The sequence below is a fragment of the Microbacterium sp. NPDC087665 genome, from assembly GCF_044743285.1.
GTDB lineage: Bacteria > Actinomycetota > Actinomycetes > Actinomycetales > Microbacteriaceae > Microbacterium.
In genome coordinates, this window is record NZ_JBIUWD010000004.1 from 112,366 (window position 1) to 341,031 (window position 228,666).

Genomic DNA, 228,666 nt, shown 5'->3' on the forward strand with positions numbered 1-228,666 from the left:
CCACTCCCGATGCTGCCCCGACAGCGCCCCCGGAGACGGCCGACGAGCCCCTGGCGCCGGTGAACGCGCCGGCGATCTCGACGGTCGCCGCCGTTCTCGGTGCCGACGTTCCGGTCAGCGCAGAACCGGGCGGTGCGGCGACGCAGACGCTGTCCAACCCCCAGGAATCCGGTGCGCCCCTCGTGTTCCTCGTCGTTGCGCAGCAGGGCGACTGGGTGCAGGTGCAACTCGCCCAGCGTCCGAACGGCAGCACCGGGTGGGTTCCGGCGAGTGCTGTGGCGCTGTCCACGACGCCGTACGCTCTGGTGGTCACGACATCGACCAACACACTCGACCTCTACCAGGACGGCGCGCTCGTGCAGAGCTACTCCGTCGCCACCGGCACCGGTGGCACCCCGACGCCGGTCGGGAACTTCGCGCTCACCGAACTGCTCGCTCCGACGAACGACGGTTACGGCCCCTATGCGTACGGCACGACCGCGTTCTCCGATGCCCTGAACTCGTTCGGCGGCGGGCCCGGCCAGATCGGCCTGCACGGGACCGACGACACCGCGAGCATCGGAACGGATGCCTCGCACGGTTGCGTGCGCATGACCAACGCCGACATCACCGCACTCGCCAAGCTCCTGCCCCTGGGAACCCCGCTCCAGGTTCGTTGACCCTGTGGATCAGCGAACCCGGAGCAGGACCGATCAGGGGGAGATGGGCTTGTCGTCCGGGACGACGGTGGTGCCCGAGGGCGACGTGCTCGCGGGAGCCGTCCCGCGCAGTTCGGCCTCCAGCTTCTCGGCTTCCTCTCCCGAGATCGCCTCGCCTCGAGCCACGAGACCCGCCTGGTCCGACAGCGGGATCTGCTTGAGGAAGAGCGAAAGCACGAGCGCCAGCACGATGAACGGCACGAGGAACCAGAAGACCGGAGCCAGGGCGTCCGCATAGGCGGTGACGATGCCGTCGCGAACCTCGTCGGGGAGGGCGTTGAGGGTGGAGGGATCGATCGTCGACGCCGCGTGGGATGCGGCATCCGGAGACGCGCCGGCGTCGGCGAACACGCCGAGCAGATTCTCGGTGAGGCGCGTCGTGAAGATGGTTCCGAACACCGCGGTGCCCAGCGATGCGCCCACCTCGCGGAAGTAGTTGTTCGTGCTGGTGGCGGTACCGATCTCGTTCGCGGGGACTGCGTTCTGCACGACGAGAACCACGACCTGCATGATCAGTCCGAGGCCGGCACCGAACACGAACAGGAAGACGCAGATCAGCCAGATCGGCGTCGAGGCGGAGAGAGTGGTCATCGAGACCATGGCGATACCGGTGAGGATCGTTCCGACGATCGGGTAGACCTTGTACTTGCCGGTCTTGGAGATCGCGATGCCCGAGAAGATCGACGTACCGATGAGGCCGACCATCATGGGGATCATCAGCAGTCCGGATGCCGCGGCCGACGTGCCGGACGACATCTGGAGGAACGTCGGCACGAAGCCGATGGCCGCGAACATGCCGATGCCGAGCACGAGGCCGATGGCCGTGGCGTTGACGAAGATCGGGTTGCGGAACAGGCTCAGCGGGATGATGGGATCCTGCACGCGCGACTCCGTGATGACGAAGGCGGTCGCGGCGACCACGAGACCCGCGCCCCAGGCCCAGGTCGCCATCGACGACCAGCCGAACTCCTTGTCTCCACCGAAGTCCGAGAAGAAGATCAGGCAGGTCGTGGCGATGGAGAGGAAGATCACGCCGAAGACGTCGATCGGCTTCTCGGCCTTCTTGCTGGGCAGCTTCAGCGCCACGAGCGCGATGATGAAGGCGGCGATGCCCACGGGGATGTTGATGTAGAACGCCCACTGCCAGGTCATGTGATCGACGAAGAAGCCGCCGAGGAGCGGACCGGCGACGGCGGAGAGCCCGAACACGGCGCCGAGAGGGCCCATGTACTTGCCGCGTTCGTTGGCCGGGACGATGTCGGCGATGATCGCCTGCGACAGGATCATCAGACCGCCGCCGCCCAGGCCCTGCAGCGCGCGGAAGACCACTAACATCCAGAAGTCGGTGGCGAAGGCGCACCCGACCGAGGCGAGAGTGAACAGCGCGATGGCGACGAGGAACAGATTGCGTCTGCCCAGCACGTCACCGAACTTGCCGTAGATGGGCATCACGATCGTCGTCGCGAGAAGGTAGGCCGTTGTGATCCAGACCTGGTGGTCGACCCCGCCGAGCTGACCGACGATCGTCGGCATGGCGGTCGAGACGATCGTCTGATCGAGGCTGGACAGCAGCATCCCCGCGATGAGTGCGCTGAAGATGATCCAGATGCGACGCTTCGTGAGAAGGAACGGCGCATCCGTTGTGGCGGTGGCGGACATTCACTGTGCTTTCTGTGAGGGGGCGAATGCGGCGCGGGCGATGGCCAGGCGCTGGCGGACGAGGGCGTCGAACGGCTCGGTCGAGTGATGCTGGAGGATCTGGTCGACCGACATGCGCACCAACGCACCGATGGTGTGCACGATGACCTCGGCGTACGCTTCGGCCCCGTCTCCCTCGCGGCGGAGGATGAGGGCGACGTCGCGGCGTTCGTTCTCGGCGAGACGCTCGAAGGCACCCTTCAGAAGCCGCGGTTCATGCTCGATGACGGCGAACAGTGCGGGGGCATCGGAGAGCGGGTCCAGCAGGTCCCACCGGCGGAGGATGACCGTGACGAAGTCGTCGATCAGTTCGCCGGACGCGTCGACGAACTCATCCTCGAGCTCGACGAGGCGCGGATCGATCTCGGTGAATCCGTAGACCGCGTTCTCTTTGCTCGCGAAGTAGTTGAAGAAGGTGCGGCGAGACACCCCCGCCTCGGCGCAGACCTCGTCGACGGTGAACCCGGAGAAGCCGCGCTCGATGGTCAGGCGCCTGGCGATGTCTGTCAGCGCGCGAATCGTCTCGCGCTTGCGGACATCGCGCAGTGAAACTGCATTCTCTTCCATGGAATGCAAGTTTGCACTCTGTTTCTAAGAGTGCACTGTGAGTCGTTGCGCAGGCGAACGGCGTCGAGAGGTCAGTCCTCGGCGGTCTCGAGATGCTCTTCGACGAGGGTGATTCCGCCGCTCGAGCTCGCCGACTGGGCGAGGTCTTCGATCCATGCGCGACTCAGATCGGGGGAGTCGGCGAATTGGAAGACGAATCGGAGCGGGATCGACGGATGGAGCCAGATGGTCGAACGGCCCGCCAGCACACCGTCGGGATGCTTCCACGACAGGGTGAAGCTCTCGTTGCGGCGGAGCTTCGTGGCGATGACGACCTTGAGGTGCGCGAGTGCGCGATCCTCGATCAGGATGGGTTCGGTGGCGTCGCCGTAATAGAGACTGCCCACGTCAGGCGGCGATCTCGGTCGAAGGATCGGCGAACGGGGCGATGGAACGGAAGATGTGCACGAGTCTCCTGCAGGCTGTCGGTGACGTCGCGGCTCGACGCTCGCAGGTCGACAGCGCCTGATCGGACTCTATGCGGGGTCGCAGGACGGCCCGCGCCTCCGCGTCGGGACGCGCCGCTGAGGCGAACACAGTGTGCGCCCGGTGTCATCGACGCGTGCGCTCCACGGTCGCGGACGGCGAGACTCCGTACGCCTCGCGATACGCCGCGGCGAACCTCGACGGATGGCTGAATCCCCAGCGCCGCGCGATGGTCGCGATGGAACCGGCATCCCGCTCCCCGAGATCGCGGTGGGCGCCCTGCAGCCGCTCGCGGCGCAGATACTCGGCGGGCGTCATGTCCATCGAACGACGGAACGCGTACTGCAGGCCGCGGGTCGAGATGTACGCGGCAGCTGCGACATCGTCGATGGTGATGGGGCGGTGCGCGTTCTCTTCGATGAAGGTCAGCGCTCGACGGACCGAGTTCGGCGCTGCGCGCCTCTGCGCGGGCTTCGCCAACGAGTCGAGCGCCGTCGTCGGGAACACCGACAGCGACACGGTCAGCGCATGGCGTTCCAGCTCTGCGGCGAGGATGTCGTTTCCCGACGTGCCGGCCAGCGCGTCGTCGACGTCGGAGAACATCCGCTCCCAATCCCGAGCAGCCGCGTCGTTCTTCGGAGCAAAGCTCGTCGAACGCAACGTGAGCCGATCGTCGCCCGTGATCTGCCGCACGCGCGCCTCAGCTGCCTCTCGGTCGATCACGAGGGCGCGGACCTGCGCCTCATGGTGCCAACGCGCGTTCACTCGCGCCCCGTCCGATAACCACGGCTGCGCGGCATCCAGGGTGTCGCGTCCGGACGATACCTCTGCATCGGTCGCATCGACGCGGCAGATGAGCAGTTGCTCGTCGGGTTGCGCGACCGATTGCACCTGCGCTGCGAGGTCGTAGCGGATGATCGCAACGCTGCCCAACTCGCCGGAGCTCCAGTCGAAACGAAATCGCTCGACGTCGACCCGCTGCAGGGCGGCGCTCGGAACGAACTGCTTCCAGGTCTGTTCCACACGATCGACGTCGCGTGAGGTGAAGTGCACTTCTCTTGCTCCATGGTCTCTGATGATCTCTGCCGGTACCGGGGGACTTCGCCCGCTCCGGATTCTCCCACGCAGTGATACCCAACCGACGAGCCCTCGGTCAACCCCCTGACGAGACGACCTCTCATCCTGAGATAATCGCGAGGACAGGGCGGAGCAGGACCATGGCAGTGCATTCTTCTGACGAGCCGTCTCCGCGCGACCTGGGCACCCGGTCATGGAAATTCGTGGCGCGGAGCGTCGCCCGCAAGTTCGCCGCGGATGGCAGCGCCGACATCGCCGCGGGGCTCACCTTCCACGCACTGCTCGCTCTCATCCCGACGCTGCTCGTGGCCGTGTCGGTCATCAGCCTTCTCGGTACGGGGTCCGAGGTCATCGAGTTCGCGCTCGACGTCACCCGGTCGGTCTCCTCGGAGGAGACCGCGCGCACCGTCGCCGGGCTGATCGAGGAGCTCGCCGAGTCGTCGATCGCCGGCATCGCGCTCGTCATCGGCCTCGGTCTGACGATCTGGGCGGTGGCCCGCTACCTCGCCGCGCTGGGGCGCGGGATGAACCGGATCTACGAGGTGGAGGAGGGGCGGTCGCTGTGGGCGCTGAAGTCGATGCAGATCGTCGTCGCCGTGGTTCTCCTGGCTGCAGCGACCGCGGCGTCCTTCGTGCTGCTGGCCACGGCGCCGGTGGCGAAAGCAGTCGGTGAGGCGCTCTCGCTCGGCAGCTCGGTGCTGGTGGCCTGGCAGATACTGCGGTGGCCGCTGCTCGCCGCCATCGTCATCGCCTGCGTCGCGTTCATGTACGACCGCGCGCCGAACGTGCGCCACCCGCGCTTTCGCTGGCTGAGCTGGGGCGCAGCCGTCGCGATCGTGCTGTTCGCCGCCGCATCCGCTCTTTTCGGGCTCTACGTGACGAACATCGCCGACTATGAGCGCGTGTACGGCTCGTTGGCCGGAGCGATCGTGCTGCTTCTCTGGATGTGGATCGGCAACCTCGCCCTCGTTCTCGGCGTCGAGTTCGATGCGGCGCTCGAGCGCGCTCGTGAGCTGCGCGCGGGCGAACCGGCGGAGACGCGTGCGCAACTCCCGCTGAGGGACCGTTCGGCCATCGTCAAGAAGCAGGCACGCCGAAGCGCCGAGGTGAACGAGGCGCGGCAGCTGCGGAAAGGGCCGTGACGTCACGCATGACGGTCTGACCGGACTGGCCACGCGCCGTCGAGGGTCTCGGCGGGATCGATCCGGCCGATGCTGATGAAGTACTCCGTCAGACTGGCGGCCTGCGAGCGGGCCCATCCGACCTGGCGGGTGTGGAGCTCTTCCGACGACTCGGCAAGGGCGTATTGGCGGGCCAGTGCCTGCGCGACGCGACCGGCGGCGATGGCGTCGGCGGATGCTTCATGGGCACCTTCGAGAACGACGTCGTAGTGCGCCGCGACGTCGCCGAGCGTGCGTTTGCCCCGTCGGTATCGGTCGACTGCCTTGTCGATCACGAAGGGATCGACGATCGGCGAGGGATCGATGAGCGGCGCGACGCCGTGCCTGCGCGCTTCACTCGCCAACAGCGAGAAGTCGTACGAGGCGTTGTACGCGACGACGGGCACGCCCTGCGCGAGGAGTGAACGCAGCGCATGGATGACCTGCTCGACGACCTCGCGCGCCGGGCGACCATGCGCTCGCGCGTGCGCGGTCGTCACCCCGTGCACGGCTGTGGCACCGTCCGGGATGGGGATGCCGGGATCGGCGAGCCAGGAACGGGCGGCGATCTGGCGCCCGTCGGCGTCGATCACCCCCACGTGCGCGGTGACGACCCGATCACTCATCACATCGATACCCGTGGTCTCGAGATCGAACACCCCCACCCGATTGAGCCAGCGGGGGAGCGGGAGATCGGGGGCCATGTCCTCACGGTAGGACGGCCCGCCGACATTCAGGGGAAGGCGCTCTGCAGTCCGTAGACTCGGATCATGACCGTGCCTTCGCCCTACTCCGAACGTCTGAGCAGGATCCCGATCGAACGTCACGACGTCGTCGTCCGAGGCGGGACGACCGCGTACTGGGTCTACGGACCGGATGACGCGGCGACGACCATCATCGCCGTGCACGGTTTCCGCGGTGACCACCACGGCCTGGAGTCCGTTGTGGCCTATCTTCCCGAGGCGCGCATCATCGCGCCCGACCTGCCGGGATTCGGCGCGACGGAGCCGCTGCCCGGGCGCACCCACGATCTCGACGAATACGCGGCCTGGCTCATCGACTTCGCCGCCGAGGTCGCTCCCGGAGCGGTCATCCTCGGTCACTCGTTCGGGTCGATCGTGGCGTCTGCCGCGGTGGCCGGCGGGCTCCAGACGCCCTCGCTCGTTCTTCTCAACCCCATCGGTGCCCCCGCACTCGAGGGCCCCAAGGGGGTGATGACGCGCCTGGCGGTGCTGTACTACGCCCTCGGCGCGCGCCTGCCCGAACGCTGGGGAACGGCATTGCTGCGCAACCGCGTGATCGTTCGCGTGATGAGCATCACCATGGCGAAGACGAAGGATCCGCAGCTGCGCCGGTTCATCCACGATCAGCACGACACGTACTTCTCGCGATTCTCAGATCGCGATGTGCTCCGCGATGCGTTCGTCGCCAGCGTCTCCCATGACGTGCGCGGTTTCGCGCCGAACATCTCCGTGCCGACCCTTCTCGTGGCGGCTCAGCGCGATGACATCACGCCCATCGAGGCGGAGCGCACGCTCGCGACCCTCTTCGCCGACGCGGATCTCGTGGAGATCGCCGATGTCGGGCACCTGATCCACTACGAGACCCCGGCCGAGGCCGCAGGAGCGATCAGGCGGTTCCTCCGGATTCCCGTCGCGCGAGGCCGATGAGTCCGGCGACTCGGAACGGGATCACCTCGCCCATCGCGAGTGACGTCTCGGTGCGATCGACCCCCTCGATCGACAGGATGCGGGCATCGGTGTCGAAGAGATGGCGGGCGTCTCGGCAGGCCACTCGCGCCAGCAGATCGATGGATCCGCTCAGGCCGTGAGCCTGCACCACCTCGGGGATGCGCGCCAGTTCGTTGATGATGCGTGGCAGCTCCGTCTGGCGGACGCCGATGCTGACGAACGCCTGAAGGGGAAAACCGAGCACGTCGGGGGAGAAGGATCGCTCGTACGACAGGAAGACACCGGTCTGCTCGAGCCTCGTCATGCGCGCCTGGATGGTGTTGCGCGACAGGCCGAGATTCTCGGCGAGAGCGACGATCGTCACACGCGGATCGTCCGCCAGAGCGGCGAGGAGCTCGAGATCGACGCGGTCCAGTCCAGGCATAGTGCCAAACCATAGCAGGGCATCACACCTGTTTACTTGGCAACATGCTCAAGCGCTTTTTGATTGCTTGAGCGAGGTGTTCACCGGACGTACGCTCAGGGCATGCCGGCATTGAGGCCAGCGTCAGCGCGTGGGCCTCACGAGGGCCGCTGAACAGAGGAGGACGATGATGTCACCCCAGATCACTCCGATCGCCGACACCGAGCAGGATCTGGAGCTCACCGAGCGCCTTCTCGCTCCCGACGGTCGGCGGGTCCCGAACCCGCAACTCGACCCCTTCGTCGCGGACCTGGATGCTGCGGCGCTGCGCGCTCTGTACCGGGACATGGTCATCCTCCGTCGCATCGACGCCGAGGGCGTCGCACTGCAGCGCCAAGGGCAGCTCGGGTTGTGGGCTCCCTGTCAGGGCCAGGAAGCCACCCAGATCGGAACGGCCCGGGCTCTCGAAGCCCGGGACTACGTCTTCCCCAGCTACCGCGAGACCGGCGTCATCTACGCGCGCGGCGCGCAGCCCGGCGACTACGTGCGCATGTGGCGCGGCGAAGAGGGGTCGGCGTACGACCCCGCCGTGCTGCGCGTGGCACCCCTGCAGATCATCATCGGAGCGCAGACCCTGCACGCGGTCGGCTACGCCCTCGGCATCCGCCACGAAGGCGCCGACGAGGTCGCTGTCACCTACTTCGGAGACGGGGCGACGAGCCAAGGCGACGTCAACGAGGCCATGATCTTCGCCGCGTCCTACGGCGTTCCCGTGGTCTTCGTGTGCCAGAACAACCACTGGGCGATCTCGGAGCCGGTCGCGCTCCAGTCGCAGTACCCGATCGCCGGACGGGCGCCGGGGTTCGGCATCCCGAGCATGCGCGTCGACGGCAACGACGTCATCGCCTGCATGGCCGCGATGCGCTGGGCCCTCGATCACGCGCGCTCCGGAAAGGGACCGGCTTACATCGAAGCCGTGACCTACCGCATGGGGCCGCACACGACCGCCGACGATCCCACGCGCTATCGGCCGGAGGGCGAGCTCGAGGCATGGCGTCGGCGCGACCCGATCTCGCGCCTTGAAGCTCATCTGCGCTCGGCCGGCGAACTCCGGGAGGAGCACCTCGCCGAGATCCAGTCAGCGGCGGATGCCGTGGCCAAGGAGATGCGCGCCCAGTGCCTGAGCATGGTGACGCGGCCCGCTCTCGCCGTCTTCGACGGCGTGTATGCCGAGCCCCACTCCGGGCTCGAGCGACAGCGCGACGAGTACGCGTCGTACCTCGCCTCGTTCGAGAGCGAGGCCGGCGCATGACCGAACTCGCGCTCGGAAAGGCGCTCGGGGCGGGACTGCGTCGCGCCATGAATGACGACGAGAAGGTCGTGCTGCTCGGAGAGGACATCGGCAAGCTCGGTGGGGTTTTCCGCATCACCGACGGACTGCTCGACGAGTTCGGCTCCTCGCGCGTGATCGATACGCCTCTGGCGGAGTCGGGGATCGTCGGAATGGCCGTGGGATTGGCTTTCCGCGGCTACCGCCCCGTGGTCGAGATCCAGTTCGACGGCTTCGTCTACCCGGCCTTCGACCAGATCGTCGCACAGGTCGCCAAGCTCCACTACCGAACGCAGGGGCGTGTGAAGATGCCCATCACGATCCGCATCCCGTGGGCCGGAGGCATCGGCGCGGCGGAGCACCACTCCGAGTCGCCCGAGGCGTACTTCGTGCACACCGCAGGCCTCCGCGTGATCGCGGTCTCGAACCCGGCCGATGCCTACCGAAGCCTGCGCCAGGCGATCGCGTCGGATGATCCGGTGATCTTCTTCGAGCCCAAGCGGCTCTACCACCACAAGGGAGAAGTCGACCTCGACGCACCGCTCGCCGATGCACCGCCCCTGGGCCTCGCTCAGGTGGTGCGCGCGGGGACCGATGCGACGCTCATCACCTATGGCGCAATGCTCTCGACGGCGCTCCAGGCGGCCGACGCTGCCGAAGACGAAGGGGTGTCGCTCGAAGTGATCGACCTGCGCTCCCTGTCGCCGGTCGACTACGACACGCTCAGCGCATCCGTGCGCAAGACGGGGCGCGTGGTCGTGGCACATGAGGCGTCGCGCGAGGCGGGTGTCGCGGCCGAAGTCATCGCGAGCATCACCGAGTACTGCTTCGAGTACCTCGAGTCCGCTCCGTTGCGCGTGACCGGACACGATGTGCCCTATCCGCCCGCGAAGCTCGAGAAGTTCCATCTGCCCGACCTCGATCGGATACTCGATGCCGTCGACCGTGTGCTCGATCGCCCGCACAGCCTGACGGGAGCCGACGCATGATTGCGGAATTCCGTCTGCCGGATCTCGGCGAAGGGCTCACCGAGGCCGAGGTCGTGCAGTGGCTCGTGTCGCCCGGCGACGAGGTCGCCCTCAACCAGACCCTCGCCGAGGTCGAGACGGCGAAGGCCGTGGTCGAGTTGCCCTCTCCCTATGAGGGGAGGGTCACCACTCTGCACGCCGATGCCGGCGAGACCGTGGCGGTGGGGGCTCCGTTGATCGCCTTCGATGTCGTGGGGGAGGAAGCCCCTGCCCCAGCCGCGGACGGCGATTCCGAGAAGCCGCAGCCCAACCTCGTCGGCTACGGTGCCGCGCCGTCGACCGGTGGCCGTCCGGCCCGCCGTGCCCGGCGCGGAGGTGGGGGAGCGACGATCACCGACACCGCCGTTCTCGAGGCTGCGCCCCACGATGCCCGGCCCTCGACCACCCCCGATGCGCCGGTGATCGAGCGGCCTCGCTCCACGCCCCCGGTGCGCGCGCATGCGAAGCGGCTCGGCGTCGACCTCGTGCTGGTGGCCGCCACGATCGGCGACCGCGTCATCACGCGGCACGATGTGGACGACTTCGCGGGGCGCGGCACCGAGACGCAGGCTGTTCCGGCGACGGCCGGCGACCGGGTTCCGCACACCGCGGCATCGCTCGCTCCGGGCGAGCGCGAGGTGCGCATACCGATCCGGGGCGTCCGCAAGCACACGGCCGCGGCGATGGTGCAGAGCGCTTTCACCGCGCCGCACGTGACCGTGTTCCACACCGTCGACGTGACGGCCACGATGGAGCTGCTCTCGTCGTTGCGCACCGACCGCTCGCTGGCCGAGCACCGAATCGGTCCGCTCGCGGTCGTGGCCAAGGCCGTCTGCCTCGCCCTCGGTCGCACCCCGGGCCTCAACTCGCACTGGGACGAAGCAGCGGGTGAGATCGTGCAGTACCGCTACGTCGATCTCGGGATCGCCGCGGCGACGGAGCGCGGCCTCATCGTGCCGAACATCCGTGATGCGGAGCGGATGAGCCTGACGGAGCTGAGCGCGGCTCTGAAGGCGCTCGCGGAGACGGCGCGTGCCGGCAAGACCTCGCCTGCCGAGCTCGTGGGCGGAACGTTCTCGATCTCCAACATCGGTGTCTTCGGCATCGATGCGGGAACGCCCATCCTCCCGCCCGGGCAGTCCGGAATCCTCGCGGTCGGTGCGGTGCGCCGTCAGCCGTGGGAGCACGAGGGCGAGATCGCTCTGCGTCAGCTGATGACGCTCAGCCTGTCGTTCGACCACCGCCTGGTCGATGGGGCGGAAGGCGCGCGGTTCCTGAAGGACGTCGCCGACGTGCTCGAGGAGCCGGGCCGGGCGATGCTGTTCAGGTAGAGGCGAGCAGGGCGGAGTACGCCATTCCGGCGAGGATGTCAGCGGTCGAGGCGTGCCGCCGGATGGCGGCTCGCGTGCTGTGCGGTGTCGAATTGATCAACCCGAAGCATGCTTGCACGCGCAGACGGAGCTCGTCGGCGTCGGCCGGATGCAGCGGGGCGAGCGCGCCGATCCAGAGTTCGATGTACGCGCGTTGGAGGCGGCGCACATCGGCCCGATCCGTGTCGGAGAGGTGCACCACGTCGCGATCCTGCACCTGGATGACCGCGGCATTCGACAGCGCGAACCCGACGTGGAAGCGGATCAGAGCGCGCATCCGCCCGTCGGAGTCGGGGTGCGTCGCGGCGACGGCCTCGCCACCGGCGATCAGGTCGTGGCTCACCTTCACGAGGACGGCGCCCAGCAGCGCCTGCTTGCCGGTGAAGTGCCGGTAGACCGCGGGCCCCGAGACGCCGACGGCAGCACCGATGTCCTCCAGGCTCACTCCGTTGTATCCGCGTGCGGCGAACAGCGACGCGGCCTCGTGGAGGATCGCGTCGGAGCGTTCGGCTTTCGCACGATCGCGAGCGGTGACGGGGGTTGCCATCTCAGTTAATCCTCGCTAACCTGAATCGACGGGTTAGTGCACACTAACCGAAAGTGCGCGTGCGGCGCCAGTGCAGACGCCGCGCGGACGTGTGTCGAGGAGGACAACACGATGCCCGCAACTCAGGAAGACCTGGCGCAGCAGCTGCGCGAACGTCTCTCCACCGCCGCCCGAGGAGGGTCGGAAGCCTCCCGCACGCGCCACGTCGCTCGGGGCAAACTGCTGCCGCGCGACCGCGTCGATCGGCTTCTCGACGAGGGCAGTCCGTTCCTCGAGATCGCTCCGCTCGCCGCTGACGGTCTGTACGGGGGAGAAGCACCGGGCGCCGGTGTCATCGCGGGGATCGGGCTCGTGCACGGCCGTCACGTCATGGTCATCTGCAACGACGCGACCGTCAAGGGCGGCACCTACCTTCCGCTCACCGTCAAGAAGCACCTGCGTGCGCAGGAGATCGCGCTCGAGAACCGTCTTCCCTGCCTCTACCTCGTCGATTCCGGTGGTGCCTTCCTGCCCAAGCAGGACGAGGTCTTCCCCGACCGGGATCATTTCGGCCGCATCTTCTTCAATCAGGCGCGCATGTCCGCGGAGCGCATTCCCCAGCTCGCGGCCGTACTGGGCTCCTGCACGGCTGGCGGAGCGTATGTGCCGGCGATGAGCGAAGAGACCGTGATCGTGCGTGGGCAGGGCACGATCTTCCTCGGCGGCCCGCCCCTCGTGAAAGCGGCGATCGGCGAGGTCGTCAGCGCCGAAGAGCTCGGCGGTGGAGAGATGCACGCGCGCCGCAGCGGCGTGGTCGACCATCTCGCCGAAGACGATGAGCACGCCCTCGAGATCCTCCGCGACATCGTGCTGACCCTGCCCCCTCCGCAGTCCACCGCCTGGGAGGTGCACGATCCGCGGGAACCGGCCGAGGCATCCTCTCTCTACGGCGTCGTGCCCGTCGACGTGAATGCCGCGTACGACGTGCACGAGGTGATCGACCGACTGGTCGACGCCGACAGCGTGCGGGAGTTCAAAGCCGAGTACGGCACGACGCTGGTCACTGCTTTCGCCCGCCTGCACGGGCATCCGATCGGCATCGTCGCCAACAACGGCGTGCTCTTCAGCGAGTCCGCGCTCAAGGGCGCTCACTTCATCGAGCTGTGCGACCAGCGCGGCATCCCCCTGCTGTTCCTGCAGAACATCACCGGTTTCATGGTCGGATCGGATGCCGAGGCCGGTGGCATCGCGAAGGATGGCGCCAAGATGGTCACCGCCGTCGCCAGCACGCGTGTGCCCAAGCTCACCGTCATCATCGGCGGATCGTTCGGCGCAGGCAACTACTCCATGTGCGGGCGGGCGTACTCGCCCCGTTTCCTCTGGACCTGGCCGGCCAGCAGGATCTCGGTGATGGGCGGCGCGCAGGCGGCGTCCGTGCTGTCGACGGTCCGAGACGACCAGCTGGCAAGCCGGGGAGAATCGTGGACGCCGGAGGAACGGGCGGATTTCGAGGAGCCGATCCGCGCCCAGTACGAGACCCAGGGCGAACCGTATTACGCCACCGCACGGCTCTGGGATGACGGAATCATCGATCCGCAGCAGACCCGTGACGTGCTGGGTCTGGCCCTCGACGTCGTCGCCCGGACCCCGCTGCCCGACTCGCGCTTCGGCGTCTTCCGGATGTGAGAGAGATGACTGAGATGTTCTTCGAGACCGTGCTCGTCGCGAACCGCGGTGAGATCGCTCGCCGGGTGATCCGCACGCTGCGAGCGCTCGGCATCCGCAGCGTGGCGGTCTACAGCGATGCCGATGCCGACGCACCCCACGTGCGCGAAGCCGATGCGGCCGTGCGCATCGGCCCGCCGCCCGCCGCGCAGTCGTATCTCGACGTCGACGCGGTCGTCGCCGCTGCGGTGTCATCGGGAGCCCAGGCGATCCACCCCGGCTACGGATTCCTCTCCGAGAGTGCGGGCCTCGCCGAGGCGTGCGCGGCGCACGGCATCGTGTTCATCGGTCCCGGCCTTACAGCGCTCGAGATCATGGGGGACAAAGCGCGCGCTCGCGAGCATGTCGTGGGACATGGCGTTCCCGTCGTACCGGGCTTCGATGCCTCGGGGTTGGACGACGACGCGATCGCCGCTGCGGCCGCGGAGGTCGGCTATCCGCTGCTCGTCAAACCCAGTGCGGGAGGGGGCGGCAAGGGCATGGAGGCTGTCGCCGACCCCGAGCACCTGACGGGCGCACTCGCGTCGGCTCGTCGAGTCGCCTCCTCGGCGTTCGGTGACGATTCGCTCATCATGGAACGCCTCATCCGGCGACCTCGCCATATCGAGGTGCAGGTGTTCGGCGACACGCACGGAACCGTCGTGGCGCTCGGAGAACGCGAGTGCACCCTGCAACGACGCCATCAGAAGGTCATCGAGGAAGCGCCGTCAGCTGGTCTCGACGAGGCTGTCCGCGACCGGCTGTTCGCCGCCGCCGTCCGCGCGGCGGAGAGCGTCTCGTACGTCGGTGCCGGCACGGTCGAATTCCTCGTCGATGCGGATGCTCCGTCGGAGGTGTTCTTCATCGAGATGAACACGCGCCTGCAGGTGGAGCATCCGGTCACCGAGGCGGTGACCGGTCTCGATCTCGTCGCGTTGCAGCTGCGGGTGGCCGCGGGCTTGCCGCTCGACCTCGTACCGACTGTCAGCGGGCACGCCGTCGAAGCGCGGATCTATGCGGAGTCGCCCGCACGGGGGTTCCTTCCCTCGACAGGCACGGTGCTGCTGTTCGAGGCGCCGTCGGGCGTGCGGGTGGATTCCGCGATCGAGACGGGAAGCACGATCAGCGGGTTCTACGATCCGATGGTCGCGAAGGTGATCGCGCACGCCGACGACCGGGCGGCCGCCTTGGCGAAGCTCGACGATGCGCTGAGCCGCACGGTGGTGCTCGGCGTCGACACGAACATCGCGTTCCTCCGTCAGCTGTGCCGCGATCCGCGCGTGCGGGCGGGAGACCTCGACACCGGTCTGATCGAGACGCTGCTACCGGTCGACCCGACGGAGATCACCCCGGAGATGGTCGCTGCCGCCGATCGGATCGCGGGGTCGACGCGGGGCGTCGTGCGTGCGAACGAGCCCTGGGGGTCGTTGCCGGGATGGCGGCTCGGGGCTGCGGCATCGTCCCGTTCGGGCGGTGCATTCCTGACCGACGACGAGGAACTGGTGCGCGCGGCCGCGGACACGCCTGTGGCCGACGACCGTGTGTCCGCCGCGCGCGCCGCGGACGGCGCGGTCTGGGTGGCGGTGAGCGGCACGAGCGCGCGCCTGCGCCCACTCGACCGCCGGGCGCAGGCGAAGCGCCGACTCGCCTCCCGCGACCGTGCTGCCGAGGCGACGGACCCGGTGCGGCGCGCGCCGATGCCGGGAAGCATCGTCGCCGTGCACGTCGAGGACGGCAGCCACGTCGTCGCGGGCACCCCGCTCGTCTCGATCGAAGCGATGAAGATGGAGCACCCGGTGCTCGCCCCCCATGACGGCCAGGTGCGACTGCTCGTCGCCGTCGGGGACCAGGTTCGGCGCGACCAGCCGGTCGCGCAGGTATCGACGGAGGAGAACTGATGATGGATGAGCTGACCGACGAAGAGCGCGAACTCGCGGGCATGGTGCGGGAATTCGCGGAGACGGTCGTCGCACCGCGCTCGTACGAAGCCGACCGCACGCACACCCTGCCGATGGACGTCGTGGCGCAGATGGGCGAGTTGGGCCTGTTCGGACTCCCGTTCCCGGAAGACCTCGGCGGTCAGGGCGGTGACTACATGGCCCTCGGCATCGCGATCGAAGCGCTCGCGCGGGTGGACCAGTCGATCGCGATCACCCTCGAGGCCGGCGTGAGCCTCGGCGCCATGCCGATCTTCCGCTTCGGCACCGATGAGCAGAAGCGCACCCACCTGCCCGATCTTCTCGCCGGTCGCGCTCTCGCCGGGTTCGGTCTCACCGAGCCGGAGGCCGGCAGCGATGCCGGTGCGACGCGCACCACCGCCCGCCTGGAGGGGGATGAGTGGGTGATCGACGGATCGAAGCAGTTCATCACCAACTCCGGCACGTCGATCACCCGTTTCGTCACCGTCACCGCCGTCACCGGCACCGAGGGCGGACGCAAGGAGATCTCGACGATCATCGTGCCCAACGGCACCCCGGGCTTCACGGTGGAGGCGCCCTACGACAAGGTCGGATGGAACGCCTCCGACACGCATCCGCTCACGTTCGAGGGCGTGCGCGTTCCCGCCGAGAATCTGCTGGGGGAGCGCGGCACGGGCTTCCGCAGCTTCCTCAGCATCCTCGACGAGGGGCGCATCGCCATCGCCGCACTCGCGACGGGCGCGGCAGAAGGTTGCCTCGAGGCCGCCGTGGAGTACGCGAAGAGCCGCACCGTGTTCGGCAGCGCGCTCAGTACGCGGCAGAACGCCCAGTTCACGTTGGCGCGTATGCGCGCGCGTGTGCACACCGCGCGACTCGCGTGGCACCACGCGGCCCGTCTGCGCGACAGCGGGCGCCCGTTCGCCGAGCAGGCCGCGATCGCGAAGCTCGTGTCCGGAGAGGCCGCGATGGACAACGCGCGCGACGCCACCCAGATCTTCGGGGGCAACGGCTTCATGAACGAGTTCCCCGTGGCACGGCACTATCGCGACTCGAAGATCCTCGAGATCGGCGAGGGCACGACAGAGGTTCAGCTGCTCGTGATCGCGCGCTCGCTCGGCCTGGTTGGGTAGCGTGGAGGGATGACGGCGCAGGACATCATCCAGCGGGGCCTCTACTTCGAGGAGTTCGTCGTCGATGCACGCTATCTTCACCGGCCGGGTCGAACGGCGACAGAGGCCGACAACGTCCTGTTCACGACCCTCACCATGAACACGCAGGCGCTGCACCTCGACGCCGCCTTCGCCGAGGGACAGGAGCCGTTCCACGCGCGCCTCATGAACTCGATGTGGACGCTCTCGACGATGGTCGGGGCATCCGTCGCCCAACTGACCCAGGGAACGCTCGTCGCGCAGCTCGGGCTCGGCGACATCCGGTTCCCGCATCCGCTGTTCACCGGCGACACGCTCTACACCGAGAGCCTGATCGTCGGGAAGCGGTTGTCGTCGTCGCGCCCAGGGCAGGGCGTCGTCGAGATCGCGCACACCGGGAAGAACCAGAACGACGTGATCGTCGCCACGGCGTCTCGCACGGTCCTCGTGCACTGCCGGCCCGGAGGAGAAGGATGATGACGTTCGCGTACGGACCCGCGCTGCTGTTCTGCCCCGCAGACCGCCCGGAGCGGTTCGCGAAGGCGATGGAACGGGCGGATGCCGTGATCCTCGACCTCGAAGATGCCGTGCTGCCGGATGCGAAGGCCCGTGCGCGCGAGAACATCGTCGCTGCCGACCTCGACCCGGCGCGCGTCATCGTGCGGGTCAACGCCCCTGCGAGCGATGCGTTCCGAGACGATCTCGCGGCGCTCGCGCAGACAGATTTCCGTACGGTGATGGTCGCGAAGAGCGAAGACCTCGACGGGTTCGACGCCTTCGGCCCGGACTACTCGCTGATCGCCCTGTGCGAGACGGCCCGTGGCATCCACGCGGCCGAGCGCATCGCCGCGCATCGCCAGGTCGTCGCCATGATGTGGGGAGCCGAAGACCTGGTCGCCTCGCTGGGCGGCACCTCCAGCCGGCGGCCCGATGGTGAGTACCGCGACATCGCGCGCTATGCCCGATCGCGCGTGCTCCTCGAATCCGGCGCGCACGGCAAGTCCGCGATCGACGCGGTGCACGTCGACCTCGACGATGTCGACGGTCTGGAGCAGGAGGCAACGGATGCCGCGGCCTCGGGCTTCGCCGCCACGGCCTGCATCCACCCCGCTCAGGTGGCGATCGTCCGGGCGGCGTATCGGCCCGACCCTGCGGTCATCGCATGGGCGCGTTCGGTGCTCGACGCAGCGGAAAAGGAGCGAGGCGTCTTCCGCTTCGAGGGGCGCATGGTCGACGAGCCCGTGCTCCGACACGCGCGCTCCGTGCTCGCCCGCGCAGACTGACCCCTCGGAGTCGCCGATCGGCCGATAGCGCGATCAGAGCAGAACGCTGTGCTCGAGCAGCCGCAGCGATCCGGGAGACGCTTCGAATCGGTGGACCGAACCGTTCTTCAGCACTTCGCCGACCCGGGGGAGCGTCCCTCCCGAGACGTGATCGATCAGCGAGCGGATGACACCGCCGTGGGTGACGACGATGATCGACTCGGCGGCCGGTGAGGAGCGTCGGCGCGACTCCTGCGCGATGCCGTCGAGCGCCACCAGGGCGCGCGCCGCGACCCCCTCGAGGGTCTCGGCACCGGGAACCTCGGCGAGCCAATCGCCATACGTCTCGATGTAGTCGGAGACCAGCATCCCCTCACCGAGCCCGAATTCACGCTCGCGCACGTCGGGAACCAGAGCCGGCTCGTTCAGCCCCAGCTCGCGTGCGATGATCTGCGCGGTCTCCCTGGCGCGCACGAGTGGACTCGAGTAGATCACGTGGTGGGTCGAGCCGCCGAGCTGGCCCGCGGCCCACAGCGCGTCGCCGCGCCCGGTCTCGTTGAGGGGGATATCGGTCGAGCCCTGGATGCGCTTGGCGAGATTCCAGTCGGTCTGGCCGTGACGGACGAGGGTGAGCAGTGTCACGAGAGGAGTTCCTGAAGTGCGGGGAGCACGTCGCTCGTGCCGGCGGCGATGGTGACATTCGCCCAGGCATCAGCGCGGGTCGGCTCGCGGTTGACGATGATCAGAGGGATGCTCCGGCGGCGGGCCCGTTCGATGAGACGCACCCCGGAGTTGACAACGAGGGAGGAGCCGGCGACGACGAGCGCCGAGCTGGAGCGGAGCAGCGATTCGGCGGCGCGGAATCGGTCCTGCGGCACGTACTCGCCGAAGAAGACGACATCGGGCTTGAGCATGCCGTCGCACACGGTGCACTGCGGCACCACGAAGCCCTCGACGCTCTCGGGGAGTACATCGCCGTCGGGCGCGAGCGCGACGTTCTCGGCAACGGTGATCCAGGGGTTGAGTTCTTCGATCTGCACGGCGACGTCGCGCCGGTCGAAGACCTGACCGCAGTGCAGGCACAGAACGCGGCGCATCGTGCCGTGCACCTCGATGACGTGCGAGCTGCCGGCACGGAGATGCAGGCCGTCGACGTTCTGCGTGATGACGCCGCTCACGACACCTTCGGACTCCATCTGCGCCAGGGCGAGATGCCCGGCGTTCGGTGCGGCACGGGCGAACGCCCGCCAGCCCAGGTGGCCACCCACCCAGTAGCGGCGGCGCGCAGCCTCATCGCCCAGGTAGGTCTGGATCGTCATCGGATCGCTGCGGGTGCGGGCCCCCTCGCCCCGGTAGGCGGGAATGCCCGAGTCGGTCGAGATCCCGGCTCCCGTGAGGAGCGCCACGCGACGCCCCCGCAGGAGGTCGGCGGCCTGAGCGACACGGAGCCGAAGCTCTTCGTCTGCGATCGTCGTCACGGAACCTCCCGCAGAGATTCTACGGGGCTGGCCGGGGGTCGGGTCTCCTCTCGCTGCGTCCGATGCATGGGACAGTGGACTCCTATGGAAATCGTGCACATCGAATCGTCGACGGACCCCCGTCTGGACGAGTACCGCTCACTCACCGAGACCGCGCTGAGGAGCATCTCCGAACCGGCCGGCGGTCTGTACATCGCCGAATCGACCAAGGTGATCGAGCGCGCGATCGGCGCGGGGCACGCGCCCCGGTCGGTACTGGTGCAGGCACGTCGGCTCGACGGCATCCTCAGCATCATCGCCGGCTTCGACGTGCCGATCTACGTGGTCCCTGATGACGTCGCCGAAGCGGTCACCGGTTTCGCCGTGCACCGCGGCGCGATCGCCTCGATGCATCGCCCGACGCTCCCCGCGGTCGCCGATGTCGTGCGCGGCTCCCGGCGGGTCGCGATCCTCGAGGGTCTGGCCGATCACACCAATGTCGGCGCGCTGTTCCGATCGGCCGCGGCGCTCGGGGTCGACGCCATCCTCATCTCGCCCGACTGCTCGGACCCGCTGTACCGGCGGGCGGTGCGCGTGTCGATGGGCACGGTGTTCCAGGTGCCGTGGACGCGGATGACGGCGTGGCCCGCGGGCATCCACGAGCTGCAGGAGGCCGGGTACGTGGTCGCGGGCATGACGCTGGGGGAGGGAGCGATCACCCTCGACGCCCTGGTCGCCGAGGACAACGAGAAGCTCGCGTTGGTGTTCGGTACCGAGGGTCACGGCATCACCCCGGCGACCGATCGCATCCTCGACCGCCGTGTGACCATCCCGATGAGGGGCGGCGTGGATTCTCTCAACGTGGCGGCGGCCTCCGCGGTCGCGTTCTACGCGACGAGCATCTGACGGGCCGTCGAGGGATCAGTCGACCTCGGGGAAGACGATCGGCGCGGGATCCGGACGCTTCGCGCCGATGTGGTCTCCGGAGGACTGGTGGCGCACGCGTCGCAGCACCCAGGGGACCAGGTGTTCGCGCGCCCAGCCGAGGTCGTCCGCGCGGGCCTCGCGCCAGGTGCGGAGGGGGAGCAGCTCGGGCTGCATCGATTCGAGATCGTTCGGCACGTTCAACGCACGCAACGCCATGCGAGCCACCTCGTGATGGCCGAGCGAGTTGTAGTGCAGACGGTCGTCGTCGAAGAATCGCATGTCCTGCACGACCTTCAGCGCCCACTGATCGGCGACGATGCAGTCGTGGCGTTCGGCGATCGCACGCACGTTCTCGTTGTAGATCGCGACCTTGCCGCGGAAGGCGCGGAACACCGGGGTGAACGCGGTGTCGATCCCGGTGAAGAGCAGCACGGACGCACCGGTCGATGACAGGCGCGTCACGGCGTCTTCGAGCTGCGCGGAGATCGCGTCGGGATCGGTGCCCGGGCGGATGACGTCGTTGCCGCCGGCGCAGATCGAGACGAGATCGGGATGCAGCGCGACGGCCGGTTCGATCTGGTCGCGCACGATCTGAGAGATGAGCTTTCCGCGCACGGCCAGATTGGCGTAGGCGAAATCGTCGACCTGCTCGGCGAGGACCTCGGCGACGCGATCGGCCCAGCCGCGGTGACCGCCGGGCGCCGCCGGGTCGGGGTCGCCGATGCCCTCGGTGAACGAGTCGCCGATCGCGACGAAACGGCGCCACGGGTGCACGAAATCGTTGGCGTCGTGCGGGGTCCGAGTCGAATCCTGGTCGGTCATCCAGCTCTCCTTCGCGAACGGGCGTCGGCCGACGGTGATCGCGACGCAGTGACCGAGCATACTCCGGGCGGTGCTTCCGTGGCGGCGTGCGCCCGATGTCCGTGACAGCGATTATCGTGGATCCGATGCTCTCTCCTTCCTTTCCTCAGCGCGCCCCTTGGGGAACGGCGAACAAGCTGCGCGCCTGGCAGCAAGAGGCTCTGGAACACTATTTCGAGGTCGACCAGCGCAACTACCTCGTGGCCGCCACCCCCGGCGCAGGCAAGACGACCTTCGCCCTGACGCTGGCCGTCGAGCTCATGCGCATCGGCGAGGTCGACCGCATCATCGTGGTGGCTCCGACCGAGCACCTGAAGACCCAGTGGGCCGATGCGGCGGCGCGCGTGCACATCCGCCTCGATCCGCGATTCCGCAACAGCCACTGGGCCCCGGCCCGCCACTACCACGGGGCCGTCGTGACGTATGCGCAGGTCGCGGCGAAGTCGTCGGTGCATCGCCATCTCACCGAAGACGCGAAGACCCTCGTCATCCTCGACGAGGTGCATCACGGGGGTGACGCCCTCAGCTGGGGCGACGCGATCCGCGATGCCTACGGCCCCGCCAAGCGACGTCTCCTGCTCTCCGGCACCCCGTTCCGCAGCGACACCGCGCCGATCCCGTTCGTCGAGTACCACCCCGACGAATCCGGCGCCCGCATCTCACGTACCGACTACAACTACGGATACGGGCGGGCCCTCGCCGACGGCGTGGTGCGTCCGGTGCTCTTCCACATGTACGCCGGCAAGATGCGGTGGCAGACGAGCACGGGCGACGAACTCGAGACGCACCTCGGGCAGGACAACACCAAAGATGTGACGTCGCAGGCGTGGCGCACCGCCCTCGACCCCGAGGGTGACTGGATGCCGGCGGTGCTCTCGGCGGCCGATCGGCGTCTCACCGAGATCCGTCACCACGTGCCCGATGCCGGGGGACTGGTGCTCGCGACGGATCAGACGGTGGCTCGCGCGTACGCGAAGATCCTCCACAGCATCACTCGAGAGCAGCCGACCATCGTGCTCTCCGATGACGCGACCGCCTCCGAACGCATCGAGAAGTTCAGCGCGAACGGAAGCCGATGGATGGTCGCGGTGCGCATGGTGTCCGAGGGCGTCGACGTTCCGCGCCTCGCGGTCGGCGTCTACGCCACGTCGTCGTCGACACCGCTGTTCTTCGCTCAGGCCATCGGCCGCTTCGTGCGGGCGCGTCGTCGCGGCGAGGCCGCCAGCGTGTTCCTCCCTCAGGTTCCGGTCCTCATGGGGCTCGCGAACGAGATGGACAAGCAGCGGGAGCATGCGCTCGACCGCCAGTCGAAAGATGACGACGGTCTCGAGGATTCGCTGCTCGAGGGCGCCAATCGCGAAGACGATGCGTCGGATGCCCTCACCCAGGAATTCAGCTACAAGGCGCTCTCCTCGGTGGCGCACTTCGACCGGGTGGTCTTCGAGGGCCAGGAGTTCGGTCAGCTCGCCGAGCCCGGCACTCCCGAAGAAGAGGAGTTCATCGGGTTCCCCGGGCTCCTCGAACCGGAGCACGTGCACGACCTGCTGATGCAGCGGCAGTCGCGCCAGTCGCGGTTGCGTGAGGCGCGCGAGGCGACGACCGATCCGAATCAGACGACCACGCTGCCGGCGCCCCTGCATCGCACGCTCCGTGAGCAGCGCCAGCTGCTCAACAGCCTGGTCGGACTCTATGCGCGACAGGCGGGCGAGCCGCACGGTGCGGTGCACGCCGAACTCCGACGGATCTGCGGTGGTCCTGCCGTGGCGCAGGCCACGGTGACGCAACTGCAGTCCCGCATCGAGGTGCTCCGCAAGCGCGTGCGTTCCTGACCCCCTTCGGATTCCCGAAATGCTGGCAATCCCGGCATCCGGGGCATCAGAGGCGAGTCGCGCGGATAGCGTGGAACGGTTGTCCGCACACCTGGAGGATGCATGACCGCCCCGCTCGCCGCCGCACCCACATCTGCGGACCGCCGCCGTTGGGCCCGCTATCTCGTCGAGGAGCGCGCCGAGGGCACGGTCTATCAACGCCTCGCCGCCCGCCGCGATGGAGAGGAACGCGACATCCTGCTGCGCCTGGCCGACGCCGAGCGCCGGCACGAGCAGCACTGGCTCGACCTTCTCGGCGGCGAGCCGCGACGGCTGCCGCGCGCCGGGGTGCGCTCCCGCCTCCTCGGGTGGATGGCCGGTCGATTCGGCTCGATCTTCGTGCTGGCCCTCGCGCAGAGCGCCGAGGCCCGCTCGCCCTACGACTCCGAGCACTACGCCACACCGGCGATGCGGGCCGACGAGAAGGTTCACTACGAGGTCGTCCGCGGCCTCGCCGCCCGAGGGCGTCGTCGCCTCTCCGGGTCGTTCCGGGCCGCGGTCTTCGGAGCCAACGACGGTCTCGTCAGCAACCTCGCCCTCGTGCTCGGTATCGGTGCGACCGGCGTCAGCTCGGGCTTCGTGCTGTTCAGCGGCATCGCCGGCCTTCTGGCGGGCGCGCTCTCGATGGGGGCCGGTGAGTTCGTCTCGGTGCGGTCGCAGCGCGAGCTCCTGGCGGCGACCGAGGCGAACGAGGATGCCGCGGCGTCCGCCCACGATCTCGACATCGATGAGAACGAACTCGCGCTCGTCTACCGTGCGCGCGGCGTGGAGCCGGACGAAGCGCTGGCCCGCGCACGGCGCATCGTGACGGCGGCGCAGGCGGGCGTGCGCCGCGCCGCGACCGGACCGATCAGTGTGCCGACCGGCGACGACCACGACATCGTCGGCAGTGACTGGACCGCCGCGATCTCGAGCTTCCTGCTCTTCGCCTCCGGTGCCATCATCCCGGTGCTTCCGTGGATCTTCGGCCTGCAGGGCACGGTCGCCGTCGTCGTCGCCCTCGTACTCGTGGGGCTTGCTCTGCTGACCACGGGCGCGATGGTCGGCATCCTGTCCGGCGGGCCGCCGCTGCGCCGCGCCCTGCGCCAGTTGGCGATCGGGTTCGGCGCAGCGGCGATCACTTATCTACTCGGACTGCTCTTCGGCGTCGGGGTGGCCTAGGACTCGCCGTCGTCGCTCTGCCCGTGTCGTCGAGGGGTGACGCCCGTCGGGCACAGCAAAAGGCCCCGGTTGCTTCCTAGGAAACCACCGGGGCCATCTGTGCGCGGAGGGGGACTTGAACCCCCACGCCCTTACGGGCACTACGACCTCAACGTAGCGCGTCTACCATTCCGCCACCCGCGCAGGTTTTGGATGATCGTTGCCGACCGAAGAATGACATTACCAGGTTCTCGGGTGCGGCTCGAATCGAGCGTGACGCCCGGGCGTGGCACGCGGTGTCGATACGCTGGAGCACATGATCGATCCGTCCCTTCCCGAGGTCGTCCGCATCGCCAGCGATCTGATCCGCATCGACACGTCGAACTTCGGTGGCGGCAACGCCAAGGGCGAGCGCGAGGCCGCCGAGTACGTCGGCGCTTACCTGCAGAGCCTCGGCCTCGAGGTCGAGTACTACGAGCCCATTCCCCGCCGCACCAACGTGATGGCCCGGGTGCCGGGACGCGACCGGTCGCTGCCGGCCCTCGTGGTGCACGGGCACCTCGATGTCGTGCCCGCGATGGCCGAGGACTGGTCGGTCGACCCGTTCGCCGGCATCGTGAAGGATGGGATGCTCTGGGGACGCGGCGCGGTCGACATGAAGAACATGAACGCGATGATCCTGACGGCCGTCGCCGACATCCTGCGGGCGGGGGAGCAGCCCGCCCGCGATCTCATCGTGACGTTCTTCGCCGATGAGGAGAACGGCGGCGTCGAGGGGTCGACTCTCGTCGTCGAGGATCGCCCGGAGTGGTTCGAAGGCGCAGCCACCGCCATCAGCGAGGTCGGCGGCTATTCCATCACGGTCGACGATCGCCGTGCCTACCTGCTCCAGGTCGGCGAGAAGGCGCTTATCTGGATCCGTCTCGTCGCGAAGGGCCGTGCCGGGCACGGGAGCCGCTTGCACGAGGACAACGCCGTCACCGCGCTGGCCGAGGCCGTCGCGGCGATCGGGCGCACGCGCTGGCCGATCCACCTGACCCCGACCACCCGGGCCCTGCTGGAAGGGCTCAGCGCGCTGTCCGGCCGCAGCGCCGACGACCCGGATGCCCTCGCCGCCGCCGCCGGACCCGCCGAAGCCTTCCTGCGCTCCTCGTTCCGCACGACGAGCAACCCGACAGCACTTACGGCGGGGTACAAGCACAACGTGATTCCCGAACGCGCAGAGGCGTTGATCGACGTCCGCGTCATCCCCGGAACCGAGGATGCCGTCCTCGCTGAGCTGCAGCGGATCGTCGGCGACGGCATCGAGATCGAGATCGTCGTTCAGGACATCGGCATGGAGACGCCGTTCGAGGGTGAACTCGTCGAGGCGATGGTCGCGAGCCTCGGACGCCACGACCCCGGAGTTCCCGTCATCCCGTACCTGCTCGGAGCCGGCACCGACAACAAGGCGCTGTCGTCCATCGGCATCACCGGGTACGGATTCGCCCCGCTTCGCCTCCCTGCAGATCTCGACTTCACCGGGATGTTCCACGGAGTCGATGAGCGGGTGCCCGTAGACTCGCTTGTCTTCGGCCAGCAGGTGCTGGCCGATCTGCTGCGCACCTACTGACCGCAGCTCCCCGGCACTCGCGCCGCTGAAGACCCAGAAGGCCTCCATGCATCTTTTCGAAGCGCTCATCCTCGGCATCGTCCAGGGGCTCACCGAGTTCCTGCCGATCTCCTCCAGTGCGCACCTGCGCATCGTCGGCTCGTTCCTGCCGTCGGGAGAAGACCCCGGCGCCGCTTTCACCGCGATCACGCAGATCGGCACCGAAGCGGCCGTCGTCGTCTTCTTCTGGCGCGACATCGTGCGCATCATCACGCAGTGGTTCCGCTCGCTGGCGGGTAAGGTGCCCCGTTCCGACCCGGATGCCCGCATGGGATGGATGATCATCATCGGCAGCATCCCGATCGTGATCCTGGGGCTCTTCTTCCAGGACCAGATCGAGAGCGTGTTCCGGTCGCTCTGGATCGTCGCCATCATGCTCATCGTCTTCGGCATCCTGCTCGGCGTCGCAGACTACGTCGGGGCGAAGAAGCGCACGCTCGACCAGCTCACCTACCCGCACGGTATCGCCTACGGTTTCGCGCAGGCGCTCGCTCTCGTGCCCGGCGTCTCACGCTCCGGTGGCACGATCACCATGGGGCTCTTCCTCGGTTACGAACGCGCCGCAGCCGCGCGCTACGCCTTCCTGCTGGCGATCCCCGCTGTCTTCGGAAGCGGCTTCTACCAGCTGTTCAAGAGCCGGGACGAGCCGGGGATCTTCTCGTTCGGAGAGACTCTCGCGGCGACCGGCATCGCCTTCGTCGTCGCCCTCGGCGTGATCGCGTTCTTCATGAGCTGGATCTCGAAGCGCAGCTTCCTGCCGTTCGTGATCTACCGCATCCTGCTCGGCGGAACGATTCTCATCCTGCTCGCGACCGGGGTCATCGCGGCCTGAGCGCGGGGCGCACAGCCTCGAGCGCCGCTCAGCGCTTGAGGTCGCCGGGGCCGGGGCTGTCTCCGCGCTTGCGGAGGTAGCGTTCGAACTCCTGGGCGATCGCGTCGCCCGAGGCCTCGGGCGAGTCCCAGGTGTCTCGCGTGCGCTCGAGCTGATGGATGTACTCGGTCATCTCCTCGTCGTCTGCGGCGGCCGCATCGATCGAGGCCTCCCAGGCCGAGGCTTCGGTGCGCAGCGCGTCGCGCGGCACATCGACTCCGGTGAGCTCTTCCAGTCGGTCGAGCAGCGCCAGCGTCACCTTCGGGGAGGGCGTCGCGTTCGCCACGTAGTGGGGCACACTGGCCCACAGCGTCGCCGTCGGGATGCCCGCGGACTCGGCGAAGTGCTCGAGCACGGTCAGGATGCCGGCGGGACCCTCGTAGAGCGACCTTTCGAGGCCGTGTGCTTCGCGGACCTGGTCGTTCTGGCTCGCGGCGAAGATCGAGATCGGCCGGGAGTGCGGCACATCGGCGAGCATCGCCCCGAGGGTGATGAAGCCGGTGATGTCGTCGCGCAACGCGACGTCGATGAACTCCGAGGCGAAGGACTGCCATGTCCGTGCGGGTTCCACACCCGTCAGCAGCCAGAACTCGGGTCCCTCGCCGGGATCGCGCGGACGCCAGAGCGAGGCCTCGGGCCAGGTGAGCTGACGTCGGCCTTCGGCATCCGTCTTGGTGGCCGGACGGGTGTACTGATAGTCGAAGTAGAGCTCCGGGTCGACGGTGTGCACGAGGTCGTACTCCGTCATCGCCCGCAGCGCCGAGATCGCTCCGCTCGCCGCCTCTCCGGCATCGTTCCAGCCGTCGAAGGCGACGATCACGATGCGCGAACCGAGAACATCCATCGTGGTCTCCTTTCGATAGTGCGACGGTGGTGGTCTCCCCAGGCTAGTCGCGGTCGGCGGGAGGCGGGCCCGACACCCGGATAACATGGCTCGGTGAGCAAACAGCCCCGCGCGGTCCTCTGGGACATGGATGGAACAGTCGTCGACACCGAGCCGTACTGGATGGCGGCGGAGACGCGGCTGGTCGAGTCGTTCGGGGGCTCATGGAGCCACGAAGACGCGCTGCAGCTCGTCGGCAGCGGGCTGATCGACAGCGCGATCATCCTGCAGAACGCGGGCGTGAAGATGGAGGCCGAGGCGATCGTCTCGCACCTGACCGATTCCGTTCAGGAGTCGTTGCGCACCGATGGCGTTCCCTTCCGCCCGGGGGCACGCGAGCTCCTGTTCGAACTGAAGGCTGCCGGCATCCCCACCGCACTGGTCACGATGTCGCTCCGACGGATGGCGCTCAGCGTCGTCGATCTCATCGACTTCCCCGCCTTCGATCTCGTCGTCGCCGGCGACGACGTCGACAATCCCAAACCGCATCCGGAGCCGTACCTGCAGGCCGCGGCACTCCTCGACATCGACATCGCGGACGCGATCGTCATCGAGGACTCGCCCACCGGCGTCCGCGCCGGCATCGCCTCCGGAGCCGTCACCCTCGGGGTGCCGCACATCGTGTCCCTCGACGACCTCGGCGCGCACGCGCTGTGGCCGACGCTGGCCGGCCGCAGCACCGCCGACCTCATCGAACTGCTCGACAGCAGGAACACCACGACAGGAGTCACCCGATGACCGCGCTTCGCGCACAACGTCCGAGCGGACCGTTCCGTGAAGGCGACCGAGTGCAGCTGACCGGCCCGAAGGCTCGTCTGCACACCATCACACTCCGCGAAGACGGCGAACTGCACACGCACCACGGTGTGCTGAAGCACCGGGATCTGATCGGGCTGCCCGACGGCTCGGTGGTCGCGAACAGCTCGGGCAACGAGTACCTGGCGCTGCGTCCGCTGCTGCGCGACTTCGCGATGTCGATGCCCCGTGGAGCGGCGATCGTGTACCCGAAGGATGCGGCGCAGATCGTGATGCTCGCCGATATCTTCCCGGGCGCGACCGTGGTCGAGGCCGGGGTCGGTTCCGGTGCACTCTCGCTGTCGCTGCTGCGAGCGGTCGGACCCGCTGGCACCCTGGTCTCGTTCGAGCGTCGAGACGACTTCGCCGAGGTCGCGCGCGGCAACGTCGAGACGTTCTTCGGCGAGACGCCCGGCACCTGGCGCGTCGTCGTCGGCGATCTCGTCGATGCACTCCCGCGCGAGCTTCCCGACGGGACCGTGGATCGGGTCGTGCTCGACATGCTCGCGCCCTGGGAGTGCATGGATGTCGTCGCCGACGCTCTGACGCCCGGGGGAGTGGTGCTCTGCTACGTGGCGACCGCCACACAGCTCTCCCGGGTCGCCGAGTACATCCGTGCAACCGGCCTGTTCACCGATCCGGAGGCCTCGGAGACGATGGTTCGCGGATGGCATGTCGAAGGACTCGCCGTCCGGCCGGACCACCGCATGGTCGCGCACACGGGATTCCTGCTCACCGCACGCCGCCTCGCCCCCGGCGCGGTCGCTCCGGCGGTCAAGCGCCGTGCCTCCAAGTCGAGCTACGGCGATGTGGACGTCGAGGCGTGGACGCCCGGTGCGGTGGGCGATCGGGAGATCACGGACAAGAACCTGCGCAAACGCGCCCGGGAGGCCGCGAAGGCGGCCGAGGGTGCGCGCATCGCGACCGCGTCGCGCGAATCCGACCAGCCGACGGAATAGACTGGCGGGCGTGCGTAAAACGTCCGCCGTTCTGGCCACTCTCAGCCTTGCCGTCCTCGCTCTGACGGGATGCACCGCCGCGCCGACCTTCGACGGGGCTGCGTGCGACCGCAGCAACGATGCGACGGGTCTTCGAGATGCGGTCACGGTCGAGGGAGGCCTCGGCGCGAAGCCGGACGTCAGCGTCGTCTCGCCGCTGCATCTGAAGGAGACCGCCGTCACCGACCTGATCGCGGGCGACGGTCGCGCGGTCGAGAGCGGACAGCAGGCGATCATGCTCGAACTGTCGATCTACAGCGGCGACACGGGCAAGCGGGTCTATGAGACGACCTACAACCCCGACCAGGGCCAGGTCTCGAACATCGACTACTGGGCGACGCAGTCGCCGGGACTCGCCGATGTGCTGCAGTGCGCCACCGCGGGTTCGCGGGTACTGGCCGCGCTCACCCCCGAGGAATTCGGCGAGGAGGCCCTCGTCGGTCTGGGGCTCGAGGACGACGACAACATGGTCTTCGTGATCGATGTCCTCGACGTCTACCTGTCGAAGGCCGAGGGCGCCCTGCAGTTCAACGACGCCAGCGGTCTGCCGACCGTTGTCCGTGCACCCGACGGAACCCCCGGCGTGATCATCCCCGACAGCGACGCTCCGACCGAGCAGGTGGCGCAGACCCTCATCAAGGGAGACGGCGATGAGGTCACGACGGGACAGCTCCCGCTCGTGAACGTGATGGCCGTCGGTTGGGACGACAAGACCGTCGTCACCAGCACCTGGGGCCAGGGGCCCACCGGAGACCTCGCGTCGACCGCCCCGACCGTCGCTGAGGCGCTGGTGGGTCAGACCGTCGGCTCGCAGCTCCTCGTCGTCACGCCCGCGACGGATGGCGCGGGTGCTGTGGCATACGTCGTCGACATCGTGGGCGCCGTCACGGTCCCCACGCAGTGATGGCCGCCCGGATCCCCGCAGAGGAGCGCCTGACGAATCTCGTCGTGGCGCTGATGGCGACGGAGATCGGGCTCACGAAGCAGCAGATCCTCGACAACGTGTCCGGATACCGCCAGCGCGCAGATGCCGGAACGCGGACCGACGCGCTCGAGAAGATGTTCGAGCGCGACAAAGACGAGCTCCGCTCTCTCGGGGTACCGATCGAGACGATCGGCGACGCTGCCGACCCGAATGACCTTCGTGAGGCCCGCTATCGCATTCCGCAAGCGGAATACGATCTGCCGAGCGACATCGACTTCACTCCGGCGGAACTCGCGGTGCTGCAGCTCGCCGGCAGCGTGTGGAGTGCCGAGTCGGTGTCGGGCGATGCGCAGTCGGGTGTGCGCAAGATCCGCGCCCTCGGCATCGACGGTGACGAGCCGATCATCGGTTTCGCGCCCAGGATCACCGCACGCGATGCGGCCTTCTCGCCCTTGCAGGAGGCGATCGAGAAGAGCCGGGTCGTGGTCTTCGACTATCTGAAACCTGGCGAGGACGCGCCTCGTCGTCGCCGCGTTCGGCCCCTTGCACTGGTCGATTACGAGGCGAGGTGGCACGTCTTCGGGATCGACGTCGATGTCGAAGAGGATCGGATGTTCCTGCTCAGCCGCATCGTCGGGGACGTCGGGATGACGGCGTCGACCTTCGATACTGCCCTGCGAGAAGGCGCGGGGGAGCGTGCTCTCGCGGGCCTCGAAGAGGTGGCGGCGGCGAACTCCGCGTTGCTCGAGATCACTCCGGGCACCGAAGCCGCGTTGCGACTCGGTCGTCGCGCGACCCCCGCCGTCCAAGGCATCCGCGTCCCGTTCGTCGACCTGCACATCCTCGCCGACGAGCTCGCGTCCTACGGTCCCGAGGTGCGCGTCGTCGAGCCCGCGCCACTGCGCGACGCCGTCATCGCACGCCTGCGGGCCGTCGTCGCCACCCATGCCGAACAGGAAGGGCTGCGATGAGTGCGAAGGCGAAGCCGCTGCTGGCGGGCGACCGCGTACGTCTCTACCTCACGCTGGTGCCGTACCTTCTCGAGCACGGCCAGGTCTCTCTGGCGGAAGCGGCCGAGGAGTTCGGCGTCACCACTCGCGAGATGCGGGGCATGGTCGAGAAGCTGACCGTGATCGGGCTGCCGGGGGAGTCCGGATTCTGGCAGCAGCCCCAGGAGATGTTCGACATCAACTGGGATCTCCTCGATCAGGAAGACGTGATCGAGATCACCAACGATGTCGCTCTGCGACGCGTTCCCCGTTTCACCGCCCGGGAGGCCGCCGCTCTTCTGGCCGGGCTGCAGATGGTGGCCGCCGTCCCCGCCGTTTCGGACTCGGGTCTCGTCGCGGGGCTCATTTCGAAGCTCTCGCGCGGGGCCGCCGATGCGCCGGCCGATGTCGTCGTGGCGCCGACGGCGATCGATGCCGTGCGCGAGGTCGTCGCCCGCGGCGTGAACGAGGGTCGCGCGATCTCCTTCACGTATCAGGCGCCCGACACGGCTCCGACGACCCGCACGGTCGATCCGATGCAGATTCTGATCACCAACGCGCAGTGGTATCTGCAGGGGTGGTGTCACCTTCGTCAGGCGATGCGCACCTTCCACCTCGACCGTGTCAGCGATCCGCAGATCACGGACATCCCCATCACCCACAGTGGCGAGCACGTCCCCGAGGCGTTCGCCGAGGTCGACGATGATCGCGAGGTCGCGGTGCGGATGCCCGAAAGGCTCGCCCCTCTGCTGGGCGGTCTGCTGTCGGCCGAGCACGTCGAAACACAGTCGGGGGTCGTCACCGCGCGCCTGCATCTCGCCGATCCTCGAGGCATCAAGAGGATCGCCGCACGCTTCGGCGGGGCGTTCGAAGTCCTCGAACCCGGCGTCGCCCGCACGGCTACTCGGGAATGGGCGGCTGCGGGACTCGCGCTCTACCACCACCCATCCGAGGAAGACGCCGGGTAGACTGGCCGAATCGCCCATCGACGACGGGAACTACAGATGTTTGCTGGAATGCAGGGGTGGCACCTCCTGATCGTGCTCGCCGTGATCCTTCTTCTCTTCGGCGCTGCGAAGCTGCCGGCCCTCGCGAAGAGCGTCGGCCAGTCCGCGCGCGTCTTCAAGGGCGAGATGAAGGCCATGAAGGACGAAGACGGCGCCGACCGCGTGGATGCTGCACCGGCCGACCCGACGATCGTGAAGAACTCGGGCTCCGACCCTGAGATTCCGCCCCGCGCCTGACCGCCCGTGGCAGTCATCGAACCGACCGTGACGGTGAAACCGGGACGGGATCGACGGATGTCGCTCGGTGCGCATCTCGTCGAACTGCGCAAGCGCTTGATGATCGCTGCGCTGGCACTGCTCGTCGGAATGGTCGCGGCTTTCCTCGTCGCCGATCCGATCATCCACTTCATCACCGAGCCCATCCGCATGATCACCGAGAAGCGCGGTGATGACTTCAGCGCCCTGAACTTCTCGACCATCACGTCGGCGTTCGACATGCGCATGAGGATCGCGCTGTCGATCGGCCTCTTCGCCTCTGCTCCGGTCTGGCTGTGGCAGATCTGGGCGTTCATCATGCCGGGCCTCACGCGCAAAGAGGTGCGCTACACGATCGGTTTTGTCGCAGCGGCCGTTCCGCTCTTCCTCGGCGGCTGCTACCTGGGCGTGATGATCATGCCGCACATCATCGAACTGATGTGGAGCTTCACCCCCGAGGGCGGCACGAACTTCTACGCCGCTCAGGACTACTACGACTTCATCTTCAAGCTGATGCTCGTCATCGGCATCTCGTTCGTGCTTCCCGTGTTCCTCGTCGCTCTGAACTTCGCGGGGATCATGTCGGGGCGGGCGATCCTCAAGGGCTGGCGTGTCGCCATCATCATCGCGACCGTGTTCGCCGCTCTCGCGACGCCGGCCGCCGACGTGGTGAGCATGCTGATGCTCGCCGGCATCCTGATCGTCCTCTACTTCGCTGCGGCAGGACTGTCGCTGTTGTTCGATCGTCGAAAGCGCAAGCAGGACGCGGCCGCGGGCCTCCTGCCGGACGCCGTATGAGTTCGCCGGCGGAGCGGTACGCCTCCGCGCGACAGGCTTCGGAGCATCCGGCCACCGTCGCCTTCGCCGCTTCTCAGCGGTTCGAACTCGATCCCTTCCAGATCGCCGGCTGTCACGCCCTCGAACGTGGGCGGAGCGTACTCGTCGCGGCCCCCACCGGCGCCGGCAAGACGATCGTCGGAGAGTTCGCCATTCACCTGGCCATGCAGACGCCGAACGACAAGGCGTTCTACACGACGCCGATGAAGGCGCTCTCGAACCAGAAGTTCCGGGAGCTGGTCGACGTCTACGGCGCCGAGAACGTCGGGCTGCTGACCGGCGACACCAACATCAACGGGAACGCGCGCATCGTGGTCATGACCACCGAAGTGCTGCGCAACATGATCTACGCGGATTCCGCGGCGCTGCGCGACCTGCGGTACGTGGTGATGGACGAGGTGCACTACCTCGCCGACAGGTTCCGCGGTGCGGTGTGGGAAGAGGTGATCATCCACCTGCCGCCCCAGGTGCGTCTCATCTCGCTGAGCGCGACGGTCTCGAACGCCGAGGAGTTCGGCGACTGGCTCGACACGGTTCGCGGCGACACCGAGGTCATCGTCTCCGAGATCCGTCCGGTGCCGCTCGAGCAGCACGTTCTCGTCCGTGACGACCTTCTGCCCCTGTTCGACGATCGCGCCGGTGTCGCCACCGCGCAGGTCAACCAGGAGCTCATGCGCATCCGCTCCGCCACCGGATCGAACTACGACAACAATCGCCGCGCGCAGTCGTACGTCAGCAATCGTCACGCGGGTCGGCAGGCCAAGCGCCCGCCGCGCGGTGGTCAGCGACCCGTGCGGCCGTCGAACGTGCGACGTATCGAGCGGATGGATCGCCCCGACGTGGTGCAGCTCCTCGAGCGTGCGAACCTGCTGCCGGCGATCTTCTTCATCTTCAGTCGCGTCGGCTGCGACGCGGCGGTGCAACAGGTGCGCCGATCCGGCATCCGTCTCACCGACAACGACGAGCGCGCCGAGATCCGGGCGATCGTCGAGGAGCGCACGCGCACGCTGCAAGAAGAAGATCTCGGTGTGCTGGGCTACTGGGAGTGGCTGGACAACCTCGAACGCGGAGTGGCGTCTCACCACGCAGGGCTGCTTCCCGCCTTCAAAGAGGTCGTCGAAGAGCTCTACCAGCGCAAGCTCGTCAAGGTCGTCTTCGCGACGGAGACGCTCGCGCTCGGCATCAACATGCCCGCGCGCACGGTCGTACTCGAGAAGATGGAGAAGTTCAACGGCGAGGCCCGCGTCGCCATCACCTCGGGGGAGTACACGCAGCTCACCGGGCGAGCCGGTCGCCGGGGGATCGATGTCGAAGGGCACGCGGTCGTGCAGTGGACCGAGGGGATGGATCCGCAGGCCGTCGCTGCACTCGCGTCGCGGCGCACCTACCCCCTGAACTCGAGCTTCCGTCCGACGTACAACATGGCCGTGAACCTGATCGACCTGTTCGGCAAAGCGCGCGCGCGACAGATCCTGGAGTCGTCCTTCGCCCAGTTCCAGGCCGATCGCGCCGTCGTCGGACTCGCGCGACAGGTGCGAGAAGCCGAGACGTCGCTCGCCGGCTACCTGAAGTCGATGGCGTGCGAGCACGGCGACTTCGAGGAGTACTCGGGCATCCGCCGCGAACTCGCCGACCTCGAGAAGAAGAACCGTCAGGACTCGCAGGCGCCGCGCAGTTCGCGCGACAAGCGCATGAAGCGCATCCAGCAGCTGCGCACGAAGATGCAGCGTCACCCCTGCCACCGGTGCCCGGATCGTGAGGCGCACGCACGCTGGGCCGAACGTTACTGGAAGCTCAAGCGCCAGAACGATCGCATCCGTCGTCAGATCGAGACGCGGACGGGAACGGTCGCCCGCGTGTTCGACCGCGTCGTCGAGGTTCTCGAGACACTCGATTACCTCCGTTCGGATGACGGTGAGACGGTTCTGACGGATGCCGGGCGCACGATGCGCCGCATCTACGGGGAGCGAGACCTGCTCGTCGCAGAGTCGCTTCGCCAAGGCCTGTGGGCAGGGCTCGACGCGCCGTCATTGGCCGCGATGGCCTGCTGTCTCGTTTACGAGCCGCGGCGCGACGAGGCGAACTCGGGGGAGCGAGGTCTTCCGCGAGGAGCGTTCCGTGCGGCCTACGAGAAGACGACGACCCTGTGGGCCGAACTCGACGATCTCGAGCAGGACCATCATCTGCCCGGTTCCGAGCCGCTGGCAGCGGGCCTGGCCGGCGCGATGCACTCCTGGGCGCGGGGCGGCATGCTCGACCGCGTGCTCGTCGACGCCGACATGGCCGCGGGCGACTTCGTGCGCTGGGCGAAGCAGACGATCGACCTGCTCGACCAGCTGTCGATCGTCGCGGAAGACGGTGCGCTCGCACGTACCGCGCGAACGGCTCTCGACGGTGTCCGTCGCGGCATCGTCGCCTACTCCTCGATGTGACCCGGAGAACGATGTCTGAACCCCGCGAAACCCGCGTTCGACCGCGCCCACTCCTGCCTCTGTGGGCGGCGATCGCGGCCGCCGCCGTCGCCGCGGTCCTCATGGATCTCGCGTACCCGGAAGCGGGCGTCTGGATTTTGGCGTTCCCCGCCGTCGCGTTGCTCCTGCTCGCGATGATCGGACGTCGGGCCGGGGGAGCGCTGCTGGTCGGCCTCGTCTACGGCATCCTGTTCTTCGCGTTGCTCGTGTCCTGGACGTCCCGTTATCTCGGCCCGATTCCCTGGGCGGCGCTGAGCGTCGTCGAGGGCGGCCTCACAGCGATCGCACTGATCCCGATCGCGCTGGCCTACCGCTGGATGCCCCGTGCGTTCCCCGGGACCCTGGGCCGCATGCTGGCGCTTCCCACGGTGGTCGCGGCCCTCTGGGTGGGGCGGGAGATCTTCGTCGGCTCCTGGCCCTATGGAGGCTTCCCCTGGGCGCGCATCGGAATGAGCCAGGCCACCAGTCCGCTCGCGCCGGTGTCGTCCTGGCTCGGGGTGAGCGGGCTGAGCTTCCTGATCGTCCTCGTGGTCGCCATGATCGTCGAGGGCGTCCGCCTCGGGGTCTGGCGCAGACCGGTCGCGATCGCGCTGCCGGCTGCGGTTGCCGTGGTGCTGCTGTTCACCCCGTCGTTCCCCACCACCCCGTCCGGATCGATGCGCATCGCCGCAGTGCAGGGGAACGGCCCGACCGGGTACTTCGATGAGCGCGAGCCGTTCTCCGTCATCCTCGCGCAGACGGAGGCCACGACGCCGCTGTACGGGGAAGACGTCGATCTGCTGGTCTGGCCGGAGGGCGGTCTCGACACCGATCCGTTCGAGAACTCCACGCTCGCCCGACGGATGACGCTGGTGAGCACCCGGATCGACGCTCCTCTTCTGGCCAACGCCGCGACGGGACGCGACGGCCTCTACTTCAACACGTCGATGCTCTGGACCTCCGAGGGAACCGCCACCCAGATCCACGACAAGAGGCACCCGGTTCCCTTCGGCGAGTACGTGCCCGATCGGGCGTTCTTCAATGCCCTGGCCCCTGATCTCATCGGGCTCATCCAGCGCGAGTACGCGCATGGCACCAACCCGCCGGTGATGGACGTCGACGGCGTGCCGGTGGGGCTCGCTATCTGCTTCGACGTGATCTACGACGACGTGATCTACGAAGGTGTCGGCGACGGGGCTCAGGTGCTGGTGTTCCAGACCAACAACGCGGACTTCCGCGGCACGGACGAAAACCTGCAGCAGCTGGCTTTCGCACGGATGCGTGCGATCGAGACCGGTCGCAGCGTGGTGAACGTGTCGACGGTCGGGACGAGCCAGATCATCCGACCGGACGGATCGACGATGACGAGCCTCGATGCAGGAAAACCCGGTGCGATGCTCGATGATGTCGAGCTTCGCACCGGCCTGACTGCTGGTGTGGTGCTGGGCCCCTGGGTGCAGCACGTGCTGCTGTGGGGCGGGCTGGTCGCGCTGGCCATCGCGTGGTGGCGAGCGCGACGGGTCTAAGCGCCGATCTTCTCGCGGGTCGGGTCTTCGCCCGCTCCGCGACGGGCGCGGATGAAGGCGAGTCGCTCTTCGAGGAGCTCTTCGAGCTCGGCCCGCGTGCGGCGCTCCAGGAGCATGTCCCAGTGCGTGCGAGCGGCCTTCTCGTCAGTCGGATCGAGGGTCACGGCCTTACCGTCGACGTTCAACCGCGCGTCTGCACCGCAGGTGCGGCATTCCCACGTCTGCGGCGGTTCGGCGTCGGCCGAGAACATCAGGTTCGTGACATGCCCGCAGGTGTCACAGGTGTAAGTGGTCTCACGGCGCTCCATGAAAACGACGCCCTCTTCGCTCTGTAGGCTCTGGGCGCCGAGTCGGATGCCGCGCAGGCTGCGATCTGCCATTGTGTGGTCCTCTCGTCGCTGTCAGGTATAACGCTTCAGCCTGTGCGCTTCATCCACGTCGCCGGGTTCTCGGCGGGATTCACAGCGGAATCCCAGCGCTGAGGGTTATGTGCCGGCGAGTCCCGCGAGAGCGACGTCTGCGCGATCGGAGACGATTCCGTCGACACCCGCGGCGACGAGGCGACGCATGTCGGCGAGTTCGTTGACGGTCCACACATGGACTTCGACACCGAGACGGTGCGCAGCACGCAGGAGACCGGGTGTCAGCACGCGGAGCACGCCCTGTCGCTCGGGGATCTGAAGGGCATCGATGTCGCGCAGAGCGCGCGCGGGGGAGAGGTGCGCTGCCGAGAGTGCGCGGACCGCGGCGATCGTCGCGCTGCCCCCGGACGTCGCAGGTCGCAGTGCGGCACCTGCGCGGAGCGTGGCGGCGACCGTGGCGCGTCGATTCGCGTCCGAGAAGCTCGTCACGAGGATGCGGTGCGTATGGTCCGCGAGAATCGGCCCCAGCCGATCGGCTGCGGCCGACGTCTTCACGTCGATGTTGAATCGCGTGTCGGGGAACAGGTCGAGCGCCTCGCGCACGGTGAGAAGACCACCGTGATCCGCGAAGAGGCGGGCGATCTCGCGCGTGCGCACGTGACGCACCTCGCGCGGGTCGTCGGTCAGCCGTTGCAGAGACGAATCGTGGAACAGGATGACGTCGCCGTCGGCCGTCACCTGGCAGTCGGTCTCGATGTACTCGGCACCCGCCGCGTGCGCCGCGGCGAACGAGGCCGCACTGTTCTCCCAGACGCCCGAGTCCTCGCCCATCGCGGTCACGAGACCACGATGAGCGAGGACTCGGGGGTGCCGTTCCTTCGCGAAGTACGGGTGCGTCACACGCCCGGAGTGGTGTTGTTCGGGCCCGCCTTCGGCGTGAAGGCCGAGCCGATCCCCTTGAGCGCCTCGGTGAGTTCGCTCGGGATGATCCACAGCTTGTTCGACTGTCCCTCGCTGATCTTCGGCAGCATCTGGAGGTACTGGTAAGCGAGCAGCTTGTCGTCGGGTGCGCCCTGGTGGATCGCGGTGAAGACGTTCTGAATGGCCTCGGCCTCACCCTGAGCACGCAGCACCGCCGCCTGCTTGTCACCCTCGGCGCGGAGGATCTCGGCCTGTCGTGCACCCTCGGCCTCGAGGATCGCGGACTGCTTCGTTCCCTCGGCGGTCAGGATCGCGGCACGACGGTCACGCTCGGCACGCATCTGCTTCTCCATCGAGTCCTGGATGGAGATGGGCGGGTCGATCGCCTTCAGCTCGACGCGACCGACGCGGATGCCCCACTTGCCCGTCGCCTCATCGAGCACGACACGCAGCTGGCCGTTGATGTTGTCACGGCTGGTGAGCGCCTCTTCGAGGTTCAGCCCACCGACGACGTTGCGCAGGGTGGTCGTGGTCAGCTGCTCGACGGCGCCGAGGTAGTTCGCGATCTCGTACGTCGCGGCGCGAGCATCCGTCACCTGGAAGTAGACCACCGTGTCGATCGAGACGACGAGGTTGTCCTCGGTGATCACCGGCTGCGGGGGGAACGACACGACCTGCTCGCGCATGTCGATGAGCGGTCGCAGGCGGTCGATGAAGGGCACGAGGATGTTCAGGCCGGGCGTGAGGGTCTTGTGATAGCGACCGAGACGCTCGACGACGCCGGCCGTGGCCTGCGGAATGATGCGAATCGCTCGGGCGACGGTGACCACCACGAAGATGATCACCGCGATGGCGAGGATCCACGCGATCGCGGTGGGGATGAACGAGGAGTCGTTCACGGAATTCTCCTAGTCGTTGACGGGACGGACGATGGCGGTCGCGCCGTTGATCGCGGTGACCGCGATCGGAGCCCCCTGGGGGATCGGCACGGACGTTGCGGTGCGGGCTGTCCAGGTGTCGCCGTTGCTCAGCTTCACCTGGCCCGAGATCTGGGTGATGTCGTGGAGCGCGATTCCCCGCAGGTCGAGCAGTGCATCGACGTTGGACTTCGTCGGGTCCTCACCACGGCGGAGCCGCTTGAGCAACGGCGGACGCAGAAACAGGATGAAGAGCGCCGCAGCCGCAGCGGCGACGATCACCTGAGCCCACACGGGGATGCCGACGAGATCCGTGAGGAGCCCGATCGCTCCGCCGAAGCTGAGCATCAGGAACGTGAAATCGAGAGAGAGCATCTCTATCACGAGGAAGACGGCGATCAGAACCAACCAGCCGATCCATGCCCATTGGTCGATGAACTGTACGAATGTCGAGACGGTGTCCATGCGGCCTCCTTTGCGGTCAACCTATCACGGGGGCGTTGCGCCGATCCGGCGCCGCAGGGAGGTCTTGGTACTCTGAGACGCCGCGCCATCGCGGCGCTTCACGCACTATGAGGAGTCACCGTGACCGACGTTCTTCCCGCAGGTTCTCTCGACGGCAAGGTCGCGCTTGTCACCGGCTCGTCGCGGGGGATCGGCGCCGATACCGTCCGCTACCTCGCCGAGGCCGGTGCCGACGTGGTCATCAACTTCCGCAACAAGGCCCCGCGGGCGGAGAAGCTCGCGGCAGAGCTTCGTGAACTCGGACGCCGTGTACTCGTCGTCGGCGCCGACCTCACTGACCACGCGTCTGTGGCGGAGATGTTCGATGCGGTGCGCACCGAGTTCGGTCGCCTCGACGTGCTGGTCCTCAACGCCTCCGGCGGCATGGAATCCGGAATGGCCGCCGACTACGCCCTCGCCCTCAACCGCGACGCGCAGGTCAGCGTGCTGAACGCCGCCACTCCGCTGCTCGGCGACGGCGCCCGCGTGGTGTTCGTGACCAGCCACCAGGCGCACTTCATCCGCACCACGCCCACGATGCCCGAGTACGAGCCGGTCGCGCTCTCGAAGCGCGCCGGCGAAGATGCGCTGCGTGAGCTCATTCCGGGTCTCGCGGAGAAGGGCATCGGGTTCACGGTGGTCTCCGGCGACATGATCGAGGGCACGATCACCGCCACTCTGCTCGAGCGCGCCAACCCCGGCGCGATCGCCGAACGGCGCGAGTCCGCCGGCAAGCTCTACAACGTTTCGGAGTTCGCCGCCGAGGTCGCCCAGGCGGTCGTCGAGCCCGTCCCCGCCGACAACACCCGACTGATCGGTGACGTCAGCGCCTTCGCCGCCGAGTGACGCCCATCACCGAAAGAGAAGGCCCCGCCCTGCAGCTCGCAGGGCGGGGCTTCTCTATGGGGGGAGGGAGGATCAGATCGCAGCATCCTGGCGGGCCGCGGCGACGATCTCCTTGGCATCCTTGCCGATCGTGATCGCGCGGATGATCTGCACCAGCCCGAGCACCACCAGCGAGATGCCCAGCAGGAGCCAGAACGTGAAACCTGCGATCAGCGGGGAGAAGAGGACGAAAATACCCGCGACGATGCTCAGCAGCGCGTAGAGGAGCGTCCAGACGCGCGAACCGTCCTTGCCCAGCAGGCTGAGCGAGACGATTCCGTCGATGATCCAGCTGACTCCGATGAAGATGACGACGATGAAGGCGAGCGTCGCGGCCGCGACGCCCAGGTTCGCGAATGCGATGACACCGGCGACGATGTACAGCAGGCCGAGGACGATGTGGCCGACGCGCGACCAACCGCCGCGTGCGCCCGAGAAGATGCCCAGGCCGATGTACACGAGGCCCGCGACGACGAGGTAGGAAGCGAAGATGGCCGTGATGATCACGGCCGACTTCACGGGCCATACCAGCAGAACGATTCCGGCGATGAGCGCCAGAGCGCCGGACACGGCGAGAGTGATGCGGATCGACTTGAAGAGAGTCTTCGCTTCTGCGAGAGGTTCAGTCATGATGGGGACCCTTTCTGAGAGAATCCTGTGGGGATGCCCTCAGAGTAGCGCTCGGCGCGCGCCGGGTGGGGGCCATCTCGTCATGCCCGTCGCAGAGGGTCATGCGGCGATCTCAGGCGTCATGGGAAGATCATGGGCGTGGCGGTCGACAACGAAGCGCATCTGCGCGAACTCACGGTGATGCGCCGAGTACGGGACCGCATCGATCGCGACTACGCCAAGCCTCTCGACATCCCGTCACTGGCGGCCGGAGTGCACATGTCGGCAGGACATCTCAGCCGGACGTTTCGGGAGACGTATGGCGAGTCCCCCTACTCCTATCTGATGACGCGGCGCATCGAGCGCGCTATGGCCCTGCTGCGACGGGGCGACAGGACCGTGACCGAGGTGTGCTTCGAAGTCGGGTGCTCGTCGCTCGGCACCTTCAGCAGCCGCTTCTCGGAACTGGTGGGTGTCGCACCCAGCGTGTACCGTGAACGCGCTGCACATGTGGAGGGCATCCCCGTCTTCCAGGCGAAGCACGTCACGAGACCGATCAGGAATCGAGAAGCGCCCCGCACCGACGCCCACCTAACCTGAACACCATGAAGATCAGCATCCACTACGCGTTCCTCCCGCACACCGACGCCGATGCGGCTCTCGGCTTCTATCGCGACGCCCTCGGATTCGAAGCGCGCAACGACGTCGGCTACGACGGAATGCGATGGTTGACGGTCGGGCCCACGGGGCAGCCGGAGACCTCGATCGTCCTGCATCCGCCGGCAACCGATCCCGGCATCACCGACGCCGAGCGGCAGACCATCCTCGAGCTGATCGCGAAGGGCAGCTACGGTGCGCTCACGCTGGCCAGCGACGACCTCGACGCCCTCTTCGACCGTCTCGTCGAAGCGGGTGCCGACGTGGTGCAGGAACCCATGGACCAGCCGTACGGCGTTCGCGACTGCGCCTTCCGCGATCCCGCGGGCAATCTGCTCCGAATCAACCAAGCCGGCTGAGTACTCAGCCTTTTCTCCCGAAGGATGCCGATGACGACCGTCGAACACCCCGCCGACAACCACGATGTCATCCGCGTCCAGGGCGCGCGTGAGAACAATCTGAAGGACGTCAGCGTCGACATCCCGAAGAGGCGCCTGAGCGTCTTCACGGGCGTGTCGGGTTCGGGAAAGAGCTCGCTCGTGTTCGACACGATCGCCGCGGAGTCCCGCCGCATGATCGACGAGACGTACAGCGCCTTCGTGCAGGGGTTCATGCCCTCGGTACCGCGCCCGGATGTCGAGGTGCTCGAAGGCCTCACCACCGCGATCATCGTCGATCAGGAGCGGCTGGGGGCGAACCCGCGATCGACGGTGGGCACCGTCACCGATGCGAATGCGATGCTGCGCATCCTGTTCAGCAAACTCGGAACGCCCTACATCGGGGGACCCACGGCGTTCTCGTTCAACATCCCCACCCAGCGCGCCAGCGGCGTGATGACCGGGCCCGGCGGCGAGAAGAAGATCGTCAAAGACGCGATATATCTCGGTGGGATGTGCCCGCGGTGCGAAGGCAGGGGAGCGGTCTCCGACCTCGACCTCGCTCAGATCATCGACGAGACGAAGTCGCTCGATGACGGGGCCATCATGGTGCCCGGCTACACGGCCGACGGATGGATGGTGAAGGGTTTCTCGCAGTCCGGGTTCTATCCGGGCGACAAGCCGATCGCGGAGTTCTCGGAGAAGCAGCGCCACCTTCTGCTCTACGGCGAGGTGACCAAGGTCAAGATCGCCGGGATCAACATGACCTACGAAGGGCTGATCCCGAAGATCACCAAGTCCATGCTGTCGAAGGATCTCGATGCGCTGCAGCCGCACATCCGCGCGTTCGTCGAGCGCGTCGCCACCTTCGCGGTGTGCCCGGAGTGCGACGGTACCCGTCTGACCGAGGGCGCGCGGTCGTCGAAGATCGATGGCGTGAGCATCGCGGATGCCTGTCGCATGCAGGTCACCGACCTGGCGACGTGGGTAAGTGGTCTCGATCTGCAGGGTGCCGGGCCGCTGCTCGATGCGCTCCGCGCGAATCTCGATGCCTTCGTGACGCTGGGGCTGGGGTACCTGAGCCTTGAGAGACCGTCGGGCACGCTGTCCGGGGGAGAGGCGCAGCGCATCAAGATGCTCCGGCACCTGGGGTCGTCGCTGACCGACATCACCTACGTGTTCGACGAGCCGACGATCGGGCTGCACCCCCACGACATCCAGCGCATGAACGGACTGCTGCTCAAGCTGCGCGACAAGGGCAACACCGTTCTCGTCGTCGAGCACAAGCCCGAGACGATCGTCATCGCCGACCACGTCGTTGACCTGGGCCCGGGTGCGGGCAGCGCCGGGGGAGAGATCTGCTTCGAGGGCACGGTCGAGGGACTCAAGGCCAGTGGGACACGTACCGGACTGCATCTCGATGACCGCGCGGCGCTCAAGCCGAGCGTGCGTGCGTCGCAGGGAGCGATCGAGGTGCGTGGTGCCGACGCGAACAACCTCCAGAACGTCGATGTCGACATTCCCACCGGTATCCTCACCGTCGTCACCGGGGTCGCGGGTTCCGGGAAGAGCTCGCTGATCCACGGCTCGGTGTCGAAGCGCGAGGGCGTCGTGGCCATCGATCAGGCTGCGATCAAGGGGTCGCGCCGCAGCAACCCGGCGACGTACACGGGCCTGCTCGAACCGATTCGCAAGGCATTCGCGAAGGTGAACGGCGTGAAGCCGGCGCTGTTCAGCGCGAACTCCGAGGGTGCGTGCCCGACCTGCAAGGGTGCGGGTGTGATCATCACCGAACTCGGGTTCATGGACACGATCGAGACGCCGTGTGAGGACTGCGGCGGAAAGCGCTTCCAGGCGAGCGTGCTCGAATACAAGCTCGCGGGTAAGGACATCACTGAGGTTCTCGATCTTCCGGTATCCGAGGCCCGCGTGTTCTTCTCGGAGGGTGAGGCGAAGCTACCGGCCGCGACGGCGATCCTGTCGCGTCTCGATGACGTGGGACTCGGCTATCTCTCGCTGGGTCAGCCGTTGTCGACCCTGTCGGGCGGCGAGCGTCAGCGCATCAAGCTCGCGATCCAGATGGGCGGCAAGGGCGATGTGTACGTGCTCGACGAGCCGACCACCGGTCTGCACCTGGCAGACGTCGACAGGATCCTCGGGTTGCTCGACAGGTTGGTGGAGTCGGGCAAGACGGTGATCGTGATCGAGCATCATCAAGCCGTCATGGCTCACGCGGATTGGATTCTCGACATCGGACCCGGCGCAGGTCACGACGGAGGACGCGTCGTCTTCGAAGGAACTCCTGCCGATCTCGTCGCCAGTCGCGCAACTGTCACCGGCGAACATCTCGCCGCCTACGTCGGGGCCTAGGTTCGCTCACCGCGGCTGCGATTCGTGGAACAACGCTGGCAGGCGGGCCAGATGCGTTATCGCCGATAATGCACATTATGTCAGTTTATGAGCCGGAACAGCCGATCTCGCGTTCTCGTACAGGGACCGGAGCTCCCCTCCCGCCGGTCACGCTGTCAGGTTCTCGGTGAAGATCTGCTGTGCGCGGTTCACGATGTCGTTCAGGCGCGCTTGGAGGAATGGACCGGGACATTCGCATGTCTCCCGGTGGCTGATGACGTGCTCGCGATCGATGGTGAACGACACCGGCACGCCGTCCAGGTCCTTTCCGTCGAACGTCGCGAGCCACGCGATCATCTGCGCGAGCTCCTCTGTCTGAGCCTCCGTCACGGTGTAACCGGGCGCACCCGTCTCGTTCAAGGTCTCCACCGCCACCGAGCGCCAGTTCCAGTCGGCACCGCTCGAGGATGGTTTCGCGCCCGGGCGAATCAACTCGATCACGGATCCGTCGTGTCGGAGGTAGAAGGTCGGAGCAGACGAACGCTTGTTGCAGCGGGAGAAGAAATCCAGCTGGTCATCTGTCGTTCCGGTGTGGTGGATGATGAACCGATCAATGACCGGGGTCACCGCGTGCCGGTCACTCCCCGCCGTATCGCGGCTCGCTCGAGCGGTGGGACTCCCGCAATCCGTGAAACCCAGCGGCGCCTCGAGGCCCGTCACCGCACGCTCGTACACCGGCTCTCGTACTGCGTCAGCCCTCTCGGGTTGTCCGGGTCCGGGAGCGAGTCCTCAGGTTCGGGAGACTCGGGCGATGCAGCGAGCCAGATCCCCGCTGCGGTCACGGCAACGCCCGTACCGGCGGCGACGAGAAAGCGCCGACGGGTATGTGGCGAAGATCGCGCGGAATCAGGCATCTGGACGTGCGGCATTCGCCCGTTCAACACGCGTCACCGGCATCGGAGGCGATGAACACAGCTATCCGGATGGAACCGCCCGCAGTTCAGGGAACGAGGCGATGGTCGAGCAGATCCGTCGACAGCTTGAGGCGGCGCTCGGCCGATTTCGAGGTTCGGCGTCAGATTCTGTCGCCGAACCCGTCATAGATTCGGATGCTGATTTCGGCCTCCCCTGAAAACAACGAACCGCTGTCACGACTCCGGAGGCATCAATGAAGCTCAAAAAGCACGCCCCGCCGATCGCGGTGGCGCTGGTCGGTGTGGCGGCTCTCTCGGGGTGCGCGGCTTCGGCTTCATCTGTCGAGGCAAAGTCGATCGAGGTTGTGGTGCCCGACACGCTCACTGTTCCTGGCTCGAGCGTCGCCATCGGTGAGACGCTGCGGGTGCCGGGGATGGCGTACACAGACGGCAGCACCGCGCCACGTATCGAACCTGCCGAACTGGGCCTTACGGTAACGGACATAAGTTGGCCCGGCAAAGCACTGTTCGATGAGTTCGACAACGGAGACGAGTTCGCCGACTACGAGCCGGTGGCAGTCGCCTACCAGGTCGACTCCCCTGCTGATGAGAAGCGCGTCGGCTTCTCTCTCGGGGACTTCTACGGGGTCCTCTCCGATGGTCAATACGCTGACCAGTTGCAGGGCGACTGCGGCTTTGAGTCGGGCGGGATCGGACGAGACCTTGATGAGATCTGCTACGAAGGCGAATTGCCAGACCCATGGACGTCAGAACTTTACTGCACCGTCATTCTCGTGCCCGACGGGCAGACGCTGGACTTTCTCGGTTGGAACGCTCTCGGATACAACGAAAGCAATCACTTTTCCGCTGACGATCCGAGGTCGCCGTATGTGTCGGCACCCCTGATCTTCAAGGTCTCGAAGCCATAGCCTCATGGATCGCGACGACTTCAATCTCCCGTTCACGGAGGGCGGGGCCTCCGCACTTCAGGGCGCGGTGGTCATCAATACAAACAAGGGAAGGGGGCTCGCAAATGGGGCCTTATGAAATCGGAACGCTTGTGGTTCCAGTGGTCGTCGGCGCTCTTGTGGCGTGGCTCGTTGTACGCTCGGTTGTCAGAATCGTGAGATTCAATCTGATCAAGAAGAAGGAAGGCGCGGAAGCGGCTCAGCAGTTCTGGGATGCGAAGAAGAACGCTCGCAACGCAAGTCGATGACAGCGATGAACACCCATGGTCGGTCGAGGAGGGCTTCTGTCTCGCCCCACGGGTCCATGTCACATTCTTAGTCGGAGGAACGTCCGGGGCCGGGCAGTCACAGGGTATTCCACTGCCAGAAGGGGAAGCGCCCGCACAGCTCCCTCTCCCCTGCCTGGTCCGGTCGATGTGATTGACTTGTCGACGCATCTTGCTGACCTATTTGTACATGTGTGTCGGCACTTCGGCCGACCAACAAGGGGGAAATATGAACCGTCGTATTGCTGCTGTCACCATCGCTCTCGTCGCCGTCCTCGGACTCGCCGGTTGCACCGGCTCGCCGAGTGCCACGGAGACCGAGAAGTCCTCGTCGTCGACCGAGACCTCGGCTCCGACCGAACAGTCGTCCGGCCAGACCGTCGCCGAAGCCTGCGCGATCGCCACGTCGAAGGTCGCGGGCGCGGCATCCTCGCTCTCCAGCCTCGATGTCAACGCTGCAGCTGCCGATCCCGAGGGAACGGTCGCCACTCTCACCGCGACGGCCGACGCCATCGGCGAAGCCGCGGATTCGGTCACCAACGTCGAGGTCAAAGACGCCGTCACCGGCGTCTACGAAGATTTCACCACGATGCGCGACCTGCTCTCGCGGGTGCTGATCGACAAGGACACCTCTGCGGCTGCCGAGATGCAGACTCTGGCGACCGACATCCAGACCTCCACTCAGGCCGTGAGCACCCTCTGCTCCAACTGAGACCAGTCTCACCGAACTCGGGCCCCGCGATCTGCTGACCGCGGGGCCCGAGTTCGTCGGAGGCGGAGGCGAGTAGCGTGGAGTGGTGCCGAGCATCCCCCACTCCCCCGCCTCGACGCCGGGCTGGCGCGCCTGGCTGATCTGGTCCGTCGGCGTGGCCGCCTACGTCTTGGCGATCACCAACCGAACATCGCTCGGCGCCGTCGGCGTCGATGCCGCCGATCGTTTCCAGGCGGATGCTTCGACCCTCGCCCTCTTCGCCGTCGTGCAGCTCGCCGTCTACGGCGGCATGCAGATCCCGATCGGTGTGCTCCTCGATCGATACGGATCTCGGCCGATCATCACGATCGGCATGCTGCTGATGGCAGCCGGACAGCTGACGATGGCCCTGTCTCCCAGCATCGGGATCGCTATCGTCGCCCGCATCCTGCTCGGAGCGGGTGACGCGGCCGTCTTCCCCGCGGTCCTGCGCCTCGTGGCGACCTGGTTCCCCGCCCAACGAGCCCCGCTCATGGTGCAGTTCACCGGCATCATCGGGCAGGCGGGCCAGCTGGTGGCGCTCGTCCCCCTGGCGGCGCTGTTGCATGCGACCAGCTGGACGATCACCTTCGGGAGCATCGCCGGGCTGGGGGTGCTGTTCACCATCCTCGTGTGGGCCGTCATCCGCAACCACCCTCCCGAGCGCGGTGCCGATGTGTCGGTGAACACCGACACCGGCGTGGTGCGTGTGGTGACCTCCGCCATCGATACCGGCGTGGGGATCCGCGCGTCATGGGCGCATCCCGGCACACGACTCGCCTTCTGGTCGCATTTCACGACACCGTTCGCCGGAACCGCGTTCATCCTGCTGTGGGGAATGCCGTTCCTCACCGCAGGCCAAGGCCTCGACGGAGCGCACGCCGCGGGAATCATCTCGGTCTACGTCATCGCCGGCATGGCATTCGGTCCGATCATCGGCGACCTGTCGCGGCGGTTGCCGAACTACCGCTCGTTGGCGCTGGTGCTGCCGGCCGTCGGGATCCAGATGCTCGCCTGGATCGCGGTGATCGCTGTTCCCGGTCCCTCGCCGATCTGGCTGCTCTACGTCCTCGCGATCGCTCTCGCCACGGGTGGACCCGCATCCATGATCGCGTTCGACCACGCCCGCACGCACAACCCTTCGCATCGTCTCAGCACCGCGACCGGCGTGACGAACGCCGGTGGCTTCATCGCCGCACTCATCGCGATCTTCCTGATCGGGCTCGCGCTCGACCTGCAGGGCGCAGGAACGCCCGAGACCTACTCACTCGACGCTTTCCGCATCGCTTTCCTCGCGCCGATCCCGCTCTGGATCATTGGCGTCGTGTTCATCGTGATCGAGCGCAAACGCACCCGGATCCGCATGGGCCTCGAGCCGGACAAGGGGCGGAGACAGCGCGCCTGAACGCTGCGTTGCACGTGCCGGAACGGCGACAGGGCCGACCGGGTCGGTGTCGGCGGCTCATCGGTCGCGCGGCGTCCACCCCATCGGCAGCGGCCCATCGGTCACGGCCCTCTCTCGATCCGCCTGATCCGACCACCCCTGCGCCTGACCCGGAGTGTCGAAAGCGCCGCGCGCGACGCGCATCCCGACGTCATCGTGGTGCATACGCGGCGCTCCCCCACGCCGCACAGACGCTCGCACGCTCCACGCATCGTCGGAGAAGCCGCCGCCGCGGAAGACCCGGTAGTCGCCGTAGCGCGCAGGGTCGAGGAAGTCCCAGCACCACTCCCAGACGTTGCCGAGCGTGTCGAAGAGTCCGTTGAGGTTGGGTATGCGGCTTCCTACCGGTTGCGGGCTTCGCACATTGTCGGCACCCGTCCAGGCCGCATCGGCGAGCGGCGCGTAGTGCGGTCCGGTCGAGCCGGCGCGGCACGCGAACTCCCACTCCGCTTCGGTGGGAAGGCGGAAGCCATCGGACGTCACGTCCCACGTGACCTCTTCGCCCTCGAAGAAGTAGGCCTGTTCCAGGCCCTCCCACTCCGAGAGCGCGTTGCAGAAGTGCGTAGCGCGCAACCAGCTGAGATCGGCGGCAGGGCGAGTCGGATGCGGTGCGGCGAGGCCCAGCACGTCTGCGATCTGCTCCTGGGTGACGGGATAGACGCCGATCTCGAAGGCGTCGAGAGCGACCGACCGCCGGGAATCGCGGCGTGCGTCGTGCAGCTCGACGGTGCCGCCGCCTATGCGAGCCAGCTCGATGTCGCTCACCGCGATGCCTCGCCTCGAGCGTTCGTCACACCGGGGTCCGCTCGACCCAGACGGGGTACTTGGCCGTTCGACCGTCACCCGACGACGTGCGCGTGACGCGTCGGCGCACCCACGGCCCGACGAATTCGCGGTAGTAGGCGAGTCCGGAGGGGCCGAGGCCACCGCGCTCCTGCGGAGCCCACCAGGTCTCGGGCGGTTCGAAGCCGAGCGCGCTCAGTACGCGTGCGGCGACGCGGTGGTGGCCGGCGGCATTCATGTGCAGGCGGTCTTCCGACCAGTACGCGCTCTGCGCGAGCTCTCGATCCGGCCAGTTCAGCGCACGCGCCACGTCGGGACGATCCGCGATACGGCGCAGAACGGCTTCTGACAGAAGATCGCCGCGGCGCTGGACGAGCGATCCCATCGGCAGTTGGCCGCTGGGGTTAGCTCCGGACAGGAGGATCATCGTGACGCCCTCTTCATCGCAGCGACGCAGCACCCGGCTGAACGCATCGGCGATGTGCTCGAGATCGGTGCGGGGCCGCAGCATGTCGTTGCCGCCGCCGTTGAACGACAGGTGCGACGGCCGCAGCGCGAGCGCCGCCTCGAGCTGCTGCTCCACGATGGGCCAGGCCAGCTTGCCGCGGATCGCCAGGTTCGCGTACTGGATCGGCCGGCCGAGGGCATCGGCCCATCCCTGCGCTGCGATGTCGGCCCACCCGCGCTCGGTGCCGTCGGGAAGCACGTCTCCGACGCCCTCCGTGAAGGAATCGCCGATCGCCACGAATCGCACATCTGTCACCGCTCAAGCCTATTCCCGCTGAGCGGTGACAGATGTGCGCGCGTCACGCGTTCTTCGCGAGAATCGCGCGAACCCTCGGGATCACTTCGGTGCCGTACAGTTCGATGCTGCGCATCATCGCCTCGTGCGAGAGAGTTCCGGTCGCGTACTTCAGGTCGAATCGTCCGAGGCCCAGCGTCGTGACGGTGTCGGCGATCTTCGCCGCCACTCGCTCCGGAGAGCCCGCGTAGATCGCGCCCTCGGGACCGATGTCGTTCTGGAACCGTGCCCGGCTGTAGGCCGGCCATCCGCGTTCGCGACCGATCGTGTTGTTCATCGCTTCGAACCCCGAGTACGCGCCATCCCAGGCCTCGGCATCGGTGTCGGCGATGTGGCCGGGCGAATGCACGGCGATCGGATGCTCGGTCGTGCCGAACGACGCGATCGAGCGGTGGTACAGATCGACGAACGGGCGGAACCGTGCGGCCGACCCGCCGATGATCGCCAGCATGAGTCCGAGGCCGTGTCGCGCCACGCGGACCACCGATTCGGGGCTGCCACCGACGCCCACCCAGGTGCGCAGGCCGTGCTCCGTCTTCGGGAAGACGTCGGCGTTCTCGAGCGACGCGCGCATCGACCCCGACCACGTGACCGGCTGTTCCTTGAGCAGTTCGACGAAGAGCTCGAGCTTCTGCTCGAAGAGCGCGTCGTAGTCGTGCAGGTCGTAGCCGAAGAGCGGGAAAGACTCGATGAAGGAGCCCCGGCCGAGGACGACCTCCGCCCTGCCGTTCGACACGGCGTCCAGCGTCGAGAAGCGTTCGAAGACCCGCACCGGATCGTCGGACGACAGTACCGTCACGGCGGTGCCCAGACGGATCTTCTCGGTGCGCGCCGCGATCGCCGCCAGAACCATCTCGGGCGCCGAGACGGCGAACTCCCTGCGGTGGTGCTCCCCCACTCCGAAGAAGTCGACTCCGACGGAGTCCGCCATCTCCGCCTGCGCGACGATGTTGCGGATCGTCTGCGCTCCGCTCAGCAGATCGCCATCGGCGCCGCGGGTGATGTCTCCGAACGTATCCAGACCGAACTCGATGCTCATGTCACGCCTTCCTATTCATATGCATGAACATCGGGACCGTCTCGCGCATTCCCGTCAACACCCGTCAGCGATCGACGGTGAACCACGCCGTGGGGCCATTGGTGAGCACCGGAGCATCCGCTGCCCCAAAACGGGATGCGGCGTTCGGCCACGCCACGAAGTTCCGCTCCGCGCGACGCGCGATGCTCTCGGTCATCGGGTCGACGGCGAACACGCCCCTCCCGCCATCGCGCACCAGACGCATCAGCTCACGAATGTGCGCGGTGGTGCGGGCGTCACCTGCCGGCACGGATGCCCGCAGTTCACCGTTCCGCAAGCTGCCCTCGAAGGCGTGTGATCGTACGAAGCTCGCGAGGCCGGTGCCGACGATGGCGTAGACCCACCCCTGACCAGAGGGGTGTGGCACGACGTCGTCGCGATGGAACGCACTCTCGGAGATGATGCTCGTATCCACGAGGGTGACGTGAGGGCCCGTGCACTCGCTCAGTGCCGAGCGAAACGTCGGTCTGGGCGTCTCGGGTTGTTGAGATGCGTCGACGAACCTCACCGTGGGCAGCAGGGTCCGGATCGCCGTGCTGAGCTGTTCTTCATCCGCGGGCGTCATGAAGACGCAGAGCCGGTGGAGCTTTGCGCGTGCGCTCATGTTGCCAGGGGTGACGCGATCTTGGTGGCCCGGTAGGACTGACCGTCTTTCGTGGCTCGCCACCGACGCCAGTGCTTCGCCGACATGCGAACGGGCAGGTGCTTCTGGACGTGCCCGGCGGCATCGTGCAACCGGTCGTCGGCCGGGAACGCGAGCCAGAGCGAGAGAGACGATGCGGTCGTGCCGAACGTGGCTCGTATGCCGGATTCGCCGAGGAGGCGCCCGTAACCGTCGACGGCGAATCGACCGAGTGCATCGGCGTCGATCCCGTCGTACGGTGTTCCTGTTGCGGGGTCGGTCAGGATCACCTGCGCGTTCCAGACCAGTGAGGCGAGCGGATGCCCGTGGGCGGTGACCGCCTGCGAGCCTGCACTGCCCACGGCGTCGAGCGCAGCATCGATGTTCTCGGGGCGAACCCGCCACTCGGTGTGCGTGCGCTGTCGGCTCCGTGGTCCCCCGATATGCGCTGCCGCGAACGCTTCGAAGCGATCTGCGATCTCGCGCGGGCCACCGGCCCAGAGCTGGAACGACATCTCCGGTGCACTGATCGTCCGCACGGCGGCATCGAGGAATGTCTGCACCGCGTCGTAGGCCGTGCGGGGGTTCCTGGTGCGAAGGGAGTGCGCACCGCCCGCCGAAGACGGCAATCCGTCGTAGGTCACGACCTCCTGAATCAGTGTCACCCCTCCATTATCTCGGCCACTCGAACCCGTACGAAGCGCGCCCGGTCGCTGCGGCACGAAAGTCAGCAGTACGCACCGGTAATGTCGGTTGTGGTGTCGATGAGGGCGAGTGGATGAAGGCGTCATGAGCAAGCGAACGATGGTTCTGCACAGTGCGTACCAGGAGCAGTTCGACGTGCCGGACAGGGACCTGGTGTTCTACGACCAGCCCTATCCCGCCGAGCAGCTGTCACGCATCACCGATGTGCACCTGTGGTCTCCACTGGACGGGCCCATCGACCGTCTCCCCGAGATCATCACAGCGATGACGGGTTTGAAAACCCTCCGCATCGGGCCCGGGCGGGTGCTCCCCACCGTCATCACTGAGCTCCGGCAAGGCGATCTTCCCGAGAGCATGGAAGAGCTCTTCGTGCATGTCGGGGAACGGACTCTGGTGTGGCCGGACGTGGTGGTGCCGAATCTGCGGAGCCTCTACGTCGGCGAACCGTTCCGATTCAAGAACGAGCACTTCCCTCGACTCCAGGCGCTCTCGCTCTACCCGCAGAGGTCTCTGAACAACGTGCGTCAGGCGCTCGAACTGCCGTTGGAAGAGCTGAACCTTTTGAACGTGCCCACTGACGAGGAGATCTTCCGCCTCGTCGAACCGGTCGGGCTTCGCCGGCTCGGGCTGATCGGTGGACGCACGCTTACGTCCATCACGGGGATCGGCGCGCTCCCCCAGTTGGAATCGCTGAGGCTGAAGAACCTCACATCTCTGGGCGATGTCTCCGAACTGGCGACCCTGCAGCAGCTGGAGAGCTTGAACATCCAATACTGCAAGAAGATCACCGGCATCACGGCCATCAACGACCTCCCGCGCCTGCGCAGGCTCACCCTGGTCGGATGCGGGAACATCGGCCTCGCGCGGATCGAGGCGAAGCTGTCGACACTGGATTGGGTCAACACCGGCGCGACCACATGACCGGCCGCCGCCGGCTGCCTGGCGCGACTGCTCGATAACGTTGACAGCATGAACGAGCTCTTCCGACGTGCGGCCGGATCGTTGAAGGAAGCCGGATGGACGTGTGAACCGCGCCTGTCCACGGAAGGCGGTGCATACGCCCCGTTGTACACGGCACCCGACACCGTGAACGCGTGGGTGTCGTCGTTCTCGCTCCTGTCGAGCGCGGACGAGACGGTGTGGTTCTTGTCCAGCGACGACTACTCCTCCGAAGCGCAAGGCGCCTTCGCGTGGAACGAGTTCGAACAGCTGAGCATCCAGGCCGCGACGACGGCTGATGAGGCGGCCGCGGTTTCCCATTTCTGGGAGCATCATCTCCCCATCCTGCTTTCCGTTCGCAATGGATACGAGTATCTGGCGGTGCGAGACGATGGAGCAGTCGTTCACGGAACGGAACCCGAGTTCGAAGAGGCCGTTGTCGTGCTCTCCCAGTTCGAGGACCTGTTGACGTACATCATCGAGCGCCCCGAACGACGGAGCCGCGTGCTCGAGAGCCAGCTCTTCGATGCCACGACCGATCCCCAGTGAGACGGGCCACGAACTCTCGAGTTCCGGGTCCCCCGGCAGATCAGCGACGTAACGCTTCGGTGACGTCGCGCACGGTCCTTTCCGTGCCCGCCTCCCCAGGATTCGGCGCGTGAGAGCCTCTCCCTGCGCTCAGAGCTCCCGGAGGGCCATGCGGAGGGTGTCGAGTCCGACGCCTCCGAGGTCCAACGCGCGCTTGTGGAAGTCCTTCGCCGAGAACTCGTCGCCCTTCTTCGCGGCGTACTCGTCCCTGGCCTGCTCCCAGATGCGCTGACCCACCTTGTACGACGGGGCCTGCCCCGGCCACCCGAGGTAGCGGTTGACCTCGAACTGCACGAACTGGTCCGACATGTTCACGTTGCGACGCATGAAATCGAGTGCGTAGTCGGCATCCCAGACGCCGTCACCGTCGAGCCGGGGCTTGCCGAGATGAACGCCGATGTCGAGGACGACGCGGGCTGCACGCATACGCTGTCCGTCCAGCATGCCGAGCCGGTCGGCAGGGTCGTCGAGGTAACCGAGCTGCTGCATCAGTCGCTCGGCATAGAGCGCCCAGCCCTCGGCATGACCGGAGGTGCCCGCCAAGAGGCGGCGCCACGAGTTCAGCTCGGCACGGTTGTAGACCGCCTGTGCGATCTGCAGATGGTGACCCGGTACGCCCTCGTGGTAGACGGTCGTCAGCTCACGCCAGGTGTCGAACTCGGTGACGCCCTCCGGCACGGACCACCACATGCGGCCGGGACGCGAGAAGTCGTCCGTCGGGCCGGTGTAATAGATGCCACCCTCCTGCGTGGGAGCGATCATGCACTCGAGAGTGCGGATGGCCTCCGGGATCTCGAAGTGCGAAGCTGCGAGTTCCGTGACCGCACGGTCGCTCGTCTCCTGCATCCACCGCTGGAGGGCGTCCGTACCGACGAGCTTGCGCGCAGGATCCGCTTCGAGGTGGGCGACGGCCTCTTCGACCGACGCGCCGGGCAGGATCTCGTGCGCGATGGCGGCCTGCTCCGCGACCATTCGCGCCAGCTCCTCGCGACCCCACTCGTACGTCTCGTCGAGGTCGATGGAGGCGCCGAGGAACCGACGCGAGTGGAGTGCGTACAGCTCACGGCCGACGGCATCGTCTTCGGATGCGGCGGGAACGAGCTCTTCAGCGAGGAAGCGGCGGAGCTCGTCGTAGGCCACGCGCGCAGCCGCCGAGTTATCGGCGAGCGTGCGCGCGAGCGAGGCGGGAAGCTGGCCTTCGTCGGGAACGGCGTCGGCCACGAACGCCGCGAAGAATCCGTCGTCTGCCGTGTACCGATCGATCTGCGTCGCCACTTCGGTGACCTGACGGCGGGCGGGCGTCACGCCACGCGCGATGCCTTCGCGCAGGGTCTCGGCATAGCCGCGGAGAGCGTCGGGAACAGCCGCGAGGCGTGTGGCGATCACCGACCAGTCGTCGGCCGTCGACGTCGGCATCAGGTCGAACGCGGAGCGGACGTCCTGCGGTACCGAGGCGATCACGTTGAGGTCGCGCAGATGCCAGTTCGCCTCGTGGAACTCGAGATCGAGGCGAAGTTCGGCGCCGAGGTCTGCCTTGGTCACCTCATCGATCGTGTCGACGGGTTCGAGCGCCGAAAGGGCATCGAGCGTCGCGCGCGTCGCCACCGCGATCTCTTCGTGCCCAGCAGGACTCAGATCGCCGAAACGATCGTTCACCTCGTCGCGCCCGATGTAGGTGCCCAGGGTCGGCGCGAGCGTCACGATCGTGTCGACCCAGTCTTCGGCGACCTTGTCGATGGCGGTGGGAGTGCGAGGCGATGAAGTCATGCGTCCCACCCTAATCGTCGGGTGATGATGCCCGAGGGTCAGTGCGCGGCCTCGTTCCAATTGTCTCCGCGCCCGACCTGTACGTCGAGCGGCACCGTGAGGTCGGCGGCATCGCCCATGCGCGTGCGCACGATCCGCTCGGCGGCGTCCCACTCCCCCGGTGCGACCTCGAGCACGAGCTCGTCATGGATCTGGAGCAGCACCCGCGAAGCGAGTCCCTCGGACCGGATGTCGTCGTGAATGTGGAACATCGCGATTTTCATGATGTCGGCCGCGCTGCCCTGGATCGGTGCGTTCAGAGCGGCACGCTCGGCGTTCTCGCGCAGCACCCGGTTCGGGCTCGAGAGGTCGGGGAACGGACGCCGACGCCCGAAGATCGTCTCGGTGTACCCGACCTCTTTGGCCGCCATCACTGAAGCACGAAGATAGTCGCGCACGGCACCGAATCGAGCGAAGTACTCGACCATCATCTGCTTGGCCTCGGACTGCTCGATGCGAAGCTGTTTGGAGAGGCCGAAGGCCGAAAGCCCGTAGACCAGGCCGTAGGACATGGCCTTCACCTTCGTGCGCATCGCCGAGGTGACTTCGCTCGGCTCGACGCCGAAGACGCGCGCACCGACGAATCGGTGCAGGTCTTCGCCGCTGTTGAAGGCCTCGATGAGCCCTTCGTCGCCGGAGAGGTGCGCCATGATGCGCATCTCGATCTGCGAGTAGTCGGCGGTGAGCAGTGCCTCGTAGCCCTCCCCGACCTGGAACGCGCTGCGGATGCGGCGGGACTCCTCGGTGCGCACGGGGATGTTCTGGAGGTTGGGGTCGGTGCTCGACAACCGGCCGGTCTGGCTGCCGGTCTGCACATAGGTCGTGTGGATGCGCGCATCGTCGCGGATCGCCGTGTCGAGCGACTCGATGATCTGCCGGAGCTTGGTCGCCTCACGGTGCTGCAGCAGCAGGTTCAGGAACGGATGCGGATGCGATTCCTGCAGATCGGCGAGGACGGCCGCATCGGTCGAATAGCCGGTCTTCGTCTTACGCGTCTTCGGCAGTTGGAGATCTTCGAACAGCACCTCCTGGAGCTGCTTCGGGGACCCGAGGTTGAACTCGCGGCCCACGATGCCGAAGGCATCCTGAGCGATTCCCTCCGCGCGCGTGGCGAGCTCTGCGGAGAACGTCGAGAGCACCTCGTGCGACACGGCCACACCGGCGACCTCCATGTCGGCGAGAGCCAACAGGGTCGGCAGTTCGATGTCGGTGAGCACGGAGTTGACGGACTCGGGGATGTCGTCGCGGAGCGCCGTGGCGACTCGGAGCGCGAACCACGCCTCCTGCGAGGGCGTCGCTCCTTCCGTCTCGGGCACGAGCTGCGACGGATCGGCTTCGGGAAGCTTCTCGCCGAGATAGCGCTCGACCAGGTCGGAGAGCGTCTTGTCGGGGAAGCTCGGTCGCAGGAGCCAGCCGGCGAGACTCGTGTCGTAGGCGATCCCCTGCAGTCGGATGCCCGCGCGACGCAGAGCCTTCACCTGCGGCTTCGCATCGTGGAAGACCTTGGGCTGCTCGGACTCGAACCAGGGGCGCAGCGTCTCGGCGACGGCATCCGTCCAGTCGAGTTCGCGCAGTTCGTTCTCGGTCGCGGCGCCGAGCCGGATGGGGAGGCCGCCCTGCGTGAGGAGACGCACGGAGACGTCGGTCGATGCCGCCTCCGCCCATGCGAGGAAGTCCTCGGCCGACACCTGCGCCGGCACGGGCAGCTCGACGATCGTGGCGGGGTCATCGGCGACCTCGCCCGCACCGACCGCCTCGAAAACTCGAGGAAGCAGCGTGCGGAACTCCAGGCGCGCGAAGATGTCGCGCACGGCCTGTGCGTCGATCGGCGTGACGATCAGATCGTCGGGCGCGACGGGCAGCTCGACATCGACGAGAAGGCGGTTGAGCTTGCGATTGCGGCGCACGTCTTCGATGTGATCGCGGAGGTTGCCGCCGACCACGCCCTTGATCTCCTCGGCCCGGGCCAGGAGCTCGCCGAGGGATCCGAACTGGGTGAGCCACTTGACCGCGGTCTTCTCTCCCACCTTGGGCACACCGGGGAGGTTGTCACTGGTCTCGCCGACGAGCGCGGCGATCTCGGGATACTGCTCCGGCCGCACGCCGTACCGTTCCTGCACGGTGGTCGGGTCGTAGCGTTTGAGCTGCGACACGCCCTGCACGGAGGGGTAGAGCAGGGTCACGTCGTCGTTCACGAGCTGAATGGTGTCTCGGTCGCCCGAGACGACCAGCACGTTGTACCCCTGCGCCGCTCCCTGGGTGGAGAGCGTTGCGAGAATGTCATCCGCCTCGACGCCCTCCTTCGTGAGGACCGGGATCGACATCGCCGCGAGGCAGTCCTGGAGCAGTGGAATCTGGCCACGGAACTCCTGCGGCGTCTCGGACCGCGTCGCCTTGTACTCGGGATACTCGTCGGTGCGGAACGAGTGTCGCGAGGTGTCGAAGGCGATCGCGAGATGAGTGGGCTGCTCGGCCTTGAGAAGGTTCACCAGCATCGACAGGAAGCCGTAGATGGCATTCGTGTGCTGGTTGTCCTTCGTGGTGAAATTCTCGACCGGGAGCGCGAAGAATGCACGATAGGCGAGCGAATGGCCGTCGATGACCATGAGGGTAGGCTTTGCGGAGTCCGTCACCCTGTCAGCCTAACGAGGACGACGGACACGCGCTGAGGAGGATGCATGAGCGAGGTCGCGATGAGTGAAGGACTCGAGTGGGCCACTGCCCGCGGAATGGGTGCGCTGGCCGAGAAGATGGGCCTGGAGTTCACCGAATTCACGATCGAGCGATCTGTCGCCACGATGCCGGTCGAGGGCAACACGCAGCCCGTCGGTCTCATGCACGGCGGCGCGTACGTGGTGCTCGGCGAGTCGCTGGGCTCGATGGCCGCGAACCTCCACGCGGGTCCCGGGCGGCTGGCCGTCGGGGTCGACATCAATGCGACCCATACGCGCTCTGCCACCTCCGGCATCGTCACCGGCGTGTGCACGCCGGTGCACCTCGGACGCAGCATCACCGTGCACGAGATCGTCGTGACCGATGATCAGGGACGCCGGTGCTCGACGATCCGCATCACGAACATGATCAAGGACGTTCCTCGCGAGAGCTGACGTCGTCGTCGAGCAGTCGCTGGAAGAGCACATGGTCCTGCCACTCCCCCGCGATCCGCAGGTAACGCGGTGCGAGGCCGATGCGGCCGAAACCGTTGACCGACAGCACGCGCTGCGAGGCGCCGTTGTGCACGAGAGTCGCGGCCTGCAGGCGGTGCAGGCTCAGAGCGTCCCGTGCGTACGCGACGAGTGCCTCCACGCCGCGTGACGCGAGGCCGCGCCCCTGCCGCGTGTGATCGATCCAATACCCGAGATCAGCGCTGCGGAAGGCGCCGCGGACGATGTTGTTCAGGTTCATCCGCCCGAAGATCACGCCATCTGACGATTCGATCACGAACCGCGCATTGCGTGCGGATGCCGCGTCCTCAACGCAGCTTTTCACATCGTCTTCTTGCCATGACGGGGTGAAGAACTCGGCCGGACGCATCGGCTCCCACGGCGCGAGGTGCTCGCGATTGGCAGCATAGGCTCGCGCCAGTGCTGCACCATCACCGATACGAATCGACCGCAGCGTGTGCTCGGAGTCGAGCGCGAACACTACTTCTTCGGTGCGAGCTGCTCGATGATCGCCTTGGCGACATCCTGCATCGTCAGACGGCGGTCCATGGACGCCTTCTGGATCCAGCGGAAGGCCTCGGGCTCGCTGAGGCCCATCTTCTCGTTCAGCAGACCCTTGGCACGGTCGACGAGCTTGCGGGTCTCGAAACGCTCGACCATGTCGGCGACCTCGGCCTCGAGCGTGATGATCTGCTCGTGACGCGCCAGTGCGATCTCGATCGCGGGCAGCAGGTCGTTCGGGGTGAAGGGCTTGACGACGTAGGCCAGGGCCCCCGCCTCGCTCGCGCGCTCGACGAGCTCCTTCTGGCTGAATGCGGTCAGCAGGACAACCGGGGCGATGTTGCCCTTGTGCAGCTTCTCAGCAGCGCTGATGCCATCGAGCTGCGGCATCTTGACGTCCATGATGACCAGGTCGGGGCGCAGTTCCGTCGCGAGCGCGACCGCCGTCTCGCCGTCTCCGGCCTCGCCGACCACGTCGAAGCCGTTGTCGCGGAGGATCTCGACGATGTCGAGACGGATCAGCGATTCGTCTTCGGCGACGACCACGCGTCGGGGTGCGGATGCCGCGGGCTGCTCAGACAGTTCTTGCTCGGTCACACACCCATCCTAGTGGAGACGCCCTCTGCAACGGCGGTGCACGTGGGCGAACGACGAAACGCTCCGCTCCCCTGCGCTAAAGTCGTAGACGCGACACACGAGCCGGCGTGGCGGAATGGCAGACGCGGAGCACTCAAAATGCTTTGTCCGAAAGGGCGTGTGGGTTCGAGTCCCACCGCCGGCACCTTCAAGTGATCTCGACGCGGACCGCGCCGCCGAGCAGCCTGCCCTCGTCCTACGCTGAGGTCGTGGAGATCGAGCAGAGATCGTTGGGTCCGGTGCGCATCGCGTGGACGGACGCCTCGTTCGTCGACGCCGATCTGGACGCGATCATGCGGCGGCTGGGAGGCGACCAACTCCATCGCTACCGACAGCTCGATGCGGTGAGAGCACGACGCTTCGCCACCGGGCGCCTCCTGCTGACGGCACTCGTTGCCCCCACCCACGACGGAGCGACGACGATCTCGAGTGTCTGCGCGCACTGCGGTGGCGACCATGGCCGCCCGCAGGTCGACGGCGCTCCCCTGGCGGTGAACCTCAGCTACGCGGGTGACATGGTGGTCGCTGCCGCCGTCCCCCGAATATCGGCATCCGCCGTGGGTATCGATGTCGAGCGTGTCTCGTCGGATGGCCCCGCCGGGTTACTCCGTGATCTCGCGCCCCTCTACGCGCCTCTTCCGCCGCCCACGCTGGAGCGTTGGACGGCATTCGAGGCGGTTGTGAAAGCGGACGGGCGGGGACTGAGGATCCCGCCCGCTGACGTCGCATTCGGTGAGGCATCCGCTCTGCTGCTCCCCGGCGGGCAGACCGTGAGAATCGCCGGCGAGCGAGTGGCGATCGAGGTTGCTCCCGCACCAGGGCCGCCCGGGCACACCGTCAGCATCGCTATCGTCGCTGCCTGAAGCGAGCCCCCTCTTCGGCAGCGATCAGGCCGCCCGCGCGGGCAGCGCGGGGAGACGCGGCTCGCTCACCCAACTGTGGATGAGTTGGGCCAACGGCACGCCCGTCACTTCCTCCGCGAGGGCGACGAAGTCATCGGTCGTAGCGGTCTTGCCTGCGAAGCGTCCCGCCCACGCGTGGAGAAGCCGGAAGAAGAGCAGTTCGCCGACCGTGCGACGGATGGCGTGCAGAGTGAGTGCGCCCCGCTTGTAGATCCGATCATCGAACATCAGGTCCGGCCCGGGATCGCCGAGCACGATGTCCTGAGCGAGCAGACGAAGTCGCGCATGGTGCATCAGTGCCTTCTCGTCTGCGGTGGGTCCTCCGGAGCGCTCCGACCAGATCCATTCTGCGTAGCAGGCGAACCCCTCGTTGAGCCAGATGTCACGCCACTGGGAGAGACCGACACTGTTCCCGAACCACTGATGAGCGAGCTCATGCGCGATCAGTCGCCGCGATCCGCCGAGTCCGTCGGCGTGGTTGGCCCCGTAGATGCCGACGCCCTGCGCTTCGAGCGGGATCTCGAGTTCGTCCTCGGTCACCACGACGCGATAGTCCGGCAGCGGGTAGGGGCCGAACGACTCCTCGAAGACCTTCATCATCGCGGGAAGGTCTTCGAAATCGGCGAGTACCCGGCTCTCAATCGCTTGCGGATAGTGAATCTCCCCCCGCACTGCGGAGAACGGGATCGGCTTCGCCAGGTAGCGTCCGATCTGGACTGTCGCGAGGTACGTCGCCGTGGGGATATCGCGGCGGAACGTCCACGTCGTCTTTCCCCCGCGGGTCGACGACGTCGTCGCGCCTCCGGCGATGACGGTGTAGGCGGACTCCGTGGTGAAGGTGAGCAGGTAGGTCGCCCTGTCGGAGGGCAGATCGTTGCACGGGAACCACGTGGGTGCGCCGGTCGGCTGCGAGGCGACGATCACGCCGTCTTCCAGCTCCTCCCAGCCGATGGTTCCCCATCGGGACCTTCGCGGACGAGGCGCACCCGCGTAGACGACCGACACGGAAAAACGTTCTCCTGGTTCCCACGTCGTGCCCAGGGAGACGCGCAGCTTGCGGTCGCTCTGATGGAAGGCGAGCTTCCTCCCCGCCGCGCTCACCTTCGAGGCGCGGAGCCCGACGAGATCGAGGGACAATGACGACGTCGCCGCGCGCACATATCCACTCACCGTGGCAGTGCCGCTGAGCCGATTGGTGGAGACCTTGTAGTCGAGTTCGAGTTCGTAGTGCTCGATGCTCAGATTCGGGTCGCCGCTTTGAGGTGTGTACGGGTCACCGCTCATGCGTCCGCAGACTGATAGGCGCGCACCTTGACGGCTCGCCACGGTCCGATCGGATTACCGCTCCATCTGCTGCCCTCGGGGACGGATTCGCCCCTCATGACCAGGGACGCGGGGCCCACCGTGGCATTGGCACCGATCGATGCTGCCGGAAGAATCACGCTGTGCGGGCCGAGGGTCGCCCCGGGCTCGAGCGTCACGGTGTCAGTACTCATGACTCGATCATGGAACAGATGGGTCTGAACCACACAACCGCGGTTGACGGTCGCCCCGTCTCCGAGTGTCACGAGATCGGGTTCCGGTAGCCAATAGCTGTCGGTCCAGACACCGCGACCGACCTTGGCGCCGAGCGTGCGCAACCACAGAGCGAGAGCCGGTGTGCCCGCTGCCGCGTTGGCGAACCAGGGAGCGGCGACCATCTCCGTGAACGTGTCAGAAACCTCGGTGCGCCAGATGAAGCTCGACCAGAGCGGGTGCTCCCCCGGTCTGATCCGACCGACGAACACCCACTTCGCCGACGTGCTGATGGCCGCCGCGACGGCGCCGGCGCCCAGAACCACCGCGCCGGACACTGCGACGGTGGGGCCGATGCCCCACGCCTCGATCATTCCGGCGAGCACGAACAGAACCGTCAGTCCGATCGCGCAGCTGACGACGACGGGGATGAAGCGGCACAGCTCCCAAAGGGTGCGGGCCACTCGAAGGCTCCGTCGTGGCCGGAACGTGCGCTCGAGGTCGGCATCGTTGACGACTCGTCTCAGTCTCATCGCTGGCGAACCCAACCACGAAGAACCCGGCTTGGACTTCTCCGGGGCCACCGAGAGCACGGCGACGAGACCGTCTCGCGGAACACGGTGCCCCGGACCCGCCATCCCCGAGTTGCCGAGGAAGGCACGCTTGCCGATGCGCGCACGGTCGATGCGCATCCATCCACCCTTGAGCTCGTAGGTGGCGACCATGGTGTCATCGGCGAGGAACGCACCGTCGTCGATCGTGGTCATGGACGGAATCAGCAACACCGTGGATGCTTCGACATCTCGACCCACCTTCGCTCCGAGCATCCGCAGCCAGACCGGTGTGAAAAGGCTCGAGTACAGCGGGAAGAGGACCGTGCGAGCCGAGTCGAGGAGACGCTCCGTCGTCCAGGCCTGCCAGGCGACGCGCCCGCGGATGGGATGGATGCCTTCGACCAGACCGATCGACAGCAGCCTCGTCAAGATCAACACGGCGCCGGCCAGGTTGGTGCCCGCGGCAACAGTCGCGGGCGCCAACCACGCGGCGACGGCGGGAAGGGCGTCGACGATCGATGCGGATCCACGGATGCCCTGGGCGATGACGACGGCGCCGACGGCGTAGGCGAGGTAGGGCAGCAGGCCCAGGCCCGCGGACGATGCCCCGTACACCCAGAGCCAGCGTCGCGGAGCCGGCGGCCTTTCCGGTGCCAGCGGTGTCGACGTTCCGCCCACCCGAACAGCGGGTGAGCCTGCCCATCTTTGCCCGGCGCGCACGCGCCCGAACACGGCGGAGCCGGGCGCGATCTCGGCGTTCCTGCCGATGCGCGCTCCCGGCGCAAGGGTGCTGCGCGCGCCGATGGTGGCGCCGGCACCGATGCGGATACCGCCGATGCGGACGGTGTCGCCGTCGATCCAGTATCCGGACAGATCGACCTCCGGCTCGATGGCGGCGCCCTCGGCGATGTCGAGCATTCCGGTGACCGGCGGGAGCGCGTGCAGATCGACGTGAGGGCCGACCTTCGCTCCGAGCGCCCGCGCGTAGTACGTGACCCAGGGAGCGCCCGCGAGGCCGACGGGATCGATCCGATGCGCGATCTGCTCCGCAAGCCACAGCCGCAGCCGCAGATGCACCCCGCCACCGCGTGGATGATCGCCCGGCCTCACTCCGCGGAGGAGGAGCCGCGAGATCCCCGCCGAGAGCGCCATACGCCCGACGGGCGTGACGAAGATGAGCAGGCCGACGATGATCGCCCATGCTGGCGCCTCGGGAAGGAAATCGAACCCCGGAACCAGCCGCAGGATCCAGCTGGCGGTGAGTAGCCAGAGCGTCCACCGCAGCCCCGTGAGGATGAAGAGCGGGAGGCTCGCGATGGTCTGCACCCACTGCATCGATCTCGGCGTCGGATGCGCGGTACTGAAGACGTCGGACACTTCGCCCTCGATGGACTCGTCTTCGACGGCATCCGCCATCTGTCCCAGCCGCGGCAGGTCGTAGACGTCGGCCATGGTGAATTCGGGCGCGCGAACGCGGATGCGGGAGACCAGTTGTGCTGCGGCGAGGGATCCTCCGCCGAGCTGGAAGAAATCCGCCTTCTCATCCGCCGGACGGATGCCGAGCACAGCGACCCACTGCTCTGCGAGCCAGGCCGCCGTTCCGGACAATGGCGAATCGGAGGCATCCGTGGCGCCCAATGGCCAGGGCAGAGCTGCCTTGTCGACCTTGCCCGAGGTGCGCACCGGTAGCTCGTCGAGCACGGCGAGCACCGGAATCAGCGGTGCCGGTAGCGTGTCGGCGAGTTCGGCGCGGGCGGTCTGGCGGTCGAAGCCCTCTGCGGGGACGACATATCCGACGAGCAGCGGAACTCCGGCGTCGGAGCGCTGCACGACGACGGTGGCGGCGGACACGGCCGTCAGCGCCTGCAACGCCGTCTCGACCTCGCCCAGTTCGATGCGTCGTCCGCCCACCTTGACCTGATCGTCGGCGCGACCTTGGAAGAGCAGGCCCTCCGGATCCGCCCGCACGAGATCGCCCGAGCGGTAGGCACGCGCCCAGCCGAGGCTCGGCATCGGAGCGTATTTCTCCGCATCCTTTGCAGGGTCGAGATAGCGGGCGAGTCCGACGCCGCCGATGATCAACTCGCCGATCTCACCGTCTGCGACCGGGTGTCCGTCACTGTCCACGACAGCCAACATCCACCCGTCGAGGGGCAGCCCGATCCGTACCGGACCCGCTCCCTGCATGAGCGCCGCACACGCCACGACGGTAGCCTCCGTCGGACCGTAGGTGTTCCAGAGCTCACGGTCATCGGCGACGAGCCGAGCCACGAGTTCCGGCGGACACGCCTCGCCCCCGAAGATCAGAAGACGGACGTTCTCGATGGCATCCTGCGGCCAGAGAGCCGCGAGCGTGGGCACCGTGGAGACGACGGTGATGCCGTGCCCGAGCAGCCAGGGCCCGAGGTCTTCGCCCGAACGCACGAGCGCCCGCGGCGCGGGGACCAGACATGCCCCGTGCCGCCACGCGAGCCACATCTCCTCACACGAGGCATCGAAAGCGACGGAGAGGCCGGCGAGCACCCGATCGCCCGGGCCCAGCGGTGCTTCCTGCAGGAAGCACCGCGCTTCAGCATCGACGAAGGCCGCGGCCGAGCGATGCGTCACGGCAACGCCCTTGGGCACTCCGGTCGACCCCGAGGTGAAGATGATCCATGCGTCGTCGTCGACCGTCGGCAAAGGGGGTGTGAACAGCGTGGTCGAACTGGGATGCGGGACATCGCCTTCGAAGAGTCGCGTGGGCGAGGAGCCCGCTCCTGACGCCGCACGCCGTTCATACGAACCGGCTCCGGTGATCACGCCTGCGACGCCTGCTTCGCCGAAGACGAGCTCGGCCCGTTCCTCGGGATCGTCGGCATCGACGGGAACATACGCCGCGCCCGCCGCCATGACGGCGAGGATCGACACATAGAGTTCGCGATCGCCGGACGGCATGCGCACACCGACTCGATCACCTGCCCTCACGCCGTTGTCGTGGAGTCGCGCAGCGGTCTGCCACACGAGAGCCAACAACTCGGCGTAGCTCAGTGCCCCGTCAGCGTCTTCGAGCGCGGAGGCCTGCGGATGCTGCCGCGCCGAGGTGCTCAGGATGTCGATCAGGGTGCGTGGATCGGTGGTGGCTTCCGCCCGGTTCAGGTACTCCTGCATGACGCGGGTCAGACCGACAGAAGTGCGACCAGCTGCGCTTTGTTGAGTCGCGAGAACCCGGTGTGTCCGGCGTCGCGTGCTCGAGCGCGCAGCTGGGCGACTGTGTGGACGGAGAGGTCGGCGGCAGAGGCCGCCGGCTCCTCGGGCGTCTGCGGGTCTGCGTTCTCGGCGCGCTTCTCGGCGGCCTTCTTCGCTGCCTTCTTCGCTGCTTTCTCGCCCGCTTCCGCCTCGGATGCCAGGCGGGACTCGATCTTGTCCGCGGCCTTCTCGATGCGTCCGATGGCTGCGATGGCCTTCTTCTCGACCTTTCGGGGGCGGCGCACGATCTTCTTCTGCTTCACATTCGCAGCATCCTTCGCGTCATCGGCGAGCTCACGCAGCCTCTTCGCGTCCTTCTTCGGCAGCGTCTTGCTGAGCCGCTTCGCGCCCTTCGCCGCCTCCGCCGCGGCGTCCAACGCCGCATTCGCGGACTTCACTGCCTTTGTTGTCTTCGCCATGATGACTCTCTTCACTACGCCGGTGCCGCCGCAGATGACGACGGGGTTCATGCGGGGCACAGCGTACAGGTACGAGAAGAACGCCGATCAAACTCCGATCCGCACGCGCCTTCCGCTCTACTGCCCGACATGTGCGGGGCGTACGATGCGAGCGTGGCAACGAAAATAGATCCCCAGGAAATCGTCAAACAGGTCACCACCCGAGTCGCCGAGAGGAATCCTGGCGTCGCATACGAGCACATCTCCTCGCTCGCGACCGAGGAACTCGCCAAGCTCGCCCACAGCAAAGTCACCGACTACTTCACCGTCCTGACCGAGCGTGCGGTGCGCAAGCGACTCAAGGACTGACACCGCGGATAGCAGCGTCACGATGTGGCCTGCGGGGCTAGGGCTTCTCGTCGGCTCCGGTCACGAGGATCGCCAGTTCGGCGATCACGCGGGGATTCGCGAGCACCCGGAAGTGACCCCCGGTGGCGAGACGCACATTCTTGGCGCCGACGAGCTCGCTTCCCTCCGGGATGTGGGGATCGAACGCGGCATAGACCGACACGATCCGCGCGTTGACGTCGACCTGGCGTGAGAGCTCGACGATGCCGGGGTCGTCGGGCGAAAACGCCCGCAGCGTGCGCACGGGAAGACGTCGTGCATAGCGGGAGCCCCCGAACGGCGTGGCGACGGCGAGCATGGCTCGGATGCGCGGTGCCGACTCCCCCATCATCACGCGTTTGCCCGCGAGGCCGCCCTTGCTGTGCGCGACCAGGATGACGTCGCTCAGATCGCGCTGCCGCAGGTAGTCGTCGACCAGCGCCGCCATCTCGGAGACCGGGCGCTGGTTGCGCTCGAGGCTGTCCAGCACATGCACGCCGTGACCCTGAGCGTGGAGCCGGGCCACCAGCGGCTGCATGAACCGCCACGTCTCGTAAACCCCGGGAAGGATCAGGATCGGCGCCCTCGCGCCGTCGACGAAAGCATCCGCCCTGGTCCGGCTCACGAAGGCGCGCACCTGCCAGATGGCCGCATACGCATAGTCCGCCACCCACCAGGCGAACTTCTTGATCCCGTTGATCATGAGATCCGCGTCACCGTCATGGCGCCGCGCGCATTCGTGTGGCGGCGGGAAAAGCACATGTCGGCAATCTATCCGGCGTGCGCGTCGAGCAGAAAGCGGCTTGACGGAGCGCAGCAATTCCTTCTGCGGATACGACGGAGGGGGCGGAGCCGAAGCCCCGCCCCCTCCGTGATGCTCGAGGTCAGACGCCCGCCTTGTAGACGGGGGCTGCGCCGTTGACGGCGTCGCCGACCTTGTGCACGCGGATGTCGTTGGTCGACCCGATGATTCCGGGAGGGGACCCGGAGATCACGACGACCTTGTCGCCTTCGGCCGCGAGGCCGTTGCCGAGAAGATACTCATCGACCTGCATGTACATCAGGTCGGTGTGCTGCACCATGTCGACGAGCGTCGAGTGGATGCCCCAGGTGAGCGCCATGCGGCGACGGATGTCGGGCTCGGGCGTGAACGCCAGCATCGGGATGCGCGAACGCAGTCGCGAGAGACGACGAGCGCTGTCACCGGACTGCGTGAAGACGCAGAGGAACTTGGCATCCACGAACTCGGCGACCTCGAGGGCCGCGAGGGTGATCGCACCACCCTGCGTGCGCGGCTTCGCCGTGAGCGGCGCGATGCGCTCCAGGCCGTGCTCTTCGGTCGACTCGATGATCCGAGCCATGGTCTCGACCACGACGACCGGGTAGTCTCCGACGCTGGTCTCGCCGGAGAGCATGACCGCGTCGGCGCCATCGAGCACGGCGTTCGCGACGTCCGAGGTCTCGGCGCGGGTCGGGACGGGGCTGTTGATCATCGACTCGAGCATCTGCGTCGCGACGATGACCGGCTTCGCGTTGCGACGAGCGAGCTCGACGGCGCGCTTCTGCACGATCGGAACCGCCTCGAGCGGCAGTTCCACGCCCAGGTCGCCGCGGGCGACCATGATGGCGTCGAAGGCATCGACGATGCCCTCGAGAGCATCGACGGCCTGGGGCTTCTCGACCTTGGCGATGACGGGGACGCGCACGCCCTCTTCCGCCATGATCTCGTGCACGCGGGTCACGTCTTCGGCGTTGCGCACGAACGAGAGGGCGATCAGGTCGGCGCCGATGCGCAGGCCCCAGCGAAGGTCGTCTTCATCCTTCTCGCTCAGCGCGGGCACGTTGACGGCCACACCGGGAAGGTTGATGCCCTTGTTGTTCGAGACCGCACCGGCGACGATCACGCGGGTGGTCACGGTGACGCCGTCGGTCTCGACGACCTCGACGCGCACCTTGCCGTCATCGATGAGCAGGAAGTCGCCCGGCTTGACGTCGTGGGGCAGGCCCTTGAACGTGGTGCCGCAGATGTCCTTGTTGCCGATGATGTCTTCGGTGGTGATCTTGAAGATGTCGCCCTTGGCGAGCTCATACGGCCCGTTCTCGAACTTGCCGAGACGGATCTTCGGGCCCTGGAGGTCGACCAGGATCGCGACCGCGCGGCCCGAGTCCTCGGCTGCGCGACGGACGTTCGCGTAGTTGTTCTCGTGCACGGAGTAGTCACCGTGGCTGAGGTTCAGGCGGGCGACGTCCACGCCGGCGTCGATCAACGCACGCACGGTCTCATAGGTGGAAGTTGCGGGGCCCAGTGTGGCGACGATTTTCGCGCGTCTCAACAGAATCTCCAGGGTAGAGGGGGATAAAAACTCGGGCGACGGTGCCGCCGCTCAGCCTACGCGGGCTGAAGGCCGATCGCGACATCGTGCGGTGCGACCGGCGAGGGCAGCACGGTCGTGCCCATCAGGTAGCTGTCGACGCTCGCGGCCGCGGCACGGCCTTCGGCGATCGCCCAGACGATCAGCGACTGACCGCGCCCCGCGTCTCCGGCGACGAAGACGCCCGGGATCGTCGACTCGTAGGACTCGTCGCGGCGGAATGCGCCGCGATCGGTGACCTGCGGGCGAGTCTCCTCGGTGAAGCCGTCCTGCTCGGGGCCGGTGAAGCCCATCGCGATGAGAACGAGGTCGGCGGGGATCTCGCGCTCGGAGCCGCTCTTGGGAACGCGACGTCCGTCGATGTACTCGGTCTCCGCTACGCGCAGCGCGCGCACCTCTCCGACCTCGTTCGAGAGGAACTCGACGGTCGACGCGAGGAAGACGCGTTCGCCGCCCTCTTCATGAGCGGACGATACCTCGAACACGGTCGGCATCATCGGCCACGGCTGGTGGTCGGGCCGCGTCTCGCTGGGCTGCTGGCCGATCGCGAGATTGGTCACGCTGAGCGCACCCTGACGGTGGGCGGTGCCGATGCAGTCAGCGCCGGTGTCACCGCCACCGATGACGATGACGTGCTTGCCCTCGGCGGAGATCTGGTCGGTCACCGTGTCACCTGCGACGGCGTGGTTCGACTCCACGAGGTACTCCATGGCGAAGTGCACGCCATCGAGGTCGCGCCCGGGGATCGCGAGATCACGCGGCACGGTCGATCCGGTCGCGATGACGACGGCGTCGTACCGCGCGCGGAGGTCGGCCCAGGTGATGTCCTTGCCGATCTCGACGCCGGCGCGGAAACGCGTGCCCTCTTCCTGCATCTGACGCAGGCGGGATTCGAGCTGGCCCTTCTCCATCTTGAAGTCCGGGATGCCGTAACGGAGGAGCCCGCCGATACGGTCGTCGCGCTCGAAGACCGCGATCGTGTGACCGGCGCGCGTGAGCTGCTGCGCGGCGGCGAGACCCGCGGGACCGGAGCCGACCACCGCGACGGTCTTGCCGGTGAGGCGTGCCGGCGGCTGGGGTTCGACCCATCCCTTGGCGAAGGCCTCATCGATGATCGAGACCTCGATCTGCTTGATGGTGACGGCCGGCTGGTTGATGCCGAGCACGCACGAGCTCTCGCAGGGAGCGGGGCACAGGCGACCCGTGAACTCCGGGAAGTTGTTCGTGGCGTGGAGGCGGTCGATCGCCGCACGGCCTTCGCCGCGCCAGGTGAGGTCGTTCCACTCCGGGATCAGGTTGCCCAGGGGGCAGCCCGAGTGGCAGAACGGCACGCCGCAGTCCATACACCGGCCGGCCTGACGACGCAGCACGGCCTTGTCGCCGGGCTCGTAGACCTCTTTCCAGTCCATGATGCGGACGGGCACCGGGCGGCGAGCAGGAACCTCGCGCTCGGTGACCTTCAGAAAACCTTTGGGATCAGCCACCGGTCACCTCCAGGATGCGGTTCCAGACGATGTCGCCATCGGGATCGATTCCCTCGGCCAGTGCTTCTTCGCGCATGCTGCGCACCGCGGCGAAGTCGCGCGGAAGCACCTTCACGAACTCTGAGGCGACCGTCTCGAAACGACCCAGGAGGTCGGATGCGAGCGGTGACGCCGTGCGTTCGACGTGTTCGACGAGCAGACTGCGCAGGACCTCGAGGTCCGCACGGTCGAGCGACTCCAGCAGGAGCTCGCCGCTGCCCAGGGACTGCGCGTTGATCTTCGCGGTGTCGAGGGCGTGGACGTACGCCACTCCCCCGGACATTCCGGCACCGAAGTTGCGTCCGGTCGTGCCGAGGATCACTGCGAGCCCACCGGTCATGTATTCGAGGGCGTGGTCGCCGACACCTTCGACGACCGCCGTCGCGCCGGAGTTGCGCACGAGGAAGCGTTCGCCGACGACGCCGGAGATGAACATCGTTCCCGACGTCGCGCCGTAACCGATGACGTTGCCCGCGATGACGTTCTGCTCCGGGGCGATCTGCGAGGCGCGGGGCGGCCGGATGGTGATGTCACCACCCGAGAGTCCCTTGCCGACGTAGTCGTTGGCGTCGCCCTCGAGTCGCAGCACGATTCCCGGCGGCAGGAACGCGCCGAGCGACTGCCCTGCGGTGCCCAGCAGCGTCACATCGATGGTTCCGCGGGCGAGGCCCGCGGCTCCGTGGCGCGCGGTCACCTGGTGTCCGAGCATGGTTCCGACCGCACGCTCGGTGTTGGCGATCGGCAGCTCCACCACGACGGGCTCTCCGTTGAGGAGTGCGCCCTTCGCGATGTCGATGAGCTGCACGTCGAAGTGCTTCTCGAGCTCGTGGTCCTGCGTGCGACCGCTCCGGCGGGGTTCGCCCGCGGGGAACGCGGGGCCTTCGAGCACCGGGCTCAGGTCGAGACCGTCGGCCTTCCAGTGTTCGATCGCCGTGTTGGTCTCGAGCAGTTCGGAGCGTCCAACGATCTCATCGATCGACCGGTAGCCGAGCTCTGCGAGGAGTTCGCGCACCTCTTCGGCGATGAACTCCATGAAGTTGACGACGAACTCCGGCTTACCGGTGAACCGCTCGCGCAGCGCCGGGTTCTGGGTCGCGACACCGACGGGGCACGTGTCGAGGTGGCAGACGCGCATCATGATGCATCCGCTGACCACCAGAGGAGCCGTCGCGAAGCCGAATTCCTCTGCACCGAGCAGCGCGCCGATGATGACGTCGCGACCGGTCTTGAGCTGGCCGTCGACCTGCACCACCACACGGTCGCGCATGCCGTTGAGCATGAGCGTCTGCTGGGTCTCGGCGAGGCCGAGCTCCCACGGCGTGCCCGCGTGCTTGAGCGAGTTCAGCGGGCTGGCGCCCGTTCCGCCGTCGTGGCCGGAGACCAGAATGACGTCGCTGAGTGCCTTGGCGACACCGGCCGAGACCGCGCCGATTCCCGACTGGCTGACGAGCTTGGTGTGGATGCGGGCGTCCGGGTTGGCACGCTTCAGATCGAAGATCAGCTGCTTGAGGTCTTCGATCGAGTAGATGTCGTGGTGCGGCGGCGGCGAGATGAGGCCCACACCGGCCGTCGCGTGGCGCGTGCGCGCCACCCACGGGTACACCTTCGTCGGAGGCAGCTGACCGCCCTCGCCGGGCTTGGCGCCCTGAGCGAGCTTGATCTGGATGTCGTCCGCCTCGGTCAGGTAGAGGCTCGTGACGCCGAAGCGTCCCGATGCCACCTGCTTGATCGAACTGCGTCGGGCGGGGTCGACGAGACGGTCGGGATCTTCGCCGCCCTCTCCTGTGTTCGACTTGCCGCCGATCGAGTTCATGGCGACCGCGAGGGTCTCGTGCGCTTCCTGCGAGATCGAGCCGTAGCTCATCGCGCCCGTCGAGAACCGCTTGACGATCGCGGAGACGGGCTCGACCTCATCGATCGGGACGGGCCGACGAGTACCGGTGCGCAGCGAGAACATCCCGCGGAGCGTCTTCAACTCGGCGGCCTGATCGTCGACGAGCTTCGTGTACTCGCGGAAGATGTCGTACCGACGGTTGCGGGTCGAGTGCTGCAGCTTGAAGACCGTCTCGGGGCTGAACAGGTGCGGAGACCCGTCGCGACGCCACTGGTACTCGCCGCCGGTCCACAGACGCTCGTGCGCGCGCGCCGCCTCGTCTTCGGGGTAGGCGTAGTCGTGGCGCGCCTGGTTCTCGGCGAAGACCTGCTCGATGCCGATGCCGCCGAGCTTCGACTCGGTGCGCGTGAAGTACGCGTCGATGAAGTCCTGGCTGAGGCCGACCGCCTCGAACACCTGGGCGCCCGCGTAGGACGACACCGTCGAGATGCCCATCTTCGACATGATCTTGAGCACGCCCTTGCCGAGCGCGTAGATCAGATTGCGGACGGCCTTCTCCGGCGTGATTCCGGTGATGTAACCGGTGCGTGCGAGGTGCTCGACGGTCTCCATCGCGAGATACGGGTTGATGGCGGATGCCCCGTACCCGATGAGCGTGGCCACGTGATGAACCTCGCGCACGTCGCCGGCTTCGACGATCAGGCCGACCTTCATCCGGTTCTCGCGGCGGATGAGGTGGTGATGCACGGCCGCCACCATGAGCAGCGACGGGATCGGAGTGAGGTCCTTGTTCGAGTCGCGGTCCGACAGGATGATGAACTCGGCACCGTCTTCGATCGCCTGGTCGACCTCGGCGCACATCTCGTCGAGTCGATCGGTGAGCGTCTGGGGCCCGGCGTCGAAGTGGTAGAGACCGCGGATGGTCGCGCTCGAACGGTCGGGCAGCGCCTTGTCGATGTGACGGATCTTCGCGAGCTCGTCGTTGTCGATCACCGGGAAGTCCAGCGAAACGGTGCGGGTGTGCTCGGGACCCCACGAGAGAAGGTTGCTCTCGGGGCCCAGGCCGAGCTTGAGGCTCGTGACGACCTCTTCGCGGATCGAGTCCAGCGGCGGGTTCGTCACCTGGGCGAACTGCTGCGTGAAGTAGTCGAAGAGCAGGCGCGGACGCTTGCTGAGCACGGCGATCGGCGTGTCGGAGCCCATCGCTCCGAGCGGCTCGGCGCCGTTCTGCCCCATCGGCGTGAGGAGGATGCGAACCTCTTCCTCGGTGTAGCCGAAGGTGCGCTGACGACGCGTGATCGATGCCGGCGGGTGCACGATGTGCTCGCGCTCGGGAAGCTCGGCGAGCCGTACGGCGCCGGCATCCAACCACTCCTGCCACGGCTGGAGCGTCGAGAGCTCGCGCTTGATCTCGTCGTCCTCGACGATGCGGCGCTGCGCCGTGTCGACCAGGAACATCTTGCCTGGACGCAGGCGCCCACGACGCTTGATGCGCTCGGGTTCGAACGTGAGCACGCCCGTCTCCGAGCCGATCACGATCAATCCGTCGGTCGTCTCGGTCCAGCGACCGGGACGGAGACCGTTGCGGTCGAGCGTGGCGCCCACGAGCGTGCCGTCGGTGAAGATCAGCGCCGCCGGGCCGTCCCACGGCTCCATCTGGTTCGAGTGGTACTCGTAGAACGAGCGCAGCTCCGGCGTGATGTCGGTCTGCTTCTCGTATGCCTCGGGCACCATCATCATGATCGCGTGCGGAAGGCTGCGACCGGTCAGCGTGAGTAGCTCCAGCACCTCGTCGAACGATGCCGAGTCGCTGGCGCCGTCGGTGCAGATCGGCAGGAGAGGTGCGACATCGCCCAGCAGCTCGGATTCGAGCTGGGACTGCCGTGCACGCATCCAGTTGCGGTTGCCGCCCACGGTGTTGATCTCACCATTGTGCGCGAGCATCCGCAGCGGCTGCGCGAGCGGCCACGACGGGAAGGTGTTCGTCGAGTACCGGGAGTGCACGACGGCGAGCTCGGAGGCGAAACGCTCGTCCTGCAGATCGGGGTAGAACGGCTCGAGCTGCAGGGTGGTGACCATGCCCTTGTAGCCGAGCGTGCGGCTCGAAAGCGAGACGAAGTACGCCCCCATCTCGTGGCCCGCGCGCTTGCGCAGACGGTAGGCGACACGATCGAGCGCGATGCCCGTGAGCGGTGCATGCGCGTGGGTCGTTCCACCGGCACTCACGAAGAGCTGCTCGAAAGCGGGACGCGCCTCGTCGGCGAGCTTGCCCAGGTTCTCGTTGGCCGTGGGCACGCTGCGCCACCCGAGGACGCGCAGGCCCTCGGCGCGGGCGATCTTCTCGATGCCGGCCTTCTGCTGACGACGCTCTCCCGAGTCGCGCGGCAGGAAGGCGAGACCGGCGGCATACTCGCCGACCGGGGGGAGGTCGAAGTCGGTGACCGCTCGGAGGAATGCGTCCGGCATCTGCGTGAGGATGCCCGCTCCGTCTCCGGTGCCGGCGTCAGAGCCGATCGCACCGCGGTGCTCCAGGTTGCGCAGCGCTTCCAGCGCCAACGCGATGATGTCGTGCCCGGCGTGGCCGCGCAGGGTCGCGACCATGGCGAGGCCGCAGGCGTCCTTTTCGAACGCGGGGTTGTACATGCCCTGTTTCGGGGGATATGCGCCGGAAGCGCCGTAAGGGGGCTGGAAGTACACCAGTTACCGTCCTCAGATATTCAAGTGACACCGGGGACGACGTCGGCCCGCTCGTTCAGTGCAATGGTTCTCACGCCACGAGGTGGCGGCTTTATCGGGAGCCGTTCTCGCTCGTGGGAGCGGTGCTTGTGGCGGTAGCTCCTGCGGTGACCTCGTCTGCCGGAGGCTCGCTCACGTCGACGAAGTCAGAGGGATTGTTCTGCGATTGTACATCAGCGTCGTCCAGGTCCTTCCGTCCGCGTCCTGCGACGTACGGCGAAGGCTCGAGGCCGAGGTGACGGCGGTTCTGCACGATGAGGATCGCGATACCGACAACGATGCCGATGATCGACGCCCAGACGTTGCTGCGCAGGCCCAGGATGATCTCGCTCGGGTCGATGCGGATCGACTCCCAGACGACACGTCCGGCGCTGTACCAGATGAGGTAGATCGCGAACAGGCGGCCCCACTGGAAGAACAGCTTGCGGCCGAGCCAGAGCAGCACGAGCACGCCCAGACCGTTCCAGAGCACCTCGTACAGGAACGTGGGGTGGAAGAGCGTGCCTTCGGGCAGACCGGGAGGGAATGCGCTGTTCGTGGACTCGATCTCGAGTCCCCACGGCAGGTCGGTCGGGAGGCCGAAGAGCTCGTGATTGAACCAGTTGCCGAAACGGCCCATCGCCTGCGCGAGGAGCAGTCCCGGGGCGAGAGCGTCGGCGAAGGTCCAGAAGCGGATGCCCGTCCACTTGCAGCCGAGATACGCACCGATCGCGCCACCGATGAGGGCGCCGAAGATGGCGATGCCGCCCTCCCAGATCGCCCAGACGGAGCCGGGCTCGAACGGGTTCCAGGTGTTCTTGCCCTCGCCGAAGTAGAAGTTCGGGTGGGTGAGCACGTGGAAGATGCGCGCGCCGATGATCGCGAGCGGCACGGCGAGGATCGAGATGTCGATCACGACCCACGGCTCTGCTCCGCGCTTGGTGAGGCGGTGATTCGTCAGCAGCGTTGCGGCGATGATGCCGGCGATGATGCAGAGGGCGTAGAAGTGGATACGCACCGGGCCGAGGTCGATGAAGGCGACCGGAGGGCTCGGGATGCTGGCGAGCACACCGTTGACGGTGCTGTGGAGCGCGAAGGGCATGAGTGCGATTCTAGTTCTCGAGAAGGGAGCGTGACGACGACGTGCCGTCCGCCAGGGTTCGTGTGACCTCGGCCAGGGCGGGAAGACCGCCGTCGCGCAGCGCGCGGACCAGTGCGGTACCCACGATCGCGCCGTCGGCGTACTCCGACACGGCGGCGATCTGGTCGGCGGTGGAGATTCCGATACCGACGCACGCACGCGTGGCGCCGTGATCGCGCAGGCGACCGACGAGGGTGCGAGCGGCGCGGTCGAGTTCGGTCCGCTCCCCCGTGATGCCCATGGTCGACACCGTGTAGACGAAGCCCGTCGACGAGCGCACGACCAGGTCGAGACGCTCATCCGATGATGTCGGAGCGGCGAGGAACACACGGTCGAGGCCGGTGCGCTCGCTCGCGCTGATCCACTCGTCTGCGACCTCGGGCGTGATGTCCGGGGTGATGAGACCCGCTCCGCCTGCGGCGAGCAGATCGTCGGCGTACCGGTCGATCCCGTACTGCACCACAGGGTTCCAGTAGGTCATCACCAGCACGGGGACGTCGGTGGCGGCCGTGATCGCGCGGATCGCGGTGAAGAGGTCTGCCATGCGGAAGCCCGCGGCGAGAGCCGCCGTCGTCGCCTCCTGGATGACGGCGCCGTCCATCACCGGGTCGCTGTAGGGCGGGCCCAGCTCGATGATGTCGACGCCGTTCTCGGCGAGCGTGATCGCGGCCTGGATGCTCGTCTGCAGATCGGGATATCCCACGGGGAGGTAGCCGACGAACACACTGCGCCCCGCTGCCTCCGCCTTCTGGAACGCGGCTTCGACCTTGCTCACTGGGCTCCCCCGTCGGCTGCGGCCTCGTCGTAGAGGCGGAAGTACCTCGCGGCCGTATCCATGTCCTTATCGCCACGGCCCGACAGGCACACGGCGATGACGGCATCCGCACCGAGCTCGGGTGCGAGGCGGAGCGCTCCGGCCAGGGCGTGAGCGGACTCGATCGCCGGAATGATCCCTTCGGTACGGCTCAGCAGACGCAACGCCTGCATGGCCTCGTCGTCGGTGGCGGGGATGTACTCCGCACGACCGAGGTCGGCGAGCCACGAGTGCTCGGGACCCACTCCGGGATAGTCCAGTCCGGCCGAGATGGAGTGCGATTCCACGGTCTGACCGTCGTCATCCTGCAGCACGTAGGTGCGCGAGCCGTGCAGGATGCCGGGGCGCCCGCGCTCGATCGACGCGGCGTGCTTGGGCGTGTCGACGCCGTCGCCGGCGGCTTCCACCCCGTAGAGCTTCACGCCGTCGTCGTCGAGGAACGCGTCGAACATGCCGATCGCGTTCGATCCGCCGCCGACGCAGGCGACGACCGCATCCGGAAGGCGTCCGACCTCGGCAAGAAGCTGCTCGCGCGCCTCTTCGCCGATGATCTTCTGGAAGTCGCGCACCATGGCGGGGAACGGATGCGGTCCTGCGGCCGTTCCGAAGATGTAGTTGGTGTTCTCGACAGACGCCACCCAATCGCGGTATGCGTCGTTGATCGCATCCTTGAGAGTGCGAGAGCCCGACGTGACCGGGACGACCTCGGCACCGAGCAGACGCATGCGGGCGACGTTGAGCGCCTGGCGCTCGGTGTCGACCTCTCCCATGTAGATCGTGCACTCCAGACCGAACAATGCCGCCGCCGTGGCCGTTGCGACACCGTGCTGGCCGGCACCGGTCTCGGCGATGACCCGGGATTTACCGAGCCGCTTGGTGAGCAGAGCCTGCCCGAGGACGTTGTTGATCTTGTGGGAGCCGGTGTGGTTCAGATCTTCCCGCTTGAGGAAGATGCGCGCGCCACCCGCGTGCTCGGCGAAACGCGGCACCTCGGTGAGCGCGGACGGACGACCGGCGTATGAGCTGAGCAAGTGGGCGAGCTCGGAGCGGAACGCGGGATCGGCGATCGCTTCTTCGTAGGCGACGGTCAACTCATCGATCGCCGCGATGAGGGATTCGGGCATGTAGCGGCCACCGTACGTGCCGAAGTACGGGCCGTGCTGGTCACGCAGGCTCATCAGACCTCCAGAAAGCTCTTGAGGGTGGCGACGGGGTCGCCCGTGACGAGCGCCTCGCCGATCAGGACGACGTCCGCTCCGGCGCCGCGGTAGTGCGCGACATCGGCGGGGGTCAGGACCGCGGACTCGGCGATCTTGACCGCGGTGGAGGGGATGCGGTCGACGAGACGACCGAACAGATCGCGATCGAGCTCGAGCGTCTTCAGATCACGGGCGTTGACCCCGATCAACGGGGCCCCCAGATCGATGGCGACGTCGAGTTCATCGGCGGAATGCGTCTCGACCAGTGGAGTCATTCCCAGCTCGCCGATGAAGCCGAAAAGGTCGCGCAGGACGGCGGGCTCGAGACCGGCGACGATCAGCAGCACCAGATCCGCCCCTGCGGCCCGGGCCTCGAGGACCTGGTAGCGCGTGGCGATGAAGTCCTTGCGCAGCACCGGAAGCGACACGCGGGCCGTGACGGCCTCCAGATCGGCCAGACTGCCGCCGAACCGGCGCTCTTCGGTGAGCACACTTATCGCGGACGCTCCCCCGATCTCGTACAGCGAAGCCTGCAGAGCGGGATCGGGGATCTCGGCGAGAGCACCGCGGGAGGGGCTCGCACGCTTGACCTCGGCGATGATCTTCACGCGCTCCGACGGTGCGAGGAATGCGAGGGCATCCTTCGCCGCAGGCCGAGCGAGAGCGACACGCTCGACATCGGCCAGGGGACGCGACAGGGCGCGACGCTCGGCGTCTGCGACAGCGCCGGCCGTCAGGTCGGCGAGAACCACTAGTGCGCCTTCGGCGAGTACTTGGGGCCCTTCACGCCGTAACCGGCCTTCGCCAGGATCCAGCCGACGAGAGCGCCGATCGGGATCAGCGCGGAGGAGATCCAGACGAACGTCGGCTGCTCGAAGCAGAACGCGACGGTGGCGAGAGTGAAGCCGAGCAGCATGATCACCACGGCGGTCCAGGCCGCCGGCGAGTGTCCGTGGCCGGGGTCAGCGATCGGGTTGGTCATGGTGTCCTCCGTGGAACGTCTGCGGGATCTGATTCAGTCTATCGGGGTCATCGGGTCGGATCGGTTCCGCGGGACAGGTCGTCCCAGGAATCGATCGCGTCCACCGGACCCTCGGTGTGCACGGGTGCGTCGGCCCCCGTGCGGTAACGGCGCCCACCGGTCTTCCATCGGCGCCAGGTGAAGAGCGCGAACACGGCGGCGGCGAGCAGAATGACCCACCCCACGAGAGCGAGCACCGGCCAGAACGACGGAGTGACGGAGGCGACGACGTCCGACACCGCTCCGATTCCGGCGAGCCCGGTGGCCTCTGTCACGGTGGGACCCACCGCGGCCAGAGGTACCGTCACCAGCAGCTGCAGCGTCGACCAGCCGAGGAACAGCGCTGCTGCCGCTGCGAGGATCGCAAAGACCAGCCGGAGAATCGGCCCGGCGATCGACAGGGCTGCTCCCAGCGCGAGCACGGCCAGGCTCAACGGAGCGAGCAGGACGAGAGCGGAGGCGCCGGGAACGAGGATCTCGGCGCCGGCGTCGGCGCGTTCGACCGTCAGCCAGGTCTGGGTCGAGGACACGATGCCGATCGCACCGGCGATCACGAATCCGGACAGGGTGAGCGAGCGCCCGCGCCGCGCGAGGCTCATACGGCTTCGCTCCCTGCGGTGGCCTCGAGGTCGGTCGTGTCGAAGCACGTTCGCGTGCCCGTGTGGCAGGCGGGTCCGGTCTGGTCGACCATCAGCAGGATCGCATCGCCATCGCAGTCCAGCCGTGCCTCGTGGACGACCTGGATGTGGCCGGACGTGTCGCCCTTGCGCCAATACTCCTGCCGCGAACGCGACCAGTACGTCGCGCGTCCGGACTTGAGCGTGCGTCGGAGCGCCTCCTCGTCGACCCACGCGAGCATCAGCACCTCGTGAGAGTTCCACTGCTGCACGATCACCGGGGCCAGGCCGTCGCCGTTCCAGGCGACCTGTCCGAGACGGGATTCCAGATCGGTCATCGGACCAGTACTCCTTCTGCGCGCAGCGCATCCTTCACGTCGCCGACGGTCAGCGCGCCGGTGTGGAACACACTCGCCGCGAGCACGGCATCCGCACCCGCATGAATGGCCGGCGCGAAGTGGTCGACGCTGCCGGCGCCGCCGGACGCGATGATCGGGACAGTGGCGACCTCGCGCATCAGGCGCACGAGCTCGAGATCGAACCCGTCGCGGGTGCCGTCGGCGTCGATGGAGTTGACCAGCAACTCACCGGCCCCGCGCTCCGCCGCCTCACGCGCCCACTCGAGCGCGTCGAGCGTGGTCTGCGTGCGCCCGCCGTGGGTGGTGACCACGAAACCGGACCTCGACGTGTCGGCGCGCTTCACATCGAGGGAGAGCACGAGGACCTGCGCACCGAAACGGTCGGCGATCTCGCCGATCAGGTCGGGGCGGGCGATGGCGGCGGAATTGACGCCGACCTTGTCGGCGCCGACCCCGAGCAGCCGCGCGACGTCGTCGACGCTGCGCACTCCTCCCCCGACCGTCAACGGCACGAACACCTGCTCAGCCGTGCGCTGCACGACGTCGTAGGTCGTGGCACGCGCGTCGACCGTGGCGGTCACATCGAGGAACGTGATCTCGTCGGCGCCCTGCGCCGCGTAGTGCCTGGCCAGTTCGACGGGATCGCCCATGTCGCGGAGGTTCTCGAAATTCACGCCCTTGACGACGCGGCCATCGGCGACATCGAGGCACGGGATGACTCGGCTCGCGAGGGCCATCAGAGTCTCGCGGCGTGGATGGCGGTGACGAGGAGCGCGCGGGCACCGAGCGCGTAGAGCTCGTCCATCAGCTGATTGACGCCCCGGCGCGGGATCATCACGCGCACCGCGACCCAGGCGGGATCACGGAGCGGCGAGATGGTCGGCGACTCGCGTCCGGGCGCGAGCGCCACGGCACGATCGACGAGCTCCGCAGGGAGGTCGTAGTCGAGGAGCACGAATCGGCGCGCCACCATCACACCGCGCAGGCGGCGGAGCAGCGTGTCCGTGCCCTCGGCGTCACCCGGACGGCTGATGAGCACGGCCTCGGACTCGAGGATCACGGGCCCGAAGATCTCCAGACCGGCTTGACGGAGCGTCGTGCCCGTCGAGACCACATCGGCCACGGCATCCGCCACGCCGAGTCGCACGGCGGACTCCACCGCTCCATCGAGCTGCACGAGTTCTGCAGTGACTCCGTGCTCGCGGAGGAAGGCGTCGACGAGACTCGGATAGGCCGATGCCACGCGCACACCGTCGAGGTCTTCGAGCGACGAGAAGGCGCCGGGAGGGCCTGCGAATCGGAAGGTCGACCCACCGAAGCCCAACTGCTCGATCTCACGAGCGGGCTGCTGGACGTCGAGCAGCAGGTCTCGGCCCGTGATGCCGACGTCCAGAGCGCCGGAGGCGACGTAGGTGGCGATGTCACGCGGACGGAGGAAGAAGAACTCGACGTCGTTGTCGGCGTCGATCACGTGGAGTGTCTTGGGGTCACGCCGGCCGGCGTAGCCCGCCTCGGCGAGCATCTCGGCAGCGGTCTCGGCGAGCGAGCCCTTATTGGGAACGGCAATGCGCAGCATGTCTGGCTTTCAGATCGAATCGGGATGGGCGGAGCGCATCACAGATGTCGATACACGTCCTGCAGGGTGAGGCCCTTCGCGAGCATCATCACCTGGACGTGGTAGAGCAGCTGCGAGATCTCCTCGGCAGCAGCCTCGTCGGACTCATACTCGGACGCCATCCAGACCTCGGCGGCCTCTTCCACGATCTTCTTGCCGATCGTGTGCACGCCGCCGTCGAGCTCCGCAACGGTCCCCGAACCTTCGGGGCGGGTCTCTGCCTTGACGCTGAGCTCGGCGAACAGCTCCTCGAAAGTCTTCACGATTCCAGGCTAGCGGCTCTGGCGAGCCGTCTGAGCCGGGTGACGGCCGCCTCGACGTCATCGGCGCCGTAGACCGCGGACCCCGCCACGAAGGTATCGGCACCGGCTGCCGCCGCGAACTCGATCGTGCTGTCGGAGATGCCGCCGTCGACCTGCAGCCAGACATCCGAGCCCCGTCGTCGGGCCTCGTCGGCCAACGCGCGCAACTTCGGCATCGTCTCGGGCATGAACCCCTGCCCACCGAAACCCGGTTCGACCGTCATCACGAGGATCTGATCGAACTCGTCCAGGATCTCGTACAGGCTGTCCGCCGGCGTGCCCGGCTTGATCGCGACGCCGGCTCGCGCCCCGATGTCGCGCAGACGGCGGGCGAGTGCGATCGGGTCGGCAGCGGCTTCGAGATGGAAGGTGACGCTGGCCGCGCCGATATCCGCGTATTCGGGCGCCCACCGATCGGGGTCGGTGATCATCAGGTGAACATCGAGCGGGATGGGACTGGTGGCCTGGATCCGCTCGACCATCTGGGGTCCGAAGGTGAGGTTGGGGACGAAATGGTTGTCCATCACGTCGACGTGCGCGAAGTCGGCCGTCGCGATGCGGGCCAGATCGGCCTGCATGTTCACGAAGTCGGCCGCGAGGATGCTGGGGTTGATGCGCGGAGCGGCGGGCAGGTCCATGGCTCATTCTCCCTTCGGGGTGCGCTGGAGGAGCGCGAGGAACATGGCGTCGGTGCCGTGGCGATGCGGCCACAGCTGCACCGATCCGGTCGCGGTCCGCCCGTCGGAGGCCAGGTCGATCGGGGCGCGCGAAATCTCGGACACGACGGCCCGCGCATCCAGTTCGCTCACATCGCCGCGAGTGCGCAGCACCTCCTGCACGACACCCGTGGTCTCGGCGAGATGCGGCGAGCAGGTGACGTAGGCGACGATTCCGCCGGGAGCCAGGGCATCCACGGCAGACGACAGCAGTTCGACCTGGAGCGGGACCAGTTCGGCCACATCGGCCGGCGTCTTCCGCCAGCGGGCCTCAGGACGACGACGCAGCGCACCGAGCCCGGTGCAGGGAGCATCGACCAGGATGCGGTCGAACTCCCCCGGGTGCGACCCGCCGAACGAACGTCCGTCCTGCTCGTGCACCGTGATCTCGCCCGGAACCGCACGGAGCGCCGAGCGGACGAGCCGGGCACGCGTCGGCACGATCTCGTTCGCCTCGAGCTCCACGTCGTGCTGACGGGCGATCGCACCGAGAAGAGCAGCCTTGCCCCCGGGGCCCGCGCACAGGTCGAGCCACCGCTCCCCCGCCCGGATCGGCGCCGCACCGGCCAGCGCGAGCGCCACCAGCTGCGACCCCTCGTCCTGAACGCGGATCGTGCCGCCGGAGGCCGTGATGATCCGATGCGGGTCACCGCCGGGCGATCCGAACGCGGTCCGCGCATAGGGGCGACGTGGCTCCTCGGGCTCGGCGAGTCCGGGAAGGGCGACGAGCGTCACCTCGGGTGAGGCGTTGTCGGCCTCGAGCAGATCCTCGAGTTCCTCGGCCCGGCCCTCGGCGGCCAGCGCGCGTCGGAAAGCGCGGATGACCCAGACCGGGTGCGCGGTGCGGAGGGCGAGACGCTCGTCGTCGGAGCGGGCATCCCGCTCGATGCGCTCCTGCCATTCACCGGGAGTCTCGCGTGCGACACGACGGAGGACGGCGTTGGTGAAGCTGGAGGCCCCGCGGCTGACCTCCATCGCGACCAGATTGACGGACTCGTTGACGGCGGCGTGCGACGCGACCCGGGTGGCGAGAAGCTGATGCACCGCCAGGCGCAGCGCATCGAGCACTGCCGGATCGATCTCGTCCGCGGGGCGGTCTGCCGCTGCCGAGATGATGGCGTCGTATGTGCCCCTCCGGCGGAGCGTGCCATACGTCAGTTCGGTGGCGAGCCCGGCATCCTGCGGATTCAACCCCGCCTCCCCGATGGCCGATGGCAGGGCGAGGTTGGCGTAGGCATCGTCTTCCGTCACCGCGCGCAGCACGCTGTATGCGACACGGCGGGCGGGTTGAACGGTGCGCGCGGGTCCGCGTTGAGCGCTCCCCCGAGCGGAACGCTCGCTCGCGTCGGCACGCGGGCGAGCGTGTGCAGGGCGACCCTGACGTCGTTTCCGGTCGTCGTTCATGATCCTGCACGTATCCCTTCGCTCCCGCGCTGTCCGCGCCACCAGTCGGTGGCATTCATCGCCGCCTTGCCTGCGGGTTGCACCCGCGTGACCGCCAGAGGAGCGGAGCCGGTGCCGATGAGCACGGTCGTCTTCGTCGCGACGATCACGCCGGGGTCGAGAGGTTCTTCCTCCCGTGCGGGCGCCGCCTCGAGAATCTTCAGACGTTGCCCCTCGATCGTCGTGTGCGCCCCCGGTTCCGGCGTGACGCCGCGGAACCGGGCGAAGACGGCGTGCACCGGCTGCGACCAGTCGAGCGCACCGTCGAGGAGTGAGAGCTTGGGAGCGAATGTCGGCTCGCCCTGCTGGGGCGACGGCGTCGCGGAACCGTGGGCGATGGTCGCCACGACATCTGCGGTGAGCGCGGCCCCGTCGACCGCGAGGATCTCGAGGGCGACATCGGCCGTCGCCGTTTCGGGTACCGGCACAGTGCGCGAATCGAAGACATCGCCCGCATCGAGCTCGGCCACCAGCTGGAAGACACTGGCTCCCAGTTCGGTGTCACCGGCGATGAGCGCCCGCTGCACGGGCGCCGCCCCGCGCCAGTGGGGAAGGAGCGAGAAGTGCAGGTTGATCCACCCCTCGCGCGGCCCGGAGAGAAGCGGTTCGCGCACGAGCCCGCCGTAGGCGACGATTACGCCGAGGTCTGGCTCGAGTGCCAGGATCTGCGCTGTCGCCTCATCGTCCAGACGCGCCGCTTTGATGACGGGGATGCCCAGATCGGATGCCGCCTGCGCGACCGGAGACGGCGTCAGCACCCGCTTCCGCCCCAACGGCGCGTCGGGGCGCGTGACGACCGCAGCGATGTCGTGGACAGCGGCGAGACGGCGAAGAGTGGGAACGGCGGCGGAAGGCGTGCCGGCGAAGACGAGGCGCATGAAGGTTCTCCGGAAGGATCAGAGTTCAGGATCGAGGATATCGAGACGGACGGTGAGTGTGCTGCGAGGGTTCTTGCCTCTCCCGCGCCGGCTGCTCACCGCCTCGGCGACGACGGCCGCGCGCAGAGCGCCCGCGACGCGGCTTCCCACGCTGTAGTCGAAGCGCACGAGGGCGCGCACCCGCGGGGGGACATCATCGGATTCGATGGGCACGGGGCCGAGCACGGCATCGGACGGCAGGGCGAGTTCGGTGAGCGACACGAGGGCACGGGACACCGCAGCCGCCGATCCCTCGACGAGTGCGACGCGGGTCGTCGGCGGCATGTGCAGTGGTGCCCGGCTCTCGAGTTCCGAGCGGGCGTAGCCGCTGTGGTTCCAGGTCGCCAGCGCCCGCGCCGTGCCCCCATCGACGCCGACGAGGTGCACCGGGGCACCAGGGGCCGCGAGAGCCGCAGCGTTCGACCACCAGCGGAGACAGGATTCTCCGATGCGGAGGTCGGGCGACTGCAGCATGCGAGGACCGTCGAGCAGCACCACGGCGCGGTAGCCGCCCTCGGCCTGGGGCTCGGCCCCGCGGGTTGCGACGACGAGAGCGGGCTTCGCATCGACGCGCTCGACCGGGTGGGCACCGTCGGCGACGATCACCCGGACGCCCGGGAACGCACGCCCCAGCTCATCGGCCGTACGCTCGCTCCCCGACGACGCCAGTCGCAGTTTCGTCGACGAGCAGGTGGCGCACGCCCAGGCGCGAGCACCCCGGCCGCACCATCCGCAGACCGGCACCGCACCGCGATGGCGGGCGCCGAGGGGCCCGCCGCAGTGCGCGCAGCGTGCCGGAGCACGACAATCGGCGCAGACGAGCGACGGAGAGAACCCGGGGCGCGAGACCTGGACCAGCACCGGACCCTCCGCTGCGGCGTTCCGCGCCGCCAGGAACGCCGATGAGGGCATCCGTTGCGCGGTCGGCTGTTCCATCTCGTGCGGCGTGCTGAGGATCACGCGGGGCAGCACACGGCGCACCGCGCGCACATCGCGCAACCAGCCGATCGACACCAGACGCTCGACATCCGTCGTGCGGGTGTGCCCGGCGAACAGGAGAGCGGACTCTTCGTCTCCCTGTCGCAGAAGCGCGGCGTCTCTCGCGTTGATGTAGGGCGCGAGCGGCTCGCCCAGGAGCGGATCCCCGTCGTCCCAGATCACGACGAGGCCGGCTCGGACGGGGGCGTACACCGCCGAGCGGTTGCCCACGACGATGCAGGGGGCGTCTTCGAGCGTGCGCAGGAAAGCGCGGTAGCGGTCGGGATTCGTCTGGCGGGAGTCGTAACGCACGACCGCCTCCGGCGCGATGACCTCGCCGAGCGCGGTGAGGAGCCCGTCGAGGTCGCGATGATCGGGCACGACCAGGATCGAGGACTGCCCCGCGGCAAGCGTGCGCACAGCGACGGCCGCGAGGAGAGTCGACCAAGCGGGGGCACCGTCATGAATCCCCGGGATCGCTTCGAGCGCCGCTCGTCCGTGCTCGTCGAGAACGGCATCGAGTCCGTCGTAGCGGGCCACGACGGACTCGGCATGAGCGAGTGATTCATCGCTCGGCACCACCGCCGCAGCATCCGCCGTCCAAGCCTTCTCGACGCGGACCTGTCGCTTCGGGATCACGAGTCGCAGCACGTCGGACTCCGAGCCCGCAGCGCGGTCGGCTGCGCTCCGCGCCAACCGGTGCAGTCGCTCCGGCAGCACGGGCACGGGCGAGACGACGCTGTCGACCTCGGACAGCGGACGGTCGGCGTCGTCTTCGGTGTCGATGCCCACGACGTAGCCGTCGATCACCCGCCCTGCCGTGCGCAGGGGCACGCGCACGCGCACGCCGATCGGTACCTCGCCGAAGGACGCCGGAAGTGCGTAGTCGAAGATGCGATCCAGCTGCGGCAGCGGCGAGTCGAGGAGCACCCGCGCGATGCGCCGGCTCTCTCCGGTCACGGGAACCGAGGCCCGCTCAGAGCCCGGCAGCGCGGCGGAGCTGCTCGATGCGATCGGTGCGCTCCCAGGTGAACTCGGGCAGCTCACGGCCGAAATGACCGTATGCGGCTGTCTGCGCATAGATCGGCCGCAGCAGGTCGAGCTCTTCGATGATGGCCTGCGGGCGCAGGTCGAACACCTCGTCGATGGCACGTGTGATCGCTTCGTCGGAGACCTTGCCGGTCCCGAAGGTCTCGACGTAGAGCCCGACCGGACGAGCGACCCCGATCGCGTACGCGACCTGCACCTCGAGGCGATCGGCGAGACCCGCGGCGACGGCGTTCTTCGCCACCCACCGGGTCGCGTAGGCACCGGAGCGGTCGACCTTCGACGGGTCCTTGCCACTGAATGCGCCACCACCGTGGCGAGCGGCTCCCCCATAGGTGTCGATGATGATCTTGCGGCCCGTGAGCCCGGCATCGCCCTTCGGTCCCCCGGTGACGAACGGGCCGGCGGGATTGATGTAATAGGTGACGTCGTCGCGCTGCAGCCCCGTCGAGGCGAGCACCGGGTCGATGACGTGCTCGCGCACGAGTGCCTGGAGCTCTTCCTGCGAGATCTCCGGGTTGTGCTGCGTCGATACGACGACCGCGTCGACCGTCTTGGGCGTGAAGCCCTCGTATCCGAGTGTGACCTGGGTCTTGCCGTCGGGGCGCAGGAACGGGAGCAGGCCGCTACGGCGCACCTCGGTCAGGCGCTCCGCGATGCGATGCGCCGTCCAGGCGGCCATCGGCATGAGCTGAGGCGTCTCGTTCGTCGCGAAACCGAACATGATGCCCTGGTCGCCGGCGCCGAGGCCGTCGAGAGGATCGACGGATGATCCGTCGCGGTGCTCCTGGGCGTTGTCGACGCCGTGGGCGATGTCGGTCGACTGCTCCCCCACGGAAACGCTGACGCCGCACGAATCCCCGTCGAAGCCGGTGTCGCTGGAGGTGTAACCGATGCCGTTGACGACCTGGCGGACGATCGTGGGGATGTCGACGTACGCTTCGGTACGGATCTCACCGGCGACGTGCACGAGCCCGGTCGTGACGAGAGTCTCGACGGCGACCCGGGATTCCGGATCTTTCGCGAGGAGGCCGTCGAGGATGCTGTCTGAGATCTGGTCGCAGATCTTGTCCGGGTGCCCTTCGGTGACGGACTCGGACGTGAACAGACGCAGGGCGCTCATCGGGGCTCCAGAACAGACTCGGGCGGGGGAAGGGCTGATGAACCCATTCTGGACCGCGCCTCCGACAGAGCGGGCGCGCGGTCCACGAATATCACTCTGCGTGACGAAGGCGGAGCTTGTCCTCGTTGATCTCGTGCAGTGCGATCGTGAGCGGCTTGTCCTCGACCGACGAGTCGACGAGCGGACCGACGTTGTCGAAGAGGTTGCCCTCGTGCAGGTCGGAGTAGTAGTCGTTGATCTGACGAGCGCGCTTCGATGCGTAGATCACGAGCTCGTACTTCGAGTCGACGCGATCCAGCAGGTTGTCGATGGGGGGATCGATGATTCCGTTGTTGTGTCCGGCCATGGTGAGACCTCCTGATCAGGCGACGGGATCGTCGCGAAGACGGTGCAATGGGCGCGCGAGAGAACTCAGCGAGCAGAGCTTGAAGACAATTCTACGACCTCGCCGGCGGCGACGGCGACGTCTTCGTTCACGATGAGGTGATCGAACTCGTTCTGAGCGGCGAGTTCGACCTTCGCCGTGCGCAACCGCCGAGCCCGTTCCTCGTCGCCCTCGGTGCCCCGACCGACGAGCCTCTGCACGAGTTCGTCCCAGCTCGGCGGCAGCAGGAAGATCAGCGTGGCCGACGGTTCTGCCGCTCGCACCTGCCGGGCTCCCTGCAGGTCGATCTCGAGCAGCACCGTCTTGTCCGCGGCGAGAGCCGCGTCGATGGGGGCCCGCGGGGTGCCGTAGCGCGAACGATTGTGCACGACCGCGTACTCGAGGAGTTCGTCCTGATCGATCAGCCGATCGAACTCGGCATCGTCGACGAAGTAGTAGTGCACGCCGTCGATCTCGCCCGGGCGGGGCGGGCGGGTCGTCGCCGACACCGAGAGATGGATCTCCGGGTTGTGCTCGCGGATGTGAGCGGCCACCGTGCCCTTGCCGACCGCCGTGGGCCCGGCGAGGACGAGCAGACGGCTGCGGGCTCCGCGGGGCTCGAGCACCGGGAAACGACGGTCGAGCCAGTCCGACAGGGCGACGCGCTGCCGGACCCCCAGGCCGCCGAGGCGCTTGACGGGCGAGATCCGCAGTTCTTCGAGGACACGATCGCGCTTGCCGGCGCCGATGGCGGGCAGCGCCAGCAGGAAGTCGGTGATGCGCATCGACCCCGCCACCGAGTCGGCGTCGTCGGTGGCGCGGCGCAGCACGGTCTGCGGCGTCACGACGCGCGTGGTCAGATCCCGCTTCAGCGAGGCGCGTGCGCGCCGCCGCTCCACGGCTTTGCGGGCTGCCGCAGCTCGATCGACTTCGGGGATGACGCGTGCGTCAGCCATGGGCGGCCTCCTGGTACTGGGCGACTCGGGTGTCGACGGCGTGCGTGAGACCATCCGGTCCTGCCGCGAGGATGCTCCGGCTCTCGCTCGCGATGACACTCGCCGCCATCGCTCCGAAACGCGTGCGCAGATCGCGAGGCTCTGCGCCCTGGGTGCCGAATCCAGGAGCGAGGATCGGGGCCACCGGCGCGAACGCCGCGATCGCGGCATCCGTCCAGTCGACCGTGGCTCCGATCACGAAGCCGGCACTCCCCCACTCATCGCCGTCGACCGCGGCGGCATTGCGCGCCGAGACCTCGGCGATGACGTCGGCGGCGACCGTCGACCCGGCGGCGCTGCGGGAGCGCTGCAGCTCACGCGCCTCCGGGTTGCTCGTGGCGGCCAGGACGAAGAGCCCTTTGCCGTGGGCCTCGGCGAGGGCGAACGCGCCGTCGAGCGCGCCCACTCCGAGGTACGGGTTCACCGTGAGCGCGTCGGCCTCGAGCGGCGACCCCGGGGTGAGCCACGCCGCGGCGTACGCGTCCATGGTCGATCCGATGTCGCCGCGCTTGGCGTCTGCGATCACGATGAGCCCCGCAGCCCTGGCCGCGACGAGCACTTCTTCGAGCGCCGCGATCCCCCGGGAGCCGAAGCGTTCGAAGAACGACACCTGCGGTTTCACGAACGCGACCCGGTCGGTGACGGCATCCACCGTACGCAGGCCGAATTCGCGCACGCCGGCGGCGTCATCGGTCAGACCCCACGCCGCGAGCAGCGCGGCATGGGGGTCGATGCCGACGCAGAGCGGGCCGCGCTCCGCGATGCCGGCGCGCGCCCGCTCGCCGAAGCCTGCGCTCACACGCCCGCCTTCCGGTCGAGTGCGTACTCCTGCAGGCTCTTCACTTCGAAGCCCTCGTCGGCGGCATCCATACCGCTCACTGCGGCGCCGAGAACGGCCATCGTCGTGAACAGCGCCTTGTCGGCGGCGACGGCCGCGGCGCGGATCTCGTATCCGTCAGCGCGTGCAGCACCGCCCGAGGGCGTGTTGACGACGATGTCGATCGCACCGTCGTTGATCAGATCGACGATGTTCTCGGCTCCGGAATCCTGCGTCTCGCTGAACTTCTCGACGACGGTCACCGCAATGCCGTTGCGCGAGAGGATCTCGGCCGTGCCCTCGGTCGCGACGATCGTGAAACCGAGCTGCTGCAGCCGGTGCGCCGGAAGGATCACCGCGCGCTTATCGGAATCGGCCACCGAGATGAACACGGTGCCGGACGTCGGCATGCCGCCGTAGGCTGCGGCCTGGCTCTTCGCGAACGCGGTCGGGAAGTCCTTGTCGATGCCCATGACCTCACCGGTCGAGCGCATCTCCGGGCCGAGGACCGAGTCGACGATCTTGCCCTCCTTGGTGCGGAAGCGCTTGAAGGGCAGCACAGCCTCTTTCACGGCGACCGGAGACCCCAGGGGAACGCGCGAACCGTCGTTCTCCGGCAGCAGGCCCTCGGCCTTCAGCTCGGCGATCGACGAGCCGACCATGATGCGGCTGGCCGCCTTGGCCAGCGGGATGCCGAGCGCCTTCGACACGAACGGCACGGTGCGACTCGCCCGCGGGTTCGCCTCGATGACGTAGAGCACGCCGGCGCTGATCGCGAACTGCACGTTGAGCAGGCCGCGAACGCCGACGCCCTGCGCGATGGCGAGCGTCGCCGTGCGCACACGGTCGATGTCGCTGCGTCCGAGCGAGATCGGCGGAAGGGTGCAGCTCGAGTCGCCGGAGTGGATGCCCGCCTCTTCGAGGTGCTCCATGACGCCGCCGATGTAGAGCTCGGTGCCGTCGAACAGCGCGTCCACGTCGATCTCGATCGCGTCGTCGAGGAAGCGATCGACCAGGAGCGGCTTGCCCTCTTCGATGATCACCTCGCCGGCGGTGCGCACGAAGTAATCGCGCAGGCTCTCGGAGTCGTACACGATCTCCATGCCCCGGCCGCCGAGCACGAAGCTCGGGCGCACCAGAACGGGGAAGCCGATGTCCTCGGCCACCGCGACCGCGCCGTCGACGTCGACCGCCGTGCCGTGGCGCGGGGCGACGAGGCCGGCCGCGTCGAGGATGCCGCTGAACAGCGCCCGCTCCTCGGCGAGGTCGATGGCCTCCGGGCTGGTGCCGAGCACCGTGTAACCGGCGGCCTCGATGCCCTTGGCGAGCCCGAGCGGGGTCTGTCCACCGAGCTGGCAGACGACTCCGAGGATGGTGCCGCTCGCGGCCTCTGCGTCGAGCACCTCGAGCACGTCCTCGAGCGTCAACGGCTCGAAGTACAGGCGGTCGGAGGTGTCGTAGTCGGTCGAGACCGTCTCGGGGTTGCAGTTGACCATGACGGTCTCGTACCCGGCATCCGAGAGCGCGAACGATGCGTGCACGCACGAGTAGTCGAACTCGACGCCCTGGCCGATGCGGTTCGGACCGGAACCGATGATGACGACCTTCGTGCGATCCGACGGAGCGACCTCGGTCTCGAAGTCGTAGCTCGAGTAGTGGTAGGGCGTGAGGGCGGGGAACTCTCCCGCGCACGTGTCGACCGTCTTGTAGACGGGGCGGATGCCGAGGCCGTGACGCACCCCGCGGATCTCCGCCTCGGTCTCGCCGCGGATCTCGGCGAGCTGGGCGTCCGAGAATCCATGCTCCTTGGCGTAGCGCAGCGTCGCGGCGTCGAGCTCGGGAGCGGTGCGGACGATTTCGGCGACCTCGTTGATCAGCACGATCTGGTCGAGGAACCAGGGGTCGATGGCCGTGGCCTCGAAGGCCTGCTCGATCGTCGCCCCCTTACGCAACGCCTGCTGCAGCACGACGATGCGGCCGTCGGTCGGCGTCTTCGACACCTCGAGGAGCTCCTCGAGCGAGCGGTCCTCCGCGCCCCAGTGGAAGCTCGATCCGCGCTTCTCGAGCGAACGCAGTGCCTTCTGCAGCGCCGTCGCGTAGTTGCGACCGATCGCCATGGCCTCGCCGACCGACTTCATGGTCGTGGTGAGCGTGACGTCGGCGGCGGGGAACTTCTCGAACGCGAAGCGCGGCACCTTCACGACGACGTAGTCGAGCGTGGGCTCGAAGCTGGCCGGCGTGACACCCGTGATGTCGTTCGGGATCTCGTCGAGACGGTAACCGAGCGCGAGCTTCGCGGCGAGCTTGGCGATCGGGAAGCCCGTCGCCTTCGACGCCAGCGCGCTCGAACGCGACACGCGCGGGTTCATCTCGATGACGATGATGCGGCCGTTCTCCGGGTTCACGGCGAACTGGATGTTGCAGCCGCCGGTGTCGACGCCCACCGCGCGGATGATGTCGATACCGATGTCGCGCAGCTTCTGGTACTCGCGGTCGGTGAGGGTCAGCGCCGGGGCGACCGTGATCGAGTCACCCGTGTGCACACCGACCGGGTCGACGTTCTCGATGGAGCACACGACCACCGTGTTGTCGGCCGTGTCGCGCATGAGTTCGAGCTCGTACTCCTTCCATCCGAGGATCGACTCCTCGAGGAGCACCTCGTTGGTCGGCGAGTCGTGCAGGCCGGCGCCGGCGATGCGGCGAAGGTCGGTCTCGTCGTATGCGAAGCCGGAACCGAGTCCGCCCATCGTGAAGCTGGGGCGCACCACGAGCGGGTAGCCGAGCTCGCCGGCAGCGGCCAGCACCTCGTCCATCGTGTGCGCGATTCGGGAGTCGGCGACATCGGCGCCGGCGTCGAGGACCAGCTGCTTGAAGATCTGACGGTCTTCGCCCTTGTTGATCGCCTCGAAGCTGGCGCCGATCAGCTCGACGTCGTACTTCTCGAGGATCCCGTGGTTGTGCAGCTCGATGGCTGCGTTGAGGGCCGTCTGACCACCGAGCGTGGGCAGGATCGCGTCGGGGCGCTCCTTGGCGATGATGGTCTCGATGACCTGCCAGGTGATCGGCTCGATGTAGGTCGCATCGGCGAAGTCCGGGTCGGTCATGATCGTGGCCGGGTTGGAGTTGACCAGGATCACACGCACGCCCTCCTCGCGGAGGACGCGGCACGCCTGGGTGCCGGAGTAGTCGAACTCGCAGGCCTGACCGATGACGATCGGGCCGGAACCGATGACGAGGACGGAGGAGATGTCGTCGCGCTTGGGCATTACTTGGTGTCCTTCTGAGTCGCGATGACCAGGTCACGGAACCGGTCGAAGAGGTAGTTGGCATCGTGCGGGCCTGCGGCGGCCTCGGGGTGGTACTGCACGGAGAATGCGGGGATGTCGAGGGCGCGGAGGCCCTCGACCACGTTGTCGTTCAGCCCGACGTGGCTGACCTCGACCTTGCCGTAGCCGTTCGGGCTGTCGAAGGCTCCCTCGAGCGGTGCGTCCACCGCGAAGCCGTGGTTGTGCGCGGTGATCTCGACGCGGCCCGTGGTCTTGTCGAGCACCGGCTGGTTGATACCGCGGTGGCCGAACGGCAGCTTGTAGGTGCCGAGACCGAGCGCGCGGCCCAGGAGCTGGTTTCCGAAGCAGATGCCGAAGAACGGCAGGCCGTCGTCCAGGACGGCGCGCAGCAGTTCGACGTGGCCATCGGAGGCGGCGGGGTCTCCGGGGCCGTTCGAGTAGAAGACCGCGACCGGGTCGACCGCGCGGATCTCGTCGATCGTGACGTTCTGCGGCAGCACGTGCACGTCGAAACCGCGCGCCGCGAGGTTGTCGATCGTGGCCTGCTTCACCCCGAGGTCGAGGACCGCGAGGTTTCCGACGCGCTCCCCCAGCCCGGTCGTGATCGTGATCTCGTCGACCGAGACCTCGGCCGACAGGTTGCGGCCCGCCATCTCCGGCGCTTCGCGCACGATGCGCAGCTGCTCCTCGGCATCCTGGTCGGCGTCCGCACCCGAGAAGATTCCACCGCGCATGGAGCCGGCCGAGCGGATGTGCCGGGTGATGGATCGGGTGTCGATCCCGCTGATCCCGACGATCCCGTCCTTGACGAGGACATCGTCGAGAGAGGCGTTGGCCCGCCAGTTCGACACGACGCGCGAGGGGTCGCGCACGATGTAACCGGCGACCCAGACGCGACGCGACTCGCGATCTTCGTCGTTCATGCCGGTGTTGCCGATGTGGGGCGCGGTCTGCAGCACGATCTGCCCGGCGTAGGAGGGATCGGTGATCGTCTCCTGGTAACCGGACATCCCGGTGGAGAACACCACCTCGCCGAGCGTGGTGCCGCGCGCGCCATAGGCGCGTCCGACGTGGCGGGTGCCGTCTTCGAGGACGAGGACGGCGGTTTCGGGCAGAGCGGTCATGAGGTGGCTCCTGTGTCGTGGGCTGCGGGGACGAGCCGCTGCAGGTCTGATACGAGGTTCTGTGGGTCGCCGGTGGCGAGGCGGAGGTAGGAGTCGACGATCGTGCCGTCGTCGGCGGTCCAGACGATGCGGACGAGCCCGCCCGGCTCCACGACGCGGTCGATCGTCACGGTGGCGCGATCGACGGTGAGCAGCCGGGAGGAGGCGAGGAACACGGTCGGCGCCCCGTCGAGGCAGAGCGCGATTCCCCGATCGGTGAGCGCGAGCTCGCCGCGGGCCCGGTAGGCCAGGGGCGAGATCGCGAGGCGTTCGAGCGGTTGATCGTGCTTCGTGGAAGACACGTAGAGCACCTCGTGGCGCGAGACGACCTCCGCGTGCTCGGGCACGCCGAGGGGCGCGACGATCGCGGCATCGCGTCGCTGTCGTCGACGCCAGGCCAGCAGCATCGTCAGCAGCACGAGCAGCGCCACCCCGATGGTGATCGCGATCGCGATATCCCGTGCGCTCATGCGTTGAGATCCTCGACGAGAGAGCCGGCATCGACCGTCAGGCGTCCGCCGTGCACCGTGAACTCGACACGGCCGGGCAGAGCGCGTCCGAGGTAGGGCGAGTTCGTGCTGCGTCCGTGGAGGTCGGCCTCGGTGAAGACGCCGTCGACCGATGCGTCGTACAGGGCGAGATGCGCCGGCTGGCCCACCTCGAGCGGGGTGCCGTGCCCGGCGAGTTGACCGATGCGCGCCGGCGTGGCGCTCATGACGCGGGCGACGTCGTCCCAACCGATGAGGCCCGTCTGCACCATCGACTGGTGCACGACGCGCAGAGCGCTCTCGAGACCTACCATGCCGTTCGCCGCGGCCTGCCATTCGCAGGCCTTGTTCTCGCTCGGATGCGGAGCATGGTCGGTGGCGACGATGTCGATCGTGCCGTCGGCGAGTCCGTCGCGCACCGCGAGAACGTCTTCCTCACGGCGCAGCGGCGGGTTGACCTTGTAGCGGGCGTCGTAGCCGCGCACCAGTTCATCGGTGAGGAGCAGGTGGTGAGGGGTGACCTCGGCCGTGACCGCGATCCCGCGCTTCTTCGCCCAGCGGATGATGTCGACCGACCCGGCGGTCGACAGGTGGCAGACGTGCAGTCGCGAGCCGACGTGCTCAGCGAGCAGCACGTCGCGGGCGATGATCGACTCCTCGGCGACCGCGGGCCATCCGGCGAGACCGAGCTCGGCCGAGACGGTGCCCTCGTTCATCTGAGCGCCCTCGGTGAGACGCGGATCCTGGGCATGCTGAGCGATGACGCCGCCGAAGGACTTCACGTACTCGAGTGCACGGCGCATGATCAGCGGATCGAACACGCAGAACCCGTCGTCGCTGAAGACGCGCACCTTCGCACGCGACGAGGCCATGGCCCCGAGCTCCGCGAGGCGCTCGCCCTTCTGCCCGACCGTGACTGCTCCGATCGGCTGCACGGTGGCATAGCCGGACGCCTCACCGAGGGCGAGCTCCTGCTCGACCACTCCGGCGGTGTCCGCGACGGGCGACGTGTTCGGCATCGCGAAGACCGCGGTGAATCCGCCGGATGCCGCAGCCCTGGTGCCCGTGAGAATCGTCTCGGACGCTTCGTACCCGGGCTCCCGCAGATGCGTGTGGAGGTCGACGAGCCCGGGCAGCGCCACCAGACCGTCGGCCTCGATGACGCGGGCCCCAGAGCGGCTCAGCGCCGTTCCGATCTCCGCGATGATTCCGTTCTCGATGATGATGTCGGCGCTCTCCGCGCCGAGCACCTTCGCACCGGTGATGACGAGAGTCTCGCTCACAGGTCTCCCCCTCGTTCGTCGTCTCGTTCTCCTGCCAGCAGCAGGTACAGCACCGCCATGCGCACGGACACCCCGTTCGTGACCTGCTCCAACACCGTGGAGCGGGGCGAATCGGCGGCTTCGGAGGAGATCTCCAGTCCGCGGTTCATAGGCCCTGGGTGCATCACAATGCTACCGTCCGGCAGACCGGCCACACGCCGTGCGTCCAGCCCCCATCGTCGCGAATACTCCCGCTCAGTGGGGAAATACGCGGCGTTCATGCGTTCGAGCTGAATGCGCAGCATCATGACGGCATCCGGGCCTTCGGCCAGAGCCTCGTCGAGGTCGTACACGACCCGGATCGGCCAGAGCGACACATTCTGCGGAACCAGCGTGGGCGGAGCCACGACGGTCACCTCGGCACCCAGCGTGGTCAGCAGCCAGACGTTCGAGCGTGCGACACGGGAATGCAGCACGTCGCCCACGATCACGACGCGCAGGCCGGCGAGGTCGCGGCCTCGGCTGTCGGAGCCGAACCGACGCTTGCGGATGGTGAACGCGTCGAGCAGCGCCTGCGTCGGATGCTCGTGGGTGCCGTCACCCGCGTTGACCACCCCGGCTGAGATCCAGCCGCTGGTCGCGAGGGTCTGCGGTGCGCCGGAACCGGGGTGGCGGATGACGACGGCATCCGCCCCGATGGCTTCGAGCGTCTGGGCCGTGTCCTTGAGGCTTTCGCCCTTCGAGACGCTGGAGCCCTTGGCCGCGAAGTTGATGACGTCGGCGGAGAGGCGCTTCGCCGCGGCCTCGAATGAGATGCGGGTGCGGGTGGAATCCTCGAAGAAGAGGTTCACGACGGTCTTGCCCCGCAGGGTCGGAAGCTTCTTGACCTCGCGGGACTGCGTGTCCGACATGTCTTCGGCGACGTCGAGGATGCGCACGGCGGTCGCTCGGTCGAGCGTTCGGGTGTCGAGGAGGTGTCTCATTCGCCGATCGTCACTTCCTCGGAGCCGTCGTTCTCAACCAGGCGCACGTTGACGCGCTCGGTCCGAGCCGACGGGATGTTCTTGCCGACGAAGTCGGGGCGGATGGGGAGCTCGCGATGACCGCGATCCACGAGGATCGCCAGGCGCACGATCGACGGGCGCCCCACGGACTGGATGGCATCGAGGGCGGCGCGGATGCTGCGACCGGAGAAGAGCACGTCATCGACGAGCACGACGGTCTTGCCGTCGACTCCCCCCGCCGGGATCTCGGTGGGGTGCGGGGAACGCGTCGGATGCTTCGCCAGATCGTCGCGGAACAGCGTGACGTCGAGCGCACCGACCGGAACGGTCTGCTGCGCGATGTCGCTGATCAGAGCGCCGAGGCGCTGGGCGAGGGTGACGCCGCGGGTCGGAATGCCCAGCAGGACGAGGTTCTCGGCTCCTCGGTTGGATTCGAGGATCTCATGCGCGATGCGGGTCAGAGCCCGCGAGATATCGGCTTCGTGCAAGACGGTGCGTGCACTCATCAGCCGCTCCCTTCTCCGCCTCACAGGACGGTGTTAAAGGTTGCTTGTCCTGTCAGTCTACCCGTGCTCACCGCCACCCGAGCACGTCGCGGACGACCGCCTGCGATGCCGGGCTGCCGTCGTTGGCGATTGCGTTCAGCGTCTCGTGCGAGAGCATCGCCGCCTCCGCTCCCGCCGCCGCCGTGATGCCGTCGATCGCGGCGCTGACTCGCGGCGCCGCCGCCCGGGCGTACTCGGCGTCGCCGCGTCCGGACGTGTGCGGGAACACGACCAGCTCCCCCACGCCGCCGGCGACCCGGCGGGCCGCGACGATGACGAGGGTCGGCGGGATCACATGCTGCAGTGCGCGCGGCAGCGGGAACGGCAACTCGTCGGTGAGGAAACCCTGCCACCAGCCGCGGCTGGACCGCTTCTCGTCACCGATCTCCATGGCCGTGGCCGTCCACTCCGACCCCTGAGCGTGCAACGTCTCGGCGAAGCCGTCGGCTCGAACGTCGAACCCCTCGGCCTCGAGGAAGTCGATAGCGATGCGCACCAGACGATCGGGAGTCGAGCGCACGACCCAGCGGGCGCCGTGCAGCGAGCCCTTCCACGCGCCTCGTGAGGTGCGGGCCTCCCGGCCCCTCCCCTGCGGATGCTCCGTGCCGACCACGCGGTCAGCTCGCCGGACGAAGGGCTTCGTCCGCGGCCGTGTCGTCGATCCTGGTCGATCGGATGGGGTGACCGCTCGTCGAGAGGCAGCGCCCGGTCTTCAGGTCCCACTTCCAGTCGTGCATGCTGCAGGTGAGGATGCCGTCGCCGTCGACCGTGCCCGTGCGGGTGAGGTCGGCACGGAGATGCGGGCAGCGACGCTGCACCTTCCACTCGCCGATCTCGGCGTCTTCGGTCTGGTCGGTCTGCTCCTGGTACCAGTTCTCGACGTATTCGATGCGGTCGACCGAGAGGCACTTCAGGAACGTCGTCAGGAACTCGTTGAACTTGCCGCTGCGACCCACCTGGAACTGCAGCGACAGGAAGATCGAGTTCGACCAGTCGATCTCGTGGTCGCGGATGTTCGTCGAGACCAGATCGGCGGGAATCGTGTACCAGTACACGCACTCTTCGCCGGCGTACTCGCGCACCTTGGCACGTGGGAAGTCCACCACCATGTCGAGATCGCCGATACGGAATCGCACGCATCCGCCGACGCCGAGGCGGATCGTGCGCGACTTCTTCAGCAGCGGCTCCCACCAGGCCTTCAGCGCCTCGAGGATCTCGGCTGCGGGGAGCGGCTCGGCGCGCGAGGCCTCCTCATCGCGGATCTCCTGCTGCCGGGTCTCGCGCTGGGATTCGAGGTAGTCCCACTTCTCGTCGAAGATGTGGGCGATCTCGGCATCCGAGTAGAGCGACTGCTCGGTCGTGACCTCTCCGCCCGACACCGTGACGACGGTGCCGGGGATGAACAGCTGGCCGTCGTACTTCGGCGCCAGTTCATTCATGTGCGCGAGGAACTGCTTCTGATCGGTGAAGATCGAGTCCTCGTTCTTGCCGATCCCGTTGTACGGGAACAGCTCGTCGCGCAGGAACATCGGCGGACCCGCCATCGGGAAGACGTGCGGGGCATCGACCTTCTCGATGTAGTACATGGCGCGCTTGTTCTGCGCGTCGCGCTTGAGCTTCGCGAAATTCTGCTTGGCGTCGAGTGGGAGGTCGTAGACCATCGGCCACCAGATCGCACCGGAGACCTGCGTGAAGTACGCGTCAGGCTTACCGAAGTCGAGAAGGGTCTCGAGGTCGAGCGGGTGCGAGTCGTTCTGGTTGAGGACCGAGCCCGTTCCGTCGTCGACGCTCAAAGACGAGTCGCCGATCGGTCCGTCGCTCGGGGCCCGCAGCGGCGTGATCATGATCTTCAGATCGCCGCGCTGGATGATCTCGCCCGCCGGCGCATACGTGATGTTCGTGTACCCGAGCGCCCGGATGTCGCGCTCGAGATCGTCGATCGGGTACTCGGGCAGCAGGACCTCGATGTCCTTGCGGATGTACCGCTCGAGGAGTGCCGGGTCGAAGTGGTCGCGGTGCCGGTGCGAGATGTAGAGGAAGTCCGCTTCACGGCCGAAGCGCTCCCAGTCCAGACCGCGGTTGTCGGGGAAGGGGAACCAGGAGCCGAAGAACGAGGGACCCAATACGGGGTCGCAGATGATGTTCCCGCCGACCGTCTCGATGAACATCCCGGCGTGGCCGAGTCCCGTGATCCGCATTGCTCTCCTCCTGGTGCATCCCGGGGCATCCACTCTCGAACGCCCGCCGGGGACGCGCTCGATTCTACCCGCGACGCCCTGATCGTCTGCGGTGACCCGGCCGTGCAAAAGGCTCCCCGTGCGCACGGCGTGCTTTGTCGCAGATGCGGACTCGTTATCGAAAGCTGATCGGATCGTGACCGAACTCACGGGGTGACCGGATGGTCGGGCCAATAGCATCCCGACATGACCTCGCCATCGCGCATCCTTCTCGCTCTCGTCCTCGCGGGCACCGCCGCCCTCGCGCTCAGCGGCTGCACTGCGGGAGGCGGCGGCAGCAGTTCATCCGTCGACCAGGTTCCTGCACAGGACGAAGCCGCCACGGTCGCCGACCCGGACTCCGCCGACACCGCGGTGATCATCACCGGTCGCGTGGTCATCACCGCCGATTCGCCGGTGGCGGCCGCCGACGAGGCGACCGACATCGCGATCGACGCGGGCGGGCGTGTCGATGCGCGCAGCGAGCACGCCAGCGGAGAAGGCGGCGATGCGACCGCCGAGCTGACGATGCGCATCCCCGCCACCGCGGTCGAAGAAGTGCGGGTCGCGCTCCGCGACCTCGGAACCGTGGAGGAGACCTCGCTCGAGACCGCCGAGGTCGGCGGTCAGCAACGCGACCTGACCGCGCGCATCACGACCCTCACCACCTCGATCGCGCGCTACAACGAATGGCTGGCGACCGCGGACAAGACCTCCGACCTCATCGATCTCGAATCGGCGATCGCCGAGCGGCAGAGCGAACTCGAACTCCTGCAGGGCGAGCTCCACGCGCTCGAAGACCAGGTGGCGATGTCGACGATCACCGTCACGATCCGCTCCGAGTACGTGCCCACCTCGACGGCGCCGTCCAACCTGGGCGAGGCGCTCGCGGTGGGGTGGACGGGCTTCGTGGCCTTCTGGTCGGGCGTGGTCATCGCGCTCGGTGTCGCGCTCCCCTGGCTCGTGCTGCTCGCGGCCATCGCGGCAGTCGTCATGTGGCTCGTCGCGCGGAAGCGGCGTCGGGTCCCGGCATCCGCAGTTGCGCTCCAGACACCGCTCCAGACACCGCACCCGGCGCTCTTCGAAGCCGCCGGTGGGCCGGTGGAGCCTGCGCAGCACCCGCACACCCCGTGAGCTCGACGGCGAGGACACGCGCGCGACGCGAGCTCACCCCTCGAACAGGCCCCTGATGTCGTCGGCGGACAGGGACTGGGCGAAGAGCGCGTCGTCGTCCATGACGGCCGAGAACAGCCGAGCCTTGCGGCGCTGCAGATCGAGGACCTTCTCCTCGATCGTGCCCACGGCGATCATCCGGTAGACGAACACCTGAGCCGATTGCCCGATGCGGTGCGTGCGGTCGATCGCCTGCGCCTCGGCTGCGGGGTTCCACCACGGGTCGAGCAGGAACACGTAGTCGGCCTCGGTGAGGGTGAGGCCGAAGCCACCCGCCTTCAGGCTGATGAGGAAGACGGGTTGCTCACCGGACCGGAACCCCTCGATGGTCTCCTGTCGCCGACGCGTGGACCCATCGAGGTGCGCGTACGGGATTCCGGCGGCGGTGAGACGCTCGGCGGCCAGATCGAGGAACGACGTGAACTGGCTGAACACCAGGGCGCGGTGGCCTTCCTCCTGCAGCTCGGCCACGCGCTCGAGCAGCACATCGAGTTTGCGCGATCCGATGCGGGAGTCGATCGGATCGATGAGCGCGGGTGACAGGCTGAGCATCCGCAGCAGTGTGAGCGAGCGGAACACGATGAAGCGATTGCGATCGAGGTCGGGCAGCAGCCCCAGCACCTTCTGCCGCTCTCGCTGCAGCACCACATCGTAGAGGGCACGATGCGAAGAGCTGAGCTCGATCTCGAGAACCTGCTCCTGCTTCGGAGGAAGCTCGGCGGCGACGAGGTCTTTCGTGCGCCGCAGCATCAGAGGACGGATGCGCCGGCGCAGCTGATCCAGCCGCCGCTGTCGGTACGGCCCGCCCTCTTCGTTCTCGGGGACCTTGCCCTGCTCGATCGGCTGAATGTACCGCTCACGGAACTTGCTCTCCGAGGGGAACAGGCCCGGTGCCGAGAGCTTCAGCAGCGCCCAGAGCTCGCTGAGGCTGTTCTCCAGCGGTGTTCCGGTGACGGCGTACGTGACATCGGCGCGGAAGCCGGCGATCGCCCGGTGCAGCTTCGTCGCCGGGTTCTTCACGAACTGCGCTTCGTCGAGGATCACGCCGGCCCACTCGACGTCGGCGAACACCTGTTCGTCGAGGCGGGCGATCGTGTAGGTGGTGATCACCACGTCGGCATCGAACGGTTCGGCCAGCCCCGATGTCCGGGTCGCCTCGCGCACCTGCACCCGAAGACTGGGCGCGAACCGCGCGGCCTCGGTCTTCCAGGTCGCGACGACCGATGTCGGCGCGATCACCAGGAACGGCCGCCGCTCACCGGCCTCCCGCGCATGCAGGAGAAGGGCCAGCAGCTGCACGGTCTTCCCGAGTCCCATGTCATCGGCCAGGATCCCCCCGAGCCGGTGGGACCAGAGGAACGCGAGCCAGTCGAATCCGTCTTTCTGGTACGGACGCAGCGTCGCCGCGAGCCCCCCGGGAAGCGGCGTCGACGGCACCCGCGTCGCGTCACGGAGCCCCTCGGCCGTGGCCCTCCAGCTCACCGCGGGAAGAGCCTCGTGCGCGAGGTCTTCGAACTCCTCCCAGAGATCGGTCTGGTAGCGGCTGATGCGCGGCCCCGTCTCCCATTCGTCGAGCGCCGCAGCCTCGTCGAGGAGCTCGCGGAGCCGATCGAGCGCGGGATGCTGCAGCGAGAAGTAGCTGCCGTCGACGAGCAGCAGCTTCTTGCGTCCTTTGCTCAACGCGGTGAACAGCGGCTCGAACGGGATGAGGCGCCCGTCGATCCGCACGAGGATGCCCAGATCGAACCAGTCCGGATCGCTCGACTCGAGGGTCGACACCGTCACCTGGGGTTCTCCGGTGAGCTCCTGATAGGTCTTGCGCGGCCCGTCGACGACCACCGTCACCTGCTCGTTCTCGAGCTTCGGCACGGTGTGCGTCACGAACTCCGCCGCCTCGACATCGTGGAAGGCGCCTGAGGGCCCGAGCGCCGCCCCGGTGAGCTGCTGCCACAGAGCGGCCACCGGAGCGAGAACGGCCTCCTCCTCCGTGCGGTCGCGCACCCCATCGGCGGAGTCGATGAAGGGCACACGACCGAATCCGCGGTAGTCCCATTCGAAGACGTACCTCACGGTGTCACCACGGTGGAAGGACAGCACGAGAACCAGCTGCGGGAGCGGAAGCGGCGGCAGCCGCACGCTTCCACGGCCACGCACATCGATCCGTCGCGCGAGCAGCGGATACGCCTCGCGAAGGAACGCGGCTTCGTCGGCCGAGGGCACCTCGACGGGACCCGTGGCCGCGAGCAGCGCCCGCACCGACTCGGTGAGCGCGATCTCGCCGAGGGAGACACGGGCACGCGCACCGCGCAGAGACACGGCGTACAACCCGCTGCGTCCGATCACCCGCACATCTCCCGGGGGCGTCGCGCGCCCATCGATCGAGACCTCGGGCGTGACGACCAGGGCTCCGTCGTCGTTCCGGTCGACCGCGGCGGCCACGCTGACCGACTCGGCGACATCGACGTCGAACGCCTTCTGGGTGGCGACGAGAGGTATGCCCATCGCGAGTCCGGCGCGCAGGTGCTCCCAGAGGAGGGTCGATTCGATGTGATCGACCAGCAGCCAGTCTCCGGCCGTGCCCGAGAGCAGCGTGTCCCGAGCGATGCTGAGGAGGTCGGCGAACCACCGGGAACGATCGCGCCCGTAGCGGGTCGGCGAACGCCGAACGAGGTCCCAGGTCGCCGAACCCTGCACCCACGCGCCCGTCGCCTCGCTCCGCTCCAGGGGGCGGATGCCGAGCAGGATCTCGCCCGAGCGCTTGGCGATGTCGCGAACGGTCGCTGCCCGCTGGGGCCGCACGCCCCACGGATTCGTGCCTCGCGACTCCCGATAGCGCAGCTCCACGCCCAGCGCGAGCGCGGTCGCCCCGCCGTCGTCCGGCGCGCCGAGGAGGTCACGCCATCCGCCGGCGGACGAGCCGTCCGGTCGGGACGGTTCGCTCGGGAAGGACATGGAGATCATCCTCTCCCGTGCCGCCGACACGGCGGCTGTCGAGCCGGTCAGGCGGCGCGGGACACCCGAGCGAGGACGCCGTGCACGAACGCCCCGGAGTCGTCGGTGGAGAACTCCTTGGCGAGCTCGACGGCCTCGTCGATCGCGACGGCGGTCGGTACCTCGTCGTTGAACAGAATCTCCCACACGGCAATGCGCAGCAGCGCACGGTCGACAGCGGGCATCCGCTCGAGCTTCCAGTCGCGACTGTGCGTCGTGATCTGCTCGTCGATGTCATCGCGGTGATCGATGATGCCGTCGACGATCTCGCGGGCGTACAGCCAGGAGGCCTCGCGGGAGGGCTCGCTCGCCGCACGCTTCGCCTCTGCGGCGAGGGTCACAGGAACCTCGTCGCCACGAACGTCAGCGGAGAACAGGATGTCGAGTGCGCGCTTGCGCGCCTTCGTCCGGGCGCTCACGCCTTACTTCTCGCGACCGAGGTAGTCACCCGTGCGGGTGTCGACCTTGATCTTCGTGCCGGTCTCGAGGAACAGGGGAACCTGCATCTCGTAGCCGGTCTCGAGGGTGGCGGGCTTCGTGCCGGCCGATGAGCGGTCGCCCTGCAGACCGGGCTCGGTGTAGGTGACCTCGAGGGTCACGGAGGCCGGAAGATCGATGTACAGCGGGTTGCCGTTGTTCAGGGCGATCGTGACCTGCTGGTTCTCGAGCAGGAAGTTCTTGGCGTCGCCGACCGTCGCGGCGCCGACCGTGATCTGGTCGTAGTCGGTGGCATCCATGAAGACGAAACCGTCGCCGTCGTTGTAGAGGTAGGTGAAGTCACGACGATCGACGTTCTCGATCTCGATCTTCGCACCGGCGTTGTACGTGCGGTCAACGACCTTGCCCGACACGACGTTCTTGAGCTTGGTGCGGACGAACGCTCCACCCTTACCGGGCTTGACGTGCTGGAACTCGATGACGCTCCAGAGCTGCCCGTCGATACTGAGGACGACGCCGTTCTTGATGTCTGCGGTAGATGCCATGCGCTGAGAGTTCCGTTCCTGTGTGGTTTCGCGGCCGCCCTCGACAGGCTAGGGAAGGGCCGACAGTAGATTCTACGGGATGAGCGCGGTGAGCTGTCGCACCGCTTCTGCATACCCCTGCACGCCCTCGCCGATGACACGCACCGCTGCGACGTCGTGCAGGTACGAGTGATGACGGAATTCCTCGCGCTCGTACACGTTCGAGATGTGCACTTCGGCGAACGGAAGGGCGACCCCGGTCAGCGCGTCGCGGAGTGCGACGGAGGTGTGCGTGAGCCCGCCGGGATTGATCACGATCGCCGCGCAGTCATCACGCGCCGCATGGATCGCGTCGATGAGGACGCCCTCGTGATTACTCTGCAGGGCCCGCACCTCGAACCCGGCGGCCGCGGCGGCCTCGGCGGCGATCCGCTCGACGTCGACGAGAGTCGCCGTGCCGTACACCGCGGGCTCGCGCGTTCCCAGCAGATTGAGGTTGGGGCCGTTCACGAGCAGGATGCGGCGGGTCACGACCCGACCTCCTGATAGGCGGCGAACAGCAGGGACTCGTCCGGAGCCTGCAGAACCGTGGGCTTCGCGATGTCATCGAGCAGGATGAAGCGCAGCATCCCGCCGCGGCTCTTCTTGTCGCGCTGCATCGTCGCGAGCAGCTGCGGCCACGCGCCGGCACGGTACGACGTCGGCAGACCGAGGGACTCGAGGATGCTGCGGTGGCGTGCCGCCGCGTCATCGGACAGTCGTCCGGCCAGACGCGAGAGCTCTGCGGCGAACAGCATTCCGACCGAGATCGCCGCGCCATGACGCCAGCGGTAGCGCTCCGCGTGCTCGATGGCGTGACCGAGGGTGTGCCCGTAATTGAGGATTTCGCGCTGTCCGGCTTCGCGGAAGTCCTCCGAGACGACCGTGGCCTTCATGCCGATCGCCAGCTCGACCGCCCGGCGGAACTCGTCGGTGTGCGGGTCGACGGCGCGGGAGGGATCGGCCTCGATGATGTCGAGGATCTCGGGCGACCAGATGAATCCGGCCTTCACCACCTCGGCGAACCCGGCCGTCGCCTCGTTCGGGCTCAGGCTGCTCAGCTCATCGAGGTCGCCGATGACGGCGCGCGGAGCCCAGAACGCGCCGACGAGGTTCTTCCCCTCGGCGGTGTTGATCCCCGTCTTACCGCCGACCGACGCGTCGACGAGACCCAGCACGGTAGTGGGCACCTGCACGAGTTGGATGCCGCGCAGCCAGGTGGCCGCTACGAATCCTGCAAGATCAGTCACCGCTCCCCCGCCATAACCCACGACGGCGTCCGTGCGGGTGAAGTCGGCCTGGCCCATGACCTGCCAGCAGAAGGCGGCGACCTCGATGCGCTTGCCCTGCTCCGCATCGGGGATCTCCGCGAGCAGTACCTCACGCTGGCCGTTGGCGGTGTCCGCGAGGAGCCGATCGCGCAGTTCGGCCGCGCGGGCGGCGAGCGTCGGCGGGTGCACCACCAGGATCTTGCGGACTCCGGGAGACAGGGCCGCGGAGACCCGGTCGAGGATTCCCCGCCCGATCGAGACGTCGTAGGCGTCGTTCCCGGTGACACTGATCGTCGTGGTGCTCATCGCTGTTCTTTCCTCCAGGTCGCGATCTCATCCGCGATCTTCTGCATCGGTCTGCGTGATGTGTCGAATGTGGTCGACGCGACTTCTTCGTACCAGGGGCGCCGCTCGTCGAAGATCGCCCGCCATCTGTCCAGCGGATCCTCGGACTCGAGGAGCGGACGGCTGCCACCGCGAATCCGATCGGCGACGGCGTCGGCGCTGACCGTCAGGAAGACGACCCGGTGCGCACGCAGCAGGTCGCGCGTACCGGCGTCGGTCACCGCTCCGCCTCCGAGGGAGACGACTCCTCCCTCGGCGAGGGCGTCGGCCACGGCGAGACGCTCGAGTTCACGGAACGCTCCCTCGCCGTGCTCCGCGAAGATCGCCGGGATCGGGCCGTGGGCGGCGACGATCCGCTTGTCGGTGTCGATGAACGGCACGCGCAACCGACGTGCCACGCGACGCCCCACGCTGGTCTTCCCGGCGGCCATCGGGCCGACGAGCACCAGCGTCAGGGGGTCAGTGCTGTTCGTCATGCGCGAGGAGCGCGGCCTCGGATGCCGGGGCGGTGCGGAGCTCGTCGGGAATGCCTGCGAGGTACCCCTCGACATTGCGACGCGTCTCGCGGATGCTGTCGCCGCCGAACTTCTCGAGCACGGCGCGTGCGAGTTCGATCGCGACCATCGCCTCGGCCACGACGCCGGCGGCCGGGACCGCGCACACGTCGGAGCGCTGGTGATGCGCCGTCGCCTCGTCGCCAGTGGCGATGTCGATCGTCCGCAGCGAGTGCGGCACGGTCGCGATCGGCTTCATCCCCGCGCGGACGCGCAGAACGGTGCCCGTGGACATGCCGCCCTCGATGCCGCCCGCGCGATCGGAGGCCCGCGTGATGCCGGCGTCGGTCGCGAAGAGCTCGTCATGGGCTGCGGAACCGCGTCGACGCGTGGTCTCGAACCCGTCGCCGACCTCGACGCCCTTGATGGCCTGGATGCTCATCAGCGCCTGCGCCAGACGAGCGTCGAGTCGACGATCACCGTGCACGTGCGAACCGAGTCCCGGGGGAAGCCCGTAGGCGAGCACCTCGACGATGCCTCCGAGCGTGTCGCCGTCTTTCTTGGCGTCGTCGACCTCGGCCACCATCAGGGCGGAGGTGGCGGGATCGAAGCAGCGCAACGGATCGGCGTCGAGCGCCTCGACGTCGTCGGGGGTCGGCAACGGGGCGCCGGCCGGAACCTGCACCGGACCGATCGACAGCGTGTGACTGACCAGACGGATACCGAGCTCACTGAGGAAGGCTCGCGCCACGGCACCGAGGGCGACGCGCGCTGCCGTCTCGCGGGCGCTGGCGCGTTCGAGGATCGGGCGCGCCTCGTCGAAGTCGTACTTCTGCATGCCGACCAGGTCGGCGTGACCAGGGCGCGGACGGGTCAGAGGGGCACCTCGCCCGCGCGACATCTCGGTGAGGTCGATGGGCTCGGGGCTCATGACCTCGACCCACTTCGGCCACTCCGTGTTGCCGATGCGCAGAGCGATCGGGCTGCCCAGGGTCTTGCCGTGCCGGACGCCGCCCGAGATCGACAGCTCGTCCTGCTCGAACTTCATCCGCGAGCCGCGGCCGTAGCCGAGCTTGCGACGCTGGAGGTCGGCCTGGATCGCCTCGGAGGAGACGGGCACACCCGAAGGGAGGCCCTCCATGATGGCGATGAGTTCGGGGCCGTGCGATTCGCCGGCAGTCAGCACGCGGAGCATTGCTCTAGTCTCCCATGTCCGGGAACACGGTCCGTCCGCGTTTCAGGATGCGTCGGTGCTCACAGTGCTGCGCGCATCGCGCGCAGCACGGATTCCTCATCCGCCAGCACGTGCAGCGGATCGCCGTGCAAGAAGATGCGGATCTGCCGAACGGCCTGGTGCAGGAGCATCCCGAGCCCGGAGATCACCGGAGCGCTCCCCCATCCGGCCGCCAGAGCAGACGGCCAGGGCGCGTACGCCGCGTCGAAGAGCGGACCGCCGTGCGCGCCGAGCCGGGCGACGACGGCGTCGGGCAACGTCGTCCCGCTCGGGAGCGTTGCGATCGTCAGGTCTGCAGCATCGACCTGCGCATCGAAGGAGTGTGCGCGCACCGAGATGCCGAGATGCTCCCCCAGTGCCAGCAACCCTCCCGCACGGTCAGGATTCCTTGCGCGGATGTCGGCGCGTACGACTCCGAGTTCGCGAGCCGCGACGAGCGCGGATGCCGCCGTCGCCCCCGCGCCGATAATGCGCACCGACTCGATCTGCGTGATCGCGTGCTCGGAGAGCGCATCGACGATTCCCCCCACATCCGTGTTGAAGCCGAGGAGGCGATCTCCGAGCAGGAGCGTGTTGACGGCACCCGTCGACATCGCGTGGGAATCGGTGGCATCCGCCGCGTGAAAGGCGGATTCCTTCAGCGGCATCGTCAGCGAGAGACCGCGCCACGACTCGTCCAGGGCATTCAGCTCCGAGGCGAAGCCGTCGACGTCGACCTGCGAGCGTCCGTACTCCCACTCCAGCCCGAGCACGCCGTAGGCGGCCGCGTGCAGCGCGGGCGACTTGGAGTGCGCGATCGGGTCGCCCCACACCGCGAGTCGGAACGGCGTCATCGGGTCAGCAGCCGGCGTCGGGATTGGCCCGGCACCATTCACGCCACTTCTCGATTCCGGCCTGATGCTCTTCGTAGGTCTCCGAGAACTGCGTCTCACCGGTCGACAGGTCGATCGTCACGAAGTAGAGCCACGGGCCATCCGCCGGGTGCATCGCCGCGTTGATCGCGGCGTCGCTCGGGCTGGCGATGGGCGTCACCGGGAGCCCGGTGTTGACGTACGTGTTCCACGGGTTCGGATCTTCCAGAGCCTCCTGGGAACTCGAGACGACGCCCTCGTGCAGCGAGCCGTAGCCGTACTGCGCGGTGGAGTCCATCTGGAGCTTCATGTCGATGTCCAGGCGATTCTGGATCACGCGAGACACCTTGTCGAAGTCGTCGAGACGACCCTCGCGCTGAATGATCGACGCGATCGTCAGCACTCGTTCCGCCTCAGCATCCGGCACGCCCGCGGCGGCCAGGGACTCGCGCGTGCGATCCACCATGCGCTGGATCACCTGCTGCGCCGTCACCTCGGGGTCGAAGGTGTAGACCGCGGGGAACAGCCACCCCTCGAGACTCTGCGCACTCACGCCGTACGCGGAGGGGTCGGCCACGGCCGCCTGGAAGTCCTCCAACGGCAGACCGAGAGTTTCGGCCATGGCGGGGAGCGACGACACGATCGTGCCGCCTTCCGCCACCGAGACCGTGTTCTCGAGCTTGTTGCTCCCGTCCTGGAGCGCCGCGAGGGCCGCTTCGGCAGTCATCTTCTTCTGCAGGCGGTACACGCCCGGGTAGAAGGTGACGGCCTCCCCTTCGGAGATCAGGTAGTCGTAGAAGACCTCGGAGGTCTTGGTCACGCCGGCTTCGTACAGGGCGGTCGACACGGGCTGCCCGGTGTCACCGGCCTTGATCGTCACGAAGGCTTCACCCGTCGCGATGCCCGCCTCCCAGTCATCCGGCTCGCCCCAGCCGAGGAACTCGTTGATCTTGTCGCCGTAGGTATTCATCGCCCAGGCGCCGGCCGCCGCGATCCCGCCGATGATCGCGAGGACGATGATCAGAGCGATCAGGCATCCGCGTCGGCGCTTCTTCTTCGGGACGCGCGCATCTGCGCGCTCGTCATCGGGTGAGACGAACAGGTCGTCCAGTCCGCCCCCGAGGCCGGGCTCCGCGGTCGGAAGAATCGCCGCCGCCGAGGCGGTCGGTTCGACTGACGCAGCCGTGACAAGGGCGGGAGCCGGCTCTGAGACATCCGCGTGTGCGTCGGCGTCGGCGTCGGCGATCGCGCGGGCGTCGGCGACACTCGAATCCATGAGCGGTGTCGCCGCGGGCATGACGGTGGGCGCTACCTCGACCGACGGAGGTACCGGCTCAGACGTGGCGGCGGTACGGGTCGCCGCCTCGCGCGCAGCCCTGCGCGACCCCGGCGCGGGGGCGCTGTTGTCGACGGTCGGATGCTGCTGCGTCGGTTCGGGGAGGTTCGCGAACAGATCGCCCAGTGGCGCGTCCGGATCCTGCGGGGCGGAGGCGCCGTCGCGTTCAGACATGTTCAGGGGTGCTCCTCGTCAAGCGGGACAGCGGCACCGGCCGGGTTTCCGGTGCTCTTTTCCATGTCGATCGCCTGCTGCAGCAAGACCACAGCAGCGACCTGATCCACAATGCTACGAGAGTTCTTCTGGTTTCTCCCGGAAGAGCGCAGCGCCGCGTGTGCGGACACCGTGCTCAGTCGTTCGTCGACGAGGCGCACGGGAGTTCCCGTCCGGACCTGCAGCGTCGCAGCGAACTCGCGTGCGTCCACCGTGGAGGCCGTGTCAGTGCCCTGCATGTTGACGGGCAGACCCACGATGAACTCGAACGGCTCGTACTCGGCGGCGAGCTCGATGAGACGGTCGATCGATGTCTCCGACCGGGGCACTGTCTCGACCGGGACGGCGAGCATGCCGTCGGGATCGCTCCGGGCGACCCCGACGCGCGCCCGACCGACGTCGATGCCCAATCGCACTCCGCGACGGAAGCCGCTCACGCTGCGTGCAGCTCCTGAGCGATGGCATCGAGTGCCGCGGGCAGTGCCCCGACATCCGTGCCGCCGCCCTGAGCCACGTCATCACGGCCGCCGCCGCCACCACCGAGCACTCCGGCTGCCCGCTTCGCGAGCGCACCCGCCTTCGCGCCAGCGGTCCGTGCGGCGTCGTTCGTGGCGATCACGACGACGGGACGCCCGTTCACCACGGCGCCGAGTGCCACGACGGCGGCGTCCGAGCCCAGACGATCGCGCACGCCGAGCACGAGATCACGCAGATCGTCGCCCGATGCGAGCTCGCCCAGCGACTGCGAGGCGAGGCGGAAGGCTCCCACACGCGTCGCGGCGTCGGCGATGGCCGGAACCTGCCCTGCCCGCTCCTTCGCTTCGAACTGGGCGATGCGCTTCTCAGCGGCCTTGAGGCTGGCCGCCAGGTCTGCGATGCGCTCGGGAAGCTGTTCGCGGGGCGTCTTCAGCGAGTTGCTCAACTGCGAGACGAGAGCCCGCTCGGCCGCGAGATCGCGGAAGGCATCGGCGCCGACGAGCGCCTCGATGCGACGGTTGGATGCACCGACCGACGACTCGCCGACGAGACTGACGAGTCCGATCTCCGCACTCGTGCTGACGTGCGTGCCGGCGCAGAGCTCGCGCGACCACGGACCGCCGATGTCGACCATCCGCACCACGTTGCCGTACTTCTCGCCGAACAGAGCCATCGCCCCGGCCTCTTTCGCCTCATCCAACGAGACGATGCGAGTCGTCACCTCGAGGGCGTCCTGCACGGCCCGGTTGGTGATCTCCTCGATCTCGGTGCGCGTGTCGAGCGAGAGCGCCTGCGACCACGAGAAGTCGAAGCGCATGTAGCCGGCTCGGTTGAGCGACCCCGCCTGCGTCGCGGTGGGTCCCAGCGTGTCGCGCAGAGCAGCGTGCACGAGGTGGGTCGCGGAGTGCGCCTGGCGCGCGGCGCGACGGTTCGCGGCATCCACGACGGTGGTGGCGGCGTCATCGACGGAGACACTCCCCCGCGACACCTCGACCGTGTGGCTGATCAGCCCCGGGACCGGGCGCTGCACGTCGAGGACCTCGAGCTCGAAGCCCGCGCCGATGATGGCACCCTTGTCGGCGACCTGGCCGCCGGACTCCGCATACAGCGTGGTCTCGGCGAGGACGACCTCGGCGATCTGCCCTTCGTTGGCGACCCGAGCGGGCTGCCCGTCGATCAGGATGCCGAGGATGCGCGATTCCACCTCGAGTTCGCCGTAGCCGTCGAAGCCCGTCTCGCCGAGCGCGCGCAGGTCACGGTAGACCGAGACATCGGCGAGCTGGCGCTTGCGGTTGCGGGCATCCGCCTTCGCCCGATCGCGCTGCTCCTTCATGAGGGAGTCGAAAGCCGCACGATCGACGGCGAGGCCCGCCTCTTCCGCGACCTCGAGGGTGAGGTCGATGGGGAAGCCGTAGGTGTCGTGCAGCAAGAAGGCCTCGGGGCCGCTGAGCGCCGCCTTTCCGCCCTTCTTGGTCTCGTCGAGCGCGAGGTCGAGGATCGTCGATCCCTGCGCGAGCGTGCGGCGGAAGGTCTCCTCCTCGGCGAAAGCCGATGCGGACAGGGTCGCCCAGTCCTTCTCGAGCACGGGGTACGCGGCCTTCATCGCGTCACGCGACGCGGCGAACAGCTCGGGGAAGACGGGCTCGTCGACGCCCAGAAGGCGCATGGCGCGCACGGAGCGGCGCATGAGCCGGCGAAGAATGTACCCGCGCCCCTCGTTCGAGGGTCGCACGCCGTCGGAGAGCAGCATCAGCGAGGAGCGCACGTGGTCGGCGACGACACGGAAGCGCACATCGTCGTCGTGCTCGGCACCGTAGCGGCGGCCGGACAGCTCGACAGCACGGTCGAGCACGGGGCGCACCTGATCCGTCTCGTACATGTTCTCGACGCCCTGCTTCAGGAATGCGACGCGCTCGAGGCCCATGCCGGTGTCGATGTTCTTCTGCGGCAGCTCGCCGACGATGTCGAACTCGGTCTTGCCACGGACGTTCTCGATGAAGTCCTGCATGAAGACGAGGTTCCAGATCTCGAGGAACCGGGAGTCGTCGGCCGCGGGACCGCCGTCTTTGCCGTAGGCAGGACCACGGTCGAAGAAGATCTCGGAATCCGGACCGCCCGGGCCGGGCTGACCGGTGTTCCAGTAGTTGTCCGCGCGACCGAGCCTCTGAATCCGCTCCGGCTTCAGCCCGATGATGTCGCGCCAGATCGACTCGGCCTCGTCGTCGGTCTCGTAGACCGTGACCCAGAGGTCCTTCTCGTCGAAGGCGTATCCGCCATCTGCCGCGGAGCTGGTGAGCAGCTCCCACGCGTAGCGGATCGCTCCCTCTTTGAAGTAGTCGCCGAACGACCAGTTGCCCATCATCTGGAAGAAGGTGCCGTGACGCGCCGTCTTGCCGACCTCTTCGATGTCGTTGGTGCGTATGCACTTCTGCACATCGGCGATGCGCGGATGCGGAGACGGGACGACACCGGTCAGATAGGGGATGAACGGCACCATGCCGGCCACCGTGAAAAGCAGTGACGGATCGTCGCTGACCAGAGAGGCCGAGGGGACGATGACGTGGTCGTTCTTCTCGAAGAAGTCGAGGTAGCGCTGCGCGATTTCCGCAGAATTCATAAGGGTGCCCGGGTGTCCTTGTTCGGAGGGGTGAGAGCTGCGCGGGTGCGCGTGCGGATCAGTGGTCTCCCGGCTCCGTGAGCCGGGCTTCCTCTGCGCGGTACGCGTCGCCGATGAGGGCGGTGAAACCGTTGATCCTGGCATCGACGTCGGCGAGGATGTCGTGGCCACGCGGATCCTTGTTCATGAAGTGAGCAGCGACGAAGCCGCCGATCACACCCATCAGGAACCACACCATGTTCTTCATGTCGCCATCCTTGCCATTGACCCGCGGAGGCGCGGTGTCACCATCGTATGCGGAAACGACGAGAGGCGTCGGGTTGCCCCGACGCCTCTCGCATGAACGCCGTGACGGCGTCCGATGGGCTCAGCGAGCCGCGTAGTACTCGACGACGAGCTGCACTTCGCAGGTCACGGGGACCTCGGCGCGCTTCGGACGACGAACCAGACGGCTCTGGAGCTTGTCGAGCTCGACCTCGAGGTAGCCGGGAACGGGGGGCAGAACCTCGGCGTGACCGCCGGCTGCTGCCACCTGGAAGGGCTCGGTGCCCTCGCTCTTGGCCTTGACGTGGATGAGCTGACCCGGCTTCACGCGGAAGGACGGGCGGTCGACGAGCTGACCGTCGACGAGGATGTGACGGTGCACGACGAGCTGGCGAGCCTGCGCCGTCGTGCGGGCGAACCCGGAGCGCACGACGAGAGCGTCGAGACGCATCTCGAGGAGCTCGACCAGGTTCTCACCGGTCAGACCATCCTGGCGACGGGCCTCGTTGAAGGTGTTGCGCATCTGCTTCTCGCGGATGCCGTACTGCTCGCGCAGACGCTGCTTCTCACGCAGACGAACGGCGTAGTCGCTGTCAGCCTTGCGCTTGGTGCGGCCGTGCTCACCCGGAGCGTAGGGACGCTTCTCGAGGTAGCGGGCGGCCTTCGGGGTGAGCGGGATGCCGAGTGCGCGGCTGAGGCGCACCTTGCGGCGGTCCTGAGACTTCGTGGTCACGAAGTTTTCCTTCCGATGACGTGGTCGCGTCTTTCGCGACTCACGGACGTATCGCCCTCGTTCGGCCTGGAAGCGCACGCCGGGGCGCTGTCAAGGTGGGGTGTGAACGAGGAGATGCCCGAAAACTCTGTTTCGAGCCACTCAACTTTATCAGACGCGGCGGTCGGCCTGAACGACGCCGACGACGGAGGCATCCTCCGACAGTACGAACCCGCGCCTCTCCCCCGGGCCTCCGACCGTGAGCCATGCGATCGCGCACGCCAGAACGCCCAGTGCGACCGGTGTGCCCGCCGTGAGATAGCCCTGCGAGAGCACCCATCCCACCGCGGCCACGAGCAAGGTGGTGGCGACGATCGATGCCCAGAGCGGCATGAACCGCGCGCGCTCCTTCGGCCACAGTCTTTCGATCCGCGGCACGATGAGACAGAACACGGCGACGACCGCGACGATCGCCAGCAACCACGGAATCCGCGTCACCCACCAGGTCGGGGTCAGCACGGGCGGGAACGGCAGCCCCAGCGCGAGCTGCATCCCGACGACGATCGCCATCGCGACGGTGTGCCAGAGGTAGATCACCATGCCGTACATTCCGAGGGCGGCGACGGTGACCAGCACCGGACGGATCCTCATCAGCGCACGGATCGCCGGTTGCAGCAGCGTGAAGAGATAGACCTGGGCGAGCCCGAGGAGGAGCAGCAGCACGGTCGGAGGGTTCAGGTTCGCGATCATGTCGGGGTCGTAGCCCAGTCCGAAGACGGCGACGCACATCAATCCGTAGGCGACGAGCGCCAGAAGCAGCAGCAGCCAGCGCGGCCGGCGCGAGTACCACTGGTCCCGCACGCCGAATCCCAGCTGCTGCACGAACAGCCACACGAAGAGCCAGTTCAGTGCGCCCAGCGGGACGCCGGCGAACCGGTCCAGCAGGTCGACCGCCACGACGAGTGCCGCAAGACCGAAGTAGGTCGCCCAGGCGGCTCTGCGATGGAGCCAGGCCATCAGCGGCACGAACGACGTGCAGATGGCGTAGACGGCGATGAACCACAGCGGCTCGGCCAGGCGGAACGCGAAGCTGCGCAGGAACCCGGGATCGGCACCGCAGAGCGCCATCACGCCGATGACGAGGAGAACGCCGAGCATGGCGAGGAGAACGGGCCGCGCGAGCCGCAGCGCGCGGACGCGGATGTACTCCCCCGCGCTCTCGCCCCGCTGGCTGAGCCGGCGCCACGTCGTGATCCCCGCGAACCCGCCCGCGATGAAGAACGTGGGCATGATCATGCCGATCCAGGTGATCCATGCCAGCGGCGCCCACTCGGCGAGGGCGTTGAACGCTCGTGGCGGATCGCCGTCGATCCCCATCTGGAACGCGTGCAGCACCACGACGATGGGGAGTCAGATCGCACGGACGAAGTCGATCGACAGATCGCGATCCGGTGGGATGCGCGGCAAGGAGCGAGTCACCCGCACCACTGTAGGGGGCGGGTGACTCTGACGCATCGAGCGGGGCGATCAGCCGCCGTCGAGGATGCGACGGATGCGTTCCAGCCGGGCGGACACATCGCGTTCGGCACCGAGCGTCTTCGGCGCGTAGTAGCGGCGCCCTCGAAGCTCATCGGGCAGGTACTGCTGTGTGACGACCCCGAACTCGCTGTCGTGCGGATAGACGTATCCGCGTCCGTGGCCGAGTCGCTTCGCGCCCGGGTAGTGGGCGTCGCGCAGATGCAGGGGCACGCGTCCGAATCCGCCGGACCGGATGTCGGCGATCGCCGCATCGATGCCGACGTACGCGGCGTTGGATTTCGCCGTCGTCGCCAGGTAGATCGTCGCCTCGGCCAGTGGGATGCGCCCTTCGGGCATACCGATGAAGGCCACCGCGTCAGCGGCGGCGACCGCGATGACCAGCGCCTGCGGATCGGCGAGACCGATGTCTTCGGATGCCGAGATCACGAGGCGCCGCGCGATGAAGCGCGGATCTTCACCGGCCTCGACCATCCGGGCGAGGTAGTGCAGAGCGGCGTCGGGATCGGATCCGCGGATCGACTTGATGAAGGCACTGATGACGTCGTAGTGCTCGTCGCCCTGCCGGTCGTAACGGAGCAGCGCGCGGTCGACCGCTTGAGCCACGTCGTCTGCCGACACCTCGGGGACGGTCGCGGTTTTGGGCTTCCCGTCGGCTGCGACGGCGATCGTCTTCTCCGCGGCGGGATCGTCGGAATCGCCATCGTCGGAATCGTCATCGTCGGAATCGTCAGCGTCGGAATCGTGGGCAGTCCCGCCGAGATCGCGGGACAGCGCGACGGCCGCTCCGGCCTCCAGACCGGTCAATGCGCGGCGCGCATCTCCGGAGGCGAGGCGCACGAGCGCGTCACGGGCCTCTGCACTGAGGGTGACGGCACCGCGAAGACCGCGCACGTCATCGACGGCGCGTTCGATGAGGAGCCCGATGTCGTCGTCGGTCAGCAGCTGCAGCGTGAGCAGTAGGGAGCGGGACAGCAGCGGGGAGATGACCGAGAACGACGGGTTCTCGGTCGTGGCGGCGATCAGGATGACCCATCCGTTCTCGACACCGGGAAGCAGCGCGTCCTGCTGCGCCTTGGTGAACCGATGGATCTCGTCGAGGAACAGGATCGTCGTCTGCCCGTAGAGGTCGCGCTGGGTGATCGCCTCCTGCATCACCTCGCGCACGTCTTTCACTCCGGCGGTGATCGCGGAGAGTTCGACGAAGCGCCGGCCCGACGAGCGGGCGATCGCCTGGGCCAGGGTCGTCTTGCCCGTGCCCGGCGGCCCCCAGAGGATGATCGACACCGCTCCCGGCGATGTCGCATCGGGATCGGCCAGCGCCACGATCGGGGATCCGGCCCGCAGGAGGTGACGTTGCCCGGCCACCTCGTCGAGCGACACCGGGCGCATACGCACGGCGAGGGGCGTCTGCCCGGAGAGCAGTGCGGAGGCGGATGTCATCCTCCCAGGCTAATGCGGGCCCACGACGTTGACGACGGTAGGCTCTCAGGCGACGTCACGCAGCGGCGTCCGCACAGAGGGAGCAGGCATGGCGGCACGGGGTTCGAAGAGCGCGCAGGAGCGCACCCAGGCGGAGCGCGCGCGTCTCCACTCCGCCCGCAGCGCGTGGCACCAGGCGCTGATCCGGCGCCGTGTGCGCGACAACGTGATCGCGAGCATCGGCGGCACGGTCATCGTGATCGCCGCGATCGCCAGTCAGGTCGCGCACGCACAGGTCGTCGTGCCGGAGCCGACCCCCACATCGACCGTCGAGCCGACGGCACCCGCCGAGACGCTGACGCCCGAGTCACCGGCACCCGAGCCCGAGACGACGGACGCACCGGCCCAGTAGCGCCCACCACGGCGGACGCGCTCTGCGCGATCCCTGCCGCGGGGTCAGTCCGACTCGTCGACGTTGAGGCGGTATCCGCGCTTGACGACGGTCTTCACGATGTCGGGAGCGCCGAGAGCCTCGCGCAGCCGCGCCACCGCCATCTCCGCCGCATGGACCCTCTCCCGCCCGCGCGGCAGCGCACGGACGAGTTCCTCGCGGGAGAGCACGTGTCCGCCGGCATCGAAGAGCGCTCCGAGAACACTCGCCGATGTGCGCGCCAGAGGAACGAACCTGCCGTCGATGACGGCTCCCCCACTGCGCATCTCCACGGCCCCCGATGTCGTACGGATGATCGGCCGTCGGCCCGATCCGAAGTGCTCCACGACCTCCCGCACGAATGCACCGACCCGACCGCGCGCGGCGACCGTCGTGCGCAGGTTCTCACCGTCGAGCAGCGCATGCGGCGCCGGTCCGGCGCTCAGAAGCAACGCACCGGTGGATGCTCGTCGCCGGACGGCATCCAGCGCGCGGGTCGATTCCGCCGCACGCAGCCATTCCTCAGCGCCGGAAGCCGAGGTGAACAGCACCGCATCCAGCTCCCCGGCGGCGGCCTGCATCACCGTGCGACGCACGACGAGCGGGTCCTGAGGCGTGCCCGAGCCGACGACCGGAACGCTCACGACCGATGCCCCATGGGCGACCAGCAGTGCCTCGAGCGCATCGGTCCGTGCTCCGTGACGCTGAACGGCGACGCGTGCTCCACCCACCCCTCGGCCACGCACGTAGGCCCCGATCTCGTCCGGGCTGTCGGTGGCGACGACCAGCTCGCACGTGAATCCCGCGTGGCGTACCGCTCCCTCTGCACGAGGACCCCATGCGACGAACCGCGTGCGCGTGAACGTCTCCCAGAGCGCATCGCTGAGGTCGTTCGCGTGAACCATGCGTGTCCACGCGCGGAATCCGGCACCGGAGGTGACGACGACGACATCCGGCGCATCGGCGATCAGTTCGGCGGTGCGCGTGAGCAGAACCCCTTCGTGGAGCACCGACGCGTTGCTGGGCTCGGGCACGCGAAAGACGTTCGCGCCACGGCGTTCGAGCGCTGCAGAGAGGGACGGCGCATGGCGGACACCGGCGATCACGATGCTGCACCCGGTGAGGACCGGACCCGCTGAACGTCGAGCCGTCATCACGAAGCCTCCCTCTCTCAGTGCTGCCCACGGTAGGACGCCCGTGTTTCGCGCATGTTCCGAACGCAGTCGCACACGGCGCACGCTCTCCGCACGACGACGTGACGAAGATGTGAGCGAAGCGAGGACCGGATGCAGCGGGCACCCGGTCGCGCGCATACTAGGCTGAACACCGTCCCTTCCCCCTCCCGCGGGATGACCGCGCAAGGAGAGCAAATCTTGTCTGCCACCGAACCGTCGAAGCCGACTCCTCCCATTCCTGCACCGCCGCGCCTTCCGGCGCCTCCGCGCGTGCCCGCCCCCACCGCTCCCGTCGCACCCGCGATCGCCGGCGCGGCGGATTGGGGCCGCGTCACCGAGGACGGCAGCGTCGAGGTCCGCGAAGGCGAGACCTGGCGAGTCGTCGGCCAGTACCCCGACGGCACGCCCGACGAGGCTCTCGCCTACTTCGTGCGCAAGTACGAAGACATCGCCTTCAAGGTGCACACGCTGGAGCAGCGCCACCAGGCCGGCGGCGCGGCGGCGAGCGACCTGTCGAAGCAGGCGGGTCACCTCATCGCCGAGGCGACGGATGCCGCAGCGGTCGGCGACCTCGCCGGTCTGCGCGAGCGTCTCGACGCCCTGACCGCGTCGCTCTCGGAAGCGACCGCACAGGAGGCGCAGGAAGCCAAGGAGGTCCTCGACAAGGCGGTCGCCGAGCGCACCGCCCTCGTCGAGCGCGCCGAAGCCATCGCCGCACGCGATCTGTCCAAGGTGCAGTGGAAGCAGGTCACCGCTGAACTCGGCGAGCTGTTCGACGCCTGGCAGGCTCAGCAGCAGAACGGCCCGCGCCTCTCGAAGAACGTCTCGCAGCAGCTCTGGAAGCGATTCCGCGATGCGCGCGCCGTCGTCGACAAGCAGCGACGGGCGTTCTACTCCGAGCTCGACGACACGCACAAGGTCGCTCGCGATGCGAAGACCCGGCTGATCGAGCGCGCCGAAGCACTGGCGCCGCGCGGTATCGACGGCATCCCCGCCTATCGCACGCTCCTCGACGAGTGGAAGGCGTCCGGCCGCGCCGGGCGCAAGGCCGATGACGCGCTGTGGGCCCGCTTCAAGGCCGCCGGCGATGCCCTCTACGCGGCCCGCGCCGAGCAGTCCGCCGCCGAAGAGGCAGAGTCCGCTCCGAAGATCGAAGCCCGTCAGGCTCTCCTGGAAGAAGCCAAGGCCGTCGCCGACGAGTCCAACATCAAGCGTGCACGCGCGCTCCTCACGCGCATCCAGCGCCAGTGGGACGAGATCGGCCGTATCTTCCCCCGCGACAAGGAGCGCGCACTCGATGACAAGCTCCGCGTCATCGAGCAGGCGCTCAAGGCGCGCGAAGAGGTCGACTGGAAGAAGAACAACCCCGAGACCAAGGCCCGCGCGAACGACATGAGCAGCCAGTTGCTCGAGGCGATCGAGAAGCTCGAGTCGGAACTCGCCGCCGCGGAGAAGACCGGCGACAAGAAGGCCATCAAGGAGGCGTCGGACGCTCTCGAGGCTCGACGCACCTGGCTCACCGCACTCGGCGGCTGATCGGTTCTCCACAGGTCGGACATCCGGCCCGCGAACGCGGGATGCACTGCGCCACACTGGCGTGATGCATCCCGCGTTTCTCTATGTGCCGGACGCCCGACTCAGCCTCTCCGAGCTGACGGCGGCGCGCATCGACGGGCTTCTCGTCGAAGTCGGCGACATCTACGTCCCGGCGGATCTCGTCGAGGGACGCGAGGTCCGCGCGGCCGGAGTCGCCGCGTTGATCCCGCCGGGCACTGCCGCGTCCGGCCCGACGGCCGCCTGGATCCACGGGGCGCGCGATGCCGCGCCGAGTCCGCACCACCTGCGCCGGGCAGTCGCGCGCCGGATCCGCCCGCCGCAGAGCCCACGCCTCGTGTACCACGACACTCCCCTGCCCGAAGAAGACGTCGAGAGCATCGGCGGCGTCCCGGTATCGACGGCGGCACGCACTCTGTTCGATCTCGCCGTAGGTCTGCATCGCGACCCGACGCTGATGCCGTGGATCCGCGGTCTCGCCGATGTCGCGCCGGCGTTGGTTCCCGTCGTCATCCGTCGTCTGCTCGGCACCCGGCGTCTTCCGGGATCTCGCGCAGCGCTTGCGGTTCTCGAGCGGTCGTCGGTCAGGACGACGTGACGCGATAGACGTCGTAGACGGCGTCGATGCGTCGAACGGCGTTGAGCACCCGATCGAGGTGAACCGCATCACCCATCTCGAACACGAAACGGCTCAGCGCGAGACGTTCGTCGTTCGTCGTGACGGTGGCCGAGAGGATGTTGACGTGGTGTTCGCTCAGCACTCGCGTGACGTCCGACAGCAGACCGGAACGGTCGAGTGCCTCGACCTGGATCTGCACCCGGAACACGCTCTTGGTCGTGGGAGCCCATGAGACCTCGACGAACCGATCGGGTTCGCTGCTCAGCGCCTTCACGTTCACGCAGTCGGCGCGGTGCACCGAGACACCGCTTCCGCGGGTCACGAAGCCGACGATCGCGTCTCCCGGCACCGGGGTGCAGCACTTGGCCACCTTGACGAGGATGTCGGCCGCTCCGCGCACGAGCACACCGGAATCACCGGAGCGCGGCTCACGGGTGGGAACGCTGCCCGGAAGATCGATCGTGCCGGTGTTCGGTTCGTTGGACTCGACGAGCGCGGTGACCTTCTCGAGAACCGACTGCGTCGACACATGGCCCTCGCCCACGGCGGCATAGAGCGCCGAGACGTCTTCGTAGCGCAGCTGCTGAGCGACCTCGGCGAAGGAGTCCTGGCTCATCAGACGCTGGAGCGGCAGGTTCTGACGACGCATCGCTCGCGCGATCGCCTCTTTGCCCTGCTCGATCGCCTCTTCGCGACGTTCCTTCGTGAACCACCCGCGGATCTTGTTGCGTGCACGCGTGCTCCGCACGAAGCCGAGCCAGTCCTGGCTGGGGCCGGCATCGGGGTTCTTCGAGGTGAAGACCTCCACCACGTCGCCGCTCTTCAGCTCGGATTCGAGCGGTACCAGTCGGCCGTTGACCTTGGCACCCATCGTGCGGTGCCCGATCTCGGTGTGCACCGCGTACGCGAAGTCGACCGGGGTTGCGCCGGCGGGAAGACCCACCACGCGTCCCTTCGGGGTGAAGACGTAGACCTCTTTCGCACCGATCTCGAAGCGGAGCGAGTCGAGGAACTCCCCCGGATCGGCGGTTTCGGCCTGCCAGTCGGAGATGTGCGCCAACCAGGCCATGTCGGTGTCGGATGCCCGCACCTCGACCTTTCCGCCGTTCATGCGCTCTTTGTACATCCAGTGGGCCGCGACCCCGTACTCGGCCTGCTGGTGCATCTCGTGCGTGCGGATCTGGATCTCGACCGTGCGGCCGGCAGGACCGATGACGGTCGTGTGCAGCGACTGGTAGAGGTTGAACTTGGGCGTGGCGATGTAGTCCTTGAACCGACCGGGCAGCGGCGTCCACCGCGCGTGGATCGCGCCGAGCACGGCGTAGCAGTCGCGCACCGACGCGACGAGCACGCGGATGCCGATCAGGTCGTAGATGTCGTCGAACTCGCGACCTCGCACCACCATCTTCTGGTAGACCGAGTACAACTGCTTCGGGCGCCCGAAGACCTTGCCGCGAATACGCAGATCACGCAGATCTTCTTCGATCTCCTCGACGACCTGGCCGAGGTACTTCTCGCGCTGCGGCGTGCGCTGCGCGATGAGGCTGTGGATCTCGTTGTAGATCTTGGGATGCAGTACGGCGAACGAGAGATCTTCGAGCTCTGACTTGATCGCCTGGATGCCGAGGCGGTTCGCCAGAGGGGCGTAGATCTCGAGCGTCTCCTTGGCCTTCTTCGCCGCCTTCTCGGGCGGGACGAAACCCCAGGTGCGTGCGTTGTGGAGGCGGTCGGCGAGCTTGATCAGTAGCACGCGGATGTCTTTCGACATCGCGACGATCATCTTGCGGACGGTCTCGGCCTGGGCGCTCTCGCCGTACTTGACCTTGTCGAGCTTGGTGACGCCGTCGACGAGCATCGCGACCTCGTCGCCGAACTCGGCGGTGAGGTCGGTCAGCGCATACCCCGTGTCTTCGACCGTGTCGTGCAGCAGGGCCGCAGCGATCGCACGAGGACCGAGCCCCAGCTCGGCGAGGATCTGCGCCACGGCGAGCGGATGCGTGATGTACGGCTCGCCGCTCTGGCGCTGCTGACCGGTGTGCTTGTCCTTCGCGACGGCGTAGGCACGCTCGATGACCGAGATGTCACCGCGCGGGTGATTGGCCTTGACCGTCCGGATCAGGTTGTCGAGATCGTTGACCCTGGACGCGCGCGAGAAGATGCGGGGAACCAGACGCCGCAGGCTGGATCCCTGCGCCGGCGACTGCGATTCCGCCATCCGCTCACCTCCGAAATCAGAAAATCAGGACATCAGACAAGACTACGCGTGCCCGGCGGGGTCGGGCCGCCGCCGGGCAGAGCGCGTCAGGCCTCGACGGCCGCGCGGCTGCGCGCTTCGCGGATCCGCGCGTCACGCTCACGGATCTGCGGCTCGTTCTCACGGAAGAGCGAGTAGAGCGGGGCGGCGACGAAGAGCGTCGAGTAGGTCGCGACGATGATGCCGACGAAGATCGACAGCGAGATGTCGGTGAGCGTCTCGGCTCCGAGCCAGAGCGATCCGATGAAGAGGATCGCACCGACGGGCAGCGCCGCGACGACAGACGTGTTGATCGACCGGACGAGCGTCTGGTTGACTGCGAGGTTGACCGATTCGCCGAACAGACGCGCCGATTTCTCTCCGTCCTCGCTCGTATTCTCTCGAATCTTGTCGAACACGACGGTGGTGTCGTACAGCGAATACGAGAGGATCGTCAGGAATCCGATCACCGCCGCCGGCGAGATCTCGAACCCGGCGAGAGCGTAGACGCCCACCGTGATCACGAGCACGTCGAGGAGGCCGATGATCGCGGCGGCCGACATCTTCCAGGTGCGGAAGTAGATCGCCAGGATCAGGAAGGTGAGAGCGAGGAAGATCGCGAGTCCCCAGAGGGACTGACGGGTGACGTTCTCTCCCCAGGCGGGGCCGATGAACGACGAGGTGACCTCTGCCGGTTCGACCTCGTAGGCGTCGGCGAGAGCCGTGGCGACCTGCTGGGTCTCCTCCGCGCTCATCTGATCGGTCTGCACGCGAACATCGGTCTCGTTGACGATGACGACCTTCGTGGCCGACTCCGGCACGATGGACTGCACGGCATCGGTGGCGATCTGCTGATCTGTGCTGTCCGGCGCCGTCACCGTGAACTGCGATCCACCCGTGAACTCGATCGAGAACTGCACCGGACGGATCAACGGCACGAGGGCCGAGCCGACGACCAGGACGATCGCGATGATGAACCACAGACGGCGCTTGCCGACGAACGGGAAAGAGGTCTTCCCCGTGTACAGGTTGTTGCCGAACTCATTCATGGAAGGCATCAGGCGTCTCCCTCACTTCCGGCGTTGGACGATCTATCGCCCGCGAGTGCCTCCGCGCGCTTGCGCTCGGCGATGGTCTGGCGGCGTTCTGCTTCGCCGCGGGCGCGGGCGTTCTTCGCGCCGCGACCCGCCGAGGCGGTGGAGACCTCACGGAACTGCGAGCGGCTCCGGTACACCGCACCGAGCGCCTCCGGGTCGAGACCGGACAGCTTGTGCCCGCCCCCGAAGAAGCGCGTGCGCGCCAACAGTTGCATCACCGGGTGCGTGAAGATCACGAAGATGAACACGTCGATGATCGTCGTGAGACCCAGCGTGAACGCGAAGCCCTTCACGGTCGAGTCCGCGAGGATGTACAGCACGACAGCGGCCAGGATGTTGATCGACTTCGAGATGTAGATCGTGCGCCTCGCGCGACCCCATCCGTCTTCGACCGCCGATGTGATCGACTTGCCGTCACGCAGTTCGTCTCGGATTCTCTCGAAGTAGACGATGAACGAATCGGCGGTGAATCCGATCGAGACGATCAGACCGGCGACGCCGGCGAGCGACAGACGGAATCCGAGTCGCCACGCGAGGATGCAGATGATGATGTAGGTCAGCACACCCATCACCGCGATGGAGGCGATGATCACCGAGCCGAGCGCGCGGTAGACGATAAGCGAGTAGATCGCGACGAGGATCAGACCGATGAGGCCGGCGATCAGGCCGATCTGCAACTGCTGCGTGCCGAGTGTCGCCGAGACGGTGTCGGAGCTCTGCACCGTGAAGCTCAGCGGGAGCGCTCCGTACTTGAGCTGATCCGCGAGGGCCGTCGCCGACTCCTGCGTGAAGCTGCCCGAGATGCTCGGGCGGCCGTCGAGGATCACACCGTTCATGCGCGGGGCGGAGATGACGGAGCCATCGAGCACGAAGGCGAACTGGTCGCGCGGAGTCAGCCCGTCGATGCGGTTCTGGTTGAGGCGGGTGCTCACCTTGCCGAAGGCATCCGCTCCGTCGCCGTTCATCGTGAGCTGCACGAGCCAGGCGCCGTTCTGCGGGTCGCGGCCGCTGGCGGCATCGTCGATCGCGGTGCCGTCGAGCTCGGCCGGGCCGAGAAGGAACTTCGCCGTGCCCTCCGCGTCGCACGCCACCATCGGCTCTTCGGCCGACGGACGGTTCGCCGCGTTCTCGGGGTTGGCGCAGTCGTAAGCGAGGAACTCGGCCTGAAGCTTCGGTGTCACCCAGTTCAGGTCGCTGCCGTCGGTCGGATCGACCGTCGGCGTCGCCTCGAGGGAGTCGTCCGGAGCGGGGTACGGCGTCTCATTGCCATCTTCCCCGACGAAGGTGCTGGCGGCCGCGGTCGTCGCGAGCACGGCGCGGAACTCCAGCTGGGCGCTGCTCGTGATGCGATCGCGCGTCTGCTGGTCGGCCACACCCGGGATCTGGACGACGATGTTCTGTCCGCCCTCGGTCGTGATGTCGGCCTCGGCGACACCGGAGGCGTCGACGCGCTGGCGGATGATCGAGGCGGCCTGGTCGAGCTGCTCCGACGACGGCGCTGCGCCGTCTTCGGTCTCGGCGCTCAGGACGATCTGCGTGCCGCCCTGCAGGTCGAGCGCGAGCTCTGGAGCCCAGGAGCTCTTCTCGAACACGTGGACGCCGACGGCGTTGATGCCGAAGAGCACACCCGTCACGAGGAGCAGGCCGAGGAGGACCCGCCAGGCGTGACGGACGGGAGAGGATGAAGCCACGTGTTTTCAGCTTTCTGCGAGGCCGGAAGAGCGAAGTGCGGGAGGGACCCGCGGACTGCTTACTTGTTGTCTGCGTCGCGGTCGAGGCGCGCGCGGGTCTCTTCGGGAGTCTCCGTCGCAGGGATCGCGTCGTCGGCCACGGTGTCGAGCTCGGTGATCTCGGCGTCGTCGAGCACGATGTCCTTGGGCTCGACGATGCGCAGGATCGCCTGGCTGTGCACCTCGATCACCACTCCCGGAGCGATCTCGACGGAAGCCGGGTGGTCGAGGTCATCGGGGTCGTACGACACGATGGTTCCGAAGATGCCGCCCTGGAGGAGCACGCGCACACCCGGAACGGTCTTCGTGGCCTTCTCTTCCTGCTCGGCCTTCATCTGCTTGCTGCGCTTGCGCGTGTTGAAGATCATGAAGACGAGGAGCACGGCGAGGAGGCCGAAGAGCAGAATTTCCATGGGCATGGGGAAGCGCCTTTCTCAGGTGCACGCACCAGCCTTTGGGCGCACAGAGGTATCGGGGAAGTCTTCAGTGATTATAGGTCATGCAGATGAAGCGTCCCATCCGAGTGCGGAATGTCGAGGTGCGCGTACGCCTCCGGCATCGCCACGCGCCCGCGCGGGGTGCGACCGAGGAATCCGATGCGCACCAGATAGGGCTCGACCACCGCCTCGACGGTCTCGGCTTCTTCTCCGACGGCGACGGCGAGCGTGCTGAGCCCCACCGGCCCGCCCTTGAACCGTCGTACGAGTGCCTCCAGTACCGCCCGGTCGAGACGGTCCAGACCGATCGGGTCGACGTCGTAGAGCTCGAGCGCGGCCTTCACATCGTGCAGCGTGGCAGCGCCGTCGCCGTGCACGAGGGCGTAGTCGCGCACGCGACGCAGCAGCCGGTTCGCGATGCGGGGTGTACCCCGGGACCGACGCGCGATCTCGGCGAGGGAGTCTTTCGGCAGGTCGACCCTCAGCATCGATGACGAGCGCGAGATGACCTGCTCGAGCTCGTGCTCCTCGTAGAACTCCAGGTGCCCGGTGAAGCCGAAGCGGTCGCGCAGCGGGTTGGGGAGCAGTCCCGAGCGCGTGGTCGCTCCCACGAGGGTGAACGGCGCCAACTCGAGCGGGATGCTCGTCGCCCCCGCCCCCTTGCCGACCATGATGTCGATCCGGAAGTCCTCCATCGCGAGGTAGAGCATCTCTTCGGCCGAACGCGCCATGCGGTGGATCTCATCGATGAAGAGCACTTCGCCGGGGACGAGGCTCGACAGCAACGCGGCCAGATCGCCCGCATGCTGGATCGCGGGGCCGCTGGAGAGACGGAGGGGTCGATCGCTCTCGTGCGCGACGATCATCGCGAGCGTCGTCTTGCCCAGCCCCGGGGGGCCGGCGAGCAGGATGTGATCGGCCGGGCGGTTCTGGATGCGCGCGGCTTCGAGCAGCAGCTGCAGTTGTCCACGCACCTTCTGCTGCCCGACGAACTCGCCGAGGCTCGACGGACGTAGGGCGCCCTCGATTGCGAGTTCTGTCTCGTCGACGGGTTCGCTGGCGTCGAGGGCGTCAGACACGCGCCGGCCCCAGCAGAGCGAGGGTGCGGCGCAGCAGTGCGGCCACGGACGCGCGCTCGGCATCGGATGCCTCGGCTGCCGTCTGCGCGGCCGCCTCGGCCGCGACCTTCTCGGACCACCCGAGGCCGATGAGGGCGGCGGAGACCTGGCTCACGATGTCGACCGGACCGCTCGATGCCGGTGCGGACGGGCTCGTCGCATGCACCTTGCCGGCGAGCTGCAGCACGATGAGCTTCGCGGTCTTCGGTCCGATGCCCGACACGCGGCGGAAGGGCGCGTCGTCTTCGGACGTGACCGCTTCGGCGATCTGATCGACCGTGAGGTGGGAGAGCACCCCGAGGGCGGATTTCGGTCCGACACCGGTGACGCTGATCAACAGCCCGAAGATCTCGAGCTCGTCGCGGTCCGCGAACCCGTAGAGCGACAGCGCGTCTTCGCGGACGATCAAGCTGGTGTGCAGACGCAGCTGCTCACCGACGACCGCGGTGTGCGCGACGTCTGCCGGGACGGCGACCGAGAAGCCGACCCCGCCCACGTCGATGATGACCTGGTCGGAGGTGGTGTGCAGGACGGCGCCGTGCAGCGAGGAGATCATCCCCTCAGCCTATGCGCCGGGTCGTAGATATGTTCGACCGACACGCTCCGCCTCTGCCCAGGCACGCTGCGCCGGAGTGAGCGCTCCCGCCGAGGCGGTGCCCGCACTCCCCCGTCGCCACGCATGGCAGAGCGCGATGGCGAGTGCATCGGCGGCATCCGCCGGTTGCGGTGGGGCGTCGAGTCGCAGGATACGGGCGATCATCGCCTGAACCTGCCGTTTGTCCGCCGAGCCGTAGCCGGTCACGGCGGCCTTGACCTCGCTCGGCGTGTGCGTCTGCGCGGGAAGACCGGCCTCGGCCGCGAGCAGCAATGCCACACCGCTCGCCTGCGCCGTGCCCATCACGGTGTGGGTGTTCTGCTGCGCGAACACCCGCTCGACGGCGACGGCCTGGGGCTGGTGCTCGGCGATGACCTCGCGGATTCCCGCGGCGACGATCGCCAGGCGCTCTCCGATCGGAGCATCCGGAGACGAGCGGATCACGCCGACGTGCACCAGCGTGCCGCGGCGCGACCGATCGACGTCGACGACTCCCACACCGCAGCGGGTGAGGCCGGGGTCGATGCCCAGGACGCGCAGGGAAGTGGAGGTCACTCCCCCAGGCTAAGCGGCATCGCCGACGTCGTCGCCGTGACGCGCCTAGGCGTCGTCGTTCTCGAGCTCCGCCTGCACCTCGGCCGACAGGTCGAAGTTCGTGAACACGTTCTGCACGTCTTCACTGTCTTCGAGTGCGTCGATGAGGCGGAAGATCTTGCGTGCGGTGTCGGCGTCGATCTCGACCTTGAGGTTCGGCACGAACTCGACGTCGGCGGACTCGTAGTCGATCCCGGCATCCTGCAGCGCGCTGCGGACGGCGACGAGGTCGGCCGCATCGGTGATGACCTCGAAGCCCTCGGCGTGGGGCTCGATCTCCTCGGCACCCGCCTCGAGCACCGCGAGCATGACGTCGTCCTCGCTCGTACCCTCAGCGCCGACGACGATGACGCCCTTGCGCGAGAAGTTGTAGGCGACGCTGCCCGGGTCTGCGAGCGTTCCCCCGTTGCGGCTCAGCGCGGTACGCACCTCAGCGGCGGCACGGTTCTTGTTGTCGGTCAGACACTCGATCATCATGGCCACACCGTTGGGTCCGTAGCCTTCGTACATGATCGACAGGTACTCGACGGCTTCGCCGCCGATGCCGGCGCCGCGCTTCACCGCGCGGTCGATGTTGTCCTTGGGGACAGAGGTCTTCTTCGCCTTCTGCACCGCGTCGAAGAGAGTCGGGTTGCCCTGAAGGTCGGGCCCGCCGAGCTTCGCGGCGACCTCGATGTTCTTGATGAGCTTCGCCCACGACTTCGCCCGGCGGGAGTCGATGATGGCTTTCTTGTGCTTCGTGGTCGCCCACTTGGAATGCCCGGACATTTCTCTCCGCTCGTCGTATCCGCCCCGGAGCCGTGTCCAGGGCGCCGTCCAGTCTACCGAAACGCTTCCGCATCGCACGGCGGCGCGATCTTCGCGGCACGAGACCTGGCGCACGAAGCCATACGGGTGTAGTCCTGAGGCTATGGACGACAGTGGCATCGGGGCCACGCTCGACGCGGCGCATCGTGCGGCCCTCGACTTTCTCGCAACCGTCGACGAACGCCCGGTCTGGCCTCGGGCGACGCTCGACGACATGCTCGCCGTCTTCGGCGGTCCGCTGGCGGACGAGGGCGCCGACCCGGCCGCGGTGATCGACGAGATCGCTGCGCACGCCGACCCGGGACTCGTGGCGATCCCCGGCGGACGCTTCTTCGGATTCGTGATCGGTTCGACGTTGCCCGCAGCGCTGGCCGCTGACTGGCTGGTATCGGCGTGGGACCAGAACTCGGGTTCTTCGAGGCTTGCCCCGACGACCGTCGCCCTGGAGCGCGTCGCCGGTCAGTGGATGCTCGATCTGTTCGGTCTCCCCCGATCCGCGAGCGTGGGCTTCGTCACGGGCGGCCAACTCGCGAACTTCACCTGCCTGTCCACCGCACGTCACGCGGTGATGGCGCGGGCCGGGTGGGACATCGCCGAGCGTGGCGTGCGCGACGCTCCCCCGTTGCGTTTCGTCGTGGGCGCCGACCGGCACGGATCGGTCGATCGTGCCGCGCGGTTCCTCGGGATCGGACGTCGCGAGCTGACCGTCGTGGAGTCCGACGCTCAGGGTCGGATGCGAGCGGATTCCCTGGAGCAGGCCCTCGCCGAGGAGACCGGCCCGGTGATCGTCTGCCTCCAGGCAGGCGAGGTGCACACCGGGGCGTTCGACGACTTCACCGAGCTGATCCCGATCGCGAAGCGACAGGGAGCCTGGGTGCACGTCGATGGCGCATTCGGGCTCTGGGCCGCGGCATCCCCCTCGCTCCGCGCGCTGACGGCGGGGATGGAACACGCGGATTCCTGGGCGACGGACGCCCACAAGACCCTGAACGTGCCCTATGACTGCGGGATGGCGATCGTGCGGGACCCTGCCGACTCGATCGCCGCGTTCCGCACCGGCGGCGACTATCTCATCTACTCGGGCCTCGACCCCTGGGACGTCACGCCCGAGCTCTCCCGGCGCGCCCGCGGAGTCCCGGCGTGGGCGGCGATGCGCAGCCTCGGGCGATCCGGCATCGCCGCCCTGCTCGATCGACTGCACGCCAACGCCCTCGCGATGGCCGCGGCCCTCGGATCCATCGACGGAATCGACGTCGTCAACGAGGTCGTCTACACGCAGGTCATGTTCCGCACCGGGTCGGACGCGGCGACCCGCGCTCTCGGCGAGGCGATCCTCCTGGACGGCACGGCTGCCGTCACGGGCGCCGAGTGGCGCGGGCGCGCGGCACTGCGCTGCTCGATGTCGTCGTGGGTCACGACCGCCGAGGACATCGAGCGCACGGTCGAGGCGATCCGGCGCCTGTCCGCCGGCTAGGCGGCGTCCGCCGAAACGGCGCGCACGTGATCGAGGAAGCGCTGATGGAAGCGCGTCTCCCCCGTGATCTCCGGATGGAAGCTGAGTCCGAGAAGGTTGCCCTGCTCGACCGCGACGACGCGCCCGTCGGGCAACGCCGCGAGCGTACGAGCGGCACCCCCGACCGACTCGACCACAGGCCCACGGATGAAGGCCGCCTTCACCGGCGCGGTGCCGAGCAACGGCACGTCGACCTCCGCCTCGAACGATTCGACCTGGCGCCCGAATGCGTTTCGGCGCACGACGACGTCAAGTCCGCCGAACGACTCCTGGCCGTCGATGGCATCCACGACCGAGTCGGCCAGCATGATGAGTCCGGCGCAGGTGCCGAGCACCGGCATCCCGCTACGGATCGCCGCGCGGATCGGCTCCTGCATCCCGAAGATCCGGGACAGCTTGTCGATGACGCTCGACTCCCCGCCCGGGATCACCAGCCCATCGACCGTCGCGAGTTCGGCCGGACGACGGACGAGAGCCACGTCCGCACCCAGGCGCGCGAGCAGGGCTGCGTGCTCGCGCACGTCACCCTGCAGCGCGAGCACTCCGACCCGAGGACTACCAGCCACGCTCGGCGAGACGGTGCGGGGCAGGCAGATCGGTGACGTTGATTCCGACCATCGCCTCGCCGAGTCCTCGAGACACCTCGGCGATCACCTTCGCGTCATCGAAGAACGTGGTCGCCTTGACGATCGCCTTCGCGCGCTCGGCCGGGTTGCCCGACTTGAAGATGCCGGATCCGACGAAGACGCCATCGGCTCCGAGCTGCATCATCATCGCGGCATCCGCCGGCGTCGCCACCCCGCCGGCGACGAAGAGGACGACGGGGAGCTTGCCGGTCTCGGCGATCTCGGCAACGAGTTCGTACGGTGCCTGCAGCTCCTTGGCGGCGACGAACAGCTCGTCCTTGGGCAGTGCGGTCAGCGCGGCGATCTGTCCCCGGATCTTGCGGATGTGCTTCATCGCCTCGGAGACGTCTCCCGTGCCCGCCTCCCCCTTGGAGCGGATCATGGCCGCGCCCTCGTTGATGCGACGCAGGGCCTCGCCGAGGTTCGTGGCACCGCAGACGAACGGCACGGTGAAGTCGAACTTGTCGATGTGGTTGACATAGTCGGCCGGCGAGAGCACCTCGGACTCGTCGATGTAGTCGACGCCGAGTTCCTGAAGCACCTGCGCTTCGACGAAGTGACCGATGCGCGACTTCGCCATCACGGGGATCGACACCGTGTTGATGATGCTGTCGATCATGTCGGGGTCGCTCATACGCGAGACACCGCCCTGGGCGCGGATGTCGGCCGGCACGCGTTCCAGCGCCATGACGGCCACGGCGCCGGCGTCTTCAGCGATCTTCGCCTGGTCGGCAGTGACGACGTCCATGATCACGCCGCCCTTGAGCATCTCGGCGAGGCCGCGCTTGACGCGTGCAGATCCTGTCGTGGGTGCCTGGTCGTTCATAGCGTTCCTCCCGGATGAACCAATAAGTCGTTTGATCTATGTCAAACCGTAGCATCGTCTCGTTCGATCTAGAATCGGTGATGAGGACACATGAGCACCGACATCACAGGGACGACCGCAGCCGACATCGCCGAGAGTGTGCGCGGCCTGCGCGATCGGGGTGCGCTCCGCCCCGGGGACTCGCTTCCTCCGGTGCGTGAGCTCGCGACCATGCTCGGCGTCAACCGCAACACCGCCGTCGCCGCCTATCGGCAGCTGGCTCAGGCCGGCCTCGTCGTCTCGCGGGGCAGAGCGGGCACGACCATCGCGGGTGTCGAATCGGTGGCGCAGGAGGGCTACGCGGCCGACACAGTCCTGCGAGACATCGGCACCGGGAATCCGGATCCGACGCGCATCCCGGATCCGTCCCATGCACTCGCGACGGTGACCGGTCGGCCGGTGCTCTATGGCGAGCCGATCATCGACCGCACCCTCGACGAGTGGGCGCGGAACTGGATCGCCGCCGACCTGGGTGACACCGACTTCCGGATCACGATCACCAGCGGTGCGGTGGACGCCGTCGAACGACTGCTGGCGCAGGCGCTGATGCGCGACGACGCCGTCGCGCTCGAGGACCCGTGCTTCCTCGCCAGCATCCACACCGTCCGTCTCGGCGGATACCGCGCCGTTCCCGTCCCCGTCGATGCCGAAGGCATGACCGTCGATGGGCTCCGTGCCGCCCTCGAATCGGGCGTCCGCGCCGTGATCTGCACTCCCCGCGCACAGAACCCCACCGGTGCCAGCCTCACCGCCCGCCGGGCAGCCGATCTGCGCAACGTGCTCGCCGACTATCCGTACGTGCTGATCATCGAGGACGACCACTTCTCCCTGCTCTCCCGGCGCCCATACGAGTCACTGATCGGCCCCTCCCACCGGCGGTTCGCCCTGGTGCGATCGGTGTCGAAGTTCCTGGGCCCCGACATGTGCCTGGCGATCGCCGCCACCGATCCGACCACGGCCGAACGTCTCGCGATGCGCCTGAGCCCCGGCACCACCTGGGTGAGCCACCTCTTGCAACGCCTGACGCTCGCGCAACTCACCGACGACAGCGCGGCAGCGACCATCGCGGAGGCCGGCACGCACTACGCCGAGCGCAACGCCGCCTTCGCGGAGCGGCTGCGCGATCACGGGCTCCCCGCCCCGGAGTCCGACGGCCTGAGCCTCTGGATCGAACTCCCCCGACCCGCTCGGCTCGTCGCCGAGCAGCTGATGCGCCGCGGGTGGCTCGCCCGCACGGGCGATGAGTTCGCGCTCGATGATCGCGCCGAGGCCTCGAAGCACCTGCGCCTCACGGTGCACGATCTCTCCGATGCGGATGCCGCGACTCTCGTCACCGACCTCGTCGCCGCCGCGCGATGACCACCCGAAGCGGGTTGGATCCCGCCCTGAATGAAAGGATCGAGAGATGAAGATCCTCTCCATCCAGTCGGCCGTCGCGTACGGCCACGTCGGCAACTCGGCCGCGGTGTTCCCGCTGCAGCGCATCGGCGTGGAGGTATTCCCGGTCTACACGGTGAACTTCTCCAACCACACCGGATACGGCGCCTGGCGCGGCCCGATGATCGATCCGTCCGACGTGCGCGAGGTCGTCGCCGGCATCGAGGACCGCGGTGTCTTCGGGCAGATCGACGCGGTGCTCAGCGGCTATCAGGGCGGCGAAGGAATCGGCGACGTCATCATCGATGCGGTCGCGCGCGTGAAGGCCGCGAACCCGAGCGCCGTCTACGCCTGCGATCCGGTGATGGGCAATGCGAAGTCCGGATGCTTCGTCGCCCCCGCGATCCCGATCCTGCTCCGCGAGCGCGTCGTCCCCGTCGCCGACATCATCACCCCGAACCAGTTCGAACTGGGCTTCCTCACCGAGACCGGGCCCGACACCCTGGAGACGACGCTCGCATCGGTCGATCTCGCCCGCGCCATGGGGCCCCGCACCGTGCTGGTGACGAGCGTGGAGCGCCCCGACCGCGAGGAGGGCACCATCGAGATGCTCGCCGTCGACGACGAGGGGGCGTGGATCGTGCAGACCCCGCATCTCCCCATGAAGGCGAACGGCTCGGGCGATGTCACCGCCGCTCTGTTCACCGCCCACTATGTGGAGACGGGCAGTGCGCAGGTCGCGCTCGAGCGCACGGCATCGAGTGTGTACGACCTGCTGAAGGCGACGCTCGACTCCGGCGAACGCGAGCTCCAGCTCGTCGAGGCGCAGGAGTTCTACGCCCACCCCCGCATGCAGTTCACCGCACGTCAGGTGCGCTGAGCCCGGTCAGTCGACCGAGGTCGGCCACGCGTTCGCGACGGCCTCCCGCACTTCGCCCAGAAGCTGCGGGAGCGCCTTCGTCTTGGCGATGATCGGGAAGAAGTTCGCATCCGACGTCCACCGCGGCACCACGTGCTGGTGCAGGTGACCGTCGACGCCCGCACCCGCGACCGCTCCCTGGTTCATACCCAGGTTGAAACCGTCGCACCGTGACACCTCGCGCAGCACCCGCATCGCGGTCTGCGTGAGCGCACCGATCTCGGCGACCTCCTCGGGCGTCGCCTGGTCGTAGGTCGCGATGTGGCGGTAGGGGCAGACCAGAAGGTGCCCGGAGTTGTACGGGAAGAGGTTGAGCAGCACGTAGGCCGTCTCTCCGCGCGCGACGACCAGGCGTTCCGCATCCGGATGCTTCGGAGCCTCGCAGAACGGGCACTCCTCCCGCAGCGGCTCCGGGCCCGCCTGGATGTACGCCATCCGGTGCGGGGTCCAGAGCCGCTGGAACTCGTCGGGAACCCCGGCGAGGGTTCCGACGCCTTCCAGCGGCTGGTCGGCCGTCACGCCAGATCCCCTGCTGTCTGCACGAGGGTGTGCTCGGCGATCGCGGAACGGATGCGGGCGACCGCGTCCTCGATCGGCACGCCGTTCTCCTGCGTTCCGTCGCGGAAGCGGAACGACACGGTGCCCGCGGCGCGATCCTGCTCCCCCGCGATGAGGATCAGCGGGACCTTGCCGGTGGTGTGGGTGCGGATCTTCTTCTGCATGCGGTCGTCCGATGCGTCGAGCTCGGCACGCACGCCCGAGTCGCGCAGCGTGGTGACCACGTCGCCGAGGTAGTCGGCGAACTCCTCGGCGACCGGGACGCCGACGACCTGCAGCGGAGACAGCCACACCGGGAAGTCGCCCGCGTAGTGCTCGAGCAGGATCGCGAAGAACCGTTCGATCGAACCGAAGAGCGCGCGGTGGATCATGATCGGACGCTTCTTCTGCCCGTCCTTGTCCATGAACTCGAGGTCGAAGCGCTCCGGCAGGTTCGGGTCGACCTGCACGGTCGACAGCTGCCAGACGCGACCGATCGCGTCGCGGGTCTTCAGGTCGATCTTCGGACCGTAGAACGCCGCTTCACCCGGCACCTCGGTGAGCTTGAGCCCCGATGCCTGGGCGACACGGCGCAGCGCATCGGTCGACGACTCCCAGAACTCGTCGGAACCGATCCACTTCGACTTCTCGTCGTCCTTCATCGAGAGCTCGAGCTCGAAGTCGCTCAACCCGAAGTCGCGCAGCATCGAGAGGATGAAGTCGAGGACCTTCGCGACCTCGCCCTCGAGCTGATCGGGGGTGACGAAGAGGTGCGAGTCGTCCTGGGTGAAGCCGCGCACGCGGGTGAGCCCGTGCAGGGCGCCGGAGAGCTCGTTGCGGTAGACCGTGCCGTTCTCGGCGAATCGCAGCGGGAGGTCCCGGTAGCTGCGCGCGCGCTCCTTGTAGATCAGGATGTGCATCGGGCAGTTCATGGGCTTCAGGTAGTAGTCCTGACCCTGCTTGGTGATCTCGCCGTTCTCGTCGCGTTCCTCATCCATGACGATGGGCGGGAACATGCCGTCCTTGTACGTGACGAGGTGGTTCGAGGTGAGGAAGAGGTCTTCCTTCGAGATGTGCGGGGTGTACACGTAGGTGTAGCCGCCCTCGATGTGCCGCTTGCGCGCGTGCTGCTCCATCTCGCCGCGGATCATGCCGCCGCGGGGGTGCCAGACCGACAGACCGGAACCGATCTCCTCGGGGAACGAGAACAGGTCGAGTTCCTTGCCGAGGCGGCGGTGGTCGCGCTTGGCGGCCTCTTCGAGGCGGTGCTGGTAGGCGCGCAGCTCGTCTTTCGTGGGCCAAGCGGTGCCGTAGATGCGCTGCAGCTGCGGGTTCTTCTCGCTGCCGCGCCAGTAGGCGGCGGCGATGCGGGTGAGATCCCACCCGTTGCCGATCATGCGGGTGTTCGGAAGGTGCGGGCCGCGGCAGAGGTCTTTCCAGACGACCTCGCCGTCGCGGGTGGTGTTGTCGTAGATCGTCAACTCGCCCTCGCCGACCTCGACGGAGGCGCCTTCTGCTGCTTCCTCGCCGCCCTTGAGCCCGATGAGCTCGAGCTTGAACGGCTCGTTCGCGAGCTCGGCGCGGGCCTCGTCGTCGGTCACGACGCGGCGCACGAAGCGCTGTCCTTCGCGGACGATGCGCTGCATCTCTTTCGTGATCGCCTTGAGGTCTTCGGGCGTGAACGGGGTCTCGACGCCGAAGTCGTAGTAGAAACCGTCGGTGATGGGCGGGCCGATGCCCAGGTTCGCCTGCGGGTTGATGCGCTGCACCGCCTGCGCGAGCACGTGCGCCGCGGAGTGGCGCAGGATGCTCAACCCCTCCGGACTCTCGATCGTGACGGGTTCGACCTCGTCGGCTTCGGTCACTGTGGTCGCAAGATCTTTGAGGATGCCGTTGACGCGCATGGCGACGACGGATCGGTCAGAGAACAGGGCGAAGCCGTCGTTCGGCTGGGCGTTTTCAGGCACTGATCACTCCATCTGGGTCTGGATCTAGGCTACTCGCATGCCCGGGTCGTACTGACCGTCAGACGACGGTGTCCGCCGACTGGTTCGCTGCGGTGGGAGCGAGGATGATGATGGCCGCGCCGACCAGTGCGATCGCCGACCCGATCCAGTCCCACATCGTCGGCTTGAACCCGTCGACGATGATGCCCCACGCCAGCGAGCCCGCGATGAACACGCCGCCGTACGAGGCCAGCACCCGCCCGAAGTTTGCGTCGGGCTGGAGCGCGGCGATGAAGCCGTAGGCACCGAGCGCAATGACGCCGAGCACGGCGAAGATCCACCCACGATCCTCCTTCACGGCCTGCCAGATCAGCCAGGCGCCGCCGATCTCGGCGATCGCGGCGAGGACGAACAGCACGATGATGCGAAAGACCGTCACGGGTCCAGTGTGTCAGCCCCGAGCATCCGCCGGGATACCGCGAACACGGTACACAGGTGTCTCCCGCAGGCGGACGCGGCCGACGAGCTTCTCGCGGCACGCTGGTCATCAGAGCGCAGCGCGCGCTCCGGAGAGGGATGCAATGAAGAAGTTCGCGAAGAGGGCGCTCATCACGGTCACCGCCGTCGCCGCCACGATCGCAGTGGGTCTGGTCACCACCACGACCGTGCATGCGGTGGCGACGCAGGTCGAGAAGGACCGGATCGAGACGTACGGGCAACTCGTCGAGGTGGACGGGCGGCAGATGAACGTCGTGATCGCCGGTGAGGGACCGGAGGACATCGTGCTCCTCCCCGGCTTCGGCACCGCCTCGCCCGCCCTCGACTTCGCGCCCCTGGTCGACGACCTCGCGACGGATCATCGCGTCATCGTCGTCGAGCCCTTCGGCTATGGGCTCAGCGACGGCACCGACCGGCCGCGCACGACGGAGAACATCGTCGACGAGGTGCACGAGGCGCTGTCCCGGGTGGGAGTCGATCGATACACGCTGATGGGGCACTCGATCGCCGGCATCTACGCCCTCGAGTTCGCCGCCCGCTATCCGGACGAGCTGACCGGGTTCGTGGGCATCGACACGAGCGTGCCCGATCAGCCGCACATGGACACCGAGTTCCCGATCGGACTCATGGGCGCGGCCCGAAATCTGGGCATCGCACGGCTCCTTGTCGCGATCAGGGGCATCGGGTACTCCGAAGACGTCTACTCCGATCATGATCGCGAGCAGATCGCGATGATCTCGAACCGCAACTCGATGGCGCCCACCTATCTCGACGAGATGGCGCACATCAGCACCAACTTCCAGAACGCTCACGGTCGCACCTTCCCGGCAGACCTTCCGCTCCTGCTCTTCGCCGTGGCTCAGAACGAGACCACTCCCGAGTGGTTGGCGCTGCACGAAGAGCAGGCGGCGAGCGTCGCAGACGGCACCATCGTCCCGCTGGAGGGCGAGCACTATCTGCATCACACCCACGCGGACGACATCGCCGAGGGGTTCCGGGCGTGGGAGGCGGAGAGGATGCCGTCAGCAGGGTGACATCCGCCGAACGGGTAGCGTGAGCGCATGAGCACAACGATCGCGCGATGGGTTCTCGCCGTGGCGCTGGGCGCCATCGGCATCATGCACTTCGTCCAGACCCGCGGCTTCCGCGTGGTGGTGCCGGAGTGGGCGACGCGGATCACGAAGCTCGACAAGGAGAGCATCGTCATCGCGTCGGGTGCGGTCGAGGTCGCGCTGGCAGCCGGACTGCTGGCACTCCCCCGCGAACGTCGGAGGATCGGATGGGCGACGGCCGCGTTCTTCGCGGCCGTCTTCCCGGGCAATGTGCACCAGTGGCGCACCAAGCGCTCCACCCCCGGCCTCGACACCGATGCGCGTCGATTCGGACGTCTCTTCCTCCAGCCGCTGCTGATCGTCTGGGCGCTGTGGGCGACCGGTGCAGAGCCGCAGAGTCGGGCGCGCCGCCGGCGCCGCTGACCCAGCGCTCCCGGTCGGAGAGAATGGGGCGATGACCTCTCCCTCGATCGTGTGGCTCCGCGACGATCTCCGCCTCGCAGACAACCCGGCGCTTCGTGCAGCGGTCGATCGGGACGAGCCCGTGGTCGTGCTCTTCGTGCTCGATGAGGAGTCCCCCGGCATCCGACCACTCGGCGGCGCGGCCCGGTGGTGGCTGCACCACTCGCTGGCATCGCTGAGCGAGAGACTGCGCGAGCGCGGAGCGACGCTGGTGCTGAGGCGGGGTCCCACGGCGCGCATCGTCGGTGAGGTGGTGGCAGACACCGGAGCCGGCGCCGTGTTCTGGAACCGGCGATACGGCGGCCCGGAACGCGAGATCGACACGGCGCTGAAGACGGCGCTCCGCGCAGACGGGATCGAGGTCGCCTCGTTCGCCGGATCGCTCCTGCACGAGCCGTGGACGGTGAAGACGGGCGGCGGCACGCACTTCTCCGTCTTCACGCCGTTCTGGCGCGCGTGCCTCGCCCTTCCCGCTCCCCGCCTGCCCCTGCCGGAACCTCGGGAGATCTCCGGCGCGCCCCGGTCACCGGCATCCGACTCGCTCGAGGACTGGCAGCTGCTGCCCACGCATCCGGATTGGGCCGCGGGTCTGCGCGACACATGGGAGCCGGGCGAACCGGCGGCCAGACGACGGCTGCGCGAGTTCCTCGACGACGACCTCCCCTCTTACGATCGCGCACGCGACGAACCCTCCGCCGGCGCCACGTCATTGCTCTCACCCCGACTCCGATGGGGCGAGCTCAGCCCCTTCACGCTCTGGCACGAAGCCGTCTCGACCGACGGAGCCGGCGGGTTCCTCTCGGAACTCGGCTGGCGCGAGTTCGCCTGGCACACGCTCTTCCACTTCCCCGAGCTCGCGTCGAAGAACCTGCGCCCGCAGTTCGATGCGTTCCCGTGGCCGCCCCTCGACCCGCAGCACCTCGACGCCTGGCAGCACGGTGAGACGGGCGTGCCGCTCGTCGACGCCGGGATGCGCGAGCTCTGGCACACCGGCTTCATGCACAACCGCGTGCGCATGGTCACCGCCTCTTTCCTCGTGAAGAACCTGCTCATCGACTGGCACCACGGCGAGGAGTGGTTCTGGGACACCCTCGTCGACGCCGACGGCGCCAACAACCCGTTCAACTGGCAGTGGGTCGCCGGGTCGGGTGCCGACGCCGCCCCGTACTTCCGGGTCTTCAACCCCGAACTGCAGGCGAAGAAGTTCGACGGGCAGGGCGTTTACATCGCCCAGTGGGCGGCGGATGCCCCGACCGAACCCCTCGTCGATCTGGGTGAGACGCGCAAAGCCGCACTCGCTGCCTACGACGTCGTCAAGCGCTCCCCGCGTGGCGACGACGAAGATCGCTGAGACCGACCCCGTGGGGGTGCGGATGACCATACGATCGAAAGCGCCCTCCCCCTGCTCCCGAAAGGATCGCGCATGCCCTCTGGCGGATTCGACGCCCTCACCGAGACCGATCTGCGCCAGGCCGGCAGCCTGAAGTGGACGGCCTTCCCCAACGTGATCGGTGCGTTCGTGGCCGAGATGGACTTCGGCGTCGCGCCGGCGGTGAAGGATGCCGTGGGCGCCGCACTCGACCAGGGTCTGACCGGATACCTGCCCGATCACCTGTCCGATGCGCTCGCCGCCGCCACGGCATCCTGGTACGCCGATCACTATGGCTGGACCGTCGACGCCGCACAGGTGAAGCACGTCCCCGACGTCATCGCGGCGTTCGAGTACGCGATCGAGCAGTACACCGCCCCGGGAGCGGCCGTCATCGTGCCGACACCCGCGTACATGCCATTCCTCATGGTGCCGCCCCTGCACGGCCGCCGTGTGATCGAGGTGCCGAGCATCGAGCAGAACGGTCGATGGGTGATCGATCATGACGCGGTGACGGCCGCCTTCGCCGACGGAGGCGAGCTGCTCGTGCTGTGCAACCCGCACAACCCGCTCGGCACGGTCGCCACGCGTGAGGAACTCGTGCGCGTGTCCGACACGGTCGCGGCAGCGGGGGGACGCGTCTTCGCGGACGAGATCCACGCGCCCATCGTCTACGCGCCCGCGCGCCACATCCCCTACGCCTCGCTCTCGGACGTCGCCGCGGCGCACACCCTCACCGCCACCTCCGCGTCGAAGGCCTGGAACCTCGCCGGCCTGAAGTGCGCGCAGATCATCATCTCCAACGACGCCGACGCAGACCTCTGGGAGCGTGAGGGGATGTGGGCGGGCCATGGCACGTCCACGATCGGAGCCATCTCGAACATCGCCGCGTACACGAATGGCGGCGCCTGGCTCGACGACGTCGTGTCGTATCTCGACGGCAACCGTCGCCTGCTCGCCGACCTCGTGGCGGCGCACCTTCCGGGTGTGCGGGTGACGATGCCGGAGGGCAGCTACATCGCGCTCCTCGATTTCCGGAGCACGGGTCTGACCGGCGATCTCGGGGCATGGTTCCGCGATCACGCGGGGGTCGCCATGACCGACGGTGCGGCATGCGGTGAAGCCGCCGTCGGATTCACCCGCTTCGTGTTCGCGATGCCGCGTCCGCTCGTCGAAGAGGCCGTGCTGCGAATCGCTCGCGCCCTGGAGCAGCGCGCCCTCTGAGACCGCATCACTCGCGGACTACGGTGGAATATCGGGATGCCATCTGAGCTCCCGATCTTCCCCCGCACTCGCTGAAGGGCTCGTATGCGCTCCGTTCGTCTCCGTCTCGCCGTCGCCCTCGGCGGCGTCGCGGCCCTCACGCTCTCGATGTTCGGGGCGCTCGCTCTTCCCGAGTCCGCGACCGCCGCCCCCATCCCGGGGAGTGACGCTCCCGTGATCGAGATGTCTCTCGAACCTCACTTCCCCGGCGAGCCGTCGTGGCCGTCGACCTACTACCCCACGTTCGCGCTGCTCATCGATCTCACCGACGCGTCGCCTGAAGCGGGCGAGACGATCGACATCGAACTCTCGTCGAACCTGACGGCGGCCACGGTGCCGGGTTCGATCTTCGACGCAGACGGCACGGAGCTCCTCACCTACGCGGTCTCTTCGGACTCGCGCCGGATCACCCTCACCTATTCCGAGGCCGCCGCTGCGGTCGTCGATCTGCACGCGTCGCTCGCCGTGTTCGTGAGCACGGACTCGTTGGTACCGGGCGGATCCGCCGTGACAGCAGATGCGACGGTCGGCGACACCGTGTTCCCGCTGTCGGCCGCATACACCGGGCTGCCGTGGAGCGAGAACAGCGTGGTGGGGACGTGGGAAACGGGCCCGACCGGCGCGCTGCGCTTCATCGCGCGGCCCACCGTAGAAGCCCACCCCGAGTACGCCGCCGCGGGCGGTCAGTGGATCGGTGTCGGCACCGCCGAGGGCTGGCCGGGAGTGCTGACACCGGCTCCGGGCACCACCCGCGTGTTCCACCTGGAACAGCTTCCCGAGAGCCTGACCGGGTTCACCGACCCCGCAGCGGAGTTGGAGCGCGACGTCGACTACGTGCTCGACGAGCAAACCTCGAGCGACGGCCAGCCCGTGTTCGGCATCAGTGTGACCACTCCGACGAGCGGTTACTTCGTGATCGAGCAGACCTACGACCTCGTCTCGACGGGGGCCGTGCTCTTCGAGGCGCCCAATGCAGACCTACCGGCACCCGCCCGTCAGGTGTTCGCCGCCGGCACCCGCATCATCACGGGCGCGGTCGATGCCCACCTGGGCGGCTCGAGCGGCATCGGCGGAATCTCGGCGACCACCTTCCTCGCGAGCTCGGGCGGAACGGCGTCCGCGTCGGCGATGGAACCGGAGATGACGGCGGCTCGTTCTGTGACACCCGCGTCCGCGCCCGCCGGCGAGGCGAAGGGAACGGTGTCGCTGACTCTCACCAATACCGGTAACACTCCGCTCGACGTGACCTACTCCGACGAGGTCACGGCGACGGCATCTCAGGTGACCGTCCGTGACGCCAGCGCGAGTTCCGGCACGGCATCGGCCGACGCCGACACCGTCTCGTGGAGCGGTCGACTGGCTCCCGGAGCCGAAGCGACGGTGACCTACGCCTACGACGCCCGCGCGACCGGAACGCAGATCGGGGCACTGGTGTTCTCGGGCACCGGCCGGGGCGCCGTGTCGAGCAACCCGCAGCTGTCGGCCACGCCGGCGATCGCCGATGCCGAGGTCGCGGTCTCCGCGCTTCCCGTCGAGACGGCCGCCGCCACCGCGCCGCCGACGTCCGATGGCGCGCTCGCGACCACCGGAGCCGACGGTTCCTCGGCGGCGGCACTCACCGCACTCGCGTTCGCGCTGTGCGCCGGCGGAATCCTGGCCATGAGGTCGCGCCGCCGCGCCTGATCGCGACGGTGCACGCAGGCATCACTCGAGGAGGCTCGCGTCGGGCACGACGACGATCTTGCCCGACGCGTGCCCTTCGATCGAGCGCGCATAGGCATTTCGCACCCCCTCGAGCGGATGCACCGAATCGAGGGGAAGCACGATCTCCCGCCGTGCGATTCTTGCGGCGATGTCGGTCAGCGCGGGGATGCCGGCCTCGGCTCCCCCGATGCCCTGAACGCCGTGCGCTGCCCGAGCGGGATAGTCGGCGATCGTGTTGATCCTCTCGCGAGCGACTCCGAGCGCCAGCGCCGCGTCGACGGTGCCGTGACCGACGGTGTCGAGCACCACGTCGATCTTCGGCGCCGTCGCGCGCAGCCGGTGCACGAGATGCGTGCCGTAGGCGATCGGATCGATACCGAGCCCGCGCAGCAGGTCGTGATTGCGGGCGCTCGCCGTGCCGATCACGCGGGCGCCGGCGCGAGCGGCGAGCTGGGCGGAGAGGATGCCGACTCCCCCGGCTGCGCCGCTGACCAGTACCGTGTCACCGGATTCGATGTGCTGGGATCGCACGCTCGCCATCGCGGTGCGACCGACCACGTTGAGCGCACCCGCGACGATCATCGAGAGCCCATCGGGAACACGGGCGAGGTGCTGCGGTTCGATCACCAGGTGATCGGCCTGGGCATGGAATCGACGCCCTCCGAAGACACGCGCGCCGAGCCACGATGCCGCATCGACGTCGCTGCCGCAGGCGATCACCGTGCCCGAGAAATCGTATCCGGTGCCCGACGGCAGCGTGCGCTCGTAGTCTTCGAACATCGGCTCGCCGCTGAAGATCTTCCAGTCGACCGGGTTCACCCCCGCGGCCGCGACGCGAACGAGAACCTCTCCCGGGGCGGGACGCGGGATACTTCGGCGCACGATCTCGAGCACCTCCGGGCCTCCGAAGCGGCGGTGGATCACACGGCGGGAACGTCGTTCGCCATCGTCGACAGGCATGGTCACCAGGGTTTCCGATCTCTTGATCACCGAAAGCGGTGCAGGAACGACGGCGTTCCTGCACCGCTCACCAGCCTCATCGTATGGGCGCAGGCGCGAAGGCGGCAGACCGTGCGCCTCGAACGTTCGACATTCGCCGAAGGCGTCGCGCGGGGCAGTCTCGTAGTGTGTCCGGAAGAGGGCCAGGCCGTCTGCACCGGTTCGGGAACGACGCCGCCCTACGACCAAGGAGCGACATGACGGAGACGGATCGTGCGGAACCGGCCGACCTGAGCGGCGTCGTCGACGAACGCATCAGCCAACTCGCCTCGCTGGAGGCGAGCCCTGCCCATCTCAGCGAGGAGTGGCTGCGTCGGCAGCTCCACTCCGCCCTGGCCGCGTGGGCACGAAACGAGACTCTGACAGAGATCGAGGCGGAGAACCGCACCGACTACTGATCGATTGCAGTGCGAAGCGGCGAAGCCTCACACCGGCGATGACGATCGGAGTCATCACACCCCGGCACCCGGCACGCGCCACAGATAGGCTCAGCTCATGAGCGGCCGACGACGAGTGGGAATCCTGGTCTTCGACCGGGTCAAGGCCCTGGACTTCATCGGCCCCGCCGAAGTGTTCACCGAGGCGAATCAGCGTTCCGACGGCTACGAGACGCTTTTCTTCTCTCCCGACGGGAACGACGTGACGACGTCGATGGGACTGCGCGTCGGCGCTCACGGTGCTGCTGCCGGCGATGATCCGCTGGATCTCGTCATCATCCCGGGCAGCGAGTACGCCCCGGCCGTCTACGACGATCCCTCGGTGCGCCAAGCCGTGCTCGACCTTTCTCGACGCGCGACCAAGATCGCATCCATCTGCAGCGGTGCCTTCGCCCTGGCCGGCGCCGGTCTGCTGGATGGACGAGCTGCGACGACGCACTGGAAATTCACCGAAGCGCTGGCCGCATCGTTCCCCGCCGTGACGGTGCGGCCCGACTCGATCTTCGTCCGAGACGGGAATGTCTATTCCTCGGCCGGCGTCGCCGCCGGCATCGATCTCGCACTCGCCATCGTCGAAGAGGACTTCGGTGCGGACGTGGCGCGGTCCGTGGCGCAGCTCCTCCTGGTCTATATGCGTCGTTCGGGAGGCCAATCCCAGTTCTCGGCCTCCGTACGGGTGACCCCGCCTCGAACCAGCGTGGCCCGTGCCGTGGCGGACTACGTGGCCAGCGACCCCGCACGTCCCTCGTCGCTGCGCGACCTCGCAGCGCACGCCAATGTCAGCATCCGGCATCTGAACAGGGTGATCCGCGACGAACTCGGCATGACGCCCATCGAGTACGCCGGATCCATGCGGTTGGACCTGGCCATCGGCCTTCTCGAACAGGGCAGACCCGTCTCCGAGACGGCGAGCGTCGCGGGGTACAGCAGTGCGGTCGCGTTTCGCCGCGCATTCGTCGCCCGGTACGGCGCGACGCCATCCGATTACCAGAAGCGTTTTCAGACGACCGGCGACGGCATCGCGGAACCACCGCGTCCGTGATCGGGACGCCCCCGGAGGGTGTCCCTCCGGGGGCCACCTTCCGCTCCGGCGCGGAAAGTACCGTTGGCGTATGAGGCGTGACCACAATGATGTCGAGGCTCTCCGCGCCCGCGTCGAGTCCCTCGCGGACAGGCCCGCTCTCATCAGAGACCGCCACCTCACCGTCCTCGCGTCGAACACGATGGCACGGGCGCTCTCGCCCGGATTCGATGAAGGCGTGAACCTGGCGCGCTACGCATTCATCGATGCCGTGGACCACGCCGGAGATGCCGGCTGGTACGAGTCGACCAGCCAGATCGCCGCGATGCTGCGCGACTCGCTCGACATCCATCGAGACGATGCTCCCTTCCGCCGTATCGTCGGCGAACTCTCCGCGCGCAGCCCGCAGTTCTCCGTCGCCTGGGCCGATGAAGCCGCTCCGGCACGGCAGGGCGAGGTGACGTTCGTCGACACGGCCGTCGGCGATCTCACGCTCGTCTACCGGGAGGAGTGGCTCGACGACACTCAGGCGGAGGCGATCATGCTGCTGTCGGGCGTCGATGCGGCATCCGAGACGAAGTTGGACGCGCTCGCGTCGATCCTCGCGGGCCGTCGCCCTTCCGAGTGAACGGCTGAGGCCGCGCGGATGCTGGCGAGCGCTGCTGCGCCCGGGGAACCCGCGTCGGCGGAGAACGTCGTGACGAAGAGCCCGACCTCCCCGGGAACATCGAGCGTCAACCATTTCAGGTCGACCCAGCCGTGGCCGTCGATCTCGCTCATCGTGGTGCCGCTCGTCTGCGGGAATGCTTCGTGTCGCGACCACAGTTGGCGGAAGACGCGGTGCTCCACGGAGAGGATTCCGAGGATCTCGCGCAACCGTGGGCTGGAGGGGTCGGCCTGGAAGCGCAGCGCCGCGACGAGGCGCCGGGCCGTGTCGTTCCAGCTCTCGTCATCGTGCGCGCTCTCCGATCCCGCGAAGACGTCGAGAAGAAGGTTCCTCCCGACTCGCAGGTAGGCGGGTGCCACGATCTGCGCCGCACGATTCACCGCGATGATGTCGTGATGCGCATCGGTGATGTAGGCGGGCGACGTTCCCCACGTGCGAAGGATCTCTTCCACATCCTCGAGCGCTTGTCGTTCCGTGGCACGGGGACGCCCGCCGGACGATTGGACGATGCGATGCAGATACGTGTCAGCGACATGGTCGAGCCGAAGTGCTCGGCTCATGGAGGCCAGTACCTGAGCCGAAGGTTGCCGGTCGCGCCCCTGCTCGAGCCGCAGGTAGTAGTCGACGCTGATTCCGGCGAGGTCGGCCACCTCTGACCGCCTGAGCCCTGCCACCCGCCGCCCTCGCTCCCGCAGGAGACCGACGTCCTCGGGCTGGAGCTGAGCGCGCCGAGCGGTGAGGAACTCGGCAAGCGGCCCGATTCGTCCCACGTCCACACCTCCGATTCTCCTCAGACCATGATGAAGTCATTCTGGAGCCGCCGTTACTGCAACGGTGAGCGCGTGCCTGGCCATACGTGCGCCGAATCTGGCCATGGTGACAATTCCCGTGTTCTCGCCGGTGCAGGCGGCTAAATTTGGTCCATGGCACGACCCCGGAGCTTCGATGAGCAGGTGCTGCTCGACGGCGCCCAGGACCTGTTCTGGAAGAACGGGTACGAGCGCACCTCCATCGACGAGATCGCCGCGACCGCGGGCGTCGGCAACGGCAGCATCTACAGCGCCTACAAGAGCAAGCTCGGCCTCTTCATCGCCGTGTTCGAGAGGTACTGCGACTCTCGAGTCGCGCTCGTCGATGAGATCCTCGCCGGCCACGACGGACCCTTCGAAGACGCCGTGGAGAACTATCTCGACGAGATCATCCGCGACTGCACCGCTCACGAGGATCGGCGCGGATGCTTGATGCTCAACAGCATCGCCGAGCTCGGCTCGCGCTTCCCGGAGGTGCTGGCCATCGGGGCACGGTCGAACGCGCGCATGGAGGACCTGCTCGTCGCACGCGTCGCGTCGAGTGCGAACTCCGGGGAGATCCGCCTCGGAACAGACGGTATCCGCCCGCTGGCAGCGCACATCGTGCTCGTATCCCAGGGAATCATCCACCTGAGCCGGACGGGTGTCGCGGTGGCGAAGCTTCGCGAGGTCGTCGCGGCGGCTCGAGACCTGACCGCGCGCCTGCGTACTGCTTGAATCGATCGCCGCGTCGCTATGCCTGAGCGGATCGCGATTCCTCCGCCGCGGTGCGCGCAGGCGATGCGATCGTCGCGGCTGGCGTCGGCGCCGCCGCGTCATCGGCGAGAGCTCCCAGGAAGTCTGCGGACGGCGCGAAGAACGTGCAGCCCATCACTGCCGTCGAGAAGTCGAGGAGTCGGTCGTACAGGCCGGGCGGGTCACCGATGAACATCCGCTCGAGCATCTTCTCGATGACCCACAGGTATCGCGAATAACCGATGAAGTAGGTGCCGAACTGTGACGCCCCCGGACTGCCGAACGGCATATTGTCACGCAGGATGTCGTGCTCCACGCCGTCGACCACGATCGTCGACAGCGTCTTGTGCGACTTCTGTCCGTCATCGGCATCGTCCAGCTCGACGTTGTCGGCCTTCTTCCGACCGATGATCATCTCCTGCTGTTCGGTCGTCAGCGCCTGCCATTGGTCGATGTCGTGCAGGTACTTCTGGATGACGACGTAACTCCCTCCCGCATTGTCGGGGTCCTCGTCGCCGATGAGGGTGGAGTCGGCGATGGCATTGCCCACCGGGTTCGCCGTCCCGTCGACGAACCCGAGCAGGTCGCGCACGTCGAAGTACCGGAAACCGGTCGTCTCATCGACGACTTCCACCGCGTCTCCGAGGGAATCGAGCAGTTGGCGCTCGAACTCGAAGGTCAGGTCCTGTCGGTTCGCGCGGATGTGGAACAGGAGATCGCCTGGGGTGCTCGGCGCGGTGTGCACGGCGCCGGACACTGCGGCGAACGGATGCAGCCCGGCCGGGGAGGGCCGAGACGTGAGGCGCGGCCAGAACTGCGCGCCGATCGCGGCAGTGCACGAGAGCTGTGCATCGAGATCACGGAACCCGACGTTCTTGATGATGTCGTCGATCCCGCTGATGACGTCTCGCACGGCGTCTGCGGCATCCGCTCCCTGCTTCACCGTCAACACCAGGAAGGTGGCGCTGGACGTCAGGGGTGCATCGACCTTTTGCGCCTCGATGGGAACGCGGCCGGGAAGAGAGCTGCTCACGTCCCGAATCTAGAGCATCGAGTGGATCGGAGTCTTCGACGCTTGTCGAGGGGCCAACCGGGTGATGGTGGCCGTGCCGCGCTGACGTTCGGCTGAGCGCGCTGGATCGGACCCATCGGTGGCGTCCCAGAGCTGCAGAAGCTTCAGACCGAGGTGGAGGGTGCTGCGCTGCAGGCCGTCGGCCAGCGCGTCGCGCACCACCTCCGACATGCTCTCCAACCGGTAGTAGAGGGTCGTGCGGTGGATGAAGAGCGCACGGCATGCGACGGCCACGCTGCACCCGGCGTCGAGGTAGGCCTCGACGGTGGCCCGGCGCGTCTGATCTGGCGACCGCCATAATTCGTGCGCCGCGGGTGAGGCGGCGGCGACGAGCGAGGGAGAGCGGGTCATGCCGTGGAGCAGTCTCCACATGCCGAGGTTCTCCGCGCGGGTCGTTCCGATGGCGCTCTCCCCCAAGAGCAGGAGGAGCTCAGAGGTGGCGCGCGCGTCGTCAGCCGCACGTCGCAGGTCGTCTTCGTCGGTGCGTAGTCGTGCCGAACCGATCGGAGCGATGACGCGCACGCCGGCGCGTGCTGCCGTGTCTCTCGCCCATTCGTCGATGTCGAGCGGTGTGCGAGCAGACGACGTGACCAGCAAGACCCCATCGCCATCGGCGATCACGAGCGTATGCCCTCGTCCGGCCACCGTCAGCGCGTGCCGCAACGGCGGGAGGGCCGCCGATCGTCCGTCCACGAGGATGGCGCGCACAGCGACCTCGCCGTACGGATCGAGCCACCGTCGTTGCCGAGCGGTGCGCAGCACTTCACGACGCCGGACCGGGTCCGGCCCGATGAGCTCAGCGATCAGTGATCCGCGAGGATCGTCGCCTCCGCGGGGCTCATCGGGGTCGAACGTCTCCAGGCTCGCGTTGCTCACGGGTATCCTCCGTCTCGTCGCTGCGTCTATGACAAAGCTAGGAGTGGAGGCGAACGGTGCGCGTGGTCCCGTCAGGGCCACCTTCCCATGCGCGCCTCCCCGATCACTTGCGGAGGGGCGTGATGCCCTGGGTTCCCTGCGCGAACGTGGCGAGCGTCGCCTCGTCGATGTTCAGGTGCGCCGACAGCAGCGACGGCGGCACGTGGCTCAGCCAGTTCGCGAGAGAGATCTCCTCGTACTTCGGCGCTTTGAAGACCTCGAGGAACTGCAGCACGTCGTCACCGGTGTTCTCGACGTAGTGGCCGAGGTTCTTGCGCACGACACCCACGTCACCGGCGCGGAAGTCGGTCGTGTTCGCGTGCGGCCCCGTGTTGAACACCGTCATCCGCGCCGACCCGCGCAGGTAGTACTGCCACTCGTCGGCGTTGGGGTGCCAATGCAACTCCCTCATCGAACCGGGCTCGATGGTCACCAGCGCGGCGGCAACGGTGGCCGAGAGCGGGAAGTTGGTGCTATCGGCGATCCGGATGCTGCCGCCGGAGTTCTGGTGCAGCGGCTGCGACCGCGAGAGCCGGAAGATGATGGGCTCGGATGCTCCCCACTCGACGCCCGCCGCGGCCTGGTCGTCCGCGAGGTCACCGGGTTCGTCACCGGGGAAGATCCACAGGTTGTGCAGCGGGATGTCTGCGAACACCTCCTGGGCGACCCCGAAGTTCTTCGCGAGGATGTCCGGAGGGGTGTGCGCGAACCAATCCGTGAGAAGGAGGGTGTTCGATTCGGACTGCTCGCCGTCGTCGAAAGCCAGAACGAACTCGGCGCCGTCGGGGCCGAGCCCCTGCAACGAATGCGGTGTGCCGCCGGGAAAGAACCAGAGGTCGCCCTCTTCGACGTCCTCCACGCTCGGCTGCCCCGAGCGGCTGATCGTCGTCACACGGCAGCGTCCTCGGGTCATGACCGCCCATTCGGCGGTCTGATGCCAGTGCAATTCGCGGATACCGCCCGGCTCGAGGTACATGTTGACACCCGCGATCTCATCCGAGATCGCGAAGTCCTGCTTGGTGAGCTCTCGCGCCCATCCGCCGCGCTGCACGCGGCGCGGCGAGATGTTGAAGGATGACCAGAAGAACGGCTGAGTGGAGATATCGGTGCCGGGCGCATCGATCTGATGGGGGAACTGGCTCGCGATGACCGGGTTCTGCGGCCCGGTCATCGTGAGGCTCGCGGAATCGCCGATCGTGTTCGCCTCGCCCTCCGCGGGAAGGTCCGGATTGCCGAACGTGGGTGCCTCGTGATGCGGGGCGGGTATGTGTTTCGCGTTGTCTTCCATCATGGTGCTCCGTTTCGTGTGTGCCGCGTGCGATTACTTGTCGGCGGTGGAGATTCCGGCATCGCGCAGAAGCCGGCGCACGTCCAGGGTCGTCTGCTCATCGATGTCCTTATGGTGGGGTTTCTTAAGGAAGAGCTCCGATCGACCGAGCCGTACGCGGAACGTGCCGTTGTGCTCCTCCGTCACATCCGCGACCTCCGCGAGCAGAGCGAGCACGTCCGGCCATTCGAGGTTGTGCGAGGTCGGATGCTGCTCCAGGTGGGAGAGCGTCTTGCGATGATGTTCGGACAGGTGGGCGGTGGACTCGTCAGGCATGGGGTTCTCCTTCGTCGGTGGTGGGGGCGGGATGCCGGAGCTGCCGGTGGTGCGATCGAGGAACTGCGAGGAGATGCGTCGCGGTGGGACGAACGGCGCTCATCGCCCACGCGCGCGCGATCACCTCGGCGTCGAACTCGGTCGTGCGTCCTTCGTGCTGGCTCACATGCTCTCGCCAGGACCCGACCGTGTAGGCCTCGACGACGATGTCGGCATCATCGACGACCGTGTACACCTGCCATCCCCGCGCACCGGTGCGCAGACGTGTCTGCTGCACCTGCGCCATCACGGCCAAGAAGTCTGCCCGTCGATCGAGGGGGACGCTGTAGCGGATGAGTACGAGGACGGCGGCGTCGTCCTCGCCGATCGCCCGAGGCGCCTCGTCCACCCCGGGAACTTCGACGATTCCCCGACCGATACCCGTCGTATCGGGCAGCGGCCAGGCGAACAGGGTGAGCCCGCCGACCGCGCAGACGATACCCGCACCGATGACAACCTCGGCAGGGCCCCAGACCGCAGCGAGCACACCGGCGACGGCGGAACCCGCTGCCGTGCACCCGAAGAGCACGAGCTGATAGAACGAGAGCCCTCGAGTGCGGACCCAGATTGGAAGGAATGCCTGGATGGTCCCGTTGATGGTCGCGATGATTCCGATCCATGCCAGTCCCGTGACCACGAGTACCGGAAAAGTCAGCCACAGGGTCGGCGAGAGGACCAACACGACGAGCCCTGCGCCGTACGCCACCGAGGAAGCCAGGACGACGCCGTTGACCGCGGCGATCCGTCGTGCCCAGGGCAGCACGAAGGCGCCGATGATGGATCCGGCTCCGAGCGCGGCCAGGAGCAATCCGTACCCGCCGGCGGAAAGGCCGAGGGAGTTCTTGGCGATCGTCGGAAGCAGTGCCCACAGTGCGTTGGCCGGGATGAGGAAGACCGCCAGACGCAGCAGGATGAGCCGCACGATCCGCGAGTGCATGACGTAACGGGTACCCGCTCGTGTCGCGTCGACGAACGGCTCGTGGCGCACGACCGGCGGTGTGTAGGTCTTCCAGAAGAGCAGCACCCCCAGGAACACGAGGAACGACGCGGCGTTGAGGAGGAACACCGCGGCGACTCCGTATTGCGCGACGACGAGGCCGGCGATGGCCGGGCCGACGGCTCGCGCGATGTTCACGCCGATCGATGAGAGCCCGGCAGCATCGACGAGCATGGATCGCGGCACGATGTCGGGAACCAGCGCCTGGAATGCGGGGAGCTGGATGGCCGAGATGATTCCGAGGACGAAGGTCGATGCCAGCAGCACCGCCGTGGTCGTCTCGCCGATCCAGGTCAGCGTGGTCAGGGCCATCACGATGATGAGCTGCACGATCTGCGAGTAGAGCAGCACGCGACGACGGTTGAGGAACTCGCCGATGACCCCGGCGGGAATGGCGAAGATCAGCACGGGTGCGGCGGCGGCGGTCTGCACGAGCGCCACCAGCAAAGGGGAGCCATCGCCTTGGACGAGGAGCCATTGGGCGCCCACGGTCTGCATCCAGCTTCCGATGTTGCTGACAATGGATGCGATCCATACCAGTCGGAAGATGGGGACCGTGAGCGGGGCGAACCCCGACGCCCATCCGCCACGGTCCCCGACTTTGGTCGATGCCGTCGCCGCCTCAGCCATTCGCCGCGACGACCGTTCTGTGTTCCGTCATTGGGATACCTCGTGCTGTGTCAGGAGGGACTGTTCGCCGCTGCGGGTGCCGCAGCACGTCGCATCACCAGCGCGGCCGAGACCGTGGCCACCAAGACGATGGCTGTGAACACCAGGAGCACCGTCGTCTGCGACACGACGGTGAGGAGCGCTCCGATGGCGAGCACGGGCAGAGCCAGGCCGCAGTACGCGATGAGGAAGATCAGTGCGAGCGTCTCTCCGCGGCGTCCAGGCTCGGCCAACGTTGCCGCCGTCGCAACAGCGGACTTGAACAACACACCCACTCCGACGCCGGAGACAACGCCTCCGACGAGGAAGACGGCGAGTGACGGCGCGAATGCACCCGCAGCGACAGCGGCCAGACCCGCCGCGCAGCAGACTGCGGCGACGACGAGCTGAGAGCGCAGGGCGACACGCGCCAGCGCCACCTGGCCCGTGGCAGCGGCGGCGAACACCGAGAACGCCGTCACTCCGGCGACGAGGTGGTCACGCTCTCCGAAGGTTCCGATGAGGATCGTCGGGGCGAGCGAAGTGAACAGACCGAACAGCGCGAATCCTGCGAACGCCCCGAAACCGGCAGCGATGAATGCCGTCCGCGCGCGGGGCGGTGCGGCGATGCGCTGAGGTCGATACGGCCGAGGTGTCGCCGGTGGTGACACGGTCTCCGGCACGCAGGTCACAGCGACAGCCGCGCCGAGCAGGACCACGAGAAACACAGCATGTGGGAGCACGAGCGGGGCGGGCAGGAACTCGGCGAACAGCCCGCCGATGAGCGGGCCGAGCGCGAGCCCGCCGAGGTTCGCAGCACCGGCCACCGAAGCGGCGACGACGACGCTCTCGGTCGGTCGGGCGTGTGCGCGAAGTTCACCGAGATGGGCCGTGGCGGTCGCCGTGAGGATTCCGACGCTCACGCCGTTCACCAACCGGGCGACGAGCAGACCAGGCACGTCTGTCCACAACAGGAACAGGACGGCACTGAGGGCTGCGACCAGGATCGCGATGGTCAGCATCCGCCGACGCCCCATCCAATCGCTCACGTGCCCGAGGAGGAACAGGCTGAGCACGACGCCCACGGCGAACGCGGCGAAGATCAGGGTGATGATCGAGACCGGGAAGCCGTCGAGCTCCTGGTAGAGCGGATAGAGCGGAGTGGGGATCGTCGCGTAAGCCATGACCATCAGGAACGCGATAGCCACGACCCAGAAACCTGCCCCATGCGAGATCTGGGGCAGTCCGAGGGGCGCCTGACGCCGTGCCACGGATCAGGCCCCGCTTCGCGCGTTCGTCAGGGTCGTTCGGATCGCATCCGCGAGTGCCGCTGTTCCGCCCTCGACCATGGTGCCGTTGAGGAAGAAGGTGGGAGTGCCGTTCACCCCGCTGCGAATTCCGCCGTCCTCATCGGCCTGTATCCGCGCGGTGTACCTGTTCTCGTGGGCGGCCGCGGCGAGGTCGGTGGCGTTGAGACCCAGCGCTTCGCAGAGACGCTGATAGAGCTGAGGTCCGAGGTCTTTCTGGTTCTCGTAGAGAAGGTCGTGAGCTTGCCAGAACTCCCCATGCTCCCCCGCGAATTCGGCCACGAACGCCGCATCGACCGCCTCCGGATGGATCTCCTCGATGGGGAAGTTCCGGAAGATGAAGCGGATCTTTCCGTCGTACTGCTGGAGGAGTCGCTTGACCACGGGGAACGCTTCGCCGCAATAGGGGCACTGGTAGTCGCCGTACTCGACCAGTGTGAGCGGTGCATCGACGGGGCCGAGGGCGTGGTCCTGTTCGGACACGGGGATGCGAAGGTGTGACATGGCGAGTCCAATCTCAGTTCGAGGGATTGCGGGGTCGTTTCAGTGCCTCCAGCGCGTCCAGAACGCCGTCGGCGCCCGGGTTGACATCGATGGGAGAGAGGTAGCTCCACGCGATGACGCCGGAATCATCGATGACGAAGAGAGCGCGCTTGCTCGTGCCGGTGTGGAAGTCGTAGGCGCCGTACTTCCGGGAGACCTGGCCCTTGGGCTCGAAGTCGCTGAGCAGGTCGAATCGGAATCCGCGGTCCTCGATGAAGGCTCGGTGCGACCACGATCCGTCGACCGATATCCCCAGAAGGACGGCACCGTCCGCGTCGAAGAGCGGCAGGGCCTTGTTGAAGACGTTCAGCTCATCTCCGCAGACCGAACTCCAATCCGCCGGATAGAACACCAGCACGACAGGCCCACCACGAAGGCTCGAAAGCGTCATGGTGCTGTCCGGAGTGCGATGCAGCGTGAAGTCGGGGGCGACGGCGCCCACGCCAAGGATGTCCTTCGTGTGGTGCTCGACGTATCCGACCATGATCCTCCTCCGTTCCCATCGGCTGTTGAGCCGCTGCGCAGAGGCTACTGGCGGATGCTCCACACAACACGCGACAGATGTCGAAATCGAACGGAATCCTCGCTTCCGGTCTGCGCGAGGAGAGTCTGAACAAAAGTAGGAGCAGTGGGGATCGTGCCGAGGGTTATCGTGAACACGCTTCCCCGAATCAACCGATGGGAAGGTCCGATAGTCGTACCGAGCACACCTCGGAGCGGCGGAGAACTGGAGGTCGACCATGTCGTTTGTGACCACGGAAGATGGCGCAGAGATCTACTACAAGGACTGGGGCAGCCACGACGCCCAGCCCATCATGTTCCACCACGGTTGGCCGCTGTCCGCGGACGACTGGGATGCGCAGATGCTCTTCTTCCTCGGAAAGGGTTTCCGCGTCATTGCGAGCGATCGCCGTGGGCACGGGAGGTCATCTCAGATCAGCACCGGCCACGACATGGACCACTACGCCAGCGATGCCTCTGCCGTCGTCGAGCACCTGGACCTGCGCAACGTCATTCACATCGGTCATTCGACCGGCGGCGGTCAGGTCGCGCGCTACGTCGCGCAGTACGGAGAACCTCAGGGACGCGTCGCCAAAGCCGTGTTGGTCTCTTCCGTGCCCCCTCTGATGCTGCAGACCGACGGCAATCCTGAAGGGACGCCGATCTCGGTCTTCGACGGGTTCCGCAGCGCCCTGGCAGCCAACCGCGCAGAGTTCTACCAGGCCGTCGCGGCCGGGCCGTTCTATGGGTTCAACCGCGCCGGTGCCGAGGTCTCGCAGCCGGTGATCGACAACTGGTGGCGCCAGGGAATGATGGGGAGCGCGCTCGCCCACTACGAGGGCATCAAGGCTTTCTCCGAGACGGACCAGACCGACGATCTGAAGGCGATCAGCGTGCCCGTCCTGGTGACGCAGGGTGATGACGACCAGGTAGTGCCCTACAAGGACGCCTCCGTGAAGCAGGCGGAGCTCCTCCGCAACGCGACCCTCAAGATCTACGAGGGCTACCCGCACGGCATGCTGACCACGCACGCCGACATCATCAACCCCGACATCCTCGCCTTCATCCAGCAGTAGGAGACGACTGGAACGGAACGGCACCCTGCGGATCAACCGCGGGGTGCCGTGTCCGTTCCGGCGTCCGTCGAGCCGACCGCACACGAAAAAACCCCCGGAAAACCGGGGGTTTGTCTGTGCGCGATACTGGGATCGAACCAGTGACCTCTTCCGTGTCAGGGAAGCGCGCTACCGCTGCGCCAATCGCGCCTAAAAAGGCTATTCATTTATTATGAGGTGGCGACGGGATTCGAACCCGTGTAAACGGCTTTGCAGGCCGGTGCCTAGCCGCTCGGCCACGCCACCGTGTGGATTGACCCCACGTGCCGCGATTCTTCCGAAGAAGATTCACTACACTCGAGCGGATGACGAGACTCGAACTCGCGACCCCAACCTTGGCAAGGTTGTGCGCTACCAACTGCGCTACATCCGCATTTCGTTCCCGGTTGTCCCGGGCACTCATGAAACATTAGCCGAAGATCGGCGACTGTCCAAACCGGCGGCGAATCTCGCGCGTGTCTCCCAGAGTGGTCATACGGGCGTGGATGCGTCCGGTAGTATCGATTCTCGACCCCCTGGGTCACATGGGCGATTGGCGCAGTTGGTAGCGCGCTTCCTTCACACGGAAGAGGTCATCGGTTCGAGTCCGGTATCGCCCACAGATGAAAGCCCCGCAGACCTCGGTCCTGCGGGGCTTTTTGCCTGCCGTTCCGCGGGATCGACACCCGACGGAACCACGATGCCGCGGTATCGCTTCTGGAGCCGGCTGAGTATCGTCGGAATCGAGTCACGCGCCGGAGCGTGCACATCGGAAGGATACCCGCATGGAGCATTTCGACACGATCGTGGTGGGAGCCGGCATCTCCGGGCTGACCACCGCCCGGCTGCTGACGAAAGCGGGTCGCCGCGTCGTCGTGCTCGAAGCGCGCGAGCGGATCGGCGGGCGCGTGTGGACCGACCGTCAGGACGGACGCGTCACCGACCTCGGCGCGTCCTGGATCCACGGCGTGATCGACAGCCCCGTGGCCGAAGCCGCCACGGCCTTCGGACTGCGGACCGTCGAATTCACGGTCGGCGGATACCAGCCCGACAGTCGTCCGATCGCGTATTACGGCCCCGATGGCATTCGGCTGTCGGATGCGGATGCTGCGGCATTCACCGCCGACATCCATACGGTCGACGGCGCGCTCGTCGCGGCGATCGAGGATTCCACCCCGGATGCCTCCTACCGCGACGTCACGGAAGTGGCCCTGGCCGCTCAGGGCTGGCCCGCGGAACGCACGCAGCGGGTTCGTGAATACCTCGAGCACCGGTCGGAGGAGCAGTACGGCGCGTGGATCGACGACCTCGCCTCGCACGGACTCGATGACGACTCGATCGACGGAGACGAGGTCGTCTTCCCGGACGGATACGACCGCCTCGCACAGCACCTCGCCACCGGCCTCGACATCCGCGTCGGCCAGCGCGTCACGCGCGTCGCCTGGGCGCCCGAGGGCGTCACCGTGACGACGACGGACGACCTTCTGAGTGCGGACGACACCGTCGTCACCGTTCCGGTCGGTGTGCTGCAGTCCCCCGACTTCGTGTTCGATCCCCCGCTCCCCCCGGTGAACGCCGAGGCCCTGGGTCGCCTGCGGATGAACGCCTTCGAGAAGGTGTTCCTGCGCTTCCCCACCAAGTTCTGGGACGACGATGTGTACGCCATCCGACAGCAGGGTCCGGAGGGGCGCTGGTGGCACTCCTGGTACGACCTCACCGCACTGCACGGAGAGCCGACCCTGCTCACCTTCGCGGCGGGTCCCGCGGCGATCGAGACCCGCACCTGGGACGACGATCGGGTCGCGGCATCCGTCCTCGACCAGCTCCGTCGCCTGTACGGCGATCGCGTGCCCGACCCTGTCTCGGTGCACCGCACCGCCTGGCAGGACGACCCGTTCTCGCACGGCGCCTATGCCTTCATGACGCTCGGTTCGACGACGGCCGACCACGACGATCTCGCCACGCCCGTCGGCGACGTCGTGCACATCGCCGGAGAGGCCACCTGGACGGATGACCCGGCCACCGTTACCGCGGCGATGTGCTCGGGCCACCGCGCCGCCGGCCGCATCCTCGGCACCGAGATCGCCATCGAGCGGCTGTGGGTCGATGACTAGCACCGGCCCGCAGCCGCTCACCCCGCATTATTCGTAGCGCAGCGACTCGACCGGGTCGGCCCGTGCGGCCCGTGCCGCCGGGAGTGTTCCCGCGAGGAACGCGATGACCATCACGAGCGCGATGATCCCCGCGATCGACAGCGGATCGAACGCGATGAGGGTCAACCCGGGCAGATCGGCGAGCAGACCGTCGGCGAGTATCGCGCTGAGTCCCGTGCCGGCGAGCATCGCGACGCCCACGCCGATGGCGCTGCCGAGGAACCCGAGGAAGGCGGCCTCGATGCTGAACAGGCTGAAGACCCGACCGGATCCCATGCCCATCGCCTTCATCAGACCGATCTCGCGTGTGCGCTCCTGCACCGACATGTAGAGCGTGTTGACGATGCCGAAGGCCGCCGCGAGCAGCGCGATGATCGCGAAGGCGTTCAGCACGAGCACGATGCCGTCGATCACGGTGGTGATCATGCCGAGCTGATCGGCGACCGTCGTACCCGTGTAGCCCGCCGCGGCGAGCCGGTCTTTGAGCGCTTGCACCTCGGCATCGGTGGCATCCGGCGCGAACCACACGGTCGCCGATGCGTATCGGTCGACCTGCGCGGCGGGCAGGCCCGTGCTCTGCGCGTCGAACAGCGCATCGCTGAGGGAATCGTTGATGAGGAGGCTCGAGCCCGTCGGACTCGCCAATGCCTCCTCGGTGACCCCGACCACCGCGGCGTCGAACCGGTGCGAGCCCTGCGCCGCGTCGGTGATGCCGATGGTGATGCTCCGACCGATCGCGTCCGCGTCGTCGGCGAAGCCCAGAGCGTCGACGTACGAGGCGGGCACCGCGACCTGCAGATCGGTCGCGTCGGGGTCGGGAGACTCTCCCGCCGCGAGGACGGTGGTCTGTCCGGGAACGAGGCTCCCCACGGTTGCGACGAACTTCGTGCCGTCGCCGGCCTGCACGAAATCGGGAGTGATCGTGCGGATCGGGTCGACGCTGACGACTCCGTCGATGCCTTCGATGTCGGTGATGTCGTCGGGCGTGAGCGCGATGACGGTCTGGCCGGGGACGCCGCTCGAGACGGCATCCGGATCGTACTCGCGGGGAGCGGATGCCTCGGCCCCGGGGAGTGCTCCGGCGTCGTCGGCGGCTTTCGTCACGGCCATGGCGTCGGATGCCCCGACTCCGGAGACGGTGTCGTCGATGTATTGGTTGATGCCGGTGCCGAGCCCGCCCGTGAGAGCGAGCGTGAAGGCGCCGACGAAGATGGCCAGGATGGTGAGGATCGTGCGCGTCTTGGCACGGAAAGTGTTCGCGATCGCCGAGCCGACGAGGTCTGAGGTCTTCACGCTGCGACCGCCGATCCGGTGATCTCGACGATCCGGCCATCGCGGATCACGATGCGTCGGTCGCAGCGCGCGGCGAGATCCTCATCGTGGGTGACGACGATCAGCGTGATGCCGTGCTCGCGGTTCAACGTGAAGAGGATGTCTTCGACCACCGCCCCCGTCGCCGTGTCGAGATTGCCCGTGGGCTCGTCGGCGAAGATGATCCGCGGATCGTTCACCAGCGCTCGGGCGATCACCACGCGCTGCTTCTGACCGCCCGAGAGGTTCACGGCCTTGTTCTTCGCCTTGTCGGCGAGGTCGAGCTGCTCCAGCGCGGCGAGGCCGCGGCGGCGCCGCTCCTTGCCTCCGACGCCGGCGATCTTCAACGGGAGGATCACGTTCTCCAGGACGCTGTTCGCCCCGGTGAGGAAGAACTGCTGGAAGACGAACCCGAACGTCTTGTTGCGCGTGCGGTTGAGGCGGGTGCCGCGGAGTCCGGCCGTGTCGACGCCTTCCAGCGCGATCGAGCCGGCGTCGGGCGCGTCGAGGAGCGCGAGGAGGTGCATGAGCGTCGACTTGCCGGATCCGCTCTTGCCGATGATCGCGATCGATTCCCCCTCGGCGACGTCGAACGACACGCCTTTGAGAGCTTCGAACCGCGTCTGACCGCGTCCGTACGACCGGTGGACGTCTCTGACCTGCAGGATGGGTGTCGGCATAAAGAGCTCCGTTTCTCGAGGGCTGCGTCCAGCCTTCACCCGGCACCTCACGCCGTCATCCCGCTGGCGCAGACACGTCGTACCGCATCCGCGGTATGGCGGATCCCGCCGGGGCAGGATGAATCAGCGGTCGATACGCGGCACACTGAAGAGATGGCAGAGACGACGGACATCCCCGCTGTCCCTGCCGACCCCCGTCCGCGGATGCCGGCCTGGGCTCCGGATCTGGTCGTGTCGCTGATCGTCGTGGGCATGGCGTTCGCACCGAACCCGGTTCCCGACTTCCGACCGACGAGCGCGTTCGCTCTCGTCCTGGTGCTGCTTCCGATCGTCGTGCTCCCCTGGCGCCGCCGGTGGCCGCTCGCGGTGCTCGGCGTGCTGCTCGCGCTGTTCGGGGCTGCCGCAGCGACCGGCATCCTCTCCCCCGGCATCGGCATCGCCATCGGTGTGGCGATGTATCAGGTGACGCTGCGCAGTTCCCGACGACGAGCGCTGATCGTGGCGGCCTGCGCGATCGTGGCGGTGATGCTGCTCTCGTTGCTCGCCGCGATCGGATCGGTGTACGACCCGCGCGCTCTGCAGTTCGGCCTGATCGTGGCGTTCTCCACCGCACTCGGCGACGCGACCCGCTCACGCCGCGCCTACATCGACGCGATCACGGAACGCGCCGAGCGCGCGGTGCAGAGCCGCGAGTCCGAGGCACAGCGTCGGGTCAGCGAGGAGCGCCTGCGGATCGCGCGCGACCTGCACGACGCCGTCGCCCACCAGATCGCCGTCATCAGCCTCAATGCGGGCGTCGCGACCTCGGTGATCGACGATCGTCCCGAGAAGGCGAAGGAGTCGCTCGCGACGATCCGTGTCGCCGCCCGCACGGTGTTGCATGAGATCGGAGACCTGATGTCGATGCTCCGCACGGTCGATCCCGATGATGACCGGCCGGCGCCGCAGACGGGCACCGACGGCCTCGACGACCTCGTCGCGCAATTCGCGGCGACGGGTCTCGACGTGACCACGCGGGTCGAGGGCGATCTGGATCGCGCCACCGGCGCATCCGGGCTCGTCGCCTACCGTGTCGTGCAGGAGGCGCTCACCAATGCCCACAAGCACGGCTCCGACGCTCGCGCGCACCTGCTTCTCCGGATCGACCTCGATCAGCTCACGGTCACCGTCACCAATCCCTTCGTCCCCTCGCACGACCGCGATGCGGAGCGCTCCGGTCTCGGCCTCGTCGGCCTCCGCGAACGCGTCGCGTCGGTGCGTGGCAGTGTGGAGGCCGGACCATCGTCCGGCGGGTGGAAGGTCACCGCGCGCATTCCGCTCACGAAGGAGGCGTCATGATCAGAGTGCTCGTCGTCGACGATCAGGCCCTCATCCGGCAGGCGGTGACGGACATCCTCGACGGTCAGCCCGACATCGATGTCGTGGGCCAGGCGGCGGACGGACGCGAGGCCGTGACGTCGGCGTCGGCGCTGCGGCCCGACGTCATCATCATGGACATCCGGATGCCGAACGTCGACGGCATCGCAGCGACCGCGGAGATCTGCGGCGACCCGTCGCTGCAGGACGTGCGGATCCTCATCCTGACGACCTTCGAAGAGGACGAGTACCTCGTCGCCGCTCTGCGGGCCGGAGCCAGCGGATTCATCGGCAAGGGCGCCGAGCCGGAGGAGATCCCCCGGGCGGTGCGTTCCGTGCACGCCGGCGATGCCCTGTTGTCCCCCCTCGCCACCCGGGCTCTCATCGACCGGTTCGTGGCGCTTCCGGTGCGCGACCCCGCCTCCCCCGGCATCCCGGAGCTGGCATCGCTGACCGATCGCGAACGCGAGGTCCTGCTGATGGTGGCGCGTGGTCGCTCGAATCAGGAGATCGCGACCGACCTGTTCATCTCCCCGCACACGGCGAAGACGCACGTCAACCGGATCATGACGAAGGTGCACGCACACGATCGCGCGCAGCTCGTGATCCTGGCCTACGAGTCCGGCATGCTCGTGCAGGGCGGCTGAGAGCACTCCGCTCGCCGCCCATACGAAAGCGCCCCTCCTGCTCAGAACAGGAGGGGCGCCGTCATCGCACGTGTCAGGCTCGGGCGGCCTTCGAGGTGCGCGCCGGCTGCGGCTGAGAGAACAGCACGACGATGATCACGGTCACCCCCACGACGACGTGGGGCAGCCAGACGTTCAGGGCCTCGCCGGAGAAGCCGAAGATCCACGGCGAAAGCGCCAGGAACAGGCTCGCGACGATGTCGAAGACCAGGTGCACGGGCATCGGGATGAAGCCGAAGGGGCCCCATTCGTACTTCGTGAACAGGCTGTAGACGATGAGTCCGATGCCGAGAACGATCGGGATGATCACGGCTGCTCCGCCGACACTCGAGAATCCGAACAGCCACGGCGCGGCGATCAGCGCGATGCCGACGAGGTAGTCGAGGACTCCGTGGACCTTGGTGGGGATGAAACGCATGATGCCTCCTTGTGCGGGAACCGCGGGAGCGGCTCATACAAGGCATTCGGCGCCTCGGGGAAAACGGATTGGACGCATTCGCGACCGGCAGTCTGCGCCGCCTGATTCCCGCGACGACAATCAGCCCAGGCTCGCCCAGCCGTATCGGCGCGTCAGCGAAGCGGCGACGCGATCGAACAGCGAACGGCCGAGCACGGCGGCTTCCCTCCGCATGCCGTCATCGTGCACGCTGTACAGCTGCTCGATGTCGACCCAGGATTCCCGGCCCTGGCTGTCCCACTCGCCGGTGCCGATCGACAGGAAGTCGCGATCGCCGTCGTGCGCCTTGCTGGTCATCCGCACCGCGTACACGCGGTTCTTCGATTCCCGCCCGATGACGAGCACCGGGCGGTCCTTGCCGCGCCCGTCGTTCTCCTCGTAGGGCACCCAGGTCCATACGATCTCGCCGGCATCGGGTGTGCCGTCGCGGTCGGGCGCATAGCTGATCTCGAGGTCGGAGAGCCGGTCGGGATCGAGCCGGACGGTCTGCGTGCCGCTGCGCGCTGCGGGGGCGGTCGCGTGCGACTCGGGAACCACGACGCCCGAACGTCCCGGCCTCCGAGAAGGCCGGGACGTTCGGGATGTCAACGCGTTCAGCACGGTCTGCGCGATCGTGACGAGGATGCTCCTGGTAGAACTCACACGGTCACACTACGTGCTCCGTCGAGCGGATCAGGCGTCGGTGAGCGCGTAGCCCTCCTCGCCGTGGACGACGGAGTCGACGCCGGCGATCTCGTCTTCGCTGGTGACGCGGAAGCCGATCGTCTTCTCGATCGCGAATCCGATGATGAAGGCCACGATGAAGGAGTAGATCAGCACGCCCAGGGCGGCGATCGTCTGGAGGACGAGCTGGCGCCAGTCGCCACCCACGAAGAGGCCGACGCCGCTGGCGAAGAAGCCCAGGTAGAGGGTGCCGATCAGGCCACCGACGAGGTGGATGCCGACGACGTCGAGCGAGTCGTCGAAGCCGAGACGGAACTTCAGTTCGACGGCGAGTGCGCAGACGACACCGGCGAGAAGGCCGAGCAGCAGCGCCCATCCGGGGGTGAGGTTGGCGCACGCCGGCGTGATCGCGACGAGGCCGGCGACGGCACCGGATGCGGCACCCACGGAGGTGGGCTTTCCGTCCTTGATCTTCTCGATGACGATCCAACCGAGGATCGCCGCTGCCGTCGCACCGAGCGTGTTGATGCCGATGAGTCCGACGCCGCCCATGTCTTCGGACAGCCACTCCGCACCGGCGTTGAAGCCGAACCATCCGAACCACAGCAGCGCGGCGCCGAGGAGCGTCAGCGGCACATTGTGCGGCTTGAGGATGCCCTTCTGGAATCCGATGCGCTTACCGAGGACCAGGGCGAGAGCCAGGGCCGCTGCACCCGCGTTGATGTGCACCGCGGTACCACCGGCGTAGTCGATGACCCCGAGGCCACTGTCCTCGCCGAAGAGCGTCGTGCCGAGGTTCATGATCCAGCCGCCGCCCCAGACCCATGCGGCGATCGGGAAGTAGCCGACGGTGGCGAAGATGCCGGCGAAGATCAGCCAGGAGCCGAACTTCGCGCGGTCGGCGATGGCGCCGGAGATCAGGGCCACCGTGATGATGGCGAAGGTGGCGCCGTAAGCGACACCGAGCAGAGCGACGTTCGCGTCGGGACCTTCGGCGAGACCGGAGAGACCGAAGTCGGCGAACGGGTTGCCCGCGAATTGAGTCGGACTGTCGACGGCGCTCATGGAGAAGCCGAAGAGAATCCAGAGAACAGCCACCAATCCGATGGAGCCGAAGCTCATCATCATCATGCTGACGACGCTCTTCGCCTTGACCAGGCCGCCGTAGAAGAAGGCCACGCCGGGGGTCATGAGAAGAACGAGGGCGGTCGCGGTGATCGCCCAGCTGATGTTGCCGGGAGCATCCATGGAATACCTCACATCCGAGTAACTGGAGCTTCAGTGTGACGATGCTCGGTTTCGGGGATGCGCGAGGTGTGTTTCGTGCGGGTTACACCCGTGAGGCTCGTGTAACCATCGCGTTACACGCTTCCCGGCGAGTTCACATGGTGCGACCGCCGCGCGACCGCTAAGAGCGCGCGGAGTGGGTGAGGGCGTTCAGACGCGAGATGGCGCGGAGGTACTTCTTGCGGTATCCCCCACCGAGCATCTCGTCGGCGAAGACCTTCTCAAGACTCACGCCCGTCGCCACGATCGGCAGCTGCGCGTCGTAGACACGATCGACGAACGCGACGAAACGCAGCGCCTCGGACTGATCCGTCAGGACGCGGACCCCGCGCAGCCCGACCAGATCGACGCCGTCGATCAGTCGGATGTAGCGGGACGGATGCACCCGCGCGAGGTGTGCGATCACCTCGTCGAAGGCGTCGTCCGACACCACCGACGATGCCGACGCGGTGTCGATGGCCCGCGCGTACTCGTCGTCCGTGAGCACGATCGAGTGCCCGTCGAGCGAGCGCTGACGGAAGTCGACGCCGTCGATGCGCATCGTCTGGAAGCTGTCGGACATCTGATGGATCTCGCGCAGGAAGTCCTGGGCGGCGAAGCGCCCCTCGCCCAGCGCGTTCGGCGGCGTGTTCGACGTCGCTGCGAGCCGGGTGCCCGAGGTCACGAGCTCACCGAGCAGACGCGTCATCACCATCGTGTCGCCCGGATCGTCGAGCTCGAACTCGTCGATGCACAGCAGATCGGCGCCGCGGAGGAGATCGACGGTGTTCTTGTAGCCGAGGGCCCCCACGAGGGCGGTGTACTCGATGAACGAACCGAAGTACTTCCGCCGTGCGGGGAGCGCGTGATAGATCGAGGCGAGCAGGTGGGTCTTGCCGACACCGAATCCACCGTCGAGGTAAACGCCGGGCTTGAGCGCCGGCTCCTTCTTGGCCCGGCTGAAGAGTCCGCCGCGCTTGGCGGGAGCGCCACGGCCGGCGAATCGCAGGAGCGTCTCCTTCGCCTCCTCTTGCGAGGGGTAGGCAGCATCCGCTCGGTAGCTGTCGAAGGTCGCATCGTCGAACTGCGGCGGCGGAACGAGGCTCGCGAGCATCTCGGGACCGGTGACGGTCGGTTGGCGTTCGCTGAGGCGCACGACGCCGGTGGTGCTCTTCGTGTCGGTCATTCGTTTCCTGTGTCGAAGTCTTACGAATCCGGCGCCCGGGGCACCGCGGGGAACTATCGTCGAAGCGACGGATCAACACTACGCCGTCGCCGACAGAGCCTTCGTTCGCATACCCCCGAGGAGCGCCCCGTGACCATCGAATTCGACACGTCATCCGCAAAGTTCGCCGAGTACTCCGAGCCCGGCCGGCTCGTGACCACCGAATGGCTCGCCGCGCACCTCGGCCAGCCCGGACTCGTCGTGGTGGAGTCCGACGAAGACGTGCTGCTCTACGAGACCGGGCACATTCCCGGAGCGGTGAAGGTCGACTGGCACACCGAACTCAACGACCCCGTCGTGCGCGACTACGTCGATGGCGAGGGATTCGCCGAGCTCCTCAGCCGCAAGGGCATCGCGCGCGACGACACGATCGTCATCTACGGCGACAAGAACAACTGGTGGGCCGCCTACGCCCTGTGGGTCTTCTCGCTCTTCGGCCACGAGGACGTACGCCTCCTCGACGGCGGTCGCGACCGCTGGATCTCGGAGGGACGCGAGATCACGCGCGAGGCGACCACCCGCCCGGCGACCGAGTACCCCGTCGTCGAACGCGACGATTCGGTTCTCCGCGCCTACAAGGAAGATGTGCTCGCTCACATCGGCAAGCCTCTGATCGACGTGCGCTCTCCTGAGGAGTACAGCGGTGAGCGCACGACCGCTCCCGCCTACCCGGAGGAGGGCACCCTGCGCGCCGGCCACATCCCCACCGCCCAGAGCGTGCCGTGGGCCAAGGCGGTCGCCGAGGACGGCGGTTTCAAGACGCGTGCCGAGCTCGACGCGATCTACCGCGACGGCGCGGGACTCAGCGACGGCGACGAGGTGGTCGCGTACTGCCGCATCGGCGAGCGTTCGAGCCACACCTGGTTCGTGCTCAACCACCTCCTCGGCTTCGAGAACGTGCGCAACTACGACGGTTCCTGGACCGAGTGGGGCAGCGCCGTGCGTGTTCCGATCGTCACCGGCTCCGAGCCCGGCACGCTCTGAACGTGTGACAATGACAGGGATGAGCGAAACGCACGTTCCTGACACCCTCGCTGAGATCCGAGACGCCTTTCTCGAGACCCCCGAGGCTGATCGTCTGCTGCTCCTGCTGGAGTTCTCCGACGAGCTGCCCCCGGTTTCCGATGAGGTGGCCGACCACCCCGAGATGTGCGAGCGGGTCGCGGAATGTCAATCCCCGGTGTACATCTACGTCGAGGTCGTCGACGGTCGGGTGGTCATGCACGCGACGGCGCCCCCGGAGGCGCCGACCACTCGTGGCTTCGCCAGCATCCTCGTGCAGGGCATCACCGGGCTCACGCCGGACGAGGTGCTGGCGATTCCCGAGGACTACCCGCAGTCGATTGGCCTCACCAAGGCGGTCTCACCGCTGCGGATCGGCGGGATGACCGGAATGCTCATGCGCGCCAAGAAGCAGGTCAGGCAAAAGCGCTGAATCCCTGCGCCTGCAGCCAGTCGGTGATCGCGGTCGTCCAGCCGTTCTCGTCGTAGTTCCAGATCTTCGTGTGGCGCGCGCCGGCGAAGGGCGGCATCGTCACGAGGTCGGGGCGAGCATCGCGCAGTGCATGCGACGCATCCGACGGCACGAACCCGTCGTCGTCGCTGTGGAGGATGAGCATCGGCGCGACCAGTTCATCGGCCCGCGCGACCATGTCGAGACGGTCGAACGGGATCGCATCTTCCGCTCCGCTCAGACGAGCGGTGAGCGGCTGCGAGAGCGCGGTCATCGCAAGCCCCGGCAACGGCGCCCGGAGGCCTGCCTCCCGGGCCTGGAACTTGAGCACGGTTCGCCAATCCACGACGGGCGAGTCGAGGATCACACCGACGATGCGGTCGCGGTTGCCCGAGTTCACGGCGGTCTGGAGGGCGATCGCGCCGCCCATCGACCAGCCCATCAGGATCACACGCGCAGCGCCATGACGCAGGGCGTAGGCGATCGCCGCATCGACGTCGCGCCACTCGCTCGCGCCCAAGGCGTATGCCCCGCTCCGACTGCGGGGCGCCTCGCCGTCATTGCGATACGACACGACCAGGTTCGGCAGGCCCGCCGCATGCAGCACCGGCACGGCGCGCAGGCACTCGGCGCGGGTGGTCCCCCTGCCGTGCACCTGGATCACCCAGGTCGACGATTCTCCGGGGAAGAACCAGGCCGGGCACGGGCCGGACTGCGATCCGATCAGGATGTTCTCCCAGCGCAGGTGCAGTTCGGCGGGCGTGGCGTAGTACCAGCCGCTGAATCCCGCCGCTCGATCCACACGCGCACCCGGATCGATCTGGGTGAGCAGCTTGCGCCGCACCGTGTCGGCATCGGCGCTCAGCACGGCTCCGAGCTTGACGTAGCCATAGGTTCCGGTCGTGAACAGGCCGTATCGACCGGGCAGCTCGGTGTCGAGCGTGCGCTCCAGCTCGATCGTCTGGGCCCCCGTGTCGACCGCGATGATCTTCGCATTGGGTCCACTGCGCGCGGGGGTGACGACTCGACGGGCCACGCTGAAAACGAGCAGCGCAGACGCCGCTCCGAGTGCGAGTAGAACAGGGAGAAGGAGTGCAACGGCGTGCCTGAGACTCTTCATCGCCTCCTGACTCTAGCCTGTTGGCGTGACCGCACACCCCGATGCTGGGACCCTCTTCGAAAGCGCCACGGCCGAACTGCACGAGACTGCGTTCCGAGCCGACATCGTGGTGCGTGAGATTCCCACGCCCCAGGGGCTCGCCCCGTACGCGCTCGCACTCGCCGCCGACGTGCGGCCCGACGACGACGGCGACTCCGCATACGGCACCGGTCGCTTCGTCCTGCTGCACGATCCCGACGAGCCGGACGCCTGGGGCGGAGCATGGCGGATCGTCGCCTTCGCCCAGGCGCCGCTCGAGACGGAGATCGGCACGGATCCCCTGCTGGCGGACGTCACGTGGTCATGGCTGGTCGACGCGCTCGAGTCGCGCGATGCCATTTACCGCGCGGCATCCGGCACCTCCACGAAGACTCTGTCGAAAGGCTTCGGCGGCCTCGCCCTCGAAGGCGACGGAGCGCAGATAGAATTGCGGGCGTCCTGGACTCCAGAAGGCCCGTTCCGACCGCACGTCGAGGCGTGGGCCGAACTGGTCGGAATGCTGGCGGGTCTTCCGCCCGGTTCCGAGGGCATCGCCGTGATCGGCGCGCGAAAGGCTGTACGTGACTGAATACTCCGTGATCTCGGATGCCGAGGAGTTCCGCGCTGCCTGTGCCGCGCTGGCGGCGGGCGAAGGCCCTGTGGCCGTCGACGTGGAGCGGGCATCCGGATTCCGCTACTCGCAGCGCGCGTACCTCGTACAGGTGTTCCGCCAGGGCGCGGGCGTCTTCCTGTTCGATCCCCCCGCGATCGGCGACTTCAGCGCGCTGAGTGAGGCGATCGGCGACATCGAGTGGGTGTTCCACGCGGCGAGCCAGGACCTTCCGTCGCTGCGAGAGCTCGACCTCGACCCGCACATCATCTTCGATACCGAACTCGCTTCCCGCCTGCTCGGGCATGAACGCGTCGGACTGGCCGCCGTCGTCGAGGAGACGCTGGGCATCACGCTCAAGAAGGAGCACTCGGCGGCCGACTGGTCGACCCGACCGCTTCCGGACTCGTGGCTCGACTACGCGGCGCTCGATGTGCTCCATCTGATCGATGTCCGGGACGCCCTGGTGCTCGAGCTCGAGGAGCAGGGCAAGACGGAATTCGCGGCCGAGGAGTTCGCGGCGACTCTGTCCCGTGCACCGAAGCCGCCGCGCGAAGACCCCTGGCGGCGCCTGAGCGGCCTGCACCAGGTGCGCGGCGCGCGCAACCTCGCCGTCGCGCGAGCGCTGTGGCAGGCCCGAGAGGCATTCGCTCAGGAGCAGGACGTCTCTCCGGGTCGCCTCATCCCCGATCGCTCGCTGGTGGCCGCCGTCATGGCGAACCCGCAGAGCAAGCAGGCACTCGCCGGCATCAAGGAGTTCCAGGGTCGCGCCAGTCGAACCCAGCTCGATCGCTGGTGGCAGGCCTTCGTCGACGGCCGGGCCACGGAAGAGCTGCCGCGGGAACGTGTGCCGAGCGATGCGCTCCCCCCGCCCCGCGCCTGGGTCGATCGCAATCCGGAAGCGGATGCACGCCTGAAGGCGGCACGTCCGGCCGTGGAGGCCGTGGCGGAAGAGCTGCACATGCCCACCGAGAATCTCCTCACCCCGGAATACCTGCGACGCGTGGCGTGGGAACCTGCCGGTACCACGGCAGAGGAGATCGGCGAGGCGCTCGCGGCCCTCGGTGCTCGTCGCTGGCAGATTGAACAAACTGCACAGAAGATCGCAGATGCTTTTGTAGAAGCAGCGCAAGTCCCGGACAGCGCTCCCGCTGAGGCTTCGTAGGTTCGATCCAACCGATTCCTCCCGTTTTCGGGGTCTCCCTAGACTGAGGCCACCGCACAAACTTGGAGGCAGAGTGGCCGAGATCTCGGACGTCTTCTTCGTCGATGGAGTGCGCACCCCCTTCGGGCGCGCCGGCGAAAAGGGCATGTACTGGAACACCCGTGCTGATGACCTCGCCGTGAAGGCGACCATCGGTCTCATGCAGCGGAATCAGGCCGTCCCGGCCGACCGCATCGATGATGTGGCGATCGCCGCCACGTCGCAGACCGGAGATCAGGGCCTCACGCTGGGCCGCTCCGTCGCGATCCTCGCGGGACTCCCGCAGACCGTGCCGGGACTCGCCGTCGAACGCATGTGCGCCGGCGCGATGACCAGCGTGACGACCATGGGCGCCTCGATCGGCGTCGGCATGTACGACCTCGCCCTCGCGGGAGGTGTCGAGCACATGGGCCACCACCCGATCGGCGACAACGCCGACCCGAATCCCCGCTTCGTCGCGGAGAAGATGGTCGACCCGGGCGCCCTCAACATGGGTGTGACCGCGGAGCGCATCTTCGACCGCTTCCCCCACCTGACGAAGGAGCGCTCGGACCGCTTCGGGATGCTCAGTCAGCACAAGGTGCAGGCGGCCTACGACGCCGGCAAGATCCAGCCCGACCTGGTCTCGGTCGCCATCAAGGGCGCCGACGGCGCCTGGGGACTCGCCACCGAAGACGAGGGTCGCCGACCGCAGACGACGATGGAAGACCTCGCCGCGCTCAAGACCCCGTTCCGCCCGCACGGGCGCGTGACGGCCGGCACTTCTTCTCCGCTCACCGACGGCGCGACGATGTCACTCCTCGCCGGTGGCGGCGCGGTGAAGGAACTCGGGCTCGCCCCGAAGATGCGCATGGTGTCGTTCGCCTTCGCCGGCGTCCAGCCCGAAATCATGGGCATCGGCCCGATCCCCTCGACCGAGAAGGCCCTCAAGAAGGCCGGTCTCGACATCTCCGACATCGGGTTGTTCGAGCTGAACGAGGCCTTCGCCATCCAGGTGATCTCGCTTCTCGACCACTTCGGCATCGCCGATGACGACCCCCGCGTGAACCAGTGGGGCGGCGCGATCGCCCTCGGACACCCGCTCGCGGCATCCGGCGTTCGTCTGATGATCCAGCTCGCCGCCCAGTTCGCCGAACGCCCTGACGTGCGTTACGGCCTCACGGCGATGTGCGTGGGTCTCGGACAGGGCGGTTCCGTCATCTGGGAGAACCCGCACTACAACGGCAAGAAGCGGAAGTGAGTGCGGTCATGGCCCACACGATTTCAGAACAGTACGCGAACGTCGACTTCTCGCCGATCCAGGCGCTCACCGAGGGCGAGGTGATCACGCAGTCCCCCGTCCGCGACATCCGCCTGGCATCCGGCAAGGTGCTCGCCCTCATCACCCTCGACAACGGTCGTGATCACAACCGCCCCAACACTCTGGGCCCGGCGACGCTCACGCAGCTCGGCGAGACGCTCCAGGCGCTGAAGGCGCGTGCCTCGGCCGGCGAGATCCAGGCGGTCGGCATCACCGGCAAGCAGTACATCCTCGCCGCCGGCGCCGATCTCTCCGACATCAGCAAGGTCGGATCCCGCGACAACGCGCGTCTGATCGCGCAGCTCGGGCACAAGGTCCTGGGTTCGCTCGGCGAACTGGGCGTCCCCACCTTCGCCTTCGTCAACGGTCTCGCACTCGGCGGCGGACTCGAGATCGCCCTGAACTCGACGTACCGCACCGTCGACTCGTCGGCAGCGGCCGTCGCGCTGCCCGAGGTCTTCCTCGGCATCATCCCGGGTTGGGGCGGGGCCTACCTGCTGCCGAACCTGATCGGCATCGAGAACGCGCTCGAGGTCGTCATCTCGAACCCGCTCAAGCAGAACCGGATGCTCAAGCCGCAGCAGGCGTTCGACCTCGGCATCTTCGACGCGATCTTCCCCGCGGCGAACTACCTCGAGAACTCGCTCGCCTGGGCTGACGCGGTGCTCGGCGGTAAGAAGGTCGAGCGCAAGAACGAGCCCGGCAAGATCGAGCGGCTCACGAAGTGGCCGATCGCGATCAAGATGGCGCGCGGCATGCTCGAATCGAAGATCGGCACGGTTCCGAAGTCGCCGTACGCGGCGCTCGAGCTGCTCGACAAGGCGAAGGGCGGCACGAAGGCCGAGGGCTTCGCCCGCGAAGACGAGGCGCTCGCCGCTCTCGTCACGGGTGATCAGTTCGCGGCGTCCATGTACGCGTTCGATCTCGTGCAGAAGCGCGCGAAGCGGCCGGTCGGCGCTCCCGACAAGGCATTGGCGAAGAAGGTCACGAAGGTCGGCATCATCGGTGCCGGGCTGATGGCCAGCCAGTTCGCGCTGCTGTTCGTGCGCAAGCTCCAGGTGCCGGTGCTCATCACCGATCTCGACCAGGCGCGCGTCGACAAGGGCGTGGCGTACATCCACGAGGAGATCGGCAAGCTCGAGGCCAAGGGTCGGCTCGACTCCGACAGCGCGAACAAGCTCCGCGCACTCGTGACGGGCACGACGGACAAGAGCCTGTACGCGGACTGCGACTTCGTCATCGAGGCCGTGTTCGAAGAGGTCGGGGTGAAGCAGCAGGTCTTCGGTGAGATCGAGAAGATCATCGCCGACGATGCCATCCTCGCCACGAACACCTCGTCGCTGTCGGTCGAGGAGATCGGTTCGAAGCTGGCGCACCCCGAGCGCCTCGTCGGTTTCCACTTCTTCAACCCGGTCGCGGTCATGCCGTTGATCGAGATCGTGAAGACGGCGACCACCTCCGACGCTGCCCTGTCGACGGCCTTCGTGGTGGCGCGGAATCTGGGCAAGAACGCGGTGCTGACCGCCGATGCGCCCGGCTTCGTCGTGAACCGACTGCTCGCGAAGGTCATGGGCGAGGCCGCGCGTGCGGTCTACGAAGGAACCCCGCTCGTCGACGTCGAGAAGGCGTTCGGCCCCCTGGGCCTGCCGATGGGTCCGTTCCAGCTGATCGACCTGGTGGGCTGGAAGGTCGCGGCCCACGTGCAGGACACGATGGCGACGGCGTTCCCCGACCGGTTCTACGCGAACGAGAACTTCCACGCGCTCGCCGAGCTCGACGCGATCGTCGAGAAGGACAAGGGCGGACGCGTCACCGGGTGGACCAAGCAGGCCGAGAAATTGCTGAAGCCCGCGGTCGGATCCGCGCCGTCGTCGACGGCCACGATCCTGCAGCGCGTGCAGGACGGGCTGGCCGACGAGATCAAGCGGATGCTCGATGAGGGCGTCGTCCCGGAGGTCGAGGACATCGATCTCTGCCTGATCCTCGGAGCAGGCTGGCCGTTCATCGATGGCGGCGCTTCGCCCTACCTCGATCGCGAGGGCGCCTCGGATCGTGCGTTCGGCGGATCGTTCCACACGCCGCAGATCCGCGGTATCGAGAACAGCTGATCCGATCGGATCGAACGGGGGTCGTGCGCTGCGCACGGCCCCCGTTCGCGTGTCATCGCCCGAGGAGTTCGGTCTGCGTCGGGCGTTCGTCGACGCCACGCGCGTGCGGCCAGTGCGACATCGCCCGCTCTGCGAGCGCGGTGATCGTCAGTGAGGGATTCACCCCGGGATTGGCGGGAACGGCGGATCCGTCGACGACATGCAGGTCCGGATGCCCCCACACGCGGTGATAGCGATCGACCACGCCCGCGGCCGGCGAGGAGGAGATCACGGCTCCCCCCAGGAAATGCGCGGTCAAGGGGATCCCGAACACCTCCGGCCAGGATCCTCGGGCTTCTGCGGGCACACCGCTCTCCTGCTGCATCCGCGCGGCGATCGCCTCGGCAGCGCGGTGCGCCTGGGGAAGATGGCTCGGGTTGGGCTCTCCATGACCCTGCGCGCTCGTCATGACCACTCGCCCGAAACGACGACGCAGGGACAGCGTCAACGAATTGTCGGCGGTCTGCATCACCAGAGCGATGATCCCGCGCTCGCTCCAGCGACCCAGCGAGCCGAGGCGAGCGTGCCGCACAGGCCGTCGCACGAGCTGCGACACCAGGCTGGCGAGCCGCACCCGCAGAGGACGCCCGCCGGGGACCATGACGGTCGCGAGCGCGCCCATGAGGTTCGACCCCGGCCCGTAGCGGACGTTCTCGACGTGCGTGCGCTCGTCGACGTGGAACGACGTCGTGATCGCCACCCCGCGCGCGAGTTCCAGGGACTCCGGAACAGCCGTGGCGACGGCCCCGTCGAGCGCCTCCGAATTCGTCCGTGTCAGCCGACCGACGGCATCCGATATCCCGGGCAGTGCGCCGGAGCGCTTCATCCGGTGCAGCAACTGCTGCGTGCCCCACGTGCCGGCGGCGAGCACGACCTCGCGCGCGGTCACCGTCGCCGGTCTCCCCCGCAGCCAGGCGCCACTGCGCCGGGTCGTCACCGCGAAGCCGCCACCGTGCAGAGCGCGGATCTCCGTGACCGTGCGCAGGGCCTCGATGACGACACCGCGACGTTCGGCGAGGGCGAGGTAGTTCTTCATGAGGGTGTTCTTCGCTCCGATCCGGCACCCGACCATGCAGTTGCCGCACAGGGTGCACCCGGTGCGATCGGGACCCTCGCCACCGAAGAACGGATCCGGCGTGCGCTCCCCCGGCCTGCCGAACCACACTCCGACAGGTGCGTGGCGGAACGAATCCCCCACGCCCAGATCGCGTGCAGCGCCCGCCATGATCCGCTCTACGGGGCCGGTGTGCGGGTAGCGGTCGACGACGCCGAGCATTCGCTTGGCCGTTGCATAGTGCGGGGCGAGTTCGGATTCCCAGTCGGCGATCCCCCGCCATTGCTCGTCGACGAAGAACGCCGAACCGGGCTGATACAGCGTGTTCGCATAGTTCAACGATCCGCCGCCCACGCCCGCCCCCGCGAGGATCATCACGTGCGGAAGGCGATGGATGCGCTGCACGCCGAAGCATCCGAATGCGGGCATCCACAGGTACCGTCGCACATTCCAGCTGGTCTTTGCGAAGTCGTCGTCCTCGAACCTGCGGCCGGCTTCGAACACCCGCACGCGGTAGCCCTTCTCGGCGGCGCGCAAGGCCGCCACGGACCCGCCGAACCCCGACCCGATGACCACGACGTCCTCGTCGAAGTCACGCATCGAGTCTCCCGGCAGGCACCATCATGGTCACGGCGGCGCGCCGGATGCCGATGGTGCACTCGACGACCGCGACGCGTTCACCGTCGGCGTAGACGACCAGATCGGGCGCCGAGACCGTGACCGAATCCGCGCGACGGTGCCGCACCTCCGTGCGCCCCAGATGACGGCCCTGCAGAAGTAGAGGGAAGAGTCGCACCAGCCGGAGCCTGCCGATGGGGGCGACCTGCACCACGTCGAGCAGTCCGTCGTCCGGTTCGGCGCCGGCGCAGACCGGCATCCCTCCCCCGTAACTGGAGGTGTTGCCGACCGCGACGAGTGTGCCCGGTACCGATGCGGGCGCTTCGCCGTCGATCGAGATCATGAACGACATCGGCCGCAGTCGTGCCAGTTCGATGAGCAGCGCGAGATAATAGCGCGCAGCCCCACGCGGCCACCGCAGACGGTTGGTGCGGTCGCTCACCTTGGCGTCGAAGCCGAGCGCGGCGACCGTGAGGAACGATGTGGTGCCGCCGGCGGTGCGTACCTGCCCGACGTCGATGAGCCGCGTCGCCCCGGTGAGTGCGAGCTCTGCCGCCGCTTCGGCGTCGCGTCGGGGAATCCCGATCGCCCGGGCCAGGTCGTTTCCGGTTCCGGCCGGCACGAGAGCGATGGGCACGCGCGCGTCGATCACACGGTCGAGGATGCCCGACAGTGTGCCGTCTCCCCCGACGATCACCAGCACGGTCGGCTGTTGGGCGAGGGCCCGCGCGGCGAGGTCCGACGTCGCAGCGGCGGAGTCACCCGCATACGCGCGCACCTCCGCTCCCCGCCGCCGAAGATGCGCGATCGCCGTCGCCGTCGCGACGCGCGCCTGTCCCTTTCCCGCGTACGGGTTGGAGAGCACGGCGATGTGCCCCTCCACGTCAGTCCCCCTTCGTCAGGGCGATCACGGCACCGGGATTCAGGATGCCCTGGGGATCGAGCTCGCGCTTGATCGCCGTCAGTATACGCACGCCGGTCTCCCCGATCTCCTCGGCGAGCCACGGCGCATGATCGCGACCCACGCCATGGTGATGGCTGATCGTGCCGCCGCTCGCCATGATCGCGTCGTTGACCTGCGACTTGACCCGGCCCCAGACCTCGAGCGGGTCATCGCGCACTCCGGCGAGCACCGTGAAGTAGAGCGAGGCGCCCGTGGGGTAGATGTGGGAGACGTGGCACATGACGTAAGACTTCGCGCCGGCCTCGGCGAAGCCCGCGCGCAGGGCTTCCGTGATCGCTCCGCGCAACCGCGCGAGGTTCGACCACGTCGTCGCCGTCTCCAACGTCTCGCAGAACACCCCGGCATCCAGCAGTGCGTCACGCAGATACGGGCCGTCGAAACGTCCGTCGCGCCATGCCGCGGCGTCGCCTTCACCGGAAGATGTTCCCCCGGCGTTCCGGAGCAACGATGCCGTACGCTCCCGCCGAGTCGCGATGTCGTCGCCCTCGTAGACCGTGACGACGCTCGCCCCTCGGGACAGCGCCTTGCCGATGCGTCCGACCTGGGCCAGACTGACCGCCGTCTCCGCCTCGTCGGAGAGGCGGATCACGGTGGGGCCACCGCCGTGCTGCGCGACCTGTCGCAGCCCTTCGGCGCCGGCGGCGAAGTCGGGGAACGACCATGCCTCGAACACCCGGCTCTGCGGAACGGGATGCACGCGCACGCGCACCTCCGTGATCACCCCGAAGATGCCCTCCGAGCCGAGGAAGACCCGCACGAGATCGGGACCGGCCGCTGATCCGGGGGCGCGTCCGAGATCGAGGTCCCCGGTCGGCGTGGCCACGCGGATGCCGGTGACCATCGTCTCGAACCGACCGTGGCCGGCCGAGTTCTGGCCTGACGACCGCGCGGCCGCGAAACCGCCGATCGTCGCATACCGGAAGCTCTGCGGATAGTGGCCGAGCTCGAATCCGTGCGCCCCGAGCAGCTCCTCCGCCTCCGGCCCCGTCGTGCCGGCGGCGAGCACCGCCACCGCCGAGATCTCATCCAGCGCGAGCAGGCCCGTCAACCGGCGCAGATCGAGGCTGACCACCGCCCGTTGCGTGCCGCGCTGCGGTTCCAGGGCGCCGACGACGCTCGTCCCGCCTCCGAAGGGGATCACGGCGAGGGCGAGGTCGCTCGCGATCGCGAGCACGGCTGTCACTTCGTCGTGCGTGCCCGGCCGGACGACGGCATCCGGGGCGTCCTGCTCGTGCGCACGGCTCCGCAGCAGATCGGGCGTGGAGCGACCTCGGCTGTGACGGATGCGCGCGTCGGCCGACACATCGACATGCTGCGCACCGACGGCGGCGGCGAGGCCCGCGATGTCGCTCTCGGTCAGTCGCGTCGCGGGGATGTCGACGTCGCCGAGCTCGGCCGCCTTCGCCGGGCGTCGCACCCGACCCAGCAGCAGCGGCAGAAGTGTACGAACGGCGAGTGGCAGCGCGCTCTCGCGCCGCGGATCACCCCAACCGTTCCATCGCATCGGCGGGTCGTCATCGACACTGCCATCCTCTGGGCTCATGGGTTACAGTGTGACACATCATGAAAGAACGTCAACCAGAGACTGTCGAATGGGATGCGACGCAGAACCGTATCCTCGACGCCGCGGACACGCTCCTGCTTCGTCGCGGAGTGCACGGCGTCACGATCGCCGAACTCGCGCGCAGATCCGACCTGAGCCGGCCGACGATCTACCGCCACTGGAACGACGCCGACGATGTGGTGCGATCAGCCCTCCTGCGCCGTGTCACCAGCATCCTTGCCGAGTTCCCTGCGCCCGCGACGAGCAGAACCGCCCTCGTCGACGATGTGCTGCGCTTCTCCGAGCGGTTCCAGCGCGACGACGTCTACTCGCATCTCCTCGCGGACGAGCCCGAAGCATTCACCCGCTACACCCTGCAACGCGTGGGATCGAGCCAGCGGCTGATCCTGAGCTGGCTCGCCGCCTCGATCGCCGCAGCCCAGCGCGGGGGCACGGTGCGCGCTGGAGAACCGCAGCAGATCGCGGTGATGCTGCTGCTCATCGCGCAATCGGCCGTGCTCTCCCACGGCACCGTGGCCGAGCTGATCGACGACGCCGCCTGGACGAGCGAGCTCATCGCGGCCCTCGACGGACACCTTCGACCATGACGCCCGCCTCCGCCGCCCTCAACGCCGCGCGGCGGCGCAGCGAGCTCGCGCTCGCCTCGCAGGACACCACCGACGTCCTCGTGGTCGGAGGCGGCATCACCGGCGTCGGCGTGGCACTCGATGCCGCCTCGCGGGGCCTCACCGTCACGCTGATCGACGCAGAAGATCTCGCGTTCGGTACCAGCCGCTTCAGCTCCAAACTGATCCATGGCGGCCTGCGGTATCTCGCGACCGGCGATGTCGCGACCGCACGGGAGAGCGCGGTCGAGCGGCACCTGCTGATGACGTCCATCGCTCCGCATCTCATACGGGCGCTGCCGCAGCTCCTCCCGTTCTCCCCCGGCATCACGATGCGCCAGCGCACCACCGGTTCGATCGGCATGGGCCTGGGCGATCTGCTGAGAATCCGCGCAGGAACCCCGCGCACCGTGCTGCCGCCCCCGCGGTTCGTCTCGGCGCGAACGGCTCTGCGGCTCTTCCCCGCGTTGGAGGCGCGAGGGCTGCGTGGCGGAGTGCTCTCGCACGACGGGCAGCTCGTCGACGATGCGCGCCTCGTGGTGACGGTCGCGCGCACCGCCGCGTCTCTCGGCGCACGCGTACTGACGCGCGTGCGGGCGGGTGAGCTGCGGGCCGACGGCGCCAGCGTCGAGGACGCCCTGACCGGCGAACGCTTCGACATCCGCGCGCGCAGTGTGATCAACGCGACCGGAGTCTGGGCGGGAACGCTCGATGACAGCCTTTCGATCAGACCGAGCCGGGGCACGCATATCGTGCTGGATGCCGCCGACCTGGGCGACCCGACCGCTGCAGTGACCATTCCGCACGTGGGGTCCGTCAGCCGCTTCGTCTTCGCACTCCCCCAGCAGCACGGCCGCGTGATCGTCGGGCTCACCGACGAAGCGACGACGGGGCCGGTGCCATCGGTGGCACGACCCACCGACGGCGAGATCGACTTCCTGCTCGCCACGCTGAACCGGGTCGTCGCGACGCCGATCCACCGTGATCAGGTGCGCGGGTCGTTCGCCGGCCTGCGCCCGCTCGTCGACAGCGGTACGGCCTCGACCGCCGACGTCTCCCGGCGGCACCTCGTGACCGTGTCGGAGGCGGGCTTCGTCTCCGTTCTCGGCGGCAAGCTCACCACCTACCGACGCATGGCCGAGGACGCCGTCGACGTCGCGATCCGTGCGCGACGACTTCCGGATGCACCGAGCGCAACGGCGCGTCTGCGGCTCGTCGACGTCCGCCCGTCGGGTGCCTCCCACGGGGGCTCGCCCGACGCGGAACCCATCGACCTCACGCGTCAGGATGTCGATTTCGCGGTACGGGTGGAGGGCGCGATGACCGCCGACGACGTGCTCGATCGGCGCACCCGCATCGGGCTCGTCGCCGACGACCGAGCGCGCAACCTGCCGATGGCCGAACGCCTGGTCGCCGAAATCCTCGCCGACCTCGACTGAGCGGCAACGCGCCGGGGAACCGACGTGGAACTGTGCGTGAACGTCGAGCGCGGAGGGCCCTCCGGATGCTCCTCCCCGAGGTGATCACAGGCAGAGTGAGCACGTGGACATGATCTTCAGTGCACTCGGCGGCGGTGCGATGGGCGGCTTGGTCAAGACCGGCACAGCGGTCCTCACGATCCTGCTCGTGATCCCCGCTCTCCTGAAACTCCTCATCGTGACCGTCGACGAGGGGTGGGCGGCGATCCGCACGCGCAACGGCCGACCGATCATCCGCCGCGGGCGCGCCGGCAAGGCGCAGGGCGACGGTGTCGGCGAGGTCGTCGTGCTCCGGCCGGGATCCCACGGAGCTTTCCCTCTCTTCTACTGGTACAAACTCATCGACGTCCGCTGTCGGGCGACCGACCTGCCTGCGCGTCAGCTCACGGGGGCGACCGGGCACCAGCACCTCGTGCATGCCTCCTTCGAGTGGCGCCCGGTCGCCTCGGGCCGTGATCTGCGCGTCTTCGAGCTCGACGTCGTGAACGTCACGGAGCGGGCGGCGAACATCATCTCCGCGGCCCTCCGCGACGTCATCCGCTCGCTCGAGGGCGCGGAACTTCCGCACAACGACGTCCTGAGTCTTCAGGTGCGCGAAGCCTGTGCAGACAAGGTCCTCGCGGCATGCGGCGTGGAAGTGGTGAATGTGCTCCTCACCGGAGACGCCCTCACCGACGGCTATCTCCTGTCGCAGGCCCTGCGCGAGAGCGGCGACGCGCCTCGGACGATCGCCGCGCTGCACGCACTCAACTGACATCCGCTCCCTGCGGGTGTAGTATTTTGAACATGTTCGAAACAGAGCCGGCCCTCTCGAAGAGCGAGCGCACCCGCGCACGGATCAGCGAAGCGGCGACCGCCTCCTTCATCGAACGCGGGTACGCCGACACGACCATGCGCATGATCGCCGAGACCGCGGGGGTATCCGTCGGGAACGCCTACTACTACTTCCCGTCGAAGAACCATCTCGTGCAAGACCTCTACGAGCGCGTGCAGCGCGAGCACGCGCTCGCCGTGCGCCCGCTCCTCGACGCCGAACGCGCACTGGTCGACCGGCTTCGGGCGGTGTTCGAGACGGGGCTGTCGACCCTGGCGCCCTACGAGCGCAGCGCGCCCGGGTTCCTCGCCGCGATGATCGCTCCGGATTCTCCGATCAATCCTCTGTCCGCCGATTCCGCGCCCGCTCGTGAGATCACGGTCGGCCTGTTCCGGGAGGCGGTCGACGGTGCACAGCATCGGCTCCCCTCCGACATCGCCGAGCGACTCCCCGACGCGCTCTTCGTCGTCTACCTCGCGCTCGTTCTCCGGTGGACCTACGATGAGTCCGCTCACCATGCAGGGACCGCGCGGATGCTGGATGCGGGGCTGCGACTGCTCTCCGTCGCACTCCCCTTCGTGCGCGTTCCCGGTGTGCACGCGACCGCTCGAGAACTCCTCACCCTCGTCGCGGAGGTGCGGTCATGACGACAGATCAAGAGCCGCGAACCCAGCGCAGCGCCACTCAGCCGATGGCGTTCACTTCCGACGAGTTGCTCCGCGGCGGATGCGCCACCTGGGTGATCTTCATGATGATGCTGGTCGGCGCCAGCGCCGTCAGCAGCATCGGCTCAGCGATCGATGCGTCGCAGATGAGCCTGTCCCCGGGGAACGACATCGCATCGACCGTGCCGCTCGCGCTGGTCTTCCCGCTGATCGTCGGGATCTTCGGGGGGATCATCGCGGCGATCGTGATGGTCTTCGGCGTTCTTCTCGCTCGCCCCATCGGCCACGCCATGCGACGCATCCGGCCGATCCCGCTCCACCTTCTGGTGTACACCGGGCTCGGTCTCGTGGTCGCCGCGCTCTACCTCACGGTGATCAGCGGCGGCCATCCGCTCGCCGTCCTGACGTACGGCATCAGCTCGGGAACGATCTCCATCCTGTTCCCCGGCATCGCCGCAGCGGTCGCCGTGCCGCTCGGATGGTGGTGGACCGCCCGTCGAGCGCTCCGCGAGGACGCGGGGCTCTGGGTGCCGCGCCGACGTCGCCGCACCGATCTCGACGCGGCTCACGAAGATCACACGACGGGCTAGTCCGCCCAGCGACGCTCGTGCAGCGGCAACTCGATCGCGCCCGTCCCATCGACGCTGCGCGCCACCGGGATGCGGGTGCCGAGCACCTGTGCCACGACGTCCTGCGCGATCTTCGAGGCGGTCAGCCCGGCATCCGTGAGGATCTGCTCGCGCGACGCGTGGTCGATGAACTCGTCGGGAAGTCCGAGCTCGTCGACGGCGGTGTCGATCCCCGCCTCGCGCAGCACCTGTCGCACGCGCGTGCCGATACCGCCGACGCGGATGCCGTCCTCGAGCGTGATGACGAGACGGTGACGGGCGGCGAGGGTCAGAATCGAGGGCTGCACGGGAATCGCCCAGCGCGGGTCGATGACAGTGGCGCCGATGCCCTGGGCGCGGAGGCGCGCCGCGACATCCATCGCCATCGACGCGAACGGTCCGATCGCGACGATGAGCACGTCTTCGGACTCGCCCCGGTCCAGCACGTCGACGCCGTCTTCCAGGCGCTCGATCGCGGGGAGGTCGGCCGATACCTCGCCCTTCGGGAAGCGGATGACCGTGGGGGCGTCGTCGACCTCGACGGCTTCGTCGAGCGCTTCCGTCAGTCGCGCACCGTCTCGCGGTGCCGCGATGCGGATGTGCGGAACGATCTGCAGCATGGCGAGATCCCACATGCCGTGGTGGCTCGGCCCGTCCGGACCGGTCACGCCTGCCCTGTCGAGCACGAAGGTCACCCCCGCACGGTGGAGGGCCACGTCCATGAGCACCTGATCGAAGGCGCGCCCCATGAAGGTCGCATACAGCGCGACGACGGGGTGCAGACCGCCGTAGGCGAGCCCGGCCGCCGAGGCGACGGCGTGCTGCTCGGCGATACCCACGTCGTAGACACGGTCGGGGAAGCGTTCGGCGAACGGGGCGAGGCCGGTCGGGCGCAGCATGGCTGCGGTCATCGCGATCACGTCGGACTTACGCTCACCCACGGCGACCAACGAGTCGGAGAAGACGTCGGTCCATCCCCGACCGCCCGACGAGAGGGTCTCCCCCGTCGTCGGATCGATCTTGCCGACGGCGTGGAACTGATCGGCATCATCGTCGCGGGCCGGCTGATAGCCGCGGCCCTTCTCGGTGATCGCGTGCACGATGACGGGAGCACCGAAGGACTTCGCGAGTTCGAGCGTCTCGAGGAGCGCCGGCAAATCGTGTCCGTCGACCGGTCCGAGGTACTTGATGTCGAGATTGGAGTAGAGCGCCTCATTGTTGGTGAAGCGCGAGAGGAATCCGTGCGTGCCGCCGCGTACGCCGCGGAAGAGGGCGCGCCCCACGGGACCGAACGCGCGGAAGAGTCGATCGGACTTGTGGTGGAGCTCTTTGTAGGCCGCCGCCGTGCGGACGCGGTTGAGATAGCGCGACATCCCACCGATCGTCGGAGCGTAGGAGCGCCCGTTGTCGTTGACGACGATGACGAGGTTGCGGTCGTTGTCATCGGAGATGTTGTTGAGCGCCTCCCACGTCATGCCGCCGGTCAGAGCGCCATCGCCGACGACCGCCACCACGTGACGATCGGCGCGTCCGGTCGCCGTGAGCGCACGCGACACCCCGTCCGCCCAGCTCAACGAGCTGGAGGCGTGCGACGACTCGACGACGTCGTGGGCGCTCTCGGACCGCTGCGGGTAACCGGCGAGGCCGCCGCGCACGCGAAGCCCGGAGAAGTCCTGGCGACCGGTGAGCAACTTGTGCACGTAGGACTGGTGTCCCGTGTCGAAGATGAACGGATCGTCCGGTGAGGAGAAGACGCGGTGCAGCGCGATGGTGAGTTCGACGACGCCGAGGTTCGGGCCAAGGTGCCCACCCGTGCGGGAGACGTTCTCGACGAGGAACTCGCGAATCTCTGCAGCGAGTTCCGTCAGCTGCTCTGCACTGAGACCATCGAGGTCCCTGGGTCCTGAGATGCTCGGAAGAATGGGCATCAGCACCTCCTCACCTGCTCCGTAAGCGGCGTCCGCTTCTGGCGCGAACGTCACATCGATCGTACCGTGGTCACCGGTGAAAGCTCCGGGAGGCGCACCCCCTGGCGCGACGAAGGGGGCCCGGTTAAGATGCCCGGGCCCCCTTCGACTGTGCGATCAGACGAGCGAACGCAGCACGTACTGCAGGATGCCGCCGTTGCGGTAGTAGTCCGCCTCACCGGGGGTGTCGATGCGGACGACCGCGTCGAACTCGACGACCTGCTTGCCCTCGGGCGAGTTCTCGCTCGGGGTGGCGGTGACGTGGACCGTCTTCGGCGTGACGCCGTTGTTCAGCTCTTCGAGACCCGTGATCGAGACGACCTCGGTGCCGTCGAGACCCAGCGACTCCCAGCTCTCGCCGGCGGGGAACTGCAGCGGGACGACGCCCATGCCGATGAGGTTCGAGCGGTGGATGCGCTCGAAGCTCTCGGTGATGACGGCCTTGACGCCCAGCAGGCTCGTGCCCTTGGCCGCCCAGTCGCGCGAGGAACCGGAACCGTACTCCTTGCCACCGAAGATGACGAGGGGCGTGCCCTGCTCCTGGTAGTTCATGCTCGCGTCGTAGATGTACGACTGCGGTCCGCCCGGCTGGGTGAAGTCGCGGGTGAAGCCACCCTCGACGACCTGGCCGTCGTTCACGGCCGAGACCATGACGTTCTTCAGGCGGATGTTCGCGAACGTTCCACGGATCATAACCTCGTGGTTGCCGCGGCGGGATCCGAAGGAGTTGAAGTCCTTGCGGTCGATGCCGTGCTCGGTGAGGTACTGGGCCGCGGGAGTGCCGGGCTTGATGTTCCCGGCGGGCGAGATGTGGTCGGTCGTGACCGAGTCACCGAGCGTCGCCATGACGCGTGCACCCTGGATGTCGCTCACCGGGGTGAGCTCCATCGTCATGCCGTCGAAGTAGGGCGCCTTGCGCACGTAGGTCGAGTCGGCGTCCCACTGGAAGGTCGCGTCATCGGGCGTCGGAAGGCTCTTCCAGCGCTCGTCGCCCTCGAACACGGTGGCGTACTGCTTGATGAACTGCTCGCGCGAGATCGACGAGTCGACGATCTCCTGCACCTCGTCGGGCGACGGCCAGATGTCCTTGAGGAACACGTCGTTGCCGTCGGTTCCCTTGCCGAGCGCGTCGTTCTCGAAGTCGAAGTGCATCGACCCGGCCAGCGCGTAGGCGATGACCAGCGGCGGACTGGCGAGGTAGTTCATCTTCACGTCGGGGCTGATGCGGCCCTCGAAGTTGCGGTTCCCCGACAGGACTGAGGTGACCGCGAGGTCATGCGAATTGATCGCTTCCGACACCTCTTCGATCAGCGGCCCGGAGTTTCCGATGCAGACCGTGCAGCCATAGCCGACGGTGAAGAAGCCGAGACCCTCGAGGTCTTTGTCGAGGCCGGACTTCTCGTAGTAGTCGGTGACGACCCTCGAGCCCGGGCCGAGCGTGGTCTTGACCCACGGCTTCTGCTTCAGACCCTTCTCGAGCGCCTTGCGTGCCACGAGACCCGCGGCGATCATCACCGACGGGTTCGACGTGTTGGTGCACGAGGTGATGGCAGCGAGCGTGACCGCACCGTGGTCGAGGATGTACTTCTCGCCGGACGGGGTGGTCACCGGAACCGGACGGGACGCGTTCGCCGGTGCACCGCTGTTGATGTGCACGGGACGCGTCGTCGGCTCTTCCTCGCCGGGAACGGAACCCGGGTCGGATGCCGGGAACGAGTGCTTCGATTCGAGATCGACCAGGTCATCCGACGTCAAAGCTGTGGCGTAGTTGAGGATGTCCTGCTCGAACTGAGACTTGGCCTCGGATAGCAGGATGCGGTCCTGCGGGCGCTTCGGGCCGGCGATCGACGGCACGACCGTGCCGAGGTCGAGCTCGAGGTACTCGCTGAACACGGGCTCGTGAGAGGCATCGTGCCAGAGCTTCTGCGTCTTGGCGTAAGCCTCGACGAGCGCGACGGCCTCTTCGCTGCGGCCGGTGAGGCGCAGGTAGTCGAGGGTGACGTCATCGATGGGGAACATCGCGGCGGTCGAGCCGAACTCGGGGCTCATGTTGCCGATGGTCGCGCGGTTGGCGAGCGGGACGGATGCCACGCCGGCGCCGTAGAACTCGACGAACTTGCCCACGACGCCGTGCTTGCGCAGCTGCTCGGTGATCGTGAGGACGACATCGGTCGCCGTCACGCCGGCGGGGATCTCACCGGTGAGCTTGAAGCCGACGACGCGCGGGATGAGCATCGACACGGGCTGGCCCAGCATCGCAGCCTCGGCCTCGATGCCGCCGACGCCCCAGCCGAGCACGCCCAGGCCGTTGACCATCGTCGTGTGCGAGTCGGTACCGACGCAGGTGTCGGGGTAGGCGCGGAGCACGCCGCCGACCTCGCGGTCGTAGATGACCTTCGCCAGGTGCTCGATGTTCACCTGGTGCACGATGCCGGTTCCGGGCGGAACGACCTTGAAGTCGCTGAAAGCCGTCTGGCCCCAGCGCAGGAACTGGTAGCGCTCGCCGTTGCGCTCGTACTCGATCTCGACGTTGCGCTCGAGAGCGTTCTCGGAGCCGAAGAGATCGGCGATGACCGAGTGGTCGATGACCATCTCGGCCGGAGAGAGCGGGTTGATCTTGTTCGCGTCGCCGCCGAGCGCGGTGACGGCCTCGCGCATGGTGGCGAGGTCGACGATGCAGGGCACACCGGTGAAGTCCTGCATGACCACGCGCGCCGGCGTGAACTGGATCTCGGTGTTCGGCTCGGCCGCGGCATCCCACGACCCGAGCGCCTCGATCTGGGCCTTCGTCACGTTCGCACCGTCTTCGGTGCGGAGCAGGTTCTCGAGGAGCACCTTGAGACTGAAGGGCAGCTTGTCGAAACCGGGCACCGTGTCGATGCGGAAGATCTCGTAGTCGGTGCTGCCGACCGTCAGGGTGCTCTGGGCACCGAAGCTGTTCACCGTGGACACGATTCCGTCTCCTTCTGTTCTGAGGGGAGCGACAGGCATTCCCATCTTGCTCGCCTCGGAGGTGTCGGGGCTAGCAAGGCGGACCTAACCAGTCTGCGCCTTCGAGCCTCCGTGCAGGAGCAAGAAAATTTATCTTGATGTCAAGATAAATCTATCACGCCTCGGAGACGGGACCCCGCTCCGGCACGCGGGGATAGAGCGCGCGCACCACCAACCAGGTCACCGCGACCATCGGTGCGAACAGGGGCAGGCCCATGATCAGCTTCAGGGTGCCGAGTGCTGTGACCTCTTCGGCGAGATACAACGGCAGTTGCACCGCGAGGCGCGCGAAGAAGAGCGCGGCCCAGGCGATGCCGAGCCAGCGGAACGCGCGTCGCTTGCGGCGGTCGTTGCGCCAGGCGGTGCCCTCCCCCATGAGGAACCCCGCGGCGACGCCGATGAGCGACCATCCGATGAGCGCGGTCACGAGGAGCACGGTCCCGTAGGCCGCGTTCGTGATGAGACCGGGAACGAAGTTGTCCTGACCGCGACCTGTCCACAGCGCCAACCCGGCCGCCGCGGCCGCCGCCACCAGACCGCCGATCGCGGCGGACGGCGGCGACTTCTGCACCAGCCGCACGATCGTGAAGACCGCGGCGAGTCCGACCGACACGCCGAGCGCGAGGATCAGCGGCTCGGGACGGATCGTGAAGAGCACGACGAAGGCGAGGCTCGGCAGGACAGACTCGAGGATGCCCCGCCACCCGCCGATCGCGGACCAGACGACGGTGGGAGTGCTCGCGCCCTCGGCAGGATCCACGCCGACTCGACGTGCGACGCCGCCGAGCGCTGCACCGAAGATCTCCGATGCGGACTGTTCGCGCTCGCCGTTCGGCTGGTCCCCGCTCACGCGGAACCCGGCGTGGCCGGCATCTTCAGCGGGATGAGATCGCGCGGCGGCATCGGGGTTCCCCCGCGCACGACGACGATCGAACGGAACAGGTCTTCGACCTTGGCCGCTGCTTCGGGATCGGATGCCGCGGCCCCGCCGATCACACCACGCAGGAACCACCGCGGGCCGTCGATGCCGATGAATCGCGCCAGACGGAGTCCGGAGCCCTCGGCGGCCGTCGCAGGCACCTCGGCCAGCAGTTCCTTGCCGAGTGCGCCCTCGCGCTCCTCGACCCGGCCGCCCTGCGCCTTGACCTGATCGCGCAGCTGCACGCGCGTCTCGTCCCACAGCCCACCGGAGCGGGGGGCGGCGAACGGCTGCACCTGCAGCGACGAGTCGGCGTAGTCGAGGCCGACGGCCACGATGCGCTTGGTCTGCTCCTCGACCTCGAGACGAAGGTTGAGCCCTTCGCGGGGCAGGATCTTGATGCCTCCGAGATCGATGTACGGGCGCACCGGGTTCGCTTCGGAATCGTCGAAGGGACCGTCCGCCGCACGGTTCAGCGGCGTGAAGTCGTCAGAAGTGGGGGTGATTTCAGTCATTGCTCTTCCCTGCCTGATAGCCGGTCGACCCGAATCCGCCTTCGCCGCGCACGCTCTCCGGCAGCTCATCGACCGGATGGAACACGGCACGCGTCACCGGCATGATGATCAGTTGCGCGATGCGATCGCCGACCGCCACATCGTACGCGCTCCGGATATCGGTGTTGATCAGACTCACTTTGATTTCGCCCCGGTATCCGGCATCCACCGTTCCCGGGGAATTCACGATCGAGATGCCGTGCTTCGCGGCGAGACCGCTGCGCGGGACGACGAAAGCGGCGAAACCCTCCGGCAGCGCGATCCGCACTCCGGTCGACACCAGAGCACGTTCGCCCGGCTCGAGTCGGACCGACTCGGCGGCGGTGAGATCCGCGCCGGCGTCGCCGGGATGGGAGTACACCGGCACCTCAGCGGCGATAATGGGGATATCAACGGAATCGGTCACCCCATGAGGCTAATGCAGAACCCCACCACCCGCGCACGGTCGCGGTATCGCGAACGACTGTCACCGAGCCTCCGGCTCCTGGTCACGGTCGCCCTCGCGGGACCCATGGTGTCGCTGATCTTCGTGCCCGTGGGTGCGACGATCGCTCTGATCGCCGGCGCGAGCGTCTCGGCCCTGCTCGTCGCACTGTCCATCGCGAGCACACCCGTCGTATCCGTCGAAGACGGTGTGCTGCGAGCCGGGCGCGCCCACATCGGGGTCGAGTTCCTCGGCGAGCCGATCGTGCTCACCGACGCCGACGCCAAAGAGGCACGCGGTCCCGGCCTTCCGGCCCGGGGATGGCATCTGATCCGCGGGGGTATCGACGGCATCGTCGTCGTCCCGAACATCGACCCGGATGACCCGGTCAGCGCGTGGACGGTCTCGAGCCGCACGCCCGACCGTCTCGCCGCCGCCATCCGCGCCGCGCGCACCTGATCCTCATCCGTCGCCGCTCCGCGCGGCCCCGGAAACGACAACGCGCCCCTGACCGAAATGGTCGGGGCGCGTGATTCGTCGCGCGTCGCCTGTCAGGCTGCGCATTCCTTGCAGATCGGGCCCGCGGCCTCTTCGTGGTCGAGCTGTGAGCGGTGCTTCACGAGGAAGCAGCTCATACACGTGAACTCGTCCTGCTGCGCTGGCAGCACGACGACGTCGAGCTCGAGGTCGGAAAGGTCGGCGCCGGGAAGGTCGAAGCTGGACGGGTTGTCCGAGTCCTCGTCCCCGGTCGAGCCGGAGAGCTTATCTGGCACGCGCTCCTTAAGGGCTTCGATCGACTCGGAGTCGTCTTCGCTCTTACGGGGGGCGTCGTAGTCGGTTGCCATGCGGTAGATCTCCACAATCATGGTGCGAGTGGTGGTGCGCCGTCGGGTATTCGGCGGCCATAGTTTGCATGACCAGACGACAATAAGCAAATGCCCGACTGGTCGACAGAGCAAACTCGCGGCGCGCCCAGGGTATTCCCGACCAGAACCAGCCCCGCGTGACACCATGAATGCACACCCATCAGAGGGGCATTCGCATGGAAAACGTCACCATCGTCGGCACAGAGGCAGGAGTCCTCGTGCTCGCGACCGAGTCCGGCGCGCGGTTCGCGCTGGCAATCGACGACGTGCTGCAGCGAGAGCTGCGACGGGCCACGCGTCAGGCCGAACCGGCCGCTCAGCGCCTCGCCGCAAGCCCGCGCGACATCCAGGCCCAGATCCGTGCCGGCCTCACCGCCACCGAGGTCTCGGAGCTTCTGGGAATCAGCGTCGACGATGTCATCCGATTCGAGGGCCCCGTGCTCGCCGAGCGCGAGCACGTCATCGGGCAGGCTCTGGCCGTACCCGTGCTGATCGGAAGCGAGGTCGAACCCGACGCGCAGCCCACGTTCGGCACCGCGATCCGTGCGAAGCTCTCCGAGATCGCCGCCTCGTCAGAGCGGTGGGCGAGCTGGAAGGACGACTCGGGCTGGATCATCAAGCTCGAGTTCACGGCCAACGAGGTCGAGCACGATGCGCGGTGGAGCTTCGATCCGCGCCGCAGCTCGCTCGCCCCACTCAACGCCGACGCGACCCAGCTCTCCCGTCAGGGTTCGCTGCCGGAGGGACTCATCCCCCGGCTTCGCGCGGTCGACTCCGAGAAGCAGAGTTCGCCGTACAAGGACGACAGCCGGTTCGACTCGGGCGCATTCGGTCCGCGACTGGTTCCCGCTCCCGAGGCCGACGTCGAAGACCCTGCTCTCCCGGAGCGGGCGAATGCCGCGGTTCAGGATGCCGCCATCAAGCGTGCACCCGAGACCGCGTCGACCAGCCCGGAGACGGCGGACCTCCTCGAAGCGCTGCGTCGTCGCCGCGGCCAGCGCGAGTCCTCCCCGCTGATCGACGATCGCGACGATGAGGAGACGCCGGAGCCGAGCCCGATCGCCCTGTTCGATGCGTTCGAGCAGGAGACATCGGAACCGGAGCCACCCGCCGAGCCGCAGCCCGGCCCCGCCGAAGCCAATGACAGCGCCGGCCGTCGTCGCCGACGCAACGCGATGCCCTCGTGGGACGAGATCGTCTTCGGAGCCCGCACCGACGAGTGAGCCCCCGGCTCAGCGTGCGAAGGCACCGAGCCTGATCAGGGGCACCTGGCGTTCTTCCGGCGTCACGCCGCCGTGTTGCCCGACCATTCCTCGCCCGCGCTGGTCGCTCGCGGTCCCGTCGTAGACGGCGCCGTTTCCGCGGGCGATCACCAGCACATCGCCGATCCTCGACGACGCTTCTTCCGTGACCACGGGCCCGAAGAGACCCGCAGCCACGGCGTTGGCGCGACCGATCACGTCGGCGATCCCCTCCAGGTCGCGGCTCCATCGGGCGACGATCTCGCCGGCATCCGCGTCGGACTGCGCATAGGCGTGCAGCATCCGAGGCTCACCGCCGAGGTGGCGAACCCCTCCGAGATGACTCTCGTCGAGGATCACCTGGCGCCGTGAGGGAACATCGACCATGCCGTGATCCGACGTGACGACGACACCGACGCCCGGGGGGACCGAGGCCGAGAACGCGGCATCCACGTCTTCCAACGCCGACACCCATTCCGACGAGGCGATGCCGTGTTTGTGCCCGGCCTTGTCGACCTCCGGCAGGTAGCAGTACACGAACGATCCCGGGTTCTGCTCCGCGATCTCGTATGCCCGCCGCACGCGATCCGCCGCACTCGGTGCAGAGCTGAACTCGGCACCGCGCAGGGTCGCTCTCGTGAACCCGCTGTGCGCGTAGGCGGGCAGGCCGACCGCGAAAGCGCCGTGGCCCGCGGATGCCGCACGCTCGAAGACCGTGGGCGCCATCTGCCAGGTCGCGGGATCCAGTCCCTCGCTCTCCCAACCGGTGAGCTGGTTGACGAGCAGATCGCGGCCGGAGTCGAGAACGCGGTAACCGACCAGGCCGTGCTCGCCCGGCCAGACCCCCGTCAAGATGCTCGTCAGCGCCGCTGCGGTCGTCGACGGGAACACGGAGTAGCCCACATCGCGCTTCGTCATCGCCGACGTGAGGCTCCGGGCATGGCCCGCGTGCGCACGCAGACTGATCGCGCCGAGACCGTCGATGACGACGAGGACGACCGAGGTGGCACGAGGAAGAAGCTCCGATTCGCCGCGCACCGCGGCGAGGAGGTCGTCCGCCACCCCGACGATGCTCCGGGCTGTGGGGGACTCGGACGGTAGCATGAGGGACACCCGAGCCAGTCTGACACAGGCTCCCGCACGCCTTCAGGAAGTCCATGCCGAAAACGCCGCCGCCCGAGCCCGTCGAAGAGCGCATCCAGGACATCGATCTCTCCGCCGAGATGCAGGGATCTTTCCTCGAGTACGCCTACTCCGTGATCTACTCGCGCGCCCTTCCCGACGCGCGCGACGGGCTCAAGCCCGTGCAGCGACGCATCCTCTACCAGATGGCCGAGATGGGCCTCCGACCCGATCGCGGCCACGTCAAGAGCGCCCGCGTCGTCGGCGAGGTGATGGGAAAGCTCCACCCCCACGGCGACTCGGCGATCTACGACGCGCTCGTGCGCCTCTCGCAGGACTTCGCCCTGCGCGTCCCCCTGGTCGACGGTCACGGAAACTTCGGCTCGCTCGACGACGGTCCCGCGGCCGCTCGATACACCGAGGCCCGCCTGGCAGCATCCGCCCTCGCCCTCACCGAGAATCTCGACGAGGACGTCGTCGACTTCATCCCCAACTACGACGGGCAGTTCCAGCAGCCGGCTGTGCTGCCGGCGGCCTTCCCGAATCTCCTCGTCAACGGCGCGAGCGGTATCGCGGTCGGCATGGCGACGAACATGGCACCGCACAACCTCATCGAGGTCGTCGCCGCCGCGATCCATCTCCTCGAGAACCCCGATGCGACCACCGAAGACCTGATGGAGTTCGTGCCGGGCCCGGACTTCCCCTCCGGTGCGGTGCTCATGGGCCTCGACGGCGTCAAGGACGCCTACCTCACCGGGCGCGGCGCGCTCAAGGTGCGCGGCAAGGTCTCGATCGAGCCGCTCGGACCTCGGCGCATGGGCATCATCGTGTCCGAGCTGCCGTACATGGTCGGCCCCGAACGTCTGATCGAGAAGATCCGTGACGCGGTGCAGTCGAAGAAGCTCCAGGGCATCAGCGACGTGACCGATCTCACCGACCGCAACCATGGGTTGCGCGTAGCGATCGGGATCAAGACCGGATTCGACCCGAACGCCGTGCTCGAGCAGCTCTACCGGCTCACTCCCCTCGAGGACTCGTTCAACATCAACAACGTCGCGCTGGTCGACGGTCAGCCCCGCACGCTCGGCCTCAAGGAGATGCTCCGGGTCTACGTCGCCCACCGTCTCGAGGTGATCACGCGACGCAGCCGCTACCGTCTCGCCCGCCGTGAAGAGCGTCTGCACCTCGTCGAGGGATTGCTCATCGCGATCCTCGACATCGACGAGGTCATCCAGGTCATCCGGTCGTCCGATGATTCGGAACAGGCGCGCACGCGTCTGCGCGAGGTCTTCGAGCTCAGCGAACTCCAGGCCGAGTACATCCTCGAGCTGCGACTGCGCCGTCTGACGAAGTTCTCGCGCATCGAGCTCGAGGCCGAGCGCGACGCCCTGCAGGCCGAGATCGATGCCCTGCGGGAGCTGCTCGCCAGCGACGTGCTGCTGCGGGGCGCCGTCGCCTCCGAACTCGATGCTGCGGCCGACGCCTACGGCACCCCGCGTCGCACGCTGCTCATGAATGCCGCGGCTCCGAAGCCGCGGGCCGCCAAGGGTGCCGTCGACCTGCAGATCGCCGATGCGCCCACCGTGCTGGTGTTGTCGACCACGGGTCGTGCCGTACGGGTGGACCTCGGAGAGGGCCAGGAGCTCACTGTTCCCGCACGCCGCAGCAAGCACGATGCGATCCTCACGACCGTCGAGACGACCGTGCGGGCCGAACTCGGCGCGCTGACGAGCACCGGCCGGGTCGTGCGCTTCTCCCCCGTCGATCTGCCCTCGGTTCCCTCGACCTCCGTGCAGTTGGCCGCAGGAACCCCCCTGCGGGACTACCTCAGCATCACGACCCGTGGCGAGAAGGTGGTCGGCTTCATCCGCTTCGACAGCGACACGCCCATCGCCCTGGGAACCGCGCAGGGCACGGTGAAGCGCATCGTCCCGTCGACCTTGCCCGTGCGCCCCGATCTCGAGGTCATCGGCATGAAGCCCGGCGACACGGTGGTCGGAGCGGCGGAAGCCCCCGACGACGCAGAGCTCGTCTTCGTCACCACCGATGCTCAGCTGCTGCGGTTCTCCGCATCGGCGGTGCGCCCCCAGGGAGCACCCGCGAGCGGCATGGCCGGCATCAAGCTGGGTGCGGGCGCGACGGTGCTGTTCTTCGGTGCGATCGACGCGGGGACGGATGCCGTCGTCGCGACCGTCTCCGGTTCGGAGGGCATCCTGCCCGGCACCGATGCAGGACGCGCGAAGGTGTCACCGTTCGAGGAGTATCCCGCCAAGGGTCGCGCCACCGGCGGTGTGCGCGCCCATGCCTTCCTCAAGGGTGAAGATCGACTGACGGTCGCCTGGGTCGGTGCGAGCCCCGCACAGGCCGTCGACCCGACGGGCGCCGTGCGGAAGCTCCCCGAAGCGGTGGCACGCCGCGATGCGTCCGGCCAGCCGGTCGACGCGGTGATCGGCAGCATCGGTCGCACGCTCGTCTGACCCGCCACTCGCCCTCCGGCTCAGAGGCGGAGGGCGAGGATGTTGGCAGTCAGGCCGGCGGCCGTGCCGCAGAGCACCACCGTGTCGCCCCGGGCGACGCGACCCTGATCGAGCGCGCGCGCCAGCATGAAGGGCACGGAGGCGGAGACCATGTTGCCGAAGGCCGCGACCTCGTCGATCCGACGGTCGGCGGGGATGCCGAGCCGGTCGAGCATGGGACCGAGCGCGGCGGAGGCCTGGTGCGGCACCCACAATGCGACGTCGTCGTAGCCGATTCCGGAGCGCTCGTGGAAGCGGGCGAAGAAGTCGGGCAGCACCCGCATCATGCCGAGCAGGGCACGGCGTCCGTCCATGTCGAAGAGGTAGTCCCCCGGATCCGCATCGGCGTAGGCCTGCGCGGGAGAACGTGACAGCCCTCCTCGGATCTCGGTGTCGTGCGCGTATGCCGGCCAAGTCTGCTGTGCGCTCGCGATCACTCCGCTCTCACCGGATTCCGACCGCCGCAGCACCACGGCCGCTCCGGCGTCGCTGAAGAGCTCGTAGCTCTCCTTCTGCGCCGGGTTCAGGAAGCGCGTCCCCACGTCGCCGGCGAAGACGAGCACGGTGTCGTGGTCTCCGGCGTCGAGGTAGCGCGAAGCGACATCGAGCGCGGTGATGAAGCTCGTGCATGTCGAGTTCACGTCGAACGCGGCGGCATGACCGTCGAGGGTCAACCGTTCGAGCACCAGCGCTGCCGTGCACGGGATCGGCTGCACCCCGGCCGCCGACGCCCCCAGCACCAGGTCGACCTCGTTCGCCGTGATGCCGGCGTGCGCGAGCGCGCGCTCGCAGGCGCCTGCCAACATGTCGAGGTGCGACATGTCCTCGGTGATCCGATAGCGCACCTCATCCCCGAAGCGCACGCTGCGCTCGGGCAGCACCGTTCCCCAGCCGACGATCTCACAACTCCTCATCGGACTCCCCCCCTCCATGTGCGCGCCACCCGGCGCAGCTTCACTGACGCGTCCCGCCGATATGCGGTGAACACGATCTCCGGTCGTTCGCAGCCGAGTCGATCCGCGAGGCCGTACACCTCGGTCTCGACGCTGCGGCGGGTCTGATCATCGACGATGTCGAGACCGATCTCGAGTCGCCGTGCCGACGTCTGCACGATCCGGTACTCATCGAATCCCTCGGCGTAGAGCAACGCACGGGTGATGAGATCGGCGAAGACGGGCACGGGGCGGCCGTCCAGCCCACGGAACACCAACGTGTCGCCCTCCCGCCCCTCGATCCGCTCGATCGGCGCGAGCGCGCTGCCGCACGGGCAGGGTTCGTCGCGGCTGCGGAGCACGTCTCCCATGCGGTACCGCACGATCGGCTGCGCTCGCCGTCGAAGGTCGGTGACGATCGGCGTGAAACGGCCGTCTCCGAGGTCTTCGCGCTCGAACAGCACACTGTCCTCGTTGAGGTGGATCACTCCGCGCTCGCAGGTGTGCGCGAGAAACCCCTCCGTGCATTGATAGAGCTGGTGCAGAAGCGGCTGCTGCAGCGATGCTGAGATCCGCTCGGCATCGGCCAGCTCGAGCACCTCGGCGACGGCGTAGACCTTCTGCGAGACGACGTCGTACTGCCCCGCGTCGGCTGCACGAGCGATCAGTCGAAGCACCGACGGCGGCGCCACCAGGATCGTCGGTCGGTACGACTGCAGACGGCGGATGTTCTCCGCCATGTCGGCATAGACGTCGAAGTACGAGAACGACACCGCCCGCGAACCCACGGATTCGTACAGGCTGTTGTCGGCGCGGAGGAACAGGGCGATGCGATGTCCGAGGACGCGTCCGCGGGGCAAGGTGCGCGCCAGCACGGTGCCCACCCACGCCTCGCGCTCCCGCTTGCTGACGACGAAGAGGCCACGGTGTCCGCTGGTCCCGCTCGAGAGTCCGACCGAATTGGTGCCGAGATCGGTGTCGAACTCGCGCGAGCGTTCGTTGGCGATCGCGATCGCCAACGCACTGTCCCGGTGCGCGCCAACGGTGTTGATCTCGTCGAAGCTCCCCATCATCACGCTCTTGTCCATCATCGGCAGCTGCGCGAAATCGTATCGCTCCAGCAGCGCTCCGAAGTATGGAGACCGACGCCGCAGGAATCGCAGATGCCGGCGCAGCAGTCGTGATTGGCGACGGCGCACGGCGGCGCGCGTGCGCAACGGACGGAACCAGCGCACAGCGGCGAACTCGGTCAGGATCGTCAGGGCCGACATCAGCCGAGCAGCTCCATCTCTCCGCGCGCATCGTGACTGCACACGATACGGATGCCGGAATCCGCGAGCGCGCGCAGCGTGGCAGCCGTCTGTCGGTAGGCGGGGTAGTCGTGCTGCACAGCGCGCGGGACGGGCCGAAGGCGGTCGGCGACGTCGAGCAGATCGCTCCCCCAGGCCGCATCGCCGGCGAGCAGCACCCGATTCTCGACCAGGGCGCCGATGTGACCGGCAGCGTGCCCCGGCAGGTCCACCACCAGGTAGGAGCCGTCACCGAAAAGATCGGCGACGCGCAGCTCGTGCCCCGCACGCTCGTGCGGCGCGAACGCATCCTCGCCGAGCACGATCTTCTTCGCCGCCGGGAACCAGGCCGGCATCAGGCCGGTGAGGATCCCGTCGCGCAGACGCGGGGCATCGAGCGAACGCAGCAGACCCATGCTCAGCACGAAGGTCGCATCCGGGAAGCGCCGCACTCCTCCCCCGTGGTCCGGGTGCAGGTGCGAGAGCACGACGTGCGTGACGGATGCCGGATCGATGCCGTCGCTCCGCAACCGCTCCGCCACATCGTCGCTGGCGTCGACGGTGGGTGGAAGGAGGCGACGATAGACGGAGCCTCGCCATCCGGTGTTCCACTCACCCGTCGCGTACCCCGTGTCGAAGAGCACCCGGCGCCCGTTGTCGGGGTCGTCGTACAGGAAGACCCCGGAAGGGAACGTGCGGATGCCGCGCTCGCCTCCCCGGAACATCGCCGCCGGGTCGTGAACGGTGCTGCCGCACACGTAGTGGCGGAGCCGGCCGCTCATGCGCGCGACCGCACGTCGTCGGCCACACGCGCGAGGGCATCGTCGAGAGACACGATCGGCCGGTACCCGAGATCTTCTTTCGCGCGGCGCAGAGCGAGCGTCTGCGAGTACGCGATCGTGCTCAGCGTGTAGCGCGTGAGCGGGGGCTCGGGCTGACCCGGAACGGCCTTGCACAGTCCCTCCAGAGCTGCAGCGAGCACCCAGGCCGCGCGGCGGTTCATCGTCCTCATGCGCGGTACCTCGCCGATCAGAGTGAGGAGCGTGTGAAGCAGTTCGCGGAACCGGCGTGGATCGTCGTTCGTGATGTTGTACACCCCTCCGGCCGCGTCTCCTGCGTCAAGAGCGAGCCGTGCCGCCGTCGCGACGTTCTCGACGGCTGTGACGTCGATGAGGTTGTCGCCACCGTCGAACAGCGGCACTCCGATGCGCCGGTGCACGTCGAGCAGGCGCGGGACCAGGCTGGGGTCTCCTACGCCGATGAGGCCGCGCGGGCGCAGGATCACCAGCTCGGGAATGACGCCATCCCGCCGGGCGTCCTGCAGGAGCTGTTCGGCCACGATCTTCGAACGGATGTAGCCGTTCAGCCGATTTCCCGTATCGACGTCGTCCTCGCGGATATCGATCCGGTCCCGCGGGGCCGCGTACACACTCGGAGAGGATACATGGACGATCCGGCGCACACCGTTTCGACGTGCGAACTCGACGACGTGCGCCGTGCCGTCGACGTTTGCCTCGCGAAATGCCCGCCAGGGGCCCCACGGCGTCGACAGGGCCGCGCAATGGATGACGGCATCCACCGGCAGCGTCGCCGTCGCCAGCGCCGACAGATCGCCCACGAGCACGTGCGCGTCGTCGGCGACCTTTCCCAGCGCCGTCGCGTTGCGTCCGGTCGCGAAGACCTCATGACCGTGCGACTGCAGATCGCGCACGACGTATCCGCCGAGGAACCCGCTGGCGCCCGTCACCAGCACACGCGATCCGGGCAGAGACATACCCACGATGCTAGGGCACCGGAACGGCACCACCCCGACGCGCGACGGGTATGTGGAATCCCCGTACCCGTAGGGTGTGAGTGATGCGCATCGCAATGGTCACCGACTACTACCTCCCGACACTGGGCGGCGTGCAGACCGTCGTCAAAGCGCACAAGGAAGCGCTCGAGCAGGACGGTCACGAGGTGATCGTCTTCGCGCCGCTCTCGTCCGCGAGCAGCGATCCGATGGTGGTGCGGCTCCCCACGGCGCGGGGCTTCGCGCCCGACGGCTACCCCTTCACCTGGACCCCGCAGGCCGCCGCCGACGCGTTGCGTGATGGTCTGCGGGAGCACCGCGTCGAGGTCGTGCACGTGCACACCGAGATGTTCGCCGCACTCGGCGCCTTCCGAGCAGCTCGCGAACTCGGCATCCCCGTCGTCCAGACGATGCACGGTCGCATCGACGTCTACACGCGCTCGGTGCTGCCGCTCCCCTCGATCACCACCATCCTGCTCGCGCGCCTGCACCATCGGCAGCTGCCCCACGAACCCCTCGTGGGTGGCGCCGGGGGCACCTACGCGCGCACACGCACCGCACGACGGATGTGGCGACTGATGGTCTCGCAGGCGAACGCGGCGGCGCAGGTCATCGTGCCGTCGGCGCACTTCGCGCAGAAGCTGCAGGCGCAGGGCGTCCGCACTCAGCTGACGGTGCTGTCCAACGGCCTCGAGGACTCCGTGCTCGACGCCGTCGGCACTCCCCTGCCCCGCGTACTCGCCCCTGGTGTCGCGATGCGCGTCATGTGGTGCGGACGGCTGTCGCCCGAGAAGCGCCCCGAGGTCTTCATGGATGCCGTCGCTCGAACGCCCGGGATCGAAGCGCACCTGTACGGCGATGGCGTGGCGCGCTCGACGGTCGCCCGTCGCGCCGCCGCCCTCCCTCCAGGGCGCGCCGTGGTGCACGGCAGCGTCCCGCAGTCCGAGGTGCTGGCCGCGATGCGCGACGCGCATGTGCTCGTGTCCAGTTCGCTCGACTTCGACAATCAGCCGATGGTGATCCTGGAGGCGATCGCCTCAGGATTGCCGGTCGTCGTCACCGACCCGGATCTGGCCGAGACCCTGCCACCGGGCGGCGGTATCGTCACCCCCACAGCCGACGCCGCCGGCCTCGCCACCGTCCTCGCGGCGTTGGCCGACGACCCGTCACGGATCGAGGCCATGAGCCGTGCTGCCATCGGTCACCGGGTCGAGGTGGCGCAGAGCAGCCATCGCGACACGCTCGTCGGCGTCTACCGAGCGGCGATCCGCGGGGCGTGAGTACGCGGACTACGCGTCGATCGACTCGCGGGAGAGCCGGTCGGACGAGTCGATGATGAACTCGCGTCGAGGAGCCACCTCGTTGCCCATGAGCAGTTCGAACACGCGCCCGGCGGCCTCGGCATCCTCCATGCGCACGCGGCGCAGCAGACGACCGGAGCGGTCCATCGTCGTGTTCGCGAGCTGCTCGGCGTCCATCTCCCCGAGACCCTTGTATCGCTGGATCGGCTCGTGCCAGCGCTTGCCGGCCTTGCGCAGTTTCGCGAGCAGAGTCAGCATCTCCTGCTCGCTGTAGGTGTAGATGGTCTCGTTGGGCTTGGAGCCGGGATTCATGACGATCACGCGGTGCAGCGGCGGGACGGCGGCGAACACCCGACCGTGCTCGATCAGCGGGCGCATGTAACGGAAGAAGAGCGTGAGCAGCAGGGTGCGGATGTGCGCGCCGTCGACATCGGCGTCGCTCATCAGGATGACCTTGCCGTAGCGCGCGGCATCGATGTCGAAGCTGCGACCGGAACCCGCGCCGATGACCTGGATGATCGACGCGCACTCGGCGTTCGAGAGCATGTCGCCGATCGATGCCTTCTGCACGTTGAGGATCTTCCCTCGGATCGGCAGCAGCGCCTGGAACTCGCTGTTGCGCGCGTTCTTGGCGGTGCCGAGAGCCGAGTCGCCCTCCACGATGAACAGCTCGCTGCGCTCGACCTCGTTGGTGCGGCAGTCGACGAGCTTGGTCGGGAGGGTCGAGGACTCGAGCGCGTTCTTGCGGCGCTGCGTCTCCTTGTGCGCACGAGCCGAGACCCGCGCCTTCATCTCGGCGACGATCTTGTCGAGAAGCTGGGTCGCCTGGCTCTTGTCATCGCGCTTGGTGGAGCTGAAGCGCGCGGCCAGATCCTTACGGATGACCTGGGCGACGATCTGACGGACCGCGGGCGTCCCGAGGACTTCCTTGGTCTGCCCCTCGAACTGCGGCTCGGGCACGTTCACCGTGAGCACACCGGTAAGCCCAGCGAGGACGTCGTCCTTCTCGAGCTTGTCGTTACCGACCTTCAGTCGTCGCGCGTTCTGCTCGACCTGGGCCCGCAGCACCTTGAGCAGCTCCTGCTCGAATCCCTGCTGGTGCGTGCCGCCCTTGGGCGTGGCGATGATGTTGACGAACGATCGAGTCGTGGTCTCGTATCCGGTTCCCCAGCGCAGCGCGATGTCGACGGCGCAGACGCGCTCGACCTCGGTCGCGACCATGTGGCCGTCGGCCTGCAGCACCGGCACCGTCTCGGTGAAGGTGCCCTCGCCCTGGATTCGCCAGGTGTCGGTCACGGGCGGATCGGTGGCCAGGTAGTCGACGAACTCGGAGATGCCGCCCTCGTAGCGGTACGCGGTCGACACGGGTTCTTCGGAGCGCTCGTCGCGGATCGTCAGTTCGAGGCCGGGCACGAGGAACGCCGTCTGGCGCGCGCGGTTCTCGAGGTCGCCGAGTTGGAAGGCGGCATCCTTGGTGAAGATCTGCTTGTCGGCCCAGTAGCGGATGCGCGTTCCGGTCACACCGCGCGCGGTCTTGCCGACCACCCGCAGCTCGCTCTTCTTCTCGAAGGGAGTGAACGGGGAGTCCGGGCGCTTGCCGTCGGTGTCCGCGAAGTTCCCGGGTTCGCCCCGGTGGAACGACATGGCGTAGGTCTTTCCGCCGCGGTCGACCTCGACATCGAGACGCTCGGACAGCGCGTTGACGACGGATGCTCCGACGCCGTGGAGTCCACCGGACGCCGCGTACGAGCCGCCGCCGAACTTGCCGCCGGCATGCAGCTTCGTGAAGACGACCTCGACACCGGTCAGCCCGGTGCGCGGCTCGACGTCGACGGGGATGCCTCGACCGTGATCGTGCACCTCGACGCTGCCGTCGGTGTGCAGGATGATGTCGATCTTGGAGCCGTTGCCCGCGACGGCCTCGTCGACGGAGTTGTCGATGATCTCCCAGAGGCAGTGCATGAGCCCCGGCGAGCCGTTCGAGCCGATGTACATGCCGGGACGTTTGCGGACAGCCTCAAGGCCCTCAAGCACCTGGAGATGATGGGCGGAATACTCGGCGGTCACAATCTCCGAGTCTATTCCGCGCCAGCCCGCAGGGCCCGCCGACACTCCCCAGCGGGAGGCACTCCATGCCCCATCCGTACGCGCTGAGCGAAACACGCCGTGATCCGGGCATGCCCCCAGCCACTCCGTGGTTGTATTGAGCACGCTCCCCAGCGAACCCGACAATCGAGGAGGCACCGAGATGAACGCAACGACCGAACGTGAGACCTCCGCGATCGAGTTCCGCCTGACCGCCGCAGATCGCTGTGACTCCTGCGGCGCGCAGGCGTACATCGCCGCCGAGGTCAACGGCTCCGAACTCCTCTTCTGCGCCCACCACGGCCGCAAGTACGAAGAGAAGCTCCGCTCGATCGCGACCAGCTGGCATGACGAGACCGCCCGTCTGGTCCAGACCGTCTGACTCAGACCCACTGATCAGACGTTTCAAGGCCCTCCGCGCACTCGCGCCGAGGGCCTTCTTCATGTCCGCGTGCGGTCAGTCCGTGACGACGCGGCGCACGCGGGCGCTCAAGCGCGTGAGGATCTCCTCGCCCACCGTGTCGATGCGCTCGGCGAGCGTCGTCGCGCTCACCTCGCCGGCATCGCCAGGGCCGAAGATGCACACGGTGTCGCCGATGGCCGCGCCGGGCCAGCGCTGCACGACGCTCGTGGTGGGGTCGATACGCCGCAGCTCCCGTCGGCCGGCGGGAGTGCCGACAGGAGCGCCGGCGAGGCTCGACGGCACTCCGTCGAAGCTGCCGATCCCCACGATCACGTCCTCGTCGACGATCGCGATCACCGTCGCGGTGAGCGTCGCGATGACCCGGATGCCCTCCAGTTCGGGGCCGTCCGCGGAGCGGATGCCGTAGCAGAACGCTCCGATGCGGGAGACGGTTCCTCGCAGCTCGGGCCGCCACCATGATGCTGCCGAGGCCGTGAGGTGACGCAGTTCGGGAACGGCACCGGAGGCGCCGGTCACGCGGACCGCTTCGAGGAACACCTGCTGAGCGTCATCGTCTTCTGCATCGCTGGCTTCGGCGATGTGACTCCAGACGCCGACCAGGTCGATGGCGCCCGCCTCTTCGGCGGATCGCGCGGCGGCCACGGCATCCGACCAATCCTCCGGGAGCACGCCGTTGCGGTGGAGGCCGCTGTCGATCTTGAGATGCACGCGCGCACGAACGCTCAGGACCGAGGCCCGGGCGATCACCCGGTCGAGGTACTCCCGCGTGCCGACCCCCAGATCGACGTCGTGCAGGAGCGCGTCATCGATTTCGCCATCGGTCGATGTCACCCACGCGAACACCCGCGCCTTATCGCCGATGACGCGGCGCACGTCGATCGCACTGCGCACGTCGAAGCTGCCGATCCACTCGACGCCGGCGTCGATCGCCGTCTCGACGACCCACGGCAGACCGTGCCCGTAGGCGTCGTCCTTGACGACGAGCATGAGGGCAGACGGTGCGATGCGCGCACGGACGGCGCTGATGTTCGACCGCAGCGCGGCACCATCGAGGCGAAGTTGCGGACGCGTCATGCCTCCCACCCCCGATCGGCGTGCCCGCCGGCCACCGTCACGAGCTCGGCGATCGAGAGCCCCGTGACCGAGGCCCACCGCGCGAGGCCGGGCGCTGCGGGTCCGGTGCCCCCGAAGTAAGTGGCTTCCGCGCCGATCGCGGCGGATGCTCCCTGCAGGTCGACGACGCACACGTCCATCGCGACGCGGCCGATGATGGGGCGCTCCCGGCCATCGATCTCGACGCCGGCGTTGTTGCCCAGGGCACGCACGATCCCCTGTGCGTATCCCCCGGTGACGAGCGCCACCGTGGTATCGCTCGCCGCCCGGAAGGTGTACCCGTACGAGACCGCGTCTCCGGCGCGAAGCCGCTTGGTCGACAGCACGTGCCCGTGCAGGCGCATGACGGGCCGAGTGCGGAGCGCACCGTCGTCATCGGGCAATCCGTAAAGAAGCGAGGGGTCGATATCGGCGGTGCCCTCGGTCGTCGCGATGATGCCCTCCAGAGCGAGAGCCTCACGTTCTCCGTCGGCGTCCACCAGAACCCGGACGGCGCCCACCGCCGTCACGGCATGGGCCACGGCCAGCACTCCGTGCCCCCAGGCGTCGCGCCGCAGATCGGCCACCTCGCCACCGGCAGACACCGCCGCAGCGGCCGCAGCCGCCAGCGCAGACCGCGAGATCATCGCCCTCGGTCGAGCACTGGAAGTCTTCTCACGCACGGCCTCCAGCCTAATGCTGTCTCCCAGGACAGACCTGCGGTCCCCCGTAGACTGGGGAGAACCCCTACCTTCGGAGCTGTATGTCTCGTCTTTCCCTTGCGCCCCGCGTCCGCTACCTGCTGGGACGCGCTCGCCGCATCGATGTCGGTTCGGTCGTCGAGCGCGCCAAAGAGGCATCGGCGCAGCATCACAAGGCCGTCCCCGGAATCGTCGTCGACATGCTGTGGTCGGCCGCCCGGCACAATGTCGGCTTCCAGGACTACATCGACTACGACTTCGCCATGCTCACCCGTGCAGAGCGCGAGACGTTCATGACGCACCCGGTGTCGAACCAGCTCTCGCAGAAGTACGACGACCCCGCCTACCGCTGGATCTTCCAGGACAAGGTCGAATTCGACAAGAAGTTCTCCGAGCATCTGCACCGTGAGTGGCTGGTGGTGGAAGAGGGAAACGCCGACGCCGTCCGCGAACTCACCCAGCGCCTCGGCACGATCGTCACGAAGGAGCCGGTCGGACAGGCCGGCACCGGTGTGCACCGCTACCACGCCGCCGACATCGAGGACTGGGAGGAGTTCCACCGCGGCCTCCTCAACCGTGGCGAGCTGCTCATCGAAGAGGTCATCCGCCAGCACGACGCGCTGGCCGCCGTGTGCCCCGGCACCGTCAACACGACCCGCATCACCGCGTTCTTCGACGGCGAGAAGGCGCACATCCTCGCGATGGCCCAGAAGTTCGGCCGCGGGGCGGTCAGCGACCAGATGACCTTCGGCGGCTTCTACACGATGCTCGACGAGAACGGGCACTCGGTCGGCGCCGGGTACGACTCCCACGGTCATGTGCACGAGACGCACCCCGACTCGGGCTTCCCCATCGCGGACTTCCAGCTGCCGTACATGGACGAGGTGCGCGCCTTCATCGATCAGGTCGCACGTGTCGTCCCGCAGGTGCAGTACGTGGGCTGGGACGTCGTCGTCTCCCCCGATGGCCCCGTGCTCGTGGAGGGCAACTGGGGTGCGGGCGTGTACGAGAACAAGCCCAGCGTCACCGGCATCCGCACGGGCCACAAACCGCGCTATCGCGAAATCATCGGCTTCTGACACACGAAGAAGGCCCGGATACCGAGCATCCGGGCCTTCTTCGTTGTCTGTCGAGGTTCTCGACTCGCCGTGGTCTCAGACCGCGCGAACGATGCCGAGCGGGGTCGACTCCAGGCCCTGACCGAGCGGGTTGTCGCCGAGGATCTTCACGAGACGGCGCTCGCCATCCTTGTCGAGGGTCGATCCGAGGATGTTGCCACCGATGTCGTTGATGTCCACCACCGCGACCTCGGCGATGCCACCCAGCAGCGCCTTCAGGTGCGCAGCGACCTCACGGGGCTTCTCCGGACCGAGCACGACCGCCTGGTTGTACGGCGGGATCGTGTGCTTGGTGGGGCCGTCGATCGCCCGCGCCTTGTCGCCGGCGATCCGGTAGAAGTCCCCGCGGCGACCGAACGCCTTGGTGACCGCCGAGACGGCAGCGGCGAAGAGGATGCGCGGAGTACCGCACTCCCGCAGCGCCATCTCCATCGTCTCGGGCATGCCGAGACCGATGCCGTACGGAGTGCGTGTGACGTACTTCGACAGGAAGAGCGCCAGCTTGCGCGGCTGGATCTCGTCGAGACGGTACGAGCGTCCCTGCGTGATCGCGACGATCTTCTCGGTGACGAACAGCAGGTCGCCCGGCTGCACGGCAGCCTTCGCGTACTCGGTGATGACGGCGTCGAGGTCGTCGTCGGGCATCACGACGCGGGTGCGCAGAGGAATCCGCGCCACCGTCGTGCCGTCGACAGTGGTCTCGAGCGCCTTGCCCTCGTTCGCCTGGGTCATTCGAGGTAGTCCCGCAGCGACTGCGAGCGGCTCGGGTGACGGAGCTTCGCCATCGTCTTCGACTCGATCTGGCGGATGCGCTCGCGCGTCACGCCGAAAGTGTCACCGATCTGGTCGAGGGTCTTGGGCTGACCGTCTCCGAGTCCGAAGCGCATCCGGATCACGCCGGCCTCGCGCTCGGACAACGAGTCGAGGAGCTGCTCGAGCTGACGCTGGAGCATCGTGAACCCGACGGCATCCGCAGGAACCACGGCCTCGGTGTCCTCGATGAGGTCACCGAACTCGCTGTCGCCGTCCTCGCCGAGCGGCGTGTGCAGCGAGATGGGCTCGCGGCCGTACTTCTGGACCTCGACGACCTTCTCCGGCGTCATGTCCAGCTCGCGGCTGAGCTCTTCCGGCGTGGGTTCGCGACCCAGATCCTGCAGCATCTGACGCTGCACGCGGGCGAGCTTGTTGATGACCTCGACCATGTGCACCGGGATGCGGATCGTACGGGCCTGGTCGGCCATGGCACGGGTGATCGCCTGGCGGATCCACCACGTCGCGTACGTCGAGAACTTGAAGCCCTTGGTGTAGTCGAACTTCTCGACCGCACGGATGAGGCCCAGGTTTCCCTCCTGGATGAGGTCGAGGAACTGCATTCCGCGGCCCGTGTAGCGCTTGGCGAGAGAGACGACCAGTCGCAGGTTGGCACCGAGCAGGTGGCTCTTGGCGCGCTGTCCGTCACGGGCGACCCACTGCAGGTCGAGTCCGAGCTGGCCGGCCTTCTCGGCGGCGCTCATCGCCGACAGCTTCTCCTCGGCGAACAGACCCGCCTCGATCCGCATCGCGAGCTCGACCTCTTCGGCCGCGTTCAGAAGCGCGACCTTACCGATCTGCTTCAGGTAGTCCTTGACCGGGTCGGCCGTCGCGCCGGTGATCTGCGTCGAGTAGACGGGAACATCGTCCTCGTCGCTCGACGTGATGACGATCGCACCCGTCGGCAACGGCTCGGTGAACTTCGGCTTGCTGTCGTCATCGTCATCGTCGTCGCCTGCGGCGTCGTCGTTCGCGGCGGTGGGAGCCTCGTCTTCTTCGACGACGTCATCCGCCTTCTTCTTCTTGACCGGAGCACGCTTCGCGGCCGCGCGCTTGGCCGCCGTCACGGGAACAGCCTTCTCTTCGACCTCGGGCTTCACCTCGGGGTTCGCGTCGTCGGCAGTCTTCTTCGTCCGGGATTTGTTAGTCGTGGCAGGAGTCACGTTTCGCCTTTCACGGAGCGGCAGAGCCCCTCCGGGACATTTCGGACACTAGTAAGACCCTTGTCAAGTCCGCTCCTCGAAAGGAACGATTGACAACGGGTCAGACACCCAGTATCGCACACGTGAGGGGATGCAGACGCATTCGCGTCAAGATGTCGGTGCGCGGCGTCACCCACGCCCCGTCTTGTCATCGTCGCCGGAGGGACGAGAAGCGAGATAGCGCTCGAGCTCGGCGGCCAGTTCGTCGGCGCTCGGCAGGTCTCGTTCGTTGAACCCGCCCTCGTCGTACGAGCCGTCCTCCGGGTTCCGACCGGCCATGTAGGCGTCGTATCGGCGCTCGAGGTTGTGCACCATCTGCTGGAGCTCGTCATTGCCGAGCACCTGCTCGTCGACCTTGGCGAGGTAGTCCTCGCGGCGCGCCTGCACGTCATCGAGCATCAGCACGAGCCCGGTGGCCGCCATGAGCTTCTCGGCAGCGGCGATGACGGCATCCGGGTTCTCGGTCTCCGCGAGATAGTGCGGAACGAGCAGCACGAAACCGACAGCACGATCGCCGCGCTCGACGAAACGGAACTCGAGCAGGTGGCCGGCGGTCGCCGGAACCTGCGTGCGAGGACGCCACACCGAGTGGACACCCGCGAGATCACGACGGTTGCCGCTGACCGTCGTGCCGATCGGACGCGTGTGAGGCACCGGCATGGCGATCGAGTGCACCCAGCTGATCCCCGACACCGCGAACTCGGCCGCCAGATCGAGCACGGTGGTCGCGAATGCGTTCCAAGCGAAGTCGGGCTCGTACCCCGACAGCAGGAGGAAGGGCTGACCGAGGGCATCGGTCGCCAGCGAGAGCTCGAGACGCGCGGGTCGGAACTCCGTGAGGTGGTCCTGATCGAACGAGATCACGGGACGACGCGCACGGTAATCGAGCAGCATGTCGTTGTCGAAGATCGCGATGGGCTGCGGATCGGCCGTCTCTCGGAGATGCTCGATCAGTCCGGAGACCGCGTTCCCGGCATCGGTGAATCCGGTCAGGAGCATCACCAGGGGCAGCCCGGGGGGCACGGCGGGGGCGTTCGCGACTCGTTCGTGGAGATCACCGGAGAAGGGCATTCCTCCATGCTACGAGCAGTGCGCAGCACAGGCGCGGGGGGCATCATGCTGAGAGCGAACACGCAGCCGGGTCGCCTCGCCCGTGCTGGGCCGTGCCTGCCTAGGATGGATGCATGACGCTTCCCGTGCTCTCGCACACCCCCGATCAGTTTCCCGGAAGCGCTGCAGATGCCGCAGTGCTCGTCGTCCCCGATCTCACGGACTCCGCTGAATCGCTCGATTCCTTCCCCGGGCTCGCAGACGCCCTGGCCGGGATCGGCTTCACCGGCTCAGCCTCGGCGTATGCGCGCGTCCATGCGCCGCAGGTGACCGATCTGCCGTTCGCCGTCGTCGGCGCCGGCGCGTCACCGACAGCCGATGCCGTCCGCGGTGCCGTCGGCACCGCCATCCGCACCATCACCGGGTTCGAGACCGTCTCGATCGCTCTCGCCCCCGGTCTCGAGGGCTTCGCGGATGCCGCAGCCGAGGGCGCCGTTCTCGGGGGCCACCGCTTCGAGGGCTACCGCACGAAGAAGGGCCCCGCGCGCGCCTCCGCTGTCGTGCTCCACGCACCACTCGACGACGCGGCTGCCGCACGCATCCGTGCCGTCGGCGACGCCGTGGCACTGGTGAAGGATCTCGTCAACGTACCCGCCGAGTGGCAGAGCCCCGCCGACCTCGCTCAAAGCGCCGCCGACAGCGTCGCCGACCTCGACGTCACCGTCGAGATCCTCGACGAGACAGCCCTCGCGATGCAGGGGTACGGCGGCATTCTGGGCGTCGGGCAGGGCTCGGACCGCCCGCCGCGCCTCGTGCGCCTCGATTACGCCCCCGCCGGCGCGACGCGTCACATCGCCCTCGTCGGCAAGGGGATCACCTTCGACACCGGAGGCCTCTCACTCAAGCCCGCCGCCTCGATGGTCGGCATGAAGTTCGACATGGCGGGCGCGGCCACGAGCCTCGCCGCGCTACGGGCGATCGCCACGCTCGGGCTGCCCGTGCGCGTGACCGCATGGTTGTGCATCGCCGACAACATGCCTTCGGGGCGCGCCACGCGCCCGGGAGACGTGCTGCGCCTGCTCGACGGCACGACGGTCGAGGTGCTCAACACCGACGCCGAGGGGCGCCTGGTCATGGCCGACGGGCTGGTGGCGGCGAGCCGCGAGAACCCCGATGTCATCGTCGATGTCGCCACCCTCACGGGAGCGATCGTGATGGCCCTCGGACACCGCCACACGGGCGTGATGGGTGACGATGATGCGGTCGCCGAGTTCCTGTCCGCTGCGGCCTCGGTCGATGAACCGGCGTGGAAGATGCCCCTTCCCGACTACATGGAAGACACTCTCGACTCGCCGATCGCCGACCTCATCAACGCCAACATGAGCGATCGGGCCGCAGGAGCATCCTTCGCCGGCCTGTTCCTGCGTCGCTTCGTCGGCAGGGTCTCCGAAGCAGAAGACGCTCCGCGCATCCCGTGGGTGCACCTCGACATCGCCGGGTCCGGAGAGAACGGGAGCTCGCCGTACGGGTTCACCGGAAAGGGCCCGACGGGGGCGATGGTCCGTTCGATCGTCGCTTTCGCTGAAGCATCCACCCAGGAGGCATGAACATGACGACCCACACCTTCGACATCGTGGTCCTGGGCGGCGGCAGCGGCGGGTACGCCGCCGCGCTCCGGGCGAGCGAGCTCGGCAAGTCCGTCGCCCTCATCGAGAAGGACAAGGTCGGCGGAACGTGCCTGCATCGCGGCTGCATCCCGACGAAGGCGCTGCTGCATGCGGCCGAGGTCGCTGAGAACGTCCGTGACGCGGCATCCTTCGGTGTGTCCGCCTCGCTCGACGGCATCGACCCGGCCGGCGTGCGCGCGTACCGCGAAGGAATCGTCGCCAAGAAGTTCAAGGGACTCGAGGGTCTCGTGAAAGCACGCGGAATCACGACGGTCGCCGGCTTCGGACGCCTGAACCCCGATCACACCGTCACCGTCGGCGACGACGTGTACGCGGGCACGGATGTGATCCTCGCCACCGGCTCCTACAGCCGGACGCTGCCCGGACTCGAGATCGGGGGACGCATCCTCACCAGCGAGCATGCCCTCGCCCTCGACGTGATCCCCGAGAAGGTCCTCATCCTCGGAGGCGGAGTGATCGGTGTCGAGTTCGCGAGCGTATGGCGCTCGTTCGGCGCCGAGGTCACGATCATCGAAGCCCTGCCGCATCTCGTTCCGAACGAGGACGTCGCGATGAGCAAGGGGCTCGAACGGGCCTTCCGCCGTCGGGGCATCGCCTACTCCCTCGGGATCCGCTTCCAGAGCGCGACCCAGGACGACTCCTCCGTCACCGTGACTCTGGAGAACGGGACCGAGTTCACCGCTGACTATCTGCTCGTCGCCGTCGGGCGCGGACCTGTCACCGCCGACCTCGGCTTCGAAGAGGCCGGCGTGGTCCTGGACCGCGGCTTCGTGACCGTCGACCAGGACCTCCGCACCGGTGTGCCGGGCGTCTGGGCGGTGGGCGACATCGTCCCCGGACTGCAGCTCGCACACCGTGGATTCCAGCAGGGCATCGCCGTCGCCGAGCGCATCGCCGGTCTCACGCCGGTGAACGTCCCGGATCTGCAGATCCCGAAGGTCACCTACTCGAGTCCCGAGGTGGCGTCGGTCGGCGTCACCGAAGACGCCGCGGTCGCCGAGCACGGGTCGGATGCCGTGGTCGCCTACGAGTACAACCTGGCCGGCAACGGCAAGAGCGAGATCATCGGTACGGGCGGCCTCGTCAAGGTCGTCCGTCTCAAAGACGGTCCCGTGATCGGCGTGCACCTGCTCGGCGATCGCGTCGGAGAGCTCATCACCGAAGGCCAGCTCGCCGTCGCGTGGGAAGCGCATCCGGAAGACATCGCGCCGCTCATCCATGCGCACCCGACGCAGAGCGAAGCGCTCGGAGAAGCATTCCTCGCCCTCGCCGGAAAACCACTGCACGCCCTCTGAACACCAACCGGTGCGCAGGTCACTAAGCTAGATACGCGTTAAACAAACTTCCTGAAGGAGACTTCGTCATGAGCACATCCGTCATCCTCCCCCCGCTCGGTGAGAGCGTTACAGAGGGTACGGTCACCCGCTGGCTCAAGCAAGTGGGCGACACTGTGCAGGCGGACGAGGGCCTGCTCGAGATCTCGACCGACAAGGTCGACACCGAGATCCCCTCTCCCGTCAGCGGTGTGATCGAGGAGATCCTCGTCGCCGAGGACGAGACCGTCGAGGTCGGCGCCCTGCTCGCTCGCATCGGCGATGGCAGCGCAGCCGCTCCGGCGGATGCCGCTCCCGAGGCCGCAGCTCCCGCCGCTGAGGCTGCTCCGGCTGCGGAAGCAGCTCCTGCCGCAGAAGCGGCTCCGGCTGCGGAGGCCGCACCGGCACCCGAAGCCGCGCCGGCACCCGCCGCAGAGGCCGCACCGTCCGGTGACGCCACCGACATCGTGCTGCCCGAGCTGGGCGAGAGCGTGACCGAGGGCACCGTCACCCGCTGGCTCAAGCAGGTCGGCGATGATGTCGCGGTCGACGAGGCACTCCTCGAGATCTCGACCGACAAGGTCGACACCGAGATCCCCTCCCCCGTGGCCGGTGTGCTGCAGGAGATCCTCGCCGCAGAAGACGAGACGATCTCGGTCGGCTCCGTGCTCGCACGCATCGGCTCCGGCGCCGCGGCACCGGCAGCTCCCGCCGAGACTCCCGCTCCTGAGGCGGCTCCTGCCGCAGCTCCTGCGCCCGCAGCCCCCGCCGCTGCACCCGCACCTGCCGCTGCACCCGCACCTGCTGCTGCTGCGCCCGCACCCGCTGCTGCTGCACCCGCAGCGGCGGCTCCCGCTCCGGCATCGCAGCCGGCTGCTCCGGCACTCAACCTGCCGACCGAGAGCGACAACCTGTACGTGACTCCGCTGGTGCGTCGTCTGGCCGCTCAGCAGGGCGTCGACCTCGCATCGGTGACCGGCACGGGCGTCGGTGGACGCATCCGCAAGGAAGACGTGCTGAAGGCTGCCGAGTCGGTCGCTTCGGCGCCCGCCGCCGCAGCGGCCGAAGCTCCGGCCCCCCTCGAGGTGTCGCCGCTTCGTGGCACGACGCAGCCGATGTCGCGTCTGCGGAAGGTGCTCGCGCAGCGCGCGGTCGCTTCCATGCAGCAGACCGCGCAGCTCACGACCGTCGTCGAGGTCGATGTCACCGCTCTCGCCGACTACCGTGACAGCGTCAAGGCATCGTTCCTGCAGAAGACGGGCGACAAGCTGTCGTTCCTCCCGTTCTTCGCTCTCGCGACGGCTGAGGCGCTGCGCGCGTTCCCGATCGTGAACTCCACCGTCGATGGCGAGCAGATCGTCTACCCGGCCACCGAGAACGTCTCGATCGCTGTCGACACGGAGCGCGGCCTTCTTACCCCGGTGCTGCGTGACGCCGCATCGAAGAACATCGCGGAGATCGCGCACGAGATCGCGGACCTGGCTGCGCGCACCCGCGACAACAAGCTGAAGCCCGACGAGCTCGCCGGTGGAACCTTCACGCTGACGAACACGGGCTCGCGCGGCGCGCTGTTCGACACGCCGGTCGTGTTCCTCCCGCAGTCGGCCATCCTCGGCACGGGAACGGTCGTCAAGCGCCCCGGCCTGGTCAAGGTCGGCGGCTCGGATGCGATCGCCATCCGTTCGTACGTGTACCTCGCTCTCTCGTACGACCACCGCATCATCGACGGAGCGGATGCCGCTCGCTTCCTCGGAGCGGTGAAGGCCCGCCTCGAGGCGGCGCAGTTCGCCGCTCAGCTCGGCGCCTGAGCCGACGCACAATCACTCCGGCTGGTCCGCGACGTCATGCACGTCGCGGACCAGCCATTTTTCGTGGGCACGAACGAGAACCAGAATGTGACCCGTCGACTCACTGGGGCCATCTGTCGAAGGCGCGTCCAGTGCGGCGGTGCCACGATCGACCCGCACCACCGCGACATCTCCGTACTCATCCACGAGGTGGAACGTGGGCCTCGTCTCGGCGATCTCGGCCAAGGTCGTAAGAACGTCGCTCGATCCGGAACTGATCGCCTCGGCGCACTCCCGGTCACCCGATTCCGTGCATGTGCGCACCTTCGCGAGCAGCGCAAACACCGCTACGAGCGGGTCCTTCTCCCCCTCGGTCGAGTCCGCTCCGAGGCTCCCGTCCTCCGCGGACGCGTCTTCCAGGCTCGAATCTGCGGTGTCCGACCCGTTGGTGTCTGATCCCGGCACGACGGATTCCGTCGCGCTCAGCTCAGTCGGCTCCGACGTAGGCATGTTCTCGACCGACTTCGCGTGCGGGGCGGCTCCGGTCCCAGCGCCTTCCGACGCCTCACCGGAGTCTCCACTCGGCCAAAGGAGACCTCCGGCCAAGACGACCGCTGCGGCGGCCCCGGCGATCGCCAGGCTTCGCCGTCGAGATCGGGGCGCCGCTGTCGTCACCCGCGGGTGACGCGGCCGATCATCTGCGCGCTGGGCTCCGAGAGTAGGACGATTCTGCAGGCTCGCCAACGCCAGTCTCACCGCACGCGTCGCCCCCAGGATGCGAGAGACCACGGGGGCCGACCACAGCCCGACATCGCTCTTCGGCGTCCGGCGGCCGCGCGCTCGACTTCGACTCGGAATGACCGATTCCTGTGAGGACACCGCCCGCGCGACGTCGCGCGTCCGCTCCGGAGCGTGCACATCGCACCGGAGCGGACGCGGAGCAGCGAGCTCGAACAGCTCGCTCTCCCACTGCTCGATCTGACGACGAGGGATGCGCGGACGCATCTCCGCCGCGCGCAGCCCCACCTGCACCGATGCGAGAAGGCGCCCCATCGCCTTGTCCCGGCATCCCTCCTCGAGCAACTCCAGGACACGTGATGCTCCGGAGCAGGCTCCATCTCCCTCCCCGAAGGCGAATACCGGCCTCCCCTCACCGGTGATCCACCAGGCCCCCCGCTCGCGGAGCGCCCCTCCTCCCAGCTCATCGATTCCCCGCAGCATGCTGGCGACCAGCGTGCTGCACTCTCCCGGAGACAGCGCCTCGTCGGCGATGTGTCGCCTTGCGAGCAGACTCGCGATCCGCTCCGTGCACCACGGAACGAGCACGTCGTGCCCCTCGGGCCTTCGAATCACATCGACGGGCCCCGCCACGTGCTCTGCGCCGGCGAACTCCCAGCCCACCCAGCCTGCGAGTTCGGCCTCGTCGAGCTGCACCGCCACGCCGTCCCCACGGGTGACGAGCAGCCCGACGAACGGACCGTCCGACGCGTCCAACGCGCGGATGACCCGATGCGCCCCCGGCAGCAGCGGGAGCGGCTTCTCCCCATGTGCGACATCTGTCATGCCTCAACAACAGCGCATCGGGCGTGGACGGTTACCCGGATGTGGGCTGATGTGGAGAGAATCGGAACCGATCCCGATTGTGCAGAAGGAGTCAGGAAGACGCGCCGATGCCTGTCCGCATCGTCGATCCGCTTCGCGCGAACGACGACATCACGGGCCGTCCGGACTCGGTAGGCTGGTCCTTATGGCAAAGCGTGCTCCCGAACCCGAAAAGCGTCCTGGGTTCTTCTCCCAGATCAAGTCCCTCTTCCGGTTCACCCGGGAGGCATACCCGTGGTTGCCCTGGGTTCAGATCGCGATCCTGATCGCCGGCATCCTCATCGGCCTCATCGTGGGCTACCTGATCCCCCCGCTGCAGTGGTGGACCCTCCTGCTCTGGGGCATCACCGGTCTGATGGCCGGCGTACTGGGTGCGATGTTCCTGATGACGCGGCTTTCCACGTCTGCCATGTACACGAAGATCGACGGCATGCCGGGAGCGACCGGACACGTGATCAGCACCAGCCTCGGCCGTCGCTGGCAGGCTTCCGACACCCCGGTCGGAATCAACCCCAAGACGCAGGAGGCGGTCTACCGCGCCGTCGGCCGCGGCGGCATCGTCGTCATCGGCGAGGGCACCCGAGGACGCCTCACCCGTCTCATCAACGAAGAGCGCAGCAAAGCGCAGCGTGTGGCGAACGGCGTGCCGGTCACCGTGCTCTACGTCGGCCACGGTGATGACGAAGTCACCATCGCCGATCTCGCGAAGACCATCAAGAAGATCCCGAAGGCGATCGACAAGGCGACGATGGCGGCCGTGATCCGTCGCATCGAGTCCGTGTCGCAGTCGCTCTCGTCGCTGCCGATCCCCAAGGGGATCGACCCGACGAAGGTCCGCGCCCAGCGTCCGCGCTGAGCCGCGCACTCTCGTCCGCACTCTGAAAAGCGGCCGCTCTCCTCGAGAGAGCGGCCGCTTTTCTCATTCCGAGAGCGGTTGACGCGGGAGCCGACGCACCTTGGCCCGGCGGCGGCGGCGCTCGGGCACCATCGAGCGCATCTCGTCGAGCTTGCCGAAGCAGAACAGTCGATCGTCGGCCTCGAGCACGACGTGCTTGCGCGGGTTCGGGATGACCGAGACGCCGCGGTGCAGTGTGAGGACGGTGATGTCGCGTTCCCATAGGCCGGCTTCGCCCAGGGTCTTGCCGACGAGGTCGACGGCCCCGTGCACCATGAGTTCCGCCACGCCATACCCCGTGGAGACCGTTAGACGCTGACGCACGTCGATCTCCGGGAAAGCCACCTGGCCCGCGATGTAGTCGATGATCGCACCGGCGACGTCGAGCTTGGTCGCTGTCTCGATGCCCTGCAAGCCCGGCGAGGAGTTGACCTCCATGACCAGTGGCCCGTCGTCGCCCTCCAGCATGTCGACGCCCGCGACGCGCAGGCCCATGATCTGCGCCGAGCGCACCGCGGCGCGCTCGTAGACGGGGTCGAGCTCCACGGCCTCCACAGAACCGCCTCGGTGCACGTTGGAGCGGAACTCGTCTCCGGCCGCCGAGCGTCGCATCGCCGCGACCACGCGGTCGCCGACGACGAGTGCGCGGATGTCTCGTCCGCGGCTCTCGGAGATGAACTTCTGGATCAGCACGTTCTGCTTGGTGGAATGCAGCGTCTCGATGATCGCTTCGGCCACCTTCACCTGCGGCGCGAGGATCACACCGATCCCCTGTGTGCCCTCCAGCAGCTTGATGACCACCGGGGCACCCCCGACCCGCTCGATCGCGGGACGGACATCCGCCCGGTTACGCACGAAGGCTGTCGGGGGCATCGCGATGTTGTGTCGCGACAGGATCTGGTTGGCGCGGAGCTTGTCGCGCGCGCTCGAGATCCCGTTGGCGGTGTTCGGGGTGTACACGTCCATCTGCTCGAACTGCCGCACGACGGCGGTGCCGAAGTACGTGATCGAGTTTCCGATGCGCGGCAGGATCGCGTCGTAGTCGCTCAGCTGTCGCCCCCGATAGTGGAGGTCGGGTTCGTCGGCCGTGAGATCGATGGCGAACCGCAGGGTGTTCAGCACCTTGACGTTGTGCCCGCGCTGGAGGGCGGCCGCACGGAGCCGCTGGGTGGAGTACGCCTGAGGCGCACGGGAGAGCACTGCGATCTTCACGGAGATTTCCTGCCAGGATGTATCGGGTGGGTAAGTCGACATCTCATTCAAACACTCTTACGGGGTGGCGAGAATGGGTGAGCCTGCCCGATCTCGGCGTCGACTGGCTCAAAGCCAAGATCGACACGGGCGCGCGCACCTCATCTCTGCATGCTTTCGACATCGAGGAATTCGAGCGCGACGGCGAGTCGTGGGTGCGCTTCCGGGTCAAACCCTGGCAGGACAGCCAAGAGGATGCCGTCGTCGTGGAGTCCCCCATCCATGATCGCCGCGCCGTGCGCAGCTCGTCCGGGCACGCCCAGCAGCGCATCGTGGTCGAACTGCTGATCCGCCTCGTCGACCGCGAGGTGCTCGCCGAGGTCACCCTGAGCAACCGCGACGAGATGGGTTTCCGCATGCTGATCGGCCGGGAAGCGCTCCGACGCGGGTTCATCGTCGATCCGGCGCGCTCGTTCCTGGGCGGACGCGCACCGCGTGAGGCCCGTCGACGCAACCGCGGGCGCGTCTGAGAGCCCTCCGTGTCAGGCGCGGATCAGGACGGTTCCGACCGCTTTGTCGTGCAGTCCCCGCTGATCGGCATCCCAGATCACGGCCGGAATGACGACGATCAGCAGCAGCGTCCGCACCACGGGGCGCCACAGGCCGACCCAGCCGCCATCGAGGCGCACGACACGCAGGCCAAGGATGCGGTGGCCGGGACTTCCTCCCGCCGTCGGGATGAAGAGGATCTGCAGGACGGCGAACACGGCCATCGGGGCGAACTGCGACAACCCGGCCTCGCCCGGAAGGGCGAACTGCTCGAATCCGAGGAACGCGGTCGCGATGATCGTTGCCGCAATGTAATCGATCAGCAGAGCACCGATGCGGCGCCCCGGGCGACCGATGCTCCCTGTTCCGGAGACAGGCAGTCCGAGTCGTTCACCGGGGTAGGAGTTCACAGCATCCGTCACGAACCCAGTTTACCGAGCGCGATCGGAGGCTCCGTCGCCCGTCGCTCGTAACACGCTCGAAACAAAGTCGATACCGTAGAGAAATCCCCCGACCGTACTCTGCAAAGTGGCCGTGAAGCCATCGATCTGTATTACAGGAGTCGTACATGTTCAAAGATTCGTCCGAGGTACTGAGCTACATCAAGGAGAACGACGTCAAGTTCCTTGACATCCGTTTCACCGATCTCCCGGGTGTGCAGCAGCACTTCAACATTCCTGCATCGACGGTCGACGAGGCGTTCTTCACCGAAGGCCAGCTGTTCGACGGTTCGTCGATCCGCGGCTTCGCGAGCATCCACGAGTCCGACATGCAGCTCATCCCCGATGTCACCACCGCCTATGTCGACCCGTTCCGCGAGGCGAGCACCCTCGTGATGATCTTCGACATCTACAACCCGCGCACGGGCGAGATCTACTCGAAGGACCCGCGTCAGGTCGCCAAGAAGGCCGAGAAGTACCTCGCCTCCACCGGCATCGCCGACACCGCGTTCTTCGCCCCCGAGGCCGAGTTCTACATCTTCGATGACGTGCGCTACTCGGTCACCGCCAACTCCAGCTTCTACAGCGTCGACTCGGAAGAGGGCGCCTGGAACACAGGCCGTGAAGAAGAGGGCGGAAACCTCGGAAACAAGACCCCGTACAAGGGCGGCTACTTCCCGGTGAGCCCCGTCGACAAGACGGCGGACCTCCGCGATGACATCACCCTCAAGCTGATCGACGCCGGCTTCATCCTCGAGCGCTCGCACCACGAGGTGGGCACCGGCGGACAGCAGGAGATCAACTATCGCTTCGACACGATGGTCCACGCGGCGGACGACATCCTGAAGTTCAAGTACATCGTCAAGAACACCGCAGAAGAGTGGGGCAAGGTCGCGACCTTCATGCCCAAGCCGCTCTACGGTGACAACGGCTCCGGCATGCACACGCACCAGTCGCTGTGGAACGACGGCAAGCCGCTGTTCTACGACGAGGCCGGCTACGGCCAGCTCAGCGACCTGGCTCGCTGGTACATCGGTGGCATCCTGGCGCACGCGCCGGCGCTGCTCGCCTTCACCAACCCGACGCTGAACAGCTACCACCGTCTGGTCAAGGGCTTCGAGGCTCCGGTCAACCTGGTGTACTCGGCCGGCAACCGCTCCGCGGCGATCCGCATCCCGATCACGGGCTCCAACCCGAAGGCGAAGCGCATCGAGTTCCGCGCTCCGGATGCTTCGGGCAACCCGTACCTGGCCTTCGCGGCGCAGCTCATGGCGGGACTCGACGGCATCAAGAACCGCATCGAGCCGCACGAGCCGGTGGACAAGGACCTCTACGAGCTTCCCCCCGAGGAGGCCAAGGACATCCCCCAGGTGCCGAACTCGCTGCTCGACTCCCTCGACGCACTCGCGGCCGACCACCAGTTCCTCCTCGAGGGCGGCGTGTTCACCAAGGAGCTCATCGAGACCTGGATCTCGTACAAATACGAGAACGAGATCCTCCCGATGGCGCAGCGTCCGCACCCGTTCGAGTACGAGCTGTACTTCGGGGTCTGACCCTTCTCACGAAAGCGCCCCGCTGGCTTCGGCCGGCGGGGCGCTTCTGCGTCGATGGATGTCAGCGGAGGGTGCCGAACGCGTGCAGTCCGAGATCGCGGCTCAGGGCGTCGCTGACGGCGTGCCCGCGCACACTGGTGCCCCGTTCGTCGAGGGGCGGGCTGATGACCGCGGCACCGAGCACGCCGGGAGCGGAAAGCACGATCGCCCCTGAGACGCTCGACTTCGCCGGCACGCCCACTTCGCGCATCCAGCGCCCGGAGCCGTCGTAGACGCCGCACGTCGCCATCACCGACACCACGTCCCGGGCGATCGCGGCGGAGACGACCCGCTCGCCGATCACCGGGTTTCGCCCGCCGTTCGCGAGGGTCGCGCCCATCGTCGCGAGGTCGACGGCATCCACCATCACCGCGCACGCTCGCGCGTAGACGGCCACTGCCTCGTCGGCGCCGACGCGCAGCGTGCCCTCCGCGCGCATCAGATGGGCGAGGGCATGGTTCCGGTCGCCGAGCACGTGCTCTTCGTCGGCGACCTCTTCATCGAATCGCAGATCGCGTCCGGCGAAGGCCGAGAGCCCGGCGAGGATCCGCTCGGTGCGCGCATCCGCGTCGTCGCCGTCGACGAGGGAGGCGGTGAGCAGAGCGCCCGCGTTGACCATCGGGTTCGGGGGCCGGCCGGTGCCCGTCTCGAGCTTGATGGCGTCGAAGGCCTCGCCGGTGGGCTCGATGCCCACCCGGTCGAGGGCCTCTCCCCCGGTGTCGTGCAGCGCAAGAGCGAACAGGAACGGCTTGACGGCCGATTGGATGCTGAACCGCGCGTCGGACTGCGCGCTGCGGACGATGTGCCCCCCGACGGTCACGAGCGCGATGCCCAGGAGATCGGGGTCGGCATCGGCGAGTTGCGGGATGCTCTCGTCCACCACCCCGCCGTTCTCCCGCTCCGCACGCTCGCGCAGGTCGTCGAGGTCGTAGAGGCGTGGATCCGTTGCGGCGCTCATCGCCCCAGCCTCTCACGCGTCGGTGGCGGCGCTAACGATCAGCTCGCCGGGTCGTAGCCGAACTCGCGCAGCTCCTGTGGGCAGCGGCATGCAGCGGCTACCCGGCCCGCCCACTCGACGGCATCTTGACGGGACGGCAGCTCGAGTACGAGGAATCCCCCGGTGATGTTTACACCCGGATAGGTCTCGTCGCTCACCGCGCCGCGCCCTGTCACGAGCACCGGCTCGATGTCGGTGTCGATACCGCCGCCGAAGACATAGACGCCCGCGGCTTTCGCCTGTTCGATGACGGCGTGCGAGTCGGCGACGACGGACGGGAACTCCTCCTCGGCGAGAACCATGGCATCGGCCGGGAACGAGATGAGGTACTTGGTCATATGACGATGCTCCTCCACTCGCATCACATGTTCAACGACTGCGCAAGCCCCAGCGGTCGGCTTGACCCGACCGCGGCCGAGTGGTCAACTGAGAGGTCTGCACTACCGAGGGGGAGCCCATGCGCCGCAAGAAGACGGTCGCGATGACCGAGACGATCGAATCCGGTCCTGCGAACGACCGCTCATCGCGTCGGGTCGCGTCGGTGACGGCCGCCGCCCGCACGAACCCGTTCATGTTCGGTCTCCTCGGAGCGCTGGGCGTGCTGGTGGCATTGGCGATCGGCGGCATGGTCGATCAGCTGGCCACCGTTTTCGTGTACATCGGGGTCGCGCTCTTCCTCGCTCTCGGACTCGACCCGATCGTCTCCTTCATCGAGCGCAAGCTCCCGCGTCCCGCTGCGGTGACCATCGTCGTCGCCGCCGTGCTGCTCGCCTTCGCGGGCATCATCCTCGCCGTCGTCCCCCTGCTCATCGAGCAGGTCACGAACCTGATCGACAACGGCCCGCAGATGGTCGAGGACTTCATGGCCAGCGCCTGGTATGAAGATGTGAGCGCCCAGTTCGGCTCCACATTCGAGGATGCCGCGGCCGGCGTGTTGAGCTTCGTGCAGGACCCCGGCAACATCCTGAACATCAGCGGTGGCGTGTTCGCCGTCGGAGCGGGCATCGCGGGCGGTTTCACCGGGGTCGTCGTCGTCCTGATCCTCACCCTCTACTTCATGGGCTCGCTGCGCAGCATGAAGCGCGTGGCCACCCGCTTCGTTCCGGCCTACCAGCGCGACACGTTCAGCGGGCTCCTCGAGGATGTCTCCGGCGCCGTCGGACGCTATGTGATGGGCCAGGCGAGCCTGGCGCTCGTCAACGGCATCCTGAGCCTGATCTTCCTGAGCATCATCGGGGCACCGGTCCCGGCGCTGCTCGCTCTCATCGCCTTCATCGGATCGATGATCCCCTTGGTCGGAACGCTGGCCGCATCGATCATCAACTCGCTGATCTGCCTCTTCATCAGCCCGGTGACCGCTTTGATCGCGATCATCTACTACCTGGTCTACATGCAGATCGAGGCCTACGTGCTGTCGCCGCGCATCATGAGCAAGGCCGTCGCGGTACCGGGTGCCCTCGTCGTGATCGCCGCGGTGGCAGGCGGCGCGCTCGGGGGCATCCTCGGCGCTCTCGTCGCCATCCCGATCGCGGCGAGCATCATCATCATCGTCCAGAAGGTCGTCTTCCCGGCTCAGGACCGCAAGAAGACGCCCCCGGTGCTCAGCGCACCGTGAGCGCGCCCGGCTGAACGCGGACCGCGAAGGACGTGATCTCGCCCATCTCCTCGCCGTCGATCTCGAAGATCAGCGGCTGGGAGAGCTCGACCTGCAGACGTTCTGCGGTGAGGTGCTGGGTGGATTCCGTGCTCACGGCATCTTCGCCCCGTGTGAGCAGGCGGCGGATGCCGTTGTCCCAGACGACCGAACGCACGGTGTCCATCCACTGCAGAACCCCGTCGGAGCTCAGGAGGAGCACGTCGAGGAGTCCGTCGTCGAGTTGAGCGTCCGGAAGCAGTCGGATGCCGCCCTGCAGCATTCCGCAGTTCCCGATCAGCATGGTGTGGCCGCGGACCTCCTGCGGCTCTTCGTCGTCGCGCGTGACCATGATGTCCGTCATCTCGGTGCCCGACAGCGCACGCCCCATCGCTTCGACGTAGGCGAGCCAGCCGGCGCGGTCCTTGAGGTCGTCATTCGTCTCGACGAGCATCTGCGCGTCGATGCCGAACCCGACCATGACCATGAAGGCGCGGCTCTGCCCGTCGAAGTCGACCCATCCGACGTCGATGTGCTGGGGGGTGGAGTCACGCACCCGCTCCAGCGCCGACGCGATGCTGTCCAGGGGCACCCCGAGGTTGCGCGCGAGCAGGTTCCCGGTGCCCTGAGGCACGATTCCGAGCGCGACCTCCGTCGCAGCGAGCGCTTCGGCCACGGCCCGCACGGTGCCGTCGCCGCCGACCGCGATCACGATGTCGCACCCGGCCTCGACCGCATCCGCTGCCATTCCCCGACCGGGGTCTTCGACGCTGGTCTCCCACCACTGCACGGCGGCATCTGCACCGAAGACGGCGTCGACAGCAGACCGCAACGACTCCTCGTCGATCTTCGAAGGGTTCCAGACGATGCCGATGCTCGATGCGCTCATGACGCAAGCCTGGGGTGCGCAGACTCGGATGGCAAGTCGACACCCTTTCAGCCGTAGAACTCCTGCTCGAACGCCTTGCGCGCACGGCGGGTCACACCGAGGTACTCCTCTTCGAGCTCCGTCGCGGATCGATCCGGATAGCCCAGAATCCGCGCGATCGCGTCGAGCTCACGGCGGTCGGCGGGGAGTACGTCACTCGTTCGGCCGGTGAGGATCGTGATCGCCGAGCGCAGCCGGCTCGCCAGCAGCCATGCCTCGCGCAGACGCTCGGCGGCCTCCTCCGGGATCAGCCCCGCCTCCACGGCCGCCGCCAGCGCTCCCAGTGTCGATGTCGTGCGCAGACCGGGCACCGCGTGGGCATGCTGGAGCTGAATGAGCTGGACGAGCCACTCCACGTCGCTGAGCGTGCCGGGACCGAGCTTGAGGTGGCGCCGCGGGTCGGCGCCCTGCGGCAGCCGCTCTCCCTCGACCCGAGCCTTGATGCGCTTGATCTCGCGGGTGCCCTGCAGATCGACGGCCGACGGATAGCGGATCGTGTCGGCGAGTTCGGTGAATCGGGCGATGAGCTTCGCGCTGCCTGCCACACCGCGCGCACGGAGCAGCGCCTGAGCCTCCCACGACAGCGACCACCGCCGGTAGTACTCCGCATACGCCTCGATCGACCGGACGACCGGTCCGTTGCGCCCTTCGGGTCGCAGGCCCGCGTCGAGGTCGAGAGGAAGCCGATGGTCGGTGACGTGCTCGCGCAGTCCGGCGACGATCTTGGTCGCCAGTGCCTGGGCCCGCCCGGGATCGACGCCGTTCGCGTCGTACACGTAGAGGATGTCGGCGTCGGAGCCGAATCCGAGTTCCGCTCCACCGAACCGCCCCATCGCGATCACGGCGAAGTCCAGCGCGTCGTCCTCCGGGGGAACGACCTCGCGCTGCACGGCACGCAGCGCCGCCTGGATCGTCGCTTCGGTGATGTCGGTGAGCGCCGTCGCCACGTCTTCGATCGTCAGGACGTCGAGCACACCGCCCATAGCCGTGCGCAGAAGCTCGCGGCGCCGAAGGGCCCGGACGGCTCGGAGCGCGTCGCCGATCGTATCGTGGCGGGTCTGGATCGCCCGCGCCTCTTCGTAGAGGGCGGCACCGCCACGCGGTCTCAGCAGTTCGGTGCTGTCGAGCCAGGCGACGGACTCCGGGATCCACTCCATGAGTTCGCCGATGTACCGCGACGACGACAGAAGACGCGTCAGGCTCTCTGCCGCGCCCGACGAGTCTCGCAGCATGCGGAGGAACCAGTGGGTGTTGCCGAGTCGCTCGCTGATGCGCCGGAAAGCGATCAGCCCGTAGTCGGGATCGCTGCCGTCCGCGAACCAGCGCACCATCACCGGCATGAGGTGGCGTTGAATGGTCGCCTTGCGGCTGAGGCCGCTCGTCAACGCCCCGATATGGCGCAGGGCTCCTGCCGGATCCCGGAAGCCGATCGCGGCGAGTCGATCGTGCGCCTGCGCCGTCGACAGAGAACGTTCCCCTTCGGGGAGCGCAGCCACCGCGCTGAGGAGCGGCCGGTAGAACAGTCGAGTATGGATCTCCCGCACTTCGCGGCGCACGCTCTCCCAGCGGGCCCAGATGCCGTCGCCACTCTCCGCGAGTCCTGTGCTCCTCGCCAGCACCCGCAGGCCTCCCGGCGTGCGGGGCATGAGGTGCGTGCGGCTGAGCTCGCGCAACTGCAGGCGGTGCTCCATCAACCGCAGCACGCGGTAGTCGTCGGCGAAGGTGGATGCCTCGGTGCGACCGATGTAGCCGCCTTCGACGAGGGCATCGAGGCTCTCGAGCGTTCCCCGCGTGCGGAGCGAGGCATCGGTGAGTCCGTGGACGAGCTGCAGGAGCTGCACGGTGAACTCGATGTCGCGCAGGCCGCCCTCGCCGAGCTTGAGCTGATACGGCGCATCCTCGGGGTCGATGTGCTCCTTCACGCGCTCACGCATGCGCTGCA

214 protein-coding genes and 6 tRNA genes (2 of these 220 cut by a window edge) are annotated in these 228,666 nt (G+C 67.7%); 83 read left to right on the forward strand and 137 right to left on the reverse strand.

Annotation, left to right across the window (positions count from 1 at the left end):
* Positions 1-659: the 3' portion of a L,D-transpeptidase family protein gene (locus ACIOSY_RS10395; protein ID WP_400852869.1), read on the forward strand. It extends 151 nt beyond the left edge of the window; only the last 659 of its 810 coding nucleotides appear in the window; its start codon lies beyond the left edge, outside the window; it ends in the stop codon at positions 657-659.
* Positions 660-692: 33 nt separating this feature from the next.
* On the opposite strand, the gene ACIOSY_RS10400 is transcribed toward ACIOSY_RS10395, so the two are convergent.
* The 4 genes from ACIOSY_RS10400 to ACIOSY_RS10415 all read right to left on the reverse strand — a co-directional run bounded on the left by ACIOSY_RS10400 (position 693) and on the right by ACIOSY_RS10415 (position 4,481).
* Positions 693-2,357 carry an MDR family MFS transporter gene (locus ACIOSY_RS10400; protein WP_400852871.1) on the reverse strand — a complete coding sequence of 555 codons (1,665 nt, stop codon included), beginning with the start codon at positions 2,355-2,357 and terminating at the stop codon, positions 693-695.
* The gene (locus tag ACIOSY_RS10405; protein WP_400852873.1) at positions 2,358-2,963 is read right to left on the reverse strand and encodes a TetR family transcriptional regulator; all 606 of its coding nucleotides are present in this window, start codon (positions 2,961-2,963) and stop codon (positions 2,358-2,360) included.
* 71 nt (positions 2,964-3,034) lie between these two features.
* Positions 3,035-3,349, reverse strand: coding sequence for a hypothetical protein (locus ACIOSY_RS10410; protein ID WP_400852875.1), 315 nt, complete (start codon positions 3,347-3,349; stop codon positions 3,035-3,037).
* A gap of 205 nt (positions 3,350-3,554) precedes the next feature.
* A complete protein-coding gene (locus ACIOSY_RS10415; RefSeq protein ID WP_400852877.1) occupies positions 3,555-4,481 on the reverse strand; it encodes a helix-turn-helix transcriptional regulator in 927 nt (308 codons plus the stop codon).
* Positions 4,482-4,645: 164 nt separating this feature from the next.
* Here ACIOSY_RS10415 and ACIOSY_RS10420 point away from each other — a divergent pair, with 164 nt between their 5' ends.
* Entirely contained in the window at positions 4,646-5,647 is a 1,002-nt protein-coding gene (locus tag ACIOSY_RS10420) for a YihY/virulence factor BrkB family protein (RefSeq protein ID WP_400852879.1), read from the forward strand.
* A gap of 2 nt (positions 5,648-5,649) precedes the next feature.
* Here ACIOSY_RS10420 and ACIOSY_RS10425 read toward each other — a convergent pair whose 3' ends face one another.
* Positions 5,650-6,369, reverse strand: a complete 720-nt coding sequence (locus ACIOSY_RS10425; RefSeq protein ID WP_400852881.1) for a 3'-5' exonuclease — start codon at positions 6,367-6,369, stop codon at positions 5,650-5,652.
* 66 nt (positions 6,370-6,435) lie between these two features.
* Between ACIOSY_RS10425 and ACIOSY_RS10430 the strand changes: the two genes are divergently transcribed.
* Complete coding sequence (locus ACIOSY_RS10430; RefSeq protein ID WP_400852883.1) at positions 6,436-7,335, forward strand: alpha/beta fold hydrolase; 900 nt, start codon at positions 6,436-6,438, stop codon at positions 7,333-7,335.
* Here the strand turns inward: ACIOSY_RS10430 and ACIOSY_RS10435 are convergent.
* Positions 7,295-7,780 carry an Lrp/AsnC family transcriptional regulator gene (locus ACIOSY_RS10435; RefSeq protein ID WP_400852885.1) on the reverse strand — a complete coding sequence of 162 codons (486 nt, stop codon included), beginning with the start codon at positions 7,778-7,780 and terminating at the stop codon, positions 7,295-7,297. The two genes, ACIOSY_RS10430 and ACIOSY_RS10435, sit on opposite strands and share 41 nt — an antisense overlap.
* 169 nt (positions 7,781-7,949) lie before the next feature.
* On the opposite strand from ACIOSY_RS10435, the gene pdhA reads away from it, so the two are divergent.
* Genes pdhA through ACIOSY_RS10450 form a run of 3 tightly spaced genes read left to right on the forward strand, consistent with a single transcriptional unit; the run spans position 7,950 to position 11,427 of the window.
* Positions 7,950-9,071: a pyruvate dehydrogenase (acetyl-transferring) E1 component subunit alpha gene (pdhA, locus tag ACIOSY_RS10440; protein ID WP_400853816.1), complete on the forward strand. Its 1,122-nt coding sequence runs from the start codon at positions 7,950-7,952 to the stop codon at positions 9,069-9,071.
* Positions 9,068-10,078, forward strand: a complete 1,011-nt coding sequence (locus tag ACIOSY_RS10445; protein ID WP_400852887.1) for an alpha-ketoacid dehydrogenase subunit beta — start codon at positions 9,068-9,070, stop codon at positions 10,076-10,078. The genes pdhA and ACIOSY_RS10445 overlap by 4 nt, the downstream gene beginning before the upstream one ends.
* Positions 10,075-11,427 (forward strand): dihydrolipoamide acetyltransferase family protein, encoded by a 1,353-nt coding sequence (locus ACIOSY_RS10450; protein WP_400852889.1) that lies wholly within the window; start codon positions 10,075-10,077, stop codon positions 11,425-11,427. Before ACIOSY_RS10445 ends, ACIOSY_RS10450 begins: the two co-directional genes overlap by 4 nt.
* Here the strand turns inward: ACIOSY_RS10450 and ACIOSY_RS10455 are convergent.
* Positions 11,420-12,013 (reverse strand): TetR/AcrR family transcriptional regulator, encoded by a 594-nt coding sequence (locus ACIOSY_RS10455; protein WP_400852891.1) that lies wholly within the window; start codon positions 12,011-12,013, stop codon positions 11,420-11,422. The two genes, ACIOSY_RS10450 and ACIOSY_RS10455, sit on opposite strands and share 8 nt — an antisense overlap.
* Before the next feature lie 111 nt (positions 12,014-12,124).
* On the opposite strand from ACIOSY_RS10455, the gene ACIOSY_RS10460 reads away from it, so the two are divergent.
* Genes ACIOSY_RS10460 through ACIOSY_RS10480 form a run of 5 tightly spaced genes read left to right on the forward strand, consistent with a single transcriptional unit; the run spans position 12,125 to position 18,046 of the window.
* The gene (locus tag ACIOSY_RS10460) at positions 12,125-13,678 is read left to right on the forward strand and encodes a carboxyl transferase domain-containing protein (protein ID WP_400852893.1); all 1,554 of its coding nucleotides are present in this window, start codon (positions 12,125-12,127) and stop codon (positions 13,676-13,678) included.
* 5 nt (positions 13,679-13,683) lie between these two features.
* A complete protein-coding gene (locus ACIOSY_RS10465; protein WP_400852895.1) occupies positions 13,684-15,594 on the forward strand; it encodes an acetyl/propionyl/methylcrotonyl-CoA carboxylase subunit alpha in 1,911 nt (636 codons plus the stop codon).
* A gap of 2 nt (positions 15,595-15,596) precedes the next feature.
* Positions 15,597-16,745, forward strand: a complete 1,149-nt coding sequence (locus ACIOSY_RS10470; protein WP_400853818.1) for an acyl-CoA dehydrogenase family protein — start codon at positions 15,597-15,599, stop codon at positions 16,743-16,745.
* Between the two features lie 9 nt (positions 16,746-16,754).
* Positions 16,755-17,240: a MaoC family dehydratase gene (locus ACIOSY_RS10475; RefSeq protein ID WP_400852897.1), complete on the forward strand. Its 486-nt coding sequence runs from the start codon at positions 16,755-16,757 to the stop codon at positions 17,238-17,240.
* On the forward strand, positions 17,240-18,046 hold the full coding sequence (locus tag ACIOSY_RS10480) for an HpcH/HpaI aldolase/citrate lyase family protein (protein WP_400852899.1): 807 nt from the start codon (positions 17,240-17,242) through the stop codon (positions 18,044-18,046). The genes ACIOSY_RS10475 and ACIOSY_RS10480 overlap by 1 nt, the downstream gene beginning before the upstream one ends.
* Positions 18,047-18,079: 33 nt before the next feature.
* Here the strand turns inward: ACIOSY_RS10480 and ACIOSY_RS10485 are convergent, their stop codons facing one another.
* Both ACIOSY_RS10485 and ACIOSY_RS10490 read right to left on the reverse strand, forming a co-directional pair.
* Entirely contained in the window at positions 18,080-18,667 is a 588-nt protein-coding gene (locus tag ACIOSY_RS10485) for a histidine phosphatase family protein (protein ID WP_400852901.1), read from the reverse strand.
* Positions 18,664-19,503 (reverse strand): Sir2 family NAD-dependent protein deacetylase, encoded by an 840-nt coding sequence (locus ACIOSY_RS10490; protein WP_400852903.1) that lies wholly within the window; start codon positions 19,501-19,503, stop codon positions 18,664-18,666. Before ACIOSY_RS10490 ends, ACIOSY_RS10485 begins: the two co-directional genes overlap by 4 nt.
* Before the next feature lie 84 nt (positions 19,504-19,587).
* Here ACIOSY_RS10490 and ACIOSY_RS10495 point away from each other — a divergent pair, with 84 nt between their 5' ends.
* Positions 19,588-20,388: a TrmH family RNA methyltransferase gene (locus tag ACIOSY_RS10495; RefSeq protein ID WP_400852905.1), complete on the forward strand. Its 801-nt coding sequence runs from the start codon at positions 19,588-19,590 to the stop codon at positions 20,386-20,388.
* Positions 20,389-20,403: 15 nt separating this feature from the next.
* On the opposite strand, the gene ACIOSY_RS10500 is transcribed toward ACIOSY_RS10495, so the two are convergent.
* The gene (locus ACIOSY_RS10500) at positions 20,404-21,231 is read right to left on the reverse strand and encodes an SGNH/GDSL hydrolase family protein (protein WP_400852907.1); all 828 of its coding nucleotides are present in this window, start codon (positions 21,229-21,231) and stop codon (positions 20,404-20,406) included.
* A 125-nt stretch (positions 21,232-21,356) separates the two neighbouring features.
* Between ACIOSY_RS10500 and ACIOSY_RS10505 the strand changes: the two genes are divergently transcribed.
* Together ACIOSY_RS10505 and ACIOSY_RS10510 are read left to right on the forward strand one after the other, a co-directional pair.
* Positions 21,357-23,099 (forward strand): DEAD/DEAH box helicase, encoded by a 1,743-nt coding sequence (locus ACIOSY_RS10505; RefSeq protein ID WP_400852909.1) that lies wholly within the window; start codon positions 21,357-21,359, stop codon positions 23,097-23,099.
* 102 nt (positions 23,100-23,201) lie between these two features.
* Positions 23,202-24,299, forward strand: coding sequence for a VIT1/CCC1 family protein (locus tag ACIOSY_RS10510; RefSeq protein WP_400852911.1), 1,098 nt, complete (start codon positions 23,202-23,204; stop codon positions 24,297-24,299).
* Positions 24,300-24,399: 100 nt separating this feature from the next.
* On the opposite strand, the gene ACIOSY_RS10515 is transcribed toward ACIOSY_RS10510, so the two are convergent.
* Positions 24,400-24,482: transfer RNA gene (locus tag ACIOSY_RS10515), tRNA-Leu, on the reverse strand.
* A gap of 112 nt (positions 24,483-24,594) precedes the next feature.
* Between ACIOSY_RS10515 and ACIOSY_RS10520 the strand changes: the two genes are divergently transcribed.
* Positions 24,595-25,890: a M20/M25/M40 family metallo-hydrolase gene (locus ACIOSY_RS10520; RefSeq protein ID WP_400852913.1), complete on the forward strand. Its 1,296-nt coding sequence runs from the start codon at positions 24,595-24,597 to the stop codon at positions 25,888-25,890.
* Positions 25,891-25,936: 46 nt separating this feature from the next.
* The gene (locus tag ACIOSY_RS10525) at positions 25,937-26,761 is read left to right on the forward strand and encodes an undecaprenyl-diphosphate phosphatase (protein WP_400852915.1); all 825 of its coding nucleotides are present in this window, start codon (positions 25,937-25,939) and stop codon (positions 26,759-26,761) included.
* A 28-nt stretch (positions 26,762-26,789) separates the two neighbouring features.
* Here the strand turns inward: ACIOSY_RS10525 and ACIOSY_RS10530 are convergent, their stop codons facing one another.
* Entirely contained in the window at positions 26,790-27,644 is an 855-nt protein-coding gene (locus ACIOSY_RS10530; protein ID WP_400852917.1) for a PAC2 family protein, read from the reverse strand.
* A 93-nt stretch (positions 27,645-27,737) separates the two neighbouring features.
* Here ACIOSY_RS10530 and ACIOSY_RS10535 point away from each other — a divergent pair, with 93 nt between their 5' ends.
* Genes ACIOSY_RS10535 through lnt form a run of 9 tightly spaced genes read left to right on the forward strand, consistent with a single transcriptional unit; the run spans position 27,738 to position 37,465 of the window.
* Positions 27,738-28,421: an HAD family hydrolase gene (locus ACIOSY_RS10535; RefSeq protein WP_400852919.1), complete on the forward strand. Its 684-nt coding sequence runs from the start codon at positions 27,738-27,740 to the stop codon at positions 28,419-28,421.
* The gene (locus ACIOSY_RS10540; RefSeq protein WP_400852921.1) at positions 28,418-29,437 is read left to right on the forward strand and encodes a tRNA (adenine-N1)-methyltransferase; all 1,020 of its coding nucleotides are present in this window, start codon (positions 28,418-28,420) and stop codon (positions 29,435-29,437) included. Before ACIOSY_RS10535 ends, ACIOSY_RS10540 begins: the two co-directional genes overlap by 4 nt.
* A gap of 10 nt (positions 29,438-29,447) precedes the next feature.
* The gene (locus ACIOSY_RS10545) at positions 29,448-30,380 is read left to right on the forward strand and encodes a hypothetical protein (protein ID WP_400852923.1); all 933 of its coding nucleotides are present in this window, start codon (positions 29,448-29,450) and stop codon (positions 30,378-30,380) included.
* On the forward strand, positions 30,380-31,372 hold the full coding sequence (locus ACIOSY_RS10550) for a helix-turn-helix transcriptional regulator (protein WP_400852925.1): 993 nt from the start codon (positions 30,380-30,382) through the stop codon (positions 31,370-31,372). Before ACIOSY_RS10545 ends, ACIOSY_RS10550 begins: the two co-directional genes overlap by 1 nt.
* Entirely contained in the window at positions 31,369-32,358 is a 990-nt protein-coding gene (locus ACIOSY_RS10555; protein ID WP_400852927.1) for a helix-turn-helix transcriptional regulator, read from the forward strand. Before ACIOSY_RS10550 ends, ACIOSY_RS10555 begins: the two co-directional genes overlap by 4 nt.
* A 36-nt stretch (positions 32,359-32,394) precedes the next feature.
* On the forward strand, positions 32,395-32,634 hold the full coding sequence (gene tatA, locus ACIOSY_RS10560; protein ID WP_400852929.1) for a twin-arginine translocase TatA/TatE family subunit: 240 nt from the start codon (positions 32,395-32,397) through the stop codon (positions 32,632-32,634).
* A gap of 57 nt (positions 32,635-32,691) precedes the next feature.
* Positions 32,692-33,450, forward strand: a complete 759-nt coding sequence (gene tatC / locus ACIOSY_RS10565) for a twin-arginine translocase subunit TatC (RefSeq protein ID WP_400853821.1) — start codon at positions 32,692-32,694, stop codon at positions 33,448-33,450.
* Positions 33,447-35,921, forward strand: coding sequence for a DEAD/DEAH box helicase (locus ACIOSY_RS10570; protein WP_400852931.1), 2,475 nt, complete (start codon positions 33,447-33,449; stop codon positions 35,919-35,921). The genes tatC and ACIOSY_RS10570 overlap by 4 nt, the downstream gene beginning before the upstream one ends.
* Before the next feature lie 11 nt (positions 35,922-35,932).
* The gene (gene lnt, locus ACIOSY_RS10575) at positions 35,933-37,465 is read left to right on the forward strand and encodes an apolipoprotein N-acyltransferase (RefSeq protein ID WP_400852933.1); all 1,533 of its coding nucleotides are present in this window, start codon (positions 35,933-35,935) and stop codon (positions 37,463-37,465) included.
* Here the strand turns inward: lnt and ACIOSY_RS10580 are convergent.
* The 4 genes from ACIOSY_RS10580 to ACIOSY_RS10595 all read right to left on the reverse strand — a co-directional run bounded on the left by ACIOSY_RS10580 (position 37,462) and on the right by ACIOSY_RS10595 (position 40,130).
* The gene (locus tag ACIOSY_RS10580) at positions 37,462-37,845 is read right to left on the reverse strand and encodes an RNA polymerase-binding protein RbpA (protein ID WP_400852935.1); all 384 of its coding nucleotides are present in this window, start codon (positions 37,843-37,845) and stop codon (positions 37,462-37,464) included. The genes lnt and ACIOSY_RS10580 overlap by 4 nt on opposite strands.
* Before the next feature lie 105 nt (positions 37,846-37,950).
* Positions 37,951-38,727: a glycerophosphodiester phosphodiesterase family protein gene (locus ACIOSY_RS10585; protein WP_400852937.1), complete on the reverse strand. Its 777-nt coding sequence runs from the start codon at positions 38,725-38,727 to the stop codon at positions 37,951-37,953.
* Positions 38,724-39,647 (reverse strand): SPFH domain-containing protein, encoded by a 924-nt coding sequence (locus ACIOSY_RS10590; protein ID WP_400852939.1) that lies wholly within the window; start codon positions 39,645-39,647, stop codon positions 38,724-38,726. The genes ACIOSY_RS10585 and ACIOSY_RS10590 overlap by 4 nt, the downstream gene beginning before the upstream one ends.
* A gap of 9 nt (positions 39,648-39,656) precedes the next feature.
* Complete coding sequence (locus tag ACIOSY_RS10595; RefSeq protein ID WP_400852941.1) at positions 39,657-40,130, reverse strand: NfeD family protein; 474 nt, start codon at positions 40,128-40,130, stop codon at positions 39,657-39,659.
* A 120-nt stretch (positions 40,131-40,250) separates the two neighbouring features.
* Here ACIOSY_RS10595 and ACIOSY_RS10600 point away from each other — a divergent pair, with 120 nt between their 5' ends.
* Entirely contained in the window at positions 40,251-41,015 is a 765-nt protein-coding gene (locus ACIOSY_RS10600; protein WP_400852943.1) for an SDR family oxidoreductase, read from the forward strand.
* 72 nt (positions 41,016-41,087) lie between these two features.
* On the opposite strand, the gene ACIOSY_RS10605 is transcribed toward ACIOSY_RS10600, so the two are convergent.
* On the reverse strand, positions 41,088-41,684 hold the full coding sequence (locus ACIOSY_RS10605; RefSeq protein WP_400852945.1) for an HdeD family acid-resistance protein: 597 nt from the start codon (positions 41,682-41,684) through the stop codon (positions 41,088-41,090).
* A gap of 132 nt (positions 41,685-41,816) precedes the next feature.
* Between ACIOSY_RS10605 and ACIOSY_RS10610 the strand changes: the two genes are divergently transcribed.
* The 3 genes from ACIOSY_RS10610 to ACIOSY_RS10620 are packed head-to-tail and all read left to right on the forward strand — an operon-like array spanning position 41,817 to position 45,067.
* Entirely contained in the window at positions 41,817-42,263 is a 447-nt protein-coding gene (locus ACIOSY_RS10610) for a helix-turn-helix transcriptional regulator (protein ID WP_400852947.1), read from the forward strand.
* Positions 42,264-42,268: 5 nt separating this feature from the next.
* Complete coding sequence (locus ACIOSY_RS10615; RefSeq protein WP_400852949.1) at positions 42,269-42,679, forward strand: VOC family protein; 411 nt, start codon at positions 42,269-42,271, stop codon at positions 42,677-42,679.
* A 30-nt stretch (positions 42,680-42,709) separates the two neighbouring features.
* Positions 42,710-45,067, forward strand: coding sequence for an ATP-binding cassette domain-containing protein (locus ACIOSY_RS10620; RefSeq protein WP_400852951.1), 2,358 nt, complete (start codon positions 42,710-42,712; stop codon positions 45,065-45,067).
* A 147-nt stretch (positions 45,068-45,214) separates the two neighbouring features.
* Here the strand turns inward: ACIOSY_RS10620 and ACIOSY_RS10625 are convergent, their stop codons facing one another.
* Entirely contained in the window at positions 45,215-45,766 is a 552-nt protein-coding gene (locus ACIOSY_RS10625) for an N-acetylmuramoyl-L-alanine amidase (protein ID WP_400852953.1), read from the reverse strand.
* On the reverse strand, positions 45,763-45,975 hold the full coding sequence (locus ACIOSY_RS10630; protein WP_400852955.1) for a twin-arginine translocation signal domain-containing protein: 213 nt from the start codon (positions 45,973-45,975) through the stop codon (positions 45,763-45,765). Before ACIOSY_RS10630 ends, ACIOSY_RS10625 begins: the two co-directional genes overlap by 4 nt.
* 239 nt (positions 45,976-46,214) lie before the next feature.
* On the opposite strand from ACIOSY_RS10630, the gene ACIOSY_RS10635 reads away from it, so the two are divergent.
* The 3 genes from ACIOSY_RS10635 (at position 46,215) to ACIOSY_RS10645 (ending at position 49,329) form a co-directional block, all read left to right on the forward strand.
* Positions 46,215-46,889, forward strand: a complete 675-nt coding sequence (locus tag ACIOSY_RS10635; RefSeq protein WP_400852957.1) for a hypothetical protein — start codon at positions 46,215-46,217, stop codon at positions 46,887-46,889.
* Positions 46,890-47,423: 534 nt separating this feature from the next.
* Positions 47,424-47,906 carry a hypothetical protein gene (locus tag ACIOSY_RS10640; RefSeq protein WP_400852959.1) on the forward strand — a complete coding sequence of 161 codons (483 nt, stop codon included), beginning with the start codon at positions 47,424-47,426 and terminating at the stop codon, positions 47,904-47,906.
* 85 nt (positions 47,907-47,991) lie between these two features.
* Complete coding sequence (locus ACIOSY_RS10645; RefSeq protein ID WP_400852961.1) at positions 47,992-49,329, forward strand: nitrate/nitrite transporter; 1,338 nt, start codon at positions 47,992-47,994, stop codon at positions 49,327-49,329.
* A gap of 57 nt (positions 49,330-49,386) precedes the next feature.
* On the opposite strand, the gene ACIOSY_RS10650 is transcribed toward ACIOSY_RS10645, so the two are convergent.
* The 5 genes from ACIOSY_RS10650 to ACIOSY_RS10670 form a co-directional block, all read right to left on the reverse strand.
* On the reverse strand, positions 49,387-50,133 hold the full coding sequence (locus ACIOSY_RS10650; RefSeq protein ID WP_400852963.1) for a formylglycine-generating enzyme family protein: 747 nt from the start codon (positions 50,131-50,133) through the stop codon (positions 49,387-49,389).
* Positions 50,134-50,158: 25 nt separating this feature from the next.
* A complete protein-coding gene (locus ACIOSY_RS10655) occupies positions 50,159-50,905 on the reverse strand; it encodes an SGNH/GDSL hydrolase family protein (RefSeq protein ID WP_400853823.1) in 747 nt (248 codons plus the stop codon).
* A 52-nt stretch (positions 50,906-50,957) separates the two neighbouring features.
* The gene (locus ACIOSY_RS10660) at positions 50,958-51,992 is read right to left on the reverse strand and encodes an LLM class flavin-dependent oxidoreductase (RefSeq protein ID WP_400852965.1); all 1,035 of its coding nucleotides are present in this window, start codon (positions 51,990-51,992) and stop codon (positions 50,958-50,960) included.
* Between the two features lie 64 nt (positions 51,993-52,056).
* Positions 52,057-52,446: a hypothetical protein gene (locus ACIOSY_RS10665; protein WP_400852967.1), complete on the reverse strand. Its 390-nt coding sequence runs from the start codon at positions 52,444-52,446 to the stop codon at positions 52,057-52,059.
* 185 nt (positions 52,447-52,631) lie between these two features.
* A complete protein-coding gene (locus ACIOSY_RS10670; protein WP_400852969.1) occupies positions 52,632-53,318 on the reverse strand; it encodes a hypothetical protein in 687 nt (228 codons plus the stop codon).
* A gap of 124 nt (positions 53,319-53,442) precedes the next feature.
* On the opposite strand from ACIOSY_RS10670, the gene ACIOSY_RS10675 reads away from it, so the two are divergent.
* Positions 53,443-54,279 carry a hypothetical protein gene (locus ACIOSY_RS10675; protein WP_400852971.1) on the forward strand — a complete coding sequence of 279 codons (837 nt, stop codon included), beginning with the start codon at positions 53,443-53,445 and terminating at the stop codon, positions 54,277-54,279.
* Between the two features lie 48 nt (positions 54,280-54,327).
* Entirely contained in the window at positions 54,328-54,846 is a 519-nt protein-coding gene (locus tag ACIOSY_RS10680) for a hypothetical protein (RefSeq protein WP_400852973.1), read from the forward strand.
* 129 nt (positions 54,847-54,975) lie between these two features.
* On the opposite strand, the gene ACIOSY_RS10685 is transcribed toward ACIOSY_RS10680, so the two are convergent.
* Together ACIOSY_RS10685 and polA are read right to left on the reverse strand one after the other, a co-directional pair.
* The gene (locus ACIOSY_RS10685) at positions 54,976-56,652 is read right to left on the reverse strand and encodes a DUF885 domain-containing protein (protein WP_400852975.1); all 1,677 of its coding nucleotides are present in this window, start codon (positions 56,650-56,652) and stop codon (positions 54,976-54,978) included.
* A gap of 38 nt (positions 56,653-56,690) precedes the next feature.
* On the reverse strand, positions 56,691-59,324 hold the full coding sequence (gene polA, locus ACIOSY_RS10690) for a DNA polymerase I (protein WP_400852977.1): 2,634 nt from the start codon (positions 59,322-59,324) through the stop codon (positions 56,691-56,693).
* A gap of 45 nt (positions 59,325-59,369) precedes the next feature.
* Here polA and ACIOSY_RS10695 point away from each other — a divergent pair, with 45 nt between their 5' ends.
* Positions 59,370-59,798 carry a hotdog fold thioesterase gene (locus ACIOSY_RS10695; protein ID WP_400852979.1) on the forward strand — a complete coding sequence of 143 codons (429 nt, stop codon included), beginning with the start codon at positions 59,370-59,372 and terminating at the stop codon, positions 59,796-59,798.
* Here the strand turns inward: ACIOSY_RS10695 and ACIOSY_RS10700 are convergent.
* Together ACIOSY_RS10700 and ACIOSY_RS10705 are read right to left on the reverse strand one after the other, a co-directional pair.
* On the reverse strand, positions 59,773-60,336 hold the full coding sequence (locus ACIOSY_RS10700; RefSeq protein ID WP_400852981.1) for a GNAT family N-acetyltransferase: 564 nt from the start codon (positions 60,334-60,336) through the stop codon (positions 59,773-59,775). The two genes, ACIOSY_RS10695 and ACIOSY_RS10700, sit on opposite strands and share 26 nt — an antisense overlap.
* The gene (locus ACIOSY_RS10705) at positions 60,336-60,953 is read right to left on the reverse strand and encodes an ANTAR domain-containing response regulator (protein WP_400852983.1); all 618 of its coding nucleotides are present in this window, start codon (positions 60,951-60,953) and stop codon (positions 60,336-60,338) included. Before ACIOSY_RS10705 ends, ACIOSY_RS10700 begins: the two co-directional genes overlap by 1 nt.
* Before the next feature lie 101 nt (positions 60,954-61,054).
* On the opposite strand from ACIOSY_RS10705, the gene ACIOSY_RS10710 reads away from it, so the two are divergent.
* Positions 61,055-61,137 (forward strand) — tRNA-Leu (locus ACIOSY_RS10710).
* A 64-nt stretch (positions 61,138-61,201) separates the two neighbouring features.
* On the forward strand, positions 61,202-61,855 hold the full coding sequence (locus ACIOSY_RS10715) for a 4'-phosphopantetheinyl transferase family protein (RefSeq protein WP_400852985.1): 654 nt from the start codon (positions 61,202-61,204) through the stop codon (positions 61,853-61,855).
* A gap of 24 nt (positions 61,856-61,879) precedes the next feature.
* Here the strand turns inward: ACIOSY_RS10715 and ACIOSY_RS10720 are convergent, their stop codons facing one another.
* Genes ACIOSY_RS10720 through ACIOSY_RS10730 form a run of 3 tightly spaced genes read right to left on the reverse strand, consistent with a single transcriptional unit; the run spans position 61,880 to position 67,607 of the window.
* On the reverse strand, positions 61,880-63,178 hold the full coding sequence (locus ACIOSY_RS10720) for a M1 family metallopeptidase (RefSeq protein ID WP_400852987.1): 1,299 nt from the start codon (positions 63,176-63,178) through the stop codon (positions 61,880-61,882).
* Positions 63,175-67,110 (reverse strand): Pls/PosA family non-ribosomal peptide synthetase, encoded by a 3,936-nt coding sequence (locus tag ACIOSY_RS10725; protein ID WP_400852989.1) that lies wholly within the window; start codon positions 67,108-67,110, stop codon positions 63,175-63,177. Before ACIOSY_RS10725 ends, ACIOSY_RS10720 begins: the two co-directional genes overlap by 4 nt.
* 8 nt (positions 67,111-67,118) lie before the next feature.
* On the reverse strand, positions 67,119-67,607 hold the full coding sequence (locus tag ACIOSY_RS10730) for a hypothetical protein (RefSeq protein WP_400852991.1): 489 nt from the start codon (positions 67,605-67,607) through the stop codon (positions 67,119-67,121).
* Between the two features lie 153 nt (positions 67,608-67,760).
* Between ACIOSY_RS10730 and ACIOSY_RS10735 the strand changes: the two genes are divergently transcribed.
* The gene (locus ACIOSY_RS10735) at positions 67,761-67,955 is read left to right on the forward strand and encodes a three-helix bundle dimerization domain-containing protein (RefSeq protein WP_400852993.1); all 195 of its coding nucleotides are present in this window, start codon (positions 67,761-67,763) and stop codon (positions 67,953-67,955) included.
* A gap of 37 nt (positions 67,956-67,992) precedes the next feature.
* On the opposite strand, the gene ACIOSY_RS10740 is transcribed toward ACIOSY_RS10735, so the two are convergent.
* From ACIOSY_RS10740 to ACIOSY_RS10885, 30 genes are all read right to left on the reverse strand, one after another.
* Positions 67,993-68,676 (reverse strand): esterase/lipase family protein, encoded by a 684-nt coding sequence (locus ACIOSY_RS10740; RefSeq protein ID WP_400852995.1) that lies wholly within the window; start codon positions 68,674-68,676, stop codon positions 67,993-67,995.
* Between the two features lie 181 nt (positions 68,677-68,857).
* On the reverse strand, positions 68,858-70,306 hold the full coding sequence (gene pyk, locus ACIOSY_RS10745; protein ID WP_400852997.1) for a pyruvate kinase: 1,449 nt from the start codon (positions 70,304-70,306) through the stop codon (positions 68,858-68,860).
* Between the two features lie 56 nt (positions 70,307-70,362).
* A complete protein-coding gene (locus tag ACIOSY_RS10750) occupies positions 70,363-71,829 on the reverse strand; it encodes a glutamate synthase subunit beta (protein WP_400852999.1) in 1,467 nt (488 codons plus the stop codon).
* On the reverse strand, positions 71,822-76,345 hold the full coding sequence (gene gltB / locus ACIOSY_RS10755) for a glutamate synthase large subunit (protein WP_400853001.1): 4,524 nt from the start codon (positions 76,343-76,345) through the stop codon (positions 71,822-71,824). Before gltB ends, ACIOSY_RS10750 begins: the two co-directional genes overlap by 8 nt.
* A 145-nt stretch (positions 76,346-76,490) precedes the next feature.
* Entirely contained in the window at positions 76,491-77,519 is a 1,029-nt protein-coding gene (lgt, locus tag ACIOSY_RS10760) for a prolipoprotein diacylglyceryl transferase (protein WP_400853003.1), read from the reverse strand.
* A 10-nt stretch (positions 77,520-77,529) separates the two neighbouring features.
* Positions 77,530-78,333, reverse strand: coding sequence for a tryptophan synthase subunit alpha (trpA, locus tag ACIOSY_RS10765; RefSeq protein ID WP_400853005.1), 804 nt, complete (start codon positions 78,331-78,333; stop codon positions 77,530-77,532).
* Positions 78,330-79,550 (reverse strand): tryptophan synthase subunit beta, encoded by a 1,221-nt coding sequence (gene trpB / locus ACIOSY_RS10770; RefSeq protein ID WP_400853007.1) that lies wholly within the window; start codon positions 79,548-79,550, stop codon positions 78,330-78,332. The genes trpA and trpB overlap by 4 nt, the downstream gene beginning before the upstream one ends.
* Complete coding sequence (gene trpC, locus ACIOSY_RS10775) at positions 79,550-80,323, reverse strand: indole-3-glycerol phosphate synthase TrpC (protein ID WP_400853009.1); 774 nt, start codon at positions 80,321-80,323, stop codon at positions 79,550-79,552. Before trpC ends, trpB begins: the two co-directional genes overlap by 1 nt.
* Entirely contained in the window at positions 80,323-80,553 is a 231-nt protein-coding gene (locus ACIOSY_RS10780) for an HGxxPAAW family protein (protein ID WP_400853011.1), read from the reverse strand. Before ACIOSY_RS10780 ends, trpC begins: the two co-directional genes overlap by 1 nt.
* Positions 80,554-80,600: 47 nt before the next feature.
* Positions 80,601-81,191, reverse strand: a complete 591-nt coding sequence (locus tag ACIOSY_RS10785; protein ID WP_400853013.1) for a Trp biosynthesis-associated membrane protein — start codon at positions 81,189-81,191, stop codon at positions 80,601-80,603.
* Positions 81,188-81,547 carry a phosphoribosyl-AMP cyclohydrolase gene (gene hisI / locus ACIOSY_RS10790; RefSeq protein WP_400853015.1) on the reverse strand — a complete coding sequence of 120 codons (360 nt, stop codon included), beginning with the start codon at positions 81,545-81,547 and terminating at the stop codon, positions 81,188-81,190. Before hisI ends, ACIOSY_RS10785 begins: the two co-directional genes overlap by 4 nt.
* Positions 81,544-82,305, reverse strand: a complete 762-nt coding sequence (gene hisF, locus ACIOSY_RS10795) for an imidazole glycerol phosphate synthase subunit HisF (RefSeq protein WP_400853017.1) — start codon at positions 82,303-82,305, stop codon at positions 81,544-81,546. The genes hisI and hisF overlap by 4 nt, the downstream gene beginning before the upstream one ends.
* Entirely contained in the window at positions 82,305-83,144 is an 840-nt protein-coding gene (hisG, locus tag ACIOSY_RS10800; RefSeq protein ID WP_400853019.1) for an ATP phosphoribosyltransferase, read from the reverse strand. Before hisG ends, hisF begins: the two co-directional genes overlap by 1 nt.
* Positions 83,145-83,182: 38 nt before the next feature.
* Complete coding sequence (locus ACIOSY_RS10805; RefSeq protein ID WP_400853021.1) at positions 83,183-83,446, reverse strand: phosphoribosyl-ATP diphosphatase; 264 nt, start codon at positions 83,444-83,446, stop codon at positions 83,183-83,185.
* Complete coding sequence (gene rpe / locus ACIOSY_RS10810; protein ID WP_400853023.1) at positions 83,443-84,123, reverse strand: ribulose-phosphate 3-epimerase; 681 nt, start codon at positions 84,121-84,123, stop codon at positions 83,443-83,445. Before rpe ends, ACIOSY_RS10805 begins: the two co-directional genes overlap by 4 nt.
* Before the next feature lie 3 nt (positions 84,124-84,126).
* Positions 84,127-85,605, reverse strand: a complete 1,479-nt coding sequence (locus ACIOSY_RS10815) for an RsmB/NOP family class I SAM-dependent RNA methyltransferase (RefSeq protein WP_400853025.1) — start codon at positions 85,603-85,605, stop codon at positions 84,127-84,129.
* Entirely contained in the window at positions 85,602-86,522 is a 921-nt protein-coding gene (gene fmt, locus ACIOSY_RS10820) for a methionyl-tRNA formyltransferase (RefSeq protein WP_400853027.1), read from the reverse strand. Before fmt ends, ACIOSY_RS10815 begins: the two co-directional genes overlap by 4 nt.
* 18 nt (positions 86,523-86,540) lie before the next feature.
* Positions 86,541-88,499, reverse strand: coding sequence for a primosomal protein N' (locus ACIOSY_RS10825; protein ID WP_400853029.1), 1,959 nt, complete (start codon positions 88,497-88,499; stop codon positions 86,541-86,543).
* A gap of 16 nt (positions 88,500-88,515) precedes the next feature.
* The gene (gene metK / locus ACIOSY_RS10830) at positions 88,516-89,709 is read right to left on the reverse strand and encodes a methionine adenosyltransferase (RefSeq protein WP_400853031.1); all 1,194 of its coding nucleotides are present in this window, start codon (positions 89,707-89,709) and stop codon (positions 88,516-88,518) included.
* Positions 89,710-89,800: 91 nt separating this feature from the next.
* The gene (gene rpoZ / locus ACIOSY_RS10835; protein WP_400853033.1) at positions 89,801-90,055 is read right to left on the reverse strand and encodes a DNA-directed RNA polymerase subunit omega; all 255 of its coding nucleotides are present in this window, start codon (positions 90,053-90,055) and stop codon (positions 89,801-89,803) included.
* 65 nt (positions 90,056-90,120) lie between these two features.
* Complete coding sequence (gene gmk / locus ACIOSY_RS10840) at positions 90,121-91,029, reverse strand: guanylate kinase (RefSeq protein ID WP_400853035.1); 909 nt, start codon at positions 91,027-91,029, stop codon at positions 90,121-90,123.
* Positions 91,022-91,867 (reverse strand): orotidine-5'-phosphate decarboxylase, encoded by an 846-nt coding sequence (pyrF, locus tag ACIOSY_RS10845; RefSeq protein ID WP_400853037.1) that lies wholly within the window; start codon positions 91,865-91,867, stop codon positions 91,022-91,024. Before pyrF ends, gmk begins: the two co-directional genes overlap by 8 nt.
* Entirely contained in the window at positions 91,864-95,151 is a 3,288-nt protein-coding gene (gene carB, locus ACIOSY_RS10850; RefSeq protein WP_400853039.1) for a carbamoyl-phosphate synthase large subunit, read from the reverse strand. Before carB ends, pyrF begins: the two co-directional genes overlap by 4 nt.
* Positions 95,151-96,296 carry a glutamine-hydrolyzing carbamoyl-phosphate synthase small subunit gene (gene carA / locus ACIOSY_RS10855; RefSeq protein ID WP_400853041.1) on the reverse strand — a complete coding sequence of 382 codons (1,146 nt, stop codon included), beginning with the start codon at positions 96,294-96,296 and terminating at the stop codon, positions 95,151-95,153. The genes carB and carA overlap by 1 nt, the downstream gene beginning before the upstream one ends.
* Positions 96,293-96,805 carry a hypothetical protein gene (locus ACIOSY_RS10860; RefSeq protein ID WP_400853043.1) on the reverse strand — a complete coding sequence of 171 codons (513 nt, stop codon included), beginning with the start codon at positions 96,803-96,805 and terminating at the stop codon, positions 96,293-96,295. Before ACIOSY_RS10860 ends, carA begins: the two co-directional genes overlap by 4 nt.
* Complete coding sequence (locus ACIOSY_RS10865) at positions 96,802-98,106, reverse strand: dihydroorotase (RefSeq protein ID WP_400853045.1); 1,305 nt, start codon at positions 98,104-98,106, stop codon at positions 96,802-96,804. Before ACIOSY_RS10865 ends, ACIOSY_RS10860 begins: the two co-directional genes overlap by 4 nt.
* On the reverse strand, positions 98,103-99,068 hold the full coding sequence (locus tag ACIOSY_RS10870; RefSeq protein WP_400853047.1) for an aspartate carbamoyltransferase catalytic subunit: 966 nt from the start codon (positions 99,066-99,068) through the stop codon (positions 98,103-98,105). Before ACIOSY_RS10870 ends, ACIOSY_RS10865 begins: the two co-directional genes overlap by 4 nt.
* The gene (gene pyrR, locus ACIOSY_RS10875) at positions 99,065-99,595 is read right to left on the reverse strand and encodes a bifunctional pyr operon transcriptional regulator/uracil phosphoribosyltransferase PyrR (RefSeq protein ID WP_400853049.1); all 531 of its coding nucleotides are present in this window, start codon (positions 99,593-99,595) and stop codon (positions 99,065-99,067) included. Before pyrR ends, ACIOSY_RS10870 begins: the two co-directional genes overlap by 4 nt.
* A 67-nt stretch (positions 99,596-99,662) precedes the next feature.
* Positions 99,663-100,247 carry a hypothetical protein gene (locus tag ACIOSY_RS10880; protein ID WP_400853051.1) on the reverse strand — a complete coding sequence of 195 codons (585 nt, stop codon included), beginning with the start codon at positions 100,245-100,247 and terminating at the stop codon, positions 99,663-99,665.
* A gap of 4 nt (positions 100,248-100,251) precedes the next feature.
* Positions 100,252-101,832 carry a Rieske 2Fe-2S domain-containing protein gene (locus ACIOSY_RS10885; RefSeq protein ID WP_400853053.1) on the reverse strand — a complete coding sequence of 527 codons (1,581 nt, stop codon included), beginning with the start codon at positions 101,830-101,832 and terminating at the stop codon, positions 100,252-100,254.
* 225 nt (positions 101,833-102,057) lie between these two features.
* On the opposite strand from ACIOSY_RS10885, the gene ACIOSY_RS10890 reads away from it, so the two are divergent.
* Positions 102,058-102,984: a DUF4349 domain-containing protein gene (locus tag ACIOSY_RS10890; protein WP_400853055.1), complete on the forward strand. Its 927-nt coding sequence runs from the start codon at positions 102,058-102,060 to the stop codon at positions 102,982-102,984.
* A 33-nt stretch (positions 102,985-103,017) separates the two neighbouring features.
* Here the strand turns inward: ACIOSY_RS10890 and ACIOSY_RS10895 are convergent, their stop codons facing one another.
* From ACIOSY_RS10895 to ACIOSY_RS10965, 15 genes are all read right to left on the reverse strand, one after another.
* Entirely contained in the window at positions 103,018-105,975 is a 2,958-nt protein-coding gene (locus ACIOSY_RS10895) for a DEAD/DEAH box helicase (protein ID WP_400853057.1), read from the reverse strand.
* Positions 105,976-106,022: 47 nt separating this feature from the next.
* Complete coding sequence (gene nusB, locus ACIOSY_RS10900) at positions 106,023-106,433, reverse strand: transcription antitermination factor NusB (protein ID WP_400853059.1); 411 nt, start codon at positions 106,431-106,433, stop codon at positions 106,023-106,025.
* Positions 106,434-106,436: 3 nt separating this feature from the next.
* Entirely contained in the window at positions 106,437-106,997 is a 561-nt protein-coding gene (gene efp, locus ACIOSY_RS10905) for an elongation factor P (RefSeq protein ID WP_400853061.1), read from the reverse strand.
* 72 nt (positions 106,998-107,069) lie between these two features.
* Positions 107,070-107,507, reverse strand: a complete 438-nt coding sequence (aroQ, locus tag ACIOSY_RS10910) for a type II 3-dehydroquinate dehydratase (RefSeq protein ID WP_400853063.1) — start codon at positions 107,505-107,507, stop codon at positions 107,070-107,072.
* Entirely contained in the window at positions 107,504-108,592 is a 1,089-nt protein-coding gene (aroB, locus tag ACIOSY_RS10915; protein ID WP_400853065.1) for a 3-dehydroquinate synthase, read from the reverse strand. Before aroB ends, aroQ begins: the two co-directional genes overlap by 4 nt.
* Complete coding sequence (locus ACIOSY_RS10920) at positions 108,589-109,107, reverse strand: shikimate kinase (protein ID WP_400853067.1); 519 nt, start codon at positions 109,105-109,107, stop codon at positions 108,589-108,591. The genes aroB and ACIOSY_RS10920 overlap by 4 nt, the downstream gene beginning before the upstream one ends.
* Positions 109,091-110,320, reverse strand: a complete 1,230-nt coding sequence (gene aroC / locus ACIOSY_RS10925; RefSeq protein WP_400853069.1) for a chorismate synthase — start codon at positions 110,318-110,320, stop codon at positions 109,091-109,093. The genes ACIOSY_RS10920 and aroC overlap by 17 nt, the downstream gene beginning before the upstream one ends.
* Positions 110,321-110,379: 59 nt before the next feature.
* Entirely contained in the window at positions 110,380-111,192 is an 813-nt protein-coding gene (locus tag ACIOSY_RS10930; protein WP_400853071.1) for a shikimate dehydrogenase, read from the reverse strand.
* Between the two features lie 4 nt (positions 111,193-111,196).
* The gene (gene mltG, locus ACIOSY_RS10935; RefSeq protein ID WP_400853073.1) at positions 111,197-112,720 is read right to left on the reverse strand and encodes an endolytic transglycosylase MltG; all 1,524 of its coding nucleotides are present in this window, start codon (positions 112,718-112,720) and stop codon (positions 111,197-111,199) included.
* A gap of 2 nt (positions 112,721-112,722) precedes the next feature.
* Entirely contained in the window at positions 112,723-113,196 is a 474-nt protein-coding gene (gene ruvX / locus ACIOSY_RS10940; RefSeq protein WP_400853075.1) for a Holliday junction resolvase RuvX, read from the reverse strand.
* Positions 113,193-115,853, reverse strand: coding sequence for an alanine--tRNA ligase (alaS, locus tag ACIOSY_RS10945; RefSeq protein ID WP_400853077.1), 2,661 nt, complete (start codon positions 115,851-115,853; stop codon positions 113,193-113,195). The genes ruvX and alaS overlap by 4 nt, the downstream gene beginning before the upstream one ends.
* A 58-nt stretch (positions 115,854-115,911) precedes the next feature.
* Positions 115,912-116,100, reverse strand: coding sequence for a hypothetical protein (locus tag ACIOSY_RS10950; RefSeq protein ID WP_400853079.1), 189 nt, complete (start codon positions 116,098-116,100; stop codon positions 115,912-115,914).
* Positions 116,101-116,220: 120 nt separating this feature from the next.
* A complete protein-coding gene (rpsD, locus tag ACIOSY_RS10955; protein ID WP_028501817.1) occupies positions 116,221-116,850 on the reverse strand; it encodes a 30S ribosomal protein S4 in 630 nt (209 codons plus the stop codon).
* A gap of 150 nt (positions 116,851-117,000) precedes the next feature.
* Positions 117,001-118,227, reverse strand: a complete 1,227-nt coding sequence (locus ACIOSY_RS10960; protein WP_400853081.1) for an acyltransferase — start codon at positions 118,225-118,227, stop codon at positions 117,001-117,003.
* A 129-nt stretch (positions 118,228-118,356) separates the two neighbouring features.
* A complete protein-coding gene (locus ACIOSY_RS10965) occupies positions 118,357-119,808 on the reverse strand; it encodes a replication-associated recombination protein A (protein WP_400853083.1) in 1,452 nt (483 codons plus the stop codon).
* An 88-nt stretch (positions 119,809-119,896) separates the two neighbouring features.
* Here ACIOSY_RS10965 and ACIOSY_RS10970 point away from each other — a divergent pair, with 88 nt between their 5' ends.
* Complete coding sequence (locus tag ACIOSY_RS10970; protein ID WP_400853085.1) at positions 119,897-120,199, forward strand: hypothetical protein; 303 nt, start codon at positions 119,897-119,899, stop codon at positions 120,197-120,199.
* A 44-nt stretch (positions 120,200-120,243) separates the two neighbouring features.
* Here ACIOSY_RS10970 and ACIOSY_RS10975 read toward each other — a convergent pair whose 3' ends face one another.
* A complete protein-coding gene (locus ACIOSY_RS10975; protein WP_400853087.1) occupies positions 120,244-121,371 on the reverse strand; it encodes a uroporphyrinogen-III synthase in 1,128 nt (375 codons plus the stop codon).
* A gap of 219 nt (positions 121,372-121,590) precedes the next feature.
* Here ACIOSY_RS10975 and ACIOSY_RS10980 point away from each other — a divergent pair, with 219 nt between their 5' ends.
* Together ACIOSY_RS10980 and ACIOSY_RS10985 are read left to right on the forward strand one after the other, a co-directional pair.
* Positions 121,591-122,928, forward strand: a complete 1,338-nt coding sequence (locus ACIOSY_RS10980) for a DUF349 domain-containing protein (RefSeq protein WP_400853089.1) — start codon at positions 121,591-121,593, stop codon at positions 122,926-122,928.
* Positions 122,929-122,992: 64 nt separating this feature from the next.
* Positions 122,993-123,544 carry a type IV toxin-antitoxin system AbiEi family antitoxin gene (locus ACIOSY_RS10985; RefSeq protein WP_400853091.1) on the forward strand — a complete coding sequence of 184 codons (552 nt, stop codon included), beginning with the start codon at positions 122,993-122,995 and terminating at the stop codon, positions 123,542-123,544.
* On the opposite strand, the gene ACIOSY_RS10990 is transcribed toward ACIOSY_RS10985, so the two are convergent.
* The 8 genes from ACIOSY_RS10990 to ACIOSY_RS11025 form a co-directional block, all read right to left on the reverse strand.
* Positions 123,531-125,780 carry a RelA/SpoT family protein gene (locus tag ACIOSY_RS10990; protein WP_400853093.1) on the reverse strand — a complete coding sequence of 750 codons (2,250 nt, stop codon included), beginning with the start codon at positions 125,778-125,780 and terminating at the stop codon, positions 123,531-123,533. The genes ACIOSY_RS10985 and ACIOSY_RS10990 overlap by 14 nt on opposite strands.
* Positions 125,781-125,866: 86 nt before the next feature.
* The gene (secF, locus tag ACIOSY_RS10995) at positions 125,867-126,856 is read right to left on the reverse strand and encodes a protein translocase subunit SecF (protein ID WP_400853095.1); all 990 of its coding nucleotides are present in this window, start codon (positions 126,854-126,856) and stop codon (positions 125,867-125,869) included.
* Positions 126,856-128,586 carry a protein translocase subunit SecD gene (secD, locus tag ACIOSY_RS11000; RefSeq protein WP_400853097.1) on the reverse strand — a complete coding sequence of 577 codons (1,731 nt, stop codon included), beginning with the start codon at positions 128,584-128,586 and terminating at the stop codon, positions 126,856-126,858. The genes secF and secD overlap by 1 nt, the downstream gene beginning before the upstream one ends.
* A 59-nt stretch (positions 128,587-128,645) precedes the next feature.
* A complete protein-coding gene (gene yajC / locus ACIOSY_RS11005) occupies positions 128,646-129,044 on the reverse strand; it encodes a preprotein translocase subunit YajC (protein WP_400853099.1) in 399 nt (132 codons plus the stop codon).
* Positions 129,045-129,115: 71 nt separating this feature from the next.
* Positions 129,116-130,141 (reverse strand): Holliday junction branch migration DNA helicase RuvB, encoded by a 1,026-nt coding sequence (gene ruvB, locus ACIOSY_RS11010; RefSeq protein ID WP_400853101.1) that lies wholly within the window; start codon positions 130,139-130,141, stop codon positions 129,116-129,118.
* Positions 130,134-130,736 (reverse strand): Holliday junction branch migration protein RuvA, encoded by a 603-nt coding sequence (gene ruvA, locus ACIOSY_RS11015; protein WP_400853103.1) that lies wholly within the window; start codon positions 130,734-130,736, stop codon positions 130,134-130,136. The genes ruvB and ruvA overlap by 8 nt, the downstream gene beginning before the upstream one ends.
* Positions 130,737-130,745: 9 nt before the next feature.
* Positions 130,746-131,330 (reverse strand): crossover junction endodeoxyribonuclease RuvC, encoded by a 585-nt coding sequence (gene ruvC, locus ACIOSY_RS11020; RefSeq protein ID WP_400853105.1) that lies wholly within the window; start codon positions 131,328-131,330, stop codon positions 130,746-130,748.
* 45 nt (positions 131,331-131,375) lie between these two features.
* Positions 131,376-132,137 carry a YebC/PmpR family DNA-binding transcriptional regulator gene (locus ACIOSY_RS11025; protein WP_400853107.1) on the reverse strand — a complete coding sequence of 254 codons (762 nt, stop codon included), beginning with the start codon at positions 132,135-132,137 and terminating at the stop codon, positions 131,376-131,378.
* A 142-nt stretch (positions 132,138-132,279) separates the two neighbouring features.
* Between ACIOSY_RS11025 and ACIOSY_RS11030 the strand changes: the two genes are divergently transcribed.
* Positions 132,280-133,650 (forward strand): pyridoxal phosphate-dependent decarboxylase family protein, encoded by a 1,371-nt coding sequence (locus ACIOSY_RS11030; protein ID WP_400853109.1) that lies wholly within the window; start codon positions 132,280-132,282, stop codon positions 133,648-133,650.
* On the opposite strand, the gene pdxT is transcribed toward ACIOSY_RS11030, so the two are convergent.
* Positions 133,647-134,255, reverse strand: a complete 609-nt coding sequence (pdxT, locus tag ACIOSY_RS11035) for a pyridoxal 5'-phosphate synthase glutaminase subunit PdxT (RefSeq protein WP_400853111.1) — start codon at positions 134,253-134,255, stop codon at positions 133,647-133,649. The genes ACIOSY_RS11030 and pdxT overlap by 4 nt on opposite strands.
* Positions 134,245-135,141: a pyridoxal 5'-phosphate synthase lyase subunit PdxS gene (gene pdxS / locus ACIOSY_RS11040; protein WP_400853113.1), complete on the reverse strand. Its 897-nt coding sequence runs from the start codon at positions 135,139-135,141 to the stop codon at positions 134,245-134,247. The genes pdxT and pdxS overlap by 11 nt, the downstream gene beginning before the upstream one ends.
* A 90-nt stretch (positions 135,142-135,231) precedes the next feature.
* Here pdxS and ACIOSY_RS11045 point away from each other — a divergent pair, with 90 nt between their 5' ends.
* Both ACIOSY_RS11045 and pdxY read left to right on the forward strand, forming a co-directional pair.
* On the forward strand, positions 135,232-136,539 hold the full coding sequence (locus ACIOSY_RS11045; protein WP_400853115.1) for an aminotransferase class I/II-fold pyridoxal phosphate-dependent enzyme: 1,308 nt from the start codon (positions 135,232-135,234) through the stop codon (positions 136,537-136,539).
* Positions 136,540-136,585: 46 nt separating this feature from the next.
* The gene (gene pdxY / locus ACIOSY_RS11050; protein ID WP_400853117.1) at positions 136,586-137,437 is read left to right on the forward strand and encodes a pyridoxal kinase PdxY; all 852 of its coding nucleotides are present in this window, start codon (positions 136,586-136,588) and stop codon (positions 137,435-137,437) included.
* 6 nt (positions 137,438-137,443) lie between these two features.
* On the opposite strand, the gene ACIOSY_RS11055 is transcribed toward pdxY, so the two are convergent.
* The 3 genes from ACIOSY_RS11055 to ACIOSY_RS11065 all read right to left on the reverse strand — a co-directional run bounded on the left by ACIOSY_RS11055 (position 137,444) and on the right by ACIOSY_RS11065 (position 140,398).
* Complete coding sequence (locus ACIOSY_RS11055) at positions 137,444-137,995, reverse strand: HIT family protein (RefSeq protein ID WP_400853119.1); 552 nt, start codon at positions 137,993-137,995, stop codon at positions 137,444-137,446.
* On the reverse strand, positions 137,992-139,917 hold the full coding sequence (gene thrS, locus ACIOSY_RS11060) for a threonine--tRNA ligase (protein WP_400853825.1): 1,926 nt from the start codon (positions 139,915-139,917) through the stop codon (positions 137,992-137,994). Before thrS ends, ACIOSY_RS11055 begins: the two co-directional genes overlap by 4 nt.
* A gap of 121 nt (positions 139,918-140,038) precedes the next feature.
* Entirely contained in the window at positions 140,039-140,398 is a 360-nt protein-coding gene (locus ACIOSY_RS11065; protein ID WP_400853121.1) for a YnfA family protein, read from the reverse strand.
* A 142-nt stretch (positions 140,399-140,540) separates the two neighbouring features.
* On the opposite strand from ACIOSY_RS11065, the gene ACIOSY_RS11070 reads away from it, so the two are divergent.
* The 5 genes from ACIOSY_RS11070 to ACIOSY_RS11090 all read left to right on the forward strand — a co-directional run bounded on the left by ACIOSY_RS11070 (position 140,541) and on the right by ACIOSY_RS11090 (position 146,286).
* Complete coding sequence (locus tag ACIOSY_RS11070) at positions 140,541-141,491, forward strand: alpha/beta fold hydrolase (protein ID WP_400853123.1); 951 nt, start codon at positions 140,541-140,543, stop codon at positions 141,489-141,491.
* Between the two features lie 27 nt (positions 141,492-141,518).
* Positions 141,519-141,932, forward strand: a complete 414-nt coding sequence (locus ACIOSY_RS11075) for a hypothetical protein (RefSeq protein WP_400853125.1) — start codon at positions 141,519-141,521, stop codon at positions 141,930-141,932.
* 31 nt (positions 141,933-141,963) lie between these two features.
* Positions 141,964-143,322, forward strand: coding sequence for a cryptochrome/photolyase family protein (locus ACIOSY_RS11080; RefSeq protein WP_400853127.1), 1,359 nt, complete (start codon positions 141,964-141,966; stop codon positions 143,320-143,322).
* Positions 143,323-143,394: 72 nt separating this feature from the next.
* Complete coding sequence (locus tag ACIOSY_RS11085) at positions 143,395-144,564, forward strand: MalY/PatB family protein (RefSeq protein ID WP_400853129.1); 1,170 nt, start codon at positions 143,395-143,397, stop codon at positions 144,562-144,564.
* Between the two features lie 84 nt (positions 144,565-144,648).
* Positions 144,649-146,286, forward strand: a complete 1,638-nt coding sequence (locus ACIOSY_RS11090) for a hypothetical protein (RefSeq protein WP_400853131.1) — start codon at positions 144,649-144,651, stop codon at positions 146,284-146,286.
* Positions 146,287-146,307: 21 nt separating this feature from the next.
* Here ACIOSY_RS11090 and ACIOSY_RS11095 read toward each other — a convergent pair whose 3' ends face one another.
* On the reverse strand, positions 146,308-147,267 hold the full coding sequence (locus ACIOSY_RS11095) for an NADP-dependent oxidoreductase (RefSeq protein WP_400853133.1): 960 nt from the start codon (positions 147,265-147,267) through the stop codon (positions 146,308-146,310).
* A 236-nt stretch (positions 147,268-147,503) separates the two neighbouring features.
* Between ACIOSY_RS11095 and ACIOSY_RS11100 the strand changes: the two genes are divergently transcribed.
* The 3 genes from ACIOSY_RS11100 to ACIOSY_RS11110 all read left to right on the forward strand — a co-directional run bounded on the left by ACIOSY_RS11100 (position 147,504) and on the right by ACIOSY_RS11110 (position 149,392).
* Complete coding sequence (locus ACIOSY_RS11100; RefSeq protein ID WP_400853135.1) at positions 147,504-147,704, forward strand: hypothetical protein; 201 nt, start codon at positions 147,504-147,506, stop codon at positions 147,702-147,704.
* Positions 147,705-147,801: 97 nt separating this feature from the next.
* The gene (locus tag ACIOSY_RS11105) at positions 147,802-148,785 is read left to right on the forward strand and encodes a GlxA family transcriptional regulator (protein ID WP_400853137.1); all 984 of its coding nucleotides are present in this window, start codon (positions 147,802-147,804) and stop codon (positions 148,783-148,785) included.
* 70 nt (positions 148,786-148,855) lie between these two features.
* A complete protein-coding gene (locus tag ACIOSY_RS11110; RefSeq protein WP_400853139.1) occupies positions 148,856-149,392 on the forward strand; it encodes a hypothetical protein in 537 nt (178 codons plus the stop codon).
* Here ACIOSY_RS11110 and ACIOSY_RS11115 read toward each other — a convergent pair.
* Positions 149,290-150,207, reverse strand: a complete 918-nt coding sequence (locus ACIOSY_RS11115) for a helix-turn-helix domain-containing protein (RefSeq protein WP_400853141.1) — start codon at positions 150,205-150,207, stop codon at positions 149,290-149,292. The genes ACIOSY_RS11110 and ACIOSY_RS11115 overlap by 103 nt on opposite strands.
* 147 nt (positions 150,208-150,354) lie before the next feature.
* Between ACIOSY_RS11115 and ACIOSY_RS11120 the strand changes: the two genes are divergently transcribed.
* Positions 150,355-150,957, forward strand: coding sequence for a TetR/AcrR family transcriptional regulator (locus ACIOSY_RS11120; protein ID WP_400853143.1), 603 nt, complete (start codon positions 150,355-150,357; stop codon positions 150,955-150,957).
* Between the two features lie 16 nt (positions 150,958-150,973).
* Here ACIOSY_RS11120 and ACIOSY_RS11125 read toward each other — a convergent pair whose 3' ends face one another.
* From ACIOSY_RS11125 to ACIOSY_RS11160, 8 genes are all read right to left on the reverse strand, one after another.
* The gene (locus tag ACIOSY_RS11125) at positions 150,974-152,008 is read right to left on the reverse strand and encodes a Dyp-type peroxidase (protein ID WP_400853145.1); all 1,035 of its coding nucleotides are present in this window, start codon (positions 152,006-152,008) and stop codon (positions 150,974-150,976) included.
* Between the two features lie 9 nt (positions 152,009-152,017).
* Positions 152,018-152,923: a helix-turn-helix domain-containing protein gene (locus ACIOSY_RS11130; protein WP_400853147.1), complete on the reverse strand. Its 906-nt coding sequence runs from the start codon at positions 152,921-152,923 to the stop codon at positions 152,018-152,020.
* Between the two features lie 103 nt (positions 152,924-153,026).
* Positions 153,027-154,253 carry a cupin domain-containing protein gene (locus ACIOSY_RS11135; RefSeq protein WP_400853149.1) on the reverse strand — a complete coding sequence of 409 codons (1,227 nt, stop codon included), beginning with the start codon at positions 154,251-154,253 and terminating at the stop codon, positions 153,027-153,029.
* 30 nt (positions 154,254-154,283) lie between these two features.
* Complete coding sequence (locus ACIOSY_RS11140; protein ID WP_400853151.1) at positions 154,284-154,565, reverse strand: hypothetical protein; 282 nt, start codon at positions 154,563-154,565, stop codon at positions 154,284-154,286.
* Entirely contained in the window at positions 154,558-156,231 is a 1,674-nt protein-coding gene (locus ACIOSY_RS11145) for an MFS transporter (RefSeq protein WP_400853153.1), read from the reverse strand. Before ACIOSY_RS11145 ends, ACIOSY_RS11140 begins: the two co-directional genes overlap by 8 nt.
* 50 nt (positions 156,232-156,281) lie before the next feature.
* A complete protein-coding gene (locus ACIOSY_RS11150) occupies positions 156,282-157,457 on the reverse strand; it encodes an MFS transporter (RefSeq protein ID WP_400853155.1) in 1,176 nt (391 codons plus the stop codon).
* Between the two features lie 66 nt (positions 157,458-157,523).
* Complete coding sequence (locus ACIOSY_RS11155; RefSeq protein WP_400853157.1) at positions 157,524-158,060, reverse strand: DsbA family protein; 537 nt, start codon at positions 158,058-158,060, stop codon at positions 157,524-157,526.
* Between the two features lie 13 nt (positions 158,061-158,073).
* Positions 158,074-158,583 (reverse strand): redoxin domain-containing protein, encoded by a 510-nt coding sequence (locus ACIOSY_RS11160; protein WP_400853159.1) that lies wholly within the window; start codon positions 158,581-158,583, stop codon positions 158,074-158,076.
* Positions 158,584-158,839: 256 nt separating this feature from the next.
* On the opposite strand from ACIOSY_RS11160, the gene ACIOSY_RS11165 reads away from it, so the two are divergent.
* Positions 158,840-159,676, forward strand: a complete 837-nt coding sequence (locus ACIOSY_RS11165) for an alpha/beta fold hydrolase (RefSeq protein WP_400853160.1) — start codon at positions 158,840-158,842, stop codon at positions 159,674-159,676.
* A gap of 117 nt (positions 159,677-159,793) precedes the next feature.
* Here the strand turns inward: ACIOSY_RS11165 and ACIOSY_RS11170 are convergent.
* The 3 genes from ACIOSY_RS11170 to ACIOSY_RS11180 all read right to left on the reverse strand — a co-directional run bounded on the left by ACIOSY_RS11170 (position 159,794) and on the right by ACIOSY_RS11180 (position 160,088).
* Positions 159,794-159,865, reverse strand: a tRNA-Val gene (locus tag ACIOSY_RS11170).
* Between the two features lie 25 nt (positions 159,866-159,890).
* A tRNA-Cys gene (locus tag ACIOSY_RS11175) sits at positions 159,891-159,961 on the reverse strand.
* Between the two features lie 54 nt (positions 159,962-160,015).
* A tRNA-Gly gene (locus ACIOSY_RS11180) sits at positions 160,016-160,088 on the reverse strand.
* 153 nt (positions 160,089-160,241) lie between these two features.
* On the opposite strand from ACIOSY_RS11180, the gene ACIOSY_RS11185 reads away from it, so the two are divergent.
* Positions 160,242-160,314, forward strand: a tRNA-Val gene (locus ACIOSY_RS11185).
* Positions 160,315-160,479: 165 nt separating this feature from the next.
* Positions 160,480-161,808 carry a flavin monoamine oxidase family protein gene (locus tag ACIOSY_RS11190; protein WP_400853162.1) on the forward strand — a complete coding sequence of 443 codons (1,329 nt, stop codon included), beginning with the start codon at positions 160,480-160,482 and terminating at the stop codon, positions 161,806-161,808.
* Positions 161,809-161,835: 27 nt separating this feature from the next.
* Here the strand turns inward: ACIOSY_RS11190 and ACIOSY_RS11195 are convergent, their stop codons facing one another.
* Both ACIOSY_RS11195 and ACIOSY_RS11200 read right to left on the reverse strand, forming a co-directional pair.
* The gene (locus ACIOSY_RS11195; RefSeq protein WP_400853164.1) at positions 161,836-163,140 is read right to left on the reverse strand and encodes an ABC transporter permease; all 1,305 of its coding nucleotides are present in this window, start codon (positions 163,138-163,140) and stop codon (positions 161,836-161,838) included.
* Entirely contained in the window at positions 163,137-163,838 is a 702-nt protein-coding gene (locus ACIOSY_RS11200; protein WP_400853166.1) for an ABC transporter ATP-binding protein, read from the reverse strand. Before ACIOSY_RS11200 ends, ACIOSY_RS11195 begins: the two co-directional genes overlap by 4 nt.
* Positions 163,839-163,991: 153 nt before the next feature.
* Between ACIOSY_RS11200 and ACIOSY_RS11205 the strand changes: the two genes are divergently transcribed.
* Both ACIOSY_RS11205 and ACIOSY_RS11210 read left to right on the forward strand, forming a co-directional pair.
* Complete coding sequence (locus ACIOSY_RS11205) at positions 163,992-165,176, forward strand: sensor histidine kinase (protein WP_400853168.1); 1,185 nt, start codon at positions 163,992-163,994, stop codon at positions 165,174-165,176.
* Positions 165,173-165,841, forward strand: coding sequence for a response regulator (locus ACIOSY_RS11210; RefSeq protein ID WP_400853170.1), 669 nt, complete (start codon positions 165,173-165,175; stop codon positions 165,839-165,841). Before ACIOSY_RS11205 ends, ACIOSY_RS11210 begins: the two co-directional genes overlap by 4 nt.
* A gap of 73 nt (positions 165,842-165,914) precedes the next feature.
* Here the strand turns inward: ACIOSY_RS11210 and ACIOSY_RS11215 are convergent, their stop codons facing one another.
* The 4 genes from ACIOSY_RS11215 to zapE all read right to left on the reverse strand — a co-directional run bounded on the left by ACIOSY_RS11215 (position 165,915) and on the right by zapE (position 169,452).
* Positions 165,915-166,298 (reverse strand): SPW repeat protein, encoded by a 384-nt coding sequence (locus ACIOSY_RS11215; protein ID WP_400853172.1) that lies wholly within the window; start codon positions 166,296-166,298, stop codon positions 165,915-165,917.
* 120 nt (positions 166,299-166,418) lie between these two features.
* The gene (locus ACIOSY_RS11220) at positions 166,419-166,979 is read right to left on the reverse strand and encodes a type II toxin-antitoxin system PemK/MazF family toxin (RefSeq protein WP_400853174.1); all 561 of its coding nucleotides are present in this window, start codon (positions 166,977-166,979) and stop codon (positions 166,419-166,421) included.
* Positions 166,980-167,009: 30 nt separating this feature from the next.
* Positions 167,010-168,248: an ammonium transporter gene (locus ACIOSY_RS11225; RefSeq protein WP_400853176.1), complete on the reverse strand. Its 1,239-nt coding sequence runs from the start codon at positions 168,246-168,248 to the stop codon at positions 167,010-167,012.
* 160 nt (positions 168,249-168,408) lie between these two features.
* Complete coding sequence (gene zapE, locus ACIOSY_RS11230) at positions 168,409-169,452, reverse strand: cell division protein ZapE (RefSeq protein WP_400853178.1); 1,044 nt, start codon at positions 169,450-169,452, stop codon at positions 168,409-168,411.
* Positions 169,453-169,581: 129 nt separating this feature from the next.
* On the opposite strand from zapE, the gene ACIOSY_RS11235 reads away from it, so the two are divergent.
* A complete protein-coding gene (locus ACIOSY_RS11235; RefSeq protein ID WP_400853180.1) occupies positions 169,582-170,475 on the forward strand; it encodes a sulfurtransferase in 894 nt (297 codons plus the stop codon).
* 19 nt (positions 170,476-170,494) lie between these two features.
* Positions 170,495-170,926 (forward strand): SufE family protein, encoded by a 432-nt coding sequence (locus tag ACIOSY_RS11240; RefSeq protein WP_400853182.1) that lies wholly within the window; start codon positions 170,495-170,497, stop codon positions 170,924-170,926.
* Here ACIOSY_RS11240 and ACIOSY_RS11245 read toward each other — a convergent pair.
* A complete protein-coding gene (locus ACIOSY_RS11245) occupies positions 170,910-172,064 on the reverse strand; it encodes an alpha/beta hydrolase family protein (RefSeq protein ID WP_400853184.1) in 1,155 nt (384 codons plus the stop codon). The genes ACIOSY_RS11240 and ACIOSY_RS11245 overlap by 17 nt on opposite strands.
* A gap of 25 nt (positions 172,065-172,089) precedes the next feature.
* Here ACIOSY_RS11245 and ACIOSY_RS11250 point away from each other — a divergent pair, with 25 nt between their 5' ends.
* From ACIOSY_RS11250 to ACIOSY_RS11265, 4 genes are all read left to right on the forward strand, one after another.
* Positions 172,090-172,671, forward strand: coding sequence for a DUF3000 family protein (locus ACIOSY_RS11250; RefSeq protein ID WP_400853186.1), 582 nt, complete (start codon positions 172,090-172,092; stop codon positions 172,669-172,671).
* Positions 172,664-173,857, forward strand: coding sequence for a ribonuclease D (locus ACIOSY_RS11255; protein WP_400853188.1), 1,194 nt, complete (start codon positions 172,664-172,666; stop codon positions 173,855-173,857). Before ACIOSY_RS11250 ends, ACIOSY_RS11255 begins: the two co-directional genes overlap by 8 nt.
* A gap of 73 nt (positions 173,858-173,930) precedes the next feature.
* The gene (locus ACIOSY_RS11260; RefSeq protein ID WP_400853190.1) at positions 173,931-175,136 is read left to right on the forward strand and encodes a thiolase family protein; all 1,206 of its coding nucleotides are present in this window, start codon (positions 173,931-173,933) and stop codon (positions 175,134-175,136) included.
* Positions 175,137-175,144: 8 nt separating this feature from the next.
* Positions 175,145-177,304, forward strand: a complete 2,160-nt coding sequence (locus ACIOSY_RS11265; RefSeq protein WP_400853827.1) for a 3-hydroxyacyl-CoA dehydrogenase NAD-binding domain-containing protein — start codon at positions 175,145-175,147, stop codon at positions 177,302-177,304.
* Positions 177,305-177,356: 52 nt separating this feature from the next.
* On the opposite strand, the gene ACIOSY_RS11270 is transcribed toward ACIOSY_RS11265, so the two are convergent.
* The 3 genes from ACIOSY_RS11270 to ACIOSY_RS11280 are packed head-to-tail and all read right to left on the reverse strand — an operon-like array spanning position 177,357 to position 181,522.
* Positions 177,357-178,997 (reverse strand): GMC oxidoreductase, encoded by a 1,641-nt coding sequence (locus ACIOSY_RS11270; protein ID WP_400853192.1) that lies wholly within the window; start codon positions 178,995-178,997, stop codon positions 177,357-177,359.
* On the reverse strand, positions 178,990-179,898 hold the full coding sequence (locus ACIOSY_RS11275; RefSeq protein ID WP_400853194.1) for a YegS/Rv2252/BmrU family lipid kinase: 909 nt from the start codon (positions 179,896-179,898) through the stop codon (positions 178,990-178,992). Before ACIOSY_RS11275 ends, ACIOSY_RS11270 begins: the two co-directional genes overlap by 8 nt.
* A 1-nt stretch (position 179,899) precedes the next feature.
* A complete protein-coding gene (locus ACIOSY_RS11280; protein ID WP_400853196.1) occupies positions 179,900-181,522 on the reverse strand; it encodes an FAD-binding oxidoreductase in 1,623 nt (540 codons plus the stop codon).
* A gap of 20 nt (positions 181,523-181,542) precedes the next feature.
* Between ACIOSY_RS11280 and ACIOSY_RS11285 the strand changes: the two genes are divergently transcribed.
* The 5 genes from ACIOSY_RS11285 to ACIOSY_RS11305 all read left to right on the forward strand — a co-directional run bounded on the left by ACIOSY_RS11285 (position 181,543) and on the right by ACIOSY_RS11305 (position 185,695).
* Positions 181,543-182,130 carry a TetR/AcrR family transcriptional regulator gene (locus tag ACIOSY_RS11285; RefSeq protein ID WP_400853198.1) on the forward strand — a complete coding sequence of 196 codons (588 nt, stop codon included), beginning with the start codon at positions 181,543-181,545 and terminating at the stop codon, positions 182,128-182,130.
* Positions 182,127-183,587 (forward strand): glycerol-3-phosphate dehydrogenase/oxidase, encoded by a 1,461-nt coding sequence (locus tag ACIOSY_RS11290; protein ID WP_400853200.1) that lies wholly within the window; start codon positions 182,127-182,129, stop codon positions 183,585-183,587. The genes ACIOSY_RS11285 and ACIOSY_RS11290 overlap by 4 nt, the downstream gene beginning before the upstream one ends.
* Positions 183,588-183,696: 109 nt before the next feature.
* On the forward strand, positions 183,697-184,380 hold the full coding sequence (locus ACIOSY_RS11295) for an SPFH domain-containing protein (RefSeq protein ID WP_400853829.1): 684 nt from the start codon (positions 183,697-183,699) through the stop codon (positions 184,378-184,380).
* 32 nt (positions 184,381-184,412) lie between these two features.
* The gene (locus ACIOSY_RS11300) at positions 184,413-185,087 is read left to right on the forward strand and encodes a TetR/AcrR family transcriptional regulator (RefSeq protein ID WP_400853202.1); all 675 of its coding nucleotides are present in this window, start codon (positions 184,413-184,415) and stop codon (positions 185,085-185,087) included.
* Positions 185,084-185,695, forward strand: coding sequence for a hypothetical protein (locus tag ACIOSY_RS11305; RefSeq protein ID WP_400853204.1), 612 nt, complete (start codon positions 185,084-185,086; stop codon positions 185,693-185,695). The genes ACIOSY_RS11300 and ACIOSY_RS11305 overlap by 4 nt, the downstream gene beginning before the upstream one ends.
* On the opposite strand, the gene dxs is transcribed toward ACIOSY_RS11305, so the two are convergent.
* The 5 genes from dxs to dut all read right to left on the reverse strand — a co-directional run bounded on the left by dxs (position 185,692) and on the right by dut (position 192,550).
* Positions 185,692-187,641, reverse strand: coding sequence for a 1-deoxy-D-xylulose-5-phosphate synthase (gene dxs, locus ACIOSY_RS11310; protein WP_400853206.1), 1,950 nt, complete (start codon positions 187,639-187,641; stop codon positions 185,692-185,694). The genes ACIOSY_RS11305 and dxs overlap by 4 nt on opposite strands.
* A 156-nt stretch (positions 187,642-187,797) precedes the next feature.
* On the reverse strand, positions 187,798-190,635 hold the full coding sequence (locus tag ACIOSY_RS11315; RefSeq protein WP_400853831.1) for an aconitate hydratase: 2,838 nt from the start codon (positions 190,633-190,635) through the stop codon (positions 187,798-187,800).
* A gap of 151 nt (positions 190,636-190,786) precedes the next feature.
* On the reverse strand, positions 190,787-191,521 hold the full coding sequence (locus ACIOSY_RS11320) for a DUF3159 domain-containing protein (RefSeq protein ID WP_400853208.1): 735 nt from the start codon (positions 191,519-191,521) through the stop codon (positions 190,787-190,789).
* Positions 191,518-192,105: a DUF3710 domain-containing protein gene (locus tag ACIOSY_RS11325; protein ID WP_400853210.1), complete on the reverse strand. Its 588-nt coding sequence runs from the start codon at positions 192,103-192,105 to the stop codon at positions 191,518-191,520. Before ACIOSY_RS11325 ends, ACIOSY_RS11320 begins: the two co-directional genes overlap by 4 nt.
* Complete coding sequence (gene dut, locus ACIOSY_RS11330) at positions 192,098-192,550, reverse strand: dUTP diphosphatase (RefSeq protein WP_400853212.1); 453 nt, start codon at positions 192,548-192,550, stop codon at positions 192,098-192,100. Before dut ends, ACIOSY_RS11325 begins: the two co-directional genes overlap by 8 nt.
* Before the next feature lie 12 nt (positions 192,551-192,562).
* Here dut and ACIOSY_RS11335 point away from each other — a divergent pair, with 12 nt between their 5' ends.
* The gene (locus tag ACIOSY_RS11335) at positions 192,563-193,027 is read left to right on the forward strand and encodes a DUF3093 domain-containing protein (protein ID WP_400853214.1); all 465 of its coding nucleotides are present in this window, start codon (positions 192,563-192,565) and stop codon (positions 193,025-193,027) included.
* Positions 193,028-193,119: 92 nt separating this feature from the next.
* Here ACIOSY_RS11335 and ACIOSY_RS11340 read toward each other — a convergent pair whose 3' ends face one another.
* Positions 193,120-193,413 carry a DUF4193 domain-containing protein gene (locus ACIOSY_RS11340; RefSeq protein ID WP_400853833.1) on the reverse strand — a complete coding sequence of 98 codons (294 nt, stop codon included), beginning with the start codon at positions 193,411-193,413 and terminating at the stop codon, positions 193,120-193,122.
* Between the two features lie 197 nt (positions 193,414-193,610).
* Here ACIOSY_RS11340 and sepH point away from each other — a divergent pair, with 197 nt between their 5' ends.
* Complete coding sequence (sepH, locus tag ACIOSY_RS11345) at positions 193,611-194,657, forward strand: septation protein SepH (RefSeq protein ID WP_400853216.1); 1,047 nt, start codon at positions 193,611-193,613, stop codon at positions 194,655-194,657.
* 9 nt (positions 194,658-194,666) lie between these two features.
* On the opposite strand, the gene ACIOSY_RS11350 is transcribed toward sepH, so the two are convergent.
* A complete protein-coding gene (locus tag ACIOSY_RS11350) occupies positions 194,667-195,737 on the reverse strand; it encodes an alkaline phosphatase family protein (protein WP_400853218.1) in 1,071 nt (356 codons plus the stop codon).
* Positions 195,738-195,832: 95 nt separating this feature from the next.
* Here ACIOSY_RS11350 and ACIOSY_RS11355 point away from each other — a divergent pair, with 95 nt between their 5' ends.
* On the forward strand, positions 195,833-198,274 hold the full coding sequence (locus ACIOSY_RS11355; RefSeq protein ID WP_400853220.1) for a DNA topoisomerase (ATP-hydrolyzing) subunit A: 2,442 nt from the start codon (positions 195,833-195,835) through the stop codon (positions 198,272-198,274).
* 20 nt (positions 198,275-198,294) lie between these two features.
* Here ACIOSY_RS11355 and ACIOSY_RS11360 read toward each other — a convergent pair whose 3' ends face one another.
* Genes ACIOSY_RS11360 through ACIOSY_RS11375 form a run of 4 tightly spaced genes read right to left on the reverse strand, consistent with a single transcriptional unit; the run spans position 198,295 to position 202,308 of the window.
* Complete coding sequence (locus ACIOSY_RS11360) at positions 198,295-199,227, reverse strand: 3-oxoacyl-ACP synthase III family protein (protein ID WP_400853222.1); 933 nt, start codon at positions 199,225-199,227, stop codon at positions 198,295-198,297.
* The gene (locus ACIOSY_RS11365; protein ID WP_400853224.1) at positions 199,224-200,516 is read right to left on the reverse strand and encodes a F390 synthetase-related protein; all 1,293 of its coding nucleotides are present in this window, start codon (positions 200,514-200,516) and stop codon (positions 199,224-199,226) included. Before ACIOSY_RS11365 ends, ACIOSY_RS11360 begins: the two co-directional genes overlap by 4 nt.
* The gene (locus ACIOSY_RS11370) at positions 200,516-201,316 is read right to left on the reverse strand and encodes an MBL fold metallo-hydrolase (protein WP_400853226.1); all 801 of its coding nucleotides are present in this window, start codon (positions 201,314-201,316) and stop codon (positions 200,516-200,518) included. The genes ACIOSY_RS11365 and ACIOSY_RS11370 overlap by 1 nt, the downstream gene beginning before the upstream one ends.
* A complete protein-coding gene (locus ACIOSY_RS11375; protein WP_400853228.1) occupies positions 201,313-202,308 on the reverse strand; it encodes an NAD-dependent epimerase/dehydratase family protein in 996 nt (331 codons plus the stop codon). The genes ACIOSY_RS11370 and ACIOSY_RS11375 overlap by 4 nt, the downstream gene beginning before the upstream one ends.
* Before the next feature lie 83 nt (positions 202,309-202,391).
* Here ACIOSY_RS11375 and ACIOSY_RS11380 point away from each other — a divergent pair, with 83 nt between their 5' ends.
* Positions 202,392-203,606, forward strand: coding sequence for a glycosyltransferase (locus ACIOSY_RS11380; protein WP_400853230.1), 1,215 nt, complete (start codon positions 202,392-202,394; stop codon positions 203,604-203,606).
* Positions 203,607-203,615: 9 nt separating this feature from the next.
* On the opposite strand, the gene ACIOSY_RS11385 is transcribed toward ACIOSY_RS11380, so the two are convergent.
* Positions 203,616-205,694 carry a type IIA DNA topoisomerase subunit B gene (locus ACIOSY_RS11385; RefSeq protein ID WP_400853232.1) on the reverse strand — a complete coding sequence of 693 codons (2,079 nt, stop codon included), beginning with the start codon at positions 205,692-205,694 and terminating at the stop codon, positions 203,616-203,618.
* 181 nt (positions 205,695-205,875) lie between these two features.
* Between ACIOSY_RS11385 and ACIOSY_RS11390 the strand changes: the two genes are divergently transcribed.
* On the forward strand, positions 205,876-206,094 hold the full coding sequence (locus ACIOSY_RS11390) for a hypothetical protein (RefSeq protein WP_400853234.1): 219 nt from the start codon (positions 205,876-205,878) through the stop codon (positions 206,092-206,094).
* Between the two features lie 75 nt (positions 206,095-206,169).
* Here the strand turns inward: ACIOSY_RS11390 and ACIOSY_RS11395 are convergent, their stop codons facing one another.
* On the reverse strand, positions 206,170-207,210 hold the full coding sequence (locus ACIOSY_RS11395; RefSeq protein ID WP_400853236.1) for an alanine racemase: 1,041 nt from the start codon (positions 207,208-207,210) through the stop codon (positions 206,170-206,172).
* Positions 207,207-207,911 (reverse strand): alanine racemase, encoded by a 705-nt coding sequence (locus ACIOSY_RS11400; protein WP_400853238.1) that lies wholly within the window; start codon positions 207,909-207,911, stop codon positions 207,207-207,209. The genes ACIOSY_RS11395 and ACIOSY_RS11400 overlap by 4 nt, the downstream gene beginning before the upstream one ends.
* A gap of 80 nt (positions 207,912-207,991) precedes the next feature.
* Here ACIOSY_RS11400 and ACIOSY_RS11405 point away from each other — a divergent pair, with 80 nt between their 5' ends.
* Positions 207,992-209,008, forward strand: coding sequence for a sugar-transfer associated ATP-grasp domain-containing protein (locus ACIOSY_RS11405; RefSeq protein ID WP_400853240.1), 1,017 nt, complete (start codon positions 207,992-207,994; stop codon positions 209,006-209,008).
* Positions 209,009-209,083: 75 nt separating this feature from the next.
* On the opposite strand, the gene ACIOSY_RS11410 is transcribed toward ACIOSY_RS11405, so the two are convergent.
* The 3 genes from ACIOSY_RS11410 to ACIOSY_RS11420 form a co-directional block, all read right to left on the reverse strand.
* The gene (locus tag ACIOSY_RS11410; protein ID WP_400853242.1) at positions 209,084-209,779 is read right to left on the reverse strand and encodes a coenzyme F420-0:L-glutamate ligase; all 696 of its coding nucleotides are present in this window, start codon (positions 209,777-209,779) and stop codon (positions 209,084-209,086) included.
* The gene (locus tag ACIOSY_RS11415; RefSeq protein WP_400853244.1) at positions 209,776-211,020 is read right to left on the reverse strand and encodes an RNA polymerase sigma factor; all 1,245 of its coding nucleotides are present in this window, start codon (positions 211,018-211,020) and stop codon (positions 209,776-209,778) included. Before ACIOSY_RS11415 ends, ACIOSY_RS11410 begins: the two co-directional genes overlap by 4 nt.
* Before the next feature lie 168 nt (positions 211,021-211,188).
* The gene (locus ACIOSY_RS11420) at positions 211,189-212,130 is read right to left on the reverse strand and encodes a proteasome assembly chaperone family protein (RefSeq protein WP_400853247.1); all 942 of its coding nucleotides are present in this window, start codon (positions 212,128-212,130) and stop codon (positions 211,189-211,191) included.
* A gap of 113 nt (positions 212,131-212,243) precedes the next feature.
* Here ACIOSY_RS11420 and ACIOSY_RS11425 point away from each other — a divergent pair, with 113 nt between their 5' ends.
* From ACIOSY_RS11425 to sucB, 3 genes are all read left to right on the forward strand, one after another.
* The gene (locus tag ACIOSY_RS11425) at positions 212,244-213,716 is read left to right on the forward strand and encodes a leucyl aminopeptidase (RefSeq protein WP_400853249.1); all 1,473 of its coding nucleotides are present in this window, start codon (positions 212,244-212,246) and stop codon (positions 213,714-213,716) included.
* A gap of 2 nt (positions 213,717-213,718) precedes the next feature.
* The gene (lpdA, locus tag ACIOSY_RS11430; RefSeq protein WP_400853251.1) at positions 213,719-215,092 is read left to right on the forward strand and encodes a dihydrolipoyl dehydrogenase; all 1,374 of its coding nucleotides are present in this window, start codon (positions 213,719-213,721) and stop codon (positions 215,090-215,092) included.
* A 68-nt stretch (positions 215,093-215,160) separates the two neighbouring features.
* Positions 215,161-216,918, forward strand: coding sequence for a 2-oxoglutarate dehydrogenase, E2 component, dihydrolipoamide succinyltransferase (gene sucB / locus ACIOSY_RS11435; RefSeq protein WP_400853253.1), 1,758 nt, complete (start codon positions 215,161-215,163; stop codon positions 216,916-216,918).
* Between the two features lie 12 nt (positions 216,919-216,930).
* Here the strand turns inward: sucB and ACIOSY_RS11440 are convergent, their stop codons facing one another.
* Positions 216,931-218,460, reverse strand: coding sequence for a hypothetical protein (locus tag ACIOSY_RS11440; RefSeq protein ID WP_400853255.1), 1,530 nt, complete (start codon positions 218,458-218,460; stop codon positions 216,931-216,933).
* Positions 218,461-218,644: 184 nt separating this feature from the next.
* On the opposite strand from ACIOSY_RS11440, the gene ACIOSY_RS11445 reads away from it, so the two are divergent.
* Positions 218,645-219,355, forward strand: coding sequence for a DUF4191 domain-containing protein (locus ACIOSY_RS11445; RefSeq protein WP_400853257.1), 711 nt, complete (start codon positions 218,645-218,647; stop codon positions 219,353-219,355).
* Between the two features lie 63 nt (positions 219,356-219,418).
* Here ACIOSY_RS11445 and ACIOSY_RS11450 read toward each other — a convergent pair whose 3' ends face one another.
* Positions 219,419-220,606, reverse strand: coding sequence for a RimK family alpha-L-glutamate ligase (locus tag ACIOSY_RS11450; RefSeq protein ID WP_029262827.1), 1,188 nt, complete (start codon positions 220,604-220,606; stop codon positions 219,419-219,421).
* 17 nt (positions 220,607-220,623) lie between these two features.
* Here ACIOSY_RS11450 and ACIOSY_RS11455 point away from each other — a divergent pair, with 17 nt between their 5' ends.
* Positions 220,624-221,115 carry an ATP-dependent zinc protease gene (locus ACIOSY_RS11455; RefSeq protein ID WP_400853260.1) on the forward strand — a complete coding sequence of 164 codons (492 nt, stop codon included), beginning with the start codon at positions 220,624-220,626 and terminating at the stop codon, positions 221,113-221,115.
* Positions 221,116-221,127: 12 nt separating this feature from the next.
* Here the strand turns inward: ACIOSY_RS11455 and ACIOSY_RS11460 are convergent, their stop codons facing one another.
* The gene (locus ACIOSY_RS11460) at positions 221,128-221,556 is read right to left on the reverse strand and encodes an RDD family protein (RefSeq protein WP_400853262.1); all 429 of its coding nucleotides are present in this window, start codon (positions 221,554-221,556) and stop codon (positions 221,128-221,130) included.
* 146 nt (positions 221,557-221,702) lie between these two features.
* Here ACIOSY_RS11460 and glnA point away from each other — a divergent pair, with 146 nt between their 5' ends.
* Complete coding sequence (gene glnA, locus ACIOSY_RS11465) at positions 221,703-223,127, forward strand: type I glutamate--ammonia ligase (RefSeq protein WP_400853264.1); 1,425 nt, start codon at positions 221,703-221,705, stop codon at positions 223,125-223,127.
* 61 nt (positions 223,128-223,188) lie between these two features.
* Here the strand turns inward: glnA and glsA are convergent, their stop codons facing one another.
* The gene (gene glsA, locus ACIOSY_RS11470; RefSeq protein WP_400853266.1) at positions 223,189-224,124 is read right to left on the reverse strand and encodes a glutaminase A; all 936 of its coding nucleotides are present in this window, start codon (positions 224,122-224,124) and stop codon (positions 223,189-223,191) included.
* 38 nt (positions 224,125-224,162) lie between these two features.
* The gene (locus ACIOSY_RS11475; RefSeq protein WP_400853268.1) at positions 224,163-224,501 is read right to left on the reverse strand and encodes a YciI family protein; all 339 of its coding nucleotides are present in this window, start codon (positions 224,499-224,501) and stop codon (positions 224,163-224,165) included.
* Between the two features lie 119 nt (positions 224,502-224,620).
* Between ACIOSY_RS11475 and ACIOSY_RS11480 the strand changes: the two genes are divergently transcribed.
* Positions 224,621-225,778: an AI-2E family transporter gene (locus tag ACIOSY_RS11480; RefSeq protein WP_400853270.1), complete on the forward strand. Its 1,158-nt coding sequence runs from the start codon at positions 224,621-224,623 to the stop codon at positions 225,776-225,778.
* On the opposite strand, the gene ACIOSY_RS11485 is transcribed toward ACIOSY_RS11480, so the two are convergent.
* Positions 225,765-226,685, reverse strand: coding sequence for a diacylglycerol/lipid kinase family protein (locus tag ACIOSY_RS11485; protein ID WP_400853272.1), 921 nt, complete (start codon positions 226,683-226,685; stop codon positions 225,765-225,767). The genes ACIOSY_RS11480 and ACIOSY_RS11485 overlap by 14 nt on opposite strands.
* Before the next feature lie 47 nt (positions 226,686-226,732).
* A protein-coding gene (locus ACIOSY_RS11490) for a bifunctional [glutamine synthetase] adenylyltransferase/[glutamine synthetase]-adenylyl-L-tyrosine phosphorylase (protein WP_400853274.1) crosses the window boundary here: on the reverse strand, positions 226,733-228,666 show its 3' portion. Its footprint extends 1,042 nt past the window's final position; 1,934 of the gene's 2,976 nt are visible here — the last part of the coding sequence; the start codon falls outside the window, past its right edge; the stop codon is at positions 226,733-226,735.

Coding starts and splice junctions, on each gene's coding strand:
- ACIOSY_RS11110 (WP_400853139.1), top strand. CDS start 148,856: ATGAGGCGTGACCACAATGATGTCGAGGCTCTCCGCGCCCGCGTCGAG.
- glsA (WP_400853266.1), bottom strand. CDS start 224,124: ATGAGCGCCGCAACGGATCCACGCCTCTACGACCTCGACGACCTGCGC.
- ACIOSY_RS11410 (WP_400853242.1), bottom strand. CDS start 209,779: ATGACCCAGGCGAACGAGGGCAAGGCGCTCGAGACCACTGTCGACGGC.
- ACIOSY_RS10685 (WP_400852975.1), bottom strand. CDS start 56,652: ATGACTTCATCGCCTCGCACTCCCACCGCCATCGACAAGGTCGCCGAA.
- fmt (WP_400853027.1), bottom strand. CDS start 86,522: ATGCGCCTCGTCTTCGCCGGCACGCCTTCCGCCGCCGTTCCCACTCTT.
- ACIOSY_RS10870 (WP_400853047.1), bottom strand. CDS start 99,068: ATGAGACACCTCCTCGACACCCGAACGCTCGACCGAGCGACCGCCGTG.
- ACIOSY_RS10430 (WP_400852883.1), top strand. CDS start 6,436: ATGACCGTGCCTTCGCCCTACTCCGAACGTCTGAGCAGGATCCCGATC.
- hisI (WP_400853015.1), bottom strand. CDS start 81,547: ATGACCGATCTGGAATCCCGTCTCGGACAGGTCGCCTGGAACGGCGAC.
- ACIOSY_RS10885 (WP_400853053.1), bottom strand. CDS start 101,832: ATGCGGATCACGGGACTCGGCCACGCCGGGATGTTCATCGAGACGGTC.
- ACIOSY_RS10785 (WP_400853013.1), bottom strand. CDS start 81,191: ATGAGCCTCGCGCGGCGCGGGCGCTCGCTCACCCTGTCCGGATTCGTG.
- ACIOSY_RS11095 (WP_400853133.1), bottom strand. CDS start 147,267: ATGCCTGTCGACGATGGCGAACGACGTTCCCGCCGTGTGATCCACCGC.
- rpe (WP_400853023.1), bottom strand. CDS start 84,123: ATGGACCTGCCCGCCGCTCCGCGCATCAACCCCAGCATCCTCGCGGCC.
- ACIOSY_RS10455 (WP_400852891.1), bottom strand. CDS start 12,013: ATGGCAACCCCCGTCACCGCTCGCGATCGTGCGAAAGCCGAACGCTCC.
- tatA (WP_400852929.1), top strand. CDS start 32,395: ATGTTTGCTGGAATGCAGGGGTGGCACCTCCTGATCGTGCTCGCCGTG.
- ACIOSY_RS11325 (WP_400853210.1), bottom strand. CDS start 192,105: ATGACTGAAATCACCCCCACTTCTGACGACTTCACGCCGCTGAACCGT.
- ACIOSY_RS10725 (WP_400852989.1), bottom strand. CDS start 67,110: ATGCAGGAGTACCTGAACCGGGCGGAAGCCACCACCGATCCACGCACC.
- ACIOSY_RS11305 (WP_400853204.1), top strand. CDS start 185,084: ATGACGACAGATCAAGAGCCGCGAACCCAGCGCAGCGCCACTCAGCCG.
- lnt (WP_400852933.1), top strand. CDS start 35,933: ATGTCTGAACCCCGCGAAACCCGCGTTCGACCGCGCCCACTCCTGCCT.
- ACIOSY_RS11105 (WP_400853137.1), top strand. CDS start 147,802: ATGAGCGGCCGACGACGAGTGGGAATCCTGGTCTTCGACCGGGTCAAG.
- ACIOSY_RS10895 (WP_400853057.1), bottom strand. CDS start 105,975: ATGTCCTTCCCGAGCGAACCGTCCCGACCGGACGGCTCGTCCGCCGGC.
- glnA (WP_400853264.1), top strand. CDS start 221,703: ATGTTCAAAGATTCGTCCGAGGTACTGAGCTACATCAAGGAGAACGAC.
- ACIOSY_RS11355 (WP_400853220.1), top strand. CDS start 195,833: ATGCCGAAAACGCCGCCGCCCGAGCCCGTCGAAGAGCGCATCCAGGAC.
- ACIOSY_RS11445 (WP_400853257.1), top strand. CDS start 218,645: ATGGCAAAGCGTGCTCCCGAACCCGAAAAGCGTCCTGGGTTCTTCTCC.
- ACIOSY_RS11190 (WP_400853162.1), top strand. CDS start 160,480: ATGGAGCATTTCGACACGATCGTGGTGGGAGCCGGCATCTCCGGGCTG.
- ACIOSY_RS11390 (WP_400853234.1), top strand. CDS start 205,876: ATGAACGCAACGACCGAACGTGAGACCTCCGCGATCGAGTTCCGCCTG.
- ACIOSY_RS11155 (WP_400853157.1), bottom strand. CDS start 158,060: ATGTCACACCTTCGCATCCCCGTGTCCGAACAGGACCACGCCCTCGGC.
- ACIOSY_RS11455 (WP_400853260.1), top strand. CDS start 220,624: ATGTATCGGGTGGGTAAGTCGACATCTCATTCAAACACTCTTACGGGG.
- ACIOSY_RS11265 (WP_400853827.1), top strand. CDS start 175,145: ATGGCCCACACGATTTCAGAACAGTACGCGAACGTCGACTTCTCGCCG.
- ACIOSY_RS11225 (WP_400853176.1), bottom strand. CDS start 168,248: ATGGATGCTCCCGGCAACATCAGCTGGGCGATCACCGCGACCGCCCTC.
- ACIOSY_RS11215 (WP_400853172.1), bottom strand. CDS start 166,298: ATGCGTTTCATCCCCACCAAGGTCCACGGAGTCCTCGACTACCTCGTC.
- ACIOSY_RS11440 (WP_400853255.1), bottom strand. CDS start 218,460: ATGACAGATGTCGCACATGGGGAGAAGCCGCTCCCGCTGCTGCCGGGG.
- ACIOSY_RS11165 (WP_400853160.1), top strand. CDS start 158,840: ATGTCGTTTGTGACCACGGAAGATGGCGCAGAGATCTACTACAAGGAC.
- thrS (WP_400853825.1), bottom strand. CDS start 139,917: ATGCGCGTCAACGGCATCCTCAAAGATCTTGCGACCACAGTGACCGAA.
- ACIOSY_RS11025 (WP_400853107.1), bottom strand. CDS start 132,137: ATGTCCGGGCATTCCAAGTGGGCGACCACGAAGCACAAGAAAGCCATC.
- ACIOSY_RS11100 (WP_400853135.1), top strand. CDS start 147,504: ATGACGGAGACGGATCGTGCGGAACCGGCCGACCTGAGCGGCGTCGTC.
- ACIOSY_RS10505 (WP_400852909.1), top strand. CDS start 21,357: ATGCTCTCTCCTTCCTTTCCTCAGCGCGCCCCTTGGGGAACGGCGAAC.
- ACIOSY_RS11335 (WP_400853214.1), top strand. CDS start 192,563: ATGCAGAACCCCACCACCCGCGCACGGTCGCGGTATCGCGAACGACTG.
- ACIOSY_RS11160 (WP_400853159.1), bottom strand. CDS start 158,583: ATGGTCGGATACGTCGAGCACCACACGAAGGACATCCTTGGCGTGGGC.
- ACIOSY_RS11425 (WP_400853249.1), top strand. CDS start 212,244: ATGACGCTTCCCGTGCTCTCGCACACCCCCGATCAGTTTCCCGGAAGC.
- ACIOSY_RS11085 (WP_400853129.1), top strand. CDS start 143,395: ATGCCCTCTGGCGGATTCGACGCCCTCACCGAGACCGATCTGCGCCAG.
- ACIOSY_RS10815 (WP_400853025.1), bottom strand. CDS start 85,605: ATGAACGACGACCGGAAACGACGTCAGGGTCGCCCTGCACACGCTCGC.
- ACIOSY_RS11365 (WP_400853224.1), bottom strand. CDS start 200,516: ATGTCGGCCCTGACGATCCTGACCGAGTTCGCCGCTGTGCGCTGGTTC.
- ACIOSY_RS10695 (WP_400852979.1), top strand. CDS start 59,370: ATGAGCGAGGTCGCGATGAGTGAAGGACTCGAGTGGGCCACTGCCCGC.
- ACIOSY_RS11340 (WP_400853833.1), bottom strand. CDS start 193,413: ATGGCAACCGACTACGACGCCCCCCGTAAGAGCGAAGACGACTCCGAG.
- ACIOSY_RS11240 (WP_400853182.1), top strand. CDS start 170,495: ATGAGCGAAACGCACGTTCCTGACACCCTCGCTGAGATCCGAGACGCC.
- ACIOSY_RS11140 (WP_400853151.1), bottom strand. CDS start 154,565: ATGCCTGACGAGTCCACCGCCCACCTGTCCGAACATCATCGCAAGACG.
- ACIOSY_RS11075 (WP_400853125.1), top strand. CDS start 141,519: ATGAGCACAACGATCGCGCGATGGGTTCTCGCCGTGGCGCTGGGCGCC.
- ACIOSY_RS10975 (WP_400853087.1), bottom strand. CDS start 121,371: ATGACGGCTCGACGTTCAGCGGGTCCGGTCCTCACCGGGTGCAGCATC.
- pdxS (WP_400853113.1), bottom strand. CDS start 135,141: ATGAACGACCAGGCACCCACGACAGGATCTGCACGCGTCAAGCGCGGC.
- ACIOSY_RS10510 (WP_400852911.1), top strand. CDS start 23,202: ATGACCGCCCCGCTCGCCGCCGCACCCACATCTGCGGACCGCCGCCGT.
- tatC (WP_400853821.1), top strand. CDS start 32,692: ATGTCGCTCGGTGCGCATCTCGTCGAACTGCGCAAGCGCTTGATGATC.
- ACIOSY_RS11285 (WP_400853198.1), top strand. CDS start 181,543: ATGAAAGAACGTCAACCAGAGACTGTCGAATGGGATGCGACGCAGAAC.
- ACIOSY_RS10495 (WP_400852905.1), top strand. CDS start 19,588: ATGGAAATCGTGCACATCGAATCGTCGACGGACCCCCGTCTGGACGAG.
- trpB (WP_400853007.1), bottom strand. CDS start 79,550: ATGAGCCTGCGTGACCAGCACGGCCCGTACTTCGGCACGTACGGTGGC.
- ACIOSY_RS10555 (WP_400852927.1), top strand. CDS start 31,369: ATGAGTGCGAAGGCGAAGCCGCTGCTGGCGGGCGACCGCGTACGTCTC.
- ACIOSY_RS10435 (WP_400852885.1), bottom strand. CDS start 7,780: ATGCCTGGACTGGACCGCGTCGATCTCGAGCTCCTCGCCGCTCTGGCG.
- ACIOSY_RS11485 (WP_400853272.1), bottom strand. CDS start 226,685: ATGAGCGCATCGAGCATCGGCATCGTCTGGAACCCTTCGAAGATCGAC.
- ACIOSY_RS11270 (WP_400853192.1), bottom strand. CDS start 178,997: ATGCGTGACTTCGACGAGGACGTCGTGGTCATCGGGTCGGGGTTCGGC.
- ACIOSY_RS11475 (WP_400853268.1), bottom strand. CDS start 224,501: ATGACCAAGTACCTCATCTCGTTCCCGGCCGATGCCATGGTTCTCGCC.
- efp (WP_400853061.1), bottom strand. CDS start 106,997: ATGGCATCTACCGCAGACATCAAGAACGGCGTCGTCCTCAGTATCGAC.
- ACIOSY_RS10930 (WP_400853071.1), bottom strand. CDS start 111,192: ATGACGCCGTTCCGACTCGCGGTGTGGGGCGACCCGATCGCGCACTCC.
- yajC (WP_400853099.1), bottom strand. CDS start 129,044: ATGCCCATGGAAATTCTGCTCTTCGGCCTCCTCGCCGTGCTCCTCGTC.
- ACIOSY_RS10580 (WP_400852935.1), bottom strand. CDS start 37,845: ATGGCAGATCGCAGCCTGCGCGGCATCCGACTCGGCGCCCAGAGCCTA.
- ACIOSY_RS10640 (WP_400852959.1), top strand. CDS start 47,424: ATGAACCGTCGTATTGCTGCTGTCACCATCGCTCTCGTCGCCGTCCTC.
- gltB (WP_400853001.1), bottom strand. CDS start 76,345: ATGTACAACCCCGCGTTCGAAAAGGACGCCTGCGGCCTCGCCATGGTC.
- hisG (WP_400853019.1), bottom strand. CDS start 83,144: ATGCTGCGCATTGCCGTTCCCAATAAGGGCTCGCTCGCCGAGACCGCT.
- ACIOSY_RS10610 (WP_400852947.1), top strand. CDS start 41,817: ATGGGCGTGGCGGTCGACAACGAAGCGCATCTGCGCGAACTCACGGTG.
- pyrR (WP_400853049.1), bottom strand. CDS start 99,595: ATGAGTGCACGCACCGTCTTGCACGAAGCCGATATCTCGCGGGCTCTG.
- ACIOSY_RS10965 (WP_400853083.1), bottom strand. CDS start 119,808: ATGACATCCGCCTCCGCACTGCTCTCCGGGCAGACGCCCCTCGCCGTG.
- pdxY (WP_400853117.1), top strand. CDS start 136,586: ATGAAGATCCTCTCCATCCAGTCGGCCGTCGCGTACGGCCACGTCGGC.
- ACIOSY_RS11380 (WP_400853230.1), top strand. CDS start 202,392: ATGCGCATCGCAATGGTCACCGACTACTACCTCCCGACACTGGGCGGC.
- sepH (WP_400853216.1), top strand. CDS start 193,611: ATGGAAAACGTCACCATCGTCGGCACAGAGGCAGGAGTCCTCGTGCTC.
- ACIOSY_RS10635 (WP_400852957.1), top strand. CDS start 46,215: ATGAAGCTCAAAAAGCACGCCCCGCCGATCGCGGTGGCGCTGGTCGGT.
- ACIOSY_RS10405 (WP_400852873.1), bottom strand. CDS start 2,963: ATGGAAGAGAATGCAGTTTCACTGCGCGATGTCCGCAAGCGCGAGACG.
- carB (WP_400853039.1), bottom strand. CDS start 95,151: ATGCCCAAGCGCGACGACATCTCCTCCGTCCTCGTCATCGGTTCCGGC.
- pdhA (WP_400853816.1), top strand. CDS start 7,950: ATGTCACCCCAGATCACTCCGATCGCCGACACCGAGCAGGATCTGGAG.
- secF (WP_400853095.1), bottom strand. CDS start 126,856: ATGCCTTCCATGAATGAGTTCGGCAACAACCTGTACACGGGGAAGACC.
- ACIOSY_RS11120 (WP_400853143.1), top strand. CDS start 150,355: ATGGCACGACCCCGGAGCTTCGATGAGCAGGTGCTGCTCGACGGCGCC.
- ACIOSY_RS10425 (WP_400852881.1), bottom strand. CDS start 6,369: ATGGCCCCCGATCTCCCGCTCCCCCGCTGGCTCAATCGGGTGGGGGTG.
- ACIOSY_RS10420 (WP_400852879.1), top strand. CDS start 4,646: ATGGCAGTGCATTCTTCTGACGAGCCGTCTCCGCGCGACCTGGGCACC.
- ACIOSY_RS10890 (WP_400853055.1), top strand. CDS start 102,058: ATGACCTCGCCATCGCGCATCCTTCTCGCTCTCGTCCTCGCGGGCACC.
- ACIOSY_RS10450 (WP_400852889.1), top strand. CDS start 10,075: ATGATTGCGGAATTCCGTCTGCCGGATCTCGGCGAAGGGCTCACCGAG.
- ACIOSY_RS10500 (WP_400852907.1), bottom strand. CDS start 21,231: ATGACCGACCAGGATTCGACTCGGACCCCGCACGACGCCAACGATTTC.
- ACIOSY_RS11200 (WP_400853166.1), bottom strand. CDS start 163,838: ATGCCGACACCCATCCTGCAGGTCAGAGACGTCCACCGGTCGTACGGA.
- aroB (WP_400853065.1), bottom strand. CDS start 108,592: ATGAGCACCACGACGATCAGTGTCACCGGGAACGACGCCTACGACGTC.
- zapE (WP_400853178.1), bottom strand. CDS start 169,452: ATGACCGACACGAAGAGCACCACCGGCGTCGTGCGCCTCAGCGAACGC.
- ACIOSY_RS10675 (WP_400852971.1), top strand. CDS start 53,443: ATGAGCAAGCGAACGATGGTTCTGCACAGTGCGTACCAGGAGCAGTTC.
- ACIOSY_RS10460 (WP_400852893.1), top strand. CDS start 12,125: ATGCCCGCAACTCAGGAAGACCTGGCGCAGCAGCTGCGCGAACGTCTC.
- hisF (WP_400853017.1), bottom strand. CDS start 82,305: ATGGCCCTCGCGAGCCGAGTCATCCCGTGCCTCGATGTCGCCGATGGC.
- ACIOSY_RS10605 (WP_400852945.1), bottom strand. CDS start 41,684: ATGACTGAACCTCTCGCAGAAGCGAAGACTCTCTTCAAGTCGATCCGC.
- ACIOSY_RS10780 (WP_400853011.1), bottom strand. CDS start 80,553: ATGACCAACCCGATCGCTGACCCCGGCCACGGACACTCGCCGGCGGCC.
- ACIOSY_RS11210 (WP_400853170.1), top strand. CDS start 165,173: ATGATCAGAGTGCTCGTCGTCGACGATCAGGCCCTCATCCGGCAGGCG.
- rpoZ (WP_400853033.1), bottom strand. CDS start 90,055: ATGGCCGGACACAACAACGGAATCATCGATCCCCCCATCGACAACCTG.
- ACIOSY_RS10730 (WP_400852991.1), bottom strand. CDS start 67,607: ATGGCGAAGACAACAAAGGCAGTGAAGTCCGCGAATGCGGCGTTGGAC.
- dxs (WP_400853206.1), bottom strand. CDS start 187,641: ATGCCCATTCTTCCGAGCATCTCAGGACCCAGGGACCTCGATGGTCTC.
- ACIOSY_RS11395 (WP_400853236.1), bottom strand. CDS start 207,210: ATGACGCGTCCGCAACTTCGCCTCGATGGTGCCGCGCTGCGGTCGAAC.
- ACIOSY_RS11070 (WP_400853123.1), top strand. CDS start 140,541: ATGAAGAAGTTCGCGAAGAGGGCGCTCATCACGGTCACCGCCGTCGCC.
- alaS (WP_400853077.1), bottom strand. CDS start 115,853: ATGAATTCTGCGGAAATCGCGCAGCGCTACCTCGACTTCTTCGAGAAG.
- ACIOSY_RS10530 (WP_400852917.1), bottom strand. CDS start 27,644: ATGGATGTTCTCGGTTCGCGCATCGTGATCGTCGCCTTCGACGGCTGG.
- ACIOSY_RS11360 (WP_400853222.1), bottom strand. CDS start 199,227: ATGAGGAGTTGTGAGATCGTCGGCTGGGGAACGGTGCTGCCCGAGCGC.
- ACIOSY_RS11300 (WP_400853202.1), top strand. CDS start 184,413: ATGTTCGAAACAGAGCCGGCCCTCTCGAAGAGCGAGCGCACCCGCGCA.
- ACIOSY_RS11405 (WP_400853240.1), top strand. CDS start 207,992: ATGTCTCGTCTTTCCCTTGCGCCCCGCGTCCGCTACCTGCTGGGACGC.
- ACIOSY_RS10445 (WP_400852887.1), top strand. CDS start 9,068: ATGACCGAACTCGCGCTCGGAAAGGCGCTCGGGGCGGGACTGCGTCGC.
- ACIOSY_RS10615 (WP_400852949.1), top strand. CDS start 42,269: ATGAAGATCAGCATCCACTACGCGTTCCTCCCGCACACCGACGCCGAT.
- ACIOSY_RS11480 (WP_400853270.1), top strand. CDS start 224,621: ATGCGCCGCAAGAAGACGGTCGCGATGACCGAGACGATCGAATCCGGT.
- ACIOSY_RS11080 (WP_400853127.1), top strand. CDS start 141,964: ATGACCTCTCCCTCGATCGTGTGGCTCCGCGACGATCTCCGCCTCGCA.
- ACIOSY_RS11135 (WP_400853149.1), bottom strand. CDS start 154,253: ATGATGGAAGACAACGCGAAACACATACCCGCCCCGCATCACGAGGCA.
- ACIOSY_RS10465 (WP_400852895.1), top strand. CDS start 13,684: ATGACTGAGATGTTCTTCGAGACCGTGCTCGTCGCGAACCGCGGTGAG.
- ACIOSY_RS10860 (WP_400853043.1), bottom strand. CDS start 96,805: ATGAGCGCACGGGATATCGCGATCGCGATCACCATCGGGGTGGCGCTG.
- ACIOSY_RS11375 (WP_400853228.1), bottom strand. CDS start 202,308: ATGTCTCTGCCCGGATCGCGTGTGCTGGTGACGGGCGCCAGCGGGTTC.
- ACIOSY_RS11370 (WP_400853226.1), bottom strand. CDS start 201,316: ATGAGCGGCCGGCTCCGCCACTACGTGTGCGGCAGCACCGTTCACGAC.
- ACIOSY_RS10520 (WP_400852913.1), top strand. CDS start 24,595: ATGATCGATCCGTCCCTTCCCGAGGTCGTCCGCATCGCCAGCGATCTG.
- ruvA (WP_400853103.1), bottom strand. CDS start 130,736: ATGATCTCCTCGCTGCACGGCGCCGTCCTGCACACCACCTCCGACCAG.
- ACIOSY_RS10525 (WP_400852915.1), top strand. CDS start 25,937: ATGCATCTTTTCGAAGCGCTCATCCTCGGCATCGTCCAGGGGCTCACC.
- ACIOSY_RS11290 (WP_400853200.1), top strand. CDS start 182,127: ATGACGCCCGCCTCCGCCGCCCTCAACGCCGCGCGGCGGCGCAGCGAG.
- ACIOSY_RS11090 (WP_400853131.1), top strand. CDS start 144,649: ATGCGCTCCGTTCGTCTCCGTCTCGCCGTCGCCCTCGGCGGCGTCGCG.
- ACIOSY_RS11420 (WP_400853247.1), bottom strand. CDS start 212,130: ATGCCCTTCTCCGGTGATCTCCACGAACGAGTCGCGAACGCCCCCGCC.
- ACIOSY_RS10630 (WP_400852955.1), bottom strand. CDS start 45,975: ATGCCGCACGTCCAGATGCCTGATTCCGCGCGATCTTCGCCACATACC.
- ACIOSY_RS10540 (WP_400852921.1), top strand. CDS start 28,418: ATGACCGCGCTTCGCGCACAACGTCCGAGCGGACCGTTCCGTGAAGGC.
- ACIOSY_RS10990 (WP_400853093.1), bottom strand. CDS start 125,780: ATGGCGGAATCGCAGTCGCCGGCGCAGGGATCCAGCCTGCGGCGTCTG.
- gmk (WP_400853035.1), bottom strand. CDS start 91,029: ATGGCTGACGCACGCGTCATCCCCGAAGTCGATCGAGCTGCGGCAGCC.
- ACIOSY_RS11280 (WP_400853196.1), bottom strand. CDS start 181,522: ATGAGCCCAGAGGATGGCAGTGTCGATGACGACCCGCCGATGCGATGG.
- ACIOSY_RS10550 (WP_400852925.1), top strand. CDS start 30,380: ATGGCCGCCCGGATCCCCGCAGAGGAGCGCCTGACGAATCTCGTCGTG.
- metK (WP_400853031.1), bottom strand. CDS start 89,709: ATGAGCGCCCTGCGTCTGTTCACGTCCGAGTCCGTCACCGAAGGGCAC.
- ACIOSY_RS10595 (WP_400852941.1), bottom strand. CDS start 40,130: ATGGACACCGTCTCGACATTCGTACAGTTCATCGACCAATGGGCATGG.
- ACIOSY_RS10660 (WP_400852965.1), bottom strand. CDS start 51,992: ATGAGCATCGAGTTCGGTCTGGATACGTTCGGAGACATCACCCGCGGC.
- sucB (WP_400853253.1), top strand. CDS start 215,161: ATGAGCACATCCGTCATCCTCCCCCCGCTCGGTGAGAGCGTTACAGAG.
- aroC (WP_400853069.1), bottom strand. CDS start 110,320: ATGCTCCGCGTGCTGACTGCCGGCGAATCGCACGGCCCCGAACTCATC.
- ACIOSY_RS10720 (WP_400852987.1), bottom strand. CDS start 63,178: ATGAGCGGTGACCCGTACACACCTCAAAGCGGCGACCCGAATCTGAGC.
- ACIOSY_RS10680 (WP_400852973.1), top strand. CDS start 54,328: ATGAACGAGCTCTTCCGACGTGCGGCCGGATCGTTGAAGGAAGCCGGA.
- ACIOSY_RS10970 (WP_400853085.1), top strand. CDS start 119,897: ATGGCGGCACGGGGTTCGAAGAGCGCGCAGGAGCGCACCCAGGCGGAG.
- ACIOSY_RS10400 (WP_400852871.1), bottom strand. CDS start 2,357: ATGTCCGCCACCGCCACAACGGATGCGCCGTTCCTTCTCACGAAGCGT.
- ACIOSY_RS11295 (WP_400853829.1), top strand. CDS start 183,697: ATGATCTTCAGTGCACTCGGCGGCGGTGCGATGGGCGGCTTGGTCAAG.
- ACIOSY_RS11205 (WP_400853168.1), top strand. CDS start 163,992: ATGGCAGAGACGACGGACATCCCCGCTGTCCCTGCCGACCCCCGTCCG.
- ACIOSY_RS10985 (WP_400853091.1), top strand. CDS start 122,993: ATGCATCCCGCGTTTCTCTATGTGCCGGACGCCCGACTCAGCCTCTCC.
- ACIOSY_RS10620 (WP_400852951.1), top strand. CDS start 42,710: ATGACGACCGTCGAACACCCCGCCGACAACCACGATGTCATCCGCGTC.
- ACIOSY_RS10570 (WP_400852931.1), top strand. CDS start 33,447: ATGAGTTCGCCGGCGGAGCGGTACGCCTCCGCGCGACAGGCTTCGGAG.
- ACIOSY_RS10470 (WP_400853818.1), top strand. CDS start 15,597: ATGGATGAGCTGACCGACGAAGAGCGCGAACTCGCGGGCATGGTGCGG.
- ACIOSY_RS10475 (WP_400852897.1), top strand. CDS start 16,755: ATGACGGCGCAGGACATCATCCAGCGGGGCCTCTACTTCGAGGAGTTC.
- carA (WP_400853041.1), bottom strand. CDS start 96,296: ATGACCGCTCTGCCCGAAACCGCCGTCCTCGTCCTCGAAGACGGCACC.
- ACIOSY_RS11030 (WP_400853109.1), top strand. CDS start 132,280: ATGGACGACAGTGGCATCGGGGCCACGCTCGACGCGGCGCATCGTGCG.
- ACIOSY_RS10950 (WP_400853079.1), bottom strand. CDS start 116,100: ATGAAGAACATGGTGTGGTTCCTGATGGGTGTGATCGGCGGCTTCGTC.
- ACIOSY_RS10740 (WP_400852995.1), bottom strand. CDS start 68,676: ATGATCAACGGGATCAAGAAGTTCGCCTGGTGGGTGGCGGACTATGCG.
- ACIOSY_RS11145 (WP_400853153.1), bottom strand. CDS start 156,231: ATGGCTGAGGCGGCGACGGCATCGACCAAAGTCGGGGACCGTGGCGGA.
- mltG (WP_400853073.1), bottom strand. CDS start 112,720: ATGTCTGAACGCGACGGCGCCTCCGCCCCGCAGGATCCGGACGCGCCA.
- lgt (WP_400853003.1), bottom strand. CDS start 77,519: ATGCCCTTCGCGCTCCACAGCACCGTCAACGGTGTGCTCGCCAGCATC.
- ACIOSY_RS10920 (WP_400853067.1), bottom strand. CDS start 109,107: ATGACGAACAGCACTGACCCCCTGACGCTGGTGCTCGTCGGCCCGATG.
- ACIOSY_RS11245 (WP_400853184.1), bottom strand. CDS start 172,064: ATGAAGAGTCTCAGGCACGCCGTTGCACTCCTTCTCCCTGTTCTACTC.
- lpdA (WP_400853251.1), top strand. CDS start 213,719: ATGACGACCCACACCTTCGACATCGTGGTCCTGGGCGGCGGCAGCGGC.
- ACIOSY_RS10480 (WP_400852899.1), top strand. CDS start 17,240: ATGACGTTCGCGTACGGACCCGCGCTGCTGTTCTGCCCCGCAGACCGC.
- ACIOSY_RS11045 (WP_400853115.1), top strand. CDS start 135,232: ATGAGCACCGACATCACAGGGACGACCGCAGCCGACATCGCCGAGAGT.